The organism is Pseudomonas sp. NUPR-001, assembly GCF_052147955.1.
Taxonomy (GTDB): Bacteria; Pseudomonadota; Gammaproteobacteria; order Pseudomonadales; family Pseudomonadaceae; genus Aquipseudomonas.
On record NZ_CP197353.1, the window covers coordinates 1,189,565 to 1,415,759 of the forward strand.

Annotated in this window: 195 protein-coding genes, 3 tRNA genes, 3 rRNA genes and 2 pseudogenes (2 of these 203 cut by a window edge); 93 read left to right on the plus strand and 110 right to left on the minus strand. The window is 60.1% G+C overall.

The window, feature by feature from the left end; genetic code table 11:
- Positions 1–772, minus strand: partial view of an efflux RND transporter periplasmic adaptor subunit gene (locus ACP6KB_RS05540; protein WP_442112417.1) — the 5' portion only. It extends 380 nt beyond the left edge of the window; the window shows 772 of its 1,152 coding nt (coding positions 1–772); its start codon is at positions 770–772; its stop codon lies off the left edge, out of view.
- 262 nt (positions 773–1,034) lie between these two features.
- Here ACP6KB_RS05540 and ACP6KB_RS05545 point away from each other — a divergent pair, with 262 nt between their 5' ends.
- Positions 1,035–1,667: a TetR family transcriptional regulator gene (locus tag ACP6KB_RS05545; protein WP_442112418.1), complete on the plus strand. Its 633-nt coding sequence runs from the start codon at positions 1,035–1,037 to the stop codon at positions 1,665–1,667.
- A 50-nt stretch (positions 1,668–1,717) separates the two neighbouring features.
- On the opposite strand, the gene ACP6KB_RS05550 is transcribed toward ACP6KB_RS05545, so the two are convergent.
- The 3 genes from ACP6KB_RS05550 to ACP6KB_RS05560 form a co-directional block, all read right to left on the minus strand.
- Positions 1,718–3,121, minus strand: a complete 1,404-nt coding sequence (locus ACP6KB_RS05550; RefSeq protein WP_442114259.1) for an MDR family MFS transporter — start codon at positions 3,119–3,121, stop codon at positions 1,718–1,720.
- 185 nt (positions 3,122–3,306) lie between these two features.
- Positions 3,307–3,480 carry a hypothetical protein gene (locus tag ACP6KB_RS05555; RefSeq protein WP_442112419.1) on the minus strand — a complete coding sequence of 58 codons (174 nt, stop codon included), beginning with the start codon at positions 3,478–3,480 and terminating at the stop codon, positions 3,307–3,309.
- 70 nt (positions 3,481–3,550) lie between these two features.
- Positions 3,551–4,459 (minus strand): LysR family transcriptional regulator, encoded by a 909-nt coding sequence (locus tag ACP6KB_RS05560; protein ID WP_442112420.1) that lies wholly within the window; start codon positions 4,457–4,459, stop codon positions 3,551–3,553.
- Between the two features lie 105 nt (positions 4,460–4,564).
- On the opposite strand from ACP6KB_RS05560, the gene ACP6KB_RS05565 reads away from it, so the two are divergent.
- Both ACP6KB_RS05565 and ACP6KB_RS05570 read left to right on the plus strand, forming a co-directional pair.
- The gene (locus ACP6KB_RS05565) at positions 4,565–5,449 is read left to right on the plus strand and encodes an MBL fold metallo-hydrolase (RefSeq protein WP_442112421.1); all 885 of its coding nucleotides are present in this window, start codon (positions 4,565–4,567) and stop codon (positions 5,447–5,449) included.
- 30 nt (positions 5,450–5,479) lie between these two features.
- Positions 5,480–6,094, plus strand: a complete 615-nt coding sequence (locus tag ACP6KB_RS05570) for an NAD(P)-dependent oxidoreductase (RefSeq protein ID WP_442112422.1) — start codon at positions 5,480–5,482, stop codon at positions 6,092–6,094.
- Between the two features lie 41 nt (positions 6,095–6,135).
- On the opposite strand, the gene ACP6KB_RS05575 is transcribed toward ACP6KB_RS05570, so the two are convergent.
- The gene (locus ACP6KB_RS05575; RefSeq protein ID WP_442112423.1) at positions 6,136–7,065 is read right to left on the minus strand and encodes a LysR substrate-binding domain-containing protein; all 930 of its coding nucleotides are present in this window, start codon (positions 7,063–7,065) and stop codon (positions 6,136–6,138) included.
- Positions 7,066–7,179: 114 nt separating this feature from the next.
- Between ACP6KB_RS05575 and ACP6KB_RS05580 the strand changes: the two genes are divergently transcribed.
- The 3 genes from ACP6KB_RS05580 (at position 7,180) to ACP6KB_RS05590 (ending at position 10,561) form a co-directional block, all read left to right on the plus strand.
- Complete coding sequence (locus ACP6KB_RS05580; RefSeq protein WP_442112424.1) at positions 7,180–8,817, plus strand: 5-guanidino-2-oxopentanoate decarboxylase; 1,638 nt, start codon at positions 7,180–7,182, stop codon at positions 8,815–8,817.
- Positions 8,814–10,253, plus strand: a complete 1,440-nt coding sequence (locus ACP6KB_RS05585) for an aldehyde dehydrogenase family protein (RefSeq protein ID WP_442112425.1) — start codon at positions 8,814–8,816, stop codon at positions 10,251–10,253. The genes ACP6KB_RS05580 and ACP6KB_RS05585 overlap by 4 nt, the downstream gene beginning before the upstream one ends.
- 77 nt (positions 10,254–10,330) lie before the next feature.
- Positions 10,331–10,561, plus strand: coding sequence for a hypothetical protein (locus ACP6KB_RS05590; protein WP_442112426.1), 231 nt, complete (start codon positions 10,331–10,333; stop codon positions 10,559–10,561).
- Between the two features lies 1 nt (position 10,562).
- Here the strand turns inward: ACP6KB_RS05590 and ACP6KB_RS05595 are convergent, their stop codons facing one another.
- The 6 genes from ACP6KB_RS05595 to bglX form a co-directional block, all read right to left on the minus strand.
- On the minus strand, positions 10,563–11,174 hold the full coding sequence (locus tag ACP6KB_RS05595; protein WP_442112427.1) for a flavin reductase family protein: 612 nt from the start codon (positions 11,172–11,174) through the stop codon (positions 10,563–10,565).
- 113 nt (positions 11,175–11,287) lie between these two features.
- Positions 11,288–11,575: a hypothetical protein gene (locus ACP6KB_RS05600; protein ID WP_157191316.1), complete on the minus strand. Its 288-nt coding sequence runs from the start codon at positions 11,573–11,575 to the stop codon at positions 11,288–11,290.
- 300 nt (positions 11,576–11,875) lie between these two features.
- Positions 11,876–13,195 (minus strand): MFS transporter, encoded by a 1,320-nt coding sequence (locus ACP6KB_RS05605; RefSeq protein WP_442112428.1) that lies wholly within the window; start codon positions 13,193–13,195, stop codon positions 11,876–11,878.
- Between the two features lie 173 nt (positions 13,196–13,368).
- Positions 13,369–14,694, minus strand: coding sequence for a sigma-54-dependent transcriptional regulator (locus tag ACP6KB_RS05610; protein ID WP_442112429.1), 1,326 nt, complete (start codon positions 14,692–14,694; stop codon positions 13,369–13,371).
- Entirely contained in the window at positions 14,694–16,445 is a 1,752-nt protein-coding gene (locus ACP6KB_RS05615; protein WP_442112430.1) for an ATP-binding protein, read from the minus strand. Before ACP6KB_RS05615 ends, ACP6KB_RS05610 begins: the two co-directional genes overlap by 1 nt.
- 60 nt (positions 16,446–16,505) lie before the next feature.
- Positions 16,506–18,797, minus strand: a complete 2,292-nt coding sequence (gene bglX, locus ACP6KB_RS05620) for a beta-glucosidase BglX (protein WP_442112431.1) — start codon at positions 18,795–18,797, stop codon at positions 16,506–16,508.
- A 183-nt stretch (positions 18,798–18,980) separates the two neighbouring features.
- On the opposite strand from bglX, the gene ACP6KB_RS05625 reads away from it, so the two are divergent.
- The 4 genes from ACP6KB_RS05625 to ACP6KB_RS05640 all read left to right on the plus strand — a co-directional run bounded on the left by ACP6KB_RS05625 (position 18,981) and on the right by ACP6KB_RS05640 (position 22,336).
- Entirely contained in the window at positions 18,981–19,583 is a 603-nt protein-coding gene (locus ACP6KB_RS05625; protein ID WP_442112432.1) for a LemA family protein, read from the plus strand.
- Positions 19,583–20,329 (plus strand): TPM domain-containing protein, encoded by a 747-nt coding sequence (locus tag ACP6KB_RS05630; RefSeq protein WP_442112433.1) that lies wholly within the window; start codon positions 19,583–19,585, stop codon positions 20,327–20,329. Before ACP6KB_RS05625 ends, ACP6KB_RS05630 begins: the two co-directional genes overlap by 1 nt.
- A 27-nt stretch (positions 20,330–20,356) precedes the next feature.
- Positions 20,357–20,974, plus strand: a complete 618-nt coding sequence (locus tag ACP6KB_RS05635; protein ID WP_442112434.1) for a TPM domain-containing protein — start codon at positions 20,357–20,359, stop codon at positions 20,972–20,974.
- Positions 20,975–21,118: 144 nt separating this feature from the next.
- Entirely contained in the window at positions 21,119–22,336 is a 1,218-nt protein-coding gene (locus ACP6KB_RS05640) for a class I SAM-dependent methyltransferase (RefSeq protein WP_442112435.1), read from the plus strand.
- 61 nt (positions 22,337–22,397) lie between these two features.
- Here the strand turns inward: ACP6KB_RS05640 and ACP6KB_RS05645 are convergent, their stop codons facing one another.
- From ACP6KB_RS05645 to ACP6KB_RS05665, 5 genes are all read right to left on the minus strand, one after another.
- On the minus strand, positions 22,398–23,285 hold the full coding sequence (locus ACP6KB_RS05645; RefSeq protein ID WP_442112436.1) for a DMT family transporter: 888 nt from the start codon (positions 23,283–23,285) through the stop codon (positions 22,398–22,400).
- Positions 23,286–23,387: 102 nt separating this feature from the next.
- Positions 23,388–25,940 carry a TonB-dependent hemoglobin/transferrin/lactoferrin family receptor gene (locus ACP6KB_RS05650; RefSeq protein ID WP_442112437.1) on the minus strand — a complete coding sequence of 851 codons (2,553 nt, stop codon included), beginning with the start codon at positions 25,938–25,940 and terminating at the stop codon, positions 23,388–23,390.
- A gap of 115 nt (positions 25,941–26,055) precedes the next feature.
- Positions 26,056–27,006: a FecR family protein gene (locus ACP6KB_RS05655; protein WP_442112438.1), complete on the minus strand. Its 951-nt coding sequence runs from the start codon at positions 27,004–27,006 to the stop codon at positions 26,056–26,058.
- Positions 27,003–27,542: an RNA polymerase sigma factor gene (locus ACP6KB_RS05660; RefSeq protein WP_442112439.1), complete on the minus strand. Its 540-nt coding sequence runs from the start codon at positions 27,540–27,542 to the stop codon at positions 27,003–27,005. The genes ACP6KB_RS05655 and ACP6KB_RS05660 overlap by 4 nt, the downstream gene beginning before the upstream one ends.
- An 87-nt stretch (positions 27,543–27,629) precedes the next feature.
- Positions 27,630–28,652, minus strand: coding sequence for a DUF4917 family protein (locus ACP6KB_RS05665; protein ID WP_442112440.1), 1,023 nt, complete (start codon positions 28,650–28,652; stop codon positions 27,630–27,632).
- 116 nt (positions 28,653–28,768) lie between these two features.
- Here ACP6KB_RS05665 and ACP6KB_RS05670 point away from each other — a divergent pair, with 116 nt between their 5' ends.
- On the plus strand, positions 28,769–29,836 hold the full coding sequence (locus ACP6KB_RS05670) for a glycerophosphodiester phosphodiesterase (RefSeq protein ID WP_442114260.1): 1,068 nt from the start codon (positions 28,769–28,771) through the stop codon (positions 29,834–29,836).
- A 70-nt stretch (positions 29,837–29,906) separates the two neighbouring features.
- Positions 29,907–30,542, plus strand: coding sequence for a LysE family translocator (locus ACP6KB_RS05675; RefSeq protein ID WP_442112441.1), 636 nt, complete (start codon positions 29,907–29,909; stop codon positions 30,540–30,542).
- 62 nt (positions 30,543–30,604) lie between these two features.
- On the opposite strand, the gene ACP6KB_RS05680 is transcribed toward ACP6KB_RS05675, so the two are convergent.
- From ACP6KB_RS05680 to ACP6KB_RS05705, 6 genes are all read right to left on the minus strand, one after another.
- Positions 30,605–32,299 carry a SulP family inorganic anion transporter gene (locus ACP6KB_RS05680; RefSeq protein ID WP_442112442.1) on the minus strand — a complete coding sequence of 565 codons (1,695 nt, stop codon included), beginning with the start codon at positions 32,297–32,299 and terminating at the stop codon, positions 30,605–30,607.
- 158 nt (positions 32,300–32,457) lie between these two features.
- A tRNA-Gly gene (locus tag ACP6KB_RS05685) sits at positions 32,458–32,531 on the minus strand.
- 154 nt (positions 32,532–32,685) lie between these two features.
- Positions 32,686–33,570 carry an alpha/beta fold hydrolase gene (locus ACP6KB_RS05690; RefSeq protein WP_442112443.1) on the minus strand — a complete coding sequence of 295 codons (885 nt, stop codon included), beginning with the start codon at positions 33,568–33,570 and terminating at the stop codon, positions 32,686–32,688.
- Between the two features lie 322 nt (positions 33,571–33,892).
- Complete coding sequence (locus tag ACP6KB_RS05695; protein ID WP_442112444.1) at positions 33,893–34,585, minus strand: pseudouridine synthase; 693 nt, start codon at positions 34,583–34,585, stop codon at positions 33,893–33,895.
- 27 nt (positions 34,586–34,612) lie between these two features.
- Positions 34,613–34,834: a cysteine-rich CWC family protein gene (locus ACP6KB_RS05700; RefSeq protein WP_442112445.1), complete on the minus strand. Its 222-nt coding sequence runs from the start codon at positions 34,832–34,834 to the stop codon at positions 34,613–34,615.
- Positions 34,827–36,317, minus strand: a complete 1,491-nt coding sequence (locus ACP6KB_RS05705; protein ID WP_442112446.1) for a sensor domain-containing diguanylate cyclase — start codon at positions 36,315–36,317, stop codon at positions 34,827–34,829. The genes ACP6KB_RS05700 and ACP6KB_RS05705 overlap by 8 nt, the downstream gene beginning before the upstream one ends.
- 216 nt (positions 36,318–36,533) lie before the next feature.
- On the opposite strand from ACP6KB_RS05705, the gene ACP6KB_RS05710 reads away from it, so the two are divergent.
- Entirely contained in the window at positions 36,534–36,923 is a 390-nt protein-coding gene (locus tag ACP6KB_RS05710) for a hypothetical protein (RefSeq protein ID WP_442112447.1), read from the plus strand.
- 5 nt (positions 36,924–36,928) lie between these two features.
- On the opposite strand, the gene ACP6KB_RS05715 is transcribed toward ACP6KB_RS05710, so the two are convergent.
- On the minus strand, positions 36,929–38,035 hold the full coding sequence (locus ACP6KB_RS05715) for an enoyl-CoA hydratase/isomerase family protein (protein WP_442112448.1): 1,107 nt from the start codon (positions 38,033–38,035) through the stop codon (positions 36,929–36,931).
- A 127-nt stretch (positions 38,036–38,162) separates the two neighbouring features.
- On the opposite strand from ACP6KB_RS05715, the gene ung reads away from it, so the two are divergent.
- Positions 38,163–38,855, plus strand: a complete 693-nt coding sequence (gene ung, locus ACP6KB_RS05720; protein WP_442112449.1) for a uracil-DNA glycosylase — start codon at positions 38,163–38,165, stop codon at positions 38,853–38,855.
- A gap of 68 nt (positions 38,856–38,923) precedes the next feature.
- Here the strand turns inward: ung and ACP6KB_RS05725 are convergent, their stop codons facing one another.
- The 5 genes from ACP6KB_RS05725 to ACP6KB_RS05745 all read right to left on the minus strand — a co-directional run bounded on the left by ACP6KB_RS05725 (position 38,924) and on the right by ACP6KB_RS05745 (position 44,327).
- Complete coding sequence (locus ACP6KB_RS05725; protein WP_442112450.1) at positions 38,924–39,955, minus strand: AbrB family transcriptional regulator; 1,032 nt, start codon at positions 39,953–39,955, stop codon at positions 38,924–38,926.
- Positions 39,948–41,462 (minus strand): tripartite tricarboxylate transporter permease, encoded by a 1,515-nt coding sequence (locus ACP6KB_RS05730; protein WP_442112451.1) that lies wholly within the window; start codon positions 41,460–41,462, stop codon positions 39,948–39,950. Before ACP6KB_RS05730 ends, ACP6KB_RS05725 begins: the two co-directional genes overlap by 8 nt.
- A gap of 1 nt (position 41,463) precedes the next feature.
- A complete protein-coding gene (locus tag ACP6KB_RS05735; RefSeq protein ID WP_442112452.1) occupies positions 41,464–41,922 on the minus strand; it encodes a tripartite tricarboxylate transporter TctB family protein in 459 nt (152 codons plus the stop codon).
- Positions 41,923–42,022: 100 nt separating this feature from the next.
- The gene (locus ACP6KB_RS05740; RefSeq protein WP_442112453.1) at positions 42,023–43,003 is read right to left on the minus strand and encodes a Bug family tripartite tricarboxylate transporter substrate binding protein; all 981 of its coding nucleotides are present in this window, start codon (positions 43,001–43,003) and stop codon (positions 42,023–42,025) included.
- A gap of 34 nt (positions 43,004–43,037) precedes the next feature.
- Positions 43,038–44,327, minus strand: coding sequence for an OprD family porin (locus tag ACP6KB_RS05745; protein ID WP_442112454.1), 1,290 nt, complete (start codon positions 44,325–44,327; stop codon positions 43,038–43,040).
- 203 nt (positions 44,328–44,530) lie between these two features.
- Here ACP6KB_RS05745 and ACP6KB_RS05750 point away from each other — a divergent pair, with 203 nt between their 5' ends.
- Together ACP6KB_RS05750 and ACP6KB_RS05755 are read left to right on the plus strand one after the other, a co-directional pair.
- Complete coding sequence (locus tag ACP6KB_RS05750; RefSeq protein ID WP_442112456.1) at positions 44,531–45,202, plus strand: response regulator; 672 nt, start codon at positions 44,531–44,533, stop codon at positions 45,200–45,202.
- Positions 45,195–46,574: a sensor histidine kinase gene (locus tag ACP6KB_RS05755; protein ID WP_442112457.1), complete on the plus strand. Its 1,380-nt coding sequence runs from the start codon at positions 45,195–45,197 to the stop codon at positions 46,572–46,574. The genes ACP6KB_RS05750 and ACP6KB_RS05755 overlap by 8 nt, the downstream gene beginning before the upstream one ends.
- On the opposite strand, the gene ACP6KB_RS05760 is transcribed toward ACP6KB_RS05755, so the two are convergent.
- Both ACP6KB_RS05760 and ygfZ read right to left on the minus strand, forming a co-directional pair.
- Positions 46,571–47,380: an HDOD domain-containing protein gene (locus tag ACP6KB_RS05760; protein WP_442112458.1), complete on the minus strand. Its 810-nt coding sequence runs from the start codon at positions 47,378–47,380 to the stop codon at positions 46,571–46,573. The genes ACP6KB_RS05755 and ACP6KB_RS05760 overlap by 4 nt on opposite strands.
- 62 nt (positions 47,381–47,442) lie before the next feature.
- Positions 47,443–48,384: a CAF17-like 4Fe-4S cluster assembly/insertion protein YgfZ gene (gene ygfZ, locus ACP6KB_RS05765; RefSeq protein WP_442114261.1), complete on the minus strand. Its 942-nt coding sequence runs from the start codon at positions 48,382–48,384 to the stop codon at positions 47,443–47,445.
- A gap of 165 nt (positions 48,385–48,549) precedes the next feature.
- Here ygfZ and ACP6KB_RS05770 point away from each other — a divergent pair, with 165 nt between their 5' ends.
- Both ACP6KB_RS05770 and ACP6KB_RS05775 read left to right on the plus strand, forming a co-directional pair.
- A complete protein-coding gene (locus ACP6KB_RS05770; RefSeq protein WP_442112459.1) occupies positions 48,550–48,804 on the plus strand; it encodes an FAD assembly factor SdhE in 255 nt (84 codons plus the stop codon).
- Positions 48,788–49,240 (plus strand): protein YgfX, encoded by a 453-nt coding sequence (locus ACP6KB_RS05775; RefSeq protein ID WP_442112460.1) that lies wholly within the window; start codon positions 48,788–48,790, stop codon positions 49,238–49,240. Before ACP6KB_RS05770 ends, ACP6KB_RS05775 begins: the two co-directional genes overlap by 17 nt.
- Here ACP6KB_RS05775 and ACP6KB_RS05780 read toward each other — a convergent pair.
- Positions 49,209–49,400 (minus strand): annotated as a pseudogene (locus ACP6KB_RS05780) (L-aspartate oxidase); the annotation flags it as partial. The gene ACP6KB_RS05775 and the pseudogene ACP6KB_RS05780 sit on opposite strands and share 32 nt — an antisense overlap.
- Before the next feature lie 43 nt (positions 49,401–49,443).
- On the opposite strand from ACP6KB_RS05780, the gene ACP6KB_RS05785 reads away from it, so the two are divergent.
- The 6 genes from ACP6KB_RS05785 to ACP6KB_RS05810 all read left to right on the plus strand — a co-directional run bounded on the left by ACP6KB_RS05785 (position 49,444) and on the right by ACP6KB_RS05810 (position 55,156).
- Positions 49,444–50,877, plus strand: coding sequence for a tyrosine-type recombinase/integrase (locus ACP6KB_RS05785; protein ID WP_442112461.1), 1,434 nt, complete (start codon positions 49,444–49,446; stop codon positions 50,875–50,877).
- A 137-nt stretch (positions 50,878–51,014) separates the two neighbouring features.
- Entirely contained in the window at positions 51,015–51,536 is a 522-nt protein-coding gene (locus ACP6KB_RS05790) for a hypothetical protein (protein WP_200992730.1), read from the plus strand.
- 92 nt (positions 51,537–51,628) lie between these two features.
- Positions 51,629–52,264 (plus strand): hypothetical protein, encoded by a 636-nt coding sequence (locus ACP6KB_RS05795; protein ID WP_442112462.1) that lies wholly within the window; start codon positions 51,629–51,631, stop codon positions 52,262–52,264.
- Positions 52,265–53,020: 756 nt separating this feature from the next.
- Positions 53,021–53,422, plus strand: coding sequence for a DUF6971 family protein (locus ACP6KB_RS05800; protein ID WP_442112463.1), 402 nt, complete (start codon positions 53,021–53,023; stop codon positions 53,420–53,422).
- A gap of 54 nt (positions 53,423–53,476) precedes the next feature.
- The gene (locus tag ACP6KB_RS05805) at positions 53,477–54,478 is read left to right on the plus strand and encodes a hypothetical protein (RefSeq protein WP_284396336.1); all 1,002 of its coding nucleotides are present in this window, start codon (positions 53,477–53,479) and stop codon (positions 54,476–54,478) included.
- 204 nt (positions 54,479–54,682) lie between these two features.
- A complete protein-coding gene (locus ACP6KB_RS05810; RefSeq protein WP_054903677.1) occupies positions 54,683–55,156 on the plus strand; it encodes a Rha family transcriptional regulator in 474 nt (157 codons plus the stop codon).
- Between the two features lie 596 nt (positions 55,157–55,752).
- On the opposite strand, the gene nadB is transcribed toward ACP6KB_RS05810, so the two are convergent.
- Positions 55,753–57,360 carry an L-aspartate oxidase gene (gene nadB, locus ACP6KB_RS05815; RefSeq protein WP_442112464.1) on the minus strand — a complete coding sequence of 536 codons (1,608 nt, stop codon included), beginning with the start codon at positions 57,358–57,360 and terminating at the stop codon, positions 55,753–55,755.
- 434 nt (positions 57,361–57,794) lie between these two features.
- Here nadB and rpoE point away from each other — a divergent pair, with 434 nt between their 5' ends.
- From rpoE to ACP6KB_RS05835, 4 genes are all read left to right on the plus strand, one after another.
- Positions 57,795–58,376: an RNA polymerase sigma factor RpoE gene (gene rpoE, locus ACP6KB_RS05820; protein WP_010220971.1), complete on the plus strand. Its 582-nt coding sequence runs from the start codon at positions 57,795–57,797 to the stop codon at positions 58,374–58,376.
- A gap of 31 nt (positions 58,377–58,407) precedes the next feature.
- Entirely contained in the window at positions 58,408–58,998 is a 591-nt protein-coding gene (locus tag ACP6KB_RS05825) for an RseA family anti-sigma factor (RefSeq protein WP_442112465.1), read from the plus strand.
- 12 nt (positions 58,999–59,010) lie between these two features.
- Positions 59,011–59,976: a MucB/RseB C-terminal domain-containing protein gene (locus ACP6KB_RS05830; RefSeq protein WP_442112466.1), complete on the plus strand. Its 966-nt coding sequence runs from the start codon at positions 59,011–59,013 to the stop codon at positions 59,974–59,976.
- Positions 59,977–60,197: 221 nt separating this feature from the next.
- Entirely contained in the window at positions 60,198–61,580 is a 1,383-nt protein-coding gene (locus tag ACP6KB_RS05835) for a DegQ family serine endoprotease (protein ID WP_442114262.1), read from the plus strand.
- A 72-nt stretch (positions 61,581–61,652) separates the two neighbouring features.
- Here ACP6KB_RS05835 and ACP6KB_RS05840 read toward each other — a convergent pair whose 3' ends face one another.
- Entirely contained in the window at positions 61,653–62,867 is a 1,215-nt protein-coding gene (locus ACP6KB_RS05840; protein WP_442112467.1) for a hypothetical protein, read from the minus strand.
- Positions 62,864–64,162, minus strand: a complete 1,299-nt coding sequence (locus ACP6KB_RS05845; protein WP_442112468.1) for a hypothetical protein — start codon at positions 64,160–64,162, stop codon at positions 62,864–62,866. The genes ACP6KB_RS05840 and ACP6KB_RS05845 overlap by 4 nt, the downstream gene beginning before the upstream one ends.
- A gap of 230 nt (positions 64,163–64,392) precedes the next feature.
- On the opposite strand from ACP6KB_RS05845, the gene lepA reads away from it, so the two are divergent.
- The 6 genes from lepA to pdxJ all read left to right on the plus strand — a co-directional run bounded on the left by lepA (position 64,393) and on the right by pdxJ (position 70,344).
- On the plus strand, positions 64,393–66,192 hold the full coding sequence (lepA, locus tag ACP6KB_RS05850; RefSeq protein WP_442112469.1) for a translation elongation factor 4: 1,800 nt from the start codon (positions 64,393–64,395) through the stop codon (positions 66,190–66,192).
- A 5-nt stretch (positions 66,193–66,197) separates the two neighbouring features.
- Entirely contained in the window at positions 66,198–67,052 is an 855-nt protein-coding gene (gene lepB, locus ACP6KB_RS05855; RefSeq protein ID WP_442112470.1) for a signal peptidase I, read from the plus strand.
- A gap of 178 nt (positions 67,053–67,230) precedes the next feature.
- Positions 67,231–67,920: a ribonuclease III gene (gene rnc / locus ACP6KB_RS05860; RefSeq protein WP_133215566.1), complete on the plus strand. Its 690-nt coding sequence runs from the start codon at positions 67,231–67,233 to the stop codon at positions 67,918–67,920.
- Positions 67,913–68,815: a GTPase Era gene (gene era, locus ACP6KB_RS05865; protein ID WP_038607646.1), complete on the plus strand. Its 903-nt coding sequence runs from the start codon at positions 67,913–67,915 to the stop codon at positions 68,813–68,815. Before rnc ends, era begins: the two co-directional genes overlap by 8 nt.
- A gap of 57 nt (positions 68,816–68,872) precedes the next feature.
- Positions 68,873–69,556, plus strand: a complete 684-nt coding sequence (recO, locus tag ACP6KB_RS05870) for a DNA repair protein RecO (protein ID WP_442112471.1) — start codon at positions 68,873–68,875, stop codon at positions 69,554–69,556.
- A 62-nt stretch (positions 69,557–69,618) separates the two neighbouring features.
- Positions 69,619–70,344: a pyridoxine 5'-phosphate synthase gene (pdxJ, locus tag ACP6KB_RS05875; protein ID WP_442114263.1), complete on the plus strand. Its 726-nt coding sequence runs from the start codon at positions 69,619–69,621 to the stop codon at positions 70,342–70,344.
- 60 nt (positions 70,345–70,404) lie between these two features.
- Here the strand turns inward: pdxJ and ACP6KB_RS05880 are convergent, their stop codons facing one another.
- Positions 70,405–71,796 carry a heavy metal sensor histidine kinase gene (locus ACP6KB_RS05880; protein WP_442112472.1) on the minus strand — a complete coding sequence of 464 codons (1,392 nt, stop codon included), beginning with the start codon at positions 71,794–71,796 and terminating at the stop codon, positions 70,405–70,407.
- A complete protein-coding gene (locus ACP6KB_RS05885) occupies positions 71,793–72,467 on the minus strand; it encodes a heavy metal response regulator transcription factor (RefSeq protein WP_442112473.1) in 675 nt (224 codons plus the stop codon). The genes ACP6KB_RS05880 and ACP6KB_RS05885 overlap by 4 nt, the downstream gene beginning before the upstream one ends.
- 204 nt (positions 72,468–72,671) lie before the next feature.
- Between ACP6KB_RS05885 and ACP6KB_RS05890 the strand changes: the two genes are divergently transcribed.
- From ACP6KB_RS05890 to ACP6KB_RS05910, 5 genes are all read left to right on the plus strand, one after another.
- Positions 72,672–73,925, plus strand: a complete 1,254-nt coding sequence (locus tag ACP6KB_RS05890; RefSeq protein WP_442112474.1) for a TolC family protein — start codon at positions 72,672–72,674, stop codon at positions 73,923–73,925.
- Between the two features lie 67 nt (positions 73,926–73,992).
- Complete coding sequence (locus ACP6KB_RS05895; RefSeq protein WP_442112475.1) at positions 73,993–75,237, plus strand: efflux RND transporter periplasmic adaptor subunit; 1,245 nt, start codon at positions 73,993–73,995, stop codon at positions 75,235–75,237.
- 18 nt (positions 75,238–75,255) lie between these two features.
- Positions 75,256–78,417 carry a CusA/CzcA family heavy metal efflux RND transporter gene (locus tag ACP6KB_RS05900; RefSeq protein ID WP_442112476.1) on the plus strand — a complete coding sequence of 1,054 codons (3,162 nt, stop codon included), beginning with the start codon at positions 75,256–75,258 and terminating at the stop codon, positions 78,415–78,417.
- A 101-nt stretch (positions 78,418–78,518) separates the two neighbouring features.
- Positions 78,519–79,841, plus strand: a complete 1,323-nt coding sequence (locus ACP6KB_RS05905; RefSeq protein ID WP_442112477.1) for an OprD family porin — start codon at positions 78,519–78,521, stop codon at positions 79,839–79,841.
- A 98-nt stretch (positions 79,842–79,939) separates the two neighbouring features.
- Positions 79,940–80,146 (plus strand): hypothetical protein, encoded by a 207-nt coding sequence (locus tag ACP6KB_RS05910; RefSeq protein WP_442112478.1) that lies wholly within the window; start codon positions 79,940–79,942, stop codon positions 80,144–80,146.
- A 188-nt stretch (positions 80,147–80,334) separates the two neighbouring features.
- Here ACP6KB_RS05910 and cmoB read toward each other — a convergent pair whose 3' ends face one another.
- From cmoB to ACP6KB_RS05925, 3 genes are all read right to left on the minus strand, one after another.
- Positions 80,335–81,291, minus strand: coding sequence for a tRNA 5-methoxyuridine(34)/uridine 5-oxyacetic acid(34) synthase CmoB (gene cmoB / locus ACP6KB_RS05915; protein ID WP_442112479.1), 957 nt, complete (start codon positions 81,289–81,291; stop codon positions 80,335–80,337).
- The gene (gene cmoA, locus ACP6KB_RS05920; protein ID WP_442112480.1) at positions 81,288–82,031 is read right to left on the minus strand and encodes a carboxy-S-adenosyl-L-methionine synthase CmoA; all 744 of its coding nucleotides are present in this window, start codon (positions 82,029–82,031) and stop codon (positions 81,288–81,290) included. The genes cmoB and cmoA overlap by 4 nt, the downstream gene beginning before the upstream one ends.
- An 84-nt stretch (positions 82,032–82,115) precedes the next feature.
- Positions 82,116–82,514, minus strand: coding sequence for a protease inhibitor I42 family protein (locus ACP6KB_RS05925; protein ID WP_442112481.1), 399 nt, complete (start codon positions 82,512–82,514; stop codon positions 82,116–82,118).
- 122 nt (positions 82,515–82,636) lie between these two features.
- Between ACP6KB_RS05925 and ACP6KB_RS05930 the strand changes: the two genes are divergently transcribed.
- The 3 genes from ACP6KB_RS05930 to ACP6KB_RS05940 all read left to right on the plus strand — a co-directional run bounded on the left by ACP6KB_RS05930 (position 82,637) and on the right by ACP6KB_RS05940 (position 85,910).
- A complete protein-coding gene (locus ACP6KB_RS05930) occupies positions 82,637–83,800 on the plus strand; it encodes an alpha-xenorhabdolysin family binary toxin subunit A (protein ID WP_442112482.1) in 1,164 nt (387 codons plus the stop codon).
- A gap of 10 nt (positions 83,801–83,810) precedes the next feature.
- Positions 83,811–84,821, plus strand: coding sequence for an alpha-xenorhabdolysin family binary toxin subunit B (locus tag ACP6KB_RS05935; protein WP_442112483.1), 1,011 nt, complete (start codon positions 83,811–83,813; stop codon positions 84,819–84,821).
- Between the two features lie 153 nt (positions 84,822–84,974).
- On the plus strand, positions 84,975–85,910 hold the full coding sequence (locus tag ACP6KB_RS05940) for a hypothetical protein (protein WP_442112484.1): 936 nt from the start codon (positions 84,975–84,977) through the stop codon (positions 85,908–85,910).
- 67 nt (positions 85,911–85,977) lie between these two features.
- On the opposite strand, the gene lon is transcribed toward ACP6KB_RS05940, so the two are convergent.
- The 4 genes from lon to ACP6KB_RS05960 form a co-directional block, all read right to left on the minus strand.
- Positions 85,978–88,401: an endopeptidase La gene (lon, locus tag ACP6KB_RS05945; protein WP_442112485.1), complete on the minus strand. Its 2,424-nt coding sequence runs from the start codon at positions 88,399–88,401 to the stop codon at positions 85,978–85,980.
- 129 nt (positions 88,402–88,530) lie between these two features.
- Positions 88,531–90,939, minus strand: a complete 2,409-nt coding sequence (locus tag ACP6KB_RS05950; RefSeq protein WP_442112486.1) for a glucose/quinate/shikimate family membrane-bound PQQ-dependent dehydrogenase — start codon at positions 90,937–90,939, stop codon at positions 88,531–88,533.
- A 30-nt stretch (positions 90,940–90,969) separates the two neighbouring features.
- Positions 90,970–92,310 (minus strand): carbohydrate porin, encoded by a 1,341-nt coding sequence (locus ACP6KB_RS05955; protein ID WP_442112487.1) that lies wholly within the window; start codon positions 92,308–92,310, stop codon positions 90,970–90,972.
- Positions 92,311–92,572: 262 nt separating this feature from the next.
- Positions 92,573–94,618, minus strand: coding sequence for a TonB-dependent receptor (locus tag ACP6KB_RS05960; RefSeq protein ID WP_442112488.1), 2,046 nt, complete (start codon positions 94,616–94,618; stop codon positions 92,573–92,575).
- A 180-nt stretch (positions 94,619–94,798) separates the two neighbouring features.
- On the opposite strand from ACP6KB_RS05960, the gene ACP6KB_RS05965 reads away from it, so the two are divergent.
- Positions 94,799–95,020, plus strand: coding sequence for a VF530 family DNA-binding protein (locus ACP6KB_RS05965; protein WP_442112489.1), 222 nt, complete (start codon positions 94,799–94,801; stop codon positions 95,018–95,020).
- 3 nt (positions 95,021–95,023) lie between these two features.
- Positions 95,024–95,677, plus strand: coding sequence for a Pr6Pr family membrane protein (locus tag ACP6KB_RS05970; RefSeq protein WP_442112490.1), 654 nt, complete (start codon positions 95,024–95,026; stop codon positions 95,675–95,677).
- A 9-nt stretch (positions 95,678–95,686) separates the two neighbouring features.
- On the opposite strand, the gene ACP6KB_RS05975 is transcribed toward ACP6KB_RS05970, so the two are convergent.
- From ACP6KB_RS05975 to ACP6KB_RS05985, 3 genes are all read right to left on the minus strand, one after another.
- Complete coding sequence (locus tag ACP6KB_RS05975; protein WP_442112491.1) at positions 95,687–96,457, minus strand: siderophore-interacting protein; 771 nt, start codon at positions 96,455–96,457, stop codon at positions 95,687–95,689.
- The gene (locus tag ACP6KB_RS05980; RefSeq protein WP_442112492.1) at positions 96,454–97,023 is read right to left on the minus strand and encodes a PadR family transcriptional regulator; all 570 of its coding nucleotides are present in this window, start codon (positions 97,021–97,023) and stop codon (positions 96,454–96,456) included. The genes ACP6KB_RS05975 and ACP6KB_RS05980 overlap by 4 nt, the downstream gene beginning before the upstream one ends.
- A 169-nt stretch (positions 97,024–97,192) precedes the next feature.
- A complete protein-coding gene (locus tag ACP6KB_RS05985; RefSeq protein ID WP_442112493.1) occupies positions 97,193–100,327 on the minus strand; it encodes a transglycosylase domain-containing protein in 3,135 nt (1,044 codons plus the stop codon).
- A 437-nt stretch (positions 100,328–100,764) separates the two neighbouring features.
- Here ACP6KB_RS05985 and ACP6KB_RS05990 point away from each other — a divergent pair, with 437 nt between their 5' ends.
- Positions 100,765–102,180 carry an amino acid permease gene (locus ACP6KB_RS05990; protein ID WP_442112495.1) on the plus strand — a complete coding sequence of 472 codons (1,416 nt, stop codon included), beginning with the start codon at positions 100,765–100,767 and terminating at the stop codon, positions 102,178–102,180.
- 153 nt (positions 102,181–102,333) lie between these two features.
- Here ACP6KB_RS05990 and ACP6KB_RS05995 read toward each other — a convergent pair whose 3' ends face one another.
- The 3 genes from ACP6KB_RS05995 to ACP6KB_RS06005 form a co-directional block, all read right to left on the minus strand.
- A complete protein-coding gene (locus ACP6KB_RS05995) occupies positions 102,334–103,458 on the minus strand; it encodes an OpgC family protein (RefSeq protein ID WP_442112497.1) in 1,125 nt (374 codons plus the stop codon).
- Positions 103,459–103,633: 175 nt separating this feature from the next.
- On the minus strand, positions 103,634–105,253 hold the full coding sequence (locus ACP6KB_RS06000) for an FMN-binding glutamate synthase family protein (protein WP_442112498.1): 1,620 nt from the start codon (positions 105,251–105,253) through the stop codon (positions 103,634–103,636).
- 141 nt (positions 105,254–105,394) lie between these two features.
- Positions 105,395–109,690, minus strand: coding sequence for a DEAD/DEAH box helicase (locus ACP6KB_RS06005; RefSeq protein WP_442112499.1), 4,296 nt, complete (start codon positions 109,688–109,690; stop codon positions 105,395–105,397).
- Between the two features lie 187 nt (positions 109,691–109,877).
- Here ACP6KB_RS06005 and ACP6KB_RS06010 point away from each other — a divergent pair, with 187 nt between their 5' ends.
- Both ACP6KB_RS06010 and ACP6KB_RS06015 read left to right on the plus strand, forming a co-directional pair.
- Positions 109,878–110,291, plus strand: a complete 414-nt coding sequence (locus ACP6KB_RS06010) for an NUDIX hydrolase (protein WP_442112500.1) — start codon at positions 109,878–109,880, stop codon at positions 110,289–110,291.
- Between the two features lie 27 nt (positions 110,292–110,318).
- Positions 110,319–110,957: a LysE family translocator gene (locus ACP6KB_RS06015; RefSeq protein ID WP_442112501.1), complete on the plus strand. Its 639-nt coding sequence runs from the start codon at positions 110,319–110,321 to the stop codon at positions 110,955–110,957.
- Between the two features lie 3 nt (positions 110,958–110,960).
- On the opposite strand, the gene metR is transcribed toward ACP6KB_RS06015, so the two are convergent.
- Positions 110,961–111,878 (minus strand): transcriptional regulator MetR, encoded by a 918-nt coding sequence (metR, locus tag ACP6KB_RS06020; RefSeq protein WP_442112502.1) that lies wholly within the window; start codon positions 111,876–111,878, stop codon positions 110,961–110,963.
- 108 nt (positions 111,879–111,986) lie between these two features.
- Between metR and metE the strand changes: the two genes are divergently transcribed.
- Positions 111,987–114,296, plus strand: coding sequence for a 5-methyltetrahydropteroyltriglutamate--homocysteine S-methyltransferase (metE, locus tag ACP6KB_RS06025; RefSeq protein ID WP_442112503.1), 2,310 nt, complete (start codon positions 111,987–111,989; stop codon positions 114,294–114,296).
- A 190-nt stretch (positions 114,297–114,486) separates the two neighbouring features.
- A complete protein-coding gene (locus tag ACP6KB_RS06030) occupies positions 114,487–115,479 on the plus strand; it encodes an alpha/beta fold hydrolase (protein ID WP_442112504.1) in 993 nt (330 codons plus the stop codon).
- Between the two features lie 70 nt (positions 115,480–115,549).
- On the opposite strand, the gene ACP6KB_RS06035 is transcribed toward ACP6KB_RS06030, so the two are convergent.
- The 11 genes from ACP6KB_RS06035 to ACP6KB_RS06085 all read right to left on the minus strand — a co-directional run bounded on the left by ACP6KB_RS06035 (position 115,550) and on the right by ACP6KB_RS06085 (position 127,733).
- Positions 115,550–115,876 (minus strand): GlpM family protein, encoded by a 327-nt coding sequence (locus ACP6KB_RS06035; protein WP_442114264.1) that lies wholly within the window; start codon positions 115,874–115,876, stop codon positions 115,550–115,552.
- A 33-nt stretch (positions 115,877–115,909) separates the two neighbouring features.
- A complete protein-coding gene (locus ACP6KB_RS06040) occupies positions 115,910–117,235 on the minus strand; it encodes a sigma-54-dependent transcriptional regulator (RefSeq protein ID WP_442112505.1) in 1,326 nt (441 codons plus the stop codon).
- Complete coding sequence (locus tag ACP6KB_RS06045; protein ID WP_442112506.1) at positions 117,232–119,139, minus strand: sensor histidine kinase; 1,908 nt, start codon at positions 119,137–119,139, stop codon at positions 117,232–117,234. The genes ACP6KB_RS06040 and ACP6KB_RS06045 overlap by 4 nt, the downstream gene beginning before the upstream one ends.
- Before the next feature lie 69 nt (positions 119,140–119,208).
- On the minus strand, positions 119,209–119,943 hold the full coding sequence (locus ACP6KB_RS06050) for an amino acid ABC transporter ATP-binding protein (RefSeq protein ID WP_133215490.1): 735 nt from the start codon (positions 119,941–119,943) through the stop codon (positions 119,209–119,211).
- A complete protein-coding gene (locus ACP6KB_RS06055) occupies positions 119,940–120,608 on the minus strand; it encodes an amino acid ABC transporter permease (protein WP_442114265.1) in 669 nt (222 codons plus the stop codon). The genes ACP6KB_RS06050 and ACP6KB_RS06055 overlap by 4 nt, the downstream gene beginning before the upstream one ends.
- Complete coding sequence (locus ACP6KB_RS06060) at positions 120,605–121,351, minus strand: amino acid ABC transporter permease (protein WP_133215486.1); 747 nt, start codon at positions 121,349–121,351, stop codon at positions 120,605–120,607. The genes ACP6KB_RS06055 and ACP6KB_RS06060 overlap by 4 nt, the downstream gene beginning before the upstream one ends.
- Positions 121,352–121,450: 99 nt before the next feature.
- Entirely contained in the window at positions 121,451–122,383 is a 933-nt protein-coding gene (locus ACP6KB_RS06065) for a glutamate/aspartate ABC transporter substrate-binding protein (protein ID WP_442112507.1), read from the minus strand.
- Between the two features lie 329 nt (positions 122,384–122,712).
- Positions 122,713–124,281, minus strand: coding sequence for a glycerol-3-phosphate dehydrogenase (gene glpD, locus ACP6KB_RS06070; RefSeq protein ID WP_442112508.1), 1,569 nt, complete (start codon positions 124,279–124,281; stop codon positions 122,713–122,715).
- A 141-nt stretch (positions 124,282–124,422) separates the two neighbouring features.
- On the minus strand, positions 124,423–125,178 hold the full coding sequence (locus ACP6KB_RS06075) for a DeoR/GlpR family transcriptional regulator (RefSeq protein ID WP_442112509.1): 756 nt from the start codon (positions 125,176–125,178) through the stop codon (positions 124,423–124,425).
- 137 nt (positions 125,179–125,315) lie between these two features.
- Positions 125,316–126,815 carry a glycerol kinase GlpK gene (glpK, locus tag ACP6KB_RS06080; protein WP_442112510.1) on the minus strand — a complete coding sequence of 500 codons (1,500 nt, stop codon included), beginning with the start codon at positions 126,813–126,815 and terminating at the stop codon, positions 125,316–125,318.
- A 66-nt stretch (positions 126,816–126,881) separates the two neighbouring features.
- On the minus strand, positions 126,882–127,733 hold the full coding sequence (locus ACP6KB_RS06085; RefSeq protein ID WP_442112511.1) for an MIP/aquaporin family protein: 852 nt from the start codon (positions 127,731–127,733) through the stop codon (positions 126,882–126,884).
- Between the two features lie 328 nt (positions 127,734–128,061).
- Between ACP6KB_RS06085 and ybaK the strand changes: the two genes are divergently transcribed.
- Together ybaK and ACP6KB_RS06095 are read left to right on the plus strand one after the other, a co-directional pair.
- Positions 128,062–128,532 (plus strand): Cys-tRNA(Pro) deacylase, encoded by a 471-nt coding sequence (gene ybaK / locus ACP6KB_RS06090; protein ID WP_442112512.1) that lies wholly within the window; start codon positions 128,062–128,064, stop codon positions 128,530–128,532.
- A 93-nt stretch (positions 128,533–128,625) separates the two neighbouring features.
- Positions 128,626–129,405, plus strand: a complete 780-nt coding sequence (locus ACP6KB_RS06095; protein WP_442112514.1) for a PhzF family phenazine biosynthesis protein — start codon at positions 128,626–128,628, stop codon at positions 129,403–129,405.
- A gap of 60 nt (positions 129,406–129,465) precedes the next feature.
- Here ACP6KB_RS06095 and ACP6KB_RS06100 read toward each other — a convergent pair whose 3' ends face one another.
- Complete coding sequence (locus tag ACP6KB_RS06100) at positions 129,466–130,575, minus strand: ABC transporter ATP-binding protein (protein ID WP_442112515.1); 1,110 nt, start codon at positions 130,573–130,575, stop codon at positions 129,466–129,468.
- A complete protein-coding gene (gene argF / locus ACP6KB_RS06105) occupies positions 130,572–131,492 on the minus strand; it encodes an ornithine carbamoyltransferase (RefSeq protein WP_442112516.1) in 921 nt (306 codons plus the stop codon). Before argF ends, ACP6KB_RS06100 begins: the two co-directional genes overlap by 4 nt.
- A gap of 366 nt (positions 131,493–131,858) precedes the next feature.
- Here argF and ACP6KB_RS06110 point away from each other — a divergent pair, with 366 nt between their 5' ends.
- Positions 131,859–133,967 carry a molybdopterin oxidoreductase family protein gene (locus ACP6KB_RS06110; RefSeq protein ID WP_442112518.1) on the plus strand — a complete coding sequence of 703 codons (2,109 nt, stop codon included), beginning with the start codon at positions 131,859–131,861 and terminating at the stop codon, positions 133,965–133,967.
- Between the two features lie 92 nt (positions 133,968–134,059).
- Positions 134,060–134,395 carry a Grx4 family monothiol glutaredoxin gene (gene grxD, locus ACP6KB_RS06115; RefSeq protein WP_028943477.1) on the plus strand — a complete coding sequence of 112 codons (336 nt, stop codon included), beginning with the start codon at positions 134,060–134,062 and terminating at the stop codon, positions 134,393–134,395.
- Between the two features lie 123 nt (positions 134,396–134,518).
- On the opposite strand, the gene bfr is transcribed toward grxD, so the two are convergent.
- Positions 134,519–134,989, minus strand: a complete 471-nt coding sequence (gene bfr / locus ACP6KB_RS06120; protein WP_400171961.1) for a bacterioferritin — start codon at positions 134,987–134,989, stop codon at positions 134,519–134,521.
- A 199-nt stretch (positions 134,990–135,188) separates the two neighbouring features.
- Entirely contained in the window at positions 135,189–135,407 is a 219-nt protein-coding gene (locus ACP6KB_RS06125) for a bacterioferritin-associated ferredoxin (RefSeq protein WP_010221037.1), read from the minus strand.
- A gap of 235 nt (positions 135,408–135,642) precedes the next feature.
- Between ACP6KB_RS06125 and ACP6KB_RS06130 the strand changes: the two genes are divergently transcribed.
- On the plus strand, positions 135,643–136,245 hold the full coding sequence (locus ACP6KB_RS06130) for a peroxiredoxin (protein WP_038607775.1): 603 nt from the start codon (positions 135,643–135,645) through the stop codon (positions 136,243–136,245).
- Between the two features lie 162 nt (positions 136,246–136,407).
- Here ACP6KB_RS06130 and rnt read toward each other — a convergent pair whose 3' ends face one another.
- The gene (rnt, locus tag ACP6KB_RS06135) at positions 136,408–137,076 is read right to left on the minus strand and encodes a ribonuclease T (protein ID WP_274295447.1); all 669 of its coding nucleotides are present in this window, start codon (positions 137,074–137,076) and stop codon (positions 136,408–136,410) included.
- On the minus strand, positions 137,073–138,119 hold the full coding sequence (gene pyrC, locus ACP6KB_RS06140; RefSeq protein WP_442112519.1) for a dihydroorotase: 1,047 nt from the start codon (positions 138,117–138,119) through the stop codon (positions 137,073–137,075). Before pyrC ends, rnt begins: the two co-directional genes overlap by 4 nt.
- Before the next feature lie 130 nt (positions 138,120–138,249).
- On the opposite strand from pyrC, the gene ACP6KB_RS06145 reads away from it, so the two are divergent.
- Positions 138,250–139,191, plus strand: a complete 942-nt coding sequence (locus ACP6KB_RS06145; RefSeq protein ID WP_442112521.1) for a flagellar protein MotY — start codon at positions 138,250–138,252, stop codon at positions 139,189–139,191.
- Positions 139,192–139,320: 129 nt separating this feature from the next.
- Positions 139,321–140,538, plus strand: a complete 1,218-nt coding sequence (locus ACP6KB_RS06150) for an argininosuccinate synthase (protein WP_442112523.1) — start codon at positions 139,321–139,323, stop codon at positions 140,536–140,538.
- Between the two features lie 43 nt (positions 140,539–140,581).
- On the opposite strand, the gene ACP6KB_RS06155 is transcribed toward ACP6KB_RS06150, so the two are convergent.
- The gene (locus ACP6KB_RS06155) at positions 140,582–141,142 is read right to left on the minus strand and encodes a hypothetical protein (protein WP_442112525.1); all 561 of its coding nucleotides are present in this window, start codon (positions 141,140–141,142) and stop codon (positions 140,582–140,584) included.
- A 427-nt stretch (positions 141,143–141,569) separates the two neighbouring features.
- Between ACP6KB_RS06155 and ACP6KB_RS06160 the strand changes: the two genes are divergently transcribed.
- The gene (locus ACP6KB_RS06160; RefSeq protein ID WP_442112527.1) at positions 141,570–142,196 is read left to right on the plus strand and encodes a response regulator; all 627 of its coding nucleotides are present in this window, start codon (positions 141,570–141,572) and stop codon (positions 142,194–142,196) included.
- A gap of 61 nt (positions 142,197–142,257) precedes the next feature.
- Here ACP6KB_RS06160 and ACP6KB_RS06165 read toward each other — a convergent pair whose 3' ends face one another.
- The 8 genes and pseudogenes from ACP6KB_RS06165 to metG form a co-directional block, all read right to left on the minus strand.
- Positions 142,258–142,437 (minus strand): PA3496 family putative envelope integrity protein, encoded by a 180-nt coding sequence (locus tag ACP6KB_RS06165; protein ID WP_442112529.1) that lies wholly within the window; start codon positions 142,435–142,437, stop codon positions 142,258–142,260.
- A 104-nt stretch (positions 142,438–142,541) separates the two neighbouring features.
- Positions 142,542–143,180, minus strand: a complete 639-nt coding sequence (gene nth / locus ACP6KB_RS06170; RefSeq protein WP_442112531.1) for an endonuclease III — start codon at positions 143,178–143,180, stop codon at positions 142,542–142,544.
- Positions 143,181–143,184: 4 nt separating this feature from the next.
- Positions 143,185–143,709: an Rnf-Nqr domain containing protein gene (locus ACP6KB_RS06175; protein WP_442112533.1), complete on the minus strand. Its 525-nt coding sequence runs from the start codon at positions 143,707–143,709 to the stop codon at positions 143,185–143,187.
- Positions 143,702–144,319 (minus strand): RnfABCDGE type electron transport complex subunit G, encoded by a 618-nt coding sequence (locus tag ACP6KB_RS06180; RefSeq protein WP_442112535.1) that lies wholly within the window; start codon positions 144,317–144,319, stop codon positions 143,702–143,704. The genes ACP6KB_RS06175 and ACP6KB_RS06180 overlap by 8 nt, the downstream gene beginning before the upstream one ends.
- On the minus strand, positions 144,316–145,302 hold the full coding sequence (locus ACP6KB_RS06185) for an RnfABCDGE type electron transport complex subunit D (RefSeq protein WP_442112537.1): 987 nt from the start codon (positions 145,300–145,302) through the stop codon (positions 144,316–144,318). The genes ACP6KB_RS06180 and ACP6KB_RS06185 overlap by 4 nt, the downstream gene beginning before the upstream one ends.
- Before the next feature lie 4 nt (positions 145,303–145,306).
- Positions 145,307–146,146 (minus strand): annotated as a pseudogene (rsxB, locus tag ACP6KB_RS06190) (electron transport complex subunit RsxB); the annotation flags it as partial.
- Positions 146,143–146,724, minus strand: a complete 582-nt coding sequence (locus ACP6KB_RS06195) for an Rnf-Nqr domain containing protein (RefSeq protein WP_442112539.1) — start codon at positions 146,722–146,724, stop codon at positions 146,143–146,145. The pseudogene rsxB and the gene ACP6KB_RS06195, both read right to left, overlap by 4 nt.
- A gap of 91 nt (positions 146,725–146,815) precedes the next feature.
- A complete protein-coding gene (metG, locus tag ACP6KB_RS06200; RefSeq protein ID WP_442112541.1) occupies positions 146,816–148,855 on the minus strand; it encodes a methionine--tRNA ligase in 2,040 nt (679 codons plus the stop codon).
- A 155-nt stretch (positions 148,856–149,010) separates the two neighbouring features.
- On the opposite strand from metG, the gene apbC reads away from it, so the two are divergent.
- Entirely contained in the window at positions 149,011–150,105 is a 1,095-nt protein-coding gene (gene apbC, locus ACP6KB_RS06205; protein ID WP_442112543.1) for an iron-sulfur cluster carrier protein ApbC, read from the plus strand.
- Positions 150,106–150,246: 141 nt separating this feature from the next.
- On the opposite strand, the gene ACP6KB_RS06210 is transcribed toward apbC, so the two are convergent.
- Positions 150,247–150,456 carry a cold-shock protein gene (locus tag ACP6KB_RS06210; protein ID WP_028943495.1) on the minus strand — a complete coding sequence of 70 codons (210 nt, stop codon included), beginning with the start codon at positions 150,454–150,456 and terminating at the stop codon, positions 150,247–150,249.
- Between the two features lie 348 nt (positions 150,457–150,804).
- On the opposite strand from ACP6KB_RS06210, the gene dcd reads away from it, so the two are divergent.
- A complete protein-coding gene (dcd, locus tag ACP6KB_RS06215; RefSeq protein WP_028943496.1) occupies positions 150,805–151,371 on the plus strand; it encodes a dCTP deaminase in 567 nt (188 codons plus the stop codon).
- A gap of 99 nt (positions 151,372–151,470) precedes the next feature.
- Positions 151,471–151,704 carry a hypothetical protein gene (locus tag ACP6KB_RS06220; RefSeq protein WP_442112546.1) on the plus strand — a complete coding sequence of 78 codons (234 nt, stop codon included), beginning with the start codon at positions 151,471–151,473 and terminating at the stop codon, positions 151,702–151,704.
- Between the two features lie 23 nt (positions 151,705–151,727).
- Here the strand turns inward: ACP6KB_RS06220 and ACP6KB_RS06225 are convergent, their stop codons facing one another.
- From ACP6KB_RS06225 to ACP6KB_RS06255, 7 genes are all read right to left on the minus strand, one after another.
- Positions 151,728–152,843: a succinylglutamate desuccinylase/aspartoacylase family protein gene (locus ACP6KB_RS06225; protein WP_442112548.1), complete on the minus strand. Its 1,116-nt coding sequence runs from the start codon at positions 152,841–152,843 to the stop codon at positions 151,728–151,730.
- A 154-nt stretch (positions 152,844–152,997) separates the two neighbouring features.
- Positions 152,998–155,046, minus strand: coding sequence for a c-type cytochrome (locus ACP6KB_RS06230; RefSeq protein ID WP_442112550.1), 2,049 nt, complete (start codon positions 155,044–155,046; stop codon positions 152,998–153,000).
- Between the two features lie 189 nt (positions 155,047–155,235).
- Entirely contained in the window at positions 155,236–157,677 is a 2,442-nt protein-coding gene (locus tag ACP6KB_RS06235; RefSeq protein ID WP_442112553.1) for a penicillin acylase family protein, read from the minus strand.
- 110 nt (positions 157,678–157,787) lie between these two features.
- On the minus strand, positions 157,788–157,988 hold the full coding sequence (locus ACP6KB_RS06240; protein WP_133214388.1) for an SEC-C metal-binding domain-containing protein: 201 nt from the start codon (positions 157,986–157,988) through the stop codon (positions 157,788–157,790).
- 6 nt (positions 157,989–157,994) lie between these two features.
- The gene (locus ACP6KB_RS06245) at positions 157,995–158,465 is read right to left on the minus strand and encodes an LEA type 2 family protein (RefSeq protein WP_442112555.1); all 471 of its coding nucleotides are present in this window, start codon (positions 158,463–158,465) and stop codon (positions 157,995–157,997) included.
- Between the two features lie 5 nt (positions 158,466–158,470).
- Entirely contained in the window at positions 158,471–158,947 is a 477-nt protein-coding gene (locus ACP6KB_RS06250) for a YchJ family protein (protein ID WP_442112557.1), read from the minus strand.
- Between the two features lie 4 nt (positions 158,948–158,951).
- Entirely contained in the window at positions 158,952–159,446 is a 495-nt protein-coding gene (locus ACP6KB_RS06255) for a DUF6231 family protein (protein WP_442112559.1), read from the minus strand.
- A 160-nt stretch (positions 159,447–159,606) separates the two neighbouring features.
- Here ACP6KB_RS06255 and ACP6KB_RS06260 point away from each other — a divergent pair, with 160 nt between their 5' ends.
- The 4 genes from ACP6KB_RS06260 (at position 159,607) to ACP6KB_RS06275 (ending at position 162,182) form a co-directional block, all read left to right on the plus strand.
- Positions 159,607–160,293: an OmpA family protein gene (locus ACP6KB_RS06260; protein WP_442112561.1), complete on the plus strand. Its 687-nt coding sequence runs from the start codon at positions 159,607–159,609 to the stop codon at positions 160,291–160,293.
- Positions 160,294–160,385: 92 nt separating this feature from the next.
- Entirely contained in the window at positions 160,386–161,060 is a 675-nt protein-coding gene (locus ACP6KB_RS06265) for an OmpA family protein (protein ID WP_442112563.1), read from the plus strand.
- A 95-nt stretch (positions 161,061–161,155) separates the two neighbouring features.
- Positions 161,156–161,431, plus strand: coding sequence for a DUF1145 domain-containing protein (locus tag ACP6KB_RS06270; RefSeq protein WP_442112565.1), 276 nt, complete (start codon positions 161,156–161,158; stop codon positions 161,429–161,431).
- Entirely contained in the window at positions 161,424–162,182 is a 759-nt protein-coding gene (locus tag ACP6KB_RS06275; protein ID WP_442112567.1) for a collagen-like protein, read from the plus strand. Before ACP6KB_RS06270 ends, ACP6KB_RS06275 begins: the two co-directional genes overlap by 8 nt.
- 88 nt (positions 162,183–162,270) lie before the next feature.
- Here ACP6KB_RS06275 and ACP6KB_RS06280 read toward each other — a convergent pair whose 3' ends face one another.
- Positions 162,271–162,735, minus strand: a complete 465-nt coding sequence (locus ACP6KB_RS06280) for a CopD family protein (protein WP_442112569.1) — start codon at positions 162,733–162,735, stop codon at positions 162,271–162,273.
- Between the two features lie 97 nt (positions 162,736–162,832).
- Between ACP6KB_RS06280 and dinG the strand changes: the two genes are divergently transcribed.
- From dinG to pdxH, 5 genes are all read left to right on the plus strand, one after another.
- Positions 162,833–164,977, plus strand: coding sequence for an ATP-dependent DNA helicase DinG (dinG, locus tag ACP6KB_RS06285; RefSeq protein WP_442112571.1), 2,145 nt, complete (start codon positions 162,833–162,835; stop codon positions 164,975–164,977).
- Between the two features lie 81 nt (positions 164,978–165,058).
- Positions 165,059–167,314 carry a beta-galactosidase gene (locus ACP6KB_RS06290; protein ID WP_442112573.1) on the plus strand — a complete coding sequence of 752 codons (2,256 nt, stop codon included), beginning with the start codon at positions 165,059–165,061 and terminating at the stop codon, positions 167,312–167,314.
- 138 nt (positions 167,315–167,452) lie between these two features.
- Entirely contained in the window at positions 167,453–168,598 is a 1,146-nt protein-coding gene (locus ACP6KB_RS06295; protein WP_442112575.1) for a serine hydrolase domain-containing protein, read from the plus strand.
- 98 nt (positions 168,599–168,696) lie between these two features.
- Positions 168,697–169,668: an OmpA family protein gene (locus ACP6KB_RS06300; RefSeq protein ID WP_442112577.1), complete on the plus strand. Its 972-nt coding sequence runs from the start codon at positions 168,697–168,699 to the stop codon at positions 169,666–169,668.
- Between the two features lie 18 nt (positions 169,669–169,686).
- The gene (gene pdxH / locus ACP6KB_RS06305) at positions 169,687–170,334 is read left to right on the plus strand and encodes a pyridoxamine 5'-phosphate oxidase (RefSeq protein ID WP_442112579.1); all 648 of its coding nucleotides are present in this window, start codon (positions 169,687–169,689) and stop codon (positions 170,332–170,334) included.
- Here pdxH and ACP6KB_RS06310 read toward each other — a convergent pair.
- On the minus strand, positions 170,331–170,567 hold the full coding sequence (locus ACP6KB_RS06310) for a hypothetical protein (protein WP_442112581.1): 237 nt from the start codon (positions 170,565–170,567) through the stop codon (positions 170,331–170,333). The genes pdxH and ACP6KB_RS06310 overlap by 4 nt on opposite strands.
- Positions 170,568–170,712: 145 nt before the next feature.
- Between ACP6KB_RS06310 and ACP6KB_RS06315 the strand changes: the two genes are divergently transcribed.
- Positions 170,713–171,177: a glycine zipper 2TM domain-containing protein gene (locus ACP6KB_RS06315; RefSeq protein WP_442112583.1), complete on the plus strand. Its 465-nt coding sequence runs from the start codon at positions 170,713–170,715 to the stop codon at positions 171,175–171,177.
- A 129-nt stretch (positions 171,178–171,306) separates the two neighbouring features.
- Here ACP6KB_RS06315 and nhaA read toward each other — a convergent pair whose 3' ends face one another.
- Entirely contained in the window at positions 171,307–172,485 is a 1,179-nt protein-coding gene (nhaA, locus tag ACP6KB_RS06320; protein ID WP_442112585.1) for a Na+/H+ antiporter NhaA, read from the minus strand.
- Positions 172,486–172,705: 220 nt separating this feature from the next.
- On the opposite strand from nhaA, the gene ACP6KB_RS06325 reads away from it, so the two are divergent.
- Positions 172,706–173,800 carry a PLP-dependent cysteine synthase family protein gene (locus ACP6KB_RS06325; RefSeq protein ID WP_442112587.1) on the plus strand — a complete coding sequence of 365 codons (1,095 nt, stop codon included), beginning with the start codon at positions 172,706–172,708 and terminating at the stop codon, positions 173,798–173,800.
- A 76-nt stretch (positions 173,801–173,876) separates the two neighbouring features.
- Here ACP6KB_RS06325 and ACP6KB_RS06330 read toward each other — a convergent pair whose 3' ends face one another.
- The 3 genes from ACP6KB_RS06330 to ACP6KB_RS06340 form a co-directional block, all read right to left on the minus strand.
- Entirely contained in the window at positions 173,877–175,484 is a 1,608-nt protein-coding gene (locus ACP6KB_RS06330) for an NAD(P)/FAD-dependent oxidoreductase (protein ID WP_442112589.1), read from the minus strand.
- A gap of 106 nt (positions 175,485–175,590) precedes the next feature.
- Complete coding sequence (locus ACP6KB_RS06335; RefSeq protein WP_442112591.1) at positions 175,591–176,262, minus strand: COG3650 family protein; 672 nt, start codon at positions 176,260–176,262, stop codon at positions 175,591–175,593.
- Between the two features lie 70 nt (positions 176,263–176,332).
- Positions 176,333–176,932, minus strand: a complete 600-nt coding sequence (locus tag ACP6KB_RS06340) for a short chain dehydrogenase (RefSeq protein WP_442112593.1) — start codon at positions 176,930–176,932, stop codon at positions 176,333–176,335.
- 107 nt (positions 176,933–177,039) lie between these two features.
- Between ACP6KB_RS06340 and ACP6KB_RS06345 the strand changes: the two genes are divergently transcribed.
- Complete coding sequence (locus ACP6KB_RS06345) at positions 177,040–177,948, plus strand: LysR family transcriptional regulator (protein ID WP_442112595.1); 909 nt, start codon at positions 177,040–177,042, stop codon at positions 177,946–177,948.
- Positions 177,949–178,084: 136 nt separating this feature from the next.
- On the opposite strand, the gene ACP6KB_RS06350 is transcribed toward ACP6KB_RS06345, so the two are convergent.
- The 5 genes from ACP6KB_RS06350 to ACP6KB_RS06370 form a co-directional block, all read right to left on the minus strand.
- Positions 178,085–178,786: an ABC transporter ATP-binding protein gene (locus tag ACP6KB_RS06350; protein ID WP_442112597.1), complete on the minus strand. Its 702-nt coding sequence runs from the start codon at positions 178,784–178,786 to the stop codon at positions 178,085–178,087.
- On the minus strand, positions 178,787–179,554 hold the full coding sequence (gene livG, locus ACP6KB_RS06355) for a high-affinity branched-chain amino acid ABC transporter ATP-binding protein LivG (RefSeq protein ID WP_442112599.1): 768 nt from the start codon (positions 179,552–179,554) through the stop codon (positions 178,787–178,789).
- Complete coding sequence (locus ACP6KB_RS06360) at positions 179,551–180,807, minus strand: high-affinity branched-chain amino acid ABC transporter permease LivM (RefSeq protein ID WP_442112601.1); 1,257 nt, start codon at positions 180,805–180,807, stop codon at positions 179,551–179,553. Before ACP6KB_RS06360 ends, livG begins: the two co-directional genes overlap by 4 nt.
- Entirely contained in the window at positions 180,804–181,727 is a 924-nt protein-coding gene (gene livH / locus ACP6KB_RS06365; RefSeq protein ID WP_442112603.1) for a high-affinity branched-chain amino acid ABC transporter permease LivH, read from the minus strand. Before livH ends, ACP6KB_RS06360 begins: the two co-directional genes overlap by 4 nt.
- A gap of 225 nt (positions 181,728–181,952) precedes the next feature.
- Complete coding sequence (locus ACP6KB_RS06370; protein ID WP_442112605.1) at positions 181,953–183,080, minus strand: branched-chain amino acid ABC transporter substrate-binding protein; 1,128 nt, start codon at positions 183,078–183,080, stop codon at positions 181,953–181,955.
- A gap of 321 nt (positions 183,081–183,401) precedes the next feature.
- On the opposite strand from ACP6KB_RS06370, the gene ACP6KB_RS06375 reads away from it, so the two are divergent.
- Positions 183,402–183,707, plus strand: a complete 306-nt coding sequence (locus ACP6KB_RS06375; RefSeq protein WP_442112607.1) for a DUF2288 domain-containing protein — start codon at positions 183,402–183,404, stop codon at positions 183,705–183,707.
- A gap of 181 nt (positions 183,708–183,888) precedes the next feature.
- Here ACP6KB_RS06375 and ACP6KB_RS06380 read toward each other — a convergent pair whose 3' ends face one another.
- Positions 183,889–186,072 (minus strand): hypothetical protein, encoded by a 2,184-nt coding sequence (locus tag ACP6KB_RS06380; protein ID WP_442112609.1) that lies wholly within the window; start codon positions 186,070–186,072, stop codon positions 183,889–183,891.
- A 199-nt stretch (positions 186,073–186,271) separates the two neighbouring features.
- Here ACP6KB_RS06380 and ACP6KB_RS06385 point away from each other — a divergent pair, with 199 nt between their 5' ends.
- Positions 186,272–187,159: an NAD(P)-dependent oxidoreductase gene (locus tag ACP6KB_RS06385; RefSeq protein ID WP_442112611.1), complete on the plus strand. Its 888-nt coding sequence runs from the start codon at positions 186,272–186,274 to the stop codon at positions 187,157–187,159.
- Here the strand turns inward: ACP6KB_RS06385 and ACP6KB_RS06390 are convergent.
- Positions 187,059–189,335 (minus strand): putative bifunctional diguanylate cyclase/phosphodiesterase, encoded by a 2,277-nt coding sequence (locus tag ACP6KB_RS06390; protein WP_442112613.1) that lies wholly within the window; start codon positions 189,333–189,335, stop codon positions 187,059–187,061. The genes ACP6KB_RS06385 and ACP6KB_RS06390 overlap by 101 nt on opposite strands.
- A 254-nt stretch (positions 189,336–189,589) precedes the next feature.
- Entirely contained in the window at positions 189,590–192,436 is a 2,847-nt protein-coding gene (gene rapA, locus ACP6KB_RS06395) for an RNA polymerase-associated protein RapA (RefSeq protein ID WP_442112615.1), read from the minus strand.
- 116 nt (positions 192,437–192,552) lie between these two features.
- Here rapA and ACP6KB_RS06400 point away from each other — a divergent pair, with 116 nt between their 5' ends.
- The 7 genes from ACP6KB_RS06400 to ACP6KB_RS06430 all read left to right on the plus strand — a co-directional run bounded on the left by ACP6KB_RS06400 (position 192,553) and on the right by ACP6KB_RS06430 (position 197,484).
- Positions 192,553–193,239 carry a M949_RS01915 family surface polysaccharide biosynthesis protein gene (locus tag ACP6KB_RS06400; RefSeq protein ID WP_442112617.1) on the plus strand — a complete coding sequence of 229 codons (687 nt, stop codon included), beginning with the start codon at positions 192,553–192,555 and terminating at the stop codon, positions 193,237–193,239.
- Positions 193,240–193,353: 114 nt separating this feature from the next.
- On the plus strand, positions 193,354–193,683 hold the full coding sequence (locus tag ACP6KB_RS06405) for an aspartate-semialdehyde dehydrogenase (RefSeq protein WP_442112619.1): 330 nt from the start codon (positions 193,354–193,356) through the stop codon (positions 193,681–193,683).
- 77 nt (positions 193,684–193,760) lie between these two features.
- On the plus strand, positions 193,761–193,922 hold the full coding sequence (locus ACP6KB_RS06410; protein WP_165957326.1) for a hypothetical protein: 162 nt from the start codon (positions 193,761–193,763) through the stop codon (positions 193,920–193,922).
- Positions 193,923–194,056: 134 nt separating this feature from the next.
- Positions 194,057–194,173 carry a cytochrome c oxidase subunit CcoM gene (gene ccoM / locus ACP6KB_RS06415; protein ID WP_305955358.1) on the plus strand — a complete coding sequence of 39 codons (117 nt, stop codon included), beginning with the start codon at positions 194,057–194,059 and terminating at the stop codon, positions 194,171–194,173.
- A 248-nt stretch (positions 194,174–194,421) separates the two neighbouring features.
- Positions 194,422–196,410, plus strand: coding sequence for an FUSC family protein (locus ACP6KB_RS06420; RefSeq protein ID WP_442112622.1), 1,989 nt, complete (start codon positions 194,422–194,424; stop codon positions 196,408–196,410).
- Positions 196,397–196,603, plus strand: a complete 207-nt coding sequence (locus ACP6KB_RS06425) for a DUF1656 domain-containing protein (RefSeq protein ID WP_442112624.1) — start codon at positions 196,397–196,399, stop codon at positions 196,601–196,603. Before ACP6KB_RS06420 ends, ACP6KB_RS06425 begins: the two co-directional genes overlap by 14 nt.
- Before the next feature lie 11 nt (positions 196,604–196,614).
- On the plus strand, positions 196,615–197,484 hold the full coding sequence (locus ACP6KB_RS06430) for an efflux RND transporter periplasmic adaptor subunit (RefSeq protein ID WP_442112626.1): 870 nt from the start codon (positions 196,615–196,617) through the stop codon (positions 197,482–197,484).
- Here the strand turns inward: ACP6KB_RS06430 and ACP6KB_RS06435 are convergent, their stop codons facing one another.
- The gene (locus ACP6KB_RS06435) at positions 197,485–198,210 is read right to left on the minus strand and encodes an SDR family oxidoreductase (protein ID WP_442112628.1); all 726 of its coding nucleotides are present in this window, start codon (positions 198,208–198,210) and stop codon (positions 197,485–197,487) included.
- 100 nt (positions 198,211–198,310) lie between these two features.
- On the opposite strand from ACP6KB_RS06435, the gene ACP6KB_RS06440 reads away from it, so the two are divergent.
- A complete protein-coding gene (locus ACP6KB_RS06440; protein ID WP_442112630.1) occupies positions 198,311–199,099 on the plus strand; it encodes a LysR family transcriptional regulator in 789 nt (262 codons plus the stop codon).
- On the opposite strand, the gene ACP6KB_RS06445 is transcribed toward ACP6KB_RS06440, so the two are convergent.
- A complete protein-coding gene (locus ACP6KB_RS06445; protein ID WP_442112632.1) occupies positions 199,096–199,854 on the minus strand; it encodes an SDR family NAD(P)-dependent oxidoreductase in 759 nt (252 codons plus the stop codon). The two genes, ACP6KB_RS06440 and ACP6KB_RS06445, sit on opposite strands and share 4 nt — an antisense overlap.
- Before the next feature lie 116 nt (positions 199,855–199,970).
- Between ACP6KB_RS06445 and ACP6KB_RS06450 the strand changes: the two genes are divergently transcribed.
- Positions 199,971–200,888: a LysR family transcriptional regulator gene (locus ACP6KB_RS06450; RefSeq protein WP_442112634.1), complete on the plus strand. Its 918-nt coding sequence runs from the start codon at positions 199,971–199,973 to the stop codon at positions 200,886–200,888.
- Here ACP6KB_RS06450 and ACP6KB_RS06455 read toward each other — a convergent pair.
- A complete protein-coding gene (locus ACP6KB_RS06455) occupies positions 200,827–202,041 on the minus strand; it encodes a GAF domain-containing sensor histidine kinase (RefSeq protein WP_442112636.1) in 1,215 nt (404 codons plus the stop codon). The genes ACP6KB_RS06450 and ACP6KB_RS06455 overlap by 62 nt on opposite strands.
- Before the next feature lie 205 nt (positions 202,042–202,246).
- Between ACP6KB_RS06455 and ACP6KB_RS06460 the strand changes: the two genes are divergently transcribed.
- On the plus strand, positions 202,247–202,570 hold the full coding sequence (locus tag ACP6KB_RS06460) for a DUF2025 family protein (RefSeq protein ID WP_442112638.1): 324 nt from the start codon (positions 202,247–202,249) through the stop codon (positions 202,568–202,570).
- Between the two features lie 30 nt (positions 202,571–202,600).
- Here ACP6KB_RS06460 and ACP6KB_RS06465 read toward each other — a convergent pair whose 3' ends face one another.
- Complete coding sequence (locus ACP6KB_RS06465) at positions 202,601–203,677, minus strand: diguanylate cyclase (protein ID WP_442112640.1); 1,077 nt, start codon at positions 203,675–203,677, stop codon at positions 202,601–202,603.
- A gap of 125 nt (positions 203,678–203,802) precedes the next feature.
- On the opposite strand from ACP6KB_RS06465, the gene ACP6KB_RS06470 reads away from it, so the two are divergent.
- Positions 203,803–204,903 carry an MBL fold metallo-hydrolase gene (locus tag ACP6KB_RS06470; protein ID WP_442112642.1) on the plus strand — a complete coding sequence of 367 codons (1,101 nt, stop codon included), beginning with the start codon at positions 203,803–203,805 and terminating at the stop codon, positions 204,901–204,903.
- 10 nt (positions 204,904–204,913) lie between these two features.
- Here ACP6KB_RS06470 and ACP6KB_RS06475 read toward each other — a convergent pair whose 3' ends face one another.
- Positions 204,914–205,804 (minus strand): formate/nitrite transporter family protein, encoded by an 891-nt coding sequence (locus ACP6KB_RS06475; protein ID WP_442112644.1) that lies wholly within the window; start codon positions 205,802–205,804, stop codon positions 204,914–204,916.
- 605 nt (positions 205,805–206,409) lie between these two features.
- Here ACP6KB_RS06475 and ACP6KB_RS06480 point away from each other — a divergent pair.
- From ACP6KB_RS06480 to rrf, 5 genes are all read left to right on the plus strand, one after another.
- Positions 206,410–207,946, plus strand: a 16S ribosomal RNA gene (locus ACP6KB_RS06480).
- Between the two features lie 84 nt (positions 207,947–208,030).
- Positions 208,031–208,107, plus strand: a tRNA-Ile gene (locus ACP6KB_RS06485).
- Positions 208,108–208,117: 10 nt separating this feature from the next.
- A tRNA-Ala gene (locus ACP6KB_RS06490) sits at positions 208,118–208,193 on the plus strand.
- Positions 208,194–208,446: 253 nt separating this feature from the next.
- A 23S ribosomal RNA gene (locus ACP6KB_RS06495) occupies positions 208,447–211,337 on the plus strand.
- Positions 211,338–211,467: 130 nt separating this feature from the next.
- A 5S ribosomal RNA gene (gene rrf / locus ACP6KB_RS06500) occupies positions 211,468–211,583 on the plus strand.
- Together the 16S, 23S and 5S rRNA genes with 2 tRNA genes alongside form the textbook arrangement of a ribosomal RNA operon.
- Before the next feature lie 219 nt (positions 211,584–211,802).
- Here rrf and ACP6KB_RS06505 read toward each other — a convergent pair.
- Entirely contained in the window at positions 211,803–212,108 is a 306-nt protein-coding gene (locus tag ACP6KB_RS06505) for a hypothetical protein (RefSeq protein WP_442112646.1), read from the minus strand.
- 72 nt (positions 212,109–212,180) lie between these two features.
- Positions 212,181–215,048, minus strand: coding sequence for an HD domain-containing phosphohydrolase (locus tag ACP6KB_RS06510; protein ID WP_442112648.1), 2,868 nt, complete (start codon positions 215,046–215,048; stop codon positions 212,181–212,183).
- 226 nt (positions 215,049–215,274) lie between these two features.
- On the opposite strand from ACP6KB_RS06510, the gene ACP6KB_RS06515 reads away from it, so the two are divergent.
- Complete coding sequence (locus tag ACP6KB_RS06515) at positions 215,275–215,775, plus strand: sigma-70 family RNA polymerase sigma factor (RefSeq protein WP_442112650.1); 501 nt, start codon at positions 215,275–215,277, stop codon at positions 215,773–215,775.
- The gene (locus tag ACP6KB_RS06520; RefSeq protein ID WP_442112652.1) at positions 215,772–216,716 is read left to right on the plus strand and encodes a FecR domain-containing protein; all 945 of its coding nucleotides are present in this window, start codon (positions 215,772–215,774) and stop codon (positions 216,714–216,716) included. Before ACP6KB_RS06515 ends, ACP6KB_RS06520 begins: the two co-directional genes overlap by 4 nt.
- On the opposite strand, the gene ACP6KB_RS06525 is transcribed toward ACP6KB_RS06520, so the two are convergent.
- The 3 genes from ACP6KB_RS06525 to ACP6KB_RS06535 form a co-directional block, all read right to left on the minus strand.
- A complete protein-coding gene (locus tag ACP6KB_RS06525) occupies positions 216,686–219,529 on the minus strand; it encodes a M16 family metallopeptidase (RefSeq protein ID WP_442112654.1) in 2,844 nt (947 codons plus the stop codon). The two genes, ACP6KB_RS06520 and ACP6KB_RS06525, sit on opposite strands and share 31 nt — an antisense overlap.
- Positions 219,519–221,222, minus strand: coding sequence for an ABC transporter ATP-binding protein/permease (locus ACP6KB_RS06530; RefSeq protein ID WP_442112656.1), 1,704 nt, complete (start codon positions 221,220–221,222; stop codon positions 219,519–219,521). The genes ACP6KB_RS06525 and ACP6KB_RS06530 overlap by 11 nt, the downstream gene beginning before the upstream one ends.
- Before the next feature lie 67 nt (positions 221,223–221,289).
- Positions 221,290–224,043 carry a TonB-dependent receptor plug domain-containing protein gene (locus ACP6KB_RS06535; RefSeq protein WP_442112658.1) on the minus strand — a complete coding sequence of 918 codons (2,754 nt, stop codon included), beginning with the start codon at positions 224,041–224,043 and terminating at the stop codon, positions 221,290–221,292.
- Here ACP6KB_RS06535 and ACP6KB_RS06540 point away from each other — a divergent pair.
- On the plus strand, positions 224,032–224,316 hold the full coding sequence (locus tag ACP6KB_RS06540; RefSeq protein ID WP_442112660.1) for a hypothetical protein: 285 nt from the start codon (positions 224,032–224,034) through the stop codon (positions 224,314–224,316). The genes ACP6KB_RS06535 and ACP6KB_RS06540 overlap by 12 nt on opposite strands.
- Before the next feature lie 111 nt (positions 224,317–224,427).
- Here the strand turns inward: ACP6KB_RS06540 and ACP6KB_RS06545 are convergent, their stop codons facing one another.
- Positions 224,428–225,687 carry a class I SAM-dependent methyltransferase gene (locus ACP6KB_RS06545; protein ID WP_442112662.1) on the minus strand — a complete coding sequence of 420 codons (1,260 nt, stop codon included), beginning with the start codon at positions 225,685–225,687 and terminating at the stop codon, positions 224,428–224,430.
- Positions 225,662–226,195 carry the 3' portion of a DUF1365 domain-containing protein gene (locus tag ACP6KB_RS06550; protein ID WP_442112664.1) on the minus strand. 276 nt of this gene lie beyond the right edge of the window, so 534 of the gene's 810 nt are visible here — the last part of the coding sequence; the start codon falls outside the window, past its right edge — the gene reads right to left on this strand; it ends in the stop codon at positions 225,662–225,664. Before ACP6KB_RS06550 ends, ACP6KB_RS06545 begins: the two co-directional genes overlap by 26 nt.

Sequence of the window (226,195 nt, forward strand, 5' to 3'; positions counted from 1 at the left end):
CGGAACCGGTGGTCGGGTCAACCGACACTTCGGAGAATTCCAGGCGACCTTCCTGGCGGTAGGTGCTGCCATCTTCGAGGGTCAGGGTGACCTTGGCGGAATTGTCGCCGACCTTCTGCAGCTGACCGCTTTCCAGTTCACGGCGCAGTTTCAGCAGTTCAGCCGAGGACTGGGTAACGTCAACGTAGATCGGGTCCAGTTGTTGAATCACCGCCATGGCATCGGCCTGGCCATTGTTGACCAGGGCGCCTTCGGTGACCGAGGAGCGTCCGATACGGCCGCTCAGCGGGGCCAGGACCTTGGTGTAACGCAGGTCGATCTGGGCGCTGCGCAGGGCTGCTTCAGCCTGCAAACGTTTGGCTTGCGCGTCGTCGTATTCCTGACGGCTCACCGCTTGTTCGGCGACCAGCTGCTTGTAACGCTCAGACAGCGAACGGGTCGACTGCAGGTTCGCCTGGGCGCTGGCCAGGGTCGCTTCGTACACCGACGGATCGATCTGGTACAGCTGCTGACCTTCCTTGACCTCAGTGCCTTCTTTGAACAGGCGCTTGAGAATGATGCCGTTGACCTGTGGGCGAACTTCGGCAATGCGGTAGGCAGTGGTGCGTCCCGGCAGCTCGGAAGTCAGGGTGTAGGCCTGGGTTTGCAGGGTAACGACGCCGACCTGAGGAGCTTGCGCAACAGGCGCTGCCTCTTCCTTTTTACAGCCGCTGAGCAGTGTTGCCAGGGCGACGGCGGATACCAGAGCGGTAACAGCGGGCTTGAATTGCATGAAGATCCTCGGGTCGCAAGAGCTGAAGACGCTCAAGAATAAATGGAAAGGGTGCGAATAGAAAAAATGTTGTCGAGTGGATAAATAGCTTGCTAAGGAATATACTTACATTCATGGTTGTTTGTAAATACCTTGCAGGCGATGCTCCAGGCCGCCGCAAGCCTAGAATCTACTATCGCTGGTAACAACTTGTTAAAGGTTGATCCGGCTCAGCTCCCAGGTGCTTACGAATGCATCTGGGTTTTGATGAGGTCGTACTGCCATGGTCCGTCGAACCAAAGAAGAAGCCCAGGAAACCCGCGCCCAGATTCTCGAAGCGGCGGAAAAGGCCTTCTATAAGCGCGGGGTAGCGCGTACTACCCTGGCGGATATCGCCAAGCTGGCGGGGGTTACCCGCGGTGCTATCTACTGGCACTTCAACGACAAGGCCGAGCTGGTCGAGGCCATGCTCGAAAGCCTGCGCGAACCGCTGGATGCCTTGGCCCGGGCCAGCGAAAGCGAAGATGAAATTGATCCGCTCGGCTGCACGCGCAAACTGTTGGTCCAGCTGATGCACCAGTTGGTGCTTGATCCGAAAACCCGTCGTATCAATGAAATTCTGCATCATAAATGCGAGTTCACCGATGATATGTGCGAGATCCGCCAGCAGCGGCAAACCTCGACGGTGGAATGTCATGCCAATATCGCGTTGTCACTGGGCAATGCAGTCAAGCGTGGGCAATTGCCTGCGGATGTCGATCCCGAGCGTGCGGCGCTGGCGATCTTTGCCTATATAGACGGCCTGATTCGCCGCTGGTTGCTGTTGCCGGAAAGCTTCGATCTGTTGGGTGATGCCGAGCGTTGGGTCGATACCGGGCTGGATATGCTGCGCTTGAGCCCGGCCTTGCGCAAATGAGACTTTGTGAAGGTTTGTGATGAATTGTTTCCATAGCCTTCTGAAACTGCCTACATACGGCCGCGCAGTTGCCTATCTGGCAGGGCGAGCGCGGCCGTCAGACCAAACAGCGACACCATCGCACTGCCCAGGAGCAAGTTGCGGAAGGTATCAAGCAATTGTGCTTGCGCCTGCGCACTCGGCTCCCCGGCCTTGAGGCTGCCGAGCAGAGCGTCGGCGTTCTGGCTCAGGTCACCGTGCTGCAGCATCGCCAGTAGCAGCGCCGACATGCACGCAACGCCCATCGCGCCGCCCAGTGAGCGGAACAGGTTGCTGGTGCTGGTGGCGACTCCGATATCCTTGGGTTCCACGGCGCTCTGGGTGGCAACCAGTGAGGTCGGAAACTGCAGGCCCGAGGCGATTCCAGTGAGGATCATGAACAGCCCGCTGAGCCAGACCGACTGCGGCGCAGTGAAGGCCATGCCGACAATGGTAAAGGGCATCAGCAGCGCACCGGCGAGAATCTGTGGCTTGTAGCGCCCGGTGAAACTGGTCAGGCGGCCACCGCAGTAGGCGCCGATCGGTAAACCGATGGCCAGTGGCAGCAAGTGCAACGCAGCGCTGTCGGCCCCGGCGCCGGTGATGCTCTGGTAACGCAACGGCATCAGCATGGTCAGGGAAATCGCCTGGAAACTGGTGAAGAACAGCGTGCACCAGCACAGGGTTGCGACCCGGTTGGCAAACAGCTTGAGCGGCAGCAAGGGCTCCGCGGCGCGGCGCTCATGCAGGACAAAAATCACCAGCCCCACCAATGCACAGCCCAGCAAGACGCTGACTTGGGAAGAATACCAGGGGTGCCCCTGGCCGATCAGGGTGATACCCAGCAACAGGCTGCTCAAACCGAAAATCAACAGCGCCGCACCGAGGTAATCGACCTGCGCCCGATGTTGCGGCACCACCAGCGTACGCAGCGCGCGGCGGGTCACCCACCAGGCGGTCAGCCCCAGGGGCAGGTTCAGCCAGAACACCCAGCGCCAGGACAAATATTCAGTGAGGTAACCGCCCAGCACCGGACCGGCCACGCTGGCCAGGGCATACATGCTGCTGAAGTAACCCTGATAGCGACCGCGTTCACGCGGTGGCACAAAGTCACCAATGATCGCCTGACTGACCGAGACCATGCCGCCCGCACCGATGCCCTGGAGTACCCGCGCCAGCACCAGTTGCTCCATGTTCTGTGCCAGTGCGCAGAACAGCGACGCCACGGTGAACAGCGCGGTGCCGGTGAGGATCATCCGGCGCCTGCCGTACAGATCGCCCAGTTTGCCGTAGATCGGCACCGCCACGGTCATCGCGACCATGTAGCCGGAGATGACCCAGGCCAGCAGGCCAACATCATTGAATTGGGCGGAAATCGCTGGCATCGATACGGCGACGATCGTCTGATCGAGGGCACCGAGGAAAATCGCCAGCATCAGCGCAACCAACACGCTGCGCAGGACCGGTTGCGGAGTATTGAGTTGCGTCACTGGCCAGCTCGAAGGGCAGGGTTATTCCGCAGGGGTAGGCTGCAGAAGCAAGTGCTGGTCAGTGTACTCGATAGCTTGCTAAGCGTCTGCGTCATTTAATTAGACCGCAGCATTGCCCACGGGATTGATGCTTACCTCAGCGCGCTCAGGGTGGCGGTGTGCGGCACGCAATGAGCCAGGCTGCAACTGGCGGCTGAATACGGCTGATGGCGGGCTTGTTCGACCCGATAGGCAGCGGTGCCATATAACCCGAACACAGCAGCAATGGCGAAGACCACCGCACATCGTCTGGATTTGAGGCTCATAATGCTTACCCCTTTCAAGCTGTACACAGGTGCTATTAAAAGCATAGGTCAGCTTTGTCCGGCGTGCTTGCTAGTCCAGGCCACGGTCCCATTCCGGCTCGGTGGTGAAGCGTTCGGCCAGAAAGTCGAGCATGCTGCGTAAGGTGGCCGGCATGTGTTTGCGTGAGGTGTACACCGCGTTGAGATTGAGCTCTTGCGGCTTGGCTTGGGGCAGCAGGCGTATCAACTCGCCGCTGCGCAGGGCTGCGGCGGCCTGATAGGTCGGCAGCATGGCGATTCCGGCGCCGGCCAATGCTGCGCGTTGCAGGGTCATGGCTTCGTTGGCGCTGATGCTGCCCTGCACCGGCACCGAGAGCGATTGGCCGGCGACCTCGAAGTGCCAGAGATTGCGGCCAAAATAAGAGTGGGTCAGGCAGTTATGCTGCGCCAAGTCCTCAACCTGCAAGGGGGTGGGGTGTTCACGCAAGTAGGCGGGGGAGGCGCAGATCACCGAGCGGCACACGCTCAGGCGGCGGGCGATGAGGTTCGGATCCAGGTCGTTGCTGGTACGAATGGCCAGGTCGATGCGCTCATCCACCAGGTTGACGGTGCGATCGAGCATCTGCAGGTCGATCTTCACGCCAGGGTAGCGCTGCACGTACGCGGCAATGGCATCGATCAACTGCGCCTGACCAAACGAAGTGCTGACGCTGATGCGCAGTTCACCGCGTGGCGCCTCATCCGGCGCACGCACGGCCACCCGCAGGTCATCGGCCAACTCCAGCAGCTGGCGGCAGCGTGTCAGTGTCTCCTGGCCCGCCGCCGTCAGGCTCAGGCGCCGGGTGGTGCGTTGCATCAAGCGTGCACCTACCCAATCTTCCAGTTCGGCCAGATAACGTGACACCACCGGGCGCGACAGGTCCAGATGCTCGGCCGCCGCCGATTGGCTGCCGAGGTCAACGACACTGACGAAGACGCGCATTGCGCTCAGACGATCCATGATTTGCCCGATTTCAGAAACAAACTAATGCCAAGCATCGCATTTTTTGTACGGGTTCGCGCAACTAAGCTGTTGCGCACACCCTCTGTCACAGGAACTGCCTTGATGCGTCGTTCATTCTCCCTGCGCCGCTTGCTATTGGCCTTCGCCACACTGGCTGCGCTGACTCAGGCGCAGGCTGCCGAGCAAGCACTGCACCTGGATGTCTACAACCCGGGTAGCAACGCCTTGTTTCCGGTGAGTTCGGTGATTGTCAGCGGCGAGCACGAGGCAATACTGGTCGATGCTCAGTTTGGCAAAGGCCAGGCTGAACAGGTGCTGGCCAAGCTGCGTGCCAGCGGCAAGCAACTGACCACCATCTATATCAGCCATGGCGATCCGGATTATTACTTCGGCCTGCACACCCTGACTGACGCTTACCCTGGTGCCAAGGTCGTGGCCTCTGCCGCCACGGTTGCCCATATCAAGCAGACCATGGACGCCAAGCTGGCTTTCTGGGGGCCGCAGATGGGCGCGGACAAGCCGTCGAAACTGATGGTCCCGCAGGTGCTTGAAGGTAATCTGCTGAAACTTGAAGGCCAGACCCTTGAAGTCGTAGGCCTCGATGGCCCGCAACCTGACCGCAGCTTTGTCTGGATTCCTTCCATCCGGGCCGTGGTGGGCGGTGTGGTGGTCGCGAACAACCTGCACGTATGGATGGCCGACACGCAAACAGCGCAATCACACCGCGATTGGCTGACCACGCTGCAGCGCATCGAAGCGCTGAAACCGCAGATTGTGGTGCCGGGCCATTACCTCGGCCAGCCTGGCGAATCGCTTGCAGCGGTACGTTTTACGGCGGACTACATTCGCGCTTTCGACCAGGAAAGCGCCCGCACTGGCAACGCTGCCGAGCTGATTGCGGCGATGAAAAAACGCTACCCGGACCTGGGTGAAGAGAGTTCGCTTGAGCTCAGTGCCAAGGTCGCCAAGGGCGAGATGAAGTGGTAAGTGACATTCAATCCTGACTGGAGGTTTTCCATGAGCAAGATCGCAATTATCGGAGCAACCGGCCGTGCCGGAAGCCAGTTGCTGGAAGAGGCGCTGCGTCGTGGCCACCGCGTGACGGCCATTGCTCGTAACCCGGCGTCACTGAGTGGCCGTGAAGGGGTGACCCCGGTGGCGCTGGATGTCACGGATGCGTTTGCGCTTGAGCGGGCACTGCAGGGGCACGACGTGGTGCTCAGTGCTGCGCACTTTTCCGGCATCAAGCCCGAGGCCATTATCGAGCCGGTCAAGCGTGCTGGGGTCAAACGCTTGTTGGTGGTCGGTGGCGCGGGCAGCCTGCTGTTGCCGTCCGGGCACAAGGTGATCGACAGTCCGGACTTTCCTGAAGCCTACAAGGCAGAGGCCAGCGCCGGTGGGCATTACCTCGACACCTTGCGCCAGGAAAAAACACTGGACTGGACATTCCTGTCACCGTCGGCCGAATTTGTTGAAGGGGCGCGCAGCGGGCGTTACCAGACGGGTAAGGATCACCTGTTGATCGGAGCCGATGGCAAGAGCTGGATCACCTTTGCCGACTACGCCATCGCCATGCTCGATGAAGTGGAAAACCCCGCCCACTCGCGCCAACGTTTCACCGTCGGCTATTGACCCTGTAGGAGCGGGCTTGCCCCGCGATAGCGTTCTGTCAGTCACAGCGTATCGCGGGGCAAGCCCGCTCCCACAGGTGGTGCAAGACAGTTGCTCCTACCGGCAGCGCGCTCTTGCAGCCAGGTGAGCAACGCCTGCAATGGCGCTGAACCTGAACCCTGCGGCCAGACCAGGTAATAAGCCTGACCGGTTCTGACCTTGAGCGGAAAGGGCGTAACCAGACGCCCACAGCTCAGATCATCGCCAATCAACGACCAATCACCAATCGCCACACCCGTGCCTTGCGACGCCATGGACATGGCCATGTCCAGGGTCTCGAAATGCTGGCTCTTGCCTTGACGCGGCAGACTGGCACCAGCGGCACTGAGCCAGGCACTCCAGTCGAGCTGGTCACGGGTCGGGTGCAGCAGCATGTGTTGCTCCAGATCCGCAAGCTCCCGCAGCGGCACCGGGCCGGCCAGCAGTTGCGGTGCACACACCGGCGTCAGTTGCTCATCAAACAGCTTGAGCGTCTGTAATCCATGATTCGGCGCTGCGCCATACACCACGGCGGCATCGAACACTTCGCGGCGAAAGTCCACACCGTGCTGAACGGTGGTGGTCAGTTCTACCGGGACATCCGGGCGCAACGCTTGCCACTCCATCAAACGCGGAAGCAGCCAGCGCATCACGCAGGTGGGCGCCTTGAGTTGCAAGGTGGCGCTGCGCGCACCGACCTGCTGCACGCCTTCTTCAATCACGGCAAATACCTGCTGCACCCGCGGTAGCCAGTCCTGTCCTTCGCGGGTCAGGCTCAAACCACGGGCCTGGCGCAGGAACAGCGGGTAGCCCAGGTGATCCTCAAGCCCGGCAATCTGTCGGCTCACCGCCCCTTGGGTGATGTGCAGCAGTTGCGCCGCGCGGGTGAAGTTGCAGCACTGCGCGGTGACCAGGAACGTGTACAAGGCGGGTAGCGGCGGCAGGCGTTTCATTGGGCTCAAGCCATGATCTGTAGACATGCCTAGTATGAGCTTTTTTGCATTGTGCCGGTAGCGAGGCGGCGGTCCAATAAAGCCTGTTTTCAGCACAATAACAGGCAGACGAACATGGCAACTTGCGGTGAAGTACTGGTAAAACTCCTTGAAGGCTATGGCGTTGACCATGTCTTCGGAATTCCCGGCGTGCATACCGTCGAACTCTACCGCGGGCTGGCGCGTTCCTCTATCCGTCACATCACGCCGCGTCATGAGCAAGGCGCAGGCTTCATGGCTGATGGCTATGCACGCACCCGTGGCAAGCCTGGGGTGTGCTTCATCATTACCGGCCCGGGCATGACCAACATCACCACCGCCATGGGCCAGGCTTACGCCGATTCGATCCCGATGCTGGTGATCTCCAGCGTGCAGTCACGCAACCAGCTGGGTGGCGGACGCGGCAAACTGCATGAATTGCCAGCCCAGGGCAGCCTGGTTGCCGGCGTCGCGGCGTTTTCCCACACCTTGATGAGCGCTGATGACCTGCCGATGGTGTTGGCCCGCGCCTTCGCCGTGTTTGACGGTGCCCGTCCGCGTCCAGTGCATATCGAAATTCCGCTGGATGTGCTGGTCGAAGATGCCGATCACTTGCTGGCTACCACGCCGGTGCGCGTGGCCCGGGCAGGCGCCGCGCCGGGACCGGTCGCGGCAATGGCCGATGTACTGGCCAATGCACGCCGGCCGTTGATCCTTGTCGGTGGTGGCGCGATCGAAGCAAGCGCCGCACTGACGCGCCTGGCCGAGTACCTGCAGGCACCCGTGGCGCTGACCATCAATGCCAAGGGCGTAGTACCTGCCAACCACCCGCTGCAGATCGGTTCGACGCAGTCGCTGGTCGCAACGCGTGAACTGGTGGCCGAAGCGGATGTGGTGCTGGCGATCGGCACTGAACTGGCCGAAACCGATTACGACGTGACCTTCAAAGGCGGGTTCGAGATCCCTGGGCGTCTGCTGCGCATCGACATCGACGCGGACCAGACGGTGCGTAACTACCCACCAGAAATCGCCCTGGTGGCCGATGCCACGGTAGCCACCCAGGCGCTGCTGGTGGCCCTGGCCGAACAGCCAGCCCCGGTACGCGCTGTCGAGTGGGGTGCCAACCGTGCAGCACGTTTGCGTGAGCGCCTGCTCGCCGACTGGGACCTGCCGATGCACAGCCAGACGCGCATGCTTACAACCGTACTGGAAACCCTGCCGAACGCAGTACTGGTCGGCGACTCCACTCAGCCGGTATACACCGGCAACCTGACCCTGGATATGGATCAGCCACGGCGCTGGTTCAATGCCTCGACCGGTTACGGCACCCTGGGCTACGCCTTGCCTGCGGCCATGGGCGCCTGGCTCGGCAGTGCCGAGGCCATCGAAGAACGTGCGCCGGTGGTGTGCCTGATTGGTGACGGCGGGTTGCAGTTCACTTTGCCGGAACTGGCCAGCGCCACCGAGGCACAGGTGCCGCTGATCGTCCTGTTGTGGAACAACCAGGGCTACGAAGAAATCAAGAAATACATGGTCAACCGTGCCATTGAGCCGGTTGGTGTAGACATCCATACCCCGGACTTTATCGGCGTGGCCAAGGCGTTGGGCTGTGCTGCCCAAGCGGTGGGGAATGTCGAGCAACTGCGTGATGCCTTGCGTCAAGCATGCGAGCGCAAAGGCCCAAGCCTGATCGAAATCGACCAGAACAGCTGGGTGCAGGCGGTGCCAGCATGATGCAGATTGCCGGTGTTTACATTGAGGGTGTCTGGCAGCATGGCCCTCAGTCGCTCAAGGTCATCAACCCCAGCAACGAGCAGCAGTTGGCTGACGTGGCCGGCGGCGATGGCGCTGCGGTAGAGCGCGCCACCCTGGCCGCTCAGGCCGCATTCGACGGCTGGTCGGCTACCACCGGCGCCCAGCGCGCAACGCTGTTGCGGGCGATTGCCGAGGGTGTCGAGGCGCGCCGCGAACGTCTGGTGTTCTTGCAGGCCAGTAACAATGGCAAGCCGCTCGCCGAAGCGCAGATGGATGTCGACGATGTCATCGCCACATTCCGTTATTACGCTGAGCTTGCCGATCAGCTGGATGAAGGGCAAGACCGCCCGGTAGCGCTGCCTAGCAATGAGTTTGTCGCGCGCCTGCGACGTGAGCCGTGCGGCGTGGTCGGCCTGATCGTGCCGTGGAACTTCCCCATGGTCACCACCGCCTGGAAACTTGCCCCGGCGCTGGCCGCTGGCTGTTGCGTGGTGCTCAAACCTTCGGAAGTGACACCGCTGGCAGAGCTGGAGTTGGCCAGCATCATTGCCCAGTGCGGTTTGCCTGACGGGGTGTTCAACCTGGTCTGCGGTACCGGCGTTGCAGTGGGCGCCGCCCTGGCGGCTGATCCGCGTGTGGCGAAAATTTCCTTCACCGGCAGCAATGCGGTGGGGGTGCAGGTCATGCAGCGGGCAGCGGAGACGGTCAAGGGCGTGAGCCTGGAACTGGGCGGTAAGTCGTCTTTGCTGGTGCTGGAAGCGGCTGACCTTGAGCTGGCGGTGGAACTGGCCTGCATGGGCGGTTTTTTCAATGCCGGGCAAATGTGTTCGGCTACCAGTCGCGTACTGGTCGCAGAAGCCTTGTACCCGGACTTTATCGCACGGCTCAAAGCCCGCGCCGAAGCCATTCGCGTGGGTGATCCGTTCACCGGCGAGAATGAAATGGGCGCCCTGGTCAACCTGCTCCAGTACCAGCGGGTGCAGGCGCACATTGCTGCCGGGCTGCAAGCCGGTGCGCAATTGCTGTGCGGTGGTACCCGGCCTTCAGCCTTGCCTTGCGGGTATTTCATCAGCCCTACCGTGTTCACTGATGTGCCGCTGGACAGTGCGCTGTGGCGTGAGGAAATTTTTGGTCCGGTGCTGTGTGTGCGTGCGGTGGCCAGTGAGGCCGAAGCGCTGGCGCTGGCCAATGACAGCGAGTTTGGCCTGGTGGCCAGTGTGGTCAGTAGTGACCTGAACGCGGCAGAGCGGGTGGCCAATGCCTTGCGTGCTGGCCTGGTGTGGATCAATGCGCCGCAGGTGATCTTCCCGCAGACCGCCTGGGGTGGCTACAAGCAGAGCAGCATCGGCCGGGAGCTGGGGCCTTGGGGTTTGAGTGCCTTTCAAGAGCTAAAGCATGTGCTCAGGGCGGTGTAATTTCGAGCGCGGGGCAAGCCCACGCCTGCAGCAGGGTAGAATGACGGTTTTCGTCAATTGATCCGGGTTTCAGGTACATGGCACGTAGAGAGTTTTCGCAGTTCGAAGCAGTATCAGCAGCCGTACGTGGTGAGGAAGGCTACAGTGCGGCAATCGCCGTGAAAGGCTTGGGCGCTTCGGGAGCACCTCGTTTTCACAAGGTGCTCGACGGGCAGGTCTTCAAAACCGCACTGGCTGCCGATGAAGCGGCGTGTGCCGAGCTTGAACGTCTCAAGGATGTCGGCGACGACGCCGAGCTGGTGTGGTGAGTCAGTCGTTTACCAGCGGGCGGGCCATCTTGAACAGGTTGCCCAGTTCGAAATAGTCCGCAGGCCCACCGCCGCGCAGGATCGGCTGCGCGGCAGCGGTATCGTAGATACCGTCCTTGAGCAGGTGCTCGGCAATATGCACGGCCACCACCTCACCCAGAATCAACCAGCTTGGCACCAGCACCTGATCGGCGCGTTGCAGCTGAATGATTTGCGTCACCTTGCATTCAAAGGACACCGGGCTTTCTTGCACGCGCGGTACGGCGATGACCTTGGACGCCACCGGTGTCAGGCCGCTCAAGGCAAACTCATCGACTTGCGGGGCAACGGCTGCGCAGCTCTGGTTCATCGCCTCGGCCAAGGGGCGGGTGGCCAGGTTCCAGGCGAACTCGCCGGTTTTCTCGATGTTGTTCAGGCTGTCTTTGCGCCCGACGCTGGAGAAACCAATAATTGGCGGAATGTAGTTGAAGGCGTTGAAGAAGCTGTACGGCGCAAGGTTCAGATGCCCATCGCTGTCCTGTGAGGAAATCCAGCCAATAGGGCGGGGGCCGACGATGGCGTTGAACGGGTCGTGAGGCAGGCCGTGGCCTTTTGCGGGTTCGTAGTAATACATCTGCGCTGGCCTTGCGGCCTTCCCTGTGAATAAGCGCTTAGTGTGCCAAGGCTTTGCCCGGCTGAAAACGATTAAGCCCGGCCGGGGCCGGGCTGACTGCGTCGTATCAGCGCTTAGCTGATGCGGTGGGCCTGGGTGCGATCGAAACCATCTTCAGCGAATTTCGCGCCGCCAGTACGGTCGAAGCCGTCTTCAGCGAATTTGGCACCGCCGGTACGATCGAAGCCGTCTTCAGCGAATTTGGCGCCGCCGGTACGATCGAAACCGTCTTCAGCGTAGGTAGCCGATTGGGTTTGTACGGCACCGAAGTTGTGGCTGTTGGTGCGGTCAAAGCCGTCTTCGGCGAACGCGTTGGCAGCCAGTACCGAGAAGGCGAGGGTCAGGATCAGTTTGCTTTTCATGGTCGTTGCTCCGGGGTGGTGTGGGGTTGTTTGTTTCTATGGGTTTGATGTTACGCCGATTAAATTGATTAAAAAGCGCAAAAAATAGCGCATAAAAATCTATTTAATAGATATGTTTATTCGTGGTGATGCCTGATCGCGGGGCAAGCCCGCTCCCACCGGGGGGATCAGAGCAACCTGTGGGAGCGGGCTTGCCCCGCGATAGACATGAAGATGACAGCGCGCAATTAATTCGGCGTTAAACACAAAAAAGGGGGCGTCCACTGCTGGACGCCCCCTTTTCAAACCACAGCCTAAGACTCAGTCGGTGGTGATCCGCGAATGCTTGCGGGTGTCTTTCATGAACACATAGACCAGCAGCGAGCAGGCAATACAGGCCGTCACGTACCAGTAGAAACCGGATTCCATGCCATGGCTCTTGAACCACAGTGCGACGTATTCAGCGGTACCGCCGAAGATCGAAACGGTCAGTGCGTAGGGCAGGCCGACACCCAGGGCGCGGATCTCGGTTGGGAACAGTTCGGCTTTGACCACCGCGTTGATCGAGGTATAGCCGCTGACGATGATCAGCGCCGCCATGATCAGGAAGAACGCGCCCCACCAGGTCTGAATGGTGTGCAGGGTGGTCAGGATCGGTACGGTGCACAGGGTACCCAGCACGCCGAAGGCGATCAGGATCGGACGACGGCCGATCTTGTCGGACAGGCTGCCGATGATCGGCTGCAGGCACATGAACAGGAACAGGGTCGCCGCCGAAATGGTGGTCGAATCACTGATGCTCATGCCGACAGTGTTCACCAGGTACTTCTGCATGTAGGTGGTGTAGGTATAGAAGGCCAGGGTGCCGCCCATGGTCAGGCCGACCACGGTCGCCAGTTCCTTGGGATGGCGCATCAGGGTGCGCATCAGGCTTTCCTTGGACTTTTCCTTCTTGGTGAAGGAGGTGGTTTCTTCCATGCCACGACGCAGGTACAGCGCGACCACTGCGCACAATGCGCCGATCACGAAAGGTACGCGCCAACCCCAGGCATACAGCTGCTCGGTGGTCAGGGTTTGCTGGAGAATGATCAGCACCGCCAGGGCGATGAGCTGGCCGGAGATCAGCGTCACGTACTGGAAGCTGGAGAAGAAGCCACGACGCTCCTTGGTCGCCATCTCGCTCAGGTAGGTGGCCGAGGTGCCGTACTCGCCACCGACCGACAGGCCTTGCATCAGGCGGGCGATCACCAGCAGGACAGGCGCGGCAACGCCGATGGTTTCATAGCCAGGGGTCAGGGCGATCACCAGCGAGCCTGCACACATCAGCAGGACCGAAGCCATCAGCGCCGCCTTGCGGCCCTTGCGGTCGGCGTAGATACCCATCAGCCAGCCACCGATCGGGCGCATCAAAAAGCCCACGGCGAAGATCGCGGCGGTGTTCAGCAACTGTGCGGTGCTGTCACCGGCAGGGAAAAAGGCTTTGGCGAAGTACAGGGAAAACGCGGCGTAGACGTACCAGTCGTACCATTCGACCATGTTGCCGATCGAACCGCTGAAAATCGACTTGAGTCGGCTTCGGGTGGTTTTATCCGCGGCGGGCGCAACGGCCGCCCCGGCGGGCAGGGTGGTGGAGTTATCCATCGAAGGGACCTTCATAGTTGTTTTTGTGGAGCGCGCCGAAACGCAGCCTGCCAGGGCTATAGCAGGAGCTGTGCCAGGTGCTGAAGGCCCGGTTTAGAAGGGTTGCTGGTGGCGGATGAGCGGAAATCCGCTCATTGCTTTCATCGCTATCGGCAAGAATCCGCTTATCGGGTTCAGAGAAAGTCTTCGCGCAGCAGGCCGTGACGCTGCATCTTTTCGTTGAGTGTGCGGCGGGGCAGTTGCAGCTCTTCCATCACCGCCTTGATTTCACCTTTGTGTCGGCTCAGCGCGGCACGCAGGCACTGGGCTTCAAAGGCTTCCTGTTGGGCGGCCAGCGACTGCCCGGACTCAACCTGCGCAACTTCCGGTTCGCCCAGGCCCAGGGCGTGGCGTTCGGCGGCGTTGGCCAGTTCGCGGACGTTGCCCGGCCAGTCGTGGCTGAGCAGGCGTCCCAGGTGCGCAGCGCTGAGTTGAGGAGCGCTGCGGCCGATACGCTCGGCAGCCTGACGGGCAAAGTGCGCGAACAGCAACGGAATGTCTTCGCGGCGCTCGCGCAACGGCGCAAGACGCAGCTCCGCGACGTTCAGGCGGTACGCCAGGTCTTCGCGAAAGCGCCCGGCACGCGCCTCTTCCAGCAGGTCAGGCTTGGTTGCCGCGACGATGCGCAGATCGACGTTGATGCTTTGGTTGGCGCCAAGGCGCTCCAGTTTCTGTTCCTGCAACACACGCAACAACTTGGCTTGCTGGGCCAGGGGCATGCTTTCGATTTCATCGAGGAACACCGTGCCGCCATTGGCATATTCGAGCTTGCCGATGCGCTTGCCCTGCGCGCCGGTAAAGGCGCCGGTTTCATGGCCGAACAGCTCGGCTTCAAACAAAGCCTCGGGAATCGCCGCGCAATTGAGCGCGACGAAAGGTTTGCCCGCCCGCGGGCCGAAGTCGTGCAGGCAGCGCGCAACCTGTTCCTTGCCGCTACCGGTTTCCCCACGAATCAATACATTGACCGGCAGGCTGGCCAGGTCCAGCACTTGACGGCGTAACTGCTGCATGCCTTGCGACATGCCCAGCAGGTTCAGTTCCAGGCGTGCCTTGAGGTCGGCCTGCTCATGCAAGCGGCGGTTCTCCAGCACCAGCTGGCGTTTCTCCAGGGCCCGGCGCAGGCTGCCCAGCAGGCTCTGCGGGCTGAACGGCTTTTCCAGAAAATCATAGGCACCGTTGCGCATGGCCTCGACGGCCATCGGCACATCACCGTGGCCGGTCAGCAGGATCACCGGCAGGTCGGCATCACGCACTTGCAACTGTTCAAGCAATTGCAGGCCGTCCATGCCGGGCATGCGCACATCGCTGAGGATGACACCGGGGAAATGCTCAGGCAGTTGGCTCAGGCAGTCTTCGGCGCGGCTGAACAGCTGCACGTTGAAGCCGGACAAACTCAGCCACTGCTCGACCGCAGTACGAATGCTGGCTTCATCGTCGACGACCATTACCGAATTGAACATCAAGGCTCCAGATCACAGGGCAGGGTAAGGCTGAAGCGGGCGCCGCCAGGTTGATTATCGACGGTCAGGCGCCCACCGGCTTCATGAATGATGCCATAGGATATCGCCAGGCCCAGCCCCAGCCCTTCCCCCACGGGTTTGGTGGTGAAGAACGGATCGAAAACGTTGGCCAGGTGTTCTTCAGCGATCCCGCCTCCGCTGTCGAGCACGCTCAGGCGCCAGTGTTCGGCCTCGGCTTCGATACGGATTTCCAGGCGTTTGTAGCTTTTACCGGCCATGGCATCCAGGGCGTTGCGCAGCAGATTGATCAGTACCTGTTCCAGGCGGATCGCGTCACCACGTACCCAGGCTGGGCGCGCCAGGTACAGGGAGACTTTTACCTGCTCGGCGCGGATGCGCGTTTCCAGCAACTGCAAGGCCTGATCGACCACGGTGGCCAGGTCGAGACGCTCGCGCAAACCGCTGGGGCTGTTGCGGGCGAAGGTTTTCAAGTGGCCGGTGAGCGCCGCCATGCGGGTGAGCATCTGCTCCAGCGGCTCGAGCGCCTGCGCGGCTTCCTCGTAGCGCTGGTTGTCGAGCAGCAGGCGCAAGGTTGCCAGTTGCATGCGCTGGGTGGTCAGCGGCTGATTGATCTCATGGGCCAGGGCCGCAGACATCTGCCCCAACGCCGCTAGCTTCGCCGATTGCACCAGGCCTTCCTGCGCGGTGCGCAGGTCACGGGTGCGTTCCTCGACCAGGCGTTTGAGTTCTTCACGGCTGCGCTGACGCAAGCGCGCCAGGCGCAGGCGCTGGCTGATGAACAACAAGGCAAAGACCAGGCTCAGCCACACCGCCGCAGCGGCCAGGGCGGCATTACGTCCGTCGTCGCTGACCTGCGGCTTGCGCAGCAAGTGCAAGGTCCAGCCTTCGGCCTCCAGGGGCAAGCTTTCCCACAGGTATTCGCTGCTGCCTTCCGGCCCCTGCACGCGCATCAAGTGACTGTTGTCATCGAAACGGCTGAGCACCTGATGCTGCAGCGGCACCAACTGTTGCTTGTCATACTGACGGGTGACCGCAAGTTCAGCACGATCGGCATTGGTCAACGGCTTGAGGTGGCGATAGCGCCAACCTTCCTGGTTGGCAATGAAGATGATCCCGCGGGCATCGCTGACCAGCAGGACGTCGTTGCCCTGGCGCCATTCACGCTCAAGTTCGGGGAACTCCAGCTTCACCACCATGGCGCCGAGAAAGCGCTGGTGCTCATCCTGCACGGCACTGGAGAGGAAATAGCCCGGCACGCCACTGGTCACGCCGATGGCGTAGAAGCGTCCGCTGCCCTGGCTTTGGGTCTGTTTGAAGTAAGGGCGAAAGCCGTAGTTGGAGCCGACATAGGTGCTGGGCAAGCGCCAGTTGCTGGCGGCCACGGCAAGGCCGGTGTGGTCGAGCAACTCCAGGGTCGAGGAGTTGGCGGCACCGTTGATTCGTTCGAGTTTGCGGTTCAGGGTGTCCTGGACCTGCGCATTGACCGGCCCGCTGAGAGCGCTGATCAGCTCCGGGTCCAACGCCAGCACCGCAGGCAGGGCACGGTAGCGTTCGATCAAGGTGTGCAGGGAGTTGGCGTACAGGCCCAGCTGTTGGCTGGCCCGCGTGGCATCCTCGACCATCGACTGGCGCTTGGCATGGTGCATGGCCCAGCCGGCGGTGAACAAGGTGCCGGCCAGGATGAAGAAAATGATCAGCCCCAGACGCAGGGCGCGAAACGAATAAGGCATGGTGCAGACCCCGGCAGATGGGGAAGGCCTCCTGGCCTTCCCTTGACGCTTGGCAACGGTTTACAGAAGTTCAAATCGCTGCTGCTGCACCGCCTGCGAGTCCAGGCCTACCTGGACATTGAACTCGCCGGGCTCAGCCGCCCATTGCAGCTGGGTGTTGTAGAACTTCAGGTCTTCTTCACTGATCTGGAAGCGAACGGTGCGTTGTTCACCGGCCTTGAGCATGACCTTCTGGAAGTTCTTCAGCTCCTTGACCGGGCGGCTCATCGACGCGGCGATGTCCTGTACATACAGCTGCACGACCGTCTCACCGTCACGCTTGCCGGTGTTTTTCACCTCGACGCTGGCTTCGAGGGTCTGGCCCTTTTTCAGGGTTTTGCTCGACAGGGTCAGCGGCGACACGCTGAAGTCGCTGTAGCTCAGGCCGTAGCCGAAGGGGTACAGCGGGCCGTTCGGCTCCTCGAAGTACTGCGAGGTGTAGTTGCCAGGCTTGCCAGGGGTGAAGGGGCGGCCGATGCTCAGGTGGTTGTAGTACATCGGAATCTGCCCGACCGAGCGCGGGAAGGTGATGGCCAGTTTGCCCGACGGGTTGTAGTCGCCAAACAGCACATCGGCGATGGCATTGCCGCCTTCGGTACCGCTGAACCAGGTTTCCAGAATGGCGTCAGCTTGTTCGCGTTCCCAGCTCAAAGACAGTGGACGGCCATTCATCAGCACCAGTACCAGCGGCTTGCCGGTGGCTTTCAGGGCTTTGATCAGTTCGCGCTGGGCTGCCGGGATTTCCAGGGTGGTGCGGCTCGACGACTCGTGGGACATACCACGGGACTCGCCAACCACCGCCACGACCACATCGGACTGTTTAGCTGCCTTGACCGCCTCATCGATCAACACCGCAGCCGGACGTGGGTCGTCGACGATTTCCGGGGCATCGAAGTTGAGGAAGTTCAGGTAGTCGAGAATGGCCTTGTCATGGGTGACGTTGGAGCCTTTGGCGTAAATCACCTTGGCTTGGTCACCGAGGACCTGGCGCATGCCTTCACGCACGGTGACCGATTGCTGTGGACGACCGGCTGCAGCCCAGCTGCCCATCATGTCGATCGGGGCGTCGGCGAGCGGGCCGACCAGGGCAATGGTGCCGGATTTTTTCAGCGGCAGGGTCTGTTCGCGGTTTTCCAGCAGAACCAGGCTGCGCCGTGCGACATCACGGGCTTCGGCGCGGTGCAGGCGATTGTCGGCGTAGGTGTCGACAGGGTCGTCGCTGGCCTTGCCGATGCGCCGGTACGGGTCGGCGAACAGGCCCATGTCGTACTTGGCGCCGAGTACTTCACGCACGGCGTTGTCGATATCGGCCTGGTTGATTTCGCCAGCCTTGAGCAGGCTGGCCAGTTCTTCACCGTACAGCGAGTCGTTCATGCTCAGGTCGATGCCGGCCTTGATCGCCAGTTTTGCCGCCTCGCGGCCATCGCGTGCGACGCCGTGGCGCACCAGTTCGGTGATGGCGCCGTGGTCGCTGACGGTCACACCCTTGAAGCCCCAGTCCTTGCGCAGCAGGTCGTTCATCAGCCAGGTGTTGGAAGTGGCCGGCACGCCGTTGATCGAGTTCAAGGCCACCATCACACCACCGGCGCCGGCATCAATCGCCGCGCGGTAGGGGGGCAGGTAGTCGTTGAACATCTTCGTCGGGCTCATGTCGACGGTGTTGTAGTCGCGTCCGCCTTCCACGGCGCCGTACAGGGCGAAGTGCTTGACGCTGGCCATCAGGCTGGTGGGCTCGGCCGGGCTTTTGCCCTGGAACGATTCGACCATGACTTTGGAGATGCGCGATACCAGGTAAGTGTCTTCACCAAAGCCTTCGCTGGTACGGCCCCAGCGTGGGTCGCGGGCGATATCGACCATCGGCGCAAAGGTCATGTCGATGCCGTCAGCCGAGGCTTCCAGAGCTGACACGCGGCCGACCTTGGCGATGGCGTCCATGTCCCAGCTCGAGGCCAGGGCCAGGCTGATCGGGAAGATCGTGCGGTGGCCGTGGATCACGTCGTAGGCGAAGAACATCGGGATCTTCAGGCGGCTACGGCCGGCCGCGTCCTGCATTGGACGGTTCTCGGCACGGGTGATCGAGTTGAAGGTGCCGCCGATGCGGCCAGCAGCGATTTCCTTGCGGATCATCTCGCGTGGCATTTCCGGGCCGATGCTGATCAGGCGCAATTGGCCGATCTTCTCGTCCAGGGTCATTTGGCCCATGAGGTCGGCAATGAATGCCTGTTTAGTCTTCAACGGATCAGCAGGGGTATCGGCAAAGGCCGACTGACTGGCCAGGCTGACGACCAGGCCCAGCAAACACAGCTTGTTCATTTAGTTTGTTCTCAAGGCCCAGGGCAGTATTCACGGTGATACTGCCCAGCCGAAGTTGGGGAAGCGGCTATTGTTGTAGTTTGCTGGGGCATCTTTTAGCCAATTGGGCCGTTACCAGCCAGCGGCGGTGACGGATTATGCCTTAAGTTCGATGATTCACGCTGATCAAGGAGAAGAACCACTATGCAGGTCATCCAGTTCAAGAGCGTAAGGCTGTGGTTGCTGCTAATGCTGGGCAGCCTGCTGGCCGGTTGCGGAATCAACAACATTCCCAACTATGACGAACAGGTCAAGGCCGCCTGGGCTCAGGTGCAGAACCAGTACCAGCGCCGCGCCGACTTGATCCCCAACCTGGTCGAAACCGTCAAAGGCTATGCCAAACAAGAGCAGGAAACCCTGACGGCGGTCATTGAAGCGCGGGCCAAGGCAACCTCGATCCAGGTCGATGCCAGCACCCTGGACGATCCGCAGAAACTGCAGCAGTTCCAGCAGGCGCAAGCGCAGTTGAGCGGTGCACTCAGCCGTTTGATGGTGGTGTCGGAACGTTATCCAGACCTCAAATCGAACCAGAATTTCCTCGCCCTGCAGTCGCAACTTGAAGGGACGGAAAACCGTATCGCCGTGGCGCGCAAGGATTTCATCGCCGCGGTTCAACGCTACAACACCGAAATTCGCACGTTTCCCGGGCGTATCTGGCACAGCCTGATGTACAGCAGCCTGCCAATTCGGGAGAACTTCGAGGCCACTGCCGCTGATGCCGACAAAGCCCCTGAAGTGAAATTCTGATGCGCCTGGTGCAGTGGGCGTTGCTGCTGGCGTTGCTGATTGTCACACCGCTGCGGGCCGAGCTGAACTTTCCGGCCCTGACCGGGCGGGTGGTGGACAACGCCGGCCTGCTTGATGACAGCAGCCGCACGCAACTTGAACGCATGCTCACCGCCCATGAGCAGGCCAGCGGCGAGCAAGTGGTGGTGGTCACCGTGAATGACCTGCAGGGCCTGCCCATCGAGGAGTTTGGCTACCAATTGGGCCGGCATTGGGGGATCGGTCAGAAAAATAAAGACAATGGTGCGTTGTTGATCGTTGCGCCGCAGGCGCGCAAGCTGCGCATCGAAGTCGGCTACGGCCTGGAAGAACGACTGACCGACGCCCAGGCATCGGTGATCATCAACGGCATCATTACGCCTGCGTTTCGCCGTGGCGAGTTCAGCCTGGGCATCGTCCAGGGCACTGCAGCCATCTTGCAGGTCCTGGGTGGCAACCCGTTGGCAGAGCCGTCCCGGGCACAGGGTGGCGGCGAAGAGGGCGCGCCGGCCTGGTCGGTGGGCATTTTTGTGTTGCTGATTATTGTCGTCTTCGCCTTGCAGTCCCTGGGGCTGGGCGGCGGTGGTCGCGGTGGCCGTGGTGGTATGGGGGGCATGGGCGGTGGTTTTGGCGGTGGCTATGGCGGCTTTGGCGGCGGTGGTGGTGGCGGTGGTTTCAGTGGCGGTGGAGGTGGCTTCGGTGGAGGAGGTTCTTCCGGTGGCTGGTAAAACAATAATCAAGGAGAGACTCAGGGCATGACATTGCTCAGTGAATACGAACAGCGACAGGTTGCCGAGGCCATCGCCAAGGTCGAGCGACGCACCGACGCCGAGCTGGTCACGGTGCTGGCTACCCGCGCTGACGATTACGCTTATATCCCCTTGCTGTGGGCCAGCCTGCTGGCCTTGCTGGTGCCGGGTGCGGTGTATTACCTGGGCGGCTGGTTGAGTGTCGATGGCTTGCTGATTGCCCAGTGGCTGACCTTCATCGTGCTGTGCCTGCTGTTTCGCCTGCCGGTCCTGACCTCCCGCCTGATTCCGCGCACGGTGCGGCACTGGCGCGCCTCGAACCTGGCCCGGCGGCAGTTTCTCGAGCAAAACCTGCACCACACGGCGGGCAGCACCGGGGTGCTGATTTTCGTCAGCGAGGCCGAGCGTTACGTTGAAATCCTGGTGGATGAAGGCATTTCCCGGCGTCTGGACAACCAGGTCTGGGAGGCCATCGTCCAGCGCTTTACCGAGCAGGTGCGCCAGGGCCAGACCTTGCAGGGCTTTGTCACCTGCATCGAAGCCTGTGGTGAGCTATTGAGCCAGCATGTGCCGTTGACCCACGAACGCAATGAACTGCCTAACCGTTTAGTCGTGCTGGCTTGAGCGGGAAACACTCCTCCACGTAAAATGCCGAACTTTCCCATTCTCGGTAGGAGCGGGCTTGCCCCGCGATTGTGGTGTGTCAGTCAACACGCTTGGCGGGCAAGCCCGCTCCTACCGTCGGTCAATCCGAGGCACCCATTTCCGATGTCCGATTCCCCCACCGCCCAGGCTGCGCCGGATGCGCGTGCGCAGTTTCTGAGCCTGCTCGCCACCAGCCTGCAACAAAATGCCTTGATCAAGCTGGTGCTGGCACGCCATGTCGGTACTGAAGAAGCCTTGCAGCGGATTATCGCCAAGCCCTTGACCGTCAAGGGCCAGGCTTGCCTGTCGCTGGTGTACCGCTATCAGACCCGTGACATTACCCGCAACCTGCCCAATGAAGAGGCGCTGGCGTTGGTGGCCGAGCTGTTGCCGGGTTCGTTTCGCAACGCCCACCTGTTGAGCCTGAGCGATGAAGCGCAGCTGGAGTTCAGCAAAAAGGGCAAGCCGATGCTGCACTGCAACGCCGTGCAGCAGGCGCGTCCTGCCGCAGCGGGTGAGCACGATCGGGAGAAAAAGCGCTACCTGGAACTGAGCCGTCCGTTCCTCCACGACCTGGGCGTCACCGATAAGCAACAGGCGTTGATCCCGGCCATGTCGCGCAAGTGGAAGCAGATCAACAAGTTCATCGAAGTGTTTTCCCATGCCCTGAGCACTGCACCGCTGGCGGCGGACCAGCCCTTGCGAGTGGCCGATTTCGGTTCGGGCAAGGGCTACCTGACCTTCGCCATCCACGATTACCTGCGTAACACCCTGCAGCGTGAGGCTCAGGTGACCGGCGTGGAGCTGCGCAAGGACATGGTCGAGCTGTGCAATGCCGCTGCGGCGCGCTTGGAGCATCCGGGTCTGGTGTTCGAGTGTGGAGATGTGCGCAGCGTGGTGCCCAGTGCCATCGAGGTGATGATTGCCTTGCATGCCTGTGACATTGCCACCGATTACGCGATTCACACCGGCATTCGCTGTGGCGCAGCGATCATCATGTGCTCGCCGTGCTGCCACAAACAGATTCGCCCGCAGTTGCACAGTCCGGGTTTGCTCAAACCGATGCTGCAGTATGGGCTGCACCTGGGGCAGCAGGCCGAAATGCTTACCGACAGCCTGCGCGCGTTGTACCTGGAAGCCTGTGGTTATGAAACCAAGGTGTTCGAATTCATCTCGCTGGAGCACACCAACAAGAACAAGATGATTCTTGCGGTGAAGCGTCAGACGCCAGGGGATTCAGCGGCGCTGCTGGAGAAGATCCAGCAGTTGAAAGAATTCTATGGGGTCAAGGAGCATTGCCTGGAGACCCTGTTGCGGGCGGATGGTTTGATTCCGCTGTAAAGCAGCGCGGGGCAAGCCTGCTCCTACCGGTAGGAGCGGGCTTGCCCCGCGATGAGGCCCGTCAGACCCTCACCGGCGCTGGATGCACACGGGTCTTGCGCCCCAACACCACAGTAGCAATCACCCCCGCGGCAAACACCCAGGTGATCGGCTCAACCTGCTCACCAAAGAACAGCGCCGAAAAGGCGATGGTGAAGAAAATCTGCAGCAGCTGAATCTGGCTGACCCGCGCAATGCCGCCCAAGGCCAATCCGGCATACCAGGCAAAGAAGCCAATGAACTGCGAAAACAGCGACACATAGCCAAAAGCCCACCAGGCCTTGGCGCTGACCGGGCCTTGATGCTGCAGGGCCAGGTACACCACCGGGCCGATCAACAGCGGGCTGGACAGCACCAAAGCCCAGCAGATCACCTGCCAACCGCCCATTTCCCGCGCCAGCCGCCCACCTTCGGCATACCCCAGGCCACCGACGGCAATCGCCGCCAGCATCAACAGGTCACCGGCCTGAATCTGCCCGGCGCCCATGATCATCGCGTAGACCAGCACCAACGCACTGCCCAGCGCGGCGCACGCCCAGAAGGCCTTTGACGGCCGTTCATGGGACAACCAGGCAGCATAGAAGGCAACGCACAAGGGTTGCAGGCCGTTGACCAGGGCACCGTGGGAGGCGGGTACGCTTTGCATGGCCCAGGCGGAAAACACCGGGAAGCCAAGAATCACCCCCAGGGCCACCAGGCTCAGGCCTTTGATCTGCTGCCAGGTCGGCCATTTCTCGCGCCGCCACAGCAGCAACAGCGCTGCGGGAATCGCGGCAAGCAAGGCACGGCCGAGGCCATTGAGCAACGGATGCATTTCCTGCACGACGATGCGGGTCATTGGCAGGGTCAGGCTGAAAATGATGACACCAAGCAGGCCGAGGGCCATTCCGGTGTTTTCGCGGCTGGTCATAGCAAAAGCCTGTGGCAGATAAGTCCAGCCATTGAGCCACAGCTGGCACGGATGATCTTGTTACAGTTGCTCACAAGTTCATCCGTACAGTTTGCCGTCGTCTTAGAAGAAGCGGGTGATGCTTATCTTGGCATTGCGCCCCTGGCTGTAGGCATAGTCGCCGCTGAGTTCGGCGCGGTAGTCGTTGTTGAACAGGTTGTCGACGGTCAGGTTGACCTCGGTGCCCTTGAGGTACGGCTGCTGGGGTTTCCAGTTAGCGAACAGGCCGTGGATCTGATAGTCGTCGTTGGCGTAGTGATCGTAGTAACGGTCACCCAGCCCGCTGGCCGGACCTTCGCGGTACTTGTCGCTGGGCAGGCGGTCGGTCTTGCGCACGAACTGCGCCTGCCAGCCGACCTTGGCATCCCAGCTGGGGATCTTCACGCCCAGGGTGGTGATCCACTTCGGTGCTGGAATGTCCTTGGCCCAGACGTCCGGCCCCCACGGGTTGGTGTAGGCGCCTTCATGACGGCCGCTGATCCACGAATACGAAGCCGAACCGAACAGGTAGGTGGAGTCGTAGAAGCTTTCGACTTCAAAGCCTTTGATGGTGACGCTGTTGATGTTGCGGTAGTTGGACATCAAGCCCCCGCCACAGGCCTTGGCGATGCTTAGGCCGTTGACCAGTTGCTCCGGGCAGCCGATGCCGGTGGCTTTGAAAATCTCGTCATCGATTTTGTTGCGGAACAGGGTGGTGCGGATCAGTACGTTGTCCTGATCGGTGAACACATTCGAGAGGGTGGTGATGTTACCGGCGCGCAGGGCGGTGATGCGCTCGGGATCGAGGTTGCGGCTGCTGGCGGTGCGGCTGCCCAGCCCCTGGATTTCGTATTGCTCATCGAGCACGGGTGCGCGCCAGGTTTTGCTGTAGTCGGCGAAGAACGCCGTTTGCTCGTTGGTTTTCCAGAACACCGACAGGCGTGGCGACCAGCCAGTGTAGGTTTTCTCGCTGTAGTCGTGGCCCAGCTGTGGATTGTTGTAGAACGGCGCGTCGTTTTCCTTGCCTTTGTTGGCAACGTGATCGTAGCGCAGCGATGGCGTCACGGTGACCTCACCAAGGGTGATGGCATCCTGGATGAAGTAGCCCTGGCTGTCGACGCTGCCGCTGGGCATGAAGTTCGGCTGGTAAATGCCGTTGTTGTACAGCGGCGTCTCGTACTTGCTGCCCGGCATCCACATTTCGGTGTCGCGCTCATGGCGGCGCACCTGGAATCCGGCGGTGAAGGCATGTTCCAGCGGGCCGGTGGCGAACAGGCTGGTATTGCGTACATCGAGCATCTGGTCGGTGTATTCGGTGTCCATCTTGCGTCCGCCAGTGGACGGCTGGAAGTACGCCGTGGCCTCGCGCTCATCAGTCTGCTCGGTGTCGGACACCGAATACTTCACCGTCAGGTCCACCAACGGGTTGTTGATCGGCTGGTATTTGTAGGTGGTCGACCAGGTTGTGTCAGTGGTCGTGCGGTGGGCCAATTTGCGTTTGAGCGCCGCTTCGTAGCCGTATCTGTCGACATCACCCTGCGACGGAGGCGACGGGTAGGAGGTGGAGGAAAATGGCGCCCAGCGCTCACTTTCCGAGCGCGACCAGGAAAAGCCCAGGCTGTGTTCGTCGCTCAGGTGCAGGTTGAACTTGAACAGGGCACCGTCCAGGTCCAGGGCACTGTTAGGCAGGCGCTGGGGATTGAGCGGGTACAGGTTGTCCGGATCGGGTGGGGTGTCGGCTAGTTTCATGTCGCCACCGTCACGCTTGGTCAGGTAGGCCAGTGCGTCCATGCGGCCATCATCGGTACGGCCAAACAGTGCCGAGCTGTACACCTGCTGATGATCGTTACTGGCATAGCCGTACTTGAGCATGGCGCCACTGTTGCGGCCTTCCTGCAGCAGGTCCGGGGCGTCTTTGGTGGTCATGTTGACGCTACCACCGAAGCCACCATTGCCGGTGTAGATCGAGTGCGGGCCTTTCTCGACTTCGATGTTCTTGATCAGCTCCGGCTCGATGAAAATGGTGCCTTGCTGGTAGCGTTCAAAGCCGCTTTTGGTTGCACCGTCGACGGTCATCGGTACGTCTTCGGCGTCGCCCAGGCCCCAGATGTTGATGGTCTGGCCGCCGGGTTTGGCCGAGCCGCCCATGTTCACCCCGGGCAGGGTCGAGAGGATGCTGGGGATGTTGCTGGGTTGGTAACGATCGATGTCTTCTTGAGTCAGGGTCGAGCGCCCGACGGTGCTGGGGTCGATCTGCTGGCCGTCGCCGACAATGCTCACTGCGCCCAACTGGATACCGTTGTCGGCGGTCGGGTCGTCTTCGCGCAGGCGCACCACGTAAGTGCTGCCCATCTTGACTACGGTAAAGCGGCTGTTGCGCAGCAGTTGCTCGATCGCCTCCAGAGGTTCGTAAGCGCCATTCAGGGCCGGGGCCTGCACGCTGCGCAATACCGTTTCGTCGAACAGCAGTTGCACCTTGGCCTGTTGCGCCAGCTGGCTCAACGACACCGCCAGCGATTGTGCTGGCAGGTTCAACGCGACCGGCGCGGCTTCAACCTGCAGGCTCAGGGCCAGGCAGGCAGCCAGCAGCGATGGACGGGCAGACAAAGGTGTGAATGGACGAAACGCGCGCAACATGAAATCCCCCAGTACGGCAACAAAGGCCAAAAAGGCCTGCAATGACTACGCAGACGGGAGGAAGACGCGGTGCAGCGGAAAACCCTCATATGCGAATGAAAAATATTCTCAGAATTTAGCGGCGTTCGATCCGCAGACGGCCATCGGCCAGGGTCATGGTTTTGACCGGGAGCAGGGCGGGCAAGGCGTTGAGCAAGGCATCGGGGTCGTTGACATCAAGGTTGCCCGAGACTCGGAAACGGCCCAGCGCCGGGTCGGCCAGCACGATTTCGGCAGGGCGGTAGAGGGAAATTTCATCGATCAGGCTGCTCAACTCGCGATCGCGGAAGGTCACATGACCGCCACGCCAGTCCGCCACCTCCTGGTTGCCCAGCGCCTGAGCACTGAGCGTACCGCGCGCCGCATCGTAGATGGCGCGCTGACCGGCACCGAACAGGGCCGCTGCCGCGCCTCGCTCAGAGGTTTCCAGCGCGACCTGGCCGTGGGCAACACTCAACACCAGCTCCTGACGGCTGCGGCGCAGGTCGAAGCCGGTGCCCACCACCCTCACGTGGGCGTTACCGGCATCGACCAACAGCGGGCGCTCTTTGTCGGCGGCGACGTCGATGTAGAACTGGCCTTTGTCGAGCTGGATCAGGCGGCGCTCGGCGTTGAAGTCCAGACGCAATCGGGTATGGGCATTGACGCTCAGCTGGCTGCCATCAGGCAGTTCCAGGGTTTGCGCTTGTTCGCTGGTGATCGCCACGCTGTGCTGGTAATGCTGAGCCGGCAGCCCCAGGTTGCCTGCCAGCAGTGCACAAACCAGCGCCGCGGCGGTTGCCAGTGCCGGCCGCCAGTTGCGTGCTTTGCGTGCGGGCAACGGCACCACTTGGTTGAGGCTTTTGAGTGCGCCAAGGTCGTCCCAGAGTTGTTCGAACTGCTGGTAGGCACGGGCGTGTTCAGGCGTCTGCAACCACAGCGCAAAGTCTTTGCGCGCGGCACGCGAAGGGTTGTTGCGGTTACGGGTGAACCAGCTGGCAGCCTGAGCGTCGACCGAGCGCTTGGTGGTATCGGGGAGGGTGGTCATTCAGGCTGCTCCATGCCGTTGTCACTGTCCAGGCGTTGCTTGCAATGCAGCAGTGCAGCGGCAATGTGTTTTTCCACCATGCTCACCGAGATGCCCATGCGCTCACCAATCTGTGCCTGCGTCAAACCTTCGAAGCGGTGCAGCATAAGGGCTTCGCGTCGGCGCGGCGAGAGTTCGCCGAGTACGCTCTTCAATTGCTCCAGGCGTTGTTGCTGCTGAGCGTGATTAAGGGGGTCGGCGTTGCTATCGATGACCGCATGTTCGTCGACCGCTGCTTGATCATCGAGTAGCGTGTGCCGCACACGTTGGCGTCGCCAGTGATCGCTGAGCAGATTGCGCGCGACCTGGAACAGAAACGCTCGCGGTTGTTCCACCCGTGCCCGGTCGCGGTAACCCAGCCATTGGGTGAACACGTCCTGGGTCATGTCGGCAGCATCACTGGCGTTGTCCATGCGCTTGCGCAGGAAATGCAGGATGTCGGCATAAAACCCGCGACAGGTGTCATGCGCGAGCGGGTCGGGTTTGCGGCGGTGCATGCAAGCTTTCCAGGGTAGAGCACAGAAGAAAGCCGCGAATGGTATCGATAGTGATTACTATTTGCCACGAGAAAAGTGTCGCGGCATTTATTTCCGCTTGCGCATCGCGACCGGCGCCTCGACTTCCAGGCCAGGTGCGCCCAAGGGGTGGCTGGTGGCGTCGAAGAAATACAACGGTATGTGCGGGGTGTCGGCAAAACGCTGGGCGTAGTGCTGTTTCTGGCTGATGATCGACGCTTCGCTCAACGGCCGGATGGCGATGGCGATGTGCGCAGGGCGCGCTTGCTTGATCGCCTCCAGCAGGTGGCGATCGCTGGCATCCAGGTGCTGACCGAACAGGCACAAGCCGCCTTGATGGCGTGCCAGTTCGCCCAGGCACCAGCTCAGGTAGTCAGAGCTGCGGATCGCTTTGAGCTTGTCGTCGCTGCTGCTCTCGTTGACGAACAGCGGTACATCCCCCGGTGTGTTAACGGCAAAACCGTCGAGCAGCTCGCTGCCGCTGGCGCTGCGTTGACGGGTACTGCCATCTTGCTGCTTGAGCAGGTGCAGGCCTCCGTGCAGGTACAGCAAGCGGGTGCCCGGGGTGTGCGTGCGGCGGATATCGAAGCTGCCTTCTTCATCGAACAGCATCTGGAAAGCTTCCGGGCTCTGGCTGGCGGCCCAGTGGCAGAGCAGGTCGTAATTGCTTGAATACACGCTGTGATAGCGGCGCAGTTCAGCGTTGATGTGCTGCAAGGTCGATGTTGGCAACAGGCGCCAAGGGATGTGCACGCTGCGCACGGCGTGAATCAGCGCTTCTTTGATCGCGTAGTAGCGGTTCAGCGGTGCCGACGAACTGATCGCCAGGGCGGCGTTGATCCGTACCGTGGTGTTCAGGGCGCTGAGCACCGGTTCGAACAGCTCGCTGCCGTAGGATTTGAACAAGGCCTGGTCGGTCAGGCTCAAGGGCTTGTGGCGTACCCGTTGCGCTTGTTCGAACAGGGAAAAATAGGTGAACGGGCGCCACACGGCTCGACTGGCACCATTGCCCAGCAACAGGCCGCTGCACGGGTGGCGGGCAATCAGCTCAGGCCAGACATAGAGGCTGGAATCGAGGTCGGTGTGGGGCATGGGGCAGGGTTCCAGGTCAGGCACGTGATCGGCGCGACTGTACCATGCCACTGCGTTGTCATCAGCGTGGGTGACTATGCTGGATTCGCAATCGATCAAGAGGAAGGGTGATGACGATGCAAGCAATTGCCAGGTTGTGCTGTTTGATGCTGCTGCCTCTGGCTGGACTTGCCGAGGCCGAGCCGGGTCGTGAACTGGCTGCGCGTCAGGGCATTGCCTATCCGGCGGTGATTGCCCATCGCGGCGCCTCGTTCGATGCCCCGGAGTCCACCGCTGCGGCTTACGTGCTGGCGCGCGAGCTGGGGGCCGACTACCTCGAACTGGACCTGCAGCGCAGCAAAGAGGGCGTGTTGGTGGCGGTTCACGACAACGATTTACAGCGCACCAGCGATGTCGCCGAACGCTTTCCCGAGCGCAAGGACAGTCCGGTCAATGCCTTCACCCTGGCTGAACTCAAGTCATTGGATGCCGGCAGCTGGTTCAACCAGGCCTACCCTGAACGGGCGCGGCCGGGCTTCAAGGGCTTGCAGATCCTCACTCTGGATGAGGTCATGGATATTGCCGAAGGCGATGCACAGAAGCGCCCAGGCCTGTACATCGAGACCAAAGTGCCAAGCTTGTTTCCAGGTATCGAAGCAGACCTGAACGCGCGTCTGCAGGCACGTGGCTGGCTCGAGCAGCCGGGCAGGGTGGTGTTGCAGAGTTTTGACCGTAACAGCCTGGCCTTGCTGCACAAGCACATGCCTCAGGTGCCCAAAGTGCTGTTGTTGTGGATCGGCAAGGGCAGCATCGAACCTGCCTCGACGCAGAGTTTTGCGCAGTCTGGCGAAACCGACAAAGCGGCCTTCTATGCCCGCCAGCAACCGCGCAGCAGAGCAGAGTTTGAACGCTGGCTCGATTACGCCAAGGCTGCGGGCGCTATAGGCACTGGCCCCTCTGCTGCGCTCAGCGCTGGCGGTGCGCAGAGTTATGCCGATCTGGTGCAGCCGTGGATGAACCAGCTGAGCCATGACAAAGGGCTGCTGGTGCATGTGTACACCGTGGATGAGGACGTGGACTTCGCCAAGGTCATGGCGGCTGGCGTCGATGGCATTTTCACTAACCGCAGTGGTCGCTTGCTGCAGTACTTTTCCCGGCCAGCCGTGCTGAGTGAAGCGCAGATCCTTGAGGCTCAGGGCTTCTGAATATCTGGTCTGGTGTTGGCGGCTGCCGTAGACTCCGTCCTTTGTGCCCTCGCTCAGGATCCGCGCCCCAATGACCTTGTCGCTGCTGTTTGCCGTGCTGGCTTCCGGTTTTATCTATGGCATCACCCCGGGGCCTGGTGTGCTTGCGGTGTTGGGCATCGGTGCCACTCGCGGACGCAAGGCCGGGGCTGGATTTCTCTGCGGGCACCTGCTGGGTGATGTGCTGTGGTGCAGCACGGCGCTGGTGGCCATTGTTGGCGCGCGGCAGATCGGCAGTTCGGTGTTCGACATTCTCGGCCTGGTCAGCGGTCTGTACCTGTTCTGGTTGGGCCTGCGTGCGCTGCGCAGCCGTCCGGGCAATGGCGGGGGTGAGCAAGGGCCGGTGCGCAAGCCATTCTTGCATGGCATCGTGTTTGGCTTGACCAACCCCAAGGCGTACCCGGTGGCGGTGGCGACCTTCACTGCCCTGATCTCCAGCCGTGCCGAGAGCCTGGAATGGTCAATGCTGCCGGCGCTGATTGCCCTGAGTTTTGTGGGCGGCTTGCTGGCCTACGTGATCCTGATCGCGATTGTTGGCGCCCGCCATGTGCGCACCCTCTACACCCGTTATGAACTGTGGATCACCCGCGCCTGCGGGGTGATGTTCATCGGCTTTGCCGTCAATGCCCTGATGCATGCACTGCCAGGGCTGATGCCACAACGGTAGGAGCGGGCTTGCCCCGCGATAGCGATATACCTGTAAAACCGAATCGCGGGGCAAGCCCGCTCCTACTGGGCCTCTTTGCGGGTGCGGTTACGCCATACGCGATAGGCACGTATCCCGGCGCGAACCGAGCCGAACAGCAACTGCTGCTCCATTTCCCGAGCCATGCCCGAGCGCACCAGCATGCGCAGAAAACGTCCACGGGCGCGGGCAATAGCGAAGTGAATACCGCGGGCCTTCAGGGTTTCGCGCACTTCGCGCAGTGCAGCAATGCCACTGACGTCGATGGACGTCACCGCTTCGGCATCGAACAGCACCGCCCGTGGCTCCAGTTCCCGTTGCACCGCTTCGAGCAGGCGCATTTTGAAGTAGTCGGCGTTGAAGAACAGGATCGCATCGTCGAAGCGGTACACCACCAGGCCTTTGACCGTGCGCGCATCCTTGTGCCCTTCGATATCCACCTGGCCTTCAATCCCAGGCACCCAGCCAAGTACTGCATCGGTGGGCTGATAGATGCTGTAGAGCAAACGCAGAATGGCCAGGGTCACGGCGATGATGATGCCCGGCAAGACCCCCACGCCCAGCACCCCAACGGTGGTCAGCACGCACAGCCAGAATTCAAAACGGCTGAGCTTGTAGATTTTGCCCAGGGACTTCACATCGATCAGCCCCCAACCGGCCATCAGCAGAACCGCCCCCAAAGCGGCTTGGGGGATCCAGGCCATCGGCGCGGTAAAGAACAGCAGGATCATGGCAATCACCAGCGCAGCGATAATGCCTACCAGCTGGCTTTTGCCTCCGACCATGTCGTTGACGGCAGTACGCGAGTCGGCACCACTGATGGCGAAGCCCTGTGAAACCCCGGCGGCGATGTTGGTCACCCCGAGGGCCAGAAATTCGTGGTTGGCGTTGATTGCGTAGCCATGACGGGCGGCAAAGCTGCGTGCGGTGAGCATGGCGCTGCAAAAACTGACGGTGGCGATACCCAGGGCGTCGCGCAACAGGCTTTTCATTTCTTCAAGGTTGGTTTGCGGCCAGGCCAGCTCGGGCATGCCAGCCGGTACCGGACCGAGAATCGCTACGCCATAGCGGTCCAGACCGAACACGCCAACCACCAGCGTGGCAATCACGACCGTAACCAATGCGGAAGGTAAGCGCGGGTATTTACGCGGCAGCCAAATCAGTAGCGCCAGGCCGGCCATGCCGATACTCAGAGTGACCCAATGGATTTCCCCGAGGCGTTCCAGCAGGTTGATCAGGCTGAGAATGAAACCGTTGCCTTCAATCTTGAAGCCGAGGACTTTGCCCAGTTGCCCGGCCAGCAGGCTCAGGCCGATACCGTTGAGGTAGCCGATCAGAATCGGCCGCGAGAAGAAACTGGCAATAAAGCCGGCACGGGCCACCCCGGCAGCGATCAGCATCAACCCAACCAGCAGAGTGACAATCACCGACAACTGCGCGAGGCGCGCGGGGTCACCCATGGCTAAAGGCGCAATGGCGCCGGCCACCATGGCACAGGTGGCGGCATCGGGGCCAACCATCAACTGCCGTGAACTGCCGACCAGGGCATAGACCATCATTGGCAGAATGCAGGCGTATAGCCCGTACTGCGGTGGCAGGCCGACAATCTGTGCGTAGGCAATGGCGATTGGAATCTGAATTGCGGCGACCGACAACCCGGCTTGCACGTCGGCATGGAGCCATTCACGGCGGTAATGCAGGAGATTGGCCAGGCCCGGAAGCCAGCGGGAAAGCAGCATGAACGGGTCCTTTCGACTAGGCGCACGAGGCTGAGGAATACGCAATCGGCTTAATTAAAGCGCATTGCTGATGCCAAAGTGGGGTGTCAGATCAAAAGGTCGGTGTTTGTACAGTTCAGCCGCTGCGGGCTGTGACAGGCGGGGCGCCTTGGAGAGAGTGGAGCGGGTGAAGGGAATCGAACCCTCGTTATCAGCTTGGGAAGCTGGAGTAATGCCATTATACGACACCCGCGCTCAGGGCTGACTTTGTACCAGAAGTGCTATGCGAATTGAAGTCTTGTTGCGTAAAAACTCAAGACGTTGGCCAGTAGCGCGAGGTCATGCATCTTCCTTCTGCCCAAACGGGCCGTTGATGCAGGAGGCTGCGCTACCGCCAACCAGGGTATTCAGATCGCCAGTGCATGGTGTGCCTGGGCGTATGGGTATCGCACACGGGATTCCCGGGTGGCGGGTTTGAGGAAACTCAGCAAGGCGTCACGGGTTTCGTCGCAGGCAGCCTTGTGCTCCATGTCGAGGAAGTGCCCGGCGGCGCGGATTTCGCTGAAGTGGCTGTTGCGCACATGCTGGCTGAACTGCCGGGCATCATCGATTGTGGTGTATTCATCCCACTCACCGTTGATGAACAGCACCGGAATGTCGATGACCCGGGCCGAGCGCAAGGCATTGTCCAGGTCGTGGTCGAGCACCTGGTTGATGTGAAAATGCATCTGCGCGTATTCGTGGTTGTCCAGGCTGCTGACATGCCGGTAGTTGAAGCGCTTGAACAGCGAAGGCAAGTGCTTGCCGATGGTGTCGTTGACCAGGTTGCCCACCTGTGGACGGTCGCAGGTGCTGAGGTACTGGCAGCCGCGCTCGAGGTAGTCGCGCATCGGTTCGTTGATCACCGGCGAGAACGAGCTGACCACTGCCTTCTCAATGCGCCGCGGCTTGTGCGCCAGGGCCAGCAGGGTGCAGGCGCCGCCCCAGGAGAACGACATCACGTGGTCGGCGGCAAAGTGATCGATCAGTTCCAGCAGGATCTGCCCTTCGGTTTCCTTGGTCAGCAACCGCTCATGACGGTTGTGCGCCTTGGATTTTCCAGCATACGGCTGATCGTACAGCACCACGTTGAATTGCGGATGCAGGCTACGCACGGTCTGGGCAAACGAGGCCGTGGTGGCCAGCGAGCCATTGATCAGGATGATCGTCTTCTCAGCGGCGTCTGCGCGATAGAACTCCGTGTAAACCCGATACTGACCTTGTATATCAAGCACAGCAATTTCTGGCCTCATGTCGTCGACTCCTGGCGCAAAAAGGGTATTCGCGCATGCAAGGATGCGCGTTCTTTATGACAGGTAGGCATACGCCTTGAAGAAGAGAGGCTGAGGGCCCTTGTCGATCCTTTCACGCCGGTCGACGGGTATTGTTCTAGGTGGGCAATCTGCCGGACCCCGGTACTTCGAGGCACTGGTGGCCAGCAAAAAGGTGTCTTTGACTACGGTTGTGACTGGTGAGTCACATGCAGACCGACGATTGGATTCAAGCAGGCAGCGCTGTAACCCGCAAGTGCCTTTGGGGAAATTGACGAAATCTTTCCGCCCAGCGGTCGTTGCTTCAGATTGCCAGGATTTCTTCGGGATAGAGCGCTCGGTACTCGCCGGGGCGCAGGCCTGGGTCCAGCTGCAGCGGGCCCATGCGTTCGCGGTGCAGGCGTAGCACCTTGTTGTCGAAGTGGCCGAACATGCGCTTGACCTGATGATAACGGCCTTCAACGATGCTCAGGCGAGCGCTGCGCGGACCGAGCACGGTGAGTTCGGCGGGCAGGGTGGTGAGGTCTTCGAAGGCGAAGTAGAAGCCCTGGCGGAATTTGTCGATGTAGTGCGGTTCGATCACCTGTTCGGTTTCGACGTAATAGATTTTCGCCAGCTTGGTTTGCGGTTGGGTCAGGCGCCGTGACCATTGGCCGTCGTTGGTCAGCAGCAACAGGCCGGTGGTGTTGTAGTCCAGGCGCCCGGCGATGTGCAGTTCGTGCTTGTCGCTTTCATCGAGCAAGTCCAGCACGGTGCGGTGCTCGGGGTCTTGGGTGGCGCTGACGCAGCCCTGGGGTTTGTGCAGCATCAAGTAGCGCGCCGGGCGTCCGGCTTGCAGCAGTTGATCGTCCACCTCGATGCGGCTGAACTCACGGACTTCCAGGCGCGGGTCACTGACGCACACACCATCCACCCGCACGCGCCGTTCTACCAGCAGCACACGAACTTGCTGACGGTTGAAGCAGGGCAGGTTGCTGAGAAATCGATCGAGACGCATACAGGCTCAGGGGCAGGGCGTTGCAGTTTAACGCTCGCTGGCAGGCTTTGCCGCTTCAAGTTGCTCCAGCACCTTTGCGCAGGCGGGGCACAGGCAAGCCTTGTTGCGCTGTTCGGCAGGCAACGCCTCGATCACCTGCGCATCGATGCTGACGCTGAAGCACCAACAGGCGTTGGCCGCAGTGCGCGGGTCAGCAAGGCTGCAACGGTTGCTGGCACCGCAGGCGGGGCAGCGTTGGGCATCATTCATGGTCGGACCTGAGCATCTCTACACATACGCGGTTGCGCCCACTTTGCTTGGCGCGGTACAGGGCATGATCGGCGCGGGCGATCAGGCTGTGCAGGGTATCTTCAGCCTGCAGGCTGCTCAAGCCAATACTGGTGGTCAGCCTGATCAGGGTGTTGTTGAAGTGGAAATCCTGTTGCTCGGTGAGCAAGCGCAGTTTTTCCGCAACCTCGAGGGCATGTTCGCCGTCGGTATCCTTGAGCAGCACGATAAATTCTTCACCGCCCCAACGGCAGATAATATCCGCCTGACGCAGGCAGTTTTCCAGGATGCGGGCGAATTGGCGCAGCACTTCGTCGCCGGCCAGGTGACCGTGGGTGTCATTGAGTTGTTTGAAGTGATCGAGATCGATCAACAAGGCGACCAGTGGCTTGGGTTCGCGTTGCGCTTCATGCAGCGCCTGGCCGGCCAGCAGGTCGAAACCACGGCGGTTGGGCAGGCCGGTGAGGCTGTCACGGGTAGCCAGGGTTTCGATGTTGTCCTGATGTCGCTTGACCATGGCATTGAGCAGCGACAACACCACCAGGCCGATGATGGTGCAAATCGCCAGGTTCAGATAAAGCGACTCGCGGATGTTGTCCAGGGCGCCGTCTTCACGTTTGTCGACGAACAGGTACCAGTTCAGCTCCGGCACCAGGCGCACATTGAGGAAATGACTGTCACCCTCGCTGCTCAGGTATTCGTAGCTGCCGCTGGCCGGTTTCGGCATCTGCTTGAGCAGTTCGCGCAAGCCGTGCAGGTCGCGCAGTGATTGCCCGGTGCGGGCACCATGGGCGCCGCCATTGGATCCGGTCAACACCACGTTGCCTTGCGGGTCAACGAAGTACACCTGGCGCTGATAGCGCTGTTGGTAGTCATCAATCAGGCGCACCACGGCTTCGACGGTGAGGCCAATACCCGTGACACCGATGAATTTTTGCTGGTAGTCGAGCACCCGGTAGTTGATGAACACCGTCAGTTTGTCCTGGTTGGCCATGTCCAGGTCGACGTTGAGTTCGTAGGGCACGTCCATGTTGCGCACCCGGTAATACCAGATGTCGCGCGGCTCCTGTGGGTCGATCTTTTTCAGCACGCCTTTTTGCGCCTGGTAGTAGTTCCCGGTGACGTCGGAGATGAAGAACGCGGTGTAGGCGTGATACTCGCCCATCACTTCATTGAGGTAGCGGGAAATCTGTGTCCGGTCAGGTTCGCCGGCCAGTGCCCAGTCACGCAGGAAAGTGTCGTGGGCCATCATCGAAGAGATCAGAATCGGCCGCACCAGGTCTTTCTGGATTTCCGAATACACGGTGTCGGAGGTCAGCGGCAGTTCGGTGTTGACGATGCTGTCGCGGATCGAACTGCGCGAGGCGAAATAGCTCAGCAGCGATGTCGCCAGAAAGCCGCTGCCCAGCAGCAATAGCAAGGTCAGAATCAGCGAGCGCTGCGAAAACAGGGCGGAGCGAGGCAATATGACATTCCCTTGAAATAAGCCAATGCCGTCCATTCTAGTGCGATGGCCGGAAAATAACTGGACAAATATCAAGGGCATTGGCCTTGTTGCAAATTATTACGGCAACGGCACCGGACCGCCTCTTCGTGGTCTTAATCTATGTCGCTCAGCGCTTGCTGACCGACGCCGACCAGCGCCGCTGGGATGGGCAGTTCCGCGGTCCGGGAGGCCGCCATGTATCGCCGACTTTTGCTTGTTGCCGTGCTGAGTTTGCTGACTAGCGCTTGTGTCCCTTATGGAGGTAACGGTTACTACCGTACAGAAGTCTATACCGCTGATCGTTATGGCTACCCAGGCTATTACCGGCCGGGTTACTCCTACAACCGTGGTTACTACGTGGTGCCACAGCCACGCTATTACGCACCCCCACCGCGCTACTACTCGCCACCGCGTTACTACCGGCCGACGCCCCACTATGACCGTCCGGCACCGCACTATTACCGCACGGCCCCCGAGCGTCACTACCAGCCCTACCCGAACCATCGCAATGACCGTTACCGTCAGGGACCTTCACGTCATGACCGTGATCGCGATGACCGGCAGGGGCGCAACTGGCACCGCTAGGTCGCTCAGGCCAGGTCGGCCAGCGGATGGCGACCTTCCCAGGCTTTGGCAAAATGCGCGTTGATGACCGCCGTTGGTACCTGGGCAATGTCTGCCCAGTGCCAGCGCGGTTGTTGATCCTTGTCGATCAGCCGCGCGCGTACGCCTTCGCTGAATTCCGGGTGTCGGCAGCAGTTGAGGCTCAGGGTGTATTCCATCTGGAACACTTGCGCCAAAGACAGGTGGCGGGCGCGTTGGATCTGCTGCCAGACTAGGTGAGCCGTCAACGGACAGCCTTCGAGCATGGTGTTCGCGGCTTTGGCCAGCAGCGGGTCGGCATGATTGCGCCATTGCCCGATCGCGCGCCAGGCACATACCGGGTCGGCGGCATCCAGCAGGGCATCGATCTGCTTGCGCCGGGGTAGCCATTGCGCTTCGGGTAACTCACTTTGCGCGCTGTGCTGCTGGGCCTTGAGCAGGCTGTTGAGCTGCAAGGCGGTCTGTTCCTGCCAGTTCAATTGCAGCAGGTCATCGAGCAGTTCTTCCTGTTGGCTTTCGCCGAGAAAACGGTCGGCCAGGCCCAGCTCCAAAGCATCGGTAGCGTTGATCGGCGCGCCGGTCAGGCCGAGAAACAGGCCCAGCTTGCCCGGCAAGCGCGCCAGAAACCAGCTGGCACCGACATCCGGGTACAGGCCGATACTGATTTCGGGCATGGCCATGCGTGTACTTGGGGTAACGATACGCACGTTGGCACCTTGCAACAGGCCCATACCACCGCCGAGCACATGGCCGTGGCCCCAGCACAGCAACGGTTTGGGGTAAGTGTGCAAGCGATAATCGAGGCGATACTCATCGGCGAAGAACTGCGCGGCCAGCGCCGGCACTTGCCCTGGGTGATCGCGGCAGGCCTGGGCCAGGCTGCGCACCTCGCCACCGGCGCAAAAGGCCTTGGCACCGTCGCCACGCAGCAGCACGCACACAATGTCCGGGTTGGCGGCCCATTGGGCCAGTTGCTGGTCGAGCACTTCGATCATCGGTAGTGACAAGGCATTCAGCGCCTTGGCGGCATCCAGGGTGGCGATGCCGATCCGGGCACCATCGACGCCGGTGAGTTCTTCGCACTGTACGGCCATGGGCGACCTCATTCGTCTGATCCGGACAAGTATGGCCGGTGTCGGCAAAACTGCCGGTCGCCGGTCGGATCGATTGACAAGCTCGGGCAGCTTTCCTAGTGTCGCGCCATTGTTTACGGATGGCCCCATGACTGACGACGATCGCATCAAACTTGAAGCAGGCTGGAAAGCAGCGCTGCGCGCCGAATTCGACCAGCCCTACATGCAGCAACTGCGTGAATTCCTGCGCCAGGAATATGCGGCGGGTAAAGAGATTTACCCACCAGGCCCGATGATCTTCAATGCGCTCAATTCCACGCCGCTGGACAACGTGAAGGTGGTGATCCTCGGCCAGGACCCTTACCACGGCCCGGGCCAGGCCCATGGCCTGTGCTTCTCGGTGCAGCCTGGGGTGCCGACGCCGCCGTCGCTGGTGAATATCTACAAGGAATTGCAACGCGACCTGAACATCGAAATTCCCAAGCATGGCTACTTGCAAAGCTGGGCTGAACAGGGCGTCTTGCTGCTTAACACCACCATGACGGTCGAGCGCGCCAATGCCGCTTCGCATGCCAAGAAAGGCTGGGAATTCTTCACTGATCGAATCATTCAGGTGGTCAGTGAGCATCAGCCCAATACCGTGTTCCTGCTGTGGGGCGCGCATGCGCAGAGCAAGCAGAAACTGATCGACGCCACCAAGCACCTGGTGCTCAAGTCGGTGCACCCGTCGCCGCTCTCGGCGTATCGCGGGTTCCTGGGTTGTGGGCATTTCAGCCGCACTAACAAGTTCCTCGAACAGCATGGCCTGACGCCCGTAGATTGGCGCCTGCCACCGCTGTAACGGTGGGAGCGGGCTTGCCCCGCGATTGCGATTTGTCAGACACATCGCATCGCGGGGCAAGCCCGCTCCTACACGCGTTCGTTGATCCAGTGACGGAACAAGGGCTCGGCCAGGAACAATACGAACAGTAAGCGCATCACCTGCAGGGCCGTTACCAGCGGTACTGATAGCTGCAAGGTTTCGGCGGTCAGGCTCATTTCAGCGATACCGCCCGGCATCATGCCCAGGGTCAAGGAGCGCAAGTCCAGTTGGCTCAGGTGGCTCAAGACCAGGGCAGCGGCTGCAGCGATCAGCATGCTCAAGGCCGTCGCAACCAAGGTGCGGCCAAGAAAGGACGGCGCCCGGCGAAAAAACGCCCGGTTGAAATGACAACCCAGGCCACTGCCAATCAACCACTGGCCAATCTGGCTCGCGCCGTCGGGCAGGGCGATGTGCAAGTCACCGCTGACACTGGCGATAGCAGCCACCAGCAAGGGCCCGAACAACCAGGGGTTAGGCTGTTTCAGCCGCTGCCATACCCAGGCCATGAGCACGCCCAGCGGGCAGATCAGCGCCAGCCAGCCCCAACTGACGCTGCCGTTATGAGTGATCGGCACGCCATCACCGAGCAGGTATTTGAACAGGGCCGGTACGCACAGCACGATGGCCAGCACCCGCAGGCTTTGTGCAGCCGCAACCTGACTGAGCACGGCGCCGTTGCGCGCCCCGAGGTTAACCATCTCCCCGGAGCCACCCGGCATGCTGGAGAAGAACGCCGTGGCGCGGTCTTCACCAGTGCGCCGCAGCAACCAGATGCCGGCGACACTGGACACACTGGTAATCAACGCGCCACAGAAGATCAGGCCGAAATTGCTGGCCACTTGCTCGACCACTGCCGGGGTGAAGTGCAGGCCGATGCCAATGCCGATAATCCACTGGCCGCATTTGCGGCCACCGGGGATTTCGTTCAATTGCCAAGGGGTCAGGCAGCGCACCAGGATGATCGCCAGCAACGAGCCGACCATCCACGGTAACGGCCAGCCGACCTGGCTGGCGAGAAACCCGCCTGCCAGGCCGACCAGGCCAGTGGCCCAGAACAGAGACGAAGGCCGATCAGACATCGGCCAGGGCGCGACGCTGAAGGCTTCGTTTGCGCCAGATGCGCAGCAGCGGGAAGGCCAGCATCACTGCAGTCAGCGACCACACCGTCATGCTGATCGGGCTGGACCAGAGAATGTCCAGGCTGCCGTTGGAGATCGACAGGGCACGGCGCAGGTTCTGTTCCATCAGGCCGCCGAGGATAAAGCCGAGCAGCAACGGCGACAGCGGGAAGTCGAGCTTACGCAGGATGTAACCGAAGATACCGATACCGATCATCAGGAACAGGTCGAAGGTCGTCGCGTGAACAGCATACACCCCGATGGCGGTGATGATTGCAATTACCGGCACCAGCGCCCAGTTCGGCACGGCAAGGATGCGGGTGAACAGACGCACCATTGGCACGTTGAGAATGATCAGCATGACGTTGGCAATGAACAACGACGCAATCAGGCCCCAGACAATGTCGGGCTGCTGTTGGAACAGCAGTGGGCCAGGCGTGATGTTGTACAGGGTCAGGGCGCCGATCATCACCGCAGTGGTACCAGAGCCGGGTACACCCAGGGTCAGCATCGGTACCAGCGCACCGCAGCAGGCGCCACCGATGGCGGTTTCCGGCGCGGCCAGGCCGCGTTTGTCACCCTGACCGAATTTACCACTGGCACCGGCCAGACGTTTTTCGGTCATGTAGGCCACCGCACTGGCCAGGGTCGCACCGGCACCCGGCAACACACCCATGACGAAACCCAGCACGCCGCAGCGGATGTTGACCCAGAACACCGAGGCCGCTTCTTTGAGGTTGAACAACATGCGCCCGGTGGCCGTGACTGCTTGGTGGCCATGGTGGGTTTTTTCCAGCAGCAACAGAATTTCGCTGATCGAGAACAGGCCCAGTACCAGCACCACGAACTGAATACCGTCGGCCAGGTTCACGCTGTCGCCGGTAAAGCGGTAGACGCCGCTGTTGGCATCGATGCCGACGCAGGACAGAAACAAGCCGATCAGCGCCGCGATGAAAGTCTTCAGCGGTTTGTCACCGGCCATGCCGCCCAGGCAGACAATGGCAAAGACCATCAGCACGAAGTATTCCGCCGGACCAAAGGCAATCGCCCATTTGGCCAGCAACGGCGCGAACAGGACCATACCGCAAGTGGCGATAAAGGCGCCGATGAACGAACTCCACGCCGACAGCGACAGGGCGACACCGGCCAGGCCTTTGCGGGCCATCGGGTAACCGTCGAGGGTGGTCATGACGGTTGCAGCTTCACCGGGAATGTTCAGCAGGATCGAACTGATACGCCCGCCGTATTCGCAACCCAGGTACACCGCAGACAACAGAATCAGCGCCGACTCCGGCGGCAGGCCAAGGGCGAACGCAATCGGGATCAGCAGCGCCACCCCGTTAATCGGGCCAAGGCCCGGCAGCAGGCCAACCACCGTACCGATCAAGCTGCCACACAGGGCAGTGACCAGGTTGTACGGGCTCAGGGCAACGCCGAAGCCCTGGCCGAGATAACCAAGCGTATCCATGTCAGTTCTCCAGTACGTCGAGCAGGCCCAGGGGCAGTGGCACATCCATTACACGGTCAAACAGCCAGTACAGCGCGATGCTCATCAGCGTGATGATGACGATGCTCGGCAGCCAGCGGCCGTCGTAAAGACGCGCCATAGGCACGCCAACCAGGATGCTGCTGAGGACAAAGCCCAACGGTTCGAAGGTGCTGGCAAAGAGCAGGAGCAAGGCCACACAGAGGCCGATCTTGATCAGCGATTCGCGATCCAGCTCGGGCTCATCGTCCTTGCGCACGATCGGGGTTGGACGAAAAGCCAGGTACAACAGGCCGCAGCCCATCAAACCGATAATCAACAGAGGAAAGGCACGAGGGCCGACAGGCTCGTAGGAAAACGCCGCCTGATAGGGCCAGGCCATGACTGCCAGTGCGGTACATACCGCTAGCAGCAACAAGGCGAAAATGCGTTGCAGGATCATTGGGGAATCCTCTTTTCGCGGGGCAAGCCCGCTCCCACAGCGAGAGACCGTGTCTGTAGGAGCGGGCTTGCCCCGCGATGCTTCTCGAAAGGTTAAAGGCTTACTGAATCAGCCCAAATTCCTTGGCCAGGACTTTGTAGTCGGCCACCTGTTTCTTCACGTAGGTGTCCAACTCTGCGCCGGTCATGGCAAAGGGGAACAGTTCGCGCTGATCACGCAGCTTGGTGAACTCTTCCGAAGCCAGCATCTTGTCGAACGAGTCTTTCCACCAGGCGTACTCTTCATCGGAGACTTTCGGCCCCATGTAGAAACCACGCACTACCGGCCAGACGATGTCGTAGCCCTGTTCCTTGGCGGTTGGAATGCTCTTCATTTCCGGCTCGTCCAGGCGGTTTTCGGCGAACACGGCCAGCAGGCGCATGTCACCGCTCTGGATGTGCGGCATGGAGTCGGAGATGTCGGTACTGCCTACCTGGATATGCCCACCGAGCAGCGCAGTAGCAATTTCGCCACCCCCTTCAAGGGCGACATAACGCAAGTCGCGTGGGTTGATGCCCGCGGCTTTGGCAATCAGTGCGGTCTGCATCCAGTCCTGGCTACCGACCGTGCCGCCGGAGCCGATCACCACTTTGCTTGGGTCTTTTTTCAGCGCTTGAACCAGGTCGTCGAGGGTTTTGTAGGGCGAATCGCTTTTCACTGCGATGGCGCCATAGCTGGTGCCAACGGCGGCCAGCCAACGCACGGCGTTCTCGTCGAAACGGCCAAACTTGCCTTGGGCCAGGTTCAGCAGCGAGCCGCTGGACCAGGCCACCAGGGTGCCGGCATCGGCGGGGCGCTGGGCGACCACGGCGTTGTAGGCCACCGCGCCGACACCGCCAGGCATGTAGGTCACACGCATAGGCTTGCTGAGGATTTTTTCATTGACCAGGGCGCTTTGCACCAGCTTGCAGGTCAGGTCGAAACCACCGCCAGGCGAGGCGGGGGCAATACATTCAGGGCGTTTGGGTTCGGCGGCCATGGCGTGGCTGGTCAACACCAGGCAGGCAGTGGCCAAGGCAATGCGGCGCAGTGAAAAGGTCATCGTCAATCTCCGTGAGCATTATTGTTGTCGGGGATTACCACAGCGCAAGGCTGTAACTCACCAGCAGCCGCACTTCATCCGCATCGCGGGCAAAGTTCGAGCGGAAGGTAGCGTTGCGCAGGCGCACGGCGACGTTTTTCAGGGCGCCACTTTGCACCACATACTTGAACTCGGTGTCGCGTTCCCACTCCTTGCCTTCACCGCCATCGGCCAGGCTGACATTATCGCCGCTGATGTAGCGGGTCATGAAGGTCAGGCCGGGAATGCCCAGTTTGGCGAAGTCATAGTCGTAGCGGGCTTGCCAGGAACGCTCGTCAGCGTCGGCGAAGTCGTTGATCTGGACGAAGTTGACCAGGTACGGGTCGGCGCCATCGACGTAAGGGAAGGCGGTGTCGCCAGACAGGTGCTGGTAACCGGCGCTGAGCTTGTGGCCGATGATGCTGTAGCTGAGCATGCCGTTGAGCGCGGTGTTGTCGATCTTGCCACCGCGGGCCTGGCCTTGGTCGTCGCTGAACGCCATGCGCAGGTCAGCACCGAAGGTGCCCGGTCCCCACGGCTGGCTGGCGAGCAGGCCGACAAAGTGCTGAGCGTACACGTCATCGAGCTGCGCCCAATGGTAGCTACCGGTGATCTTGTCGGTGAACGTGTAGTCCAGGCCGGCCATGTCGAAATGGTTGCCGGTAACGGTGCCGGCAAAACGGCGGTTCTTGTTGTTGAGGGCGATGTCTTCGTTATTGGTGCTGTCGCGATCCCGGGCTTTTTCCAGGCGTCCGCCGGTGAAGGTCAGGTTCTTGATTTCCCCGGACGTCAGCAAGCCACCTTCGAAGGTCTGCGGCAGAATTCGACCGTCGTTGGGTTGCAGGGTTGGCAGTTCTGGAATCAGCGTACCGAGTTTCAGCTCGGTGTCGGAGATTTTGACTTTGCCGGTTATGCCGAGCTTGGAATACTCGTCGGCAGCACGGCCATCATCGTGGGTAGGCAACAGGCCGGTGCCGGTGCGGTCGGGGCTGGAGTCGAGCTTGATACCGAGCATCCCCAGGGCATCCAGGCCAAAGCCTACGGTGCCATCGGTGTAACCCGACTCGAAATTGAGCATGAAGCCCTGAGCCCATTCGTCACGCTTGGATTGCTGGGCGCTGGTGCCATCGCGAAAGTCGCGGTTGAAGTACATGTTGCGGGTTTCGAAGGTCGCCTTGCTGTCTTCGAAGAAGGCGGCCTGGCTCAGCGGTGCGACGCCGGTAAGGGCGAGGGCGCTGACAACTGCGGTCTGGCGGGAAGGTAAACGGCGAGTAGGCGCGGACGCCCGTGGCTGTATGGACAGCATCGTCAAGTAACTCCGTTTTTGTTTTTATTAGTCGAACGTCAATGTTCAGTTTTTACGGCGCGCAGAGTGAGCCGTGAGGGGATGCTAGGGCTTTAACCTTTCGCTAACCTTTCAATACTTTTTCATTGTTACGAAGGCTTCACAGGCTGCCTGTCGGCTGTACACTCCGCGCCATTGACCGCGACGCGACCGGGGAGAAAACCATGCGTGTGCTGCTCGTCGAAGACCATTTGCAGTTGGCTGAAAGCGTGGCCCAGGCCCTGAAAAGCAGCGGCCTCACCGTCGATGTGCTGCACGATGGCGTGGCTGCCGACCTGGCCCTGGCCAGCGAAGAATATGCTGTGGCCGTGCTTGATGTAGGCCTGCCGCGCATGGACGGATTTGAAGTGCTGGCGCGCTTGCGCGCGCGCGGCAAAACCGTGCCGGTGCTGATGCTGACCGCACGCAGTGACGTCAAGGACCGGGTGCACGGCCTCAACCTGGGTGCTGATGATTACCTGGCCAAACCTTTTGAACTCACCGAGCTTGAGGCGCGGGTCAAGGCGCTGCTGCGCCGCAGTGTGCTCGGTGGTGAGCGACAGCAGCGCTGTGGCCCACTGGTGTACGACCTGGACACCCGACGCTTCACCCTCGGTGAAGAACTGCTGACGTTGACCTCGCGCGAGCAATCCGTGCTTGAGGCCTTGATCGCTCGCCCGGGGCGGGTGATGAGCAAGGAGCAAGTGGCTGCCCAAGTGTTTGGCCTGGATGAAGAAGCCAGTGCCGACTCGATCGAGATCTACATCCATCGACTGCGCAAGAAACTCGATGGGCATGCCGTGGCCATCGTCACGTTCCGGGGGCTCGGCTACCTGCTTGAGCATCGCGATGCGTGACAGCGTCAGCCTGCGCGGGCGGCTGCTGTGGAACCTGGCGTTGCTGCTGGTGGTACTGATGCTCGCCAGCGGCCTGAGTGCTTACTGGAACGGCCGCGAGGCCGCCGACACCGCCTACGATCGCACCTTGCTGGCCTCGGCGCGGACCATTGCCGCCGGCTTGTCCCAGCGCGATGGCACCCTCAGTGCCGATGTGCCGTACGTGGCGCTGGACACCTTTGCCTATGACAGCGCCGGGCGTATCTATTATCAGGTCAACGACATCCATCAGCGCCTGATTTCCGGCTACGAAAACTTGCCCGCACCGCCGCCGGGCACGCCGCGAACCGATGCCTACCCGGCCTTGGCGCGCTTCTACAACGCGCGCTATCTGGGCCAGGATGTTCGCGTGGTCAGCCTGCTCAAGCCGGTCAGTGAGCCGAACATGAACGGCATGGCCGAAATTCGCGTGGCGGAAACGGAAGAAGCGCGGGTGCGCATGGCGCGTGGTTTGATGGCCGATACCCTGCTGCGCCTCGGTATGCTGGCGCTCGGGGCATTGATGCTGGTGTGGTTTGCGGTGAGTGCAGCGCTACGTCCGCTGGAGCGTTTGCGTAGTGCGGTAGAAGAACGTCAACCCGATGACCTGCGCGCGTTGCCGCTGGTTGAGGTGCAGCGCGAGTTGAGCCCCTTGGTACGCGCCTTGAATCACTTCACCGAACGTCTGCGTGGCCAGTTCGAGCGCCAGGCGCAGTTCATTGCCGAGGCTGCGCATGAACTGCGCACGCCGCTGGCAGCGCTGAAGGCCAGGGTTGAGTTGGGGTTACGTTCCAACGAGCCACAGGTGTGGCGCGAGACCCTGGAGTCAGCGGCGCAGGGCACTGATCGCCTGACCCACCTGGCCAACCAACTGCTTTCCCTGGCACGGGTGGAAAACGGTGCGCGGGCCATTGCCGAAGGCGGGGCGCAGTCACTTGACCTGAGCCAGTTGGCGCGCGAGCTGGGCATGGCCATGGCACCACTGGCCTATGCGCGTGGCGTTACGCTGGCGTTGGAGGCTGAGGCCCCGGTGCATGTCCGTGGCGAGCCGACCTTGCTCAACGAGCTGCTCAGTAACCTGGTCGACAACGCCCTGGCGCACACGCCCAAGGGCGGCAACGTTATCTTGCGGGTCTATGCGCCTGGGATACTGGAAGTTGAAGACGACGGGCCAGGCATTCCTCAGCCTGAGCGCGAACGGGTGTTCGAGCGTTTCTACCGGCGCGGTGCTCAGGGGACCGGTCTGGGCCTGGCGATTGTCGGTGAAATCTGCCGCGCCCACCTGGCGCAGATCAGTCTGCATGACGGTGAGCGCGGCGGCTTGAAGGTGCGGGTCAGTTTTACCGTTGATTAACGGAACATCGAGCGGGCAAACAACAGGTCGTTGGCCACCAGTTCGGTGCCGGTTGGCAGCCCCAGGTGGCGGTAGGCCGGCAGTGCTGCCAGGGGGCGGGTCTTACCCAGGGCAGGGCTCAGCGCGCGGGCAATCTGCACGATGTCCACGTAGTCGATCTGCGCGCTGCCGCGGTCCAGGTCCAGGACCTGGCCCGGCAAACTCACCAATTGTTCGGGAAACTCCCAGCTGCTGAGGATCTTGTCACCGAGCACCGGATGAATCTGGTCGATGACATAGTTCAGGCACACCGGGTCGGAGAGCAATTCGTTGTGTTCTTCGGCGTAGATCAGGATCGGCAGTACACCAATCTGGTGAACCAGCCCGGCGAGGGCGCCCTGATCGGGTTTGAGCTGGGTGTAGCGCAGGCAGAGTTCGTAACTGATACCCGCCACTTCCAGGCTGGTTGCCCAGATTTCGCGCATTTTCTTTTCCACCACCTCGGAGCGGGCGTGGAATATCTGCTCAATCACCAGGCCCACGGCCAGGTTGCAGCTGTAATTGATGCCAAGGCGGGTGACGGCCGTCTGCAGGTCGGTGACCTCGACGGTCGCTCGCAGCAGGGGGCTGTTCACCACCTTGATCAGGCGTGCCGACAGGGCAGCGTCGCGGCCAATGACCTTGCTCAGGGCGCTGACGCTGATCTCGCTGTCTTCGGCGGCCTCGCGGATGCTCAGGGCGACCTCCGGCAAGGTCGGCAGCACCAGGTCATCGTTGTCGATGGCGGCCAATAACTGGGCCTGGACCATCTCGGCCAGCTTGTTCATCGTAAATCTCTAGCGCAATTCAAAGAGAGCCCCGGCGAATCAAGCACCGGGGCAGGGCTGGCTCAGCGCTGGATCTCGCGGTCGCGGTCCAGCTCGTACGGCAGCGTCAGCAGGTCCAGACGAGGGCCATCAGGGCTGCCCAGGTGCAGGTTGTTGTCTTCTACCGCATCGGCCGTCAACACGGCCAGCAATTCGCTGCCGGCGCCGCTGTGCGCCGCCAATACCACTTCACCCACCGAGGAGCCGTGAGTGGGCGAGAAGATTTCAGTGCCGGGCTCAGGCAGGCTGTCGCTGGCCAGTGCAACCCGGTACAGGCGACGCTTGAGTTTGCCCAGGTACTGCATGCGCGCGACGATTTCCTGGCCGGTGTAGCAGCCTTTCTTGAAGCTCACGCCACCGACGGCCTGCAGGTTGATCATCTGCGGGATGAACAGCTCGCGGGTTTGCGCCATGACCTGGCCGATGCCGGCACGGATCTGCCCGAGCAGCCAGTCGTTCAACGGCGCTTGCGGCAAGGTGGCAGCCAGTTGGGTCTGAACACGCTCGGCCTGATCAGCCGGCGCCCAGAGTTCGATACGCCCGGCCGACACGGCAATGGCAATCAGCCCATCGTGGCGAGTGATTGCGTCAGTCTGCTGCGGAACCTCCAGGCCCAGTGCCTGCAACGCCGCATCACCGCCCTGCAGGCCAAAGCGTACCCAGGCATCGCTGTCATCGGTCAGCTTGGCCTTGGAGAACACCGCGTACTTTTTCAGGTCGGCCAGTTGCGCTTCCAGCAACTCGCGGGTCATCGCCAGCAGGAAACCGTCGCCTTCAGGCAGGATACGGAAGCTCGACTGCATCCGGCCCTTGACCATGCAGCGGGCGCCCAGGCTACTGGTGTTGTCGCTCAGGTAGTTGATATTGCAGGTCAGTTGGCCTTGCAGAAACTTACCGGCGTCCGAGCCGCGGACGGCGAGAACGCCTTCGTGGGAGAGGGTGCAGAAAAAAGCGGTATCGGCCATGGGAGATCGCAGGGTAGTAAGACTGGGGGCCATGATAGAGCGCCGTTGGCAAAATAGGTAGTTGAGTGCGCTCCTCTGTCATTATTTGCTCACAGGTCCGGACCAACGTCGCGTGTCCCTCAGGCGCTGGGTCTGTATACTGGCGGCCTATTTCTGGAGGGTTCCATGGTCGAACAAGTTGAACTCAATCGGCTCTTTTGGCACAGCCGTCGTGGCATGCTCGAGCTGGACGTATTGCTGGTGCCTTTCAGCCAGGACGTGTTTGCAACCTTGAGTCAGGAAGATCGTGCCCTGTACTGGCGCTTGCTGGGCTGTGAAGACCAGGACCTGTTCGGCTGGTTCATGGAACGCGGCGAGTCGGAAGATCCGGAGCTGCAGCGCATGGTTCGCATCATCCTGGACCGTGTCCAGCCCAAGTGAGCAATTCGTGTGCCGCTGGCAAGGCTCGACAGCCTTGCTCGCGGCGTACCTGGCCAGTCAATTGCTGGCCGCGCTGGCACTGAGCATTCTGCAAGTGCCCGTCTGGTGGCAGGTAGTGGGCGTGCTGTTGTGCCTGCTGCATGCGGGCTGGATGATTCCCCGGCGTATTCTGCTCAGCCATCCCCATGCTATCAGTGGCTTGCGCCGGGACCGTGACGGCTGGCAGCTGTTCAGCCGTGCCCTGGGGTGGCAAACCGTGCAACTGCGCCCCGACAGCCTGGCCTTGCCGGGCTTGGTGGTGCTGCGTTACCGCAGGCCGGGGCGTTTGTGCAGTGAAGGTTTGACGATCGCCTATGACGCGCTGGAGCCGGAGCAACACCGGCGCCTGCGCGTGCGCCTGAAGTTCAGTCGGCGAAGGTGGGCGGCTGCAGGATAGTGTCGCGGGCTTCGCTGAGCATGCCCGGGTAGTCCAGGGTGTAGTGCAGGCCCCGGCTTTCCTTGCGCTGCATGGCGCAACGGATCATCAATTCAGCGACCTGGGCCAGGTTGCGCAACTCGATCAGGTCACGGCTGACCTTGTAGTTGCTGTAGAACTCGACGTGATGAGGCTAAACCCAATGGATACAGGGGTTTCAGCCGATGACCATCAATCCACGCTCCCAAACTGGGACAAACCTGTTACAAACTGCCCTCGCCAAGCCATACCACTATCGCCGGTCTGGTCGCTATTACCTTCGCCTTCGCCCTCAAGGCACCGCTAAGGGCTTCTTCACGCTATCACTCAGGACCACCGACAAGGCCACCGCTATGACCATCTCGCAAGACATCCTCTCGACCCTCAAGGCCTACCATCTGGACAACCCAGAGGCTTCATGGGATGAGCTGAGAGAGCGTCTCTTGGACATCGCTGAGTACAGCCTGACGATGGCCCACGGTGATAGCTCACTGGTCGCCTACGAGATGATTAACGATGAGCACCATCAGGCCCTCCGTGAGGCAAGCGCAAAGCTACCCTTGAGCGTCAATCAGCAACGGGCTGTGAGTAAGGCATTGGAGATCATTGAGGCGTCTCAGGAGCGCATGAAGGGCAGGTCGGGGAATCTGGTGGATATCGTAAAGGGTCTAAAGGATGAGTCTTGTAGCACGTCAGTGGCCCTGTCTCCGTCCCTATCTGTAAGTTCATCTGAGCGGCTGACCTTCAAGGCTCTGTCTGCGCTGTACATGGAGGAACGCAAAGACAGCATTCAGGCCAGCACCATGCGGGACGTGAGATCGTCCTGTGAGGCTATCGCTACGATCCTCGGTGACTTGGACTTGAAGGCTCATACGCGGGAGGACATGAAGAACCTTCGGGACAAACTCCTTGAGGACCGCAAGCCATCGACGGTGAAGAAGCTACTGACCCGGCTATCAACTGTCATGGACTGGGCTGTGCATAACGGTTACCTCGATAAGAGCTTCGACAAGGGTCTGAAGCCAACGAAAGGAGCTGATAGCTCCCGTGAGGCGTTCTCTCTGGATCAGGTGAAGGCCCTCATGGCTCACGCTAAGACCCTGCCAGTGGACGCATGGCAGCGCTGGGCGTTGTCCCTTGGGGTCATCACTGGGACCCGTATTGAGGAACTTAGGCAGTTGACTAAGGCTGACGTTAAGCAGGTCGGGGATGTCTGGGTCATCGACATCAATAGGAACGATGGCAAGACGGCCAAGACCAAGAACGCTCTGAGGGTTATCCCGTTGACCGATGGGGCCTATGGGTTTGACCTGAAGGCTTTCCTTGAGTTTGTCCAAAGGGCGGACTCTCGCCTGTTCGCTTTGGGCGCTGGGCGATTCTCTGAGTTGCTCAATGGGCTTATCCGTGATGTCTTAGACCTGAAGGCTGATCGCACCCAGACCTTCCACTCCCTACGGCACTCTCTGGCTGGTGCCTTGAAGGCCGCTGAGATTCCTGTGGGCACCGCTGAGTCGATCTTGGGTCACGCTTCGGGGTCGATCAGCTATGACCTATACGGGGCGGGGAGCGGGGTTGATGTAGGGCGTATGGCTGAAGCGCTGCAAGCAGCCTTGCGTTGATTACGTAGGAACCTTTCCTCGTAGCTCCTACGCGGGGTCTCAGCGGGTTCCTGTGGGGGCACTCCATGAAGCACTCGTGAAAGCGTTCGCTCGAACTGTCCAAGTCTCGAATGGTAATTAATAAGGAGTAGGCTCATATGGAAAAAGCTAAAGCCAACAATGAAATCAAGTGGCTTCTTTTAGATCAGATGACGGACTTGACTGCCGCAGTTTGTATGGGCCGAGATTTTTTAAAAGCTTACAGCGATGGCAAGCTGACACTGATTCAGATCATGACGCGACTGAGAGTGTGTAACCACAGCCTAATCCTTTCACTTTACAAGGTTTGGGAGATTAGGGACAAATATAACCAGCACCTCTACTCACTTGATAAAACCTTCGTTAATCCTTTATTCCAGTACGCCAAAGAAATTGACAAACGTAACATAAACAAATTTCGAGGCAGATACGCTGCTCACATTTGGGACTTAAAGGACAAACCAATCTCGCTTATCGAAGCTCAGGCACTACTGGACACAATCACCGGAGAGAACAACTCCAAGGTGCAAGAGTTCTATGATTGGATTTGGCTCGACGGGGAGCCGTGTGTAGTGAAAGCGCTTCACGACCTGATTGACTACCTAAGAACTCTGCCGGGTGGGGACTTCGCAAGGTTCTGATGAACTCGACCTTGATCGCTCTCGGAAAGCGGTGTCGTTAAAAACCCTCACTATGGCTGCACGTTCGCAGCGGCCATATGAGGACCACTATCATGACCCTGCTCACCCAACCCGGACCATTACACCGTCACGTCGATCACGAAACCGGCACCATCCTTCACATTGACCCACTCTCTGGCGAGGTCATCCGCCGCAGGGATATGGTTCGACCCGCAAACCTCGAAGCCCAGTATCAGTCATGGGCCTCTGAGCGTCGTGCCGATGAGTCCCTCTTTGATGACCAACAGAAAGCCGCCAAGGGCCTGACCAACGGCACCCAAGGGCAACCCCAAGAGACCCCAAGCGATGAACCCAAGCGAGGCCGTGGACGCCCAAAGGCCACCTTCGCTAACCCTGTCGCAGCCTACATGCACCTCCTTGCGATTCCCGATCCGCTGCCATGGGTAGACGACATCATTACCGGGTCAATCATCACCAGTGCCGGAGTCACCAACGGAAAGATCAACGTCAAGGCACGAGCGGTCATCGGAGCGTTGTTCCTTTCGGAGATCACAGCGGACGCCTGCAAGACCAATGAGTATTCCTTGAGAACCGCCCAGCGAATCGCCAAGGCTGCGCGACACGCTGCCCATGGGATCGCTTCGTATGTCGAGAGACACCCAGACATCAAGGCTGAGATTGTGGCCGAGGTGGGCGCAGAGGCTCTATTCCGGGGCTTAGCGACTTAACGCCGGATAATATAAAGAAAATCTCAACGACCATCTTCAGGTCAAAGCATCGACCAGACCCAGAGGGAGGGGTTGTTAATTACAACTCCCCTCATCTCAAAGGGCATCTTTAAGACACCTCAAAGGAGACCTTCCAACATGACCAGCATTGTCTGCCCAGCTAACTCACGCCTCACCGAACAAGATATGTCAGTCTTGTCTACTGTATTCCCTCGACCAGCTCGAACCCAGCTCATCGAGTTGCGTCGTGCCCTTAGTGACCATCGCTCCAACTTCAGGACCTACAAGGCTGGACAGGTCACCTTCGATATGGACGGTGTGGCCCAACGGGTCCTCGCTAAGTGTCCCCAAAAGACTCTCGACCGTTTGAACCAACTACTTGAACAAGGGTTGTGTCTTCAAGCCATCGCCTCGACTCACTTGAGGATTCCATTAAGCGGCTCTGAAGGAATCTCACTCACAACTTAAAGGCGTCCGTCAAGACTGTCGTTAAAAACCCTCACTATGGGTAAGACAGGAAGACCAACAACAAAATAATTTCCTCGACCCTGCACAACAGCCGTCGCCACGGTTGATCCCTTCGATGCCCTTCAGGCTTGCCATGTCCCTGAATCAGCGTCATCAACACCACTTGAAACCCAGAACCTTTTGATCGTCCTTGAAGATGCCCGCGAAGGCTTTCTCCTTGGCCGTCTGGTCGTGCGCGTCTATGGCGCAAGGACGAATCAAAGGGTCCCCAATAGGAGAACCCAAACCATGAAAATCACTATCACGAAAGTCCTGAAGAACGAAGTCACCGTGTCGGGCCAGACCCTGAACCGTGAGTACGTCGAGAACATCATGCTGCCCATGTTGGTCGCCCAATGCGGGACCGTTAAGGGCCAGCAATTCGAGATCGTTAAGGCGTTCGATGAGGCCGGTCTGTCGCTCCAAGCGATTCCCGTAGTTGCCCGAGAGTACCGCCAAGACCAATACCAGAAGGCTCAGGAGCGTGCTCGCTTGCAGGCTGAGGCCAATGCCCATGCCGAGCGGTGCCGTGAATGGTCGCCTCGTGAGATCGCCCAAGCGAAGCACGAGCGGGAAGCCCGAGCCGCTGCCATTCGTGAGCATGGTGCCCGTATGCGTGCCGCTTCCCGTAGCAATAGCGGTGGCTGGTAACAGCACCTCCCTCGACACACCCACTTCATTCATCTATTCAGGAGAACCATTCCCATGAAACAACCATTCCAGTACGCCAAGCCATCGACCTACACCACCGCCATCACTGATGAGCACACCGGTTCGATTCGATTCAACACCGCCGATGTTCGCCCAGAGACCCAAGCGGCCACCGATGTGTCGGTCTATGTGGAAGCCCTTGTGGAAGCCGCTGAGGACTATTTGAACGGCGATGAGTGGCGAGAGGCTGCCATGGAGGCGACTCCTTGCGAGTTCCGTCCGGCTGGCTCCGAGGCCACTGGGCAACAAATCATCACCATGGCTGACCGCTCCGTCACCTTCGACCCTCGCAAGAACTGGGATAACCAGACCATCGAGAAGGGTGAAGTGCTGGCCGGGTCGATCATCTTCACCGAGGCCACCGACACGGCATTGGTCATCAGCCACCGTGCCACCATCCTCGACCACAATCTGATGGCAGGCTTCACCGTACAGTCTATGGAGCAAACCGCTGACAAGATGCTCCGTGACATCGAGCACAGCGCAGCCGGTAAGGTCGCTGCCATCTTGGCGACTGCCCCAAGCACTGAGAGCGTCTCTGAGGCTAAGCCAACAGGTAAGCCTATGGAGATCGCTGAGGAACTCATTGACCTCATGACGACCCACGTTAACCAGACTGTAGGGACCTCGCTGAGTGACTTCGTGATCCTGCTGCCCGTGTCACTGGTGGCCGTCCTTGAGCGTGCTGCTCAACGTGCTGGTCAGGACTCTATTGAGGACCTCATTGGCGCAGGCGTACAGCCGTACACCGGGACCGACCATGGCATCTTTATGTTGCCCAAGCTGTTCACCTCGCTGAGCTACCGTGAGCGCCAAGACGGGAGCGTTTGGCGCATCGAAGCGACCCGCAACCCGAACGCCCAAGGATGGGACCTTGAGATCATGGCTGTGGTGGACATCATCGCCAAGGGCATGGTCAAGGTGAAACTGACCACTGATGGTCTTCAGACTGTTCAAGTGCCGTTCCCGCTGGTCACTCGCATTGCCCTGAGCTGATCTAAAAGCGCCCCGTAAGGCCGGACCTACACAGGGACCGGCAGGGGCACGGCTTCACCTATCCGCATCATCGCCCGTCGCTGGGCATCCATCTAATCGAAAGTCTTTCTGTTTGCTCTCTGTGCCACCGGCAGAACCCTTGTCTGGGGTCTTTCGGCTGCCCGTGGGAGCGAACTCAGAGAGCAAACATAAGGAAAACAGACTATGACCATGACCACCAATACAGCAACCATCTTCGAGAACATCTCCAAGGCCGGAGCGGTATCCTCAACGACTCTCAACGGCTTACCCGGTATGTCGTCCTTGGAGATCGCTGAGATCACCGGTAAGCGCCATGACCATGTACTCAGAGACATCCGAAAGATGCTCAACGAGCTGGAAAGGGAGACCCCAAATCTGGGGGCACCTCAATGGGTCGAGGCCAGCTACCAGTCCAGTCAAAGCAAGTTATTACCGCTGACCATTCTCGACAAAGAGCTGACCTTTACGCTGCTCTCCCGGTATTCCTTCAAGCTGTCCAACATGATCGTCAAGCGCTGGCTTGAACTGGAAGGCTCAGGGTTTGAACGTGTGTCGATACAGGCTGCTGTGGTTCACCTGCTCGAACGAGAGAAGGACAACTATCGAATCGCAATGAGGGACATCAAGGCCGCTGCAAGGCGTCTCAAGGCCCGGTAAGCGCCAAACGACACTTCCATAAACGAAGCGTGACGCGCTAAGCTCTTGGACTAAGTTGCCTACACTAAGGCCCGTCGATGAGTGTCACGCTGTGCTACACATACAAGGGCAAGCGGGTAGTTACTAAAGTGCCTGTCGAGTCTCTGACCCCGCATGCTGCGCTGTGCTTTGCCCTGCTGCAATCAGGCGCCTCTGACGACCAATCCCAAGGGAGCTGGCCGCATTCATATGAGCGCCTCCTTGAGGTAGCCCTGCAACACGAACTCACAGACGTTCGCTTTCACAAGTCACTCTAATCCCTCAAGGAGAACCCCATGGACCACCTACAGGCCCTCTACTGGGTCTGTCTGGCCGTTCAACTGGGGTTCTGGTTGTGGTCTCGCCGACCCTCTTGAGAATCTGACAGAAAAATCTGAAAGGTCACCATTACAAGACTTCCCGCGCAGGCTCCCCCGTAGGCCCTCGCATGGGTGCCCGTGAGCGCGTTAAGGACCCTCGCGGGCGCACCATAAAGACCCCAGAGGCTGGGACAAATGTGCGCCAAAGCTGTTACAAAACCCAGCCGAACGGTGTACGCTGAGCGCTCCTAACGTGCCTCATTTGTCGGGTGTAAGGATCGTATCCTTCGCCTCTGGCAGCATCTCTGGATAGTCCAGCGTGTAGTGCAGACCCCGAGATTCCTTGCGTTCCATGGCTGACCTAATCATCAGCTCTGCTACTTGAGCAAGGTTCCTCAGTTCAATCAGGTCTCTGCTTACTCGGTAGTTGCTGTAGAACTCGTCGATCTCGTCCAGCAACAGGCGTACCCGGTGCTCAGCGCGTTGCAGGCGTTTGCTGGTGCGCACGATCCCTACGTAGTCCCACATGAATCGCCGCAGTTCGTCCCAGTTGTGCGCAATGATGACGTCTTCGTCCGAGTCGGTGACCTGGCTGGCATCCCAGCCTGGCAGTGCGCGTGGCATCGGCACCTGGTCCAGATGCGCTTCGATGTCGTTGGCCGCGGCGCGACCGTACACAAAGCATTCGAGCAGCGAGTTGCTGGCCATGCGGTTGGCACCATGCAGGCCGGTGAAGCTGGTCTCACCGATGGCGTACAGGCCGGGCACGTCAGTGTGGCCGCGGTCGTCGACCATAACGCCGCCGCAAGTGTAGTGCGCAGCCGGTACCACCGGGATCGGTTGGCGGGTGATGTCGATGCCGAACGTCAGGCAGCGCTCATACATGGTCGGGAAGTGACTTTTGATGAAGTCGTCAGGTTTGTGGCTGATGTCGAGGTACACGCAGTCCACGCCCAGGCGTTTCATTTCGTGGTCGATGGCGCGGGCCACGATGTCGCGCGGCGCCAGCTCTTCACGCGGGTCGAAGCGCGGCATGAAGCGCTCGCCATTGGGCAGGCGCAGCAAGGCGCCTTCGCCGCGCAAGGCTTCGGTAATCAGGAAGCTCTTGGCCTGTGGGTGATACAGGCAGGTGGGGTGGAACTGGTTGAATTCCAGGTTGGCGACCCGGCAACCGGCACGCCAGGCCATGGCAATGCCGTCGCCGCAGGCCCCGTCGGGGTTACTGGTGTACAGGTAGACTTTCGCCGCGCCGCCGGTGGCCAGCACGGTGAAGCGCGCACCGTAGGTGTCGACTTCGCCGGTGTTGCGATTGAGCACATAGGCGCCCAGGCAGCGCTCGCCGTCCTGGCCCAGGCGTCGTTCGGTAATCAGGTCAACGGCAACCCGTTGTTCCAGCAATTCAATGTTCGTGCGTTGCCGTGCCTGGGCCAGCAGCGTCGTGAAAATCGCCGCGCCGGTGGCATCGGCAGCATGAATGATGCGCCGGTGGCTGTGACCGCCTTCACGGGTCAGGTGGAACTCGAAGCCGCCGTCGTCAACGCTGGCGTGCTCGTCGCGGGTAAAGGGTACACCCTGGTCGATCAGCCACTGGATGGCTTCACGGCTGTGCTCGACGGTGAAGCGCACGGCGTCTTCATGGCACAGGCCGCCACCGGCGTTGAGGGTGTCTTCGACGTGTGATTGCACGGTATCGGTGTCATCCAGCACGGCAGCAATGCCGCCCTGGGCCCAATAGGTCGAACCGTTGGCAAGATCGCCCTTGCTGAGCACGGCGATGCGCAAATGACCGGGAAGGTTCAGCGCCAGGCTCAGACCAGCGGCGCCGCTGCCGATCACGAGGACATCATGTTGGAATTGTTGGCTCATGTCAGGACACTAGTATCTGAAGGGGGGGATCGGCACAATAGTCAGGCGCGTATGGCATTGTGAAACTATCGTGAATCAGGACCGGCTGTCTTTATAGCAGCCCCAAGGCCCTGATTTCCAATGGCGCTTGTAGTGGCCTGGTGGCTTTCCATGGGAACTTTCCCTGCTGTGTGGATATCCATAGAAGGTTGCCCGCACACCACAATGCCGTGGCGACGCATGGCAGTAGCCCATAATGAAGGTACTGTTGGCGTATTCGAGACCCGATTATCGACGCAGCCGGCCGTGACCGCGCTGCGTTTTTCGTGCGAGCCGACCAAGGGCCGCAGGAAACTTGCTTGGAGGGGAGAACTTTTGCGAAAAGCCCGAGTCTATGGTTGCAAGCCTGAACGATGCTTCTCGCAACGCTCCTTCACGTTTACTGAGGAGTGTTCATGCTAACCCAGGAAGAGGATCAGCAGCTTGTCGAGCGCGTGCAGCGTGGCGACAGGCGAGCGTTCGATCTGTTGGTGCTGAAGTATCAGCACAAGATTCTCGGGTTGATCGTGCGTTTTGTACACGACACCCATGAAGCCCAGGATGTGGCGCAGGAAGCTTTCATCAAAGCTTACCGGGCGCTTGGTAATTTTCGCGGAGACAGTGCTTTTTATACCTGGCTGTACCGCATTGCCATTAACACGGCAAAGAACTATCTGGTGTCCCGCGGTCGGCGGCCACCGGACAGCGATGTAAGTTCCGAGGATGCGGAATTTTACGACGGCGATCATGGCCTCAAGGATCTGGAGTCCCCCGAGCGTGCGTTGTTGCGAGATGAGATCGAAGGCACCGTCCATCGGACCATTCAGCAACTGCCAGAAGATTTACGTACGGCGTTAACTTTACGTGAATTCGATGGTCTGAGTTACGAGGACATTGCGAGCGTCATGCAGTGTCCAGTGGGTACCGTGCGCTCCCGGATCTTCCGCGCTCGGGAGGCCATAGATAAAGCCCTGCAGCCGTTGTTGCAGGAAACCTGAGACAGCGGCGACAGCCAAGAGAGGAACCGCCATGAGTCGTGAAGCGTTGCAGGAATCGCTGTCCGCGGTAATGGATAACGAAGCGGACGAACTGGAATTACGTCGGGTGTTGAACGCCGTCGATGATGCCGAAACCCGCGCCACCTGGTCGCGCTATCAGGTTGCCCGTGCCGCCATGCACAAGGAACTGGTGCTGCCACAACTGGATATCGCCGCCGCCGTTTCTGCTGCGTTGGCTGACGAAGCCGCGCCGGTCAAGGTCAATCGTGGTCCTTGGCGCAGCCTGGGACGTCTGGCTGTGGCAGCTTCGGTTACCGTTGCCGTGCTGGCCGGTGTACGCCTGTACAACCAGGACGAAATCAGTGGTGCTCAGCTGGCTGCGCAGCAACCTGCCCAGCAAGGCGTGATCACCCCACAAGTTCAAGGCCCCGCCGTGCTGGCAGGCTATAGTGAGAGTGCAGAACAGCCAGGCCCGATGGCCAATGGCGTGCTGCAAGGGCAATCCGGCTGGCAAGACCAGCGTCTGCCCGGCTATCTGCGTCAGCATGCTCAGGAAGCAGCCCTCAAGGGCACTGAGAGCGCACTGCCTTATGCCCGCGCGGCCAGCCTGGAAAACCGTTAAGTAAGGAGGATCATGCGCGCGCTACCTCTTATACCGCTGCTGTTGGGTGGCTGGCTGACACTGCCGGCCCTGGCTGCCAACTCTTCGCCCGAAGCGGGCGACTGGTTGAAGAAGCTGGCACAGGCTGAACAGCAGCAGAGTTATCAGGGTACTTTCGTTTACGAGCGTAACGGTAGCTTCTCCACCCACGACATCTGGCATCGAGTCCAGGATGGCAAAGTCAGCGAGCGCTTGCTGCAGCTCGATGGCTCGGCCCAGGAAGTTGTGCGTGTCGACGGACATACCCAGTGCGTGAGCGGAACCCTGGTGCCAGGTGTGATGAGTTCGCCGGAGTCCACCGCGCGAGTGCTTGATCCTCTGAAACTGATGAGCTGGTATGACCTCGGGATTGCTGGTAAATCCCGGGTGGCGGACCGCTCGGCCGTCATTGTTACCCTAAGCCCGCGTGATCAGCATCGTTACGCATTTGAGCTGCACCTTGATCGTGAAACCGGTCTGCCGCTCAAGTCGCTGATGCTCGATGACAAAGGGCGCTTGCTGGAACGCTTTCAGTTCACCCGCCTGGACACCAAAGAGGCGCCGACGGATGACGAGCTCAAAGCCGGTGAGCAATGCAAACCGGTCACTCAGGCAGTTGCGCAAGAAGCACAGCCGGTCACCGGTTGGCGCTCGGACTGGCTACCGCCAGGTTTCGAACTGGTCAACAGTTCAATGCGCAAGGATCCACAAGGCAAGGGCACCGTCAGCAGCCTGATGTACGATGATGGCCTGGCGCGCTTCTCGGTGTTTGTAGAGCTGTTGAACGGCGGTACTGCAGCGGATATTCGTACCCAATTGGGGCCGACGGTCGCAGTCTCCCGGCGCTTGACCACACCGAAAGGTGAAATGATGGTCACTGTGGTCGGGGAAATTCCGATCGGTACAGCCGAACGGATTGCCCTGTCGATGCGATCCCAAGACACCCAGGCGCAAAAATGAACAGTAAGTACTGCGCTGGCCGGTCGAGGATCCCTTGGCTGACATGATTAGCAAGCTTTGCAGTTTGCAAAAACCTCAGAATTTTTCTATAGGTCAGTCCTTTCGGGGTCTGGCCTTTCCTGCGTCTGCAGGGCCCTACTGCTAACCACGCTCGATGTGACGGGAGCCGTATGTCAATACCACGCTTGAAAACCTACCTATCGTTGTTCGCCGCCGTGCTGATGCTCGGTCAGGTGGCCACCGCTGCCCAGGCCGAAGCCCTGCCGGACTTCACCACCCTGGTCGAGCAGGCTTCGCCTGCGGTGGTGAACATCAGTACCAAGCAGAAGTTGCCCGATCGTCGCTACGCGACCGGGCAAATGCCAGACCTTGAAGGCCTGCCGCCCATGTTCCGCGAGTTCTTCGAGCGCAACATGCCGCAGCAGCCGCGTTCCCCGCGCGGTGACCGCCAGCGTGAAGCGCAGTCGCTGGGCTCGGGCTTCATCATTTCCAGCGACGGCTACGTGCTGACCAACAACCATGTAGTGGCCGATGCCGACGAAATCATCGTTCGTCTGTCTGACCGCAGCGAGCTGCAAGCCAAGCTGGTGGGTACCGATCCGCGTACCGACGTGGCGCTGCTCAAAGTCGATGGCAAGAACCTGCCAACGGTGAAGCTGGGGGATTCCGAGAAGCTCAAGGTCGGTGAGTGGGTGCTGGCCATCGGTTCGCCGTTCGGCTTTGACCATTCGGTGACCAAAGGTATCGTCAGTGCCAAAGGCCGGACCCTGCCTAACGACACCTATGTGCCGTTCATCCAGACCGACGTGGCGATCAACCCCGGTAACTCCGGTGGCCCGCTGTTCAACATGAACGGTGAAGTGGTGGGTATCAACTCGCAGATCTTCACCCGCTCCGGTGGCTTCATGGGCTTGTCGTTCGCCATCCCGATCGACGTGGCGATCGATGTCTCCAACCAGTTGAAGAAAGACGGCAAAGTCAGCCGTGGCTGGCTGGGTGTGGTGATTCAGGAAGTCAACAAAGACCTGGCCGAATCCTTCGGCCTGGACAAGCCGGCCGGCGCGCTGGTAGCCCAGGTGCTGGAAGACGGCCCGGCAGCCAAGGGTGGCCTGCAGGTCGGTGACGTGATCCTGAGCATGAATGGCCAGCCGATCGTCATGTCTGCTGACCTGCCACACCTGGTCGGTAGCCTCAAGGATGGCGCCACCGCCAAGCTCGATATCATCCGCAACGGCAAACGCCAGAGCCTGGATATCAAGGTGGGTGCGCTGCCAGATGACGATGCCGACATCACCGCCGGTGTCGATGGTGGCGCCGAGCGCAGCAGCAACCGCTTGGGTGTTGCCGTAGCCGACCTGACTGCCGAGCAGAAAAAGACCCTGGAACTCAAGGGTGGTGTGGTTATCAAGGAAGTTCAGGACGGTCCTGCTGCCTTGATCGGCCTGCGTCCGGGTGACGTCATCAGCCACCTGAACAACCAGGCGATCTTGTCGGCCAAGCAGTTCACCGAAATTGCCAAGGAGCTGCCGAAGAATCGTTCGGTGTCCATGCGCGTGCTGCGTCAGGGGCGTGCGAGCTTCATCACGTTCAAGCTGGCTGAATAATCCAGGCGCGCGAAAGCGCGTATGGATGTGCGATCAAAGCCCGGTGCGTAGCGTACCGGGCTTTTTTTGTTTTTACTGATTGAGAAAGCTGAAGATCATTCCTGTGAGGCCCGCCGCGCCGGTGGTATTCATCGCGATCAGGGTGTCTTCGTTGCGCACAAACGCAATCATTGTTTCGTTTGTATAGAACGGCATGCCGAGGCTGAATGAGGTGTCCTGAGCACCATCGACGTGGTAGCGAAGTGCGTAGAGCGTAATGTCCTCGGAGTGCCCCACAACCGTCAGTTTTCCATCCTCGCCCAGGGCGCCGCTGCGGTAGGTACTGAAGGCATCGTGGAAGTGCGCGAATACGGGTTGTCCTCGGTTGAACGCCGGGTCGACGCGGCCATTCGCAGTGAGCTGCATGATCATCGCATCGGTGCGCGGCAGGGCGCTTCGTTGAGCTTCACCTAGGGCTAACAGTCTCCCATCGGGACGCAGGATCAGTTGATTGATTCGGGTATGTGCGCTGTCGGCCAGAAAACTGTAGAAGCCTGCTCCATTTGCAAACGTCAGATCCAGGTTACCGTTCGTCAGGTAGCGGGCGATGAATCCGTAATCGTTGCCGTCGTTCTGTCTCTGGTGTCCGCCAATCAGGAAGGTGTCGGGTTGCTGGATCAAGCTGGAAATTCGGATCAGGCCCTGTTCGTGGCTGATATCGATGTACTGTTTTCCACCAAATCCAGGATTGCCTTGCAAATCCAGGCGATAAACACGCGTCTGGCTCGGTGTTCCGTCGATTTCAGTGAAGTTGGCTGCGGCCATTACTGAGTGGCCCAGGATGCTCAAGGCGCTGTTGAGCGTTACCAGTTTTGTGTTCTCTGGTTGATCCAGCGGGTGAGGCATTTTTTCTTGAGCGTTGCGATCAAAGCGCAATAAGCCAATTTTTGCATTATCGGTCTGATAGTTCTTGTACCAACCCAGCATCCAGATACTGCCGTTGTCCTCGTCGGCTGTGCCAATGGCTTCGCAGCCTGAGTGTGAGCTATTTTCGAACTGGCCGGTGACGGTTCCTTCCTTGCCGAAGGCGTTGTCTAACGCTCCGTCTCTGGTAAAGCGTGCGATCGCAAAGTAGCTTGGTGCGGGGCCGCCAATGGTGTAGGCAGAGGCTCCAGCTATGATGTCGTCACCTTGCATAACGCTATCAATGACGTGGCGATCCTGGATAGTGTCAAACTCTGGAAGTACGACTACGCCTCCATCGCCAAACGCAGGGTTAAGGCCGCTAGGTCGGGTGAAATGATTCATGTCTTATCTCCGTTATGAACAGAAAAATTCATGCTCTTGAGTAAGCGCAGGCGCAATTTCCGCCACCAGCGAGGGGTGTCGAACGCAGTAGCAACCATTTCGACGCTTTCATTCTGAATCGCAGCGATTGTTCCGATCACTCCGTTCGCCGCAGTTGCGTTCCAGGCCAGCAAGGTATTTGTGCCGTGGGGCAAGCACAGCATGGCGTCTTCGATACCGGTTAAATCATCTGGAGGGATGTAATCGGCGTCCGGCGAACCCTCCATCAGGTAGCGTTTGTGCACCAGCGCCGGTCCTCGACCAAAGGTGATCAGCCTGCCGTTGGCATCGAGTGCGGCGTTGTGCCAAACGGCAACTGCCTCATCCAGCACCGGACGGGCGTTGTTGAAACGTGGGTCTGGCAAGCCTTGGGCGGTGAATTGCCAGACAAATGCAGTACTTTTTTCAGCAATCTGTGCGTTGCCCAGGACAATCAGTGAGCCATCAGGCCTTTGCACCAGTGCTCTGGCCCAGGTGGGTTGGCCTTGTACATCAAAGGTGACGAAGCCCTCGTTGCCAAATGAACAGTCGAGTTCGCCGGTATCGCTGTAGCGTGCAATGAAGCCTTCAGCACGGTCGCGCAGGCTGCGTGTACCGCTGACAATAAAGCCATCCGGCGCTAGCACCAGCCCTGTTACTTCATGTTCGCCCAGCAAGAAATCGGTTTCGATGAAGTTGCCATGCGTAAAGCCCGGTTTGCCATCGTTGGCTATCCGGTAGATTCGCGAGTTCGGTGGCGGCAGTCCTGGAGCGGTGTACAGGTTCAGGGAAATCATGAAGTGCGTATCGGAAGCGGTGAGCCGTCCACTGCCAATCACCATTGCCGCGTTTTCGGGGAGCTCCAGGGCAAATGCCACGCCTGGTTGTTGGCCGTCTCGCGTAAGCATAAGGAGATGTGCCTGGGGAAAAGGGCGCGCTGGGTCTGAGGAAAACCCGAGCATGATGATGGATCCGTCTCTCAGGACGGCCAAGGCCTCGGGCTGTGCATGTTCGTCGGGATTGAATCTGCCGACTACCGCGCCATTTCTGCCGAACTGCTGGTCCTGCCTGCCGTCCTTGGTGAGGCGTACAAGGCCGCAGTGCCTGCCTCCGCGTTCGTCAAATGCGAGGGCGGCGACAAGAATGCTGTCGTCCTGCAATGCCACTCCGGTAAAATTTCGCGGGAGTAAGGGGTTGAAGAAGGGGGGTAACTCGACGATGCCTTGCTCGCCGAATGAGCGGTCATAATCACCGGCCTGCCTGTTTGCAGTTTTCATGGCTCGTGCTCTGCGTGCGGGAGTCAAGAGCATAAAAACAGGGGCTTTTTACGGCTACTGACAAAAATATCAGGTGCGCCTTTGTGTTTCGTAGCGCCGTATGCCGGGGCGTGGCGGTTGAAGAACGTACGGCTCGATAGAGGAATCTCCCATATCCCCGCGGCTTCAGGTACAATTCCCGGCTATTTTTCGGTGGGCGTCCGGCCCGCAGCCTTTTCGAGTGTTGACCCGTGAGTGATTTGAGTCATATCCGCAATTTCTCCATCATCGCCCACATTGACCATGGCAAGTCGACCCTGGCGGACCGTTTCATTCAGATGTGCGGTGGCCTGACTGCCCGTGAAATGGAAGCCCAGGTCCTCGACTCCATGGATCTGGAGCGTGAGCGCGGTATTACCATCAAGGCCCACAGCGTCACCTTGCATTACAAGGCGCAAGACGGCAAAACCTACCAGCTGAACTTCATTGACACCCCCGGTCACGTTGACTTCACCTATGAAGTCAGCCGCTCCCTGGCGGCGTGCGAAGGTGCGTTGCTGGTGGTCGATGCCGGTCAGGGCGTCGAGGCCCAGTCGGTCGCCAACTGCTATACCGCCATCGAGCAGGGCCTTGAGGTCATGCCGGTGCTGAACAAGATGGACTTGCCTCAGGCCGATCCGGACAAGGTCAAGGACGAGATCGAGAAGATCATCGGTATCGACGCCACCGACGCCGTGGCCTGTAGCGCCAAGAGCGGCATGGGTGTGGACGAGGTGCTCGAGCGCCTGGTTCAGGCCATTCCGGCACCTACCGGTGATATCGACGCACCGTTGCAGGCGCTGATCATCGACTCCTGGTTCGACAACTACCTGGGCGTTGTCTCCCTGGTGCGCGTGCGTCATGGCCGCGTGAAGAAGGGCGACAAGATCCTGGTCAAGTCCACCGGCAAGGTCCACCTGGTCGACAGCGTGGGTGTGTTCACCCCCAAGCACACCCAGACCGCTGATCTCAAAGCCGGTGAAGTAGGCTTCATCATCGCCAGCATCAAGGACATTCACGGTGCCCCGGTGGGTGACACCCTGACCTTGAGCTCCACCCCTGAAGTTGAAGTGCTGCCAGGTTTCAAACGCATTCAGCCGCAGGTTTATGCCGGTCTGTTCCCGGTCAGTTCCGATGATTTCGAAGACTTTCGTGATGCATTGCAGAAACTGACCCTCAACGACTCGTCGCTGCAGTACCTGCCGGAAAGCTCCGACGCCCTGGGCTTCGGCTTCCGTTGCGGCTTCCTCGGCATGCTGCACATGGAGATCATCCAGGAGCGCCTGGAGCGTGAATACGACCTGGACCTGATCACCACGGCGCCAAGCGTAATTTTCGAGGTCAAGCTCAAAACCGGCGAAACCATCTACGTCGACAACCCGTCGAAGCTGCCGGATGTGTCGTCGGTTGAAGATTTCCGCGAGCCGATCGTTGCCGCCACCATCCTTGTGCCTCAAGAGCACCTGGGCAACGTCATTACCCTGTGCATCGAGAAGCGCGGCGTCCAGCGTGACATGCAGTTCCTCGGTTCGCAGGTGCAAGTACGCTACGACCTGCCGATGAACGAAGTGGTACTGGACTTCTTCGACCGCCTGAAGTCCACCAGCCGCGGCTATGCTTCGCTGGACTACCATTTCGACCGTTATCAGTCGGCCAACCTAGTCAAGCTCGATGTACTGATCAACGGTGACAAGGTCGACGCCCTGGCGTTGATCGTGCACCGTGACAATGCGCACTACAAGGGCCGCGCATTGACCGAGAAGATGAAAGAACTGATTCCTCGGCAGATGTTCGACGTGGCAATCCAGGCCGCCATTGGCGGGCAGATTGTGGCGCGAACCACTGTCAAGGCGCTGAGAAAGAACGTACTGGCCAAATGCTACGGTGGTGACGTGAGCCGTAAGCGCAAGCTGTTGGAAAAGCAGAAAGCCGGTAAGAAACGCATGAAACAGGTCGGTAACGTGGAGATTCCACAAGAAGCCTTCCTCGCCGTGCTCAGGTTGGATAATTAGGCCCTATGTCACTAAATTTCCCGCTGTTGCTAGTCATCGCCGTTGCCGTTTGCGGTCTGTTGGCCCTGGTCGATCTGCTGTTCCTGGCGCCGCGTCGGCGTACGGCGATCGCCAACTATCAGGGCAGCGTCAGCCAGCCCGAAATGGCAGTGGTCGAGCAGTTGAACAAGGAACCGTTGCTGGTTGAGTACGGTAAATCGTTCTTCCCGGTGCTGTTCATCGTCCTGGTGTTGCGTTCGTTTCTGGTCGAGCCTTTCCAGATCCCTTCGGGATCGATGAAGCCGACCCTGGAAGTGGGCGACTTCATCCTGGTGAACAAGTTCTCCTACGGCATCCGCCTGCCGGTGATCGATAAAAAGGTCATCGAAGTCGGTGACCCGCAACGCGGCGACGTGATGGTGTTCCGCTATCCGAGCGACCCGAATGTCAACTACATCAAGCGTGTAGTCGGCTTGCCGGGCGATCAGATCCGTTACACCAGTGACAAAAAGCTGTTCGTCAACGGCCAGCCGGTTGCCGAACGCCTGGTAGGCACCGAGCCGGGCACCCTGGGCAGCGCCGAGCTGTACAAGGAAAAGCTCGGTGAAGCTGAACACCTGATCCGCAAGGAAATGAGCCGTTACCGCATGCCGCCTGACCAGCAATGGACAGTCCCGGCCGGCCATTACTTCATGATGGGCGACAACCGCGACAACTCCAACGACAGCCGTTACTGGGATGACCCTAATATTCCCAAAGCGCTGCATGGCATGGTCCCGGACCAGAACATCGTCGGCAAGGCCTTCGCGGTCTGGATGAGCTGGCCAGAGCCTAAACTCAGCCACTTCCCGAACCTGTCGCGGGTTGGCCTGATCCAGTAACAACACAACGGCGCTGTCCTGGGACAGCGCCGAATGCATTTCTGGCATAGGCTGTGTTCAGAGGGTCTGCGGATCCGCCTGGCACGCCAACGCTGGTGAGCATGAGCTAAACAGTCTTTCAGGATGTTGATTTGAACAAAGCGTTGAATATCGACCACGAACTGCGCGTGGGTACACTGTGAGCGTTTCTTTGAGCCGCCTCGAGCGCCAGCTCGGTTACACCTTCAAGAACCAGGAGCTGATGCTGCTGGCCCTGACGCACCGTAGTTTTGCCGGGCGCAATAACGAGCGCCTGGAATTTCTTGGCGATGCGATCCTTAACTTTGTCGCCGGTGAAGCGCTGTTCGAGCGTTTTCCCCAGGCCCGTGAAGGCCAGTTGTCGCGCTTGCGCGCACGCTTGGTCAAGGGTGAAACCCTGGCGGTACTGGCCCGTGGTTTTGACCTGGGTGAGTACCTGCGTCTGGGCTCCGGTGAACTGAAAAGCGGTGGTTTTCGCCGTGAATCGATCCTGGCTGACGCCCTCGAGGCGCTGATCGGCGCCATTTACCTGGATTCAGACATGCAGACCGCCCGTGAGCGGGTACTGGCCTGGCTGACCGGTGAATTCGAGAGCCTGACCCTGGTCGATACCAACAAAGACCCGAAAACACGCCTGCAGGAATTTCTGCAGTCGCGGGGCTGCGAGCTGCCGCGTTACGAAGTGGTGGATATTCAAGGTGAGCCCCATTGCCGGACGTTTTTCGTCGAATGCGAAGTGACCCTTTTGACTGAAAAAAGCCGAGGCCAGGGCGTTAGCCGGCGTATCGCCGAGCAAGTCGCGGCCGCTGCAGCACTGATCGCCCTGGGCGTGGAGAATGGCAATGACTGATACGAACACCACCCGCTGCGGCTACGTTGCCATTGTCGGCCGCCCGAACGTCGGCAAATCGACCCTGCTCAACCACATCCTCGGCCAGAAGCTGGCGATCACCTCGCGCAAGCCGCAGACCACCCGGCATAACATGCTGGGGATCAAGACCGAGGGTGATATCCAGGCGATCTACGTCGATACCCCGGGTATGCACAAGAGCAACGAAAAGGCGCTCAACCGCTACATGAACAAAACGGCGTCGGCGGCTCTGAAAGACGTCGACGTGGTGATCTTCGTGGTCGACCGCACCAAATGGACCGACGAAGACCAACTGGTCCTGGAGCGTGTGCAGTACGTGCAGGGGCCGGTGATCCTGGCGATCAACAAGACCGACCGGATCGAAGAGAAAGCCGAACTGATCCCGCACCTGCAGTGGCTGCAGGAGCAACTGCCGAATGCCGAAATCGTGCCGATTTCCGCGCAGCAGGGGCACAACCTCGAAGCGCTGGAAGGCTTGATCGCCAAGCACCTGCCGGAAAACGATCACTTCTTCCCGGAAGACCAGATCACCGACCGTAGCAGCCGCTTCCTGGCCGCTGAACTGGTGCGCGAAAAGATCATGCGCCAGCTGGGTGCAGAGCTGCCGTACCAGATCACTGTGGAAATCGAAGAGTTCAAGCAGCAGGGCAAGATCCTGCACATCCACGCCTTGATTCTGGTTGAGCGTGATGGTCAGAAGAAGATCATCATTGGCGACAAGGGCGAGCGCATCAAGCGCATCGGTTCCGAGGCGCGCAAAGACATGGAAGTGCTGTTCGACGCCAAGGTCATGCTCAACCTCTGGGTCAAGGTCAAAGGCGGCTGGTCCGACGACGAACGCGCCCTGCGTTCGCTGGGCTACGGCGACCTCTGATCGCATCAGGCCCGGCAGCGTCCGCTGCCGGGTCGAACCTTTTCTGAAGCGCTGCCCATGGAACTGCCAATTGGCCAGCCGGCCTACGTGCTACACAGCCGGGCCTACCGTGAAACCAGCGCGCTGGTCGATTTCCTCACCCCGCAAGGCCGCCTGCGCGCCGTGTTGCGTCGTGCGCGTGGCAAAGGTGGCAGCCAGGCGCGTCCCTTCGTGCCGCTTGAGGTCGAATTCCGTGGCCGTGGCGAGCTGAAAACCGTCGGGCGTCTGGACAGTGTCGGTGTAGCGGCCTGGCTCAATGGCGATGCCTTGTTCAGTGGCCTGTACCTGAACGAACTGCTGATTCGCCTGCTGCCCGCCGAAGATCCTCAGCCGCTGTTGTTCGAACACTACGCCGCAACCCTGCAAGCACTCGCCGCCGGACGACCGCTGGAGCCGCTGCTGCGGGCGTTCGAGTGGCGCTTGCTGGACGAGCTGGGTTACGCCTTCGCCCTCGACCAGGACGTCAATGGCGAGCCGCTGGTTGCCGACGGCTTGTATCGCCTTCAGGTGGACGCCGGGCTTGAGCGGGTTTACCTGCTGCAACCCGGTTTGTTTCGCGGCGAAGAGCTGCTGGCCATGGCCGAAGCCGACTGGAATGTGCCGGGTGCCTTGAGTGCTGCCAAGCGCCTGATGCGCCAGGCGTTGGCCGTTCATTTGGGCGGGCGGCCCTTGGTCAGTCGGGAACTGTTTCGCAAGCGCTGAGCACGTCGTATGCTGTCAGGCTAAATCTTCAGGAGAGCCTTTTCGTGACTCAAAGCAACCGCATGCTCCTTGGCGTCAACATCGACCACGTTGCCACCCTGCGCCAGGCGCGCGGCACGCGCTACCCCGACCCGGTCAAGGCTGCGCTGGACGCCGAAGAGGCTGGCGCCGATGGCATCACCGTGCACCTGCGTGAAGACCGTCGGCATATCCAGGAGCGCGATGTGCTGGTGCTCAAGGACGTGCTGCAAACGCGCATGAACTTCGAAATGGGTGTCACCGAAGAGATGATGGCCTTTGCCGAGCGCATCCGCCCGGCGCACATCTGCCTGGTTCCGGAAACCCGTCAGGAACTGACTACCGAAGGTGGCCTGGATGTCGCCGGTCAGGAAGCGCGGATCAAGGCCGCGGTTGAGCGCTTGTCGCGTATGGGTTCGGAAGTCTCGCTGTTTATCGATGCTGACGAGCGCCAGATCGAAGCCTCGCGCCGCGTCGGTGCACCGGCAATCGAGCTGCACACCGGCCGTTATGCAGACGCCGAAACCCCGAGCGAAGTGGCCGAAGAGCTCAAGCGCGTTGCCGACGGCGTGGCTTTTGGCCTGGCTCAGGGCTTGATCGTCAATGCCGGTCATGGCCTGCACTACCACAACGTTGAAGCGGTGGCCGCGATCAAGGGCATCAATGAGCTGAACATTGGCCATGCCCTGGTGGCGCATGCCTTGTTCGTTGGCTTCAAGTCGGCGGTGGCGGAGATGAAAGCGCTGATCATGGCGGCTAGCCGGCATTAATCAGATCGCGGGGCAAGCCCGCTCCCACAAAGCTTTGTGGGAGCGGGCTTGCCCCGCGATTCACTCCACACGCCCCGGAAACACCAGACTGAACCGCGTCAATCCATGCAACTGGCTGCTCACCTCAACCCGCCCACCATGCAGCTGCATGATCGATTTGACGATCGCCAGCCCCAGCCCAGTCCCGCCCTCTAGCCGCGAACGGCCCGATCCTGCGCGGTAAAAGCGTTCGAACAAGTACGGCAGATGCCCCTGTTCGATGCCCGGTCCGCGATTCTTAACCCACATGAAAACCTCATCACCACTGCGCTCGACACCTATGTCGATCGGCTGCCCTTCAGGGCTGTGGCGAATGGCGTTGCTCAACAGGTTCGACAACGCCCGTTGCACCATCAGGCGATCAGCCATGATCGTGCCCCAGCCGTGCAAGCGCAGGCTGATGCCTTTCTGTTCCGTATTGAACTCGAACAACGCACTGACGCACTTGGCCTCATCCGCCAAATTGACCGGCTTGAGTGACAACTGGCTTTGCGGCTGACTGACCCGTGCCAGAAACAGCATGTCGTTGATGATGCGGCTGAGCCGGGTGAGCTCCTCGATGCTGGTTTCCAGCACTTCTTTGTATTGCTCGATGGGGCGCTCTCGGGACAGGGTGACTTGCGCCTTGCCCATCAGGTTACTGATAGGCGTGCGCAGTTCATGCGCCAGATCGTCAGAGAATTGCGAGAGCTGCTGCACGCCACCGTCGAGGCGGTCGAGCATGACATTCATGCTTTTGGCCAGCTCGTACAGCTCTTGCGGCAAGTCGTTGAGCGGCAGGCGCAAGGCCAGTTGCTGGGCCGTTACCTGCTCGGCGACCTGGCTGAACCTGCGCAACGGGATCAGGCCACGCTGCACCAGTTTCCAGGCGCCAAAACCGATCAGCAGCAATAGCAATGGCACGGCCAGCAAGGTCGAGCGCAAGTACGCCTGGAGCAAGCTGTGATCGTCGGCGCGGTTGACGCTCAGCAGCACGCGCACCTCGGTGCCGTCTTGCAGGCGCAGCAGCCGCGAGGCGGTGAGCAGGTGATTGCCGCTGCTGTCGCGCCACTTGCTGAAGCCCAACTGCGCGCTACCGGGAATCTGCATCAGGGCCTCGGCGTCGAGGCCCGGGCCAAGGGTCAGCAGGGCCGAATGGCGGCCGGTCAGGGCGATCACGCTCAGGCTCAGGTTGTCATGGCCCATCACCACATCCAGCAGGGGGTGCGCGGAAGTTTGCAGGTCGCCTGACTTGAGGTCGATGCTCAGGCCGTGCTCGATCTGCGCCATCTTCGCGGTCAGGCTTTTGCGCGCGCGGCTGTCCAGTTCATGGTCCAGGGCGAACACCGCCAAACAGGCCAGCAGTAGCACCAGTGCCGCGCCCATCAGGCAAACGCTCAAGCCCAGGCGCAGGGAAAGCCGCGCCGGTTTCATTCGCGCGCCTCAAGGACATAACCGACACCGCGCAGGGTATGGATCAGCTTGTTCTCGAACGGGTCATCGATCTTGGCGCGCAATCGGCGGATCGAGACTTCAACCACGTTGGTGTCGCAATCGAAGTTCATGTCCCAGACCAGCGAAATGATCTGCGTGCGCGACAACACTTCGCCACTCTGACGCATCAACAGGTGCAGCAGGGCAAACTCTTTGGCGGTCAGGTCGATACGCTGGCCGGCGCGGTAAGCCCGGTGTCGGCCAGGGTCCAGCTCAAGATCGGCGACTTTCAAGGTGTTGGGCTGCAGGGCCTGGTCGTTACGGCGCAACAGGCTGCGGATGCGTGCCAGCAGCTCCGGAAACTCGAACGGTTTGAGCAGGTAGTCATCGGCGCCCAGGTCCAGGCCTTTGACCCGGTCGGAAAGGCGGCCGTGGGCGGTGAGCATCATGATCCGCGTGCTGGAGTCGGCACGCAGGCGCTGCAGGACGGTCCAGCCGTCGAGTTCAGGCAGGTTGACGTCGAGAATGATCAGGTCATAGGCCTGCTGGCGGGCCAAGTGCAGGCCGTCGGCGCCGCTGTGGGCACAGTCGACGATGTAGCCGTTTTCGCTCAGACCTTGTTGCAGGTAATCGGCGGTACGCAGCTCGTCCTCGATAATCAGTAAGCGCATGGGATGACTCGGTAATGGCAAAGGCGGTGATTCTCAACCCTGAAGTAACTGTAAGGTCAAGACCTTGGAAGGCGTCGAGCGGCGGATACTAAGCCATCTTTGCTCCGGTGATGGCTGGATAACAGATTTGTAATATTCGAGTCATCTTGGGGATAAACCCCGATAACTACAGTGCGGGCTCTCGAAAAGGCGCAGGAGCCCGCCATGTTTTGCTCTCTGGACAGGCCCGGCACAGGCCGCGGCTGCATGCTGTTGATGCTGGTATTACTGGCCGTGCCCTCGCTGGCACTGGCCCAGGGCCCGGTGTTGACCCTCGATCAGGCGCTGCAGAGCGCGCAAGCGAACAACCCTGAACTGGCATCCGCGCGCTGGGGTATCGATATCGCCGAAGGCGAGCGGCGCCAGGCCGGCGTGCTGCCCAACCCCGAGGTGGGGTGGGAAGTTGAAGACACCCGCAGCGGTCAGCAGACCACCACCCTTAGCGTCAACCAGATGTTCGAACTGGGCGGCAAGCGCGGTGCCCGTCTGGACGTGGCCGGGCGCGGTTCGCAACTGGCCGAGCTCGAGCTTGAGCGCCAGCGCAATACATTGCGCGCCGATGTGATCGGTGCTTTCCAGGCGGCGCTGCAGGCGCAGGAAGGCTTGCAACTGGCCGAGCAGTCACTGCGTTTGAGTGAGCGGGCGTTGCAGGTGGTGCAGGGGCGGGTCAAGGCGGGCAGTGCTTCGCCTGTGGAGGCGACGCGTGCGCAGGTGCAGCTTTCTGAGGTGCGTCTGGAGTTGGGGCGTGCCGAGCAGGCACTGACCGTGACCTATCAACAACTGGCTGCCGTTACCGGTGCGCCGATGGCGCAGTTCAGCCGGGTTGACAGCATCGGCAGCGAAGACCCGGCAGTGCCGAGCCGCACCCAGCTGCTTGAGCGCCTGGAGCAGACCCCGGACATGCGCCTGGCACTGGTGCAGATCGATCAGCAAGAGGCGTCGCTGAACCTGGCGCGTACGCAGCGGATTCCCGACCTGACCGTCAGTGTTGGCAGCCAGTACAGCGAAACCGAGCGCGAGCGCATCAATGTGGTTGGGGTGTCGCTGCCAATTCCGTTGTTTGACCGCAATCAGGGCAACATTCTGGCCGCCGCGCGCCGCGCCGATCAGGCCCGTGATCAGCGCAATGGCGCTGAATTGCGCTTGCGCAGTGAAGTGGTTCAGGCCCTGGCGCAGTGGAACACCGCCAATCAGGAAGTGCAGGACTTCGACCGCTCGATCCTGCCTTCGGCACAAAACGCCGTGGACGCCGCCACCCGCGGCTTTGAACGCGGCAAGTTCGCCTTCCTCGATGTCCTCGATGCCCAGCGCACCCTGGTTGCTGCACGTCTGCAGTACCTGCAGGCGCAGGCACAGCGCAGCGAGGCACGGGTGCGCCTGGAGCGCATTTTCGGCGACTTGAGCCTGGCTACCCGCTGAACCGCATCGACATTTCCCCCCCGCTTTGATTGACGCCGCCGAGCGCGGTGAGTGCTAAGGAGACTGCATGAACAAGAAGTCCGCAACGCTGCTGATCGCTGCCTTGTTGCTGGGCCTGGGCCTGGGTGTGTTACTGGCGCGCCAGAGCGGCCCGCAGCCACAGGCGGCCACGGCAACGTCAGCCCATGATCATGCTGAAGAGGGTGATCACGACGAGCCGGAGCAAGACGAGCGTGGTCATGGCGATGGCCATGGCGAGGCTGAAGGCGGGCATGAGCAAGAGGAGGGGGCCATCACGCTCAGTCAGGAGCAGATTGACTTGGCGGGCATCGCGTTGGCCGCCGCCGGGCCACGCCAGTTGCAGCGCAACCTGTCGTTGCCAGGGGAAATCCGTTTCGATGAAGACCGCACCGCGCATATGGTGCCCAGGGCTGCCGGGGTGGTCGAGTCGGTCGCGGTAGTGCTTGGCCAGCAGGTCAAGGCCGGTGATTTGCTGGCGGTCATCGCCAGTCCGCAGATTTCCGAGCAGCGCAGCGAACTGGCAGCCAGTCAGCGTCGACTGGAGCTGGCGCGCAGTACCTATCAGCGTGAGAAGGACCTGTGGCAGGAGGGGATTTCCGCCGAACAGGATTACCTGCAGGCGCGTCAGGCCTTGCAGGAGGCGGAGATTGCCCAGGCCAATGCCCGGCAGAAAATCAGCGCCCTGAGTGGCACCACGGTACTGGCCGGTGGCAACCGTTACGAGCTGCGCGCGCCGTTTGCCGGGCAGATCGTCGAGAAGCACCTGGTGCCGGGCGAGGTGGTCAACGAGACCAGCGCGGCCTTCACCCTGTCTGACCTGTCCCGCGTCTGGGCAACCTTCGGTGTCGCGCCACGGGATCTGGGCAAAGTACGCAGCGGCATGGCGGTGAACATCGTCGCCAGCGAGCTGAACGAGCAGGTGCAGGGGCAGATCAGCCATGTCGGCAGCCTGCTCGGTGAGCAGTCTCGTACCGCCACGGTCCGCGTCACCCTCGACAACCCACGCGGTGCCTGGCGCCCGGGTCTGTTCGTTGCGGTCCAGGTGCCGAGCGAAAGCGTTGACGTTGCACTGGCGGTGCCAGATCAGGCGATCCAGAACCTTGAAGAGCAAGCCACCGTGTTTGTCCGCACCAAGGAAGGCTTTGTTGCCCAGGCGGTAGAGCTGGGGGCCAGCGCCAACGGCTACGTCGAAATCCGCAAAGGCCTGCAAGCCGGACAGCAGGTGGCGGCGTCGGGCAGCTTTGTCCTCAAGTCGGAGCTGGGCAAGGCCAGCGCCGAGCACGTCCACTGACCGGCGCGAGTACCTGTTATGTTCGAACGTCTTATTCAATTTGCCATCGAGCAGCGCTGGATGGTGTTGCTGGCGGTGTTGCTGATGGCCGGGCTGGGTGTGGCCAGCTACCAGAAACTGCCGATCGATGCGGTCCCGGACATCACCAACGTCCAGGTCCAGATCAATACCCAGGCCGACGGCTTCTCGCCGCTGGAAACCGAACAACGCATCACCTTCTCCATCGAAACGGCAATGGCCGGTTTGCCCGGCCTTGAGCAGACCCGCTCGCTGTCGCGCTCGGGGCTGTCGCAGGTTACGGTCATCTTCGAAGAGGGCACCGACCTGTTCTTCGCCCGGCAGTTGGTCAACGAACGCTTGCAACAAGTTCGAGGGCAATTGCCTGACGGTGTCGAGACGGCGATGGGGCCGATTTCCACTGGCCTTGGGGAAATCTTCCTGTGGACCGTGGAGGCTGCCGAGGATGCCCGCAAGGAAGACGGCAGCCCTTACACGCCAACCGACCTGCGTGAGATTCAGGACTGGATCATCAAACCGCAACTGCGCAACGTGCGCGGCGTGGCGGAGATCAACACCATTGGCGGCTTCGCCAAGGAATATCAGATCGCCCCCGATCCCAAGCGTCTGGCCTCGTACAAGCTGACCCTGGCTGACTTGCTCACCGCCCTGGAACGTAACAACGCCAACGTCGGTGCCGGCTACATCGAGCGGCGCGGCGAACAGTTACTGATCCGTGCGCCGGGACAACTGGCCGGGATCGACGATATTGCCAACATCGTGCTGGCCAACATCGATGGCACCCCGATCCGCGTGCGCAACGTCGCTGAAGTCGGCATCGGCAAAGAGCTGCGCAGCGGCGCGGCCACCGAGAACGGTCGCGAGGTGGTGCTGGGTACCGTGTTCATGCTAATTGGCGAGAACAGCCGTACGGTGTCCCAGGCGGTGGCGCAGAAGCTGGTGGAAATCAATCGCTCGTTGCCGCCGGGGGTCAGCGCGGTAACCGTGTATGACCGCACCAATCTGGTCGACAAAGCCATTGCCACAGTGAAGAAGAACCTGATCGAAGGCGCGATCCTGGTGATCGTGATTCTGTTCCTGTTCCTCGGCAACATCCGCGCGGCGCTGATTACCGCGATGATCATTCCGCTGTCGATGCTGTTCACCTTTACCGGCATGTTCAGCAACAAGGTCAGCGCCAACCTGATGAGCCTGGGCGCGCTGGACTTCGGCATCATTGTCGATGGTGCGGTGGTGATCGTTGAAAACGCGATCCGTCGTCTGGCCCACGCCCAGCAACACCACGGCCGTCTGTTGACCCGTTCCGAGCGTTTCCACGAGGTGTTCAATGCCGCCCGAGAAGCGCGTCGACCGCTGATCTATGGGCAATTGATCATCATGGTGGTGTACCTGCCGATCTTTGCCCTGAGTGGTGTTGAGGGCAAGATGTTCCACCCTATGGCGTTCACCGTGGTGATCGCCTTGCTCGGCGCCATGCTGCTGTCGGTGACCTTCGTGCCTGCGGCCATTGCCCTGTTTGTCACCGGCAAGGTCAAGGAAGACGAAAACCTGCTGATGCGCAGCGCCAAGCGTGGCTATGCACCGCTGCTGCGTTGGGTCATGGGCCATCGGCCACTGGCGTTCAGCCTGGCTGCAGTGATGGTGCTGTTGTCGGGGGTGCTGGCCAGTCGCATGGGCAGTGAGTTTGTCCCGAGCCTGAGCGAAGGCGACTTCGCCCTGCAAGCCTTGCGTGTGCCCGGCACCAGCCTTAGCCAGTCGGTGGCCATGCAGCAGCAACTGGAGCAGAGCGTGATGAGTCAGGTACCGGAGGTGGAGCGCGTGTTTGCCCGTACCGGTACTGCCGAGATCGCCTCGGACCCGATGCCGCCGAACATCTCCGACAGCTATGTGATGCTCAAACCGCAAGATCAGTGGCCCGATCCAGGCAAGTCGCGCGAGCAGTTGATTGCCGATATCCAGCGTGCCAGTGCGCGGGTGCCGGGCAGCAACTACGAGCTGTCGCAACCCATTCAGTTGCGCTTCAACGAGCTGATTTCCGGGGTGCGCAGTGATGTTGCGGTGAAGGTCTTTGGCGATGACATGGCGCAGCTCAATCGTACCGCCGCGCAGATTTCCGCAACGTTGCAGGCAGTGCCGGGGGCCTCGGAGGTCAAGGTCGAGCAGACCTCGGGCTTGCCGGTGCTGACCATTGAAGTCGACCGCGACAAGGCTGCACGTTATGGCCTGAATGTCGGTGATGTGCAGGACACCATTGCCGTGGCAGTGGGCGGGCGTCAGGCCGGTACGCTGTACCAGGGGGACCGCCGCTTCGACATGGTGGTGCGCCTGTCCGAAACCTTGCGCACCGACATCGAGGGGCTGTCGCAATTGCTGATTCCGGTACCCGCAGGTACCAGTGGCGATGGCCAGATCGGCTTCATTACCCTGGCCGATGTGGCCAGCCTGCAACTGGTTCAAGGCCCCAACCAGATCAGCCGTGAGGACGGTAAACGGCTGGTGGTGGTCAGCGCCAACGTGCGTGGTCGTGATATCGGCTCTTTCGTTGCCGAGGCCGGTGAACGCATCGACGCTCAGGTCAGTATTCCGGCAGGTTACTGGATTCGTTGGGGCGGGCAGTTCGAGCAACTGCAGTCGGCAGCCCAGCGCCTGCAGGTGGTGGTGCCGGTGGCCTTGCTGTTGGTGTTTGCCTTGTTGTTCATGATGTTCAACAACTTCAAGGACGGCCTGCTGGTGTTCACCGGGATTCCGTTTGCCTTGACCGGTGGGGTGGTGGCGTTGTGGCTGCGCGACATTCCGTTGTCGATTTCGGCCGGGGTCGGTTTCATCGCCCTGTCGGGTGTGGCCGTGCTCAACGGCCTGGTGATGATCGCCTTTATCCGTGGCTTGCGTGAGCAGGGGCGCAGCCTGCGCCAGGCCATCGATGAAGGGGCACTGACCCGCCTGCGCCCGGTGCTGATGACCGCACTGGTAGCGTCCCTGGGCTTTATTCCCATGGCACTGGCCACCGGTACCGGCGCCGAGGTGCAGCGGCCGCTGGCCACCGTGGTGATTGGCGGGATTCTGTCGTCTACCGCGTTGACCCTGTTGGTGTTGCCAGCGCTGTACTACCGGGCGCACCGCAAGGACGAGGAGCCTGAGGCGAGTGAAGTGACGAAACTGTAATTTCCCGCTCATCTTCGAGTTATTCAGCCCTTGTCAGGATACCCACGGCGGCCGCATCAGCGGCCGTTGTGCGTATTACGGCGAATAATCAGGAGTTGAAGATGGGGAATAAAACCACAGCCTGTGTAACCGGTGTGCTGGCCCTGGCCAGCTGTGCGGTCAGTAATGCCGCCACGCAGCCTCAGGGCTTTATCGAAGACAGCAGCCTGACGCTGCTCAGTCGTAACTTTTACTTCAATCGCGACTATCGCAAGGGCGAGGTATCACCGACTGGCAAGGCTGGTTATGCCGAGGCCTGGGCCCAGGCGTTCATCGCCCGTTTCCAGTCAGGTTATACCCAGGGCACCGTCGGCTTCGGCCTGGACGCCCATGCCATGCTGGCGCTGCAGCTCGACAGCGGTGACGGCCGCAGTGGCGGGCGCAGTTCGTTCGATATGCTCCCGGTCGACAGTGAGGGGCACACCGCCAATAACTTCAGCAAGCTCGGTGGCGCCGTCAAGGCGCGCCTGTTCGACACCGAAATCAAAGTCGGCGATGTGTTCCCCACCACCCCTGTGGTGCACTTTGGCGACTCGCGCTTACTACCGGAAAGCTTCAGCGGCTGGACCCTTGAGAACACCACGCTGGAAGGCCTGACGGTGCAGGGCGGTCGCCTGCATGCGATGAGCCAGCCACTGTCGAGCAACAACCGCGATGGCTTTGAGACCTTTTATGCCGGCCCGGTCGACTCGCCCTGGCTGGGTTACTTCGGGGGCGATTACCAGGCCACTGATAACCTGAGCCTGAGCCTCTACAGCAGCCGCCTGAAAGATGCCTGGGACCAGTATTACGCCGGGGTCAGCTACCAGTATCCGATTTCCGAACAGCTCAGTGCCTTCACCAGCTTCAACTACTACAAGGCCAAAGACCAGGGCAAGCAACTGCTGGACAGCTTCGACACCGATATCTGGAGTGCGCGGGTCGGCTTCACCTACGGCGCCCACACCCTGGCCTTGTCGCACCAGCGCAACCAGGGTGACAACGATTTTGACTACCTGCGTCAGGCCGATTCGATCTACCTCGACAACTCGATCCAGTACAGCGACTTCAACTCGCCCAAGGAGCGTTCGTGGATGCTGCGCTATGACCTGAACATGGCCAGCTATGGCGTGCCGGGGCTGACCTTCATGACCCGATACGGGCGCGGCAGTGACATTGATTATTCCGACGCCAACTCGGTGTACATGCGCCGTGACGACGCGGGCAACCCGCTGACCGATCAGAAGCGCTGGGAGCGGGATATCGAGGCGAAGTATGTGGTGCAGGAGGGGACCTTCAAAGACCTGTCGTTGCGCGTGCGTCAGGCCACGACGCGGGCGACGGCGTTTGAGTCTGACCTGGACGAGGTGCGTCTGATTGTCGAGTACCCGCTGACCCTGCTGTAGGGCCTTTCTTGCAACACTGTAATGTCCGCCTCACCTTGTCGTTAGCTTGGCCTACGTAAGATTGAACTGTACTGAAATTCAATCACGAGGTGAGCAACATGAGCCTGATCAAGTATGTGTTGATGGGTGTTCTGGCCCTGGGAAGCGGTGCCGCGCTGGCTGAAGGCGGCTCGGAGCGTTCGAAACAGTTCTGGGAGAAGTTTCGCCTGAGCCAGGAGCAGATCCACGGCAAGAAAGATCAGGCGGTTGCTACTTCCGAGGCGCAGAAGCGCAGTGATGCTCAGCAGCAGGTGGCTAAAGAGTAGCTCCATTCACCTTGGTAGCTCCCCGCTCCTTTGGTAAAGGTGAATTTTCGGCGCCCAGATGGGCGCCTTTTTTTTGGGCTCTTCACGGATTGGCTTTGAGGGCTGTGGGCAATTATCCAATTGCTGTGGTGGCACCACTGGCCCCTGCATCCGGCCCTGCCGGTGGGAGCGGGCTTGCCCCGCGATGGCTATTTGCGTGCTACCAACACCGCACGCCGCGGCGCTGGCAGCCCTTCGATGGTACGGCTGTGGTCGTTCGGGTCGAGGAAGTCGCTGAGCGACTGATAACGCATCCACTCGGTGCTGCGCTGCTCTTCAACGCTGGTGACACTGACATCGACGCAACGCACATCACTGAAGCCGGCACGCCGCAGCCAACGCTCCAGCGCCGGTACCGACGGCAGGAACCAGACATTGCGCATCTGTGCATAGCGGTCTTCAGGGACCAGCACCTGATGTTCGTCGCCTTCTACAACCAGGGTTTCCAGCACCAGTTCACCGCCTTTGACCAGGCAATCCTTGAGCGCCAGCAGGTGCTCGATCGGCGAGCGGCGGTGGTAGAACACGCCCATGGAAAACACTGTGTCGAAGCCTTCAAGGTTGGCCGGCAGGTCTTCCAGGGCGAAGGGCAGGTGCCAGGCCGGCAGCTCCGGCAGGTAGCGCTGCACGGCCTGGAACTGGCAGAAGAACAGCCAGTTGGGGTCGACACCAATTACGCTGTCGGCACCGGCACCGAGCATGCGCCACTGGTAGTAGCCGTTGCCGCAGCCGACATCGAGAATGCGCTTGCCCTTGAGGTCCAGGTGCGGGGCGACCCGTGACCATTTCCAGTCTGAACGCCATTCGGTATCGACGTGCACGCCGAACAGATCGAACGGGCCCTTGCGCCAGGGCGACAAGCCCATCAGCGCCTGGCGCATGCGCTCGCGGGTGTCCTGGTCGCAGTCGCAATCAAGGTTCAGGCCATTGACCAGATCGATCTGGCTGGGGAGCAGGGCGGGCAGCGCGTCGAGGGCATTCTGCCAACGCTCCAGGTCACCGTGACCTTTCTCCATTTTCGCGTCGAGTTGCGCTTGCAGGCCTTGCGACCATTGCGCCAGGGGAGTGCCCGCCAGGCGGCGGACCAGAGGGGAAAGATCAATCATGGCAGGGCAATCAACGAGGCAAAGTTAAGGCATTGGAACCACGGCGCGACTTTTGAGAAACCAGCGGCCAGCAGGCGCTCGCGGTGTTCTTCAAGGCTGTCGGGCTTCATCACGTTTTCGATGGCGCTGCGCTTCTGGGCAATTTCCAGTTCGCTGTAGCCATTGGCGCGTTTGAAGGTAACGTGCAGGTCAGTGAGCAGTGCGTGTTCTTCGGGGTCGTTGAAACGCAGTTTCTCCGAGAGGATCAGCGCGCCACCGGGCAACAACGATGCACGGATGCGAGCGAGCAATTGCTGGCGCTGTTCGGGGGCGATGAACTGTAAGGTGAAGTTCATCGCCACCACCGAGGCCGGCTGGAAATCCAGGGCGAGGATATCGCCTTCGATCACCTCGACCGGCAGCAGCTCCTGGAACATCGAGTCCTGGGCCGTGAGGTATTGCCGGCAGCGCTCGACCATGGCTGCCGAGTTGTCGACGGCAATCACCCGGCAACCGTCGCTGCGCACATGGCGGCGCAGGGCTTGGGTCACGGCGCCCAGCGAGCTGCCGAGGTCATACAGGGCGGTGTTGGGCTGTGCAAACTGAGCTGCCAGTACACCGAGGTTTTCGACAATGGTCGGGTAACCGGGCACCGAGCGCTTGATCATGTCCGGAAACACCCGCACCACGTCTTCGTTGAAGGCGAAGTCGGGCACCTGGCCAAGCGGCTGGGCGAATAGGCGATCGGGTTCTTTGCTCACGGGGCAGTCCAGGCGTTGGGCAGTAAAAGGCGGGCATTTTAGCCAAACCGCTCAGTAGATGCATGGTTTGGCTGACCAGCGCAGTTACTTCACGCTGATCACACAGTCGAAGGTCTGCACCGGGCGTACTTCCGGGGCCCAGGGTTGTTGGTACACCAATAGCAAATGCCCTTCACCTGCGGCCTGCGCCTGGAAGCGCCACACCGATTGACCGGCGCTGCCCACTACCCCAGCGTCCTCCGGATGGCTGTACACCTCTGGCCCCAGGCTACGCAGAACGCCTGCCGCCGGATTCTGCACCAGCCAACGATACCCAGTGCTGGGGTTGCTGGGCAGGGTCAAGGTCAGGGTTTGGCCGGTTTCCAGGCGCACAGGGCATTGGCTGAGTTTTTCCAGGACCAGGTTTTCCGGGCGTTCTGGGGTTTGTGAACACGCGGCCAGAAGGGGCAAGCCTAGGGCTAACAACTTGTAGTTGATGTTCATCGACAATCCAGTGGTTCAGGTGGGGATCGGCTTTCAGGAAAACCTGCCCTCTGCAGGGCAAAACCCAGCGCTATTAGTTTGAAGGTCCCGGGCCGTTCTGGCCTATCTGGAGGGACGTGAGCATGAATGATACACAAACTGATTTTGAAACATTGCAGAGCGAGGCTGAAGATCTACCAAAGGCTCTGATTCAGGGGATGGCTCAGCGTGATGGCCCGAATGAAGGCGGCTTGACCCTGACGCGCGAACATATCGTCACCCTAAACCAGTACGCCAATCACGTGTTCAGCCTGCCTGTTGAACAAGCGGAAGTCATTCATTGGTTAGGCTATTCCACCATCGCCGAACCGGACTTGATGCCAGCCAGAATGGCTGAAATGCATCGCCGCTTGCAGGAACATGGGCATCGTTGGACGTCACTGTCCGATAACAGCAAAACACTTGGTTTTCAGTTGGCTACTCATGCCAACAGCATCAATACCACGGGTAACGAGGTGCTGCAGCTTCTCGAAGCGACCAAGACACTGGGCAAGAAGAAGGAGGTATGGGAGACCATTCATTTCGAGCAGCCCATCAGCCTGGGTGCAGACGATAAGCATACCGTCCTGAATCTTGTCGATTACCTGCAAGTGCTGCGTGGTGACGTAGATAGGTTTGCTGAACGCGTACAGACCGTTGGTGATGAGGCCAAACAGTTTCGCGATCAGGCGCGTGAATCGCTGATCCCTTCGGTTGTGAAGAAAACCGAAGCCATCAAGCGACAGCAAGCCAGTGGCCTGACACAGGAGCTGCGTGACGATCTGGCAGAGATCGACAAGGAAATTACCAGGCTTGAAGCCGAGTATGACCAGTATGTCAAAGCGGCGTTGAGTGGTCTGGCAGCCGGCGTGTTGGGTGTTGTGATTACCGGATCAATTTATGGTTCAAAGGCAGAGAAAGCCCGCAAACGCCGCAATGAGTATCAGCAGCGCCGCCGTGAGGTAAGCCAGCAACTGAAAGCCGCCGTCAGGTTGGAGGGACTGGTGGAAGAATTGAGTACGCAGATGGGGCAAATGGAAACACGGCTGCGTGATGTTGTAACGGCTTCCGCTCACTTGCACTCTGCCTGGGCGCTTATTGGTAATTATATTGATGCTTCGATTGAGCAACTCGGTCGAATTGAGTCGAATCAGCAGTTATTTAAGTTTGCAATATTTTTCAAGCGCTTTATCAGTCAGTGGGGCGATATTGAAAGGTTCGCCAAGCACATGAATAAAGTATTTGACGACACTATCGCAGCAAAATGAGGGGCAGGAAATGAATGACAATGTTGCTGTGCTTAATACGGCTTTGCAAAAACCTGATATGACTAAAGTTCTGGCTGCAGCCAGTGCATATGCTGCGTTCTGGGAAAAGAATACCTTTGAGTTTTTACCGCTGCTGCATACCTCGATAGAACGGCATTACAAAGGATTTGTTAAGTATTTTGACGACTTTTCAAAACTTGCCGGAGACCTCGCTACCAGCATCAAGTCTGAACGTGTGGAAGAGTCACTTAGTGCACTTCAGGGGGCAGCGATCGATCAAGATGAGAGGGACTTTTACTTTGAAGAGGTCCAGCGCGCCGCAGGCGTTATTGGTAAAAAACTGGATGTACTGCTAGTGAGTGTCGAGGACTCTACAACGTCGATTGCCAGCCTCCCGGTTTATGACGTGGAGCGCGACCGCGTTAATTATGCGCAGACTCATGAACGCTTGAACAACGCCTTGCAACTGCTCGACAGCACGCTGGCCAGTAAGCGAAATGAACTGGCAGAGCTGGAAAAAGCGATTGCGGTGCTTGAGGCAAATGGCATTGAAAGCCAGTTCGAAGGCCAACTGCCAAGCGTTGAGCAAATTCAGGGGCTGGTGACTCAAGGCGCCACTACCGCAGGCGCGGCCATTGCGATCGAACAAGCCCTGGAGGCAGTGAATAAAATCCTTGGCGGTCTACAGGATGGACTGCGCTATTCACAGCTCCAAGATCAGCGTCGTGCACTGCAGGCTCATGTGCAGGACATGGTCGTCCAGCAGCGCGAACAGCAACAACTCGAACGCCAGGCACGCAGCAATATCGAGGCGCTTGAAGCCTATCTGCCGTTGGTTGCTATGCGTGCAGAATGGCTGGCTGAGAAAAGTAAAATCTATATTCAAATTAAAAATGAACGTAACAAGCTAGGTGCTATTTCGCTGAATGATGTAGAACATGTTCAGGCGTTGATCAGGCTGTTGCTGGGCTTGGTCGAATACGCACAGCATATCGTTAGCGTCTATCGCGAAGCATTCTAATGTCTCTCGGGTGTCGGCTTGCTTGCCGGTGCCCGGGATTGGTTTTTTTTCTAGTGTGGTGGATGTAATAAAAAAGCATTAGGTTGAATAAATATGGTCGTGTACGTGGATGCTAACTGGCAAGTGTGTTCTTCAGGTCTGCCAGGAGATTTTTTGAAACTGATGGATGAAAGCCTGGATACAGGGGCAATGACCTTGTCATCTGCGCATATAAGCAGCCTGAACCAGTATGTATGTGCTGTACGCAAATTACCGCAGTCAACTCAGGATTTGCTGCGCTGGTTGGGTTCAGCTGCAGGGAAAGTTGAAATAATAGTGTTGATTGGCGTGATGTCGAGCAGCCCCCAGCTAAGTCCGGATAATATTCTTTCTTTTATTCGTAACGTGAAGGCGCACGCCAACCGTTGGCAGCCGCTCTTCGCAAAAAATCTGCAACTGGCAATGGCGTTGACCGAGACTGCCGGAAAAATAAGTATGATCGGCCCCGTCATTCTAGAAGTATGCTCAAAAACCAAAGCATTGGGTAAACGACGAGAAGCCTGGGATGAACTGTTAGTTGATACATTGACCCCGCTCAGCCCGGAAGATAAGCAGATCATTTCAACCTTGCCCAAGCAGGTGATCGCGCTCAAGCGCTTGGTGTCCGAGTATGACAGGCAGGTCGAGCATGTGCGCGATGAATGCACGGGGTTTCGCGATGACGCCAGGACGCAATTGGTGCCTGCGGCAGTGAAAATCCTGCAGGCGCTGGACAAGCTCAGAGGGCCGACGAGCAAAGATTTCAGCACTACCACAATGGCGAAAATAGCATTGAAAACGCGCATTGCCGAGCTGTCAGATCCGCTACGGACGCTGGAACAAATGCTCAGAGAGGTGCTGACGGCTTCTTCACATTTTCATTCGGCCTGGCAGAGCTTTGATAGTTACATCGACGCTTCGCAGGATAAAATTCAGGAAATCACCAGCCAGCAGCAGTTGGCGTTTTTCGCGATTTACTTCAGCCAGTTTCTCGGGTTGTGGCGTGACATCGAGCAAAGTACCAAGCAGATGACAGACAAACTGTCTTCGTTGCAGTTGTCTGCGGCATGAAAGGGTTCGCCAGGTTGAGATAAACCTGATGCGAGCTTTGCCGGCCCGCATACAGGTTCAAGCGATCTCAGCCGAACAGTACCTTTGCCACATCACCAAAGCGTTTGGCGAAATGCACGCTCAGGCCTTCCTTGAGGTAGTCAGGCAGCTCTTCGAAGTCGCCGCGGTTGGCTTCCGGCAAGATCAGTTCGAAGATCTTCTGCCGCCGTGCAGCAATCACCTTCTCTCGCACCCCGCCAATGGGCAGCACTTGCCCGGTCAGGGTCAGTTCGCCGGTCATCGCCACGCCTTTCTTCGGTGCCTGGTCGCGGGCCAGGGACAGCAGGGCGCTGGCCATGGTGATCCCGGCACTTGGGCCATCTTTCGGGGTGGCGCCTTCGGGCACATGCAGGTGGATAAAGGCTTCGTTGAAGAATGCCGGTTCGCCTCCGTACTTCTTGAGGTTGGCACTGACATAGCTGTAGGCGATTTCGGCCGACTCCTTCATTACATCGCCCAGTTGCCCGGTCAGTTTGAAACCGCGGTTGAGGGTGTGAATGCGCGTGGCTTCGATCGGCAGGGTGGCGCCGCCCATGCTGGTCCAGGCAAGGCCGGTGATCACGCCTTTGCCCGACAGCACCTGTTCACTGCGGAACACCGGCATGCCCAGCGAAGCTTCCAGATCCTTGGTGCCGATCTTGATTTTCGCCTCGGGGTTTTCCAGCAGTTGCATCACCGCCTTGCGCACCAGTTTGCCCAGTTGCTTTTCCAACTGGCGCACACCGGCTTCACGCGCATAGCCTTCGATCACGGTGCGCAGTGCGCCATCGCTGATACTCAGGCTGGACTTGGCAACCCCGGCTTTTTCCAGCTGTTTTGGCCACAGGTGACGCTTGGCGATGGCGAGTTTTTCTTCAGTGATGTAGCCGGACAGGCGAATCACTTCCATACGGTCGAGCAACGGCCCGGGGATCGAGTCGAGGGTGTTGGCGGTGCACACGAACAGCACTTTCGACAGGTCCAGGCGCAGGTCCAGGTAATGGTCGAGGAAGTCGACGTTCTGCTCGGGGTCGAGGGTTTCCAGCAAGGCCGAGGCGGGGTCGCCTTGGTAGCTCTGGCCCATTTTGTCGATCTCGTCGAGCATGATCACCGGGTTCATCACTTCGACGTCTTTGAGTGCTTGTACCAGTTTGCCGGGCTGGGCGCCGATGTAGGTGCGCCGGTGGCCTTTGATTTCCGCCTCGTCACGCATACCGCCAACACTGAAGCGATAGAACGGACGCCCCAGGGACTGGGCGATGGACTTGCCGATACTGGTTTTACCCACCCCAGGCGGGCCGACCAGCAACACAATCGAACCGCTGATCTCGCCTTTCCAGGCGCCGATAGCGAGGAACTCAAGAATCCGGTCCTTGATGTCGTCGAGCCCGGCATGGTGCTGGTCGAGGACCTTGCGTGCGTGCTTGAGGTCGAGCTTGTCCTTGCCGTAGACGCCCCAGGGCAGGGCGGTGGCCCAGTCCAGGTAGTTGCGGGTGACGGCGTATTCCGGTGAGCCGGTTTCCAGAATCGCCAGTTTGCCCATTTCTTCGTCGATACGCTTTTTCGTCGCGGCCGGCAGGGTTTTGCCTTCCAGGCGCTGTTGGAACTGCTCCAGGTCGGCGCTGCGATCGTCTTTGGTCAGCCCCAGTTCCTGCTGGATGACCTTGAGCTGTTCCTTGAGGAAGAACTCGCGCTGATGCTCACCGATCTGGCGGTTCACCTCGGCGGAGATTTCATTTTGCAGGTGAGCGACTTCGACCTCTTTGCGCAGCATCGGCAGGACTTTCTCCATGCGCTTGAGCATGGGCACACAGTCGAGCACTTCTTGCAGCTGATTGCCGGTGGCCGAGGTCAGTGCTGCGGCGAAGTCGGTCAGAGGTGACGGATCGTTGGGACTGAAGCGGTTGAGGTAGTTCTTCAGTTCTTCGCTGTACAGCGGGTTGAGCGGCAACAGTTCCTTGATCGCGTTGATCAGGGCCATGCCATAGGCCTTGACCTCATCGGTCGGCTCGCTCGGCTGGTGCGGGTATTCGACCTCCACCAGGTAAGGCGGGCGATGGTGTTTGAGCCAGGTACGGATGCGCACTCGGGTCAGGCCCTGGGCGACAAACTGCAGCTTGCCGTTTTCGCGGCTGGCGTGGTGAACCTTGACCAGGGTGCCGTACAGCGGCAAGGCCGAGGTGTCGAAATGGCGGTGATCTTCGGGCGGGGTGTCCATGAAGAACAGCGCCAGGGAGTGGTGCGGGGTTTTGGCTACCAGATCCAGGGTTTCGGCCCAGGGTTCTTCGTTAACGATGACCGGCAGCACTTGCGCCGGGAAGAACGGGCGGTTGTGAATCGGGATGACATAAACCTTGTCCGGCAGTTGCTGGCCGGGCAGGGCGAGATGATGGCCGGTGTGTCGGGAAGCTTCAGGGTGCTCGACTTCGGCGTGGTCCTCGGGATGTTCGGGTAGATCCTGCTGATCGCTCATGGGGCACCTGTGCAAATGACTATGGTGCTTAGATGGGGCGGCTTTCTGGTGGTTTCAATGGTTGGGCAGATCGCGGGGCAAGCCCGCTCCTACAAACGCCTGTAGGAGCGGGCTTGCCCCGCGATGAATTTACTCAGCCAATTTGTAAGCGATTACGTAATCGCCCATTTTGGTTCCCAGCGAACCATGGCCACCGGCGGTAACCAGCACGTACTGCTTGCCGTCCTTGCCGGTGTAGGTCATCGGCGTGGCCTGGCCACCTGCTGGCAGGCGCGATTTCCACAGCTCTTTGCCGGTGTTGCTGTCGTAAGCACGCAGGTACTGATCCAGGGTGCCACTGAGGAAACCCAGGCCACCCGCGGTGACGATCGAGCCACCCATGCTCGGTACGCCAATCGGCAGGCCGATCGGAATCGGCGAACTGTCGCGGCTGGTGCCGTTCTTGTGTTTCCACACCACCTGGTTGGTGGTCAGGTCGATACCGGCCACATAGCCCCAGGCCGGGGCCTGGCAGGGCACGCCCAGCGGCGACATGAACGGGTGCATGATCACCGCATACGGCGCACCGGTGTTGGGTTGCACGCCGCTGGTCTCACTCTCGCGCTTGCTGCCCGCCGCCACTTCTGCGCGCGGTACCATCTTCGAGACGAAGGCCATGTAGTTCGGCGAGGTGAACAGCATTTGCCGCACCGGATCGACCGAGACGCTGCCCCAGTTGAAGACACCGACGTTACCTGGGTACACCAGGCTGCCCTGCAGCGACGGCGGGGTGTACTGGCCTTCATAGCGCAGCTCGCGGAACTGGATGCGGCAGAGCATCTGGTCGAACGGGCTGGCGCCCCACATGGCTTGTTCGGTCAGGTCCGGGCCGAGCAGGTTGAGGTCGGAGCGGGCCTGGGTCGGGGCCGTGTGGTCGCCTTCAACGGCGCCTTGCGGGGCCGGGATTTCGCGGATCGGCACGATCGGCGTGCCGTCACGACGGTCGAGCACGTACAGGCTGCCCTGTTTGGTCGGGGCGATCAGCGCCGGTTTCACGCCGTCAGCGGTTTTCAGGTCGAGCAGGGTCGGCTGGCTGCCGACGTCCATGTCCCACAGGTCGTGGTGGGTGAACTGGTAGTTCCAGCGCACTTTGCCATTGGTCAGGTCGAGGGCAACGATGCCCGCGCTGAACTTCTCGGCGCCCGGGGTGCGGTCGGCGCCCCACTGGTCCGGAGTCTGGTTGCCCAGCGGCAGGAAGACCATGCCGAGTTTTTCATCGACACTGGCCAGCGACCACATGTTCGCCGAGTTGCGGCTGTAGGTCTTGCCTGGCGCCAGTGGTGCGGTGTCGTCCGGGTTGTTGCTGTCCCAGTTCCATACCAGGCGGCCATCGTGTACGTCATAGGCGCGGATCACCCCGGACGGCTCGTTGGTCGACTCGTTATCGGTAACATGGCCGCCGATGATCACCAGTTCGCGGGTAATCGCTGCAGGTGAAGTGGAGTAGTAACCGCCGGCCGTGAACGGGCCGATACCTGTGGTCAGGTCGATCACACCCTGGTTGCCGAAACCTTCACAGACCTTGCCGGTGTCGGCGTTCAGGGCAATCAGACGCGCATCGGCAGTAGGCAGGTAGAGGCGGCGCGGGCAGGCGCGGGCGACGATCTGGCCGGCGTCGGAGATTTTCGGTGCCGGGCTGCCGTCGACGCTGAGGTAGTTGTTCTCGTCGTAGTACGAGACACCGCGGCAGGTCATGTGGGCAAAGCCCTTGAAGCCGGTCGGGCTTTTGATCTGCGGGTCGAAACGCCAGATTTCGGCGCCGGTGTCCGGGTCCAGGGCCAGCACTTTGCTGTGCGCGGTGCAGGCATAGAGCATGCCGTTGACCTTGAGCGGGGTGTTCTGGTTGGTCAGCTCGACCGGGTCGTTGTCGGTCGGCAGGTCACCGGTACGGATACGCCAGGCTTCCTGCAGTTTATGCACGTTGTCCGGGGTGATCTGGCGCAGCGGCGAATAGCGGTCGCCGAATTCGGTACGACCGTAGGCTTGCCACTCGCCATCGGGCATCTGCGGCGCGGTGCTGCTCAGGCCGGTGCTGTCGCGACCCAGCTTGCCTTTGATTTCACCCGGGTGAGTGAATTGGCTGGCCACGGCGGTGGCACCCGACAGGACCACGGCCAGGCTGAGCAGCGCCGGGTTGATTTTCGACGGGTTGCCCAGCAGCGGGCGACGCGCCCAAGGCAGCAGCAGGACCACACCGAGGGCGAACCACAGCGCCAGACGTGGCACCAGTTGCCACCAGTCCAGGCCGACTTCCCACAGCGCCCACAGGGTGCTGCCCAGCAACACCAAGCCGTACAGGCCCAGGCCATGGCGACGCAGGGCAATCAGGAGGATGCCGGACAGGGCGAAGCCGATACCGGCAATCAGGTAATACAGCGAGCCGCCGAGCTGGCTCAACTTGATGCCGCCCGCCAGTAGGGCCAAGCCCATCAGCAGCAACAGCACGCCAATCAGGCGCGGCAGCCAGCGGGTTCTACTCAAGGCACCTTCTGTGCTCATCGTATGTTCTCCGTAAGGTGGAAGGGGTGATTAAAAACTGCTCTGAATCTTGATCCCGCCGATCAGCGCGTCGTCGACCTGGCTCACGCCACCGGGGTGGCGGATGTACTGCAGGTTCGGGCGCACGGTCAGCCAGTCCGCCAGGTGAATGCCGTAATACAGCTCGGCGCTGTACTCGGTGTCCTGGATCGGACGGAACAGGGGATCGTTGTAGTCGCTGACGCCGTTGGCCTGATTGAGCGCTTTGGCGTTCTTGCGATAGGCAGGGTTGACGTGCACGCGGGCCAGGGCGAAGCCGATATCGTCCTGCGCGCGGGCGTCGAAGGGCCCCTTGTACACCACACCTGCCGAAACATAGTTGTCGATGGCATTGGTCTTCTTGTCGTGCACCGTGGCGTTGGCGAACACACTCAGGCCACGGGAGTGGTCGGAAGCCTGCGACGTAACCTGCTGCTGGGCGCCGAGCCAGAAACCATGTTTGCTCGAACTGCTGCGATAAGCCTGGCCGCTCAGCGCTGCCGGTTGGTCGTTGCTGTCTTTGTAAACGTCGGTTGCGTTGGCATTACTGTAGTAGTAACCCGCGCGATATTCCCCTTTCAGGCCATTGAGCGCCGGGCTCCAGACCAACTCGACGGGTATCACGGCACCCTGGGTGCCGCTGCCGCTGAGCTTGAAGCCGTTGTCACGGTCCAGGTTCGAAGGGTTTTGCTCGAAAGCGCCGATTTGCGCATACAGCTCGGGTGTGAGGTTGTATTTGACCCGCAGGGCCCACTGGCTGACGGGCCAGTTGTACCAGATGTCACCGGCCCAGTTGCCCACCTGGGATCCGCAGAACGCCAGGTTCTGGAAGTCGCAGGGGAAGCTGTTGAAGTCTTCACCCTGACCGAAGCGGCCGAATTTCACATCCAGGGCACCGTCGAAGTACTTCTGCTTGATCCACATCTGGGTCAGCCGCCAGGTTTGGCCGCGGCCCCAGACTTCCTGCGCCGAGGTAAAACCGCCGACCCGTGGGTCGTTGATCCGGTCGTTGCTGATGTTGTCACCGTGGCGCTCGGTCACGGTGAGCTGGAACTCAGCGTCGTGCCAGCCAAGAATTTTTTGCAGGTCCAGGTGTGTGCCGAGCGCGAACTGGCCGCTGTAGCGCGCAGTTTCGTCGTCGTCATACCCGCCGTGCAGGTTGGCACCCATTTCGCCGGTGTAGCCGAGGGTGAAGTCGTAGCCGCGCTCGGCCAGTCCGCTGCGCGTACCACCCCAGTCGCCGAGCATCCAGGGGGAGTCGCTGGCAAAGGGCGCGGCGGCTTGGGCGCTGGGGGCCAGGCAAGTGAAGGCCAACAGGGCGGGGAATAGGCGAGAACGATGAATCTGAGGCATGAGATAGCGCTATCTTTTGATTATTGAAAAACGGCAAGCGCGCCGGATCCTGAGGAACTTCGGCGAAAAGGCTTTAGGGATGGATAACTGAAGCGGTTCAGCTTGCGGCGCAGAGGATATAGGTGAATTTGTAATAAAAAAAGTCAAATCAATAAGAGGGACCGTTGCCGGATCGGTAACAGTCCGTAGGCGCGGGCTTGCCCCGCGATTGCGGTGTATCTGGTACACCGCGATCGCGGGGCAAGCCCGCTCCTACTGGAGGTTAGAAGGTGGTGCGCAGGCCTACTTCTACACTGCGCCCCGGCGCCGGGGCGATGTCGCGCAGGATCGAGCTGGCGTAGCGCACAGTCTGGTCCGTCAGGTTTTCACCCCGGACAAACGCCAGCCACTGACTCTGCCCGATGTCAAAGCGATAACCGAGGCTGGCGCCCAGGGTGGTGTAGCCGTCGGTGCTGGTTTCGTTGGCCGGCTTGTGGTGCTGGGCACTGGCATGTTGCACGTCGATCCGCGCCTGCCAACGCTCCAGTTCCCACAACAGGCCGCTGTTCAGGCGCAGCGGGGCAATGCGTGGCAGGTCTTCGCCGGAGTCGAGGTTTTTCGCCCGGGTGTAGTCGCCAGACAGCTCCAGGGCAAAACTACCCAAATGGTTCTGCACCAATTGCCAGCGGTCCTGAGCCTCGATGCCATAGAAGCGGGCTCGCACCCCCTTGTACACATACTCGGGTACCTCGGCGCCGTGGTCATGATCATGATCGTGATCGTGGTCGTGGTCTTCATGGCCATGGTTGTGATCATGCCCCTCGCGCAAGTTGCCACTGGCCAGCAGGCCGATGTAGTTGCGGAAATGGCTGTAGAACACCCCGACGCTGCCTTTGTGTACGCCGTTGTCAAAGCGCAGGGCCAGGTCACTGGAGATGGCTTTTTCTTTGCTCAGGTTCGGATCGCCGACTTCATAGGTGCCGGTGGCGACGTGCGCGCCATTGGCATACAGCTCGTAGAAGGTCGGTGCGCGCTCGGTGTAGCCCAGGGTTGCAGCCAGCGACCAGATCGGCGTCAGCTCATACACCGCGCCAGAAGACAGGCTGGTGGCGGTGAAGCTGCTGGCGCTGTCGGCCTGGGCAAAACGCTCACTGCCCTGGCTGTCGGGGTTGATGCGGGTGTGCTCCAGTCGGCCACCCAGACTCAGATTGAGGCGTTCGCTGGCTTGCCATTGTTCGAGCATGAACAGCGCCAGGCTGTTGGTATCGGATTGCGGCACAAAGGCTTCTTCACCGAGGGCCGAGAATTCGTTGCGGCTGGCCTGAACGCCAATCACACCTTCCACTGCGCCCCAGGGCTGATGGCGCGCTTCAACCCGTGCTTCGTAGCCCTTGTTCTTGAACGTGGTATGTACCTCGCCACCTTCCAGTTCGCGGTGCTGGTAGTCGGTGTAGCCGACATCGAACTTCAGCGCGCTGAACGGGCCATCGAGATCGCGCAGTTCCGAGGCGAAGCCGTAGTGATCCTGTTGCATGTCCAGGCGCACACCCGGCTCAGCCACCGAGCCATAGTTCGAATCGTAGCGGCTGTACGACAGCCCGGTGTAACCATGATCCCAATGATAGGCACCACCGACCGCACCGCCATGCTGGCGGCCATCGCTGTTTTCCAGCGTATGCCGGCTGCCCGGCTCGTCGGTGTCGCGGACCTTGGAACTGCGGGCGTAGCCGGGAATGCGCAGGTCGTTGAACTGACGGCTGTTGGCGTCCACATGCAAGGCGAAACGGCCATCACCGGCCTCGAGTTTGCCCGCACTGCTGCGGGTCGTGTCGGCGCCGCCGTAACGCAGCTCACCGGCGCCGTGAATACCGTCGACCGGTGAACTGGGAATGCGGTTATCGAAACTGTTGACCACCCCGCCAATGGCGTTGCCGCCATACAGCAAAGCCGCCGGGCCACGGACAATTTCGATGCGGTCTACGGTGGCTGGGTCCAGCGGTACGGCGTGATCGTAGGACAGTGACGAGGCATCCAGGGCGCCAACGCCATTGCGCAGAATGCGAATACGGTCGCCGTCCAGGCCGCGAATTACCGGGCGGCTGGCGCCGGGGCCAAACCAAGTGGACGCCACACCGGGCTGGTTGCTCAGCGTTTGGCCGAGGCTGCCTTTTTGTTGCAGGGTCAGGTCATCGCCTTCCAGCACTGTAGTAGCGGAGGCCAGTTCGCTGTTGCCCAGCGGGTTGGCGGTGACGATTTGCGGGTCCAGTTCTACGGCCTGGCTCAGCGGGGTAGCGAGGTAGAGAGCGGCGGCGAGGGGCAAGCGACGCATGGGGTTCCTTAGGGGTGAGGTGTTTTCGATATAATATAACGTTTCATTTGCATTTTGGTAGGAGCGGGCTTGCCCCGCGATTGCGGTGTGTCAGGTGCGTCGCTATCGCGGGGCAAGCCCGCTCCTACAGCACTAGAATGTTTGTTAAGGTGCGCATCTTTGATTCGCTGGAGCACAGGCATGTCTACCGCCAACCCCAATCCGCTGCATGGCGCGACCCTGGAGCAGATCCTCAACGCCCTGGTGGCGCACTACCAATGGGAAGGGCTGGCCGAACGCATCGACATCCGTTGCTTCAAGAGCGACCCGAGCATCAAATCGAGCCTGACGTTCTTGCGCCGTACGCCGTGGGCGCGAGAGAAGGTCGAGCGCTTGTACTTGAAGTTGCAACGCGGCCGTTGATTGATGCGCCAGCGCGAGGTCGTGATCGGCCTGGCCGCCTGCCTGGGTTGGAGCGCTCTGGCGATCCAACTCTATCTGGTGTTGTTGGCGCGTTGGCAGGAGCAGGCCAGCCTGATCGGCGGCCTGATCAATTTTTTCAGTTTCTTCACCGTGCTGACCAATACCCTGGTTGCAGTCGTACTCACTCAAGCGGCCTTTGGCAGGCCGTCTGCGGCACAGCGCTGGTTTTTGTCTGCGCCAGTCAGCTCGGCTATTGCCGCCAGCATCGTGCTGGTCGCGTTGGCCTACAGCCTGCTGTTACGTCACCTGTGGCAACCACAAGGCTGGCAGTGGCTGGCTGACGAACTGCTGCACGACGTCATGCCGCTGGTGTTCGTGGGTTACTGGTGGTGTTGTGTAGAGAAGGGCAGTTTGCGCCTCAAGCATCTGTTGGCCTGGTTGCTGTATCCGCTGGGGTACTTTGCCTTGGCGTTGATGCGCGGACAGTCGATAGGGGTGTATCCCTATCCGTTCATTGATGTGGCCAGGTTGGGGTATGCGCAGGTCCTGCTCAACGCGCTGGCGATTTTGCTTGGCTTTATTGTCATCAGCCTGTTGCTGTTAGGCCTGGATCGCTGGCAGGGCGGGCGCCTGGCCAAGGCCAGGACGCAACCCTGAGGGTGCCGGTTACGCGTCGTCGTGCGGGTCGAGGCGCCAGTACGCAGCAGCCTTGATCTGCTCCTCTTTCAGACCTTTTTCGTCGATCAACAGACGCTTGGTTGCGCGGGTCAGGGCTTTTTCCAGTGCCACCCAGGCGTACAGTCGGCCTTCAGGCAACGTCAGGCCTTTGACCACGTTCAGCAGGTGCTGCTGGTGGCGCTGGACCCAGATCACCTCCAGTTGCGCCTGGCTGTGCAAAGGCTGCTGCTCCTGCGCATCTTCAATCTCGATGACGGCCAGGACCTTGCGGCTGCCGGGCAGTTCTTCCAGGCGCCGGGCAATGGCCGGGATGGCAGTCTCGTCACCGATCAGTACATAGCTGTCGAAGATGTCCGGCACCACCATCGAGCTGCGCGGACCGGCAATGTTAAGCACCTGGCCGACTGCTGCCTGGGCCGCCCAGGTCGACGCCGGGCCATCACCGTGCAGGACGAAGTCGATGTCCAGCTCACCCGCTGCCAGGTCAATGCGCCGCGGGGTGTATTCGCGCATGGTGGGGCGCACGCCGTCGCGGCTGAAGTCGAGGTTATCCAATGCCGCCTGTTCTTCTGCCGAGCAGGCGAACAGCAGTTTGATGTGATCGTCGCTACCGACGCTGGTGAAGCCTTGCAGTTGTGGCCCGCCAAGGGTGATACGGCGCATGCGCGGGGTCAGCTCGGTGACCCGCAGCACCTCCAGGCGGCGATGTTTGATCTCATGGTTGACGCGATGAATCGTGGCGTTTTCGCTGACACTCATTCGGTAGTCTCCGTGGGGGTCGCAGCAGGCCCTGCGACGATGGCTTTGGCAGTGTTGTTGAGCAAGGTACGCACCCGCTCGATTTCTGCCGGGTTCCAGCGGCCACTGTGCATCTGCAGGGCATGACGCAGGTTGTGTACCGCTTCGTGGATTTCCTGCGGGCGGTCGTGGCCGCACAGTGAGCGCTTGCTGACTTCGATGCGCATGCGCACGCCGTCGAGGGCGACCGCTTGTTCGGCCAGCGATTCAAGCCCGGCAGCCGTGACGCTGTAGAGCTTCTTGCTGCCGTGGACCTGGCCGACGATCAATTCGCTTTCTTCCAGGAACGTCAGGGTCGGGTAGATCACCCCCGGGCTTGGGCTGTAGTTGCCGCCGAACAGGCTTTCAATCTGGCGAATCAGGTCATAACCGTGGCGCGGCTGCTCGGCCACCATCGACAGCAGCAGCAATTTCAGATCGCCCGGGGCGAAGACCCGCGGACCGCGATCGCCACGCTCGCGGCTGTGGCGGCGTTCGATACCGTCATGGCGTTCGCCATGTTCACGGTGAGGATGATGTTCACGCATGGAGGACTCCGTTTGCGTTAGAGATGTCTTTAGATATTACTCAAGATATATCTTAGTGCAAGGGTGAGAGTGAGAATAATTCTCATAATTCGCAGTTAGGGGATGAACGGTACTGCAGACAAAGCAACGCCCAGGCGCTGGATAAGTGCCTGGGCGTTGCTTCAGAGGACTACTGCTGCGCCACTTGCGGTGATTTGCACAGGGTGTGGCTGCCCGGTTGCAAGTAAGGCGTGAGGATCGGTGCCATTCCCTTGAGCACCTGCACCGGCAACGCCGAGGTGAACTTGAACGACTCGGCAGCACGCCCCGGTACGAAGGCGGTGAGGGTGCCAAAGTGGTTATCGCCGAGGAAGAACACAAAGGTCGCGGTACGGTTGATCGCTTTCGAGCCAAGCAGGCGGCCACCGGCGCCCCAGCTTTCGATGCGGTTGTCGCCGGTGCCGGTTTTGCCGCCCATCACCATCGGCGTGCCGTCATTGAGTTTGAAGCTGCCAGACACCCGTCGTGCGGTACCGGCATCGACCACCTGCGACAGTGCACCGCGCAGCGCGCGCGCCACTTCCACCGAGAGCACTCGCTGGCCCAGATCGGGGTCACCGGCCAGGCGCGTCTCGTAAGGGGTGTCGGCAGCAAAGTGCAAGGTATCGATGCGCAGCGTCGGCAGGCGAACACCATCGTTCTGAATAATCCCGACCAACTCGGCCAGGGCGGCCGGGCGATCACCCGAACTGCCGATGGCGGTAGCCAGCGAAGGCACCAGGTGGTCGAACGGATAGCCGACACGCTTCCAGCGCTGATGGATATCGAGGAAGGCTTCGATCTCTACCAGGGTGCGGATGCGGCTGTCACGGGCGCCTTTGTGGCGGCTCTTGAACAGCCAGCTGTAAACCTCCTGGCGCTCGAACTGGCTGGCTTGCGCGGCGTCCTGGAAGCTGGCGTTGGGGTTGTTGAGCAAATAGCCCAACAGCCAGAGGTCGAGTGGGTGGACCTTGGCAACGAAGCCTTGGTCCGGCAAATCGAATTTGCCGGGGCCATAGGCGTAGTACAGGTCGTCCAGACGCTGGTCGGTGACCGAGTCCTGTTTGGTCGGTTTGCGCTTGGTGTCTGCCAGTTCCTTTTTCATGTGAGCACGAACGAAGGCATTGAACGTGGCCTGGTCGGCTTCGGGGAACAGGTAACGGTGGACCGCCGCCAGGCGGATAGGCGTGACGCGCAAACTGTCGAGGAAGGTGTCCAGGCGTTGTTGCGAGGTTTTGCGCTGGTACTTTTTCCAGAACCTGCGCATGTAATCGGTGCCTTCTTTGTCGGCGAAGCGCGCCAGGTACTCCTGACGGCGTGGCTCGGCATCGTCTTTGAGCAGTTTGGCGCTGTTGCCCGGTGCCTGATAGGTGCTGTAGCGCACCAGGTCACGCATCAGGCGAATGAACGGCAGGTTGATCGACTCGCGCAAGGCGTCCTTGAGGGTTGGAATGCGGTTGTTGTCTTCCTTGCGGAAGTTATTGAACACATGCATGCCGCCGCCGGTGAAGAAGGCTTCGCCGGGGCTGGCCGAATACTTGCGATTGAGTGCGGCATCGAGCATCGCGGTGACGTTGCGGTCCTTGTTCTGGATCAGGTAGTCGATGGCCCAGCGGGTGATGAAGTCCAGTTCGGCGACCTCGACTTTTTTCAGGTCGGCGGCGGGCGTATTGGCGTACTTGTCGTGCAGCTCGGCAATGATCTCCAGGTAGCTGGTCAGCACCCGCAGTTTGGCGGTAGAGCCCAGTTCCAGTTTGCTGCCTTCGTTGATGTCGAACGGCTGGTCGGTACTGTCGGTTTGTACCCGCACCCGTGAACCGTTGGCGGTGCGTTCCAGCAGGGTAAAGCTGTAACGCACCTGGGTGGTGCTGGTGGGGGTCAGCAAGCGTTCGCCAAACAGCCCGACTTTTTCTGCAACGGCCGGGTCGGCAAGGTCCTTGAGGTACTGACTGACCTGGCCTTGCAAGTCCGATTGCAAGGTGCTGGTGGCCGACAAGTCCAGGCGGTCGAGGTCATACAGCGGGCGGGCCAGGGCCAGGGACAGGCGGCTGCGGGCCACGCTGATGCCTTTGTTGGTCACGATCGGCTGGATGGTCGGTTGTGCCACCCAGTCGCGGTAGATCGCCTTGCTGGCCAGTGCCGCGTCGGCCAACGGACGGTCGACGATGTTGCTGGCGGCCAGAACGCGGATATGGCTGTCGGTGAGCTCGGCCAGTTCGTTGCGGCCTTTGGATAGAAAATGTGAAGGGCGGCGCTGGGCAATCATCAGCGACAGCACTTGCCGCAAGGCCAGGCCACGCGCGGCCATGCTGGCAGGATCGGTTTCCGTCGAGGCCAAGGCCTGGTTGACCTGGGCAAAGTCGGCGCCATACCAGACCCGCAGCCCTTCGGCCATGCCATGTACTTCACCATGCCCGGGCACCGCCGACAGCGGCACGCTGTTGAGGTAGTCGCGCACGATGCGCTGACGCGCCTCAAGGGTTTGCGGGCCGCCCTGGTAAGCGCGCACGCTGGCAGAAATCATCTGGCGTATTTTTTCGCTGCCGGAAACGGTCAGGCCGTCAGGCGAGTGACGGTACTTCTCCAGTTGCGTGGCCAGGGTGCTGCCGCCAGCGGACTGGCCGGGCAGGGCCAGGTACTTGGCGACCTGGCTGTAGGCCGCTTTGGCAAAACGCGGCCAGTCCACGGCCGGGTTGGCGTTGGGGTCGTTGGGGTCGAGCAGGTCGCGGTTTTCGATGAACAGCAGGCTGTTGACGATCACCGGCGGGATGGAGTCGAAGTCCGGGTACAGGTATTGCGGGTAGTGGTACTGATAGAGCACGTCGCCTTTGCAATCGGTGATCGACAGGCCGGACTGAATCTTTTCTTTGTAGGGCACGAATAAACCGTGCTCGGTGTAGTCCATCAACGCCGGAGAAAAGTGCACCTGCTCGCTGATCACGTAGTCGCGCTTGAGCAGACGCGGCAGGAACTCGCCCAGCGCGCTGTAGCCCAGGCGTTTGTCGAAGGGCCCGTCACCCGGATAGACGATGGCATCGCTCGGCCCGGGTTGCAGCGAGTAGGTCAAGGTCGAGGCGAGTTGACTCAGTTCGCGAGATTGCAGGCGCGAGGTGTGCATTTCGTTGACGATGGCATAGCCCAAGGCAATCAGGGCGAGCAGCAGCACCAGCCAGACCAGCCGCCACCACAGATGACGTTGGCGGGGGCTTTTCGGCGATGGCGATTCTTCAAGGGATTCAGTGGGAGTTTCCTTACTCGTTGGTTCCGATTGCCACAATGCGCCCATAGTGTTTTGCCCGGCTACGTATTTTCGTCTTGCTTGCCTGAAGCTTAGACGGTGAGCGCATTTGGTGAAAAATTTGTGAGGCCTGTAAGGCACTTCCTGTAATTGAGTGGGATGTTCTCCTTTGGTGGAAGGTTGTAATGCCCTGTTTTGGTGCTATGTTAGCCGCCCTGTTGGCCATCCATGAAAAAACACGGGAAAAGCCTTCGATAAATAGGGTCTTTATCCAGAAATCTCGCTAAATATCCTGCTCTTTATAGTGAAATGCCCTGCATGGGCCTTTCTATACTGCTCGGCCCTTTCGCTCTGCCCGCGCCTTTAACGCGGACAGGCGGGTCCGCCCACAAGGTGGTACCCGGCAAGGCAGCGTATTCGCCTATCGGCGGTGCCAGGCCTGCACGAACGGTTTATATCCAATAACAAAATGAGGTTGTATTTCTATGCCAGTCGGCAACCCTTCTTCTCACGCTGAGACCGCCCAGGGCGGCCCGCTCAAGCGAGAGCTCGGCGAGCGCCACATTCGCCTGATGGCGCTGGGCGCCTGTATCGGTGTCGGCCTGTTCCTGGGCTCGGCCAAGGCCATTGAAATGGCCGGCCCGGCAATCATGCTGTCGTACATCATTGGTGGCCTGGCGATCCTGGTGATTATGCGCGCCCTGGGTGAAATGGCCGTACACAATCCGGTCGCAGGCTCGTTCAGCCGTTACGCTCAAGACTACCTTGGCCCGTTGGCGGGCTTCCTCACCGGCTGGAACTACTGGTTTCTGTGGCTGGTGACCTGCGTGGCCGAGATTACCGCCGTGGCCATCTACATGGGCATCTGGTTCCCCGATGTACCGCGCTGGATCTGGGCCCTGGCGGCCTTGGGCAGCATGGGTGCGATCAACCTGATCGCGGTCAAGGCCTTTGGTGAGTTCGAGTTCTGGTTCGCCCTGATCAAGATCGTCACCATCATTGCCATGGTCCTCGGTGGCATCGGCATCATTGCCTTTGGCTTTGGTAACGATGGCGTGGCCATGGGTATCTCCAACCTGTGGAGCAACGGCGGCTTCATGCCCAACGGTGTGACCGGCGTGTTGATGTCGCTGCAGATGGTGATGTTCGCCTACCTGGGCGTAGAAATGATCGGCCTGACCGCCGGTGAAGCGCGCAACCCGCAAAAAACCATTCCACAGGCCATCGGTTCGGTGTTCTGGCGCATCCTGTTGTTCTATGTCGGCGCGCTGTTCGTGATCCTGTCGATCTACCCGTGGAACGAAATTGGCAGCCAAGGCAGCCCGTTCGTGATGACCTTCGAGCGTCTGGGCATCAAAACCGCCGCCGGTATCATCAACTTCGTGGTGATCACCGCAGCGCTGTCGTCGTGCAACGGCGGTATTTTCAGCACCGGGCGCATGCTCTACAGCCTGGCGCAGAATGGTCAGGCGCCGGCAACCTTCGCTCGTACTTCCAGCAATGGCGTACCGCGTAATGCCTTGCTGCTGTCCATTGCAGCGTTGCTGCTGGGCGTGTTGGCCAACTACCTGGTGCCCGAGAAAGTGTTCGTCTGGGTCACCGCGATTGCCACCTTCGGGGCGATCTGGACCTGGGTGATGATCTTGCTGGCGCAGCTGAAGTTCCGTGCCGGCCTGAGCAATGCCGAGCGGGCCGCGCTGAAGTACCGCATGTGGCTGTGGCCGCTGAGCTCCTACCTGGCGCTGGCGTTCCTGATCCTGGTGGTGGGCCTGATGGCGTACTTCGAGGAGACCCGCGTGGCGCTGTACATCGGCCCTGCGTTCCTGGTCATGCTGACGGTGCTGTATTACGTGTTCAAGCTGGCGCCGAAAGCTGACAACGTAGAGCTGGCGCGTACGTAACAGCAATCGCGGGTAAACCCGCTCCTACCGGTAGGAGCGGGCTTGCCCCGCGAACACGGGCGCAGCCCGTGCCATTCACCGCAGTGCTCGCTTCGCGGGGCAAGCCCGCTCCCACAGCGTCTGTAATTCCAAGTGGGCTTGCCCCGCGATCGTTCAGGACGCCGCCACCGTCACCGGCCGGTTCAAGCGTTTGTTCAGGTCCAGCCAGACCGCCAGTAACATCATCAAGCCCACGCCCGTCAGTGCGGTCAGTAACTGCATGGCCCAGTGTTCGTCCGCCAGGGCATTGCCCATGTCGGCCAGCGGCGCGAGCAGTACGCCAAAACAGAACACTTCCAGCGAATAGCGGCCCATCCGGCAACTCTGTTGCGCCAGCCAGCTCTGCACCCAGGCGCCTTGTGGCAACAGCTTGGCCGTGCAATAGGCCAAGGCCAGGAAGTGCAGCAGGCGCGCAGGCGACAGGTTGGTCTTGCTGATCGGGTACAGCCATTCGGCCAGCTGCCGCGGCATCAGCGCATCGTGCAGGGCAGGCCAGCGCCAGGACAGGGCGATGGCGGCACACACCAGCAAATAGCTCGCCGCCGCGATGAACAGTGGCTGCCGCCAAGCCGGGCGCAGGTCGGCAGGTTGCGGGCGTTGGCTATGCAAGGCCGCCGCGCCACCGAGAATGAACAGCAACTGCCAGGCCAGTGGGTTGAAGAACCACACGCCACCCTCCTGGGCCGCCAGGTTCCATTGGAACATCGGCGCCAGCAGATACAGCGCCGCCGACAGCCCGACCACGATCTCGACTTTGCGCAGCATCGCAGGCAGCACCAGGGGCAAGCCGAGCAGCAGCAGAATGTACAGCGGCAACGGGTCCATCAGGTTGGGTTTGAAGCGCAGCAGCAGTTCATCCACCAGCGCTTGCTGCGGATTGGCGAGGAAGTAATTGAGGCCCATCTCCTGAATCATGTCGCGGGTCTGCACATGATTGTTGGCGACAAAGACGATGCCCATCAGCAGCACCAAGAGGAAAATGTGCACGACATACAGCACCCAGGCCCGACGCAGTATGCGCACGCAGGCCACCAGCCAGCCATCGCGCAGGGCGATCTTGCCGTAGGCCAGCACGGCAGCGTAACCGGCCAGGAACACGAAGATTTCCGCCGCGTCGCTGAAGCCGACATTGCGCACCGTCAGGTTGGCCAGCGGGTTACCCGGTATGTGATCCCAGAAGATGAAGATCAGCGCCAGTCCGCGAAAGAAGTCGATGCGATGGTCGCGACCGTTGTTCATGATCAGAGCCTTGCGAGGGTGTTTCAATAGAGGATAGGCGCCCGCAGGCGTGGGTTCCGCGCCGTCGGCGCAAGCCGATCGGCGGCGGGAGGGTTACAAGTTTTGTCGGCGAATGCAAAGTGAGGGTATTTCCGGATGTCTCTACCTCACTCTGCATTGCGCTGCGGTTCTCGGCTTAGGCCGCCACCTCACTGTTCGGCTCAAAGCTGTCGGCCCGGGCCAGTTGCCACATCCGCGAATAGAACTCGCCACTGATGTTGCCACTGAGCAGCTCACCGGGTTTGAGGAACACATGCATCTGTGAAAACAGCTTGATCTCGGTGGCTGAAACCCGGCGTACCAGGTGCTTGGCTTCCAATTGCGAGGGGTGGTCCAGGCCCGCGGCGGCGAGCATCTCGGCCAGGGCCTTGAGCGTGCTGTGGTGGAAGTTGAACACCCGCTGCGCTTTGTCGGGCACCACCAGCGCCCGCTGGCGCAGGGCGTCCTGGGTGGCGACGCCGGTGGGGCATTTGTTGGTGTGGCAGCTTTGCGATTGAATGCAGCCGATGGCGAACATGAAGCCACGTGCCGAGTTGGCCCAGTCGGCACCGATCGCCAGTACGCTGGCAATGTCGAAGGCGCTGACGATCTTGCCGCTGGCGCCGAGTTTGATCTTGTCGCGCAGGTTCAACCCGACCAGGGTGTTGTGCACAAACAGCAAGCCTTCGCGCAGCGGCACGCCGATATGGTCGGTGAATTCCACGGGTGCGGCGCCGGTGCCGCCTTCCTTGCCATCGATGACGATAAAGTCCGGCAAGATGCCGGTTTGCAGCATCGCCTTGGCAATCCCCATGAACTCCCAGGGGTGGCCAAGACAGAACTTGAAGCCCACCGGCTTACCGCCCGACAGCTCACGCAACTGGGCAATGAACTGCATCATTTCGATCGGCGTGGAAAAGGCACTGTGGCGCGACGGTGAAATGCAGTCTTCACCCATCATGACCCCGCGGGTTTCAGCGATTTCGCGGGTGACCTTGTGCTTGGGCAGGATACCGCCATGGCCAGGCTTGGCGCCTTGGCTCATCTTGATTTCGATCATGCGCACCTGCGGGCTGCGCGCCTGTTCGGCAAATCGCTCGGGGTCGAAGCGCCCGTCGGCGGTACGGCAGCCGAAGTAGCCGCTGCCCAGTTCCCAGGTCAGGTCGCCGCCATGTTCACGGTGATAAGGGCTGATGCTGCCTTCACCGGTGTCATGGGCAAAGTTGCCCAGCTTGGCTCCCTGGTTCAGGGCACGGATGGCATTGGCGCTGAGCGAGCCGAAGCTCATCGCCGAGATATTGAACACCGAAGCCGAATAAGGCTGGCTGCACTGCGGGCCGCCGACAATCACCCGGAAGCTCGACGGGTCGCTCAACGGTGCCGGGCGCATGGAATGGCCGATGAACTCGAAACCGGACTGATAGACATCGATCAACGTACCGAAGGGCTTGTCGGACGCTTCGTTCTTGGCCCGGGCATACACCAGCGAGCGCTGCGCCCGCGAAAATGGCAGGGCGTCGCTGTCGGCTTCGAGCAGGTATTGGCGTATTTCCGGGCGAATGCCTTCCACCAGATAACGGATATTGCCGAGGATCGGGTAATTGCGCCGCACCGCGTGACGGCTCTGCAGCAGATCGAACAGGCCGAGCAGGCTCAGTAGCGCGGTGGTCAGGGTAAATGGCCACAGCCATTCATGCTGCAGGAAAGGCAGGCTCACCACGGTGAACAGAACACAGGCGGCGAAGAAGGCATAGCGGCTGAGAAGTGACAGGCTCATACGGGTTCCTTGCGATGGCACGGTCAGGCTCAGGGCCTGGACAATCTTCGACCATAGCCCGGTTGCCCGCGCTAGCGCCAGCCCGTAAAGATGAAGCTTTCCAGCTCGGTTGCGGAGTGAAAATCATTCGCGCAGTTGTCGTCAGCAGGGGTGTCCCGTCTCCCGGATCAATCGCTCGCGCAGTGAGTTTTGTTGTGCGGGCTCTACCTCGATCAGGAATTCCGGGGTACCGGCAATCAGCGTGGCGCAGGGCAGGCCATCGCGATAGAGCAGGCGGTTACCGCTCAGCGCGGGCACTTTGGTGCCGGGAAGCAGGGTGCCCACCAGGTTCAACGGGTCGCTGGCGCTGACGGCCACCAGGCTGCCGTCCAGCGGTCGGCGCCGCACTTCGCGCAGCAATGCCACCGCTTCAGGCAGGGCAAACTGTTCACCCGCCAGGCCGCTGATGAAGCGTCCGCCACGGATTTCGCCGCGCGCTTCCAGGCGGTGATAGCAGCGCAGCAGTTCGCGCCAACTTGGTAGCCAGTCGGCCTCGCGTTCGAGCAAGCGCCAGCAGATCACACCGTAGCGGCGCAGCAAGGTGCGGGCGATGTGTTCCAGGCTGTCGTCACGCTTGTCCGCACTCGATGGTTTGCGCAGCAGCGCCCATCGACCGGCATCTTGCATGCCGCCGAACAGCGGCCCGCGCCCACGTCGATGGCTACGGTTCTGACGCTTGCTGGCGGGAGTGATCAGCGCGCGCAGGCCGGCGAAGCTGTCGGCGCTGACCAGCCCGGCGGCGACCAGTTCTTGCAAGGCGACCTCCAATTCACTGGGCAGCAGGTGGGCATCGCTGACCAGTTCGTCGAAAAACAACGCACCGTGCTCGCTCAGGGCGCCATGCACCTTTTGCGCCCTCAAGCTCAAGTCTTCACAGGCCAGCGCCGGGCCAAGTGCGCGCCACAGGTTCAGCTGCGCGCGCGGTAGCAGCACCAGCGGCGTGCTGCGCAAGGTGCTGCTGGCGGCACTCGGGGCCAGGCGTGCCCAGGCATGCCTACCCGCACGACAGCTTTCATCGAGCCACAACGGGCTGTAGTCCTTGATTCGTCCTGGCAGCAAATCGGCTTCCCAGGCTGCAGCCGCTGCCGGGTATCCTTCGAACTGGCCCAGCACTTCACTCAGGGCTGCCGGGCCTTGCAATTGAGCGGCGGGCGCCACGTGTTGCCAGTCGAACAGGTAACGCATGAAGTCCTGCAGGCTGACCGGTTCGATTTCCCGGCGCAGACGTTTGACGGTGTAGCGGTGGATGCGTGCCAGCAAGTGCCGCTCGCACCACTGCAGGCGCTGCTCGCCAGGGCGAAAGTAGCCGCGCATGACATAGCCTTCCGACTCCAACTGCAGCAGGGCCTGTTCGACTGAGCGAGCAGGTAACTGCATTGGTTCGACCAGTTGTTCCAGGGCCAGCGGCCCGAAGCCACTCAAGCGTGCGCGTACCACTTCGAGCAGCGCCGCCTCAGGCTCGACCGGCTGATCGAAGCCAGGCAGCGCGGCACAGTCAGGCGTCCGCTGCCGATCAGGCAACAACGCACTAAACAACATCAGGCGTTCGCGCGCCAGCCACAGGCAGGCCGTTGCATTCAGTTGCAGGCAGCAGGCTCGGCCTGTGCGCTCAAGCGCTTCCAGCCATTGCAGCCAGCCGGGGTTGGCGTTCACCTCGGCCTGGCTGATGCAGGCCAGGCTCATCAAGGCTTCATGCATCTCATCGGCGCGTGTGGGGTTTGGCCAGGTTTCCAGTTCTACAGCGTGAATGGCCTCGGCATCCAGGGCACCGAGGTCATCGCTGCTGTTTACCTCGCTCCAGCGCCGGCTCTGAACCGCCTGGGTGCGGCGCTCTTCCAGCGGCGCATCGTCGAGAAAAGTGTAGGGTCGGGCATTGAGGATCGCAGCGGCGAGCGGCGAGGGTGCTGGCAGGTCGCGGCTGATCAGGGTGATCTGACCCTGTTCGATACGCCGCAGCAACTGCAGCCAGCCTTCACAGTCCATGGCCTGGTGCAGGCAATCGTCAAGGGTTTGCTCGACCAGAGGGTGATCGGGGATCTGCCGTTCGCCGACGATGTTTTCCAGGCAGGCGATCTGGTCAGGGAACACTGCGGCAATCAAGTCTTCGCTTTTCATCCGCTGGATCTGCGGCGCCACCTTGCGTCCGCCGACAAAGCGCGGCAACGCCAGGGCAACGCCGGCGTTCCAGCGCCAGCGCACGGCAAACAATGGCGCATCGAGCAGGGCCTGGACCAGCAGTGATTCAGCGCTGTTGCTGGACAGATAACGCCACACCTCGTCCAGTGCAAAGCTGTGGCTGGTGGACAGCGACAAGACGATGGCGTCTTCGCTGGCGGCCGCCTGCAGTTCGAAGTTGAAGGTACGACAGAAGCGCTTGCGCAAGGCCAGGCCCCAGGCGCGATTGATCCGGCTGCCGAACGGGCTGTGAATGATCAGTTGGGTGCCGCCAGACTCGTCGAAGAAACGCTCCATGATCAGGGTGTCTTGCGAGGGCAGGGCGCCTAGCACCTGGCGGGTATGGGCGAGGTAATCGAGCAATTGCTCGGCGCTATCTGCGGCCAGGCCGAGGGTGTCCTGCAACCAGCTCAGTGCGGCGGGCAATCCATCGGCCGACTCGCTCAGACGCTGGTCGATCTCGCCCTGCAGGCGGGCGACCGCGAACGACAACTCGTCACTGCGCCCCGGCGCTTCACCCAGCCAGAACGGGATGCTTGGTGGCAAGCCTTTGGCATCTTCGACACGCACCTTGCCGCTTTCCACACGCAAGATGCGGTACGAGGTATTGCCCAGCTGGAAGATGTCGCCGGCAATGCTTTCCACCGCAAAGTCTTCGTTGACGCTGCCGATGTTCAAGCCCTGGGGTTCGAGCAAAACCGCATAGTCGGCGTTGTCGGGGATGGTGCCGCCGCTGGTCAGTGCGGTCAGCTGGCTGCCACGGCGTCCACGCAGGCTGTGGTTGACGGCATCGCGGTGCAGGTAGGCGCTGCGCACACCCTGACGGCCGTTGAAACCTTCGGCGAGCATGCGCAGCAGTGCCTGGTAGTGCGCGGGGTCCAGTGCGGCATAGGGCGAGGCCTTACGCAGGCACTCGAACAGCGCTTGCTCTTGCCACGGTTGGCAGCTGACTTCGGCAACGATCTGTTGCGCCAACACATCCAGCGGTGCCTGCGGGACGTGCAGCAGGTCCAGCTCGCCGCGGCGTACGCAGTCGAGCAAGGCGGCGCACTCGATCAGGTCGTCACGTGACAGGGGAAACAGACGGCCCTTGGGCGTACCTTCGACCTGATGTCCGGCACGTCCGACCCGTTGCAGGAACGCGGCGATCGAGCCGGGCGAACCGATCTGACAGACCAGTTCGACTTCGCCGATATCAATCCCCAGCTCCAGTGAGGCAGTCGCCACCAACACCTGCAGCGCCCCGCTTTTCAGACGCTGTTCAGCATCCAGGCGGTATTCCTTGGCCAGGCTGCCATGATGGGCCGCCACCGCCTCGGTGCCCAGGCGTTCGCTCAGGTGACGGGTCAGGCGCTCGGCCAGGCGCCGGGTGTTGACGAACACCAGGGTGGTGCGGTGTTCTCGGGCCAGGGCTGCCAGGCGGTCATATACCAAGTCCCAGACATCGGTGGCCATCACCGCACCCAGGGGCACGGGCGGTACCTCCAGAGCCAGGTCTCGCGTGCGCGCATGGCCGATGTCGACAATGGCACAGCTGCGGCCTTGGCCGACCAGAAAGTCAGCCACCCGCTGCAGCGGGCGCTGCGTAGCCGACAGCCCGATACGCCGCAGCGGCCGGGCGCACAACGCCTGCAGGCGCTCAAGGCTCAGGGCCAGATGGCTGCCGCGTTTGTTGCCCGCCAGGGCATGGATCTCGTCGACGATAACCGTGTGCACACTGGCCAGGCCCTGGCGTCCGGAATCGGAGCCGAGCAGCACATAAAGGGACTCGGGGGTGGTCACCAGAATATGCGGCGCCTGTCGGCGCATGGCGGTGCGTTCCTTTTGCGGGGTATCGCCACTGCGTACCGCCGTGCGGATTGCCAGCGCTTCGTGGCCTTGCTCGATCAGCGCTTGATTGATGCCGGCCAGCGGCGCTTGCAGGTTGATCTGAATGTCGTTGGACAGCGCCTTGAGCGGGGAGACGTAGACCACTTGGGTCTGGTCGGGCAGTTGTCCGTTGGTTAGGCCTTGCTCGAACAGCTCGTCGAGGATCGCCAGAAAGGCCGTCAGGGTTTTGCCGGAGCCAGTGGGTGCGGCCACCAGCAGTGACTGACCGTCACGAATCAGCGGCCAGGCTTGTGCTTGAGCTGCGGTCACACTCGGGAAGCGGCGCTGGAACCAGGTGCGCACGGCGGGGTGGAAGGCTTGCAGTTCCGGGTGATTCAGAGCGGGCAGGTTCATGGCCTGTTTATGCGGCCAATGCACCCAGGTTGCAAGCCACGTTCGTCCGGAGCCGTAGGAGCGGGCTTGCCCCGCGATGCGGTGTGCCTGACAGACCGCCATCGCGGGGCAAGCCCGCTCCTACATAAGGTTGTTCGGTTTTTCTCTACATGGGATCCTAGCGCGCCTTCACCGCGACGAGTTTCCCATGCGCAAAACCATTCATATCGCCGCCGCGTTGCTGCTCGATCCCCAGGGCCGTACCTTGCTGGTGCGCAAACGCGGTACCAAAGCCTTCATGCAACCAGGCGGCAAGATCGAGGCCAATGAGCCGCCGGTCGCGGCCCTGGCCCGTGAACTGTTCGAAGAACTCGGCTTGCGCATCGACGCAGAAGACGCCCACTACCTCGGCCAGTTCAGCGCTCCGGCTGCCAATGAGCCCGGCTTTGAAGTTCAGGCCGAGCTGTTTCAAGTACACACCGCAATGCTCGTCGAGCCAGCCGCAGAGATTGAGGAAGTCGTGTGGGTCTCGGCACGTAAGCCGTTGACGCTAGAGCTGGCCCCGCTGACGCGCGACCAGATTCTGCCACTGTACCGGCGCCTACCGCGCCAACCCGCCTAAGCGTTTTATCAGTGCAAAGGAATGCCTATGATCCCCGTGAATGAGTGGTTGTTGTTTACCGGTGCCGCACTGTTGATGGTCCTGACCCCGGGACCCAACATGATCTACCTGATCTCACGCTCGATCTGCCAGGGACGCATGGCCGGGATTACGTCGTTGCTGGGCGTGGTGGCCGGGTTTCTGGTGCACATGACAGCGGCGGCAGTGGGGCTGACCGCCTTGTTCATGGCTATCCCGCTGGGATACGAGCTGCTCAAATGGGCAGGTGCCGCCTATCTGTTGTGGATGGCCTGGCAAGCGGTCAAGCCGGGGGCGCGCTCGCCGTTCGAAGCCCGTGAGCTGAGCCCTGACTCACCGGCCAGGCTGGTGATGATGGGCTTTCTGACCAGCCTGCTGAACCCTAAGGTGGCGATGTTCTACCTGTCGATCCTGCCACAGTTCATCTCCCCGGAGCATGGCTCGCTGCTGGCTCAGAGTCTGATCCTGGGGCTGACCCAGATCACCGTGAGCTTCTCGGTGAATCTGCTGATCGCCTTGTTCGCCGCCGGGCTGTCGGCCTGGTTCGTGCGCTACCCGCTGTGGCTGATGGTGCAGCGCTATGTGATGGGCTTCGTCCTCGCGGGCCTGGCGCTGCGTCTGGTGCAGGAGCAGCGCAAGCTGGCTTGAGGCTCAGCGTACGGCGCTGACACCGTCGAGCGTGGAGAACGAGGTGTCCTTGGCCGTCAGCAGGAAATCACGCATGTAGGGCGCATCGAGCATGTCGGTGCGCACTGCTGCGTACAGCGTGGCGAACAAACCTTTCTCGCCCAGGCGTTTACCTTTCACGTAGCCCCGTGAGCTGTACTCATGCAGCGCCCAGTGGGGCATACCGCAGACACCACGGCCGCTGGCGACCAATTGCATCATCATCACCGTCAGCTCGGCAGTGCGCACTTGCGCCGGTTCGACGTCGGCGGGCTCGAGGAAACGGGTGAAAATATCCAGGCGGTCACGCTCCACCGGGTAGGTGATCAGCGTTTCTGCGGCCAGGTCATCCGGCACGATGTAGGGCTTGCTGGCCAAGGGGTGCTGGTTGGCCACCGCCAGCATCGCTTCATAGGTGAACAGTGGCACGTAGGTCAGGCCGGCCAGTTCCAGCGGGTCGGAGGTCACCACCAAGTCCAGATCGCCACGGGCCAGGGCCGGGAGCGGGGCAAAGGCGAAGCCTGACGCCAGGTCCAACTCAACCTCCGGCCAGGCATCGCGGAACTGATCGATGGTGGGCATCAGCCACTGGAAGCAGCTGTGGCATTCGATGGCCATGTGCAGACGCCCGGCAGTGCCACCGGCCAGGCGGGCAATGTCACGTTCGGCCGTGCGCAGCAGGGGCAGGGTGGCATCGGCCAGTTGCAGCAAGCGCAAGCCGGCACTGGTGAAGCGAATCGGCTTGGTTTTGCGCATGAACAGCTGCATCCCCAGGCGCTCCTCCAGCTCCTTGAACTGGTGCGACAGCGCCGACTGCGTCAGGTGCAGGCGTTCCGCCGCTTCGACCAGGCTGTCGGCCTCGCGCAGGGCATGCAGAGTTTTGAGGTGGCGAATTTCCAGCACTGCGTGCTCCATGAATTAATTTTGAGATCAACACGAATTTATTGAGTTTGTCTCATGTTGCCCTGCCTGTCGACAATAGCGCCATCTTTTACATGGAGCACGATTGTCATGGCACTGGCCCACAACCTTGGTTTTCCGCGCATCGGCGCTGACCGCGAACTGAAAAAAGCGCAAGAAGCCTACTGGAAGGGTGATATCGATCAGGCCGCGTTGCAGGCCGTGGGCCGTGAGTTGCGTGCGCGTCACTGGCAGGTGCAGAAAGATGCCGGTATCCAGTTGCTGCCAGTCGGCGACTTTGCCTGGTACGACCAGGTGTTGAGCCATTCGCTGGCCTTCGGTGCGATTCCTGAGCGATTCGCCAACACCTTGGGCAGCAACGGCCTGCCCACCCTCGACACCCTGTTCGCCATGGCCCGGGGCGCCACCACCTGCTGCGGCGGCGAGCATGGCCAGACGCAATACGCGCAAGAGCTCACCAAGTGGTTCGATACCAATTACCACTACCTGGTGCCGGAATTCACTGCCGACCAGCGCTTCCTGCTGAGCTGGGAGCAACTGTTTGAAGAAGTCGCAGAAGCTCAAGCCTTGGGCCACGCGGTCAAGCCGGTACTGATCGGGCCGCTGACCTACCTGTGGCTGGGCAAGACCAAGGGCGCAGACTTCGACAAACTCGACCTGTTGGAGCGCCTGTTGCCGGTTTACGGCGAGATCCTCAGCCGTCTGGCGCGTCAGGGTGTGGAGTGGGTGCAGATCGATGAGCCGATTCTGGGCCTCGACCTGCCGCAGGCGTGGAAGAATGCCTTCGAGCGCGCTTATCACATTCTGCAGTACTCGCCGCTGAAAAAGCTGGTAGCCACCTACTTCAGCGCCCTGGAAGACAACCTCGGCCTGGCGGTGAGCCTGCCGGTGGACGGTCTGCACATCGACGTTGTGCGTGCCGCAGAACAATTGCCAGCGGTGCTGGATCGCCTGCCTACCTATAAAGTGCTGTCGCTGGGCGTGGTCAACGGCCGCAACGTCTGGCGTTGCGACCTGGAGCAGGCGCTGGAGCAACTGCAGCAGGCCAAGCAACGGTTCGGCGCCAATCTCTGGGTCGCCGGTTCCTGCTCGCTGTTGCACAGCCCGGTGGACCTGGCGCGTGAAGACAAGCTCGACACGGAACTGAAAAGCTGGCTGGCCTTCGCCGTGCAGAAGTGCGAAGAAATTGCCCTGTTGTCCAAGGCACTGGAGGTGCCCCACCTGCCCGCAGTGCAAAGCGCACTGGCCAGCAGCCGCGCTGTTCAGCTCAACCGTGCGCAATCGCCACGCATCCACAAACCGCAGGTCCAGGCGCGTCTGGCAGCGGTCAGTGCTGGCGATCGTCAGCGTCAGTCAGCCTTTGCCCAACGCATTGACGCCCAGCGTCAACGCCTACAGTTGCCAGCGTTCCCGACTACCACCATTGGCTCGTTCCCGCAGACCTCGGCCATCCGTCTGGCGCGTCAGGCTTACAAGCAGGGCAAGCTGTCGGCCAATGATTACACCGACGCGATGCACAGTGAGATTCGCCATGCCGTACAGGTGCAGGAGCGCCTTGGCCTGGACGTGCTGGTGCATGGCGAAGCCGAGCGCAATGATATGGTCGAGTATTTTGCCGAACAACTCGACGGCTACCTCTTCACCCGCTTTGGTTGGGTACAGAGCTACGGCTCGCGTTGCGTGAAACCGGCGATCATCTACGGTGACCTGAGCCGGCCGCAGCCGATGACAGTGGCCTGGATCGAGTACGCCCAGCGCCAGACCAACAAGGTCATGAAAGGCATGCTGACTGGGCCGGTGACCATGCTGATGTGGTCGTTCCCACGCGAAGACCTGTCGCGCCAGGCTCAGGCCGAGCAACTGGCGCTGGCCATTCGCGACGAAGTACAGGACCTGGAAGCGGCCGGTATCAAGATCGTGCAAATCGATGAGGCAGCGTTCCGTGAAGGCCTGCCGCTGCGCCGTGCGCAATGGCAGGCGTACCTAGACTGGGCAGTTGCAGCCTTCCGTTTGTGCTCCAGTGGCGTGCGGGATGAAACGCAGATTCACACGCATATGTGCTACAGCGAGTTCAACGACGTGATCGAGGCTATCGCAGCCATGGATGCTGACGTGATCACCATCGAGACGTCACGTTCGGACATGCAGTTGCTGGAGGCTTTCAAAGCCTTCGACTACCCCAACGACATTGGTCCGGGCGTGTACGACATTCACTCACCGCGCGTGCCGGACACCGCTGAAATGGTCAAACTGATGAGCAAAGCGGTCGAGCGTATTCCGGCCGAACGCTTGTGGGTCAACCCCGACTGCGGCCTCAAGACCCGGGCCTGGCCGGAAACCGAAGCGGCGTTGGTGAATATGGTGGCTGCGGCCCGGCAACTTCGCAGCCAGTTGGCTTGACGATATCGCGGGGCAAGTCGGGTCGCCGCACCGCCGCTCCCACCGGCTGGCAACTGTGGGAGCGGGCTTGCCCCGCGATAATGACCACTGAGCGCCTGTCATCAAACGGTCACGGTTTTGTGGCAGCGCGCCCGCATGAAAGTCATCAGACTCCCGCTCTACTGGGGATTTGCATTCTGGTGTTTCTTTCATGCGGGCATTTTTGTTTTTTCTGGTGCTGATCAGCGCCTTACCTTCCGTTGCAGCGTCACGTTGCGACACCAACGTGCCGACCCAACACGCCGACCTGGCACAGCTGAGCGTGGCCTATCAAAGCATTGGCCGAGACTCAGACCCGGCACTGCTGTTGGTCATGGGCCTGGGCGGGCAGTTGATCCACTGGCCGGATGAGGTGGTGGCGGCGTTGTGTCAGCAAGGCTTTCGGGTGATTCGCTACGACAACCGCGATGTTGGCCTGACCCACTGGACCCAGGCACCGGCCAGCGCCAACCTGACCTACCAATTGTTGCGCTACAAACTCGGGCTTTCGGTCAGCGCGCCTTATAGCCTCACCGATATGGCTGAAGACGGCCTGGGCTTGATGGACGTCTTGGGGATTGAGCGCTTTCACGTCATGGGTGTGAGTATGGGCGGCATGATCGCCCAGCACCTGGCGGCCATGGCGCCGGCGCGGGTGGAAAGCCTGACCTTGATCATGTCCAGCTCAGGTGCCCAAGGCTTGCCGACGCCCAGCCCTGCCTTGGTGCAGTTATTGGCACGGCGTGAGGCGCCGAACCGCGCAGTGGCTATCGAGCAGCAAGCTGACCTGCTGGCTGCGCTGGGTAGCCCGCAGGTCGAGGATGATCGTCAGGCCCTGCTGGAACAGGCGGCGCAATCCTATGACCGCGCATTCAACCCGGAGGGAGGCAAGCGCCAGATTCTGGCGATACTGGCGGAACCGAGTAGGGTTGAACTGCTCAACCACCTGCGCCTGCCGACGCTGGTGGTGCATGGCACCGCCGACCCTTTGTTACCGGTGATGCATGGCGTGCACCTGGCTGCGCATATTCATGGCAGCCAGTTGAAGTTGATTCCAGGTTTGGCTCATCGTTTTCAGGAACAGTTCAAAGTACCGTTGCTGGCCGCAGTGCTGCCTTACCTGAAAACCCAGCGCCTGGCCGATACGCACCTGGCGGCGTACTGACCGTGTAGGAGCGGGCTTGCCCCGCGAGGCAATTTCACTGACACACCGCAATCGCGGGGCAAGCCCGCTCCTACTGAAACTTCACCCAGACGCTGACCAGCACCGTGGCCGCCACAAGCCAGGCCACCGCTGCCAAGGCCAGCGACAGCTCCAGGCGCATGCGATCCACCAGCACATACAGCGCCGCCAGGTAGACGAAGTACGGGATGATCGACCACATGCCAAACAGGATGGTGGTTTTCAAATCGTCCAGCGAACGGCCCTTGCCGACGATGTAATGGGCAATCAGGGCAAAGGTCGGAAAAAGCGGGACCAGCCCGGCGATGTAGTAATTGCGGGTTTTCGCCAGCGCAGCAAGGATCACCACCACTGCTGCGCCCAGGCAGGCTTTGAGTATCAGGTCCACAGGTTTTCTCGAGGCAGCGGCCGGTCAACCCAGGCCATATTTTTTCACTTTGTCGAACAGCGTGGTCTTGGCCATGCTCAGCTCCTGGCTGGCCTGGCTGAGGTTGCCGCCGGTACGTTGCAGGGCATCGCTGATCAGGTTGCGTTCGAACGCCTCAACCGCTTCGGCAAAGCCCAAGCCCTGGCTGGCACTGGCGCCAACTTTCTTGAAGGCCGGTAAGCCAAGGGCGAAGCGTTCGGCGACGTTGCGCAATTCACGTACGTTGCCCGGCCAATCATGGGCCATCAGGCGCGACAGTGTCTGGCTGTCCAGTTGCGGTGTCTCGCGGTCGAAGCGCAATGAGGACAACTGCAGAAAGTGTTCGAACAGCTGCAGGATGTCTTCACGGCGTTCACGCAGCGGCGGCAGTTCCAGGGTCACCACGTTGAGGCGGTAATACAGGTCGCTGCGAAACTGGCCGCTCTGGCCGAGGGCGGCCAGGTCGGATTTGGTCGCGGCAATTACCCGGCAATCGATCGGTATGCTCTGGTTCGAGCCCAGGCGTTCGAGGGTACGCTCCTGCAACACGCGCAGCAGTTTGATCTGCAGGTTGATCGGCATGCTTTCGACTTCGTCGAGAAACAGCGTGCCGCCGTTGGCGTGTTCGATCTTGCCGATGCGCCGTTTGCCCGCGCCGGTAAAGGCGTTGGCCTCGTGGCCGAAGATTTCGCTCTCGAACAGGTTCTCCGGCAGGCCACCGCAGTTGAGGGCCACGAAGGGTTGGCCCTGGCGCCGGCTGAAATCGTGCAGGCAACGGGCGACCAGCTCTTTACCGGTGCCGGTTTCGCCTTCGATCAAGACATTGGCCGAGGTGTCGGCGACGTTGGCGATCAGGTCACGCAGGTTCTGCATGGCTGGCGAGCGGCCAATGATGCGGCCCTCCAGGGTGCTTTGCTCCGCCAGTTGGCGGCGCAAGGCGAAGACTTCCCGCGACAGCCCGCGTTGTTCCAGGGCGCGGCGTACCACTTCGACCAGACGCTCCGGGGCGAAGGGTTTTTCCATGAAGTCGTAGGCGCCATTGCGCATCGCGCCAACGGCCATGTCGATGTCGCCGTGGCCGGTGATCAATACCACCGGCAGGCTGCTGTCGCGGGCCTTGAGGCGGCTCAGCAGTTCCAGGCCGTCGATGCCGGGCAGGCGAATGTCGCTGACCACAATCCCGGCGAAGTCATCACCGATGCGCTGCAGGGCTTCTTCGGCGCTGCCGACGCCTTCGCAGGCAATGTCTTCCAGCGCCAGCGCCTGCTGGCAGCCGAGCAGCACATGCGGGTCGTCTTCGACGATCAGGACAGTAAGGGGCGCTTGGTTCATAGGCACTCGGCAGATTCTCCAGGGGCAGTGACCAAGGGCAGGGTGAGGACGAACGCGGTACCACCATTGGCGGGATGTTCGACGCTCAGGTTGCCCTTGGCGGCAGCGGCGAGGCTGGCAGACAGAGTCAGGCCCAGGCCCAGGCCGTGCTCTCCTGGTTTGGTGGTGAAGAAAGGTTCGAACAGGTGCTTGCGTGCTTCAGCGTCGATGCCGTGGCCGTTGTCGCGCACCCGCAGGCGGTATTTGTCGCCTTGCAGCTCGCCTTCGAGCCAGAGTTCGGGCAAGGGCTGGGCGGCCATGGCGTCGAGCGCGTTGCCGATCAGGTTGACCAGAATCTGCTCAAGGCGGGTCTGGTCGATCGCCAGTTGTTGATCTTCGTACTGATGGTTGAGCTTCAGGTGGCAACCGGCAACGCGCGCGCCCAGTACCTGCAGGCTGGCTTCCACCGCTTTGCCCAACGAAGCCTGGCCACTGTCGTCACCACGACGGGCAAACGAGCGCAGGCTGGCGGTGATCCGCCCCATGCGGTCGATCAGGTCATTCATGGTCAGCAGGTTGGCGCTGGCGGTTTCCAGGGCGCCACGTTCGAGGAAGCGTACGGTGTTGCCTGATAGGGTACGCAACGCGGCCAATGGCTGGTTCAGCTCATGGGCAATGCTGGTGGACATCTGCCCGATAGCCGCAAGCTTTCCGGCCTGGACCAGTTCGTCCTGGGCATGGCGCAGGGTCTGCTCGGCCTGCCGGCGTTCACGAATCTGGCCCTTGAGGCGGTCGTTGCTGGCCCGCAAGTCAGCGGTGCGCTCGGTAATTTTGCGCTCCAGCTGGCTGTTGGCCTCTTCAAGTGCCTCACGGGCGGCCAGGCGGGTGGCAATGACTTTACGCCGCTCGTTCCAGGCAATCAGCACAATGGTCAGCAAGGCGAAGGCGACCGCTACCAGCACGCCCTGGATGATCGATTCACGACGCAAGTCCTGCAAGGGTGTGAGCAGGGTGAAGTGCCAGGGCGTGTCACTCAGACGCCGGGTCTGGGCCAGGTAGGCGACTTCGCGGCGACCATCACCCAGTTCTGCATTGGCCGGGAAGCTCAGCTTCTCCAGGCCATCGGCGAGCTTTTCCCGCGACAGGGGTTGCAGTTCATTGAGCGGCCACCAGTAGTACTGCAGGCTGCGCGCCAGGCGTTCCTTGATGTCCGGGGTCAGCGGGCGTACCGACTTGAGGCGTCGGGCCGGGTCGCTGGAAAGAATGATGATGCCATTTTCGTCGCTGACGAAGGCTTCCAGGCGTGCGCGCTGCCAGCGCTCTTCCATGTTTTCCAGGCGGACTTTGATCACCGCCACGCCAATGATTTTGCCGTGTTCTTCCAGGCCATGGGCGAGGTAGTAGCCTGGCTCGCCGGTGGTGCTGCCAATGCCGTAGAAACGCCCGGGCTGGCCGCGTACGGCGTGCTGGAAATAGGCACGGAACGACAGGTCTTCACCGAGAAAGCTGTCGACGTCACGCCAGTTGCTGGTGGCCTGGACCCGGCCCGTGGTGTCGAGCACGAAGATGGCTCGACTGCGGCTGCGCCGGTTCAGGCCTTCGAGGTATTCGTTGACCGTCTGGCGGTGTTCGCCTTCAGGATCGGTCAGCAGGCTGGAAACGCTGCTTTCCAGTTCCAGCACGCTGGGCAGGTAGGTGTATTTGCTGATTTCGCTTTCGACGCCGCGGGCGTGCAGCTCAAGCTGGCGCTCGCCAGACTCGCTCAAGGTGCGAATGCCGTTGTGCTCGCTGATCATGAAGCCAGCCACACCCAGACCGATCATCAGCAGAATGATCAAAGGCGGGATCAGCAGTTGGCGAAGCAAACGGGGTTTCACGGCAAGAGCAGGCTTGGCTGGGCGAAAGAGCGTGGGATCGCATTTCATCACAGTGGCCTTTGAACGGCCAGCACCCAATGTCCGCTACAGGTCGGACAGTGGGCGCTGGTCATCACCTCAGTGTTGCAGGATTTTGCTGAGGAAGTGCTGGGTACGCTCATGGCGGGCGCTTGGGTCACCGAAGAACTCTTCCTTCTGGCAGTCCTCGATGATCTTGCCCTGGTCCATGAAAATCACCCGATTGGCGACTTTGCGGGCGAAGCCCATTTCGTGGGTCACGCACATCATGGTCATGCCTTCGTGGGCCAGTTCCACCATCACGTCCAGTACTTCATTGACCATTTCCGGGTCCAGTGCCGAGGTCGGTTCGTCGAACAGCATGACGATCGGGTCCATCGACAGGGCGCGGGCAATCGCCACACGCTGCTGCTGACCACCGGAGAGTTGCCCCGGGTGCTTCTTGGCGTGGGCGCTGAGGCCGACGCGGTCGAGCAGGGCCAGGCCCTTCTTGGTGGCTTCTGCTTCACTGCGGCCCAGTACCTTGCGCTGGGCAATGGTCAGGTTCTCGGTGATGCTCAGGTGCGGGAACAGCTCGAAATGCTGGAACACCATGCCGACCCGTGAGCGCAGCTTGGGCAGGTTGGTCTTGGGGTCGGCGATCGAGGTGCCGTCCACCACGATGTCGCCTTTCTGGAACGGCTCCAGGGCGTTGACGCATTTGATCAGGGTCGACTTGCCCGAACCCGACGGGCCACAGACCACAACCACTTCACCTTTCTTGACCTCGGTGTTGCAGTCGGTCAGAACCTGGAAGTCGCCGTACCACTTGTTGACGTTCTTGATGGAAATCATACGGTTATCCTTTTCTGCAGACGCTTGACCAGCCAGGAAGCGGAGAAGCTGATGACGAAGTACACGATGCCGGCGAAAATCAGGAACTCGTTGGAGCGCCCGATGATGTCGCCACTGGCCCGTGCCGAGTTGAGAAAGTCCACCAGGCCGACGGTGTAAACCAGCGAGGTGTCCTGGAACAGGATGATGCTCTGCTGCAGCAGCAGCGGGGTCATCTTGCGAAACGCCTGGGGCAGGATGATCAGGCGCATGGTTTGCCCGTAGGTCATGCCCAGCGCTTGTGCCGCACCCATCTGGCCTTTGGAAATCGACTGTACGCCTGCACGGACGATTTCGCAGAAGTAGGCGGCCTCGAACATCATGAACGCCACGACGCAGGAGGTGAAGGCGCCGACTGGCGTGTCTTCGCCGGTGATCCAGCGCAGGATGAACGGCACCGCCAGGTAGAACCAGGTGATCACCAGCAGCAGCGGGATCGAGCGGAAGTAGTTGACGTAAACGCCGGCGAAGTTCGACAGCAGCTTGTTCGACGACAGGCGCATCAGTGCCAGGATGGTGCCCAGCACGATACCGCCGACAACCCCCATGACCATCAGTTGCAGGGTCATCAGCATGCCGTTCCACAGGCTCGGCAGGGCGGGAATGATTCCACTGAAGTCCATTATTTGCCCCCCACGGAGATCAGGCCGGGTACCGCGACTTTCTTCTCGACCATGCGCATCAGCAGCATCAGGCCCATGTTCAGGGTGAAGTAGATCAGCGTCGCCAGGGTGAAGGCTTCAAACAGGTTGGCCGAGAACTCGGCGGTTTGTTTGGTTTGCGCCAGCAGCTCCATCAGGCCGATCAGCGAGGCCACCGAAGAGTTCTTGAACACGTTCAAGAATTCCGAGGTCAGCGGCGGAATGATGATTCGGTAGGCTTGCGGCAGCAGTACGTTCCAGTAGATCTGCGGCAGGCTGAAACCCATGGCGCGTGCGGCCGACTCCTGGCCACGCGGCAGTGCCTGGATACCGGTACGCACTTGTTCGCACACCCGTGCGGCGGTGAACAGGCCCAGGCAGATGACCACGCTGATCAGCGCCGAAGTGGTCGGGTTGAGGTCTTGTTTGAACCATTCCTGCAGGCCTTCAGGCAGCAGGTCGGGTACCAGGAAGTACCAGATGAACAGCTGCACCAGCAGCGGCACGTTACGAAACAGTTCCACGTAAGCTGTGGCGATGCCCGATACCAGGCGGTTCGGCACCGTACGCATGACGCCGAGCACCGAGCCCAGCAGCAATGCAATGATCCACGCCGCAATGGCAATGGCGATGGTCCAGCCCAGGCCGGTGATGTACCAGTCAAGGTAGATCTCGTTGCCGATGCCGGTGGACTTGAAGAAAACGCCCCAGTCCCAGTTGTAATTCATCGGGATTTCCCCTCAGATCAGTTGTTTCACGGGCACCTTCGAGCATCCGAGGGCACAAGGCACCCTCGGATGAAAGGTTAGACACTAACTAGCTGGGGATCAGGACTTCTTTTCGTCTGCAGCTTTGTCGGTAGGAGTGGCGATCAGCGCCTTGAGCTCGTCGCTCATCGGGAAGTTCAGGTTCAGGCCCTTTGGCGGTACAGGTTGCATGAACCACTTGTCGTAGATCTTGTTGATCTCGCCCGACTTGTAGAGGTCGACGATGGCCTTGTCGACAGCTGCCTTGAACGCTGGGTCGTCCTTGCGGACCATGCAGCCGTAGATTTCATAGGACTGTGGCGTACCGACGATGGCCCAGCCTTTTGGATCTTTGGCTTTCGCCATTTCACCTGCCAGCAGCGCGTCGTCCATCATGAAGGCGACAGCGCGGCCGGATTCGAGCATCTGGAACGACTCGCCGTGGTCTTTGGCCGAGATGACGTTCATCTTCATCTGCTTGTCGGCGTTCATGGCCTTGAGGATGCGCTCGGACGTGGTGCCTGCGGTGGTCACGACGTTCTTGCCAGCCAGGTCAGCGAAGTCTTTGTACTTGGCATTTTCAGGCTTGCCGTCTTGGGCTTTGGTCAACAGACGGGTACCGACTTCGAAGATACCAACCGAGAAGGCTACTTGCTGCTGGCGCTCGACGTTGTTGGTGGTCGAACCACACTCAACGTCAACGGTGCCGTTTTGCACCAGCGGGATACGGGTCTGGGAAGTGACGAGGTTGTATTTGACCTTCAGGTCTGGCTTGTTCAGGTCCTTTTTCAGGGCCTCGACGATTGCCAGCTGGATGTCATGGGAGTAACCGACGGGTTTACCCGAAGCGTCGGCGATGTAGGAGAACGGGATAGAAGCGTCGCGGTGCCCCAGAGTAATGGTGCCCGAGTCGTTGATTTTCTTCAGGGTGCCGGTCAGCTCTGCGGCGACAACTGGCGAACTGATCAAAGCGGCCGTGATGGCTGCGCCCAACAGGTGGGGAACGATACGCATCAAAATTTCCTCGACGTTGTTTTTTTTATTGAGCCGTTGGCGGGCTCTTTCGTTCAGCGAACACTGCAATGAAGCGGTTTGCGCATTCGGGTACTGAGTGTAGAGCATGACTCATGCCAAGCCCTGACATTGATCATAAAGCCTTGAGAAATCAGGCCATTAAACTTTTCTGACGCCTAAGTGGCTGTAGGATTCGTCCGGGCGGCCGAATGCGAGGATGTGTAACGTTCGGAAATCCGAATATAGCGCTGTAGGAGCGGGCTTGCCCCGCGATCGCGGTGTGACAGGTAAACCGCAATCGCGGGGCAAGCCCGCTCCTACACGGTGGTTCAGGCTGCGCGATGCAGCTCCAGGCGTTGCAGGTAGTCGCGCAGGGCCTGTTGTTCGGCGGCGGTGGTGAACAAGCCGAGCTTGCTGCGGCGCCAGAGGATGTCGTCGGCGCTGACGGCCCACTCTTCGCTGCACAGGTAATCCACCTCGCGGGTGAACAATCCACCACCGATGGCATCGCCCAGGTCTGCCGGGCCTTGCACGCCTTCAAGCAGGCGCCAGACGCGGCTGCCGTAGGTCAGCGCCCAACGCTTGGCGATGTCGGCTGGCAGCCAGCCACATTGGGTCAGGATGCTATCGGTCAGGGCTTGCGCGGTGGTCATGTTCTCGCCACCCGGCAGGGCGGCGCTGGCGGTCCAGCTGCCACGCATCTGGGTGAAGAACGGTGCGAGTTCGCTCATGGCCGACTCGGCCAGCTTGCGGTAGGTCGTCAGCTTGCCACCGAATACCGACAGCAGCGGGGCATCACCGCTGCTGGCCGAGAGGGCCAGGGTGTAGTCGCGGGTAACGGCCGAAGGGTTGTCCGACTCGTCGTTACACAGCGGCCGTACACCGGCAAAGGTGTGCAGGATATCGGCACGGCTGAGCTGATGGTTGAAGTGCGCGTTGACCACGTTGAGCAGGTAGTCGGTTTCGCCTTCGGTGATCGCGACCTTGGCCGGGTCGCCAGTGTATTCACGGTCTGTGGTACCGATCAGGGTGAAGCGTTCCAGATACGGAATGGCGAATACGATGCGTTGGTCTTCGTTCTGCAGGATGTAGGCGTGCTCACCGTCATACAGCTTCGGCACGATCAGGTGGCTGCCCTGAATCAGACGAATGCCGTACGGGGCGTCGAGTTGCAGGTCATCTTTGATGAACTTGGCCACCCACGGGCCGGCGGCATTGACCAGGGCGCGGGCGCGGATCGACTGCTGGCTGCCATCGGCGTTTTCGAGCAGCACGTCCCACACGCCATCGACACGTTGTGCGCGAACGCAGCGAGTGCGGGTGCGGATGTCTGCGCCTTTTTCGCGCGCAGCCATGGCGTTGAGGACTACCAGGCGGGCGTCATCCACGGCGCAATCGGCGTATTCGAAACCACGGGTGATGTTGGCCTTGAGCGGGTTGCCCGGGCCGAAGCGCAGGCTGCGCGAGGCGCCGAGTTTTTCGCGTTTGCCCAGGTGATCGTAAAGGAACAGGCCGGCACGGATCATCCACGCCGGGCGCAGGTGCGGGCGGTGCGGCAGGACGAAACGCATCGGCTTGACGATGTGCGGAGCCTTGGCCAACAGCACTTCGCGCTCGGCCAGCGCTTCACGCACCAGGCGGAACTCATAGTGTTCCAGGTAGCGCAGGCCGCCGTGGATCAGCTTGCTGCTGGCCGACGAGGTGTGGCTGGCGAGGTCGTCTTTTTCGCAGAGGAATACCGACAGGCCGCGTCCAGCCGCGTCGGCGGCGATACCCACGCCATTGATGCCACCGCCAATGATGGCGAGGTCATAGATGTCGGCAAGGGCAGGCGATGACAAGCTGGATTGCGGCACGGGCGGCTTCCTTAAATACTTTCTAACATCGAATTTGAACATTGATGTTCATTTTCGAAAATATTAGCGCAACGGAATGGGGTCTGCCAGTCGCTTTCCATAGAAAATACTGATCGGATGACAAATAAATGAAAAATAGTGAACATTTGCGCTGCCACCGTTGCGGTGGCAGCGGATCACGCCTCAGACCACTTCGAGGCGAATCTTGTACTGGCTGAGCAATTGGCTGAGGGCGGGTACTGGCGCCTGATCGGTCACCAGGCAATCGATCAGGCTGATCGAGCCCAGGCGCACCATGGCGTTGCGTCCGAACTTGCTGGAGTCGGCGGCGAGGATCACCTGGCGGGCATTGGCGATGATCGCCTGGGAAACCCGTACTTCCTGGTAGTCGAAATCGAGCAGGCTGCCGTCTTCGTCGATACCGCTGATACCGACCAGGGCAAAGTCGACCTTGAACTGGTTGATGAAATCGACACTGGCCTGGCCGACCACGCCACCGTCACGCCGCACCGTACCGCCGGCCAGTTGCACTTCGAAGTCATCCTTGGCGCTGAGGATCGAAGCCACGTGCAGGTTGTTGGTGATGATCTTCAGATGGTTGTGATTGAGCAGGGCGCGGGCAATCGATTCGGTGGTGGTACCGATGTTGATGAACAGCGAGGCATGGTCGGGGATCTGTGCGGCGATGGCTTCGGCGATGCGCTGCTTCTCGTCACGCATCTGGTCGGCGCGCATGGCATACGCGGTGTTTTCGATGCTCGAGTCATAGGCAGCGCCACCGTGATAGCGGCGTAGCAGATTGACTTCAGCAAGCTGGTTGATATCGCGGCGAATGGTTTGCGGGGTGACAACAAATAGCTGCGCCATCTCATCGATACTGACGTAGCCGCGTTCGCGGACCAGTTCGAGGATTTGTTGTTGGCGAGGGGGCAGGTTCATGGGCGGTCCTTTGGGGCTGCCGGGCAAATAGCGCCATGATGCCGCAGGAATTGCCTGACAGCCAGCCGAGTGAAGCGATCGCGAGGCAAGCCCGCTCCCACCGAGTCCGGTGGGAGCGGGCTTGCCTCGCGAAAACCTTACTCCTCGTGCGGCTCCCAATCGCGCGTGCGATCTACCGCCTTCAACCAGCCGGCATACAGCTTCTCTTTCTGTGCTTCGTCCAACTGCGGGCTGAACTCGCGCTCGATCACCGCCTTGCCGCGCAGTTCATCCAGGCCACTCCAGAATCCGCACGCCAGACCGGCCAGGTAGGCCGCGCCCAGTGCCGTGGTTTCGCGCATTTGCGGACGCTCGACGCAGGTGCCGAGGATGTCGGCCTGGAACTGCATGAGGAAGTTGTTGGCCACGGCACCGCCGTCAACCCGCAGCTCGCTCAGGCGCTGGCCGCAATCCTGCTGCATGGCGTCGAGAACGTCGCGGGTCTGATAGGCGATGGATTCCAGCGCCGCACGGATGATGTGATCGACCTTGACCCCACGGGTCAGGCCGAACAACGCGCCACGGGCGTAAGGGTCCCAGTAGGGTGCACCAAGACCGGTGAACGCCGGCACCAGGTACACGCCGTTGCTGTCTTTGACCTTGCTGGCGAAGTACTCGGTGTCGTGGGCGTCATTGACGATTTTCAGCTCATCGCGCAGCCATTGCACGGTGGAACCACCGTTGAATACCGCACCTTCCAAGGCGTAGGCCACTTCGCCGCGCGGGCCGCAGGCGATGGTGGTGAGCAGGCCGTGGGAAGATTTGACCGCCTTGTCACCGGTGTTCATCAGCAGGAAGCAGCCGGTGCCGTAGGTGTTCTTGGCCTGGCCGGGTTCGACGCACATCTGGCCGAACAGGGCTGCCTGCTGGTCACCAGCAATACCGGCGATGGCGATGCCGCTCTTGGTGTGGCCGTACACTTCGGAGGAGCTGTGAACCTGCGGCAGCATCTGCCGCGGAATTTTCAGCACTTCAAGCATCTTCTCGTCCCACTGCAGGGTGTGGATGTTGAAGAGCATGGTGCGCGAGGCGTTGGTGTAGTCGGTGACATGCACCTTGCCGCCGGAAAATTTCCAGATCAGCCAGCTGTCGACGGTGCCAAACAGCAGGTCACCGCGCTCGGCGCGTTCGCGGGCACCTTCGACGTTGTCGAGGATCCACTTGAGCTTGGTGCCGGAGAAGTACGGATCAGTGACCAGGCCGGTGGTTTCGCGAATGTAGTCCTGCAGGCCGTCGCGCTTGAGCTGCTCGCAGATCTCGGTGCTGCGTCGGCATTGCCAGACGATCGCGTTGTACACCGGGCGTCCGGTTTCCTTATCCCAGACCACCGTGGTTTCACGCTGGTTGGTGATGCCGATGGCGGCCACTTGGTCGTGGCTCAGGCCAGCCTGCGCCAGGGCTTCGACCATGGTCGCGCTCTGGGTAGCGAAGATTTCCATGGGGTCGTGCTCGACCCAGCCGGCTTGCGGATAATGCTGTGCGAATTCGCGCTGCGAGGTGCCTACCACGTTGGCATCGCGGTCGAAAATGATAGCCCGCGAACTTGTCGTGCCCTGGTCCAGGGCAATGATGTAGTTCTTGTTGTGGGTGTCTGTCATGTCGTTGGCCTTGCACTCAATAGGGTAGTTATCAGGGCAGGGCGAGCGTGGCTCGCCAAACAGGCATCAGGATGCCTGGGTCTTGCCCTGAGGATTGGCATCGATCTGGGCGTTTTCGCACTCGGCAACCGGCAGGTTGCGGGCAATCACACCGCGATACAGGGCGGCACCAAGGCTCGCCCCTATGATCGGCGCAAAAATCGGAATCAGGAAATAGGGAATATCACGGCCGCCAGTAAAGGCGATTTCGCCCCAGCCGGCGAGGAACGCCATCAGTTTCGGCCCAAAGTCTCGCGCCGGGTTCATCGCAAAGCCGGTCAGCGGGCCCATGGCGCTGCCAATCACGGCGATCAGCAGGCCGATCAGCAGTGGCGCCATAGCGCCGCGCGGCAGGCCGTTGTTGTCGTCGGTCAGGGCCATGATCACCGCCATCAATACGGCGGTGATGATCACCTCGACCAGAAACGCCTGGCCAGTGGACAGCGCCGGGTGCGGGTAAGTGGAGAACACCGATGCCAGCTCAAGGCTGGCCTGGCTGCCGCGAACCATGGCATGTGCTTGTTCGTAATCGAAGAACAGGTTGCTGTACAGCGTATAAACCAACGCGGCACCACAGAATGCCCCGGCAATCTGGGCGACGATGTAAAACGGTAGTTTGCGCTTTTCAAAACCGGCGAACAGCCACAGGGCGATGCTCACAGCCGGGTTCAGATGCGCGCCGGACACCCCGGCGGTCAAGTAAATCGCCATGCTTACGCCGACACCCCAGATGATGCTGATTTCCCACAGACCGAAGCTGGCACCCGCAACTTTGAGCGCGGCCACGCAGCCGGTACCGAAGAATATCAACAGGGCGGTGCCGAGAAACTCGGCCATGCATTGGCTGGATAAGGTTGGTTGTCGTAGAGCTGTCGTCATTCGTTACCTCGGTTTTTGTTGTTGTGAGGCGCAGTGAGCGCTCGACAAAAGCCCGACAGAAATCCCCATTTCGGTCGGGCGGGCGGCAAAAATGCACCTAAAAGGGGCATTGGCGGTATTCAGATTCGAAAAAATATAGACAAGAAACGCTTATGTCAAAGGTCGAAAGTGAACGATTGGCCACATTCTGACTATTGGCCGGGCCAATGGTAATCCGTAGACGCAAACGGTTGCGTGTAATGCCGTGTCGCGCATCGGTGGTTGGGGTGATGGATTTGCCCTACAGTAGCGAGCGAAAACGTGTTGATCCTCTTACATGGAGTCCTGCATGACGCCCGCCCTGGATTTGTTGAAAAAAGTTCGTGCTGAACATCGCATCCACAGTTACGAGCACGACCCCAAGGCGGCGTCGTATGGCTTGGAAGCAGCTGAAAAGCTCGATCTTGAGCCGGTGCGAGTGTTCAAGACGCTGCTGGCCAGCAGCGAGAAGGGCGAGTTGCTGGTAGCGGTGGTGCCGGTGATCGGCAGCCTCGATCTGAAGGGCCTTGCCCACGCCGCGGGTGTGAAGAAATGTGAGATGGCAGACCCCGCCGCCGCCCAGCGTTCAACCGGTTATTTGCTGGGTGGCATCAGCCCACTGGGACAGAAGAAGCGTTTGCGCACTTTTATTGATCAGTCCGCCCAAACTTTTGAAACCATTTTTGTCAGCGCCGGCCGTCGCGGACTGGAAGTGGAGTTGGCGGCTGCGGTGCTGGCCGAACACACTAAGGCCACCTTCGCCGCGATTGCCCGCGACTGAAATCTGTATGCCCAAAATCCTGCGCCTCTGTCTCTGTTAGCGCCTGCCCGGTAACGGGCATGCTCTGGGTCCAACAACACAGAGAGTCGTCGCATGCAGCTGGAATTTCATCAGGTTGACGCGTTCAGTGAACGCCCCTTCGCCGGTAACCCGGCCATGGTCTATCGCCTTGATCAGTGGCTCAGTGACGCGTTGATGCAGCAGATCGCCGCTGAGCACAACCTGGCCGAAACCGCTTTTGTCGTACCTGACGGCGAGCAATGGCACATACGCTGGTTCACCCCGACCACTGAAGTGCCCTTGTGTGGCCATGCGACGTTGGCCAGTGCGCATGTGTTGTTTGAGGTCTACAAGGTGCCTGGTGAGCGATTGGCGTTCCAGAGCATGTCTGGGCCGTTGAGTGTCAGCCGTGAAGGCGGGCGCCTGCTGCTGGACTTCCCGCGTATCGATCCGCAGCCGATTCACGAGCCGTTGCCGGTAGCGCAAGCCTTGGGTTGTCCGGTAGTCGAGGTGCTGCAGACCAAGGAATTGCTAGTGGTGCTGGAGTCGGAGCAGGCGGTACGTGATTGTGTGCCGGACATGGCGGCAGTCGCGAAGTTGCCTGGCTTGGGTGTGATCGTTACCGCGCGCGGCGAAAGCCACGACTTTGTATCGCGCTACTTTGCGCCGGGGATTGGCATTCCTGAAGACCCGGTGACCGGATCGACTCACTGCTGCCTGATTCCCTATTGGGCTGAGCGCCTGGGGAAAACCGAACTTGTTGCCTTTCAGCGTTCGAGTCGGGGTGGTGAGCTGTATTGCCGCCTGGAGGGGCAGCGGGTGAGGATCGGTGGTTATGCCCGGCGTGTGGCGAGCGGTTCGTTGTATCTGTGAATCATCGCGGAGCAAGCCCGCTCCTACGGTAGGAGCGGGCTTGCTCCGCGATCACTGCAATCACACCGCCGAGCTGTACCGGCGAACACCGTTCTCCGGCACTGGCAACTGCGCCGCGACGCTGCCCGGCACGGCAAACAGCACCAGATGATCGGCGGCCACTTCAATCCCGACTTCAGTTCCGACCTGATGGTCGATATGGCTTGGGAAAATCGCCTCAAGCTGGCTGCCGGTTGGCAGTTGCAGACGATACAGGGTCGATGCACCGAGGAAGCTCTTGCCGGTGATCTGCGCTTTGAGCGCACTGTGCGGTGCGTGAATGATGTCATCCGGACGCAATAGCACATCGACCGCACTGCCTGGGGTAAAGGTGTAGGCACGGTTGCCACGCAGTTCGCCCAGTTCGGTCTGCACCGATTCCGGACTGGTCAGCTGGCCGCGAATGAAATAACCCTGGCCAATAAAGCTGGCGACGAACGGGGTAAGCGGCTCGTGATAGAGGTTATACGGGGTATCCCACTGCTCCAGACGGCCTTCCTTGAACACCCCGACATGATCGCTGACGGCGAACGCTTCTTCCTGGTCGTGGGTGACCAGAATAGCACTGGTGCCCCGGCTCTTGAGGATGTCGCGCACCTCATGGCTGAGACGGCGGCGCAGTTCCACATCGAGGTTGGAGAACGGTTCGTCGAGCAACAGTAGCTGCGGCTCGGGTGCCAGCGCGCGGGCCAGGGCCACGCGTTGTTGCTGGCCGCCAGAGAGCTCATGCGGGTAGCGCTTGCCAAGCCCGCCAAGCTTCACCAGCTCAAGCATCTCGGTCACAACCTGTTGCTGCTGTGGATGCTTGCCGATACCGAAGGCAATGTTTTCGGCGACCGTCAGGTGCGGAAACAGGGCATAGTCCTGAAACACCATGCCGATCCTGCGCTTCTCCGGGGCCAGGGTAAAACCGGCCTTGGAGATGACGTCGCCCGCCAGCTGAATCTCGCCTTCGTGCACCGGCTCAAAGCCGGCGATGGCGCGCAGGGTGGTGGTTTTGCCACAACCCGACGAGCCCAGCAGGCAGCCGATGTCACCCGCGTTGAGGTGCAGGTTGAGGTTCTGGACGATGCGTTGCTCGCCATAGCCGCAGGCGAGGTTGCGCAGGTTAAGCAGTAAAGGTTGACTCATGCGTGGTGGTAGGCCGGTTCTACAAGGTATTCGAGAAGCGCCTTCTGTGCATGCAGCCGGTTTTCGGCCTGATCCCAGGCGACCGAACGCGGGTCGTCGAGCAGGTCCAGGCTGATCTCCTCGCCACGGTGGGCGGGCAGGCAGTGCATGAACAGGGCATCGGGTGCTGCCAGGTCGAGCAGTTCGCGGGTTACCTGATAAGGCGCGAACAACTCCAGACGCCGTGCAGTTTCCTCCTCCTGACCCATGGAAGTCCAGACATCGGTGCTCACCAGGTGTGCGCCCTGCACTGCATCCTTGGGTTCACGGAAGATCTGTACGCGGTCACCGGCGTTGGCCAGGAACTTTGGATCGGGCGCAAATTCGGCCGGGCAGGCGATGCGCAGCTGGAAGTCGAACTGGATCGCCGCTTCTATATAGCTGTTGCACATGTTGTTGCCATCGCCGATCCAGGCCACGGTTTTGCCCTGGATCGAACCGCGATGCTCAAGGAAAGTTTGCATGTCGGCGAGCAACTGGCACGGGTGCAGGTCGTCCGACAGGCCGTTGATCACCGGCACGCGGGAGTTGGCGGCGAACTCGGTCAGGGTGCTGTGGGCGAAGGTACGGATCATCACCGCATCGAGCATGCGCGACATGACGATGGCGCAGTCGCCAATCGGCTCGCCACGCCCCAGTTGGGTGTCGCGCGGGGACAGGAAAATCGCCTGGCCGCCGAGCTGGATCATGCCCGCCTCGAACGACAGCCGGGTACGTGTCGAGGATTTTTCGAAGATCATCCCCAGTACGCGGTTCTTCAAGGGTTCGAACAGTACGCCGCGGTTACGCAGGTCCTTCAGCTCGATGCCTCGACGGATCACACTGAGCAGTTCGTCGGGTGTGAAATCCATCAGGGAGAGAAAGTGCCTAGCGCTCATGTTTGACTACCTTTTTGCAACAGACCGCAGATCAACAATGCCGGTTTTCAGAAACAACGGAAGTGACCTGCGGCGAAAGCCGCACGGGGCGACGAAATAAGGGAAGACGCAATACTATAATTAAATGTCGCGTCATACCAAGAGGGGCGTTCACTGACTGCAGGGCGGGCAGTGTCGTAACTCATTGGTTGGCTGATTTTTTTGTTCGCTACACAGGGGTTTTACACTGCCCGCTCAGGCCTTGGCAAACACTCGCGCGTATCGCTGCGCCTGATGCCACTAGATTCACCGGGTAAAACTCGCTGGTGGTCATGCTCGCGCAAGCCCATAGTCGGCTGCATCAGCAGACACCCGCAAGAGGTGGCCATGAACAAGACCTTGCATCACCGCGCCTGTCATCTGTGCGAAGCCATCTGTGGCTTGAACATTGAAATTACCCACGAACCCGGCGTGGCGCCGACGATCAGCTCGATCAAGGGCGACCCGCAGGACAGCTTCAGCCGCGGCCACATTTGCCCCAAGGCCGTGGCCCTGCAGGATATCCAGAATGATCCAGACCGCTTGCGTGCGCCGCACAAGCGCGTAGGTGAAGATTGGCATGCCATCAGTTGGGAAGAAGCCTTCGAGCTGGCCGCGCAGAAACTCTGGGCTATCCAGCAAGCCCACGGGCAGAACGCCGTCGCGGTCTACCAGGGCAACCCCAGCGTGCATAACTATGGGTTGATGACCCACAGCAACTACTTTCTCGGCCTGCTCAAAACTCGCAACCGCTTCTCTGCCACGTCGGTTGACCAACTGCCTCAGCACCTGACCAGCTATCTGATGTATGGCCACGGCTTACTGCTGCCCATCCCAGACGTCGATCACACCGATTTCATGCTGATCCTCGGTGCCAACCCGCTCGCGTCCAACGGCAGCATCATGACCGTGCCCGATGTCGAAAAGCGCCTCAAGGCGATCCAGGCCCGGGGTGGCAAGCTGGTGGTGGTCGATCCGCGGCGCAGCGAAACCGCAGCGATGGCCGACCAGCATATCTTTGTCCGCCCCGGTGGGGATGCCGCGCTGCTGTGTGGTGTGCTCAATACCTTGTTTGGCGAAGGGCTGGAGCGTGCTTCGAGCTTGCCGGTCGATGGTCTGGACGAGGTGCGTACCGCCATTGCACCGTTCAGCGCTGAATCGATGGCGCCGCTGTGCGGTGTCGATGCGTTGGTTATACGGCAATTGGCGCGCGACTTTGCAGCGGCCGACAAGGCCGTGTGCTACGGCCGTATGGGTGTTTCGACCCAGGCGTTCGGCACGCTTTGCCATTGGCTGGTGCAATTGATCAACCTGGTCAGCGGCAACCTCGATCGGGTTGGCGGCGCCTTGTGTACCGAGCCTGCAGTGGACCTGGTGGCGAGCACTGCGGGTGGCCATTTCAATGCCTGGCAAAGCCGTGTCTCTGGCTTGCCGGAGTACGGCGGAGAGCTACCGGTGGTGGCGCTGGCCGAAGAAATGCTCTGTGAGGGGGAGGGGCAGGTGCGCGCGCTGGTGACCGTGGCCGGTAACCCGGTGCTGTCCACGCCCAACGGGCGGCAGCTGGAACGGGCGCTGGCAGGGCTTGAGTTCATGCTCAGCATCGATCTGTACATCAACGAGACCACGCGTTATGCCGACCTGATCCTGCCGTCCACTTCCGCATTGGAGAACGATCACTACGACACCACCTTCAACCTGCTTGCGGTACGCAATGTCAGTCGTTTCAACCGGGCGATTTTGCCCAAACCGCAAGGTGCATTGCACGATTGGGAAATTTTCGTTGGCTTGGCTCAAGCCTTTGCCAGGCTTGCTGACAAACCCTTGAAGCCGACGTTGCCACCGGCGCAGCTCATTGATCTTGGCCTGCGCCAAGGGCGCTACGGCGAGCAGTCGCCCTTCAACTTGTCGATAGAGACGTTGGCGCAGTACCCGCACGGCATTGACCTGGGGCCGTTGCAGCCTAACCTGACAGCGCGGCTGAAGACGGACAATCAACGTATCCAGACGGCACCGGCGCAGATTCTTGACGATCTGCAACGATTTGCTGCCCAGCCTGCTGCCGGGCCTGAGCAATTGCTGCTGATTGGTCGTCGCCATGTCCGCAGCAACAACTCCTGGATGCACAACTTCCACCGCCTGGTGAAGGGCAAGCCGCGGCATCAGTTGCTGATGCACCCGGACGACCTGAAAGGCCGGCAGTTGCACGACGGGCAGCGCGTCAAGGTCAGCTCGCGGGTGGGTAGCATCGAGGTGGAAGTGCAGGCCTGCAGTGACATGATGCCGGGAGTGGTCAGCCTGCCGCATGGCTTTGGTCATGCCCGGCCGGGTGTGCAGATGGAGATTGCGTGCAATCAGCCCGGTGCCAGCGCCAATGACTTGACCGATGAACACCACCGGGATGCGGTGTCGGGCAATGCTGCGCTCAATGGCGTGCCGGTGCAGGTGGTTGCCGCCTGATATCGGCAAGGCCGAGCACCGCGCTCGGCTTTCCGATACAATGCGTCACCGTGCCGACAACCAGGTCGGAAAGTTCAGCCGCGAGGTGCTTCATGGATATCATCGAAACAATCAAAGAGCAGATTGCCAACAACACCATTCTGCTTTACATGAAAGGCTCGCCGAATGCCCCGCAGTGCGGTTTTTCGGCCAAGGCGGCGCAAGCCGTAATGGGTTGTGGCGAGAAATTCGCTTACGTGGATATCCTGCAAAACCCGGAAATCCGTGCCAACCTGCCAAAGTACGCCAACTGGCCGACCTTCCCGCAACTGTGGGTAGCCGGTGAGCTGGTTGGCGGTTCCGACATCATGGCTGAAATGTTTGCCAACGGCGAACTGCAGACCCTGATCAAGGAAGCGGCTGCCAAGGCTGAAGCAGCCAAAGCCTGATAGTAGGAGCGGGCTTGCCCCGCGATTGCGATATCACTTATAGATCGCAATCGCGGGGCAAGCCCGCTCCTACATGCACACAAAAAAAGCACCCCTTGGGGTGCTTTTTTTGTGTAAGCGAAATTACTCGCCCATCTGCGACTGCAGGTAGTTTTCCAGACCGACTTTGTCGATCAGACTCAGCTGGGTTTCCAGCCAGTCGATGTGCTCTTCCTCGGACTCGAGGATGTCTTCCAGCAGCTCACGGCTACCGAAGTCGCCAACGGTTTCACAGTGGGCGATAGCAGCCTTGAGGTCGACCAGGCCTTTTTGCTCGATCTTCAGGTCGCATTCGAGCATTTCCTTGGTGTGCTCGCCGATCAGCAGCTTGCCCAGGTCCTGAACGTTAGGGATGCCTTCGAGAAACAGAATACGCTTGATCAGTTTGTCAGCGTGTTTCATCTCATCGATGGATTCCTTGTACTCGTGCTTGCCGAGCTTATCCAGGCCCCAGTCTTCGTACATGCGCGCATGCAGGAAGTATTGGTTGATTGCGACCAGCTCGTTTCCGAGGATCTTGTTGAGATGCTGGATGACGCTAACGTCGCCTTTCATGATGGGGTCCTGCCCTGTAAGTGTGCCTATACACCAGAGTTTGAGCCCGGTAACTTAGGCTGTCAAACCTAAGTTATTGAATAATAAGTAAAAATTAATCGGAATAAGAATGTTTGTGTTCCGCGTTTTAAGCCTAAGTTATTGAATTACCGGCATAAAAAAACCGGACACGAGGTCCGGTTCTTGGAATTGGCTGTTTTTACGCTGCAGTAAATTCTACAGGGTAGGGCAAGGCGGCCTGGCTTACCTGCAGTTCGGTCAGGGTTTCACGCACAACCTGTTTGGCCAGGCAGGCACATTTGCCACACTGGCTCGCCACATTGGTGGCGCTTCTGACTTCCTTGTAGCTGCAGCATCCTTCATAGATCGCATCGCGGATCTGTCCGTCGGTTACACCAACACAAAGACACACATACATAGGGCAGGCCATCGCTGGTAAAGGCTCAATGCGAAGAAGCTTAATGTTAATGAGAATGCTTGTCAAAGCACTTTCTCCCAAGCCTTGTGCCAGAGCGACCGGCGGCAGTTTTGCAAACATCCGACCCCTGAAATTCGGCGCGCAGCGTCAGGCGGTGTATCATGGCCGACCTTTGCACTGGCAGCTGGCTTATGCCAGCCTGCGCAGCGTGTTTCAAACCATCAGGAGATATCGAATGAGCGTACTCGTTGGCAAAACTGCCCCGGACTTCACCGTTCCAGCCGTACTGGGCAATGGCGAAATCGTCGACAGCTTCAACCTGGCCTCGGCCATCAAAGGCAAGTACGGCCTGGTGTTCTTCTACCCACTGGACTTCACCTTTGTCTGCCCGTCCGAGCTGATCGCTCTGGATCACCGCATGGCCGAATTCCGTGACCGCAACGTTGAAGTGATTGCTGTGTCGATCGACTCGCACTTCACCCACAACGCCTGGCGCAACACCCCGATCAATGCCGGTGGCATCGGTCAGGTGCAGTACATCATGGCTGCCGACATGAAGCACGAAATCGCCAAAGCCTACGACGTTGAGTCCGAAGGTGGCGTGGCTTTCCGTGGCGCGTTCCTGATCGACGACAAAGGTGTTGTACGTTCGCAGATCGTCAACGACCTGCCACTGGGCCGTAACATGGACGAGCTGCTGCGTCTGGTTGACGCCCTGCAATTCCACGAAGAGCACGGCGAAGTCTGCCCTGCCAACTGGAAAAAAGGCGACAAAGGCATGACCGCTTCGCCAGAAGGCGTTGCTGCATACCTGAGCGAGAACGCTGGCAAGCTGTAATAGCTGCAGGCATAAAAAAACCGGCCCATGTGGCCGGTTTTTTTATGCTCGCGGTGAAATGGCACCTGTAGGAGCGGGCTTGCCCCGCGATGCGATGTGGCAGATAAACCACTATCGCGGGGCAAGCCCGCTCCCACCGCAAGTCCCAGCTACAGTGCAGCTTCAGTCGTTGAAGTCTTGCCAGCCGCCCATCTCTTTCCAGCGGTTGACGATGCCGCAGAACAGCTCGGCGGTCTTCTCGGTGTCGTAGCGCGCGGAGTGCGCCTCGCGACCGTCGAAGTCGATGTCGGCGCTCTGGCAGGCACGCGCCAGGACGGTTTGCCCATAGGCAAGCCCGGCCAGGGTCGCAGTATCGAAGCTGGAGAACGGGTGGAACGGGTTACGCTTCATGTCGTGGCGCGCCACGGCGGCATTGAGGAAGCCCAGGTCGAAGCTGCTGTTGTGCCCGACCAGGATGGCTCGTTTGCAGCCATTGGCCTTCAACGCCTTGCGTACACCGCGGAAGATATCGGTCAGGGCCGACTCTTCACTGACCGCCATACGCAGCGGGTGATCCAGCTTGATCCCGGTGAACTCCAGTGCTGCCTGCTCGATGTTGGCGCCTTCGAACGGCTCGACGCGGAAGAAGTAAGTGTGTTCCGGGAACAGGAAGCCTTTTTCATCCATGCCGATGGTGACCGCTGCGATTTCCAGCAGGGCATCGGTGGCGCTGTTGAAGCCGCCGGTCTCGACATCGACTACAACCGGCAGGTAACCACGAAAACGCTCTGCCATCGGGTGGCGGGGGCCACCGCTTGGACCGTCCTGGTCGTCGTACAGATCTTCACTCACGCAGTTTCCTCCAGCAGGCGCCAGCGCAGTTGCTCACCGGCGCGCAGCGGGATAACGGTTTGCTCGCCGAACGGCAAGCTGCTTGGGGCGGTCCAGCTGTCGCGAACCAGGGTAATGGTGTCGGTGTTGCGCGCCAGGCCATAGAAGTCAGGGCCGTGTTTGCTGGCAAAGCCTTCAAGCTTGTCCAGGGCGTTGCGTTGTTCGAACGCTTCGGCGTACAGCTCGATCGCCGCGTAGGCGGTGTAGCACCCTGCACAGCCGCAGGCTGCTTCTTTGGCGTGACGGGCGTGCGGTGCCGAGTCGGTGCCGAGGAAGAACTTGCTGCTACCGCTGGTGGCGGCGTCAAGCAAGGCCACCTGGTGGGTGTTGCGCTTGAGGATCGGCAGGCAATAGAAATGCGGGCGGATACCGCCAACCAGCATGTGGTTGCGGTTGTACAGCAGGTGCTGGGCAGTGATGGTGGCGCCGACGTTGGCCGGAGCCTCATTGACGAACTGCACGGCATCGCTGGTGGTGATGTGTTCGAACACCACTTTCAGCGTTGGGAAGCGCTCGACGACACGGCGCAGATGCTCGTCGATAAACAGCTTCTCGCGGTCGAAGACGTCGATTTCGCTGCGGGTCACTTCACCGTGTACCAGCAGCGGCATGCCGACTTCGGCCATGGCTTCAAGTACTGGGAAAATGTTGTCGATGCTGGTCACGCCAGAGTCGGAGTTGGTGGTGGCGCCGGCTGGATAGAGCTTGGCGGCATGCACAAAACCGGTGGCCTTGGCCGCGTGGATTTCCTCGGGCTGAGTGCGGTCGGTGAGGTACAGCACCATCAGCGGTTCAAAGCGGCTGCCGGCCGGACGGGCGGCCAGGATGCGCTCCCGATAGGCGCCAGCTTCTTCGGCATTGCGCACGGGAGGTACCAGGTTAGGCATGATGATTGCGCGTGCAAAGGTGCGCGCAACGTCGCCAACGGTGTGGGGCAGCACAGCACCATCACGAAGGTGGATGTGCCAGTCATCGGGACGCAGGAGGGTCAGGCGGTCGGACATTGGGGATTCCAGGCGGGTCGAACTCAAGGTGAATGCTACCGGAAAAGCGGGTGCCGAGCACTCGCTATCAAGTTTTGCCGCGCCTGACCGATAGCCTGCGGGTATGCCGTAAAAATTTGTGGAGCCGCCCGTGCGCCAGCGTTATCTAGCCCTGCTCAGTGTGTTCGTTTGCCTGCCGGCGACAGCGCTCACCTTCCAGACCCGTCTGGAGAATGTTGAGTGGAAGGTCGAAGGCGATCAGTTCGAATGCCGCCTGGTCCAGCCGATTGCCGATTTTGGTACGGGTGAGTTCGTGCGTCGGGCCGGTGAGCAGGCCACCTTTCAATTGCGCTCGAGCACCAACGTGCTGGGCACCGGGGCAGCGGCGTTGCTGGCTGCGGCGGCGCCGTGGCAGCCTGGCCGTGCCGATATCAACCTGGGGTCGGTACGCATGGCGCGCAGCGGCGTACTGTTTACCAGTAGCCAAGGCCAGGCGAGTCGTCTGATCAATGGTCTGCTCGATGGCCGTAGCACCGTGGTGCGTAATTTCGCCGGTGAGGCCGGGCGTGCCATGGAAGTGCGCGTGTTGCCGGTGAAGTTCAGCCAAGCCTACGGTGACTATCAGCTGTGTGCCGCCAAGCTGCTGCCGATGAACTACGATCAGGTACGCCAGGCGCGGGTTGGCTTTCCGGGCGGTGGTATTGACCTGGACGCCAATGCCAAGGCACGCCTGGATGTGATCCTGGCGTTCCTCAAGGCCGACCCGACGGTCAACCACATCGAGGTCGATGGTCATTCCGATAACAGTGGCAATCGCCTGAGCAATCGTGACCTGTCTCGCCGGCGGGCGCTGGCGGTGATGGAGTACTTCAAAGCGCACGGTATCCCTGAAGAGCAGATCCAGGTGCGCTTCCACGGCGAGCGCTACCCACTGGCGGCCAACAACTCGGCGGCCAACCGCGCACGCAATCGTCGGGTGAACATTCAGCTCGACCGCGTGACGCCTGTGGAAACGGCGCAGGAGAAAGCACCGCAAACCCCGGCGGCGCCTGCGGCTCAGGCGGAGAATGGCAAGCCTTCAGTGAAGTCCTGACCTGCGACCGTCCGTCGCGCTATCGACAGTTCCTGTCGCTTTGTCGTCACAAGCTGTCGCCCCACTGTAATTTTTGCGGCAAGGCCGGTAGAATCGTCGGCTTTCCGTACAACCCCGTGGAGTGATGGCATGGCGGACGTAAAAAAGGTCGTACTGGCGTATTCCGGCGGCCTTGATACTTCGGTGATTCTCAAGTGGCTGCAGGATACCTACAACTGTGAAGTGGTGACGTTCACCGCTGATCTGGGGCAGGGTGAGGAAGTCGAACCGGCTCGCGCCAAGGCTCAGGCCATGGGCGTGAAAGAAATCTACATCGACGACCTGCGCGAAGAGTTCGTGCGCGACTTCGTATTCCCGATGTTCCGCGCCAACACCGTTTACGAAGGCGAGTACCTGCTGGGTACTTCCATCGCTCGTCCGCTGATCGCCAAGCGCCTGATCGAAATCGCCAATGAAACCGGCGCCGATGCCATTTCCCACGGTGCTACCGGCAAGGGCAATGACCAGGTACGTTTCGAGCTCGGCGCCTATGCGCTCAAGCCAGGCGTCAAGGTTATCGCGCCATGGCGTGAATGGGACCTGCTGTCCCGTGAAAAACTGATGGATTATGCCGAGAAGCACGGTATTCCGATCGAGCGTCACGGCAAGAAGAAGTCGCCTTATTCGATGGACGCCAACCTGCTGCACATCTCCTATGAAGGTGGCGTGCTGGAGGATACCTGGACCGAACACGAAGAAGACATGTGGAAGTGGACCAAGTCGCCAGAAGCCGCGCCAGACGTCCCGACCTACATCGAACTGACCTACCGCAATGGCGACATCGTCGCCATCGACGGCGTTGATATGACCCCGGCCACCGTGCTGGCTACCCTGAACCGCATTGGCGGTGAGAACGGTATCGGTCGTCTGGACATCGTTGAAAACCGCTATGTAGGCATGAAGTCCCGTGGCTGCTACGAAACCCCAGGCGGCACCATCATGCTGCGCGCCCACCGGGCGATCGAGTCGATCACCCTGGACCGTGAAGTCGCTCACCTGAAAGACGAGCTGATGGCCAAGTACGCCAGCCTGATCTACACCGGCTACTGGTGGAGCCCTGAGCGTCTGATGCTGCAACAGATGATCGACGCTTCCCAGGTCAACGTGAACGGTGTGGTTCGCCTGAAGCTGTACAAGGGCAACGTGATCGTCACTGGTCGCAAGTCTGACGATTCGTTGTTCGACGCCAACATCGCAACCTTCGAGGAAGATGGTGGTGCTTACAACCAGGCCGACGCGGCGGGCTTCATCAAGCTCAACGCCTTGCGTATGCGCATTGCTGCAAACAAGGGCCGTTCGCTGATCTGAACCGTGTCCTGAACAAAAAACCCCGGCTTGCCGGGGTTTTTTTTTACGGGTTTATCGACTCGGAGGCCAAGATGGTTCGCCTGCCTGTTTCCAGATTTTCAAGAATCAGTGTCTGACACAGAGGTTTGTCCTGATGCAATGCATGGATGGCAAAGTGTTCCAGTAGCTGGCTGGCGCTGTTTCCTTTAACCGAAATAATGACCGTTGCTTGTAAAGTTTGTAATGTTTTTGCACAAGATTGGTTAGGCAGTGTGTTGGGAATCACCGGTGTATTGATGACTTCTTTGTAAGTTTCTATTTGTTCGGGAAATTGAACTTCATTGTGTACAGTCTCTTCAGGCTCAATGGTGTGTGCCGGTGATGCAGGGTAGATGGCGGGGCCAGTGACGTCAGTAGCAGGCGGTGAATACAAAGATTTGTAATTAAAATTTAGCGTGAGAAAAAATAAGACTGTAAGAAAAAATGGAAAACCGACCAGGAACCACGTGTAGATATTTTGACTGTCTTCGCTTAGGAATGGTAACGAAGCCAAAGCGGAGGCTTCGATAATACCCGCGAAAATAGCAATGATGGTCAGCGGGCTTTTAGGCTCTGCATTGCTCATGGCTGTGTCCTCGCGTTTGCTGTCGCTTAGTACAGCGCAGTTAGCCAAGGAAGCAAGAACGCCTGACAGCGGGCGGGATTTCTGATTGGGGAATTTATTTCCCTGCATTACCACCCTTACGCCAGGACTGCAGGTAGATATTGAACGTAATTATAGGAAATTTCCTTCGCTCATTACCTCTTTACAAGCTGGGCATATAAAGCTGACTGGTGTTACTTTCGAATTAGAGGTTGGTTCTGGTTTGCTTGAGTTCGCCGCTAAAGTTTGGAACGGTGCGGGCTTGTGTTTTTTGTAGGAAATATCCTCTGTGTGTGTAGGTTTTATCTTTGTGTGCATTTGCTCGCGGGTACTGCAATACAATATGTCGTGTGACTAGGCTATTGTGCGGGCTCAATAAAAATCGAACAGCGAACAATTGGATCTGCCCATGAATAAAGTGCTGATCGTGGATGATCATCCGGTCATACGCCTGGCGGTACGGATGCTGATGGAGCGGCATGGCTATGAAGTCGTTGCGGAGACGGACAATGGCGTGGACGCATTACAACTGGCAAGAGAGCACATTCCGGACATTGTCATACTGGATATTGGCATTCCGAAGCTTGATGGCCTCGAGGTCATCGCCCGGCTCACGTCCACCTGTCCGGGCGCCAAGGTGCTGGTGCTGACCTCACAGGCGCCCGGGCATTTTTCGATGCGGTGCATGCAGGCAGGTGCTGCGGGGTACGTGTGTAAACAACAAGACCTTACGGAGCTGCTCAGTGCAATCAAGGCGGTGCTGTCCGGCTACAGCTACTTCCCCAACCAGGCACTGCATTCAGTGCGCACCCACATGGGCGGCGCCAGCGAGGCCGATATGGTCGAGCGCCTGTCGGGGCGAGAGATGATGGTCTTGCAGCAGCTGGCGCGAGGTAAGAGCAACAAGGAAATCGCCGACGGTATGTTTCTGAGCAACAAGACGGTCAGTACCTACAAAACCCGCCTTTTACTCAAGCTCAACGCACGCTCATTGGTTGATCTGATCGAGTTGGCGCAACGCAACGGCTTGGCCTGACCCATCAGAAACCACAAAGCCTCCGTAATGGAGGCTTTGGTCGTTGCCTTGTGCTGGCCTGTCAGAGGTCGAAGTCGTAATCGGCCAGTTGTTTTTGCAAGCGACGTTCTTCCAGCATGTTATCAATGGTGCGGCGTTTGCTCAGGTTGGTCTTCGCGGTTTCTACCGGCGGCTCCACGTCTTCTGAATCAACAGGAGAGAATTCTTCATCTACTTCCAGGTCTTCTTTAACGGTGCTCATATGTCACTCCCAGCCAAGAGGCCATTGGCGCACCTTATAGCGAGAATCCTTGAGCGGGTAAAAAAGATTTTTTCAATCGGCTGAGCCGAATATTTGCTATCGGCTCAATCGTCAGAGGTTTTCTGCTTGTATTCACACAGGTCTTCGATGCGGCAACTTCCACAACGGGGCTTGCGCGCCAGGCACACATAGCGCCCGTGCAGAATCAGCCAGTGGTGGGCATCGAGCAGGTAGGCCTTGGGCACGAACTTCATCAGTGCCTTTTCAACTTCAAGCACTGTCTTGCCAGGGGCAATCCCCGTGCGGTTGCTGACCCGGAAAATATGCGTGTCGACGGCCATTGCCAGTTGCCGGAATGCCGTGTTGAGGACAACGTTGGCGGTCTTGCGGCCCACGCCGGGCAAGGCTTCAAGTGCCTCGCGGGTTTCAGGTACCTGGCTGCCATGCTGTTCAATCAGCAAGCGGCAGGTTTCGATCACATTGCGTGCTTTGCTGTTGTACAGGCCAATGGTCTTGATGTAGTGCGACAAGCCTTCGACACCCAGGGCATAAATGGCTTCTGGGGTATTGGCAACCGGGTACAGCTTTGCTGTTGCCTTGTTGACGCTGACATCAGTGGCCTGAGCCGAGAGAATCACCGCAATCAGCAGTTCAAAAGGTGAGGAATAGGCCAGTTCAGTTTTTGGTTCGGGGTTGTCTTCGTGCAGCCTGCGAAAAATTTCCAGGCGTTTGGCAGCATTCATGGGGTCAGCGCTTTCCTTGACGACGTGAAGGGGCTCGCCGCAGGCAAACCCTGTTGTACAGGGCCAACAACAGGCCCAACAGAAAAAATGCTCCAGGCAGTAGCACCGCCAGGCGCAAGCCGGCCCATTCGCTCAGAAACTCGCGGCAAAAACCCAGGGCGATGCACAGCACGGCAAACCCGGACAGCAGACGCAGCGCCGCTGACCAGCGGCGTTGTTCGCCTTGAGCATGTTCGAATACCAGACATTGTACGGCGATCAATGCGGTATAGGGGGTTAATGCCTGATACAGCGGTAAAGCCCAGGCGCGCAGGCTCAGTTCCAGGCAGGTGGCTAGCGTCGCCGCCACCAGCACACTGGCCAGTGTTCTACCTCGCACGGTGAGCCTGGGGTACAGAGGGCCCATTGCCAGGTGATGCAGCGCAATCAATAACACGCTGAGAACGGCAATTGCGCCAGCGTTGAGTACGGTGTGGGTGGCGCCCAGCAGCGGGGCCAGGCTCAGCGCCGCTAGCCATTGCCTATTCATCGTTGGTTTCCCCGAGCAAGGCTTGGCGATGTTCATCGAAGTAGCGCAGCGCGTCGTGCACGGCGTGTATCACGGCGCGGGAAGTCACCGTGGCGTTAGCCAATTGATCAAACTGTCCGCCATCGCGCTTCAGGGCCCAGCCAGCGTCAGCGATGTTTGTGCGGCTCGTACCTGCGAAGCCCTGCAGCCAGGTGTTACCCGGCTCTACCAGCTTGCCGCCCAGGCCGGTTGTTTCCTGCTGGCGCAGGACTTTGCTGCCGATCATCCGACCTTGTGGGTCGATGGCAATCAGCAGCTCAAGTTGGCCCGCATAGCCTTGCGCCTGGCTGTGCAGCACTACTGCGCTGGGGCGGCCGCCAAGGGTGACGCGATAGCCCGCCAACAGTTGACTGTGGGCGAGGGCCGGATCGCTGAGTACCAGTGGGGACTGCAGTGGCTGATTGTCGTAGGCATTGGCGGGTAACACGCTGAGCCAGGTTTGTGCCTTGAGCGTTTGTTCCGCCAAGGCAATATTCCGGGCACTGAAGTGCTGCCAGGCGACGCTGCTGCCCACGCCCAGCAGGGCAACAAACAGCACGATAGCGCCGCTGCGCAGTGATACGCGATTCATGGGGTCACCGCCTGGCGCCGTTCGGCCCAGCGCTCCAAGGCAGGTACACAGAGATTCATCAGCAGCACCGCGAAAGCAGTGCCATCAGGGTAATTGCCCCAAGTGCGGATCAGGTAGATCAGCAGGCCTATGCCGATGCCGAACAGTAGGCGGGCCTGGGGCAACTTGGGGCCGGAAACCGGTTCGGTGGCGATGAAGAAGGCGGCCAGCATGGTCGAGCCGCTGAACAAATGCAGGAGTGGCGAGCCATTGGAGTCGGAGCCCGACCCGTTCCAGCACAGCAGGCTGATGACAAACAGGCTTGCCAATAAGCCAACGGGGGCATGCCAGCTGAACACTTTACGCTGCAACAGCAGCAAGCCGCCCAGCAGAAAAGCCAGGTTGACCCATTCGCTGCCTTTGCCACCAACATGACCAAAGGCCGGGTGGCTGCTGAACAGTTCTTCCACCGTCAGGCTGCGGTTGTTGCGCAGGGTGTCGAGGACGGTGGCCTGGGCCCAGGCATCAGGTTGCCCACCGCTGTTCAGGCCGAACACCTGCTGCAGGCTGGCGCCCAAATCCAGCAACTGCGCGCCGGGCCATTGCGTCATGTGCTGGGGGAAGCTCACCAACACGATGGCATAGCCGAGCATGGCCGGATTGAACGGGTTTTTGCCGACGCCACCGTACAGCTGTTTACCCAGTGCGATGGCGCTGACCGTGGCCGTTACCGCGACCCACCACGGGGCGTAGGCGGGCAGGGCTACCGCAAGTAGGGTGGCGCTGACCAAGGCGCTGCCATCGGTGAGCGAAGGCATGAGCGGACGTTGTTGTAGTTTGAGTAGCAGCGCTTCGCTTGCCAGTGCTGCGCTTGCGCAGAGCACCAGATTGAACAGCAGGCCCCAGCCATGCTGCCAGAGCAGCGTCAGTGCGCCTGGTAAACAGGCCAGCAGCACCAACATCATGGTGCTACGCAGGCGTTCGCTGGTCTCAATGGTTGGCATGTGCGGCAGCCGGTTGCAGGACCTGCAGGTGTGCTTGAGCCTGTTCGGCCTCTCGCTCCAGCTCGGCCAGCTGAGCGAGCTGCGCCTCGTTTGGCGTCTCTCCAAAGGCGCTTCTGGCTTTGTTCAACTGTGCTCGGCTCATGGCAGCAGCGATCTTGGCTTTTTTCAGGGCCGCGTCGGCAGCCGCAGCTTTCTGTGCCTTGACCCGCTCAATCGCAGCTTTGATGGGATCGTCACTGACCGCCGCCGGGTCCGCTGCGGTGTTGCTTAGGGTTGTACGCTGGTTGCGCGCCGCACGTTCAGCGTGTTTGCGTGCTTCTTCGCGCTGCAGGCGGCTGTTGCGTGCCTCAAAGCGTCGGCGGGCGTGATTGCGCTTGTTGCTGCGCGCTGCCAGCGCTGGGGCATCGGCAGCCATACCGCCGACGATCGGGATGATGTTGCTGGTCGCGTCCAGGGGTAACAGGTCGATACAGTCGACCGGGCAGGGGGCCACGCACAAGTCACAGCCTGTGCACTCGGCGCTGATCACCGTGTGCATCAGTTTTGCCGCACCGACAATGGCGTCCACCGGACAGGCCTGGATGCACTTGGTGCAGCCGATGCATTCAGCTTCACGGATAAACGCGACTTGCGCCGGTGCGCGGCCGCGCTCGGAGTCCAGAGCAATAACCGGTACGTTCAGCAGGCTCGCCAGCGCGGCGATGGTTTCGTTGCCCCCAGGTGGGCATTTGTTGATCGCTTCTCCCTTGGCCAGCCCCTCTGCATAGGGCTTGCAGCCAGGGTGGCCACACTTTCCGCATTGGGTCTGCGGTAGCAGGGCGTCGATGCGTTGAATCAGACTCATGATGTAAATAATCCGTTGAAGCCGAGAAACGCCAAAGCCATCACACCGGCGCCGATCAACGCGGCAGGCAGGCCGCGAAAGCTCTGGGGCATAGCCTCGTGGTCGCTACGTTGACGCAAGTCGGCGAACAGGCACAAGGCTAGCCAGAATCCCAATCCACCTCCCAGGCTCCAGGCCAGGCTCTGCAACACCCCATAGCCACCTTCAGACAGTTGTAGGCTCAAGCCTAGCAGCGCCACATTGCCCAGCAGCCAGGGCGTCAGCCCGGTGAAAGGCAGGCTAGGCACTGCGCGCGACAGCAGCCCAAGCAACGGCTCGGCCAGCAGGGCATACAGCGGTAAAAAGATGAACAGGCGCAGGTACGCAAGCTGCAGGGGTTGCAAGACGAAGAGGTACAGCCATTGTCCCAGCTGCGTGGCCACCACCAGCAGTGTTAGCGTGGCCAGCCCCAGTGCATGGAGTCGACGGCGGTCATGGTCCGCTGAGGCACGCAAGGCCGGGTCGATGGCCAGCCCTTGATGCAGGACCAGGTTGTTGACCAGCGCGGCGCTGATCAGGGCCAGGATGAATTCGCTCATGGGAGTGCACAATGCCAGGGCTGTTCGCCATTATCCGGCAATGACGCGAGGATGAGAACGCCCCGGACGCAATCGTCCGGGGCGTCGGGCCTTACTTGATGCGCTGACCTGGCTTGGCGCCGCTATCAGGGCTGAGCAGGTAGATTTCTTCACCGCCAGGGCCAGCAGCCATGACCATGCCTTCGGAGACACCGAAGCGCATTTTGCGAGGCTTGAGGTTGGCGATCATCATGGTCAAGCGACCTTCAAGCTTGGCCGGGTCCGGGTAGGCCGACTTGATGCCGGAGAACACATTGCGTTGCTCGTCACCGATGTCCAGGGTCAGGCGCAGCAGCTTATCGGCACCTTCCACGGCTTCGGCTTTGACAATCAGTGCGACGCGCAGGTCTACCGCGGCGAAGGTGTCGAACTCGATTTCAGGCGACAACGGATCTTTGCTCAGTTCGCCGTTGCCGGTCACTACCGAAGTCTGGCTGGCAGCCAGGTCTTCTTTGCTGGCGGCGGTCATGGCTTCGACTTTGGCCGGGTCGATACGGTTCATCAGGGCCTTGAACGGATTCAACTGGTGATTGCTCAGGCGGCTCTTGTGGTCGTCCCAGGTCAGCGGCGCGACGTTGAGGAACGCTTCGGCGTCGGCGGCCAGCAGCGGCAATACCGGCTTGAGGAAGATCACCAGTTGGCGGAACAGGTTGATGCCCTGGGCGCAGATGGCCTGGACTTCGTCCTGCTTGCCTTCCTGCTTGGCCAGAGACCACGGAGCTTTGTCGGCGATCCAGGCGTTGGCACGGTCAGCCAGGCCCATGGTTTCGCGCATGGCACGGGCGAAGTCGCGTGCTTCATAGGCTTCGGCAATGCTCGGGGCTGCGGCCAGGAAGGCTTCGGTCAGCTCAGGGGCTGCGTCGCCAGCGACCATGACGCCGTCGTTGCCTTTTTGAATGAAACCGGCGCAACGGCTGGCAATGTTGACCACCTTGCCGATCAGGTCGGAGTTGACCTTCTGCACGAAGTCTTCCAGGTTCAGGTCGAGGTCATCGACGCCGCGGCCGAGCTTGGAGGCGTAGTAGTAACGCAGGTATTCCGGTGCCAGGTGATCCAGGTAGGTGCGGGCCTTGATGAAGGTGCCGCGCGACTTGGACATTTTCGAACCGTTGACGGTCAGGTAGCCGTGCACGTTGATGCCGGTTGGCTTGCGATAGCCGGCGCCTTCGAGCATGGCAGGCCAGAACAGGGCGTGGAAGTTGACGATGTCCTTGCCGATGAAGTGGTACAGCTCGGCCTTGGAGTCCTTGTTCCAGTAGGCGTCGAAGTCCAGCTCCGGGCGACGGGCGCAGAGGTTCTTGAAGCTGGCCATGTAGCCGATCGGCGCGTCCAGCCAGACGTAGAAGTATTTGCCCGGCTCGTCGGGGATTTCGAAACCGAAGTACGGCGCATCACGGGAAATGTCCCATTCCTGCAGACCGGCATCGAGCCACTCGGCAATCTTGTTGGCCACGGCATCTTGCAGGGTACCGCTGCGGGTCCATTGCTGGAGCATGGCCTGGAAGTCTGGCAGCTTGAAGAAGAAGTGCTGGGAATCCTTGAGGACCGGAGTGGCACCGGAAATCGCCGACTTGGGGTTCTTCAGTTCGGTAGGCGCGTAGGTGGCGCCGCACTTTTCACAGTTGTCGCCGTACTGGTCTTCAGCGGCGCACTTGGGGCAGGTGCCCTTGATGAAACGGTCGGCCAGGAACATTTTTTTGTCCGGGTCGAAGTACTGAGTGATCGAACGGGTAGCAATGTGCCCGGCATCACGCAGCTTGAGGTAGATATGGTTCGACAGCTCGCGGTTTTCTTCGGCATGGGTCGAGTGGAAGTTGTCGAACTCCACCAGGAAGTCGGCGAAATCGCTGCAGTGCTCGGCCTGGACCCCGGCGATCAGTTGCTCAGGGGTAATGCCTTCCTTTTCTGCACGCAGCATGATGGCCGAACCATGGGCGTCGTCTGCGCAGACATAAACGCACTGGTTGCCGCGAAGTTTCTGGTAGCGCACCCACATGTCTGTCTGCACGTACTCAAGCATATGGCCAAGGTGGATCGAACCATTGGCATAGGGGAGGGCGCTGGTGACGAGAATCTGACGGGGCTCGGACATGAGGGGCTCGGCTACTTTTTTCGGCTACTAGAGATGAAACGGTGATCGGCCACTATAAAACGCCGGGAAATTTATTTCACCCCATGGACGTCTATGGATGTTTCGCGGGTTAGCATAGTGGTCTGTTTTACTCAGTCTTTATCACGGGAGTCTCCATGAGTGCCGTCACTCGCGCAGCCGTCGAAGCCGTTCTTCGCCAGTACACCGACCCTTACCTGAACCAGGACCCGGTCAGCGCAGGTTGTGTTCAGGCCATTGATATCCAGGGCGATCGAGTCAGTGTTCAGTTGCAGCTGGGATACGCTGCGGACCTGTTCAAAAAGGGGTGGGCCCAGGTACTGCAAACCGCCATTGAAGGCATCGACGGGGTGGCCGCGGCCAAGGTCGACATCCACTGCGTGATCGCCGCGCACAAGGCCCAGGCGCAAATTCCGGGTCTTGCCAACGTCAAGAACATCATCGCGGTGGCCTCGGGCAAAGGCGGCGTGGGCAAATCCACGACCGCCGCCAACCTGGCCCTGGCCCTGGCCCGCGAAGGTGCGCGGGTGGGTATTCTCGACGCTGATATCTACGGCCCAAGCCAGGGTGTGATGTTTGGCATCCCTGAACGCACCCGTCCGCAGATTCGCGATCAGAAGTGGTTCGTGCCGCTCAAGGCTCACGGTGTCGAGGTGATGTCGATGGCTTTCCTCACCGACGACAACACGCCGATGGTCTGGCGTGGTCCGATGGTTTCCGGGGCCTTGCTGCAATTGGTAACCCAGACGGCCTGGGATAACCTCGATTATCTGGTGATCGACATGCCGCCGGGCACCGGCGATATCCAGCTGACCTTGGCGCAGAAAGTCCCGGTGGCCGGTTCTGTGATCGTCACCACCCCACAAGACCTGGCGTTGATCGATGCCAAGAAAGGCGTGGAAATGTTCCGCAAGGTCAACATCCCGGTGCTGGGTGTGGTCGAGAACATGGCCGTGCATATCTGCTCGAATTGCGGACATGCCGAGCATCTGTTCGGTGAGGGCGGGGGCGAGAAGCTGGCCTCGCAGTATGGCGTTGAGCTGCTGGCGTCGCTGCCGTTGTCGATGCTGATTCGCGAACAGGCCGATACTGGCAAGCCGACCGCCATCGCTGAGCCTGAAAGTCAGATCGCCATGGTTTACCAGGAACTGGCCCGTCAGGTGGGCGCGCGGATCGTGTTGCAGGAAGCTGCGGCTCCGGCCATGCCGAACATCACCATCAGCGAAGACTGATACTCCACACCTGTAGGAGCGGGCTTGCCCCGCGATTGCGATCTATTAGTCACATCGTAATCGCGGGCCAAGCCCGCTCCCACAAGGCAAAAAAAAACCCGCCTGTTAAGGGCGGGTTTTTTTCAAGCTGTAAAGCGGAAGTTAGATAACTTCTACTTCTTCAGCCTGCATGCCTTTCTGACCGCGAGTAGCGATGAAAGAAACCTGTTGGCCTTCTTTCAGGCTCTTGAAGCCGTCAGCTTTGATAGCTTTGAAGTGTACGAACAGGTCGTCACCGGATTGTGGGGTGATGAAGCCGAAGCCTTTTTCATCGTTGAACCACTTAACGGTACCGGTTTGGCGATTGGACATGGTCTGTCTCCTTGGACAAAGTTAACTACGACTCAGGAAAAGCCCTGGCCGAGACTGAGTGCAAAGAGGCAGAAAATTCAGAGATGGGTTGATCGAAATCTTGCATCAGGTAGATATTCTCAGTGACACGTGCAGCACAGTGGCGTCACCATAACCGTTTTTCCAGAACGTGCCAATGGTCTTGTTCAGCTTTCGCGCAAATCATGACTGACGGTGCTACAAGGCACGCTGCGGGCCCCGGCGCACGGGGATTCGACGCCTGACGCTGCATGGAACTTTGAACCGGGCGCCGGGCCCGGTAAGATGCGCCTCAGAATTTCTTCACCTCGTTATTTCAGGACACCCGCCATGAGCATCAAATCGGACAAGTGGATTCGCCGCATGGCGCAGGAACACGGCATGATCGAGCCTTTCGTCGAGCGCCAGGTGCGCGGTGAGAGCGACAACCGTCTGATCTCCTTCGGCGTCTCCAGCTACGGCTACGATGTGCGCTGCGCCGATGAGTTCAAGGTGTTCACCAACATCAACTCGGCGACCGTCGATCCGAAAAACTTCGACGCTGGCAGCTTTGTCGACGTTAAAAGTGATGTCTGCATCATTCCGCCAAACTCTTTCGCCCTGGCCCGTACCGTCGAGTACTTCCGCATTCCGCGTAATGTGCTGACCATCTGCCTGGGTAAAAGCACCTACGCGCGCTGCGGCATCATCGTCAACGTCACTCCGCTGGAACCCGAGTGGGAAGGGCACGTGACCCTGGAGTTCTCCAACACCACCACGCTGCCGGCTAAAATCTACGCCAATGAAGGCGTGGCACAGATGCTCTTCCTTGAGTCTGACGAAGAGTGCGAAGTGTCTTACAAGGACCGTGGCGGCAAATACCAGGGCCAGCGCGGCGTCACCCTGCCACGCACCTGAGCCGACCAAGCGAGGGAATTCCTGGCGGTTTGTACACTCCAATGATGTGAACTTTCCCGCCAGGCACAGCGCCTGGCGGATGTCGTCAAGGAGCCGCTCATGAAACTCGACCCGAGCATCAGCGCCAAGCTGGCCGTGTTGCAGCCCAATCACGTTGGGGTGATGGCCTGGTCGCTGCTGGCTCATCCGCACCCCCACACCGCCCACGCGGGCGGTGTACCCGGTCAACCTGACCCAGACACTCCCGATCAGCCGCCACCCGGTGAAAGCCAGCCGATGGAGCCGGGAGAGCCTACCCTGCCCGACGAAGCCCCCCCTGCACCGGTCGCCTGAGCGCTATTGCGCCACGTGTGTGCTCAAGGCGAGAGCAGGTAACCGCTGCGATACGCCTGACGACCGGCGACATGGGCGATGACCATGCCGGCGGTAGCCATGCGTCGCAGCGAGCGTGCGTACAACAAGCCCGGCTGGGCGTTGCGTACCGGGGTGACGCGGTCAGTGAGTGGATCGATCACTTCGGCAATCAACTGGTCAGCTTCCAGGTACTGACCAGGTTTGGCGTGGAACACCAATAGTCCACCCAATGGCGTTGCCACAGGCTCTACCCCGGCAAGCGGGGTAGCCGGGTAGCTCAAGGGCGGCAGGGCACGGACTTCGCCCTCGATTGCACCGTGATGCGTGAGGTACGCCAGAATCGCTGCGCAATCCTGTTCTGCCAGGGGATGGCTGACATCGCCTTGCCCGCGCAACTCGACGGTGACCGAAAAGCTGCCTTGGGGAATCGGGAACTGTTTGCCAAAGCGCTGTTGCAACTGCCACCACACCAGGGTGAAACACTCATCGAAGGACTGCCCGCCGGAGTCGGTGGCCAGCAGGCTGGCCTGGGCGCCAAGGTAGCGCGACAACGGTTCAACCTGTGGCCAGGCCTCGGGGGTGGTGTAAAGGTGGGCGACGGCGTCGAAGTCGCAGTGCAGGTCCAACACCATTTCGGCGTCACAGGCCAGGCGTTGCAAGGTCAGGCGCTGCGACTGCAATGGCGTGTGTGCGGGGTGAGCGTCCAGGGCGCGGCGCAGGCAATCACGAATCAGAGCAACGTTGTGTACAGGGTCCTGGTTGAGCTGCGCTTCGATCTGGTCACCGATCGAATCGCTCAGGTCGACGAAATTGCGGTTGAAGTTCTCGCCGCTTTGCAGTTCAAAACGACCCAGCGGCACATCCAGCAGCACTTGTTCCAGGCCGACCGGGTTGGCAATCGGCACCAGGACGATTTCGCGGCGCAGCAGGCCTTGGGCTTCCAGTGCGCCCAGGCGTTGCTTGAGATGCCAGGCCACCAGCATTCCCGGCAGTTCATCGGCGTGCAGTGACGCCTGGATGTAGATTTTGCCGGCATCACGGGGGCCGAAGTGAAAGCTGTGGATCTGGCGGGCAATGCCTGGAACCGGTGCCAGAATGTCGTGGGTCAAGTGATGCATATCAGTCCTAGTGGGGCGATCCTGGAAGGAAGATATAAGCATAAACTGACTTGTTACGCAGGCCTGATCGCGTTTGTTGTAGGAGCGGGCTGGCCCCGCGATTGCAATGGGTCTGCTCCATCGCATCGCGGGGCAAGCCCGCTCCTACCATCGGTCAATAACGGGCATCCACCGGCCTGCCGCCGTTGGGCCAGTCTTTGACCTTGTCCGGGAAGTCCGGACGCGGCTGTTGCGAGAACCAAGCGGCAACATCCACCGCTTCCTGGTCACTCAGGCCACCCTGGCCCAGCGGGAAGCGTTCGTGAAAGCCGATTGGCATGTTGCGTTTGACGAACGCCGCAGCGGTGTAGGTGCGTGCCATGCCCGCGCCAATGTTGAAAGATTGCTCGCCCCACAGTGGTGGGAAGACCAAGCTACCATCCTCGCGGGCCAAACCTTCACCGTCGCTGCCGTGGCATACCGCGCATTGTTTGACGTAGATCTGCTGACCATTGGCAAGGTCGGGCTTGATCGAAGGATCGATCTTGCCAATCCCGCGGCCGGCCACTTTATCGCCGGGCTGAGTGTTGTTCTTCATCCACTCGAAGTAGGCAACCATGGCCTGCATATCGGCGGATTGCGGCGCCAGCGGCAGGCCGTTCATCGAGCGTCGGAAGCAGCCGTTGATGCGCTCTTCCAGGCTAATGATCTTGCCAGCGCGCGGTGCGTAGCCTGGGAAAAACGCAGATACACCGACAAACGGCGAGCCGTCGGCCACGGTGCCGGCGTTGAGGTGGCAACTGGTGCAGTTCAACGCATTGCCGACGTTGTTCGGCAACAACGCTTTGGTTTGCAGGTGAAGACGCATGCCACGGATGACCTGATCGGCATTCGGGGCGGCCAGCAGGTCAGCCAGGCGTGGGGTTTCAAAAGCAGTGGAATCGGTGGTCTGTGGGTTGAGCTGGGCACGCAGCTTCTTCACCTGGTCGGCGCTGACTGGCGAGCTGTCATTACCCCAGCGGCCGCGCACGAAGCTGAGGATTTCAGCGATTTCCTGATCAGAAAGGCGGGCGAAACCGGGCATGGTATAGACCCGCGAGTGCGTGGCGGTCTGCGCGGTTTCCCAGCCGGTCAGGGTGATGTGCATCAATGAGGTCGGGTCGCGGGAGGCAATGCTCGGGTTACCCGCCAACGGTGGGAACATCCCCGGCACGCCACCACCATCGGTCCGGTGGCAGTCACTGCAGAATTGGGTATAGCCCAGCCCGCCGCGGCTGCTGAACAAGTCGGCAGGTGGCGCGGCTGGGCTGACGGCAACGTTCGGCATCGGCAGGTCGTTTTCGCCCGGTGGCAAGGATTTGAGGTAACTGGCGATGGCGGTCAGGTCGGCGTCGCTGAAGTGCTGGGTACTGTGGTGAATCACTTCGGCCATGTTGCCGGACACCGTGGCAAATCGGTTCTGCCCGGTTTTCAGCAGTTCCACGGTGTCGGGGACGGTCCACAGGTTACGCAGGCTCAGGGCGCGCCAGTGTTCCACGGTTTCGCCAGCAAGGAAGTGTTTGCCCTCGCTGCCATCGTCGCTCATGGCCTTTTCCTGAAAGGCTATGCCCCGTGGCGTATGGCACGCGCCACAGTGGCCCAGGCCCTGCACCAGGTAGGCGCCACGGTTGATCAGCGGGTCGCGGTTCGGGTCGGGTTTGAACGGTTGGTCGTCGACAAAGGCCCAGTTCCACAGCGCCAGCCCCCAGCGCATGTTGAACGGCCAGCTCATATCGGCGGCCTGGTTGGACTGGCTGATCGGCGCGACCCCTTGCATCAGGTAGGCGTACAGCGCGCGCATGTCGTCCTCGTTCATTTTCGCGTAGGACGGGTAGGGCATGGCCGGGTAAAGGTGGGTGCCGTCGGCACTTACCCCTTCGCGCATGGCCTTGTCGAATTGCTCGAAGCTGTAGTTGCCAATGCCAGTTTGCGGGTCAGGGGTGATGTTGCTGGAGTAGATCGTGCCCATCGGCGTTTGCAGTTCCAACCCACCGGCCATCAGCGCGCCTTGCGGGGCGGTGTGGCAGGCAATGCAGTCACCCAGTTGGGCGACGTAGCGACCTCGTTCGATCAGGGTTTGCTCGGCAGGTTCGCTCGCTGGCGTTTCAGGCTCGCTGGCGTGAACGGCGGGTATCAGCAAAAACGCCGTGGCACACAGGGCCAGGCGGGAAAAAACAGAAGCCATTGCATATTCCTTTAGTCACCTGGCCTGGGTGGTCCCTTGGGCCCAGGTGTGCAATCGTTTTTTATGGTTTATCAGGCAGCACTGAGGACGAAACTCGCCTCAGTTTCGTTGTAGAGCAATTGTTGGCGGGGGCTGTTGATTTGGATCAGCGCAGCCGGCATTGCACCGGCTGCGCGCAGAGGCAGGGGGTTATTTGCCTGGGGTCAGGGTCAGGCGTTTGTTGCCGTAGCCACGATCAAAGTTCTGTGGCTGCAGCGGCAAGCTCATGTAACGACCTTTGAACCAGGCATCCAGGCCATCGGCAAAGTGAGGGCTGGCGGGGTTGCCGGACTGACCGCTGCTGCTCTGCAGTTGCAGCGGTTCGGTCTGGCCGAAGTCCACGACCATGCGCAGTGACGGTGCCAGTTGCGCGTTGAAGTCTTTACCCCAGGCGTAAGGCGTCAGGTTGAGCGTGCTGTGGTCACCGCCGCTGGCTTGTGGGCTGCGGTTGATGCTGTCGCCCAGGCCATGGAAAGTCGGCGCTGGCCAGCGCAACTGATGCAGTTTGCCCCACTGCCAGGCACGTCGGTCGCTGCCCAGTTGTGCTTCGCCGGCACTGATGGCGGCGGCCAGGCTGCGGGCGAGAATCGCAGGTTTGTCTTCTTTCTGTGCGCTGCGCTGGTCATCCCAGAACGGGCTGTCTTCACGGCCGAGCAAATGGTCGGCTTGTGCCGAATACGACAGCCGCGCGTTGTTGACGAACGCTTGCCAGGTCGCTGATGACTCCGGGCCCAGTTCATCGAGGAAGGTCTGCTTGGCACTTTCCTGCAGGAACAGCTCGTACAGGGCGGCGTCTGCTGACGTAGTGCTCAGGCGGCCATCGAAGGCCATCAGGCGCGTGTAGGCTTCGCGGGCCTTGCTGCGCTGATCGGCGGGCAGGGCGTCGATTGCCTGCTTCAGCGGTTGGGCCATGCCAGGGGCTTCGAACATCTGCTTGAGCTTGGCGGCAAACAGTGTGGTCTGGTCGTTCTGCATGGTGATCAGGCTGCGGCTGTCGTGCTTGCCATTGGCGGCCAGTTGCCCGAGACGTTCCGCGCGCTCGGGGTAATACCAGCTATTGGACAGCTGCATGCCGTAACCTTTGGGCACGCTGCGCTGGTTGGCATTGCCCAGCCAGCCCTGCGGCGGGTCCTGGTCGTAAGGGTGGAGCATCGGGTCGGCATAACCGTCCCAGTCGTAGCGCCCGTCCCAGCCTGGCGAGGGCAGCAAACCCTGGCCTTCACGGCGGTTGGGGAAGCGCCCACTGACCTGCCAGCCGATATTGCTGGCATCGGCAAACACGAAATTCAGCGCCGCTGCGCCAATTTCACGGGTGTTGTCGAAGGCGCGCTCGACATTCTGTGCCCGGGACAGGTTGAAGAAGGCATCCAGGCTTTGGTCGCCCTTGAGCTGCGGCACTTGCAAAGCCAGGCCCAGGCTGGCGTTCTGTACCTGTCCGAGCAGGGTACCGTGGCGGGTGTCGTAGAGGGTTTCGCGCTGTGGACGCTGGCCTTTGATGAAAAAGGTCTCGTTGCGTGCCAGGGCCGGTAACCATTTGCCGTCAGCCTGATACATCAAGCGACCGCCTTCACGTTTGAGCCGTTCCACAAACAGATCCTGGTTGTCAGCCATGACCGCACTGGCACTCCAGGCCAACTTGCCGTTGTAGCCCGACAGCAACAACGGCAGGCCGGCAATCGAGACGCCAGCGGCATGGTATTTCGGCGCGCGGATCTGCACCGGGCTCATGGCCCAGGCCCCCAGGGTGTCGCTGGCCAGCAGGCTCTTGCCGCTGCGGCTGCGTTGCGGGGCAATCGCCCAGTTGCTGGAACCGGCAGTGCCCAGCAGGTTGAGCGCGGCCAGTTGCTCGCTGGCGGCGCTCAGTGGCGCCAGCCCGGCCAGCGCACTGCCCAGATTCAGGCCCTTGAGTTTGTCGGCTTCGGCCAGTGGCAGGGGTTCGTCGGGGTAGCTGGGCAGCAGCCAGGGCAGTTTGTCGCTGCCGACTTTCTGCGCCAGGGTCAGCGCGGCGAGTTCTTCCTGCAGGTTCACCGACTGGCTGAAGTTGTACAGGCTGAAGATCAGCGCCGAATCTTCAGGCTTCCAGTATTCCGGGCGATAGCCGGTTTGTGCCAGTGGTGCCGGCAAGCGGTCGCGATAACGGAACAGGTAGGCGTTGACGCCACGGGCATAGACTTCGAAGAAGCGCTTGAGTCGTGGCGAAGCGTCGGCATAGAGCTGGTTGGAGGTTTTTTTCAGGTTGGCGCCGCGCATCAGGCGGTCGACTTCCAGCACCTCGGGCCCGGCTATTTCGGCCAGACGGCCTTGAGCCAACAAGCGCATGGCAACCATCTGCCCGATGCGGTCGCCGGCATGCACGTAACCCAGCGCGAACAGGGCGTCATGGAAGTTGTTGCTTTCGATCAACGGCATGCCCATGGCATTGCGTCGTACCGAAACGTTCTGCGCCAGGCCTTTGAGCGGCTGCACACCGCTGGTCGGTGGCACGCTGTCGCGATAGCCGCCCATCTGGCAGCCCGTCAACGACAATAAGCCCAACATCGCTGCGGCTACGCCGAACCGGGGGAGAAAGGGGGGGAGGGCTGGCGCGGCCATGATCGGGCTCCTGCAGGGCGTGGCGTCTAAAAGGCGCTACGTTAGTGAGCCCGACCACGCCATGCAAGCGGGGCACAGCCTTTATTTTCAGGGCTGTTCAAAGGCCACTATCAGGCCCCGTGGCACTTCTTGAACTTCTTGCTGCTGCCGCACGGGCACGGATCGTTGCGGCCGACATCTTTCAGGGCATTACGCACCGGCTCCTGGTGGCCGTGGTTGCAGTGCGGGCCATGCACATGGCCGTGATCGTGGTCGTGGTGATCGTGACCGTGGTTGCAGTCAGGGCCGTGAACATGAGGTTGTTGGGTCATTGCGGGTTACTCCGGTAAAAGATCGCCGGGAATTATCTCACCACTGCGCGACAAGTGCAGGTCGCGGGCGAAGATTAATCCGCTGTTGAGTTCGCCGTCGAGGCGATAGCGCAACGGACCCTCGGTGTTTTTCAGCATTTTTGCCAAGGGTTTGACCTGTTGCCAGAGGTTGGTGCGGATCGGAATCTTGAAGGTGCGCTGGGCGTGCCCGCCAACGCTGCGCCACAAGCTGGTCTCGCCCTTGGCCAGCAGCAGGTCGTTCAGGTGCACGGCGTAGCTGAGGTAGCGGATGAATAAACGGCTGTCGTTGGGGTTGTCGACGCGTACATGCAGGACGAATTCCTGTTCGAGCAGGCGCATCTTCACCGCCTCGACCTTGACCAGGCGCACCTCCGGGTCGCGGTAGTCACTGTCAAACCAACTTGCGCAACCCGTCAGTTGCATTATCAGGAAGCTGAACAGCAACAGGCGGGTCATAGAGGTCAGCTCCCTAGGTAACTGGCGCAGCACTTCTTGAATTTTTGTCCACTGGCACAGGGACAGGCGTCGTTGCGTCCTGCTTTGAGGCCTACGGTCGGGTCGATGAAATACCAGCGACCGGCATTCTGCACAAAGGCCGAGCGCTCACGGTGGCTGTGCTCACCGTCAAGGTCGTGCCAGCGTGCAGTAAAAGTGACGAATGCGTGTTCCGGCTGGCCGCCGAACACTTCGGCGCTTTCCACTTCCAGGCCCAGCCAGGTGCTTTGCGAGCTCCAGGCGGCAATAGCAGCGCGGTCAAGGCCGGCCTGTTGCGCGGGCAGGGTGGTGTCCACCAGGTAGTCGATCAGCCCCAGCACGTAAGCGCTGTAACGCGAACGCATCAGGGTTTGTGCGTCGGGGGCCGGATGCCCGGCGTGATAATGCCCGCAACAGGCCGGGAGCAGGTTGCCGCTGCCGCAGGGACAAACCGAAACACTCATTGTTTCACCACCAGTACTTGCCAAAATTTTGCGGATTGGCCCAGAACTTGGCGTTCAGCCAGTCCGGGACCTGCTTGTATTCCCGTAGATCATAGGTGAACAGGCTCAACACCTGGTCGTCACGCTGAAACTTTTCGTTAGCCTGCAGGGCCAGGGCGAAAAAGTCGGTGTCTTGCCAGCCGCAGGCACTCAGGTCAGCCAACACTGCAACGCGGCTGGCATTGAGGTTGCGAATACCACCGAGTAACTCCAGGCCTTTGCGCTTGGGCAAATGCTCCAGGCAGTCAACCAGCAAGGCCAGGTCAAAGCGCTGAGCCGCCAATGGTTCGGGCAACGCGCCAGGTTCGGCCTGGGCAATTTCAACCTGCGGATGTGCCTGGGCAAAGGCTTCCAGCGCAGGAAAACGTGTACCTACTAATAGCAGACGTTGCGGTGCATGGCGCTCCAGCAGGGCCGCGAGGGCCTGTTGGGGCGTTCGTGGGGAAAATCCGTCAATCATCGGGAATCCTCGGTCAGATACGTCAAGACTAACGGTCTCGGGCCGTCAGGCATAGTGGCTGACAGCCGCATCATGGCTTATTGCTGGCGGAGTCGGTTTGCGCGGTCTTTACTCCCAGAGCATCGGTTTAGAACCGATTCCCCCTAGGAGATGCAACAAAATGAGCATAGTACGCACAGCAATACCTTTGGTTCTGCTAACCAGTGTGTTGACTGGTTGCGCAGGTTTGCAAAAAACCGACTGGCCGATGTGTGCTGCCGTCGGGGGTGTAGGCGGCGCAGCGTTGGGCGCGATTGAAAGTTCGAGTTGGGCCGGGTGGGGCGCGTTGCTGGGCGGTGGCCTGGCAGCAGGCTATTGCTGGGCCCATGGCGATGGCGACGAAGATGGTGACGGCGTACCGGACAGCCGTGACAAGTGCCCGGGTACCCCGCGTGGCGTTCAGGTAGATGCCAACGGCTGCCCACCGGAACCTGTGGTCGAAGAAGTGGTGGTGGTCAAGGAAGAGGTCATCGTCATCCGCGATGTGCACTTCGAATTTGACTCCGCCAGGCTGACGCCTGCCGACAAGGAGCGCCTGAACACCATCGCGACGCGCCTGAAAAATGAAGCACCTACCGCCAGGCTGAGTGTGACCGGGCATACCGACAGTGTCGGTCGCGATGCCTATAACCAGAAACTCTCGGAGCAACGTGCCCAGTCCGTTACCGATTACCTGGTTGAGAGTGGGGTACCGAGAGCCAGTTTCGTTTCGGTAGAGGGCGCCGGTGAGTCGCGGCCGGAGGCCGACAACGCGACGGCCGAAGGTCGGGCAATGAACCGTCGTGTGGAGATTCGTATCCAGCGTTGATGCGCTGCCGGCCTGCCGCTTGAGAAGTGCTGCAGGCCGGTCTTTACTCCTGTGTGACCGGTGGTTATGCCGGTGACACAGGAGCAATGCCCATGAGTGTTTTCTCCAAGGCCGCAGTGCCAGTGCTGGTGACTGCAAGCCTGCTCTCCGGTTGCGCCACCCACAGTGATGGCAGCGCACCACTCAATCAAAGGACCTGGCCAATTTGCAGCCTGCTCGGCGGTTTGGTCGGCGGCGGTTTGGGGGCGATTGAAAGTTCTGCCTGGGCTGCCGGTGCCGGTGCCGCCGGCGCCATTGCTGGCGGTTTGATCTGTTACGCCCAGGATGGTGACGAGGACGAAGATGGCGTTTTCGATCGCCGCGATCGTTGCCCGGACACCCCCGCCAACACACCGGTCACCGAGAAGGCCGCAGTTGAGCCAGAAGTCATTACGCTTAATGATCAGGGCTCGGTGATGTTCGCTTTTGACTCGGCCGAGCTGACCAGCAGCGCCCACAGCCAACTGCAAGCGTTGATGAGCAAGCTCAATGCGCCCAGTGTGGCCAGCGTCAAAGTGATCGGCTTTACCGACAGCCAGGGCACCGATGCCTATAACCAGACGCTTTCCGAGCGGCGCGCCAGTAGTGTTGCCGAGTACCTGATCAGCCAGGGCCTGGCGCCGTCGAAGGTGACCAGTCAGGGCCGTGGCGAGCGTGATCCGATTGCCGACAATGACACCGAGAGTGGGCGTGCACAGAACCGCAGGGTAGAGCTGCACCTCAATTGATCAGGGTGCTGGTGTACGATCGTGCCAACCGTTACTGTTGACGGCGATGCCGGCGTGATTGGGCATCGCCTACAACAATAACAGCAGGGGGGCGTATGAAGGGCTTACTGGGGCTGGGCAAAGCCTTGACCGTAGTGTTCTGGTGGGTGGTGCTGGTGAATCTGCTGATTCCCCAGGAATTTCCCTTCAATCGATTGATCAGCATTGCTGGCGCCACACTGCTGGGCTTGCACCTGCTTGAAGTGCTGTTTTTCAATGGCTGTTTGCGCGAGCGTAGCCATCGTTGGTTTGACCGCTTGCAAATCCTGCTGGTCGGTATCTTTCATGTGCTTTCGATTCCGGCGCCACGTCAGGAGGCTCGTCATGCGTAAGTTGGTCTTGTTGGCTGCATTGTTCAGCCCTTTGGCACTGGCTGAGTCGATCAGTGTTGCCCCTCACTCGGTGTTGCGCTTGCCGAACAAATCCAGCGTCGTGCACTTGCAGCGCCTGCAGGTTGCCGATGCCGCCACCTTGTTGTTGCCGGCCAGTCTGGTCGAGTTGAAGGTCGACGAGTTGCAGCTTGGTCAGGAAGCACGGATTGCCATCGCTCCGGCAGACGGCACGCTGCGTATCGAAGTAACGCGGGCGCAACTGGCTGAAGGTAGCCAGATCGCAGCGCGTGGTGCACCGGGGACCTATGAGCGCGCGGCTAAAGCCGGGCGCAACCTTGATGTGCAGGTGCATGCCCTGCAGGCGCCGCTGCTGGCCATCGATGCCCGGGGCGGAGCGGGGGCACCGGGGTACGTCGGGCTTGATGGTGGCAACGGCAAGGCCGGTGGTTGCACCTGGGGTCAGGCGAGTCGCGGCGCCAATGGTGACAATGGCGGTGACGGGCATGATGGTGCTGCGGGTGGGCGGGTGCGTCTGGCGCTGCCGGCCGGCTTCCCGGTTGAGCGGATCAAGGTCCAGCTTGATGGTGGCGCGCCAGGTGTTGCTGGTGCTGCTGGCAAGGCGGGTGCGGGCGGGGCGAGCAAAGGCTGCCTGGTCTACCGCACTGCTGCGGGGGCGCCCGGAAAGCCTGGGGTAGACGGGCAGCCAGGCTTGGCCGGGGCCACAGGCGAACTGATCCTGCAACGCCTCTAAACGCAGGTGACCTGTGGGAGCGGGCTTGCCCCGCGATTGCGGTGTATCTGTCACATCGCTTCGCGGGGCAAGCCCGCTCCTACCCGCGTCAGGTCAGCAGGCGGGTAGTTGCTACCAGCACCACGGCAATACCCAGCAGCAGGTTAATGCCCACCAGACGGCGAATCTTGCCCAGCACCGCAGCGCCTGTCGGCCAGTCTTGTGCTTCTACCGCCTTGCGCAATTCCGGCAGCAGCAATGACCGCACACGAATAAACAGCGCGATCATGGCAATACCACCGCCGATCATCACTTGCACATAGCGTGGCGCTGCGTCGAGGCCGCCAAAACGCAGGTGCAGCATGCCCACGCCGCTGATCGCCAGGACGGCGATGGCCACCCAGACCCACACAAAAAAACGCTGAAACACTTCTACCCACAGACGCAGGCGTTCAGGTCCGGCAAGCGCTGCAACCGCCGCAGGCCGCAGGATCAGCCAGGCGAAGAACATCCCGCCGACCCACACCAGGGCGGCCAGAACGTGCAGGCTATAAGGAAGGGCAAAGGCGGTCATCGGGATCTCCATTCGGCGCAAAGGGCAATAGCGGGGTATGATAGCGGCCCGATCGAAACACTGAAAATTTATCCAGCCCTCCGGGCGCCCCGACACCATGATCAGCAACGAACTCAAAACCACCATTCAGGGCGCCTATTCGCGTTTTCTCGAAGCCAAGAGCCTCAAGCCTCGCTATGGCCAGCGCCTGATGATCGCCGAAGTCGCCAAAGTACTCGGCGATATCGCCTGCGACGATGAAGGCCGCCGTGCCGGTGACCCTGCGGTGGTAGCGGTCGAGGCCGGTACCGGTACGGGTAAAACCGTTGCCTACAGCCTGGCCTCGATTCCAGCCGCCAAGGCTGCGGGCAAGCGCCTGGTGATCGCCACCGCCACGGTGGCCCTGCAGGAACAGATCGTCTTCAAAGACCTGCCCGACCTGATGCGCAACAGTGGCCTGAACTTCAGCTTCGCCCTGGCCAAGGGCCGTGGCCGTTATTTGTGCCTCTCCAAGCTCGACCTGCTGCTGCAGGAGGGCCATGCACAATCGGCCACTGCCCAGCTGTTCGAAGAAGAAGGCTTCAAGATCGAAGTCGATGAGGCCAGCCAGAAGCTTTACACCAGCATGATCGAAAAGCTCGCCGGTAACCGTTGGGACGGTGACCGCGACAGCTGGCCCCAAGCCCTGGAAGACCAGGACTGGGCGCGCCTGACCACCGATCATAGCCAGTGCACCGGCCGTCATTGCCCCAATTTTGGCCAGTGCACGTTCTATAAGGCCCGTGAGGGCATGGGCAAGGTCGATGTGATTGTCACCAACCACGACATGGTCCTGGCTGACCTGGCCCTGGGCGGTGGAGCGGTGCTGCCGGACCCTCGCGACACGATTTACGTGTTCGACGAAGGCCACCACCTGCCCGACAAGGCCATCGGCCATTTTGCGCATTACACCCGCCTGCGCTCCACCGCCGACTGGCTTGAGCAAACCGCCAAGAACCTGACCAAATTGCTGGCCCAGCACCCCTTGCCGGGTGACTTGGGCAAGCTGATCGAGCAGGTGCCGGAACTGGCGCGCGAAATCAAGGCGCAGCAGCAATTCATGTTCAGTGCCTGCGAACAGGTGGCAGATTTTCGCCCCGGCGAAGACATGGAAGGCCGCGAACGGCCGCGCCATCGCTTCGAGGGCGGCGTGGTACCTGAGCACATGCGCGAGATGGGCATCGAGCTGAAAAAAGGTTTCTCACGCCTGACCGACTTGTTCACTCGCCTGACTGACCTGCTCAAGGAAGGTATGGATGCCGAGGTGAACATCGGTATTGCCAGCCATCAGGCCGAAGAGTGGTACCCGCTGTTCGGTAGCCTGTTGATGCGTGCCCAGGGCAACTGGGAGCTGTGGACTGCGTTCACCACCGAAGACCCTGAAGACAGCCCGCCCATGGCCCGCTGGCTGACCCTGGCTGAAAGCGGTGCGCTGTTCGACATCGAGGTTAATGCCAGCCCGATCCTTGCGGCCGAAATGCTACGGCGCAACTTGTGGAATGTGGCCCACGGTGCGCTGGTCACCTCGGCAACCTTGACTGCCCTGGGTAAGTTCGATCGTTTCCGCATGCGTGCCGGCTTGCCCAAAGATGCTGTCACCGCTGTCGTGCCCAGCCCTTTCCATCATGTCGATGCCGGAGTGTTGCGGGTGCCGGATTTGCGTGCCGATCCCCGCGATGCGGTCGCGCACACGGCGGCCATCATTCGCGACCTGCCCGAGCTGGTGGAAGGTTCGCGTGGCTCGCTGGTGCTGTTCTCTTCGCGCAAGCAGATGCAGGACGTGTTCGACGGCCTGGATCGCGACTGGCGCAAGCAGGTGTTCATCCAGGGCAACCTGTCCAAGCAGGAAACCCTCAACAAGCACAAGGCCCGCGTCGATGGTGGCGATTCCAGCGTCTTGTTCGGCCTGGCCAGCTTTGCCGAAGGAGTCGACTTGCCAGGGGCCTACTGTGAGCATGTGGTGATCGCCAAGATCCCCTTCGCCGTCCCCGATGACCCGGTCGAAGCGGCACTGGCCGAGTGGATCGAAGCCCGCGGCGGTAACCCGTTCATGGAAATCGCCGTGCCAGACGCCTCGTTACGCCTGATCCAGGCCTGCGGTCGCCTGCTGCGCACTGAAGAAGACCGCGGCACCATCACCTTGCTGGATCGACGTGTGGTCACCCAGCGCTATGGCAAAGCTATTCTCAATGCGCTGCCGCCGTTTCGCCGGGAAATTTCCTGAGCCCCGGGGATCTATGCGCCGGGGCGTTGTCTATGTCTGAGTTCAAGGCCCGCAAGGGCCCTCAAGGAGAGTTCCAGCCCTATGATTCGCCGTACCTTGCCTGCTGTCTTCGCACTGTTGTTCAGCACACCGCTGCTGGCCGGACAACAGACGCTGTTCAGCTTCGTGCGCCCGGCCGCCGTGGTCAACGTGGTAACCGAAGACGCCAGCCTGCCGCAATACAATGCAGAGCAGACGGCCGAGGGCGAAGTGTTGCGGCGTGTGGTGTTCAATCCGGTGCAGCGCCCCAGCCTGCGTTTGAGCCCACAAAGTGGTGCGTGGGACTGGTCGACAGCAACGGCCATGACGCTGCGTTTGCAAAGTGCGATGGATTGGCCGCTAACCGTGGACGTCACGGTAGTGAGCAGCGACGGCAAAACCCTCACCAGCCGTATCGACCTGCCCGCCGGGCCTGCGCAAACGGTGCTGGTGCCGCTGACCGCCAACTCGCCGCTGAGCCAGGGCATGCGTGCCGGCCCGCCGATGCCCTGGGTGCATGAGGGGCAGCGCTGGCTGCTGACCAGCAGCAGTGGTGCGGTGGATTTGAAGCAAGTGGTGTCGGTGACCTTGTCGATGAACAAGCCCAATGTCGCCCAGAGCCTGTTGATTGAACGTGTCGGCATCCAGGATGACGACCAGGTGCAAAAGGCCGTGTATACCGGCTTGATCGATGCCTATGGCCAATCCACGCGAGGCCGCTGGCCGGAGAAAATTGTCAGCGATGACCAGCTCAAGGCCGCCGCAAGCCGTGAGCAGCAGCAACTCAAGGGCTGGCTGGCCGAGCGCAGCCAATTGCCTCGCGATCGCTTTGGTGGTGTCACCAGCGGGCCGAGTTTCGAGGCCAAGGGCTTCTTCCGTACCGAGAAGCGCGACGGGCGCTGGTACCTGGTTACCCCTGAAGGCCATCCGTTCTACTCGTTGGGCGTCAACACGGTGGCTGTTGATGGTGGGCGCACCTACGTTGCCGGGCGTGAAGCCATGTTCACGGCGTTGCCGCAAGCAGGCGAGCCGTTGGCGCAGTTCTATGGCGAGGGTAACAACAACGACGGTAACGGCTCGTCCAGCGGGCGCAATTTCAATCAAGGCCGCTGGTTTGACTTCTACGCGGCCAACCTTGAGCGCAGCTATGGCAAACCCTGCACGCCGACTGCTGCAACCGGCACTGCGGCGGCAGTGGAATGCCCAGCCCCGGCGCTAGACCTGCAGCGTTGGCAAGGGCACACCCTCGATCGCCTGCAGGCCTGGGGTTTCAATACCCTGGGCAATTGGAGCGAACCTGCACTGGGGCAGGCTGACCGCATGCCTTACACCTTGCCACTGTCGATTGTTGGCGATTACACCAGCATCAGTACCGGGATGGACTGGTGGGGGCGGATGCCCGATCCGTTCGACCCGCGTTTTGCCATGGCCACCGAGCGGGCTGTGGCTATCGCAGCCCGTGACCACCGAGACGACCCGTGGCTGATTGGCTACTTCGCTGACAATGAGCTGGCCTGGGCCGCCCCGGGCGATGATCCCAAGGCGCGTTACGCCCTGGCCTACGGCACCCTGCGCCTGACCACCGACGTACCGGCTAAACGGGCCTTTCTCAAGCAATTGCGCGACAAATACCGTAACCAGGCAGGCCTGTCCAAGGCCTGGGGTATCGAGCTGAGCGCCTGGGAGCTGATGGAAGACCCAGGCTTTGAGCCGCCACTGCCGAGCGCGGAATACCCTGAAATCGAGGCCGACTTCAAGCACTTCCAGAAAGTCTTCGCCGACACTTATTTCAAAACCATTGCCGATTCGCTCAAGTGGCATGCACCCAATCACTTGCTGCTGGGTGGCCGTTACGCGGTCAGCACACCGGAAGCAGTGGCGGCCTGTGCCGAGTTCTGTGATGTCCTGAGTTTCAACTTCTACACCCCCAAACCCCAGGACGGCTACGACTTCGCTCAGCTCAATGCCTTGGACAAGCCAGTGCTGGTATCGGAATTCCAGTTCGGGTCGCGCGACCGCGGGCCGTTCTGGCCCGGGCCGATGGAAGTGGCCAAGGAAGAAGGGCGCGGTCCGGCCTATGCCGCTTTCGTCAAGGCGGCGCTGGCTGAACCGTCGATTGTCGGCGTGCACTGGTTCCAGTACCTCGACCAGCCTGCCAGCGGGCGTTTGCTCGATGGCGAGAACGGTCACTTCGGCTTGGTAGGCATCACTGATGTGCCGTTCCAGGGCTTTGTCGGCAGTGTGCGTAAAAGCAACCTGCAAGCGCAGGAGCAGATTGGCAAGGCCCCGGCCGCTGATCAGGTTGGCAAAGCCCGCTAACAATGGCCTGGCAGCCCGCGGTGCAGTAAGCGCGGCGGGCCGCTGAACCAGCCCCTGACTGATGTCTGTTCCCAAAAGCCTCGCAGGCTGAAACAATGCACGCCATTTTCGACAGCAGTGTGCGTGAGGAGCGGCCGGGTGCAGATTCAGGGTCATTACGAGCTTAAGTTCGAAGCCGTGCGTGAAGCCTTTGCAGCGTTGTTCGACGACCATCAGGAACGTGGTGCGGCGCTGTGCATTCAGGTGGGTGGCGAGACCGTCGTTGACCTCTGGTCCGGTACCGCCGACAAAGACGGCGCCGAAGCCTGGCACAGCGATACCATCGCCAACCTGTTCTCCTGCACCAAGATGTTCACCGCCGTGACGGCTTTGCAACTGGTAGGCGAGGGCAAGCTCGACCTCGATGTTCCGGTAGCGCGTTACTGGCCGGAGTTCGCCCAGGCGGATAAACAAGCCATTACCCTGCGCCAGTTGCTCAGTCATCGGGCGGGTGTACCTGCGCTGCGTGAGCAACTGCCACCGGCAGCCTTGTACGACTGGCAAACCATGGTGCAGGCCCTGGCCGCCGAGGCACCTTGGTGGACACCGGGCACCGCCCATGGCTATGCGGCGATCACCTACGGCTGGCTGATTGGCGAGCTGATCCGGCGTGCCGACGGCCGCAGCCCGGGCGAATCGATCGTTGCCCGTACAGCACGCCCGCTGGGCCTGGACTTCCACATCGGCCTGGCCGACGAGGACTTCCCGCGGGTTGCCCATGTCGCCCGTGGCAAGGGCAATATGGGTGATGCCGCCGCTCAGCGGCTGGTGCAGGTTACGATGCACGAACCGCAGGCGTTGTCTTCGCGCGCGTTCACCAACCCCCCAGGTATGCTCACCAGCACCAACAAACCTGAATGGCGGCGGATGCAGCAGCCCGCGGCCAACGGTCATGGCAATGCCCGTAGCCTGGCCGGGTTTTATGCCGGTCTGCTCGACGGCAGCCTGCTGGAGTCCGAACTGCTCGATGAGCTGACACGCGAGCACAGCCTGGGCGAAGACAAAACCCTATTGACCCAAACCCGCTTTGGCCTGGGCTGCATGCTGGATCAACCGAGCGTGGCCAATGCCACCTTTGGTCTGGGCGGCAAAGCCTTTGGTCACCCCGGCGCCGGAGGGTCTGTTGGTTTCGCCGATCCGGAGTACGATGTCGCCTTTGGTTTTGTCACCAATACCCTGGGCCCTTATGTGTTGATGGACCCGCGTGCGCAGAAACTGGTGAGGGTCTTGGCAAGTTGCCTTTGATCGGTTAACCGCCGTATAGCCTGAACCCTTTGGCTATCCTGAATTCCAAGCCTTGCGCTATTGGGCCGTTTTTCTTTCATTTTCATGGTGTATCTCAGATGTCTTCACACAAAACCTTAGCTATCGCCCTGTGCCTGGCCATGACCGGTTGCGCCCAGCACTCTCAGAAAGGCACGGCTGACAGCGGGATTGACTGGTGGCCTTTTGGTTCGGACCAAGTTGCCAGCCAGGAAGTGAAAGAGGTCGTTGTCGATAAAGTCGCCAAGGCCGATGCCAAATCCGAGAGCAACAGCCGCTGGTGGTGGCCGTTCGGTGACAGCGACAAGGCAAAGGTTGCCGCTGTACCGAAAATCGATCACAAAGCCACCCAGGCCTGGCTGGACAGCTACGAGCCGCGCTTGCGCGAAGCGATCAAAGACAGCAAGTTCGAGCTTGAGCGCCGTGAAGACGTGCTGGTCGTGACCGTGCCAGTCGACAGTTCCTACAACCCGGACCGTCCGGCCATGCTGCTGCCGGTCACTTTGGGGCCGATCACCCGTGTGGCCAAAGCTATTGAAACCGACAAGCAAACCGCTGTGCTGGTGCTGGGCCATGCCGACACCAGCGGCGCTGCTGCCGGTAACCAGAAGCTCAGCCAGGAGCGTGCCCAGTCGATCGCAGCGATCTTCCGCCTCAGCGGCCTGGAGCGTGATCGCCTGATGCTGCGTGGCATGGGCTCGGAAATGCCACGTGCAGCCAACGACAGCCTGCAGGGCCGTTCGCTCAATCGTCGGGTAGAGATGGTGCTGACCCCACAAAACACCATGGTCGCCTTGCTGGCCAAGTACAAGCAGCCTACGCCAAGCCCGGCCGAGCTGGTTGCGGTGCAAGATGCCAAGGCTCCGGTCAAGGCAGCGGTAGCTCCTGCAGCCAAGGCCCCGGCTAAAAAGGCCAGCGCCAGCAAAAAAGCCACCCCGGCCAAGGCCACCACCGCCAAAAAGAAAGCCCCTGCAGCCAAGCCCGCCGCTAAAAAGCCGGCGCCCGCTGCCAAGAAAGTGGCTGCCAACACTAGCCCTGCGAAGACCAACTAATCGTCAAGGAACGCAGCAATGACCCAAACCCTGGCCGATATGCGCCGCGACTACACCCGTGATGGCCTGGCCGAAGCCCAGGCCCCGGCGGAGCCTTTCGCGTTGTTTCGCCAATGGTTCGCTGACGCCGTGAAAACCGAGCAGCCGCCCGTCGAAGCCAATGCCATGACCGTGGCAACGGTAGATGCTGACGGCCGCCCACACTGCCGGATCCTGTTGCTCAAGGGGCTGGATGAACAAGGTTTTACCTTCTTCACCAACTACGACAGTGCCAAGGGCCAGCAACTGCAGGCCAACCCGTTCGCGGCGATGACGTTCTTCTGGCCTGCGCTGGAGCGTCAGGTGCGCATTGAGGGGCGTGTGGTCAAAGTGACGCCAGAGGAGTCGGATGAGTATTACCAGGTGCGGCCATTGGGCAGCCGCCTGGGCGCCTGGGCCTCGCCGCAGAGCCAGGTGATTGCTGATCGCGCCGAGCTCGAAGGTCTGGTCAAGGCGACCGAGCAACGCTTCAGCGACAGCCAGCCGCATTGCCCGGAACACTGGGGCGGCTACCGTTTGCTGCCAGAGCGTATCGAGTTCTGGCAAGGGCGTGCCAGCCGCTTGCACGACCGCCTCAACTACCGTCTGCAACAAGGCGCCTGGTTGCGCGAACGTCTGGCGCCTTAACCCGCCCGGTAACCGGCGGCCTCGCGTTCCAGCCAGGCCGCCAGCTCGGCACGTTTGACCTTTTGCGCCCTGGCGTTGTCCAGACATTTAAGCATGTAAGCCTTCTTGCCTTCGTCCGCACCGGCCATTGAAAGCGCCAGGTCGCGGTCCATCCAGCGGCGGATGCGTACGTACAACCACCAGTGAAAATACAAACCCGCCACAGTCGTAATGACGACGATGAAGTAATCCATGTCTATCCTTGCGCTAAACGTTTTCAGGCTGCATCGATGACACAGGCTGTATGGAAGCTGAATGGAATCAATTTTACTCCGCCTCAGCCGTGACAGGCGTCAATGTGCGGAGTCTAATAAACACCTGACTTTTGGAGATCATCCTATGCGTAAATCTGTTTTGCTGGTTGCCTGCTTTACCACCCTGTCGCTGCTGCTCACCGGCTGTGCGTCCAGCCTGACGGGTGACTCCTACTCGCGTGACGAAGCTCGCCGTGTACAAACCGTGCGCATGGGTACCATCGAAGCGCTGCGTCCGGTGAAAATCGAAGGTACCAAGACCCCTATCGGTGGTGGCGCTGGTGCTGTTGTCGGTGGTGTAGCCGGTAGTGCCATCGGTGGTGGTCGTGGCAGCATCGTTGCTGCGGTCATTGGTGCCGTGGCCGGTGGCCTGGCGGGTTCTGCCGCTGAAGAAGGTCTGACCCGTACCCAAGGCGTTGAAATCACCGTGCGTGAAGATGACGGCAGCATGCGTGCCTATGTTCAGGCAGTCCAGGAAAACGAGATTTTCCGTGTGGGCGAGCGTGTTCGTATCATGACCGTTGACGGTACCAGCCGCGTTTCTCACTGATACCTAAGTAACAATAAAAACCCCGACTCGGCAGTGCCGGTCGGGGTTTTTTTGTGTGGGAGCGGGCTTGCCCCGCGATTGCAGTGTCAGTACCGCCGCTATCGCGGGGCAAGCCCGCTCCTACAGGCGTCAGGCAACCGGGGCCTTGCGGCTGGCCAGTGCGGTCACGCTGTAACCGATCAGCGCAGCAAGAATGGAACCGGTGAGAATGCCCATGCGGTCCATGCCGGCGTACTCACTGCTGCCCGGAACAAAGGCCAGCGAACCGACGAACAGGCTCATGGTGAAGCCGATACCGCAGAGGATCGCCACACCCAATACCTGACCCCAGTTGGCGCCACTTGGCAGGGCCGCCATGCCAAGTTTGACCGCCAACCAGGTCAAGCCGAATACCCCCACGGTCTTGCCCAGCAGCAGGCCAACGGCAATGCCCATCGGCACGTAGTGGGTGAAGCTTTCCAGGGTTACGCCTGCCAGCGATACCCCGGCATTGGCAAACGCGAACAAGGGCAGAATGCCGTAGGCCACCCAGGGATGCAGGGCATGCTCAAGCGTGAGCAGTGGCGACGGCTCGGCATTGCGGGTGCGCAAGGGGATGCACAGGGCCAGGGTGACCCCGGCGAGGGTCGCGTGGACGCCGCTCTTGAGTACGCAAACCCAGAGGATCAGGCCAACCACCATGTAGGGGCCGAGTTTGACCACGCCGAGGCGGTTCATGGCGATCAGGGCCAACAGGCAGGCAGCAGCCAGCATCAGCGACAGGCTCGACAGTTCACCCGAGTAAAACAGCGCGATGACAATGATTGCGCCCAGGTCATCGATAATCGCCAGGGTCATCAAAAACAGTTTGAGCGACACCGGTACACGCTTGCCCAGCAGTGCCAGCACGCCCAGGGCAAAGGCGATGTCGGTGGCCATGGGAATGGCCCAGCCGGCAATCGCGGCAGGGTTGTCCTTGTTCAGGAACCAGTAGATCAGCGCCGGAACCACCATACCGCCAATCGCTGCAGCGCCTGGGAGGACGATCTGCGACGGCTTGGACAAATGGCCATCGATGATTTCGCGCTTGACCTCAAGGCCGATCAACAGAAAGAACAGGGCCATCAGGCCGTCGTTGATCCACAGCAGCAAGGGCTTGGCGATTTTCAGGGCGCCGATCTGGGCGACCACAGGCACATCCAGCAAGCCGTTGTACAAGTACGACAACGGCGAGTTGTTGATGATCAGGGCCAGGGCGGCTGCAGCAATCAGCAATAGACCGCTGGCAGCTTCCAACTGAAAGAAACGAGTGAAAGTGCTACGCAGCAAGGGCGCTCTCCATCCTGAGGGTTCTGATAGGGGCACACCCTACCCTGTGAGGATATGCTTTCAAACAAAAACTATATTCTTTTTTGTTATAAGCTGTGACTAACCCGTCGAGGGCAGCCTAGCAGTTGGCCGGAAACATTTTGCCTGGCTGTACCTGTTGATGATGTAGGGACTTTCTTAACATGATCACTTGTACATCGATCTTTTTCGGGACTGGACCATGAACGATCACCGTCAGTGGGCACGTGAAGCTATTCGCATCATCGAGGCCGACTTCCAACGCAGTGCCGATACGCACCTGATTCCGCTACCGTTGCCGGGCTTTCCTGAGGTCGAGCTGTATTTCAAGGATGAATCCAGCCACCCCACCGGAAGCTTGAAGCACCGCCTGGCCCGCTCGCTGTTCCTGTATGCCTTGTGTAATGGCTGGCTGCAGCCCGGCGCGCCAGTGATCGAGGCGTCCAGTGGCTCGACGGCAATCTCTGAAGCTTACTTCGCACGCTTGCTTGGCCTGCCGTTCATTGCTGTGGTGCCTGCCAGCACCTCACAGGAAAAGATCGCGCAGATTGCGTTCTATGGCGGCCAGAGTCACCTGGTGGACGATCCGACCCAGCTGTATGCGGAATCCGAGCGCCTGGCGCGTGAAACCGGCGGTCATTTCATGGACCAGTTCACCTACGCCGAGCGCGCAACCGACTGGCGAGCCAATAACAACATTGCCGAATCGATCTTTACCCAGATGCGTTTTGAGCGGCACCCGGAACCGGCCTGGTTGATTTCCAGCCCGGGTACAGGGGGGACCACTGCGACCCTCGGACGCTATGTGCGCTATCGCCAGCATGTAACGCGGGTGCTGTGTGCAGATGCCGAGCGCTCGGTGTTTTTCGACAGCTACACCAGTGGTGACCGCTCGTTGTCGCTGGACTGCGGGTCTGGAATCGAAGGCATTGGTCGACCGCGTGTTGAAGCGTCATTTCTGCCGCAGGTCATCGACGCCATGGTCAAAGTGCCCGATGCACTGTCGCTGGCGGCAATGCATTACCTGGCTGAGCGATTAGGACGGCGGGTGGGCGGTTCGAGTGGTACCAACCTGATTGGTGCGCTGATGGCTGCGCAACAGATGAAGGCAGCAGGAGAGGCCGGGTCGATTGTGGCCATTCTCTGCGATGGCGGCGATCGCTATGCGACCACGTATTACGATCAGGATTGGCTGGCGGGGCAGGGGTATGAGTTGGCAGCGTTGATTTCGGCGGTACGCGCCTGTGTGGAGCAGGGACAGGCGTTGCCAGAAGCGGTTTTGCGGGCGGGGATTTGAAGGCCATCGCGGGGCAAGCCCGCTCCCACCGGAAAGGTCTGGTGGGAGCGGGCTTGCCCCGCGAAAGCGATCAGGCTTAGATACCCAACATGCTGCGCGCCACTGCTTCGGCAATCCGAATGCCGTCAACGCCAGCCGAGAGGATACCACCGGCATAACCGGCACCTTCGCCCGCCGGGAACAGACCCTTGAGGTTCAGACTCTGCATGCTGGCATCACGGGTGATACGCAGCGGTGAGGATGTACGCGTCTCGATCCCGGTCAACACGGCGTCATGCAGGTTGTAGCCCTTGATCTGACGATCGAAGGCCGGCAAGGCCTCGCGAATCGCCTCGATGGCAAAGTCAGGCAGGCTCGGAGCCAGGTCGCCAAGGTTGACGCCCGGCTTGTACGACGGCTCGACACTGCCCAGCGCGGTGGACGGCCGACCGGCGACAAAGTCGCCCACCAACTGGGCTGGCGCCTGGTAGTTGCTGCCGCCCAGTACATAGGCGTGGGCTTCCAGTTGCTCCTGCAACTCGATACCGGCCAGCGGGCCGCCCGGGTAATCCTGCTCCGGAGTAATACCCACAACGATACCGGAGTTGGCATTACGCTCGTTCCGCGAATACTGGCTCATGCCGTTGGTGACGACCCGGCCTGGCTCGCTGGTGGCCGCAACGACAGTACCGCCTGGGCACATGCAGAAGCTGTACACCGAACGGCCGTTCTTGGCGTGGTGCACCAGTTTGTAGTCGGCCGCGCCCAGTTTAGGGTGGCCGGCGTATTTGCCCAGGCGGGCCTGGTCGATAAGCGACTGCGGGTGCTCGATCCGGAAACCGATCGAGAAGGGTTTGGCTTCCATGAACACGCCACGGGCGTGCAGCATGCGGAAGGTGTCACGGGCGCTGTGACCCAGTGCCAGTACCACATGGCGGGAAAGCAGCTGTTCGCCGCTGGCCAGTACCACGCCATTGAGTTGACCGTCTTCCATCAACAGGTCAGTCACTTTCTCTTCGAAGCGTACTTCGCCACCCAGCGCGTGGATCTCGTGGCGCATGTTTTCGACCATGCCGGTCAGGCGGAAGGTACCGATGTGCGGCTTGCTGACATACAGAATTTCTTCTGGCGCGCCTGCTTTGACGAACTCGTGCAGTACTTTGCGGCCATGATGGTGCGGGTCTTTGATCTGGCTGTAGAGTTTGCCGTCGGAGAAGGTCCCGGCACCGCCTTCACCGAACTGCACGTTCGACTCTGGGTTGAGCACGCTTTTGCGCCACAGGCCCCAGGTATCCTTGGTGCGTTGGCGTACTTCCTTGCCTCGCTCGAGGATGATTGGCTTGAAGCCCATTTGCGCCAGCAGCAGGCCGGCGAAAATCCCGCAGGGGCCGAAACCAACGACAATCGGACGCTCCTGCAGGTCGGCAGGCGCCTGGCCAACCACTTTGTAGCTGACATCCGGGGCGACGTTGACGTTGTGGTCGTCGGCGAACCTGCGCAACAGCTCGGCTTCGTTGCTGGCGTTCAGGTCGATGGTGTAGATGAACAGCATTTCGCTGTTCTTCTTGCGGGCATCATAGCTGCGCTTGAACAGGGTGAAGTCCAGCAACTGCTCGTCGCTGATCCCCAGGCGTTGCACGATGGCCTCGCGCAGGGCTTCATCAGGATGATCCAGCGGCAGCTTCAGTTCGGTGATTCGTAACATGGCAGGGTCCAGTATCCCGGCCATGAACGGCCGGCGGCTTTACACAAACCGCCAAGTATAAGCTGTTCACCGCCTTTGCAGGCAGGATAAACGCAGGCGCCGATGATCAGTCGCTGCGCGAGCCACCGTAATAGGCGCAACCGCGCATGGTTTTGCCATCAACGCGCAATTCGGCACTCAAGTGGCTGACCGCACCGCTCATGCTGTCGACACAGCGTTGTGGGGCAACCCAGAGGTCTACGCGCTGGCCATTGGCTTCAGTGCTGAGGTTGTAACGCCCGTCTGGCAATTGCTCTTCCAGGAACGGCACAGCCAGCTCTGGCACGCCCGGGCGGGTCAGGACCATGCCCTTGCCACTGGCTTTGAGGTCCCAGTCCGGCTCATTGCCGTGCGCGCGCAGGGTCAGGCGCTTGAAGTTGGGGTCGCTGCAGGCACTGTTGGAGTGCTCTACCCGATACAACCGCTGCACATTCAGCTGTCCATCGTTGCCGGCGTTCTGGCTGGTGGAAAGGTTGCCGCTGACATCGGCAAACAAGGTGCCGGGTTCACTGGCCAGTGCCGAGGCTTCCTGCAGCAGGCCGGTGTTGCCGCTATCGGCAATGGCAAAGTGGCGGCTTTCGCTGCAGGGTTTGAACAGCAGCTGGCCACCCTTGGCGCTCAGCTCACCTTGCATGCGGGTCATGCCGGCCGTGGGCGACTGCGGTTTTTCGGCCAGCATCTGGCAGCCGGCAAACAGCGGCAGCAGGGCGACAAGCAATAACGAAGGGGCGGCACGCATCGAGCAAACTCCAGGGTCTCTACCGAAAGGTGCCGCCACGTTACTCAGGCTGGGCGCCGATCACAAGGCCTCAGCCGACATGATAGGTTTGCCCGGTCTGCAGGCCCTCGACACTCTTGGCATAGGCCAGTGCCACCTCGGCCGCCGGTACCGGTTTGAAACCGCGAAAGTACGGGGCGTAGGCTGGCATTGCTTCGACCAGTACGTTCGGGCTGATCGAATTGACCCGCAGGCCGCGCGGCAGCTCGATGGCCGCCGCTTTGACGAAGGCGTCGATGGCACCGTTGACCAGGCTGGCCGAAGCACCGCTGCGAATAGGGTCATGGCTGGTGACACCGGTGGTGAAGGTGAACGAGCCACCGTCGTTAATGAACTCACGACCGATCAGCAGTAGGTTGACCTGGCCCATGAGTTTATCGTTCAGGCCCAAGGCAAAATGCGCTTCGGTCATCTCGTCCAATGGGGCAAAGGTGACATTCCCCGCTGCGCAAACCAGCGCATCGAAACGCCCGGTTTGCTCGAACAAGCGGCGAATCGAGGCGCTGTCGCTGATATCGACCTGATAATCGCCGCTGCTGCGACCAATGCGCAGCACTTCATGACGCTGCTCAAGTTCTTTGGCTACCGCCGAGCCGATAGTGCCGTTGGCGCCGATCAAGAGGATTTTCATTGAACCGTTCCTTGTAGGAGGTGAGGACAAGGCTCAAGTCTAGGGTGGATTTTTCTGCGGATAAGCGTGCTAATGGGCAACCTTTGGTTTTCATTTGGAAACAGTCCATGAGCGAGCTGGATGATCTGGCAGCCTTTGCCGTGTTGATGGATGCCGGTAGTTTCACCGTGGCTGCACAGCAACTGGGTTGGAGCAAGGGCCAGTTGTCCAAGCGTATTACTGCATTGGAAACCAGCCACTCGGTCAAACTGTTGCATCGCACCACCCGGCGCCTGAGCTTGACTGCGGCCGGCGCGATGTTGTTGCCCCAGGCCCAGGCCTTGGTGCGGCAAATGAATGGCGCCCGCCAAACCCTGGCCATGCTCAAGGATGAATTGGCCGGCCCAGTGCGTATGACCGTGCCGGTGTCTTTAGGGGAGACGTTTTTCGAAGGCTTGCTTCTGGAATTTACCCAGCGCTACCCCGACCTGCGGCTGGAGCTGGAGCTGAACAACGGGTACCGGGATTTGCTCGCTGATGGCTTTGACCTGGCGATCCGTACCGAGGTTGAGGACGATGCCCGACTGGTCGCTCGCCCGGTATTGGCCATGCAGGAACTGACCTGTGCCAGCCCGGCTTACCTTGAACGTCATGGGACGCCGGATACACCGATGCAGTTGAGTGGCCATCGATGCTTGCTCAACAGCCACTACAGCGGGCGCGAAGAATGGCTGTATCACCAGCAACATGAGCTGTTGCGGGTGCAGGTCAGTGGCAGCTTTGCCAGTAACCACTACAGCTTGCTGAAGAAAGCGGCATTGCTGGGAGCCGGGATTGCCCGCTTACCGTCCTACATGTTGCATGCGGAGTTGGCGGATGGGCGCTTGCAATGGTTGTTGCGTGATTATCAAACCCGCAGCGTGCCTTTATTTCTGGTTCACCCTTATCAGGGCAGGATGCCCAAGCGGGTGCAAGTGCTCGTCGACTACTTGATGCATTGGTTCAAGGGAAGCGGTCAGGTACTGCTGACCTTGTAGGAGCGGGCTTGCCCCGCGATTGCGGTGAGTCAGCAACATCGTATCGCGGGGCAAGCCCGCTCCTACCGGAGGTTGGGTTTAGTGGCAGCTAAAAATGAAAAAAGGCCCGAAGGCCTTTTTTCACGGGTTGCTGCAATCAGCCGCCCAGGTAGGCATCGCGAACCTTCGGATCGGTCAGCAGTGCTTCACCGGTGCCTTGCATCACCACCCGGCCGTTTTCCAGCACGTAGGCGCGGTCGGCGACTTTCAGCGCCTGGTTGGCGTTCTGCTCGACCAGGAACACCGTTACACCATCACGACGCAGCTGTTCGATGATGTCGAAGATCTGCTGGATGATGATCGGTGCCAGACCCAACGACGGCTCGTCGAGCAGCAACAGCTTGGGTTTGCTCATCAAGGCCCGGCCAATGGCGAGCATTTGCTGTTCGCCACCGGACATGGTGCCGCCACGCTGGTTGAAGCGCTCTTTCAGACGAGGGAACAGTTGCAGGACTTTATCCATCTGCTCCTGGTAGTCGCCCTTGTCGGTAAAGAAGCCGCCCATGGCCAGGTTTTCTTCCACGGTCAGACGAGCGAACACCCGACGACCTTCCGGCACCACGGCAATGCTTTTGCGCATGATGTGCGAGGAAGACTGGCCGACCAATTCTTCACCCAGGTACTTGATGCTACCGCTATGGGCCTGGGGCGATCCGCAGAGGGTCATCAGCAGGGTCGACTTGCCAGCACCGTTGGCACCGATCAGGGTCACGATCTCACCCTGATTGATCTCGACGTTGACGCTGTGCAGGGCCTGGATCTTGCCGTAGAACGTGGAAACGTTTTCAAACTGCAGCATTTACGCTTCCCCCAGGTAGGCTTTGATCACATCAGGGTTGTCGCGGATCTGCTCCGGCGTGCCATCGGCCAGCGGCGTACCCTGGTTGATAACGACGATATGGTCGGAGATGCTCATGACCAACTTCATGTCGTGCTCGATCAGTAGCACGGTGACGTTGTGCTCCTGGCGCAGGTAGGAGATCAGCGCCTTGAGGTCTTCGGTTTCCTTCGGGTTCAGACCTGCAGCGGGTTCGTCGAGCATGATGATCCGCGGACGGGTCATCATGCAGCGGGCGATTTCCAGGCGGCGTTGCTGACCGTAAGCCAAGGTCCCGGCGGGACGGTTGGCAAACTCCACCAGGTTGACCTTCTCCAGCCAGTACTGCGCGTACTCCTTCGCTTCGTGCTCGCTGCGACGAAAGCTCGGGGTTTTCAGTAGGCCGGCCAGGAAGTTGGTGTTCAGGTGGCGGTGCTGGGCGATCAGCAGGTTTTCCAGGGCGGTCATCTCTTTGAACAGACGCACGTTCTGGAACGTCCGCACCACGCCTTTGCGGGCAATCTCGTGACCGGCCAGGCCTTGAATCGGCTGGCCGTCGAGCAGGATGGTGCCGGCGCTGGGTTTGTAGAAACCGGTCAGGCAGTTGAACACTGTGGTTTTACCGGCACCGTTAGGGCCGATCAACGCCACCACCTGTTTTTCCTTGACGGTCAGGGCCACGCCGTTGACCGCCAACAAGCCGCCGAAGCGCATGCTCAGGCCGCTGACTTGCAGAATTTCGCGGCTCATCGACGCAGCTCCATATGAGGACGTTGCATAGGCAGCAGGCCTTGCGGACGCCAGATCATCATCAACACCATCAGCGCACCGAACATCAACATGCGGTATTCGCTGAATTCACGCATCAGTTCAGGCAGCAGGATCATCACGATGGCCGCAAGAATCACGCCCAGTTGCGAACCCATACCGCCCAATACCACGATGGCAAGGATGATGGCCGACTCGATGAAGGTGAACGACTCCGGTGTCACCAGGCCCTGACGGGCGGCGAAGAAGCTACCGGCGAAACCTGCAAAGCAAGCGCCCAGGGTGAACGCCGACAGCTTGATCACCGTTGGGTTCAGGCCCAGGGCACGGCAGGCGATCTCGTCTTCACGCAGCGCTTCCCAGGCGCGGCCGATCGGCATGCGCAGCAAGCGGTTGATCACGAACAGTGCCAGCAGGGCCAGCAGCAGGGCGACCAGATAGAGGAAGATCACTTTGTTGATCGAGTTGTACTGCAGGCCAAAGAACTCATGGAAGGTCTGCATGCCTTCGGCGGCCTTGCGTTCAAAGGTCAGGCCGAAGAAGGTGGGTTTCTCGATGTTACTGATCCCGTTTGGACCGCCGGTCAGCCCGGTGAGGTTACGCAGGAACAGGCGGATGATCTCACCAAAGCCCAGGGTCACGATCGCCAGGTAGTCACCACGCAAGCGCAATACCGGGAAGCCGAGCAGGAAGCCAAAGGTCGCCGCCATCAGGCCAGCGATCGGCAGGCAGATCCAGAAGCTCAGACCGTAGTAGTGCGAGAGCAGGGCGTAGCTGTAGGCGCCGACGGCGTAGAAACCGACATAACCCAGGTCGAGCAGGCCCGCCAGGCCGACCACGATGTTCAGGCCAAGCCCGAGCAGTACGTAGATCAGGATCAGGGTGGCAATGTCGACCGCGCCGCGTGAGCCGAAGAACGGCCACACCAGGGCTACCACGATCAAGCCCATGATCACCCAGCGCTGGGTTTTGGGCAGGGTCAGGAAGTTGCTCATGGCCGGCGAAATCAGCTTGCGGTCCGAACGGCTGCGCGTCACTGCGCTCCATTGCTTGTCGAACAGCACGCGCAGGAACATCAGCACCGAGCACACGGCGATGACCGTGATAGTGAAGGGGCCCTGGCTATGAACGATCAGGTTGATGCCGTCGATGCTGAGCTTCAGGCCCAGCACTGGGAAGGCCACGGCCCAGACCAGCAAGGCGCTGAAGAACGCTTGTTTGAGATTTCTGTTCATACTTTTTCAACCTCCGGACGGCCGAGAATGCCGGTCGGACGGAACAACAGCACCAGAACCAAAAGACCAAAGGCCACCACGTCCTTGTACTGGTCGCCGAAGATGTCGGCGCCAAAGGCTTCAGCCACCCCCAGTACCAGCCCGCCGAGCATCGCGCCCGGGATACTGCCGATACCGCCCAGCACCGCCGCGGTAAAGGCTTTCAAGCCCACCAGGAAGCCGGCGTTGGGGTTGATCACGCCGTACTGCATGCTCAGCAGTACCGCCGCCACGGCTGCCAGGGCAGCACCGATGACGAAGGTCAGGGCGATGATGTTGTTGGTGTTGATGCCCAACAGGTTGGCCATCTTGATGTCTTCGGCACAGGCGCGGCAGGCGCGGCCCAGGCGAGAGCGGGAGATGAACAGGGTCAGGCCGGTCATCGCCACCAGGGTGACAACGAATACCAGGATCTGCATGTAGGAGATCAGCACTTCCTCTGCGCCGCCCGGGCCGAAGGAGATACTCCCAGGGATCAGGTTGGGGATGGACTTGTCCTTGGAGTCCTGGGATAGCAATACGGTGTTTTGCAGGAAAATCGACATACCGATGGCAGAGATCAGCGGGATCAACCGGTTGCTGTTACGCAAGGGGCGGTAGGCGACCCGTTCGATACTGTAGCCATAGGCACTGGTTACACAGATCGTGGCGACGAAGGCGACGGTCATCAATATCGGCAGTGAGTGAATCCCCATCATGGCCAGCCCGGCAAGGGCAATGAAGGCCACGTAGGAGCCAATCATGTAAACCTCGCCATGGGCGAAGTTGATCATTCCAATGATGCCGTAAACCATTGTGTAGCCAATGGCTATCAAGGCATAGGTGCTGCCAATGGTCAGACCATTAACCAGCTGTTGGAAGAAGTGATAGATCTCAGGCATTACAGCGCTCCTAAAAACCCGATACGCATTTCACTGGTGGGGCAACCCGGCCCGGTCTTGTGGTCTTCAGCCACTTCGACCCAGGCACTGCCAGAGAACCGCTGGTGACGGTTTTAAGATTTTCAGGTGAACCTGCCCCCGGATCGCGGGAATCAGGCCCATGAACCTCGTAAAACAAAGCCCACTGCTCGCACAGTGGGCTTCTAGTCATTTAGTCAAACGGGATTACTGTGGGGAAACTTCGGTTTTAGGTTTGCCGAAATGCCATTCGTAGACCACGAATTTGAAGTCTTTCAGGTCGCCCTTGGCGTCGTACGACAGGTCGCCAGTCGGAGTCTTGAAGGTACCGGCGTGGATGGCTGCAGCCACTTTGTCGGTGTCTTCGGACTTGGCCGCCTTGATGCCCTGGGCGATCAGCTCGACTGCAGAGTAGGCCGGGAACACGAACGGACCGCTTGGGTCTTTGCCGTCAGCCTTGATTGCATCGGCGATGGCTTTGTTCGCAGGATCGGCGTCAAACGACTTCGGCAGGGTAACCAGCAAGCCTTCGGAAGCGCCTTGAGCGATCTGCGAGATGGAGTCGTTGCCGACACCTTCTGGGCCCATGAACTTGGCTTTCAGGCCTTTTTCCTGTGCTTGACGCAGGATCAGGCCCAGCTCTGGGTGGTAGCCGCCGTAGTAGACGAAGTCGACGTTGGCTTGCTTGAGCTTCTGGATGATCGAGGAGAAGTCTTTGTCGCCGGCGTTCAGGCCTTCGAACACGGCAACCTTGGTGCCTTTGCCTTCCAGGGTTTGTTTGACCGCGGTGGCGATACCTTCACCGTATTGCTGCTTGTCGTGCAGTACGGCAACCACTTTCGGTTTGACGTGGTCGGCGATGTAGTTACCTGCAGCCGGGCCTTGGGCGCTGTCCAGGCCGATAGTACGGAAGACCAGCTTGTAACCACGGGCGGTGATTTCCGGGCTGGTGGCCGCCGGGGTGATCATGATCACGCCTTCGTCTTCGTAGATATCCGAAGCAGGCTGGGTGGAGCTGGAGCACAGGTGGCCGATCACGTATTTGACGCCATCGTTGACCACTTTGTTGGCAACCGCTACGGCCTGTTTAGGGTCGCACGCGTCGTCGTATTCCTTGGCTTCAAGCATCTTGCCGTCAACGCCGCCTGCAGCGTTGATGTCTTTGATGGCTTGTTTTGCACCGATGAACTGCATATCGCCGTACTGCGTTACCGGGCCGGTTTTCGGGCCAGCAATGCCGATCATGATGGTATCGGCGGCAAACGAATGGCTGGCAACCCCGGCCAGAACCATTGCGGCAAACAGCTTGGAAATCTGCTTAGTAGCCTTACTCATAGTGCTCCACTCATTCTGTTGTAATTTTTATAGTCCTGCGGCCAGAGCGTGAGGACCGGATTGCACCGAATTCGCCCTGGCAACTGTACCGGTACAGTGTAGAGCGCTGCTTTGTCGCTTGAAAAGCAGCCCAGCTGAGGCAAATTCGGCGCGTGTCGCTTAATTGACAGAAACTTACAAGAAAGCGGCTTGGTCTTGCCCTGATTCCCGGGGCCATCCTTTGCTTTCAAGTCCTTTTCGATCAATTACTTATTTGAAACCGGGTTTTTCTGCAAAAATACCGACTTCTTACAGTAGTCGAATTATTTCTGGCAGGAACCCATGACTGATCAACCAAGCACCCTCTATGCCAAACTGCTCGGCGAGACCGCAGTAATCGAGTGGAAAGCCCTGGAACGTTTTTGGGCCAAGGGTGACCTGATTTGGGTCGACGCGAGTCTGGACCTGATCGAAGTTGCGCAGGCAATGGCCGAGAACCGCAGTGAAACCTTCGCTGCATGGCGCAATGCTGGCACTGTAGGCCAGGTGACTGCCGAGCAGGCGCTAGACCTCCAGAGCCGCGATCCAGAGATCTGGGCGGTGGTGGTTTCGCCGTTCATTGTGATTCAGGAAAAGAAAAGCGCCTGACCGCGCCCCAGATTGGTGCGCGAAAACAAGCAGCAGGGAGATTTTGGTGCGCAGGACTGTTCAGCGAAGGTGGCTGTTGGTAACAGTTGAGTGTGCTTAACGTTAACGGTAACAGGTCGCGGGGCAAGCCCGCTCCTACACGTCATGTGTAGGAGCGGGCTTGCCCCGCGATGCTTCTAACTCAGTAATCCACCTTACCTGTGTGACTATTCAGCGAAATCACGCGGGTCTTGCCAATGCGGTGACGGAAGATTTCACGCAGGTATTTCACCGCTTTCTTCACGCATTCGCGCGACAGACGAATGTCATTGATCGACACGAACTTGCTCTTGTCGTTGATCAGCTCGCGGTACTTCTTCTCGTACATCGGCTTGATCGCATACCAGTTGGTATCGAGGATCTTCGCCGGGTTCTCGAATTCGTTGAGCAGATCATCGATGCGGTCTTCATCGAAGCTGTCGCTGGTGATGAACTCCAGGATCGCATTGTCCAGGGTGTCATCGAAGCGATACGGGTTACGCGCAAAGCAGCGCTTGATGAAGGCCACGATCAAGGTCAGGAAGTCGTCTGACAGGCACGGGCTCTTGGCGATCAGGGTGGTCAACGACAGGTTGGCCGACGCACCGATCACCAGGGCATAGCGTTTTAGGGTGGTGTTGGGGAACAGGCTGTTGAGGTGAGTCTTGAGCCGGTTCAGGTCCATGTACGAGAGTTTGTAGTCCTTGGGCAGCGAGACGATCGACACCACCGACGAGCAGTTTTTGAAAAAGTGCAGGTCGTGCAGGGCGGCTGCGTCATAGCCGGAGGCTTTGTACTGCTCCAGCGCCGCGCGATAACGTTTGGACTCGATCGGCAGCAGACTGATGCCCTCGATTGCCTGGGTCACCTTGTTGAAGTGCGGCAGGTCGATGGAGCGGAAGAACAGGTCGTCGATGTTCAGGCGCGGCTGATCTTTCTCGAACACTTTGAACTTGTCCGAGTTTGGTGACGGCTGTTCCGGTACCACGGACTCTGCATAGGCAATGGCCACAGGGCCGGCCAGGCTCATGAACAGGTCGTTGGCGTCCAGGCGGATGGTTTCGCCGATGTCGATGCCGGCACGGCGGAAGTAGTTCTGGTCGTAGTCGGTGGTGACCGCCTGGGCAGTGAGAATGTTGAAGATCTGCTGGGAGATGTACTGGTTGGCGTGCTTCTCCATGGCATTGACGTCAATGTTCTGGATGTTGCCGTCATCATTCTCTTCGGCGTAGCGCATGATGTCGTTGGAAATCAGCATCATCGCGTTCCATGGGCGAATGCGCCCCATGACGCTGGCTTCGCTGCTGTCTTCATTATCGAAGTTATAGGAGAAGTCCCATTCTTCAGACAGGTATTTGCACAGCAAACGTCCGGCGTTGATGTGCAGGGCTTCAGACATTTCGCTGCGGTGGTCGGAAATGTTCGGCAGCACACAGATGCCGCTGGTGAAGATCGGCTCGAAGACAAACGAGTGCCCGCTCTTGCCGTCGTTCTCGTCGGCAGGCTTGGTGTCGAAGGTCTTGTTCATGTACGAGTACTGCTGGGCCAGGCCGAACTCCGAAGCCATGCCTGAACCGGTACCGCCACCGGCGCTGAAGATGTAGAAGTACAGGCGTGACTGGTTGGCCTTGATCCCGCAGGAGTCGATCAGGTACGAGTGAATCAGCTTCCAGTCAGCGCTGGAAAACCGATGGGTTTCTTTGTTGAGGATGATCTTGGCCAGGTACTGGCCAAGGATCGGGGCGTTACCGGCACCGCCAGCATGGACTTCCGAGAGGTCCATGATCTTCATTTTGCTGTAGTCGCGGATGAAGCCGCTTTTTTCGCCCTTGCGCGAGAAACGGATGCGCCCGGCAATGTCTTTGTCCAGGTCGCCGAGCATGACCAGGGGTTCAACCAGAAAGACGGGCTTGCTGTGCTTGTTCTGCACCAGGCGCAGGTTGTTACGAATCCAGCGTGCCGGGCTGTAGTTCGGCTCGTTGCCGGCACGGTCTTCGTTGTTGAATTCGTTGAGGTAGAAGGTGCGGGCGTTGTATACAAGCTCGGCGACATCCAAGGCGATGTTCGAGCCGCAACGCCCCAGGCCGATCAGGCAGACCGACGGAAACTGTTGATCCAGACGGAGCTGGCTATCGTCCTCGACGTGGATGCTGGGCGGGAACACCAGGTCACGCAAGCCGTCGAGGTTGTCGAGGATGCGCTGGATATCGGTCTCGGTGAAGTACAGGTACTGCTGCGGGTTAAGCGCTCGCGGGCTGTAGAATTCTTTCGAGCCCGAAGCGCTGTACGCGGGAGTGGGTAAGGTCAGCTCGGAAACCGCGTTGGCAGAAGTAGTCTTGGAGGTCATTTTGCGCCATTTGCCTGGGGGTGGGTGGCTGTTCTGGTAAATGTCATAAAGCCATCACTGGATAAGTTTCGCGACTGTATCAGTGCGCATTTGGCGTGAGCGATAGGGGTTTACCCTAACCGTGTAGGAGTTTTCCTTGTCACGCCTGCAAACTGAATCGTCCAATCGTTCAACTTCTTTAATCTGCCTGGAGCTGTACATGAGCACTGCACGTCCTTCACTGGGGTTTGCCGGAATTGGTCTGATGGGGTTGCCGATGTGTCGGCGCTTGCTGGCAGCGGGGTACCCGTTGACGGTCTGGAACCGTTCGCCGGACAAATGCGCGGCGTTGGCCGACGCCGGTGCCCAGGTGGTGTCGACGCCTGCCGAGCTTTGCCAGGCGGCCGATGTGGTGCTTTTGTGTCTGGCCGATACGGCGGTGGTGCGAGAGGTGGTGTTCGGTGCCGAAGGCATTGCCAAGGGCGCCAGGGCCGGGCAGTTGCTGGTGGATTTCTCCAGCCTGGAGCCCACCGCTACCCGCGAAATGGCGGCGGAGCTGGCGGCACTCAGTGGTATGAGCTGGCTCGATGCACCGGTTTCCGGTGGTACGCCTGGCGCAGAGGCTGGCACGCTGGCGATCATGGTCGGTGGCGCTGCGGCAGACCTTGAGCGCGTGCGCCCGGTGCTGTTGACCCTGGGCCAACGGGTCACGCATATGGGCGCGGTGGGAGCAGGGCAGGTGACCAAGGCCTGTAATCAGATGATTGTGGCCTGTAACGCCCTGGTGATTGCCGAGGTGGTGGCACTTGCCGAGCAATCCGGGGTGGACGCCAGCCTGATCGCCGAAGCGCTGGCCGGTGGTTTTGCCGACTCCAAGCCACTGCAGATTCTCGCCCCGCAAATGGCCGAAAGTCGTTTCGAGCCGGTCAAGTGGCACGTGCGCACGTTGCTCAAAGACCTCGATACCGCGGTGAAATTCTCACGCGAGCAGGGCTCGGCGACGCCTCTCAGCGGCCTGGCCGCACAGTTGATGCGCTTACATGGTAGTCAGGGGTATCTGCAAAAAGATCCGGCGACATTGATTGATTTGTACCGAGGTAAGGACTGAAACGGGCGAGTGAAGGCGCGCTGCGTTGATCGAGCTGATCAAGAATTGAACGCAGATCGCCCAGGGGCACGGGGCGGCTGAGCAGGTAGCCTTGCACGAAATCGCACCCCTGTTGGGCGAGAAATTGATACTGCTCGATGAACTCCACACCTTCGGCGATCACCTGCAGGTGCAGGGTGTGGGCCATGACGATGATGGCCTGCACGATTTCCATGTCTTGTGGGCAATGCGGTACATCCTGAATGAACGAGCGATCGATCTTCAGGGTGTCCAGGGGCAGGCGCTTGAGGTAGGCCAGCGACGAGTAGCCGGTGCCAAAGTCATCGATCGACAGTGAAACACCAAGGGCGCGAATCTCCTTGAGCATGGCAATGGTGTTGTGAATATTGCCCATCAATGCATTTTCGGTCACTTCCAGTTCCAGCTTGCAGGCTGAAAGCCCGGCGTTTTGCAAGGCGCTGGCGACCTCGTGGGGCAGGGCTTCGTGGCCCAGGGTCAATGCCGAGCAATTGACGGTGACTTTCAGGCCGCTGTAGCCATGACGGTCGAGTTGCGCCAGGTCTTGGCAGGCGCGGCGCATTACCCACAGGTCAAGGTCGGTGATCAGGCCATTGGCTTCGGCGATGCCGATGAAACGATCCGGGCTGAGCAAGCCATGTTGTGGATGCTGCCAGCGCACCAAGGCTTCAAGCTTGGCGACTTGCCCGGTATGCAGGTCGAAAATCGGCTGGTAGTGAATGCGCAAGCCGTGTTCTTCGAACAACGCACTGCGCAGTTCTTCTTCCAGTTGCAGCTCAAGGGTGGCGCGTGTCTTCAGGCTGCTGTTGAAGAAGTTCAGGCTGTTGCGTCCGCAACCCTTGGACTGATAAAGGGCAAGGTCGGCATTTTTCAGCAACTCCTCAGCGCTTACGCCGTCGTCGGGGAAAATGCTGATGCCAATACTGGTGGTCATGACCATGCGCCGCCCGGCCAGGTCGATCGGTTCTTTCATTTTCTGCATGATGCGCTGGGCAAGATTGCGTGCTTCTTCGCGGTTGCTCAGCGAAGTGAGAATGCAGAACTCATCCCCGCCGAAGCGTGCAACCACGTCCTGGCTGCGGGTGGCGGCCTTGATGTAGCCGGCAATGACCTTGAGCAGCTCATCGCCAGCATCGTGGCCGAGGCTGTCGTTGATGCGCTTGAAATGGTCGATGTCGAGGAACATCACCGCCAGCATGCCTTCGTTGGTGGCCTGCTCGATCAGCCGTTCGGCAAACACCTGGTTGAAGCCACGACGATTGATCAGGTTGGTCAGGGCATCGTAATGAGCCGCTTGCTGCAGCGAGACCCGTGCCTGATCCAGCTGGCTGAGCAGGACATTGACGCGGCGCAGGTCATGCTCCTTGCTTTGCAGCTTCTGGTCGGACAGCGCGGCACTGATACTGCTGGCGCTGATCAGCAAGGTGATGAAGGCGATGGTCAGGCTCAGTTGCAGGTTATTGTCAGCGCTTGGCAACACCACGGTGGCATCGGCAGGAATGACCAGGGTCATGCCCCACATGCCCGTGAAGTGAGTGGCGAAAATGCCGGCGGCCATCAACATACTGGCCGCGTACTTGAGCAGTTGATAGAGCGTGCCACTGCCATAGCGGAAATAACGGGCCAGAAAGACCGCCAACAGGCTGGTGCCGATGGCAATGGCAATCGAGGCGACAAACATGTCGGCGCGGTAAAACTGTTCGGCGTTCGAGCGCATCGCGCTCATGCCGATGTAATGCATCGCGGCGATGCCTACGCCGGTGTAGCTGGCGGCCTGAAAGTAATGGCGGCTGTGAAGATCGCGACGGCTGAGGGTGTTCATGGCCAGCCAGCCGGCGAGCAGCATGACCATCAAGGAAAGGCCGGTGAGCGAAAAGTCGTACTGCACCTCAATGGGTGCCTGGAATGCCAGCATGCTGATGAAGTGCAGTGCCCAGACCCCACCGGCCAGGCAGCAGGCACCGAGCAATCGCCATTGGCGCTGGGCTGCAGGTTGCTCTACGTGGCTCAGGCGTTCAGCCATGCTCAGGGTGGCAAAGCTGCCAGCACCGGCAACCAGCAACGCCAAGGCAACCAGGTAAGGGTTGTATTTGCAGTCCAGAATGATCTGTCCGGTAGCCGGAAGATCGGCGAGCATTTGTAGTCCCACCCACTCCATAGCCTGCCTCTTTGTCGAGTTTTCACTCGTCCCCCAAAGACCGTCTGGAGACTGTTGGACAGGAGTATAGAAACAGAGCATTAACCCATCCGGATTAATGGCACTTTGATTGCTACGATTTGGACATTGGCTTAATAGCGGTGGGTTCTAAAGCATCGCGGGGCAAGTCGGGTCGCCGCACCGCCGCTCCCACAGATTACCTGTAGGAGCGGCGGTGCGGCGACCCGACTTGCCCCGCGATCACAACAATGGACTCAACCGGCAACCAATACCCGGATCGCCTCCAGGCGCAGTGCGGCTTTTTCCAGCATGGCCAGACCTTGCTCACGTTGCTTGCGCAACGCGTCGATTTCGCTGTCACGCACGCTTGGGTTCACCGCTTGCAAAGCGGTCAGGCGCGCCAGCTCTTCATCGGTTTCCGCTGCCAGGCGGCGCTGCGCTTCGGCAACACGTTCGGCGTGGCGCGGCATGATCTTGGCTTCGCCGCTGTTGATCCGCGGCGTCAGCACATCGCGCTGGGCCTGGATGAACTTGTTGGCACTGGCTTTAGGCACGCTTTCGAGCTGGTCGTTGAGGGTCTCGAACGACACGCGCGAGGCCAGGTCGTTGCCGTTGGTGTCGAGCAAGCAGCGCAAGGCAGCCGGTGGCAGGTAGCGGCCCAGTTGCAGGGCACGAGGTGCCACCACTTCACTGACATACAGCAGTTCGAGCAGCACAGTCCCCGGCTTGAGTGCCTTGTTCTTGATCAGCGCCACCGCGGTGTTGCCCATCGAGCCGGACAGCACCAGGTCCATGCCACCCTGAACCATCGGGTGCTCCCAGGTAATGAATTGCATGTCTTCGCGAGACAGCGCCTGGTTGCGGTCGTAGGTGATGGTGACGCCTTCGTCATCGCCCAGCGGGAAGCTGGCGTCGAGCATTTTTTCGCTCGGCTTGAGGATCAGTGCGTTTTCCGAGTGGTCTTCGCTGTCGATACCAAAGGCATCGAACAGGGTTTCCATGTAAATCGGCAGGGTGAACTGATCGTCTTGCTCAAGAATCGCTTCAACCAGCGCCTGACCTTCACCCGCGCCACCCGAGTTAAGCTCCAGCAGGCGGTCGCGACCACTGTGCAGTTCGGCTTCAAGACGCTCGCGCTCGGCACGGGCTTCGTCAACCAGGGCTTGCCATTCGCCGTCGTCACCGCTTTCCAGCAGCGGCAGCAGGCGCGGGCCGAACTGATGCTGCAAGGCGTTGCCGGTCGGGCAGGTGGCCAGGAAGGCGTTCAGGGCCTGGTCGTACCATTGGAACAGGCGCTCTTGCGGGCTGTTCTGCAGGTGCGGTACATGCAGTTGGATAGTGTGTTTCTGGCCAATCCGGTCAAGACGCCCGATACGCTGTTCGAGCAGGTCTGGGTGGGCGGGCAGGTCGAACAGCACCAGATGATGGGCGAACTGGAAGTTGCGGCCTTCACTGCCGATTTCCGAGCAGATCAACACCTGGGCGCCAAATTCTTCGTCGGCAAAATAAGCCGCGGCGCGGTCGCGCTCCAGAATGCTCATGCCTTCATGGAACACCGTGGCAGGAATACCCGAGCGCACGCGCAGGGCGTCTTCCAGGTCCATCGCGGTTTCGGCGTGGGCACAGATCACCAGGACCTTGACCCGCTTGAGCATTTTCAGGGTATCGATCAGCCAGTCGACCCGTGGGTCGAAGCGCCACCAGCGCTCTTCTTCGTCGCTGTCGCTCTGGGACTGGAATGCCACTTCAGGGTACAGCTCGGCATGCTCGCCCAGCGGCAGTTCCATGTACTGGTCTGGGTTTGGCAGCGGGTAAGGGTGCAGGTTGCGTTCCGGGAAGCCCTGGACCGCAGCACGGGTGTTACGGAACAGCACGCGGCCAGTGCCGTGGCGATCAAGCAATTCGCGAATCAGGCGTGCGCTGGCCTGGCTGTCACCATCGTTGACCGCCGCCAGCAGTGCTTCGCCTTCGGCACCGAGGAAACCTTCGATGGTGGCGTGTGCCTTGGCCGACAGGCGTCCTTCGTCCAGCAGCTCCTGCACGGCTTCGGCCACAGGGCGATAGTGCTCGCTCTCGGCGCGGAAGGCGGCGAGGTCGTGGAAACGGTTCGGGTCCAACAGGCGCAGGCGCGCAAAGTGGCTGTCCTGGCCCAGTTGTTCCGGAGTTGCGGTGAGCAGCAGTACGCCCGGGATCACCTGAGCCAGTTGTTCGACCAGCGCATATTCGGGGCTGACCTGATCTTCGTGCCACACCAGGTGGTGCGCTTCGTCGACCACCAGCAAGTCCCAGCCGGCGGCGAACAGCGCGTCCTGGGCTTTTTCGTCTTCGGTCAGCCATTCCAGCGCGACCAGCGCCAGTTGGGCATCTTCGAACGGGTTGCTGGCGTCGCTCTCAATGAAACGCTCGGCGTCGAACAGGGCAACCTGCAGGTTGAAGCGGCGGCGCATTTCTACCAGCCACTGATGCTGCAGGTTCTCTGGAACCAGGATCAGCACGCGGCTGGCACGGCCGGAGAGCAACTGGCGGTGAATGACCAGGCCAGCCTCGATGGTTTTACCCAGGCCTACTTCATCGGCCAGCAGTACCCGTGGGGCAATACGGTCGGCGACTTCACGGGCAATGTGCAACTGGTGGGCGATAGGCTGGGCACGTGTGCCACCCAGGCCCCACAGGGAAGACTGCAATTGGCGGCTGGTGTGTTCCAGGGTGTTGTAGCGCAGCGAAAACCACGACAGCGGGTCGATCTGCCCGGCGAACAGACGGTCGCTGGCCAAACGGAACTGAATGAAGTTCGACAGTTGGGTTTCCGGCAGGGTGCAGGCCTGGTTCTGCGCATCGAGGCCGTGGTAAACCAGCAGGCCGTCGACATCGTCGACTTCGCGCACGGTCAGCTTCCAGCCTTCGAAGTGAGTGATCTGATCGCCGGGCGAGAAGCGCACCCGGGTCAGCGGCGCATTGCGCAGGGAATACTGGCGGGTGTCGCCAGTGGCCGGGTAGAGCACGGTCAATAAGCGGCCGTCCTGTGCCAGAACGGTCCCCAGACCTAGCTCGGCTTCGCTGTCACTGATCCAGCGTTGCCCCGGTTGATACTGCTGCGCCATACTGCCTGACTCCCGCCTTGAAAAGCCGACTATCTTAACGGATAGGACTCTGCAGACCAAAGAGTCTAGCAATTTGTGCGATAAAAGCTGCGTCGCCAGTGAGGGCCCGAACGTTCATGCGTCTACAGCCGTCGTGTCTACCCCGTTATCTGTTGGTTGCCAGCGTGTCACTGTTGAGCGCTTGCGATTCTCCCAAATTTGAACTGTTGGCGCCGCTCCCGTCCGGGCAACTTAATGCATTGAGGATCGAGTCGCCGGTGCAGGCGGTGCACTTTCGTGACCGCGAGGGCGAAGGTTTGTTGATTCTCAGCCGTGGTGACGATCAGGTTCAGGACGAGCAAACCAGCGAAGACCTCGATCAAGTGATCCTCACCGCCACGCTGTATGGGCGGCCCACCGAGCGCGACACCTTTAAAGTGCGCTGGAAGATCGAAAATGAAACCGACTGTGCCGGGCTGGACCTGGACGTCGGCTTTTATACCGATGTCAGCGGCGTGACTGACCTGAACAATGATGGCGTTGCCGAGCTGACCGTCGCCAGCCATGCGTTCTGCGGGGGTGGCATCGACCCTCACGAGTTGCGTGTTGAGCTTCGAGAAGGTCAGCAAAGCTATGCCATTGTCGGCCAGTCGCTGATCACTCCGCCGGGCGAAGCCCCCTATGGTGGTGAGCGTGAAGACAGCCCGTCATTGCAGGCAGCACCGGTTGCCATCCGTGAGCATCTGGACCAGGTGTGGAACAAAATTCTTACCCGGCCCTGGAACGAGATTGCTCCCATGCCAGAGGACAGCGACGAGCCATAGCCAGGCAACCGCTATACTTGGCCGCAACGCGTGATGTGGGCATCACGTGATTACGGATTCTCGGCTCAAGGCCGCGGCTGGCTAGCCGACACACTGGCGACAGGAGATTACCCCATGCTGCCGCCCATTATTCCGCTCAGTGCTGCTCCCGTGACATCGCAACTGGACCCGGTCAAGCCAACCCCGGATATCAAGCCCGTGGTGCCTGCGCAACCGGCCTCCAGCGAGGGTGCCATCGACTTGAAACATCGCGACCCGGAAAAGTCGGCCTTACTGCTGCGGGAAGAACAGCGCCGCCAGCAGGGCGGGCGCCAGTCGGGCAAGGATCAAGAGCGCTATCAGGCGCAACCGGGGGATGACGTCAATGCCGACAACACCGTGCCGGTCTCGCCCTTGATGGATGACCAGCCGCGCCAGGGCTTGTTGGTCGACATCGAAGTCTGAAGGCAGCCTTCAGACTGGTCAGCGACGGCAACTGCCTTCATTATTGCCAGATCGCAGCCCGCTTTCTGAGTCAGACCATGAGCCAAGATGACAACCTGATCGACCTAGGTGCCGAACGCGCCCGGCGCGTCCACGACCTTAATGAAAAACGCCTGAACGAAGTGCGCCAGGCGTTCGAACAGGCCATGCCACTGGGCAAGGTCAAGAAAAAGCCCAAGGGCAAACCCAAGAAGCGTTGAAAACTTGATGCAGGTCAACCCTGCACACGCCTCCCGCGCCCGGTTCCGGGCGCTATTGACCTCGGTCAATTTCCTCTCGCAGTCCATTCGATACCTTGAACCCATCAGACAGGTACAGGCGAATGGAGGCCGACATGTTCTTCGATAATGTGGTAATCGCTGGAGTGATTACAGTCGGCCTGATGCTGCTGTTCTTTGTCGGATTCGGAATTTTCATCTGGAAGGATTCGAACAAGCGCAACCAGCGCTGATCCTTTCAGTACACGAGCACGCAAGGCATTTAGGGCGACTTCGGTCGCCCATTTTTTTGTGCGTAAAAAAAATCCCGGTAGGAGCGGGCTTGCCCCGCGAGGCGATGCGGCTGATAAATCGCTATCGCGGGGCAAGCCCGATCCTACCGGGCGCTGGACTTTTGATAGTTAGCTAGCTAATAATTCACCTCGAATGCTTCTGCTCCATCCTGTCTATCGTTACAAAACAGTCAGCCAAGGTTCGTCCCGTGCCCATCACTTTGCAGGCCCTGTTGGCGCCGAACAAACTCGCCGTGCAATTTGCCATCAAGACGCTGCTTGGCGGTGGCCTGGCGCTGTGGCTGGCACTGCGCTGGGGCCTTGAACAACCGGCCTGGGCGCTGATGACCGCTTTTATCGTGGCTCAGCCACTGTCCGGCATGGTGTTGCAAAAAGGGCTGGCGCGACTGCTCGGTACCTTGGTGGGTACCGTCATGTCGGTGGTGTTCATGGGCCTGTTTGCGCAGACGCCGTGGCTGTTTCTGTTGGCCTTGGCCTTGTGGCTGGCCTTGTGCACTGCAGGCTCGACCATGCTGCGCAGTGCCTGGGCGTATTCCTTTGTGCTGGCGGGGTACACCGTCGCAATCATTGCCTTGCCCGCAGTCAATCATCCGCTGGCGGTGTTTGACCAAGCGGTAGCACGCTGTACCGAGATCAGCCTGGGCATTGTCTGCGCCACCCTGACCAGTGCCTTGCTCTGGCCGATGCGCGTTGAACAACAGCTAAGCGGTCAGGCACGCCAGGCCTGGGCCAGTGGCCTGCAGGCAGCCAGTGCAACCCTGGGTGGTGAGGCGCAGGCCCGCAAGGGGTTGCTGGAGATCCTCGGGCGGATTGTAGCGGTCGATGCACAGCGTGAGCACGCCTGGTTTGAAGGGCGTCTGGGACGAGAACGTGCCAGGGCGATCCGCAGCTTGAGCCAGAAATTGCTGATTCTGTTGCGCATTGCCCGTTCAGTGCGACGCCAATGGCAGCAACTGGATGACACCCAGGCGCAGCATCTGCAACCCTGGCTTGATGCCGTGCATGACACCTTGGCGGCACCCGATCAGGCCAGTTTGCTGGCCCTGCGGCAACGCCTGTGGGATGCCGCACACGATGAACGACTCAGTTCGGCCGAACATTATTGTCTGGCCCGCCTGACCTTGCTGCTCGACAGCGCCATGGCCGCGACTCTGGCTTTGCGCGCAGTAGAGGAGGGCAAGGCGCCGGACAATGTTCCTGATAGCCTGGCGGTACACCGCGACCTGCCCCTGGCCTTGCTGTTCGGCTCGCGCAGTGCCTTGGCGTTCTTGGCAATGGCAAGCTTCTGGATGGCCACCGCCTGGACCGCAGCCCCTGGCGGGCTGGTGCTGACCTGCGTGGTCTGCAGCCTGTTCGCCAGCCGTGAGAACGGTGCCCAGATTGGCATGAGCTTCTTGCGCGGCATCCTTTTGGCCATGCCGGTGGCGTTTGTGGTCGGGCAGATCCTGTTACCGCAATGGAGCGGTTTTCCCATGCTGTGCATGGCGATGGGTGTGCCGTTGTTTTTCGGCGCACTGGGCATGGCCAATCCACGAATTGGTGCGACGGCGACCTCCTATTGCCTGCACTTCATTGTTTTGGTCGCGCCGCTCAACGCCATGAATTTTGAGGTGGCGACCTTCCTTAATAGTGCCCAGGCCATGCTGATTGGCGTGGGCGCGGCGGTATTAGCCTTCAAGTTGCTGGTGCTGCGTAATCCGGCCTGGCACGGCCGCCGTCTGCGCGCCGCAACCCAGAACGATCTGGCGCGCTTGACCCGACGTGAGTTGCGCGGTGCCGATACCTGGTTCGGTGGGCGCATGGCTGACCGTCTGATACAACTGGCGCGGCACTACGCGGCGTTGACCGAGCAGGAACGCGGGCGTTGGGATGATGGTGTACACGGGCTGGATATCGGTGATGAGCTGCTGCACCTGCGCCACTGCCTAGCGGTCGCGCAGGCGCCGTTGGATGCTGCCGAACGCGAGTACTTGCACCAACTGCAAGCCGTATTGGCACGCGGCCCGGCACCGGGCCGCGGCCAGCGCCTGGATGCCGCCAGCGAAGCCTTCATCGACGCCCTGCAGCGCCAGCCGCCCAGTGATGCGCTGCGTCTGGCGGTTGGGGCAGTGCTGCAGTTGCAGCGCAGTTGGGGCAAATGGTGCCGTCGACAGGAGGAAATCCATGGGGTTGCGTGAGTGGGCGTTGGGCGGGGTACTGCTTAGCCCGTTTCTGATCTATGTGGTGCTGGCCATGGCGCTGACGGTGGTCGTGCGCCTGCTGCTGCGCCTGACGCCATTGGGACGCTGGATCTGGCATGAAGCCTTATTCGATTTCGCGTTGTTCATCTGTGTGTTGACCCTGGTCACGCTTGAGTTGGGACCTCGGTAAGGAGAGTGTTGATGCGAGCTTTACTGCGAATCGCAGTAACCCTGAGTCTGGTGGCTGTGGCGGTATTCGCCGGCTGGAAACTCTGGCAGTACTACATGCTGACCCCCTGGACTCGCGATGCAAAAATCCGCGCCGATGTGGTGATCATTGCCCCTGATGTATCGGGGTGGGTGCGTGAGCTGAAGGTGCAAGACAACCAGCAGGTCAAGGCCGGCGAGCTGTTGATGTCGATTGATCGCGACCGCTTCGAGGCAGCCCTGGATAAAGCCAATGCGGTGGCCGAAACCCGTCAGCAGCAATTGCGCCTGCGTGAGCACGAAGCGTCTCGCCGCGCTGCGCTTGGCCCTCAGGCCATCAGTGCCGAACTGCGCGAAAATGCCCAGATCAATGCGGCGGTGGCCCGGGGTGAGTTGAGCCAGGCGCAGGCGGACGTCAAGGCTGCGGCCATCAACCTGGCCCGTAGCCAGGTCAAGGCCCCGCGTGATGGTCACATCACCAACTTGCGCCTGGCCGAGGGTAACTATGTCAATGCCGGGCAGCCGGTGATGGCCTTGATCGATGACTCGACCTTCTACGTGCAGGCGTACTTTGAAGAAACCAAACTGCCGCGTATTCGTGTCGGCGACCCGGTCAAGGTCTGGCTGATGAGCGCTGGCGAGCCGATGCAAGGGCATGTCGAGAGCATCAGCCGCGGCATCACCGACCGCAATGCCAACCCCGATAGCCAGCTACTTGCCGAGGTCGAGCCTACGTTCAACTGGGTGCGCCTGGCCCAGCGCATTCCGGTGCGGATCAAACTGGATCAGGTGCCTGACGGCGTGACGCTCAGTGCCGGTATGACCGCCAGTGTCCAGGTGCACGAAGACCAGGCGCAGCGCTGATCAAGGCTGCTGGCGAGTAGCGGCCAGGACAATTTCGCGGATGCACACATGTTGCGGTTGCTGATAGGCGTAGGCGATGGCCGAGGCAACATCGTCGGCACTCAGGACCTGACCGCCCATTTCCGCTTTCCAGGCTTGATAGCCGTCTTTGATGGCTTCGTCGGTGGTATGCCCGAGCAGTTCGGTTTCCACGGCGCCTGGGGCAATCGTCACTACCCGCACGTTGTGCGCCGCGACTTCTTCGCGCAGGTTCTCGGAAATCCCGTGCACCGCAAACTTGGTGCCGACATAGGCGACATGGTTGGGGAAGGTCTTGCGCCCGGCCACCGAGCTTACGTTGATGATGGTGCCTTGGCGGCGCTCGATCATGCCGCCCACCAGCGCATGAATACCGTTCAACAGCCCTTTGACGTTGACGTCGAGCATCTGCTCCCACTGCTGTGGGTCTTGCTCATGCATTTGCCCCAACAGCATGACCCCGGCATTGTTGATCAGCGCATCGGCCGGGCCATACAGCGCTTCGGCTTGCTTCACCGCCTTGACGAACCCTTCGCGGTCACTGACATCCACTGCCAGGCACAGGCAATTGGGCAGGTTAAGCGCCTGCATGCGCTCCAGGCGTCGGGCCAGCAGCAACAGTGGGTGGCCGGCCTGGGACATCAGCCGCGCGGTGGCTTCGCCGATCCCTGAACTTGCACCGGTGATAATGACTAATGGTTTGCTCATGGTAACCTCCGAGACATAATCGTTTTGAATGGCTCAAGTGTATTGGCTTGGGTTTGCCCTGAAAAACTGCTTGTTTCTCTGGCTGGCATCGGAATTAGCTATGGATATTCGCCATCTGAAGGCGTTTCTCGCGGTGTTCGAGGAGCGCAACATCACCCTGGCCGCTCAGCGTCTGTGTGTTGCCCAGCCCACCTTGTCGGTGACCATTCGCCAGCTCGAAGAGGAGTTGGGCGTGGCCTTGTTCCTGCGCCAGGCACGCGGTGTTGAGGTCAGCGAGCAGGCCCGTCAGTTGTACCCGCAGGCTCAGCGCATGGTGGCCCAAGCCCAGGCGTTGAGCCGGTGCTTTCGCGAGCCTCAGGATCGTGTGGCGTTGCAATTGGGTATAGAAGCAGATATCGCCGTTAGCCAGGTCGAGGCGTTCGTGCGTTTGGCCACTCAAGCGCTGCCCACTGTGCAATTGACCCTGCTCGACGGCTGTACCGGCGATGCGCGGCTCGGGGTAGAAGCGCTGTGCTGCGAGGACGAGTTGTTTCTGGCGTTGTGGGAGGAGCCGTTTGTGTTTGCCATGGCCACTGGCAGCAACCCGGTTAACCAGTGGATTACCTGCCCACAGCACATTTCCCATCAACGTTTGCTTGGTTTCTATGGCAACGACGAGCAGGTCGGCCATGCCGCTTCTTTGCAGCAGGTGGTGCCAATGGTGGCCGCTGGATTGGGCGCGGCGTTGTTGCCGCAGTCGTTGGTCGAGCGCCATCCCGGCTTGCAATGGCGCCCGTGCCAAGGCTCGGCCCTGAGCCGTCGGGTAGGGTTGTGCTTTGCTGCTCAAGCCTTGCAACTGCCAGTGCTTGAGCAACTCTATCAAGCCTTGGGCGGTGTACCGGCCGGTTAGAGGAACATGCCGCCGGACACTTCCAGGCGCTGGCCATTGATCCAGCCACCGCCATCGCCAAGCAACAGGGCAATAGCCGCGCCGATATCGTCTGGCACGCCCACTCGTCCCAGGGCGGTATTGCTGGCAATAAAGCCGTTAACGTCGGCGTTGTCGCGCACCACACCGCCACCAAAGTCGGTTTCGATCGCGCCGGGGGCCAGAATGTTGACACGGATCCCGCGTGCACCCAGCTCTTTGGCCTGATAGCGGGTCAGCACTTCCATCGCCCCCTTCATCGCCGCATAAGCGGCGTAGCCGGGCAGGGCAAAGCGCGTCAGGCCGGTGGAAATATTGACGATGCGGCCGTGGTCGGCAATCAGCGGCAGCAGGCGCTGAGTGAGGAAAAACGGCCCCTTGAGCTGAATGTTGCAGAGTTGCTCGAATTGCGCCTCGGTGGTTTCGCTGAACGGTACATGGATGCCGATGCCGGCATTGTTCACCAGATAGTCCAGGTTGCTGCGGCCAAACACTGACGAGAGGGTTTGCTGCAATTGCCGGGCGAAATCTTCAAAACCTGCGCTATCACTCACATCCAGTTGCAGCATGGCGGCACGTACACCCTGTTGCTCCAGCGCCTGTACCAGCGCCTGAGCTTCCTCGGCCTTGCTGTGGTAAGTGCCGATGATGTCGATGCCTTGGGCGGCCAGGTGTTGCGCGGTGTTTTTACCCAGGCCGCGGCTGGCGCCAGTGATCAATGCGATTTTGCGGTTCATGTGCTGTACCTCGAAGGGCGGGGTGTCGAGGAAAGTCTATTGGTCGGTTTACTGCTGATAAATCCATGCATTTCGGAAATACTGGTCGGTACTTGCGAACAATCGAGCCTGCACCCATGAACAAGTTGGAGTTGCTGCGTACCTTTGTCCGGGTCAGCGAGTTATCGAGCTTTACCCTGGCCGGAGAGCGCTTGGGGCTTCCGCGATCGACGGTCTCCGAGCAGATCCGGGCCTTGGAGGCATTGCTTGGGACGCGGCTGCTCAACCGCACTACGCGACGGGTCCAGGCCACTCAGGATGGCTTGCAGCTGTACGAGCGTAGCAAAGAGCTGTTGGCGCGTATGGATGAGATCGAAGGCCTGTTCCACAGCGACCAGGCGGCGCTGGCCGGCCGTTTGCGGATTGACCTGCCGACGCTGATCGCGCGGCGCATCATCTTGCCTAACCTGCCGTCATTCGTTGATTGCCATCCGGACGTCGAGCTGGAGATCAGTTGCACGGATCGCCAGGTCGACCTGCTGCGCGAGGGCTTCGACTGCGTGCTGCGCATTGGCACCTTGAGTGACCTTGACCTGATCGCCCGGCCACTGGGGCAGATGCTGCAAGTCAATTGCGCCAGCCCGGCCTATTTGCAGCGCCATGGTGCGCCTCAGAGCCTGGCAGACCTGCAGCACCATCGTTTGATCCACTATGTGAAAAACCTGGGCAGCCGTAGCCCGGGCTTCGAGTACCTGCAAGCCGGTACCCTGCAGGTTCAGCCGATGGCCGGGGCGATCACCGTCAACAGTAGCGAAGCTTACGAGAGTGCCTGCCTTGCCGGCCTTGGCTTGATCCAAGCGCCATTGGCGGGTTTGCAAAGCTATTTGCAGCGTGGCGAGTTGGTCACCCTGTTGCCTGATTTCGTTCCGCCGCCGTTGCCGGTGTCGTTGCTGTATGCCCGGCAGCAGCACCTGCCGCCCCGCGTGCGTGCCTTCATGGATTGGCTGGCGGCGTTGCTTGAGCCGCGCCTGGATCCAGTGGCATGTGGAAACTGAACAGCGTCCCGGCTTCCTGGCTTGAAATCACATCCAGACGCCCGCCATGCGCCAGAGCGATCTGGTTGGCGATGTACAGACCCAGCCCCAATCCGGGCTGTACTGCGTCATTCAGTGGGTGGGAGAAGGGCTGGAACATCTGTGCCAGCACCTGCGGGGAGATTGGAGCGCCAAAGTTGTGAACCCCGAGTAACAGGGACTGGTCACGTATCTGAGCGCTGACTTTTACCGGTTGATCCTGAGCACCATGGGTCAGCGCGTTGGCGATCAGGTTGGAGAGCAATTGGGTGACGCGTTCGCGGTCACAGTTAACATCACTCAAGTCGCCAATCTGCAGGTCGATCTGCCGTTGTGGGTGGATACGTTGCAGTTCTGAAGCAACATGCCTGATGGCATCGCCCAGGTCTGGGCAAGGCTGGATATTGACGGTAATGCCATTGCCCAGGCGTCCGCGGGCAAAATCGAGAATGTCGCGGACCAACTGCGTAGCACGCCGCCCGCAGGTGAGGATGTGCTGGGCAATCGTGCGGCTTTTTTCCTCCTGCAGGCGTTGGGTCAAAAGCTCAGCCCCGGCGGTGATCGCAAACAGTGGATTGCGCAGATCATGGCCCAGTACGGCAATGAATTGTTCGCGTAGCTCAGCCATGGCCCGTTCTTTTTGCAGGGCCTCTTCGGTTTTCTGAGCGCTTTCCTCGCTCTCGATCTGGATCGACAGCAAGCGCGCGAAAGACTCCATCATCGGCTGGATGGCACTGCCTTTAAGGGCTGCGGGTAGGGGGTCAAAGGCGCAGATGGTGCCGAAAAAGCTGCCATCGGTACGGAACACCGGTACCGATATGTAACTTTCGAATTGATAGATACGAGGGGTTTGGTGGTTGCAGTACAGCTCGTCTTCGCTGGCTTTATCGATGACGATGGTCTGATGACTGCCGCGAATTTCGTGGCACAAGGTGGTCCTCAGGTCCAGCTCCTCACCCGCCTTCAAGCCAAACCCCAACAGGTCGAGCACGGCACACGCCGTCCAGCTGTCATCGGTGACCCGTGTCACCGCAGCAAAACGCATCCCGGTGGATTCGCAGATCACCTGCAAAATAGCCGGTACCACATTGATGCGGCCTATTGTGGCGATGTCGGAGGTAATAGCGTTGCTCATGAACCATCCACAGTAGCAGGTGACCTGAACAGCCAGTGTGGCTTAAGTCTAGCGAGCAGGTTCGAATCGGGTGAGAAATCCGTAACGGCTGGTCAGTATTTTCCATTAACCTTGGGGCCAGAGCCGTTCCGCCAGAGAACAGCCAGCAATGCCCAGCGTGCCAATCCCTTTCCCTCGCCCCCAAGGGGCTTCAGTGAGGTTTGACATGCAGATCACATCACAGGACATTTGTGCCGCCGCCGACCAGCTCAAGGGCTTTGTCGGATTTCATCGCAAGTTTGGCAAGCACATCGTGCGTTTCAGTGAAGACTCCTTCGGCATGGACGTTGCCGATGACAGCATCACTCCCAGCAACGAATTCGTCTGGAAGGCGGGGGAGGGCGACGTCATGACACTGAGCCGTGCACTCATCGAAATCCTCCTGGCGCAGAATGTCGATGAGCGCCTGAACGTCAGTGAGCCATTGCGCGTTTACCTGCGCCGCCGTGACTTGCCGGAAATCGCCGCGCAACGGCGTTTACGCGCGTAGTTTCCGCTTCATCGGGCGCGCAGCGAGCGTTCAGTCGGGGTAGGCCGGGTTCAGCGTGGTCAACGCCGGTTGGCAGAAGTTGACCTGGTTGCGCCCGCTTTTCTTCGCCGAATACAAGGCTCTATCGGCTTCGTTGAGCCAGGCTTCGGCGTCGCTCAAACCCTCGCGGTAGCTGGCCAGGCCAATACTCAAGCTGATGCGCAGCTCCGGCAGTTGTGGATTGCGGTAGCTGCCGACCCGCTCGCGCAAGCGCTCCATGGCCCGTTTGGCCTGCTCCAGGTTGGTGCTGGGCAGAATCAGGCAGAATTCGTCACCGCCATAGCGGCCCGCCAGATCCTCTTCTCGCAGGCTGCGTTTAAGCTCGCTGCTCAGTTGGCTGAGTACGCAGTCACCCACCACATGGCCGTACGTATCGTTGATGCTTTTGAAGTGATCGATATCGATGATCGCGATCACCGCCTGGCAGTGCTGCTGCTGGCAGATCTGGAACTTGAGCTGCAGCATGTCCTTCCATGAGCCGTGGTTCAGCAGGCCGGTCAGACTGTCGGTGCGGCTCAAGGCGCTGAGCCGGCGTTTATGTTCGGCAAGCTTCATCGCCAGCGTATAGCAGACCCAGCCAACGGCCATCGGGTAAAGCGTCAGCATCGGCAGGCAGGCATATACCTGCAGCGGCGTAGCTTGCAATTGCACGTGGGCGCCAAACAAGGCCATCGAAAATCCTGCCCCCAGGCCTTGGGCCAGCAATCCCCTGAAGAACAGGCGCTGGCCGCCGGCGGCAAAGTTGTTCATCGTCATCATCGCCAGGATGGTCACGCTGGGCAGGGGATTGAACTGCAGGGCAGCGGTCCAGAATCCGCCCATGAACGAATCGAGCAGCAGGTTACGGTACTCGGCGTTGTACGGGACGGCTGCACGTCGCGCCAATTGATAGGCCAGGTGCGGCCAGAGCAGACCATTGAACAGCAATAGCCCCCACACCCAAGTAGGCATCTGCAGGGTGGAAATACCGGCCATGACGCTGAGCATTCCGATGCCCAGGCCAACAATGCGCGGCAGGTATATTCTCCTGACGAATGAAAGTCCCTTGCCGCTTCTATTATCCATCATGGTGCTGGCCTATTCCGGGGCGCCGTTTATCGCATAAAAAGTGTCAATATTGTTGGACAATCACAGGCTATTGAAAAATGGCCTTACAAGCCATTTCACGGTTGATGCAGCCACCTTGGGGTACTATGAAACTCGCCCTCATCCTTGGAGTGCTTCTATTTATGGCCCCCTTGACTCCCAAGGCCGGTGATCCGGCACCGTACCAGGATGGGCGATATCATAATCAGCGCCAGTTACCGCAAGACAGCGTGTTCAAAAAACTGCGCATCGGCCTGAAGTTTCTGTTCATGGGCAAGCCGCCCGGAACCCGCCCTGAGGTGGAGATCGCTGTGCAGCCCTTGAGCCGCCAGCAGCTGATCGACGCTCCGGATCGCAGCCTGTGGCGCCTGGGGCATTCCACGGTATTGCTCAAGCTGCATGAACGCTTCTTTATTACCGACCCGGTGTTTGCCGAACGCGCCTCGCCAGTGCAGTGGGCGGGTCCCCAGCGTTTTCACCAACCACCGATCAAACTGGAAGATTTACCGCCGCTGACCGCGGTGATTCTGTCCCATGACCACTACGACCATCTCGATGAGCAGACAATACGTCAGCTGGCCGATCAGGCCGAGTTCTTCCTCGCACCGAAAGGGGTAGGGGACTTGTTGATTGAATGGGGTGTAGCCACAGCCAAGGTTCGGCAACTGGACTGGTGGCAGGAGACCCAGGTTGCAGGCATTCGTTTTGTTGCCACACCGGCGCAGCACTTTTCCGGACGTGGTCTGTTCGACAGCAATAGTACGCTGTGGGCGTCTTGGGTCATCCTGGATGAAAACCTGCGGTTGTTCTTCAGCGGCGACACCGGCTACTTCGACGGCTTCAAGCAGATCGGCGAACAGTACGGCCCCTTCGACATGACCTTGATGGAAACCGGTGCCTACAACCTTGAGTGGCCCAATGTGCACATGCAGCCTGAACAAAGCCTGCAGGCCCATCTGGATTTACGCGGGCGTTGGCTGCTGCCGGTGCATAACGGTACGTTCGACCTTTCCGTGCACAGCTGGCATGAGCCGTTCGACCGCATTCTGGCCTTGGCCAATGCTGCCCAAGTGCCGCTCAGTACACCGCAGATGGGCGAACGGGTCAGCCTGGATCAGCCGCACACCGGCCCGGCCTGGTGGTTACCCAAGCCGCTGCGTAACCCGCATGAAGGTAGCGAGCGGGCAATGGCGATGAAGCAGTGGTAGGCACGGCGACCTAGTGCTTTGAGCTGGCACGCGGCTTTTTGTTATCCGCTACTGGTGGCTGTGGTGCGGGCGTGCCGCTGTCGCTACGCACCTGGGCATGGCTGATCAAGGCAAAGATAAAGCTGCCGCCGATGATGTTGCCCACCAGCGTGGGGGCGGCGAAGTCTAGCCAGAACACCTCCCAGCCGATCTCTTTGGCCCACACAAGGTAAGAGATTTCCACCGAGCCGACGACGATGTGGGTGAAGTCCCCCAAGGCCATCAAGTAGGTGATCATCAGGATGATCCAGATTTTCGCGTGCTCCATGGACGGGATCATCCACACCATGGTGGCAATCATCCAGCCAGAGATGATGCCTTTGGCGAACATCTGGCCCCATTCGTTCTCCAGCACCTTGCGGCCAATGTCGAGAAAGGCTTCGTCGGCCTTGGTGTCGAAAATCGGCAGGTTCAGCATTACATAGGACACCAGCATGGTGCCGGCCAGGTTGCCAAGCAGCACAATGGACCATAAGCGCAGCAGTCGGCCGAAGTTACGGGGTGTCGGCGTAGTCATCACCGGCAGCACTGCTGTGAGGGTGTTTTCGGTAAACAGTTGCTGACGCGCCAGAATCACAGCCAGAAATCCGGCTGAGTAACCAAGGCTGGCAATCACCTGACTGCTGTCGCTGTCTGGTAGCCGGGCATAGAACAATCCCATGGCCATCATCGATAGCCCCATGCTGAGCCCGGCGGCCAGCGCCGACCACCACAGCGCAGCGATCGTGCGCTCGAGCTCCTGATCGCCCTGGTAGCGAATGATCTCGTGCAGCACGGCAGCGCGCGGCGGTTGGTTCTGACTGACTTCCTGCTCTTCATCTGCCGACAGGCCAGGGGTCTTGCTGCTTTCAGTCTTACTCATGGCAGTGGCTCGCGTGGGATGCCTTTACTACAGATCAGCGCCAAGCCCGATTAGTTGCCTGAGGGCGGTGTATTAAATGCAAGTTGGGCTATCTGGGAAGAAAGTTGAAATAAGTGCTTGACGCCCCCTCAGATCTCTCTATAATTCGCCCCACTTCCGGCGCAGTCGGAACGGAAAACTCCTTGAGATTCAACGAGTTAGATGTTCAAGGTAGTGCCGGAGGGGCTTCGATCGAAAGATCGACAGCGGTGAAAAAGGTGGTTGACAGCGAATTGAAACGCTGTAGAATTCGCCTCCCGCTGACGAGAGATCGCAGCGAGTTAAGCGGTTGAAGTTGAAAGAGAAATTCTGAAAAACTTCAAAATAAACGCTTGACAGGATCTGAGGAAAGCGTAGAATGCGCGCCTCGGTTGAAGCGAAAGGCTTCAGCCAAACGCTCTTTAACAATCGAATCAAGCAATTCGTGTGGGTGCTTGTGACTCAGACTGATAGTCAAAAAGATTATCAGCATCACAAGTGACTACACGGAAATCGAAAGATTTCAAATTTAGTCATTTGAGATTGCTGAGCCAAGTTTAGGGTTTTCTCAAAACCCAAGCAGTATTGAACTGAAGAGTTTGATCATGGCTCAGATTGAACGCTGGCGGCAGGCCTAACACATGCAAGTCGAGCGGATGAGAAGAGCTTGCTCTTCGATTCAGCGGCGGACGGGTGAGTAATGCCTAGGAATCTGCCTGGTAGTGGGGGACAACGTTTCGAAAGGAACGCTAATACCGCATACGTCCTACGGGAGAAAGCAGGGGACCTTCGGGCCTTGCGCTATCAGATGAGCCTAGGTCGGATTAGCTAGTTGGTGAGGTAAAGGCTCACCAAGGCGACGATCCGTAACTGGTCTGAGAGGATGATCAGTCACACTGGAACTGAGACACGGTCCAGACTCCTACGGGAGGCAGCAGTGGGGAATATTGGACAATGGGCGAAAGCCTGATCCAGCCATGCCGCGTGTGTGAAGAAGGTCTTCGGATTGTAAAGCACTTTAAGTTGGGAGGAAGGGCAGTAAGTTAATACCTTGCTGTTTTGACGTTACCGACAGAATAAGCACCGGCTAACTCTGTGCCAGCAGCCGCGGTAATACAGAGGGTGCAAGCGTTAATCGGAATTACTGGGCGTAAAGCGCGCGTAGGTGGTTCGTTAAGTTGGATGTGAAATCCCCGGGCTCAACCTGGGAACTGCATCCAAAACTGGCGAGCTAGAGTAGGGCAGAGGGTGGTGGAATTTCCTGTGTAGCGGTGAAATGCGTAGATATAGGAAGGAACACCAGTGGCGAAGGCGACCACCTGGGCTCATACTGACACTGAGGTGCGAAAGCGTGGGGAGCAAACAGGATTAGATACCCTGGTAGTCCACGCCGTAAACGATGTCAACTAGCCGTTGGAATCCTTGAGATTTTAGTGGCGCAGCTAACGCATTAAGTTGACCGCCTGGGGAGTACGGCCGCAAGGTTAAAACTCAAATGAATTGACGGGGGCCCGCACAAGCGGTGGAGCATGTGGTTTAATTCGAAGCAACGCGAAGAACCTTACCAGGCCTTGACATGCAGGGAACTTTCCAGAGATGGATTGGTGCCTTCGGGAACTCTGACACAGGTGCTGCATGGCTGTCGTCAGCTCGTGTCGTGAGATGTTGGGTTAAGTCCCGTAACGAGCGCAACCCTTGTCCTTAGTTACCAGCACGTTATGGTGGGCACTCTAAGGAGACTGCCGGTGACAAACCGGAGGAAGGTGGGGATGACGTCAAGTCATCATGGCCCTTACGGCCTGGGCTACACACGTGCTACAATGGTCGGTACAGAGGGTTGCCAAGCCGCGAGGTGGAGCTAATCTCACAAAACCGATCGTAGTCCGGATCGCAGTCTGCAACTCGACTGCGTGAAGTCGGAATCGCTAGTAATCGCGAATCAGAATGTCGCGGTGAATACGTTCCCGGGCCTTGTACACACCGCCCGTCACACCATGGGAGTGGGTTGCACCAGAAGTAGCTAGTCTAACCTTCGGGAGGACGGTTACCACGGTGTGATTCATGACTGGGGTGAAGTCGTAACAAGGTAGCCGTAGGGGAACCTGCGGCTGGATCACCTCCTTAATCGACGACATCAGCTGTTTCATAAGCTCCCACACGAATTGCTTGATTCATTGAAGAAGACGATATCGGTAACAGCTCTTAACTGGGTCTGTAGCTCAGTTGGTTAGAGCGCACCCCTGATAAGGGTGAGGTCGGCAGTTCGAATCTGCCCAGACCCACCAGTTTCTTGTTGGGGCCATAGCTCAGCTGGGAGAGCGCCTGCCTTGCACGCAGGAGGTCAGCGGTTCGATCCCGCTTGGCTCCACCACCCCCTACCGCTTGGTAGTGCTACCGTGTCAAAGCTTAGAAATGAATATTCGCGTCGAATATTGATTTCTGAACTTTTTCAGAATCGTTCTTTAAAAATTTGGGTATGTGATAGAAATAGACTGAATGACACTTTCACTGGTGTTTATTCAGGCTAAGGTAAAATTTGTGAGTTTCTCTTAAGACTTTAAGAGTATTGCGAATTTTCGGCGAATGTCGTCTTCACAGTATAACCAGATTGCTTGGGGTTATATGGTCAAGTGAAGAAGCGCATACGGTGGATGCCTTGGCAGTCAGAGGCGATGAAAGACGTGGTAGCCTGCGATAAGCTTCGGGGAGTCGGCAAACAGACTTTGATCCGGAGATCTCTGAATGGGGGAACCCACTCAGCATAAGCTGAGTATCTTGTACTGAATACATAGGTGCAAGAGGCGAACCAGGGGAACTGAAACATCTAAGTACCCTGAGGAAAAGAAATCAACCGAGATTCCCTTAGTAGTGGCGAGCGAACGGGGACTAGCCCTTAAGTGGCTTTGAGATTAGCGGAACGCTCTGGAAAGTGCGGCCATAGTGGGTGATAGCCCTGTACGCGAAAATCTCTTAGTCATGAAATCGAGTAGGACGGAGCACGAGAAACTTTGTCTGAATATGGGGGGACCATCCTCCAAGGCTAAATACTACTGACTGACCGATAGTGAACCAGTACCGTGAGGGAAAGGCGAAAAGAACCCCGGAGAGGGGAGTGAAATAGAACCTGAAACCGTATGCGTACAAGCAGTGGGAGCCTACTTTGTTAGGTGACTGCGTACCTTTTGTATAATGGGTCAGCGACTTATATTCAGTGGCGAGCTTAACCGAATAGGGGAGGCGTAGCGAAAGCGAGTCTTAATAGGGCGTTTAGTCGCTGGGTATAGACCCGAAACCGGGCGATCTATCCATGGGCAGGTTGAAGGTTAGGTAACACTGACTGGAGGACCGAACCGACTACCGTTGAAAAGTTAGCGGATGACCTGTGGATCGGAGTGAAAGGCTAATCAAGCTCGGAGATAGCTGGTTCTCCTCGAAAGCTATTTAGGTAGCGCCTCATGTATCACTGTAGGGGGTAGAGCACTGTTTCGGCTAGGGGGTCATCCCGACTTACCAAACCGATGCAAACTCCGAATACCTACAAGTGCCGAGCATGGGAGACACACGGCGGGTGCTAACGTCCGTCGTGAAAAGGGAAACAACCCAGACCGTCAGCTAAGGTCCCAAAGTCATGGTTAAGTGGGAAACGATGTGGGAAGGCTTAGACAGCTAGGAGGTTGGCTTAGAAGCAGCCACCCTTTAAAGAAAGCGTAATAGCTCACTAGTCGAGTCGGCCTGCGCGGAAGATGTAACGGGGCTCAAACCATGCACCGAAGCTACGGGTGTCACTTAGGTGACGCGGTAGAGGAGCGTTCTGTAAGCCTGTGAAGGTGAGTTGAGAAGCTTGCTGGAGGTATCAGAAGTGCGAATGCTGACATGAGTAACGACAATGGGAGTGAAAAACTCCCACGCCGAAAGACCAAGGTTTCCTGCGCAACGTTAATCGACGCAGGGTTAGTCGGTCCCTAAGGCGAGGCTGAAAAGCGTAGTCGATGGAAAACAGGTTAATATTCCTGTACTTCTAGTTATTGCGATGGAGGGACGGAGAAGGCTAGGCCAGCTTGGCGTTGGTTGTCCAAGTTTAAGGTGGTAGGCTGAGATCTTAGGTAAATCCGGGATCTTAAGGCCGAGAGCTGATGACGAGTTGCCTTTAGGCGACGAAGTGGTTGATGCCATGCTTCCAAGAAAAGCTTCTAAGCTTCAGATAACTAGGAACCGTACCCCAAACCGACACAGGTGGTTGGGTAGAGAATACCAAGGCGCTTGAGAGAACTCGGGTGAAGGAACTAGGCAAAATGGCACCGTAACTTCGGGAGAAGGTGCGCCGGTGAGGGTGAAGGACTTGCTCCGTAAGCCCATGCCGGTCGAAGATACCAGGCCGCTGCGACTGTTTATTAAAAACACAGCACTCTGCAAACACGAAAGTGGACGTATAGGGTGTGACGCCTGCCCGGTGCCGGAAGGTTAATTGATGGGGTTAGCTAACGCGAAGCTCTTGATCGAAGCCCCGGTAAACGGCGGCCGTAACTATAACGGTCCTAAGGTAGCGAAATTCCTTGTCGGGTAAGTTCCGACCTGCACGAATGGCGTAACGATGGCGGCGCTGTCTCCACCCGAGACTCAGTGAAATTGAAATCGCTGTGAAGATGCAGTGTATCCGCGGCTAGACGGAAAGACCCCGTGAACCTTTACTATAGCTTTGCACTGGACTTTGAATTTGCTTGTGTAGGATAGGTGGGAGGCTTTGAAGCGTGGACGCCAGTTCGCGTGGAGCCATCCTTGAAATACCACCCTGGCAACTTTGAGGTTCTAACTCAGGTCCGTTATCCGGATCGAGGACAGTGTATGGTGGGTAGTTTGACTGGGGCGGTCTCCTCCTAAAGAGTAACGGAGGAGTACGAAGGTGCGCTCAGACCGGTCGGAAATCGGTCGTAGAGTATAAAGGCAAAAGCGCGCTTGACTGCGAGACAGACACGTCGAGCAGGTACGAAAGTAGGTCTTAGTGATCCGGTGGTTCTGTATGGAAGGGCCATCGCTCAACGGATAAAAGGTACTCCGGGGATAACAGGCTGATACCGCCCAAGAGTTCATATCGACGGCGGTGTTTGGCACCTCGATGTCGGCTCATCACATCCTGGGGCTGAAGCCGGTCCCAAGGGTATGGCTGTTCGCCATTTAAAGTGGTACGCGAGCTGGGTTTAGAACGTCGTGAGACAGTTCGGTCCCTATCTGCCGTGGACGTTTGAGATTTGAGAGGGGCTGCTCCTAGTACGAGAGGACCGGAGTGGACGAACCTCTGGTGTTCCGGTTGTCACGCCAGTGGCATTGCCGGGTAGCTATGTTCGGGAGAGATAACCGCTGAAAGCATCTAAGCGGGAAACTTGCCTCAAGATGAGATCTCACTGGAACCTTGAGTTCCCTGAAGGGCCGTCGAAGACTACGACGTTGATAGGTTGGGTGTGTAAGCGCTGTGAGGCGTTGAGCTAACCAATACTAATTGCCCGTGAGGCTTGACCATATAACACCCAAGCAATCTGCAACGCAGATTGTGGTGGTGAAGACGAAAGTCACCGAAAGTTTGCAAAACCACAAATGTCACATACCCAATTCGCTGGAGTGTCTAACAAGACCTTCTGGCAACAGAATTTCTTGACGACCATAGAGCATTGGAACCACCTGATCCCATCCCGAACTCAGCAGTGAAACGATGCATCGCCGATGGTAGTGTGGGGTTTCCCCATGTGAGAGTAGGTCATCGTCAAGATTAAATTCCGAAACCCCTATCTGCGTACGCAGGTAGGGGTTTTGTCTTTTCCGCCGACCAAAATCTGCTGGGATGGGCTTCTTCTGTGGGAGCTGTGGGAGCGGGCTTGCCCCGCGATCGCAATCTGCCTGACACACCGCTATCGCGGGGCAAGCCCGCTCCTACAGGCTGGGGGCACAAAAAAACCACCCCGTGGGGTGGTCTTGTGTTTGCCTAGGCTTAAACGAATGCCTGTGGTGCAACACCTCGAGGCAAGCGGCAGCGATCGGCCTGGGCCGTCAGGCGTTCACGCCAGCTGGCTTTGAAGCAGAACGCAGAAGGCTTCGCCTGGCTTGCCTGACTCGCAAGGCGCTGCTTGCGCAGCTCTGCCAACGAAGGAGTGGCTTTCTTGACTGGGGCCGCGTCGACTTTGTCCAGCGAACGCTGGCACGACTTGCAATCAACCTTGTCGGTTTCAGAAGTGCTGCTGAGATTATTGCCATTGCGGCCGCAAGCGACCGAGTCGCCGCTGGTTGAGTAGTGCATTACCAAAACTGTACATCTCCACACTGTGAACAAAAGCGCCGCTATTTTCGCATAGGTTGGCAGTGGATGCGGCTAAACCTTATCCAGTGCCGTCAGGTACGCCTGGATATCCACGTCGTCGAGCTGTTCAGGCTGAAGGAATTTCTCACCGTACTCGCGATAAACGCCGCTGGTGAGAAACAAGCGAAACAGCTCGGCATCAATGTGATGGTCACGGGCCATGTAGCTGAGGATCGTCAACGACTCTGACAGGGTCTTTGACGCTTTATAAGGGCGGTCCGCTGCGCTTAACGCCTCAAAAATGTCGGCAATCGCAATCACCCGCTCGGCAATGCTCATGTCGTCTTTGCGTAGCCGCCGTGGATAACCGGTGCCGTCCATTTTTTCGTGGTGGTTACCGGCAATGTTCGGTACCCGTTTGAGGTGACGGGGTAAGGGCAGGGTGTTGAGCATGATGATCGTCTGCACAATGTGTTCGTTGATCTTGAAGCGCTCTTCATCCGTTAACGTGCCGCGACGGATGCTGAGGTTGTACAGCTCGCCATAGTTGTAGGCTTGCGCCGGCAAACGCATATCGAAGCCCCAGAGGTTACGCGGATCACCTTTGACTACCGGTGGTTTGCGCTCGCCCCAGGGGACGATGTGATCGTCACGGTCAGCCAGCAAGCGCTCTTGCGCTGGCAGGGCATCGGCTGGCTGGGCGGCCAGGCGCTGCGCTTCGTCGCGGGACAGGCCAAGACGGTTGTCGAAATGCCGTAACCAGTGCCGCGCTCCGATCTGCTGCAAACGTTCGACATCCGTGTCAGACATGAACTCGCCACCAATGTTGGCGTTAGCAATAAAGCTGAACTCATCCTCCAGTTCAGCCTGTCGGTTATGAAGCGTCTGCTCCAGTGCGGGTTGATCGCCGCCTGCGGCTACCCCCTTCCAATAATCCAGCTCAGCGTCGCGCCAGAGCACTTCAAAACGCGTGCGGATTTCGTGGATGCGGTTATACAGCGTCTCCAGTTTGGTGGCCTTGTCGACCACATATTCCGGGCTGGTCACCTTGCCGCAGTCATGCAGCCACGCGGCAATCTTGAACTCGTAGCGTTCCATTGCATTCATGCTGTAGTGGGCATAAGGACCACTCGGGGCCGCAATTACCTTGTCGATGAGCATTTCAGCGAGCTGCGGGACCCGTTGGCAATGCCCGCCGGTATAGGGGCTTTTGGCATCCGTGGCGTCAGCCAGGAGCTTGATGATGGCGTCGAGCAGGCGCTGTTGCGCTTCGATCAGCTGCCGCGTCTCGATCGCTACTGCAGCCGCGCCGGAAAGCTCCTGAACAAAGCGCCGGAACGGTTGCTGCACAGTGCCCGCTTGTTGCTGGGCTTGCCCCAATTGCAGCACCAGAACACCGAGCAATTGCTCGCCGCGGTCGTTCAGCGCAACGGCCAGGTAGTGCGCCTGATCACCCAGGGCGTGCGTGACGGCGGCATCCAGATCGCCGTGGTTGTGGCGAGTCAGCTGCAGTTCGCCAGGATACTCGGCGTCCTGTGAACGAGCCGCCAGTTGCAGGGTGTCGGTGTCGTCGGCAATCAGGTAAACCGCACCCGAGCGGGTTGCGCTGGCTTCCACCAATTGCCCGAGTACCTCGCCGAGCATGTTGTCCAGGTGCGTTTCCCGGCTCAGGGTTAGGGTGATCGCCTGGAAGTTGTTAATGGTGCGAGACATGCTGCCAAGCACCTGACTCAGTTCGCGAACCTCGTTGATCCGTGATTTCACACCGACCTTGCGGCTGAAATCAAAATTGCTCAGAGCCTGTACTTGCTGGGTCAGCTTCTGCAGCGGCTTGGCAATACGTTGGGCGAGTAACCAGCCCACAATCAGCAGCAAAACGATCAAGGCCGCCGTCCACAGCACTTGTTCAAGCAGCATCTGGCGTGCCCCGATCAGCAGCTCGGCAGCCGGTACAGCGATCAGCAAGTGGATGTCGTGTTGGGCAAAGGTCGATAGCGGCACGCGCATTCCATACCAGGCCTGGCCTCCCGACATGTAGCGTCTGGGGCCGGTACTTTGCTGATTGTTGTTGAACAATTGATTCAGGCTGTCCACGCCTAACTCATCAAGGCGCGACAACCGCAGGCTTTCACCCTCCTGGACCAACACCCGTTGCAGATCCGGGTAGGTCAGCACCGTGCCCGAACTGTCCACCACTGCCATCTCAGTGCCGGGGCTGATGTTCAAGTCATCAATGCCACTGCCAAGGTCATTCACCGAAGCATCCATACCCAGCACGACGGCGCCATCAATGCTGCGCTGCGACAAGGTCAGGCCGATCTCGCGGGTGGTGAAGAACACATACGGCTTGGTCAAAGCGGTCGACGCAGCGTTCATGCCCGAGACGAACCAGGGGCGGGTGCGCGGATCGAAGTGGTAATCGGCTTTGATCTGATGCTGCAGCAGCGACAATTGCGCGTCGTAGAAGCGCCATTCGCCGAGCGGTTGTCCGCGATTATCGAGACTGATGCTCTGGACGAGGTAGGCTGCCTCCGTGGGCGCTTGCAGGTGCTGTTTGACCGCCTCATCGCGCAGCACGCGCACCAGCAGGAATTCGCCGTTTGGATAGCCTGCGTACACCGCGCTGAGCATCTTGTTGGCATTCAGGCTGGCCACTAGCAACGGCAAGCGCTCAAGTCGCTGCGCTAACGTGCTGGCTTTGGAAAGCGGGTCATAAGCCAGTAACTGGATAGAGCTGAGCGCCGGGTCGAGCAAGCGTCGGGCCCGTTCGTTGATGGTGCGGCTCAGCTGCTGCGCAGTGTCTGCAGAGGCGCTGAGCAACGCCTGCTGCATACCCACATAGCTTTTGTAGGCGAGCACCCCACCTAGTACGAGGGTGCTGAGCATGATGGCCAGCGCGATAAGCACCCGTAGAGAGAAGCCGCGACTGGCGTTGTTCATGGCTGGGGATCCTGGCTTGTCACTCGTGGTGATGATCGCTGCTGAACAAATCGCGGCGTACGCGTACGACTCTAGACCAGCAACCGCACAGCTGCACGGCTGCTGCTGAAGGCTTTTTTGCGGGAAATCCCGGTGGCATCGCTGACATCAAGATGATGGCGTTTTGCGTTCCAATTGCGCCAAATAATGATTATCATTAGCGATTATTTTTTGCGCCTAATTGATCATGCCTAGCAAGGATGTAGTCGTCAGCCTCTATCAGAATCACAGTGGCTGGCTCAAAGGATGGTTGCAACAACGCCTCGGGTGTTCCAGTGATGCCGCGGATCTGGCCCACGACATCTTCGTCAAGGTACTGCAGCGCAACCTTGAAGACTTACGCGAACCGCGTGCTTTTCTCAGAACCATCGCCCACGGCCTGATGGTAGATAAAGTGCGTCGCAAGGAGCTTGAGCGAGCCTACCTGGCAACCTTGCAACACCTGCCTGAAGCCTTGGCCGCGTCCCCTGAGTTGACCTGCTCGATGCTCGAGAGCTTGTTCGCGCTGGATCGTATGTTGGCCAGTTTGCCGGCCAAGGTGCGCCAGGCGTTCTTGCTCTGCCAGGTAGATGGCCTGAAGTACGCTGAAGCGGCTGAACGCCTCGGTGTCACTGTCAGCTCGGTCAAGAAGTACATGCACACCGCGCTGTTGCGCTGTCTGGAACTGGAGTTGGAGCTTGAGCCATGACCGCGCCGCATGAGCAGCAGAGCCTGAGTGAAGCGCTGAACTGGCTGATCGAACTGCGTGAAGCGCAGGACGGTGACCCCCGCTACCACCGCTGGCAAGCCTGGTTGGCGCAAAGCAGCCAGAACCGCCAAGCCTGGCAGCGTGTTGAAACCCTGGGCCAACGGCTCTCCGGTGCGCAAGGCCGGTCGATGCTTCACGCTGTGCGCACCGCTCCGGCCCATACGTCGCGTCGCGCCTTCGTTGGCAAGCTGTGCCTGCTGCTCGGTGGTGCTGGCACCCTGGGCTACAGTGGGCAGCAACTGCTCTGGCCGCAGCTCAGCGCCGGTTACCACACCGCTACCGGTGAACTGCGTAACCTGACCTTGGCCAACCAGCTTCAACTCACCCTGAACACTGCCACAGCACTGGATGTTGAAGCTGACGTTCAGCGTACGCGGATTGATTTGCTGCAAGGCGAGATCATGGTCGATTCGCGTCAGGTGGCCTCTGAACCGACCCAGGTCCACCTGGCACGGATGAACATCTGGGCAGGGCAGGCGCGCTTTTCGGTGCGTGCGCTGGCAGGGGAACCACAGCGGGTGAGCGTTTACCAAGGGCAACTGAACGTGAACATCGGCGTTCAAGAGCATCCGCTTGCCGCCGGCCAGCAACTGCTGATTTCGCCCAGCGATGTTCGCCGCCAGGTCTTGCCGTTGGCTTCGGATGCCTGGGTCCGCAGCCTGTTGATCACCGACGGCATGCCTTTGTCGCTGTTCACCCGCGAGCTGGACCGCTACCGCAGTGGCCGCCTGCACTGCGACCCGGAAGTCGCAGCGCTGCGGGTTTCCGGTGCTTTCGATGTGAAGCAGCCGGAGCAGGTACTGGCCACGCTCAGCCAGGTGTTGCCGGTCAAGGTGCAATACCGCACTCGCTACTGGGCAACGCTGGTGCCTGCGGTCTGAACATCCGCGCCGGCCGGCGCCAGGATGAACAGTTTCGGGTGGCGTCCCAGCAGGGTTTTGCACAAGGCATTGATGCTGGAGAGCTGCAGATCGCGCACGCGCTGCGGCGCTTGTTCAAGGCTTTTGAAATCATCATCGACCATCGCCACTTGCGCCAAGGCCTGCGCCCAGTAGATGGCACTGCGGCGTTGCTGTGTCAGCTCGTTGAGTTGCGCCTGACGCACCTGCTGCAATTCGCTCTGGCTGATACCGTGCTCAGCCAGCGTCGCCACCACGGCCTGGGCTTGTGCGGTCAAAGCGTCCGCGCGCTCGGCAGCGCTGGTGAAGTTCAGGCGCGCCAGGTAATAGGCTGTCGGCAAGCGGGTCAGTAGCTGGCTGAAGCCGATGGTGTACGTCCCGGAGGCCTCCTCGCGAATCGCCTGGCGCAGGCGTTGATTGGCCACTTTGTCTACCAGGCCTAGCATCAGCACATCGTCGGCACTCCAGCTGGCCGGGCTGCTGTACAGCAGGTTGACCATGGTTTTCGGGCTGCTCGACCACGGGTAGCGGTGTTCCATGCTGTGCTGCAGTGGTTGAACGCCCACATCACGCCACTGCGGTGCAGGCCCGGGTGCGGCAGGCAAGCTGGCCAGCCAGGTGCGCGACAATTCCTTTACCCGCTCTAGAACCATCGGGCCGCTGACTACCAGGGTCATGCCTTGGCGTACGCTGAAGCGATCACGGTACACCTGACGCAATTGCTCGATTTCGAATGTGCGCCAGGGGCCTTGAGCATCACTGACCAGACGCTGACCGTTGCTGTAGGCCGTGCGGTTGATTGCATCCATGAAGCGCCGCTCAGCCGGCTGGTTGTCCAGGCTGGTGCTGTAGCCTTGACGCATTTCTTGCAGGCGGTCGGCATCAAAGCGCGGTGCCGTGAGTTTCAGATTGAGCAGTTTGAACAGGGTTTCCAGTTCATCGGCCGGTGCGCTGCCACGCATACCGTGGAACAGGCTTTCGCTGAAGGGCTTCAATTGCACTTGGCTGGTCTGCCCCAGGCGGGCCAGCTGCAGCGCGGAGTAGTCACCGTAACCACTGCGTTCTGCCAGGCTGATCGACCAGTTGGACACGCCCGCCTGTGCGATAGGGTCGAGTGATGAGCCGCCGAACTGGTGCAGCTCCAGGCGTACGTTATCTTGCAGCGCGGGATCGGCCTTGACGATGACCCGCAGGCCATTGCCCAGTTGCCACTGCACGGCGCCGACTTCGTTGATCGGCGCTACTTGGCTCAGACTGCCCGCTGCAGGGGGTGTCACCTTCAGGGTCTGGGGTCGTGCGGTATGTGGGAAAGGCCCTGGTTGGCTGGCGAGGGCTTGTTGCCAAAGCGCTGCCCATTGCGCTTCGTTGTGTTTCGCACTGTCGCCCTTTGGCCCTACCAGCGCCAGGCGCGGTGATGCGTCACTGAGTAATTCACTCACGGCAGCTTGCAGGTGCAGTGCACCGATGTTCGGGAGCCAGGCTTGCGTCATCTGCCATTGTTGGCGCTTGTCGAACAGCGGCATCTGGAACTCGACCGCTTGCGCAATGCCGTCGGCCAGCACCTGATTGCTATAGCGCTGCTGACCCGCCGCCTGGTTTTCCAGCTTTTCCGTCAGGCGCTGTTTGGCCGCTGCCAGCTCCTGCTCGCTCACAGGCTGGCGCGCCATACGCTGCAGTTCGGTGAACAGTTGCTCGCTGGCTTTGGCGTAGTTGGTGTCGCGTGGGTGCAGCACCATGCGGTATTGGCTGCGTCGGGCATCGAGCAAAATCGCGCGTTCGGCAACGCCGGCCTGGCTGAACAGGCCTTGCTCGACCAACAAGTCCAGGCGCTCATCCAGCACACTCAACCACAAGGCATCGATCAGGTCGCGCCATTGTCCATTCTGACTGTCCAGCGCGGCGGGCAGGTTACGTTGCAGCACCAGTTGCAGCATGCGCTGACCCTGTTCGGCATCGAACACCGAGGTCACCCGCAAGGCCTTGTCGCCACGAAATTTCGCCGCGCTTGAGGCTGGCGCGCTGCCGCGTGGCTGGGCACCGAACAGGGTGTCGATGCGTCCGCGTAATTGCGCCTGGTCAAAGCGCCCGACCAGCAGCAAGGTCATGCGCTGGGGCTGGTACCAATCGCGGTAGTAGGCTTGCGCCTGCTCGACCGGGGCGTGACGAATAACCTCAAGGTCGCCGATCGGGTTGCGGTTCTGGTAATCGCTGTTTTGGTAGAGCAGGTCGTCAATGCGCTGATTGATGCGCTGCCCGACGCCCTGGCGCAAGCGCCATTCCTCGACGATCACCTCGCGCTCGGCCTCGAAGGCGGCCGGGTCGAAACTCAAATGGGCGGCCCAGTCGGCCATCAGGCGCAAGGCGAGGTCGGTATGGCTGCTGTCATCCTCTGCCAACGAGATTTTGTACTGGGTGCTGTTGAAGCTTGTTGCGGCGTTGATGTCGGGCCCCAGACTGATACCCAGACGCTCCAGCGCCGCCAGCCCGGCTTTGCCGGGGAAGTGCTGGCTGCCCTTGAACGCCATATGCTCGACAAAATGCGCCAGCCCGCGCTGTTGCGGGCTTTCCTGCAGTGAGCCGCTGCCGACCAGCAGGCGCAGTTCCAGGCCATCGGACTCGCGGGGGACCAGCATCACGCGCATGCCGTTGGCCAACTGGTAGTCCTGCAGTTCAGGCCTGGCGGGCAATTCTGCACGAGGCGCACTGGGCGCCGGGGTTGTGGCCTGCGGCACTACGGCTGTACCACAGGCGGTCAGCAGCAGCGTGCTGATTAGCAAAAGGGGTTTAAGACTCATGAGCAAAGCGTTCCTCGCAAGGTTGAAGCACGGTATGCAGATCAAGGACGTGGTCGGCCTGAGCGGCGAGATGCGGTTGATGGCTGACCAACAGGATCGCGCTGCTGCGCAAGTGCTGACGCACTACACCCAGCAGGGTGCTGGCGGCTGCGGGGTCAAGCGCTGACAGCGTTTCATCGAGCAGCAGCAGGGCGGGGCGGTTGAGTAACAGGCGGGCAATCAGCAGGCGCTGGCGTTCGCCGCCAGACAAGCACTGCTGCCAGTCCTGGCTCTGCGCCACATCAGCAAAGCGCTGGCCCATGCCCACTGCGTCCAGCGCCCAGTGCAATTGTTGCTGGCTGAAGGTGCCGCTCAGGCTCGGATAGGTCAGCAGGTCGGCCAGCGAGCCATCGCCCAGGTAAGGGTCCTGAGGCACCCAGAACACCGGCGCGCGCGTCATCAGACGGCCTTGGTAGTGCGGCCAGAAACCGGCAAGGCAGCGCAGCAGTGTCGATTTACCCAAGCCGGAGCGGCCACAAAGCAGGGTCAACGTGCCTGGCTGCAGGTGCAGCGCCACTGCAGGCAGCAAGGGCGAACCATCGCTGCGCTGAATCGACAGCTCTGCCTCCAGCATCGTTGTACCGCTAGATGAGGGCGATGTGCTCGGTGCTGGCAACGGCTCGTCCAGCAGGGTGACAAAGCCATGCAGGCGCTCGACACATGCCGCCCAGGCGGCGATGTCGCGGTAGGCGTAGATAAACCAGCTCAATGCGCCCGCGACCTGGCCGAACGCCGACTGGATACGCATCAAACCACCCAGTTGCAGTTCGCCGGAGAGAAACTTGGGCAAGGCGAAAAACAGCGGTGCCAGAATGGTCGCCTGCTGGTAGCCGACCGTGAAAAAAGCCAGGTTGCGTTCCGCCCGCATCAGGCCATACCAGTTGCTGATCACTTCACCGAAGCGCAGGCGCAAGGCTTCACGGTCATGGGCCTGGCCTTGGTGACCAGCGATCGCATCGGCGTGGCGGCGGCGAAACATCAGCGCGCTGCGGTAGTCGGCTTCGCGGTGTTGCTGGCGCACGTTCAGGCCCGGCAGGGCGGCGCCGATCCAATGGGTCAGGGCAATGCCGACCAGGGTGTACGCCAGGCAAACCCAGACCATGTAGCCCGGCAAGCGGTACGAGTCGCCGGCGACGCTGAAGGTCAAAGCCCCCGACAACGTCCAGAGAATACTGACGAACGAGATCAGCGTAACCACTGAGCGGGTGAACGACAGCAGCAGCTTGAGCGAGTGTTCGAGCATCAGCCGCACGTCATCGGCGATACGCTGGTCAGGGTTGTCGGGCTCGCGGTTTTGCAACTGCAGGCGGTAGTGCTGGCCGTCTGGTGAGAGCCAGCGGGTGCACAGGTGTTCGGTCAGCCAGCCTCGCCAGCGGATCAGCAGTTGCTTGCGCAGGTAGTCGGCATACACCACCACCAGAATCATCGCCGCCACCAGGCCGACGAAGCTGTACAGCAGTGGGTACAGGGTGTTGCCGTCGAGTGCTTGCAAGGCGTTGTAGAAATCGCCGTTCCACTGGTTCAGGCGCACGGTAATCGCCACCCCCAGCAGGGTCAGGGCAATGACCGTGGCGAGCAGCAACCAGGCCGGTAACGCTGCCCGCGAGCGCCAGAAGGGGCCAGTGATGGCCCAGAATTGTCGAAGTCGTATCATCAGGATCCACGGCCCTCGCCGAGCCGCTCCGTAAAGTAAGGAGGCGGCCCCGCAGGGCCGCGTGGGCTCAGAAGTCGTAGGTCAGCCCCAGCCAGACCTGACGCCCCGGCTGGTAGATCTTGTAGGTGTTACCGCCCCACGACAGGGTGTCGCTCTGGTTCTTGGTGTTGAGCAGGTTGTTGATCTGAGCGTTGAAGCCCAGGCCGTGTGCGAACGCCGGCTTCCACTGCACGTTGGTGTCCCAGCGCCACAGCGAACCAATGCGTGCCGAGCTGTACTTGCGTACCCGCAGGTTGCTGTCGGGCAGCGGGTAATAGCCGTCTACGCCGGTGTCGTGCTTGTACACCTGGTCGCGGCTGCTCTCCCAGGTCAGGCGGTTGAACAGCGACACGCCGTAATCCTGCCAGTTTGCTTGCCAGTCGACGTTGAGCTTCCACGGTGCGTTGAAGTCGCTGGCGGGCAGGTCTTTGGCATCGATCACTTTGCCTTCGAACCAGGCTTTGCTCGGGTCCAGCTTCATGCTCAGGTCGATGTCGCTGTAGCCCAGCTCAAGCGCGGTGTCGCTGTGGGTGCGTTGCCAGGCCAGGGCGGCGCTGAAACGGTGCTCGGCATACAAGGCGCGCAACGGTTCGATCATGCTAACGCTCAGGTAAACGTTATCGCTGTCGGTTTTGCTGTCGTTGACGAATTCCTTGATCCCGCGCTCGCCACGGACGCGGCTGTCCGGGTACTTGGGCCGGCTGCGCACTTCGTTGCGATGCTTGCGGTTGACGTACTGAATCGCCCACAGGCTGTTGCCCCAACGCTGGTCCAGGCCGAGCATCAATTCATCGCTATAGGGCGTCTTCAGTTTATCCAGCCCTTCGTAATCCGGTGTCGCATCCCAGGTGCCGTCGCCGGTGTCGATCATCGGCCAGCAGTCTTCGTAGCAGTGTTTCAGCCCGCCGTTCTGCGCGCCGTACAGCGCATAGGTGAGCATGGAACTGCCGTAGTAACGGTTGGCACCGGCCTTGAGCACCGTCGCGCCGTTGCCAAAGGCATCGAACGACACCGACAGACGCGGCGCCACGTTGTTCTGGTCGATGAAGTCGTCGCGATCCAGGCGCAGGCCCGGGCGCACGGTCAGGCGGCCCCAGTCCATCTCGTTTTCGGCGAACAGGTAGTAACTGGTGTAGCGGGTGCTGGAAGAACCGGCGAAGAATGCATCCACCTGGCGCAACCGGATGTACTCTTCGAACATGTCGTAGTTGGCAGCGAAATAGGTCTCTTCGCGTTCGAACTTGGCATCGACATGATTGAGCCCGGCACCGAGAGTCACGCGGTGCCCTAGCCCGGCAGCGAACACGCGGTCGAAGGCGAACTGCCCGGACAATTCTGCCGTGTCCTGGTAACTGTTGAGGCTACCGGGGCCGCCGTAGTTATAGGTGATGGGGTTGCGCCAATCGGTGTAGTCCAGCAACGACACACGGTAGTCGGTGTCGCTGTCACGGATGTCGGTCATGTGCCGGTAGCTGGCATTGAGATCCAGTTGCCCCAGCGACGTCAGGTGTTCCAGCTTGAGCATACTGGCCAGGCCATCATGGCTGTTGTGGTAGCCGGAGTTGGCCACGGTGTTCTGGAACATCTGCTCCTCATAACCGGAGTACAGCACCGTCCAGTGCACGGTGGTTTCCGGGGCCGCATACCAGCTGAACTTGGTTGACAGGTTGTCGGACTGGCGGCGTTGCAGGCGGTTACGGGCCGGGTAATCGAAGTCGCTCAGCACGCCGTCCGTGTACTCAAGGCCCGTTCCACCCAGGTCGCGCATGGGGATCTTCGAGTCCCGCCGCGAAGCACTGATGACCACCCCGAGGTTTTCCGCCAGTTGCGTTTCGGCCCACAAGCCGTAGTCACTTTTCTGGTAGCTGGGCTGGAAGCGCGACGGGTGCGACATGCTGTTGTTGGAACTGTCGAAATCCAGGCGGTCATCGGTGAAGGTGGTGTTCCAGTCGGCGTCGGTGTGGCGGTAATACAGTTGCCCGGCCTGGCCACCGCGCCAACTGCGCGAGGTAGCTTCCACCACGCCGCCGGTGAATCCGCTGTAGCGCGCGGAAATGTTCGAGTCGTGCACCTCCAGGCTGTCGATCAGGCGGCTGTCGAGGTAGAACCCCTGCTCACTGGACGTGCCTGAAGCCATGGTCACGCCATTACCGGCGTCCACGGGGTCGAGGTCGTTGTTCATGCGCATGCCGTCGAGGCTGAACAAGCCCTGGTACGGGCGTGAGCCATGGATGGAGATCGAGTCGGGTTTGATCTCGCCTTGGCTCAGGCCGTTCTGGCTGCTGTTGGAAAACTGCACCACGGGGTGGCTGCGCAACAGGTCGGTGAGGTTACTGTTGGCCTGCGGGCGCTGTTCGATCTGCTCGGAGGTCAGCCTGAACGGGTGGGCGAAGCGGTTTTCCTCCTGTACTTCCGGGATGGTGACATTGGTGCTGGGCAGGCGAACGCTGTCTGCCTGCCAGCCTTTGTGCGCCTTGACCAGGTAACCGCCATCGACCGCTTCATAGGTCAACCCGCTGCCTTCCAGCAACAACTGCAGGCCAGAGGCCGGGGTGAAGTTGCCTTGCAACGGTTGTGCTTCAAGCTTGTCGACCAGGCGGGCATCGAAGGCCAGGCGAATCCCGGCGTGCTCGGCAAAGCGCGCAAGGCTTAGCCCCAGCGGCCCGGCGGGCAAGGAGAAATAGCGTTTTTCAGCCGACTGCTCGGCCTGCACAGCAGGCGCAGCAGCGAGTAACAATGAAGCACACAGCAAAGACGGAAGGTGTGGGTGATGGCGGAACATCAATCGGGGATCCTATGCAGTCTCGATGCAATTCCACCGAAGTGGAAATCATTATCGATTGCTATGCCGATCCAGATTGAAAAAGGGACAAAGCCATCCCGTAAATTTTTGGTTCTTCACGGATTGTCGGGGATGGATTGGCTCCTGCATCCGGCCCTGCCGGTGGGAGCGGGCTTGCCCCGCGATGCAGTGTCATTGGCGAAATACGATCGCGGGGCAAGCCCGCTCCTACAGTTCCGAACGCTGTCGCGCGATCCGCGCAGCGAGGGGTAAGAACAAGGCCCAGATCGGCGCCAACAGCAGGCCGGTGTGCGCCCAGCACACATGCCCACCAGCCAACCTGCAACCACAAGGCGTTGCCGATGATCCATCCGCGGCGCATGTTCACTCGCCCGGCAACGGTGCCCGACGTGCCTTCGGCGTAGCCCACAGTAACTGCGCCACGCTGATCGCACGCTCTTCGAAGCCGCCTTGGCAGTAGCACAGGTAGAACTCCCACAGGCGCTGGAAGATGTCGTCGTAACCCAACTCCGTCAGCGCCGTGCGCGCCTGACGCAGGTTGTCGCGCCAATGGCGCAGGGTGCGTGCGTAGTCCTGGCCGAAGTCTTCCAACTGCACCAGGTTCAGCGCGGTCTGGCGGCTGGCGGTGTCGAGCATCACGCTCAGCGAAGGCAGCGCGCCACCGGGGAAGATGTAGCGCTGGATGAAGTCCACAGAGCGGCGCGCCTGGGTATAGCGCTGGTCGCGAATGGTGATGGCTTGCAACAGCATCAGGCCATCGTCCTTGAGCAACGACTCGCACTGGCGGAAGTAGGTGGGCAGGTAGCGGTGGCCGACGGCTTCAATCATCTCGATTGAAACCAGTTTGTCGAATCGCCCGCGCAGGTCGCGGTAGTCCTCGCGCAGCACCGTGATGCGCTGCTCCAGGCCCAGCGCCTTCACTCGTTGGCGCGTATGCGCATATTGCGCGTCGGAGAGTGTCGTGGTGGTGACCCGGCAGCCGTGGCGAGTAGCGGCATGGATGGCCAGGCTGCCCCAGCCGCTGCCAATTTCCAGAAGATGCTCGTCGGGCTTGAGTTCAAGCTTCTGGCAGATGCGCTCAAGCTTGTTCAACTGGGCCTCTTCCAAGGTCTGCTCAGCATGTTCGAACTGCGCGGCGGAGTACATCATGGTTGGGTCGAGCAGGCGCTCGAACAAGGCGTTGCCCAAGTCGTAATGGGCAAGAATGTTGCGTCGAGCCCCCCGCAGGCTGTTGCGGTTGAGCCGGTGCAGCAGGCGCAGGGCTGGACGCCCAAGACGCGCCAGCCCGCTTTCCATCGCGTCGAGCACATCCAGGTTGGCAACGAACAGACGGGTCACCGCTGCCAGGTCAGGGCTGCGCCAGTAACCGTGGATGTAGCCTTCCCCCGAGCCAATCGAACCATTGCTGGCAATCAGGCTCCAGGCCGCGTCCTCAAGGATCTCCACCTCAGCTTGCAACGGGCTGGCCGGGTCGCCAAAGCTCCATTGTTGCCCCCTGCTGAGCACTCGCAGATGCCCCAGGCGCAACCGGCGTAACTGAGCGAGTACGGCGTTTCTGGCGAGGCCGCCAAGCAAGGGGATGATACCTGCGGACTTGCTAACGCTCAGGGTGGGATCGGACATTATCGGAGTCCTCGCGGGGGTGGCCGAGCACCAGGTTGCCCCGGCTGGCGGTGTGATCGTGGACGGGGGTGCGCTTGAGCAAAAGGCGCAGGGCTTGCCAGTAAATGGCTGAGACGGTACGCAGGCTCATCCACGGGAAGGTCAGGATGTGGCGATGCAAGGCGGCGCGATTCAGTGGTAGGCGTTGCAGTGCCAGGTCGGCTTCGAACACTTTGTGCTCCGCACGCCAATTTTCCATGTGGATGCGCAGGCGGTGTTCATCGAGCAGGACGCGCACGTGGTAATCCATGTCCGGCGGCAGGAACGGTGAGACGTGGAAAGCCTTGGCCACGATGAACGCGCCTCCCCGGCCTTCCTGCACCGGCAGCACATAGTGAAAACGTTCGCGCCAAGGCGTGTTGCGAACCTCCAGCAGGATCGCCGCCAGTTGCCCATCCAGCTCATGGCAGAAATAGAAACTGACCGGGTTGAACGACACCCCCCAGCAGCGCGGCTGGGTCAGCAGGTG

Bases quoted from the DNA above. Each gene is read 5' to 3' on its own strand.
- ACP6KB_RS05760 (WP_442112458.1), bottom strand. From the start codon at position 47,380: ATGAACAAGCTGGCCGAGATGGTCCAGGCCCAGTTATTGGCCGCCATC.
- ACP6KB_RS06515 (WP_442112650.1), top strand. From the start codon at position 215,275: ATGCCTAGCAAGGATGTAGTCGTCAGCCTCTATCAGAATCACAGTGGC.
- ACP6KB_RS05900 (WP_442112476.1), top strand. From the start codon at position 75,256: ATGTTCGAACGTCTTATTCAATTTGCCATCGAGCAGCGCTGGATGGTG.
- ACP6KB_RS06370 (WP_442112605.1), bottom strand. From the start codon at position 183,080: ATGAGTAAGGCTACTAAGCAGATTTCCAAGCTGTTTGCCGCAATGGTT.
- bfr (WP_400171961.1), bottom strand. From the start codon at position 134,989: ATGAAAGGCGACGTTAGCGTCATCCAGCATCTCAACAAGATCCTCGGA.
- ACP6KB_RS05560 (WP_442112420.1), bottom strand. From the start codon at position 4,459: ATGGATCGTCTGAGCGCAATGCGCGTCTTCGTCAGTGTCGTTGACCTC.
- ACP6KB_RS06235 (WP_442112553.1), bottom strand. From the start codon at position 157,677: ATGGCCGCGCCAGCCCTCCCCCCCTTTCTCCCCCGGTTCGGCGTAGCC.
- ACP6KB_RS06445 (WP_442112632.1), bottom strand. From the start codon at position 199,854: ATGAACCGCAAAATCGCATTGATCACTGGCGCCAGCCGCGGCCTGGGT.
- ACP6KB_RS05755 (WP_442112457.1), top strand. From the start codon at position 45,195: ATGCGTGACAGCGTCAGCCTGCGCGGGCGGCTGCTGTGGAACCTGGCG.
- ACP6KB_RS06195 (WP_442112539.1), bottom strand. From the start codon at position 146,724: ATGAGCGAATTCATCCTGGCCCTGATCAGCGCCGCGCTGGTCAACAAC.
- ACP6KB_RS05690 (WP_442112443.1), bottom strand. From the start codon at position 33,570: ATGAGGCCAGAAATTGCTGTGCTTGATATACAAGGTCAGTATCGGGTT.
- ACP6KB_RS05895 (WP_442112475.1), top strand. From the start codon at position 73,993: ATGAACAAGAAGTCCGCAACGCTGCTGATCGCTGCCTTGTTGCTGGGC.
- ACP6KB_RS05740 (WP_442112453.1), bottom strand. From the start codon at position 43,003: ATGACCTTTTCACTGCGCCGCATTGCCTTGGCCACTGCCTGCCTGGTG.
- ACP6KB_RS06540 (WP_442112660.1), top strand. From the start codon at position 224,032: ATGGCGGAACATCAATCGGGGATCCTATGCAGTCTCGATGCAATTCCA.
- nadB (WP_442112464.1), bottom strand. From the start codon at position 57,360: ATGAGCCAACAATTCCAACATGATGTCCTCGTGATCGGCAGCGGCGCC.
- ACP6KB_RS05880 (WP_442112472.1), bottom strand. From the start codon at position 71,796: ATGAAACCGGCGCGGCTTTCCCTGCGCCTGGGCTTGAGCGTTTGCCTG.
- ybaK (WP_442112512.1), top strand. From the start codon at position 128,062: ATGACGCCCGCCCTGGATTTGTTGAAAAAAGTTCGTGCTGAACATCGC.
- ACP6KB_RS05840 (WP_442112467.1), bottom strand. From the start codon at position 62,867: ATGAATCATTTCACCCGACCTAGCGGCCTTAACCCTGCGTTTGGCGAT.
- ACP6KB_RS06270 (WP_442112565.1), top strand. From the start codon at position 161,156: ATGAAGGGCTTACTGGGGCTGGGCAAAGCCTTGACCGTAGTGTTCTGG.
- ACP6KB_RS06545 (WP_442112662.1), bottom strand. From the start codon at position 225,687: ATGTCCGATCCCACCCTGAGCGTTAGCAAGTCCGCAGGTATCATCCCC.
- ACP6KB_RS06155 (WP_442112525.1), bottom strand. From the start codon at position 141,142: ATGAGCAATGCAGAGCCTAAAAGCCCGCTGACCATCATTGCTATTTTC.
- ACP6KB_RS05550 (WP_442114259.1), bottom strand. From the start codon at position 3,121: ATGCTGGCGATTTTCCTCGGTGCCCTCGATCAGACGATCGTCGCCGTA.
- ACP6KB_RS05910 (WP_442112478.1), top strand. From the start codon at position 79,940: ATGAGCCTGATCAAGTATGTGTTGATGGGTGTTCTGGCCCTGGGAAGC.
- ACP6KB_RS06245 (WP_442112555.1), bottom strand. From the start codon at position 158,465: ATGACCCGCCTGTTGCTGTTCAGCTTCCTGATAATGCAACTGACGGGT.
- ACP6KB_RS05805 (WP_284396336.1), top strand. From the start codon at position 53,477: ATGAAACAACCATTCCAGTACGCCAAGCCATCGACCTACACCACCGCC.
- ACP6KB_RS06410 (WP_165957326.1), top strand. From the start codon at position 193,761: ATGAGCCAAGATGACAACCTGATCGACCTAGGTGCCGAACGCGCCCGG.
- ACP6KB_RS05710 (WP_442112447.1), top strand. From the start codon at position 36,534: ATGTATCGCCGACTTTTGCTTGTTGCCGTGCTGAGTTTGCTGACTAGC.
- ACP6KB_RS05905 (WP_442112477.1), top strand. From the start codon at position 78,519: ATGGGGAATAAAACCACAGCCTGTGTAACCGGTGTGCTGGCCCTGGCC.
- ACP6KB_RS06510 (WP_442112648.1), bottom strand. From the start codon at position 215,048: ATGAACAACGCCAGTCGCGGCTTCTCTCTACGGGTGCTTATCGCGCTG.
- ACP6KB_RS06335 (WP_442112591.1), bottom strand. From the start codon at position 176,262: ATGCGTGCCGCCCCTTCGTTATTGCTTGTCGCCCTGCTGCCGCTGTTT.
- ygfZ (WP_442114261.1), bottom strand. From the start codon at position 48,384: ATGGCCGATACCGCTTTTTTCTGCACCCTCTCCCACGAAGGCGTTCTC.
- ACP6KB_RS05935 (WP_442112483.1), top strand. From the start codon at position 83,811: ATGAATGACAATGTTGCTGTGCTTAATACGGCTTTGCAAAAACCTGAT.
- metE (WP_442112503.1), top strand. From the start codon at position 111,987: ATGGCACTGGCCCACAACCTTGGTTTTCCGCGCATCGGCGCTGACCGC.
- ACP6KB_RS06405 (WP_442112619.1), top strand. From the start codon at position 193,354: ATGCTGCCGCCCATTATTCCGCTCAGTGCTGCTCCCGTGACATCGCAA.
- ACP6KB_RS05675 (WP_442112441.1), top strand. From the start codon at position 29,907: ATGACCTTGTCGCTGCTGTTTGCCGTGCTGGCTTCCGGTTTTATCTAT.
- ACP6KB_RS06000 (WP_442112498.1), bottom strand. From the start codon at position 105,253: ATGAGCCTGTCACTTCTCAGCCGCTATGCCTTCTTCGCCGCCTGTGTT.
- ACP6KB_RS06075 (WP_442112509.1), bottom strand. From the start codon at position 125,178: ATGAACCTGCCCCCTCGCCAACAACAAATCCTCGAACTGGTCCGCGAA.
- recO (WP_442112471.1), top strand. From the start codon at position 68,873: ATGGAACTGCCAATTGGCCAGCCGGCCTACGTGCTACACAGCCGGGCC.
- ACP6KB_RS05595 (WP_442112427.1), bottom strand. From the start codon at position 11,174: ATGTATTACTACGAACCCGCAAAAGGCCACGGCCTGCCTCACGACCCG.
- ACP6KB_RS06435 (WP_442112628.1), bottom strand. From the start codon at position 198,210: ATGAGCAAACCATTAGTCATTATCACCGGTGCAAGTTCAGGGATCGGC.
- ACP6KB_RS05810 (WP_054903677.1), top strand. From the start codon at position 54,683: ATGACCATGACCACCAATACAGCAACCATCTTCGAGAACATCTCCAAG.
- livH (WP_442112603.1), bottom strand. From the start codon at position 181,727: ATGCCTGAGATCTATCACTTCTTCCAACAGCTGGTTAATGGTCTGACC.
- ACP6KB_RS06470 (WP_442112642.1), top strand. From the start codon at position 203,803: ATGAAACTCGCCCTCATCCTTGGAGTGCTTCTATTTATGGCCCCCTTG.
- ACP6KB_RS06460 (WP_442112638.1), top strand. From the start codon at position 202,247: ATGCAGATCACATCACAGGACATTTGTGCCGCCGCCGACCAGCTCAAG.
- ACP6KB_RS06315 (WP_442112583.1), top strand. From the start codon at position 170,713: ATGCGTAAATCTGTTTTGCTGGTTGCCTGCTTTACCACCCTGTCGCTG.
- ACP6KB_RS06440 (WP_442112630.1), top strand. From the start codon at position 198,311: ATGGATATTCGCCATCTGAAGGCGTTTCTCGCGGTGTTCGAGGAGCGC.
- lon (WP_442112485.1), bottom strand. From the start codon at position 88,401: ATGAGCGATCAGCAGGATCTACCCGAACATCCCGAGGACCACGCCGAA.
- metG (WP_442112541.1), bottom strand. From the start codon at position 148,855: ATGTCCGAGCCCCGTCAGATTCTCGTCACCAGCGCCCTCCCCTATGCC.
- ACP6KB_RS05970 (WP_442112490.1), top strand. From the start codon at position 95,024: ATGCGCCAGCGCGAGGTCGTGATCGGCCTGGCCGCCTGCCTGGGTTGG.
- ACP6KB_RS06040 (WP_442112505.1), bottom strand. From the start codon at position 117,235: ATGAACCAAGCGCCCCTTACTGTCCTGATCGTCGAAGACGACCCGCAT.
- ACP6KB_RS06125 (WP_010221037.1), bottom strand. From the start codon at position 135,407: ATGTATGTGTGTCTTTGTGTTGGTGTAACCGACGGACAGATCCGCGAT.
- ACP6KB_RS05645 (WP_442112436.1), bottom strand. From the start codon at position 23,285: ATGACCAGCCGCGAAAACACCGGAATGGCCCTCGGCCTGCTTGGTGTC.
- ACP6KB_RS06250 (WP_442112557.1), bottom strand. From the start codon at position 158,947: ATGAGTGTTTCGGTTTGTCCCTGCGGCAGCGGCAACCTGCTCCCGGCC.
- ACP6KB_RS06380 (WP_442112609.1), bottom strand. From the start codon at position 186,072: ATGACCTCCAAGACTACTTCTGCCAACGCGGTTTCCGAGCTGACCTTA.
- ACP6KB_RS05545 (WP_442112418.1), top strand. From the start codon at position 1,035: ATGGTCCGTCGAACCAAAGAAGAAGCCCAGGAAACCCGCGCCCAGATT.
- ACP6KB_RS05825 (WP_442112465.1), top strand. From the start codon at position 58,408: ATGAGTCGTGAAGCGTTGCAGGAATCGCTGTCCGCGGTAATGGATAAC.
- ACP6KB_RS06385 (WP_442112611.1), top strand. From the start codon at position 186,272: ATGAGCACTGCACGTCCTTCACTGGGGTTTGCCGGAATTGGTCTGATG.
- ACP6KB_RS06400 (WP_442112617.1), top strand. From the start codon at position 192,553: ATGCGTCTACAGCCGTCGTGTCTACCCCGTTATCTGTTGGTTGCCAGC.
- ACP6KB_RS05660 (WP_442112439.1), bottom strand. From the start codon at position 27,542: ATGCACCGCCGCAAACCCGACCCGCTCGCGCATGACACCTGTCGCGGG.
- ACP6KB_RS06060 (WP_133215486.1), bottom strand. From the start codon at position 121,351: ATGAATTACAACTGGGACTGGGGCGTTTTCTTCAAGTCCACCGGCATC.
- ung (WP_442112449.1), top strand. From the start codon at position 38,163: ATGACTGACGACGATCGCATCAAACTTGAAGCAGGCTGGAAAGCAGCG.
- ACP6KB_RS06065 (WP_442112507.1), bottom strand. From the start codon at position 122,383: ATGCGTATCGTTCCCCACCTGTTGGGCGCAGCCATCACGGCCGCTTTG.
- ACP6KB_RS05650 (WP_442112437.1), bottom strand. From the start codon at position 25,940: ATGTTGCGCGCGTTTCGTCCATTCACACCTTTGTCTGCCCGTCCATCG.
- ACP6KB_RS06525 (WP_442112654.1), bottom strand. From the start codon at position 219,529: ATGAGTCTTAAACCCCTTTTGCTAATCAGCACGCTGCTGCTGACCGCC.
- ACP6KB_RS06220 (WP_442112546.1), top strand. From the start codon at position 151,471: ATGAAACTCGACCCGAGCATCAGCGCCAAGCTGGCCGTGTTGCAGCCC.
- ACP6KB_RS05575 (WP_442112423.1), bottom strand. From the start codon at position 7,065: ATGAAACGCCTGCCGCCGCTACCCGCCTTGTACACGTTCCTGGTCACC.
- ACP6KB_RS06465 (WP_442112640.1), bottom strand. From the start codon at position 203,677: ATGATGGATAATAGAAGCGGCAAGGGACTTTCATTCGTCAGGAGAATA.
- ACP6KB_RS06175 (WP_442112533.1), bottom strand. From the start codon at position 143,709: ATGAATAGGCAATGGCTAGCGGCGCTGAGCCTGGCCCCGCTGCTGGGC.
- ACP6KB_RS06275 (WP_442112567.1), top strand. From the start codon at position 161,424: ATGCGTAAGTTGGTCTTGTTGGCTGCATTGTTCAGCCCTTTGGCACTG.
- ACP6KB_RS05695 (WP_442112444.1), bottom strand. From the start codon at position 34,585: ATGCGTCTCGATCGATTTCTCAGCAACCTGCCCTGCTTCAACCGTCAG.
- ACP6KB_RS05745 (WP_442112454.1), bottom strand. From the start codon at position 44,327: ATGCTGTCCATACAGCCACGGGCGTCCGCGCCTACTCGCCGTTTACCT.
- ACP6KB_RS05630 (WP_442112433.1), top strand. From the start codon at position 19,583: ATGCGCCTGGTGCAGTGGGCGTTGCTGCTGGCGTTGCTGATTGTCACA.
- ACP6KB_RS05995 (WP_442112497.1), bottom strand. From the start codon at position 103,458: ATGAACAACGGTCGCGACCATCGCATCGACTTCTTTCGCGGACTGGCG.
- ACP6KB_RS06045 (WP_442112506.1), bottom strand. From the start codon at position 119,139: ATGAAATGCGATCCCACGCTCTTTCGCCCAGCCAAGCCTGCTCTTGCC.
- ACP6KB_RS05785 (WP_442112461.1), top strand. From the start codon at position 49,444: ATGACCATCAATCCACGCTCCCAAACTGGGACAAACCTGTTACAAACT.
- ACP6KB_RS06360 (WP_442112601.1), bottom strand. From the start codon at position 180,807: ATGAACAGAAATCTCAAACAAGCGTTCTTCAGCGCCTTGCTGGTCTGG.
- livG (WP_442112599.1), bottom strand. From the start codon at position 179,554: ATGAGCCGCGAAATTCTGCAAGTCAGCGGCCTGAGCATGCGCTTCGGC.
- ACP6KB_RS05730 (WP_442112451.1), bottom strand. From the start codon at position 41,462: ATGGATACGCTTGGTTATCTCGGCCAGGGCTTCGGCGTTGCCCTGAGC.
- ACP6KB_RS06280 (WP_442112569.1), bottom strand. From the start codon at position 162,735: ATGACCGCCTTTGCCCTTCCTTATAGCCTGCACGTTCTGGCCGCCCTG.
- ACP6KB_RS06005 (WP_442112499.1), bottom strand. From the start codon at position 109,690: ATGAACCTGCCCGCTCTGAATCACCCGGAACTGCAAGCCTTCCACCCC.
- ACP6KB_RS05655 (WP_442112438.1), bottom strand. From the start codon at position 27,006: ATGACCACCCTCCCCGATACCACCAAGCGCTCGGTCGACGCTCAGGCT.
- era (WP_038607646.1), top strand. From the start codon at position 67,913: ATGACTGATACGAACACCACCCGCTGCGGCTACGTTGCCATTGTCGGC.
- ACP6KB_RS06375 (WP_442112607.1), top strand. From the start codon at position 183,402: ATGACTGATCAACCAAGCACCCTCTATGCCAAACTGCTCGGCGAGACC.
- ACP6KB_RS06240 (WP_133214388.1), bottom strand. From the start codon at position 157,988: ATGACCCAACAACCTCATGTTCACGGCCCTGACTGCAACCACGGTCAC.
- ACP6KB_RS05665 (WP_442112440.1), bottom strand. From the start codon at position 28,652: ATGCCCCACACCGACCTCGATTCCAGCCTCTATGTCTGGCCTGAGCTG.
- ACP6KB_RS05590 (WP_442112426.1), top strand. From the start codon at position 10,331: ATGGCACGTAGAGAGTTTTCGCAGTTCGAAGCAGTATCAGCAGCCGTA.
- ACP6KB_RS06260 (WP_442112561.1), top strand. From the start codon at position 159,607: ATGAGCATAGTACGCACAGCAATACCTTTGGTTCTGCTAACCAGTGTG.
- ACP6KB_RS05790 (WP_200992730.1), top strand. From the start codon at position 51,015: ATGGAAAAAGCTAAAGCCAACAATGAAATCAAGTGGCTTCTTTTAGAT.
- ACP6KB_RS06050 (WP_133215490.1), bottom strand. From the start codon at position 119,943: ATGATTTCCATCAAGAACGTCAACAAGTGGTACGGCGACTTCCAGGTT.
- ACP6KB_RS06345 (WP_442112595.1), top strand. From the start codon at position 177,040: ATGAGCGAGCTGGATGATCTGGCAGCCTTTGCCGTGTTGATGGATGCC.
- ACP6KB_RS06330 (WP_442112589.1), bottom strand. From the start codon at position 175,484: ATGTTACGAATCACCGAACTGAAGCTGCCGCTGGATCATCCTGATGAA.
- ACP6KB_RS05985 (WP_442112493.1), bottom strand. From the start codon at position 100,327: ATGGGCGCATTGTGGCAATCGGAACCAACGAGTAAGGAAACTCCCACT.
- ACP6KB_RS05980 (WP_442112492.1), bottom strand. From the start codon at position 97,023: ATGCGTGAACATCATCCTCACCGTGAACATGGCGAACGCCATGACGGT.
- ACP6KB_RS05950 (WP_442112486.1), bottom strand. From the start codon at position 90,939: ATGAGCACAGAAGGTGCCTTGAGTAGAACCCGCTGGCTGCCGCGCCTG.
- ACP6KB_RS05680 (WP_442112442.1), bottom strand. From the start codon at position 32,299: ATGCTGCTTTCCCGCTGGCTTCCGGGCCTGGCCAATCTCCTGCATTAC.
- ACP6KB_RS06300 (WP_442112577.1), top strand. From the start codon at position 168,697: ATGTCTTCACACAAAACCTTAGCTATCGCCCTGTGCCTGGCCATGACC.
- ACP6KB_RS06325 (WP_442112587.1), top strand. From the start codon at position 172,706: ATGAACGATCACCGTCAGTGGGCACGTGAAGCTATTCGCATCATCGAG.
- ACP6KB_RS06110 (WP_442112518.1), top strand. From the start codon at position 131,859: ATGAACAAGACCTTGCATCACCGCGCCTGTCATCTGTGCGAAGCCATC.
- ACP6KB_RS06225 (WP_442112548.1), bottom strand. From the start codon at position 152,843: ATGCATCACTTGACCCACGACATTCTGGCACCGGTTCCAGGCATTGCC.
- dcd (WP_028943496.1), top strand. From the start codon at position 150,805: ATGAGCATCAAATCGGACAAGTGGATTCGCCGCATGGCGCAGGAACAC.
- ACP6KB_RS06530 (WP_442112656.1), bottom strand. From the start codon at position 221,222: ATGATACGACTTCGACAATTCTGGGCCATCACTGGCCCCTTCTGGCGC.
- ACP6KB_RS05725 (WP_442112450.1), bottom strand. From the start codon at position 39,955: ATGTCTGATCGGCCTTCGTCTCTGTTCTGGGCCACTGGCCTGGTCGGC.
- ACP6KB_RS05570 (WP_442112422.1), top strand. From the start codon at position 5,480: ATGAGCAAGATCGCAATTATCGGAGCAACCGGCCGTGCCGGAAGCCAG.
- ACP6KB_RS06450 (WP_442112634.1), top strand. From the start codon at position 199,971: ATGAACAAGTTGGAGTTGCTGCGTACCTTTGTCCGGGTCAGCGAGTTA.
- ACP6KB_RS06255 (WP_442112559.1), bottom strand. From the start codon at position 159,446: ATGATTGACGGATTTTCCCCACGAACGCCCCAACAGGCCCTCGCGGCC.
- ACP6KB_RS05715 (WP_442112448.1), bottom strand. From the start codon at position 38,035: ATGGCCGTACAGTGCGAAGAACTCACCGGCGTCGATGGTGCCCGGATC.
- ACP6KB_RS06310 (WP_442112581.1), bottom strand. From the start codon at position 170,567: ATGGATTACTTCATCGTCGTCATTACGACTGTGGCGGGTTTGTATTTT.
- bglX (WP_442112431.1), bottom strand. From the start codon at position 18,797: ATGAACAAGCTGTGTTTGCTGGGCCTGGTCGTCAGCCTGGCCAGTCAG.
- ACP6KB_RS06130 (WP_038607775.1), top strand. From the start codon at position 135,643: ATGAGCGTACTCGTTGGCAAAACTGCCCCGGACTTCACCGTTCCAGCC.
- ACP6KB_RS05580 (WP_442112424.1), top strand. From the start codon at position 7,180: ATGGCAACTTGCGGTGAAGTACTGGTAAAACTCCTTGAAGGCTATGGC.
- ACP6KB_RS06185 (WP_442112537.1), bottom strand. From the start codon at position 145,302: ATGCCAACCATTGAGACCAGCGAACGCCTGCGTAGCACCATGATGTTG.
- ACP6KB_RS06100 (WP_442112515.1), bottom strand. From the start codon at position 130,575: ATGAGTCAACCTTTACTGCTTAACCTGCGCAACCTCGCCTGCGGCTAT.
- ccoM (WP_305955358.1), top strand. From the start codon at position 194,057: ATGTTCTTCGATAATGTGGTAATCGCTGGAGTGATTACAGTCGGCCTG.
- pdxJ (WP_442114263.1), top strand. From the start codon at position 69,619: ATGCTCCTTGGCGTCAACATCGACCACGTTGCCACCCTGCGCCAGGCG.
- grxD (WP_028943477.1), top strand. From the start codon at position 134,060: ATGGATATCATCGAAACAATCAAAGAGCAGATTGCCAACAACACCATT.
- ACP6KB_RS05635 (WP_442112434.1), top strand. From the start codon at position 20,357: ATGACATTGCTCAGTGAATACGAACAGCGACAGGTTGCCGAGGCCATC.
- nth (WP_442112531.1), bottom strand. From the start codon at position 143,180: ATGAATGCTGCCAAACGCCTGGAAATTTTTCGCAGGCTGCACGAAGAC.
- ACP6KB_RS05800 (WP_442112463.1), top strand. From the start codon at position 53,021: ATGAAAATCACTATCACGAAAGTCCTGAAGAACGAAGTCACCGTGTCG.
- ACP6KB_RS06265 (WP_442112563.1), top strand. From the start codon at position 160,386: ATGAGTGTTTTCTCCAAGGCCGCAGTGCCAGTGCTGGTGACTGCAAGC.
- ACP6KB_RS05610 (WP_442112429.1), bottom strand. From the start codon at position 14,694: ATGTTCAATTCGGTAATGGTCGTCGACGATGAAGCCAGCATTCGTACT.
- ACP6KB_RS05735 (WP_442112452.1), bottom strand. From the start codon at position 41,922: ATGATCCTGCAACGCATTTTCGCCTTGTTGCTGCTAGCGGTATGTACC.
- ACP6KB_RS05930 (WP_442112482.1), top strand. From the start codon at position 82,637: ATGAATGATACACAAACTGATTTTGAAACATTGCAGAGCGAGGCTGAA.
- ACP6KB_RS05750 (WP_442112456.1), top strand. From the start codon at position 44,531: ATGCGTGTGCTGCTCGTCGAAGACCATTTGCAGTTGGCTGAAAGCGTG.
- ACP6KB_RS06030 (WP_442112504.1), top strand. From the start codon at position 114,487: ATGCGGGCATTTTTGTTTTTTCTGGTGCTGATCAGCGCCTTACCTTCC.
- lepB (WP_442112470.1), top strand. From the start codon at position 66,198: ATGTCACTAAATTTCCCGCTGTTGCTAGTCATCGCCGTTGCCGTTTGC.
- ACP6KB_RS06010 (WP_442112500.1), top strand. From the start codon at position 109,878: ATGCGCAAAACCATTCATATCGCCGCCGCGTTGCTGCTCGATCCCCAG.
- ACP6KB_RS05600 (WP_157191316.1), bottom strand. From the start codon at position 11,575: ATGAAAAGCAAACTGATCCTGACCCTCGCCTTCTCGGTACTGGCTGCC.
- argF (WP_442112516.1), bottom strand. From the start codon at position 131,492: ATGAGCGCTAGGCACTTTCTCTCCCTGATGGATTTCACACCCGACGAA.
- ACP6KB_RS05605 (WP_442112428.1), bottom strand. From the start codon at position 13,195: ATGGATAACTCCACCACCCTGCCCGCCGGGGCGGCCGTTGCGCCCGCC.
- apbC (WP_442112543.1), top strand. From the start codon at position 149,011: ATGAGTGCCGTCACTCGCGCAGCCGTCGAAGCCGTTCTTCGCCAGTAC.
- ACP6KB_RS05640 (WP_442112435.1), top strand. From the start codon at position 21,119: ATGTCCGATTCCCCCACCGCCCAGGCTGCGCCGGATGCGCGTGCGCAG.
- ACP6KB_RS05885 (WP_442112473.1), bottom strand. From the start codon at position 72,467: ATGCGCTTACTGATTATCGAGGACGAGCTGCGTACCGCCGATTACCTG.
- ACP6KB_RS05965 (WP_442112489.1), top strand. From the start codon at position 94,799: ATGTCTACCGCCAACCCCAATCCGCTGCATGGCGCGACCCTGGAGCAG.
- ACP6KB_RS06160 (WP_442112527.1), top strand. From the start codon at position 141,570: ATGAATAAAGTGCTGATCGTGGATGATCATCCGGTCATACGCCTGGCG.
- ACP6KB_RS05625 (WP_442112432.1), top strand. From the start codon at position 18,981: ATGCAGGTCATCCAGTTCAAGAGCGTAAGGCTGTGGTTGCTGCTAATG.
- pdxH (WP_442112579.1), top strand. From the start codon at position 169,687: ATGACCCAAACCCTGGCCGATATGCGCCGCGACTACACCCGTGATGGC.
- ACP6KB_RS05960 (WP_442112488.1), bottom strand. From the start codon at position 94,618: ATGCGTCGCTTGCCCCTCGCCGCCGCTCTCTACCTCGCTACCCCGCTG.
- ACP6KB_RS06180 (WP_442112535.1), bottom strand. From the start codon at position 144,319: ATGAATCGCGTATCACTGCGCAGCGGCGCTATCGTGCTGTTTGTTGCC.
- ACP6KB_RS06340 (WP_442112593.1), bottom strand. From the start codon at position 176,932: ATGAAAATCCTCTTGATCGGCGCCAACGGCACTATCGGCTCGGCGGTA.
- ACP6KB_RS06150 (WP_442112523.1), top strand. From the start codon at position 139,321: ATGGCGGACGTAAAAAAGGTCGTACTGGCGTATTCCGGCGGCCTTGAT.
- ACP6KB_RS06230 (WP_442112550.1), bottom strand. From the start codon at position 155,046: ATGGCTTCTGTTTTTTCCCGCCTGGCCCTGTGTGCCACGGCGTTTTTG.
- ACP6KB_RS06520 (WP_442112652.1), top strand. From the start codon at position 215,772: ATGACCGCGCCGCATGAGCAGCAGAGCCTGAGTGAAGCGCTGAACTGG.
- ACP6KB_RS05845 (WP_442112468.1), bottom strand. From the start codon at position 64,162: ATGAAAACTGCAAACAGGCAGGCCGGTGATTATGACCGCTCATTCGGC.
- ACP6KB_RS05975 (WP_442112491.1), bottom strand. From the start codon at position 96,457: ATGAGTGTCAGCGAAAACGCCACGATTCATCGCGTCAACCATGAGATC.
- pyrC (WP_442112519.1), bottom strand. From the start codon at position 138,119: ATGTCCGACCGCCTGACCCTCCTGCGTCCCGATGACTGGCACATCCAC.
- ACP6KB_RS05830 (WP_442112466.1), top strand. From the start codon at position 59,011: ATGCGCGCGCTACCTCTTATACCGCTGCTGTTGGGTGGCTGGCTGACA.
- ACP6KB_RS06475 (WP_442112644.1), bottom strand. From the start codon at position 205,804: ATGAGTAAGACTGAAAGCAGCAAGACCCCTGGCCTGTCGGCAGATGAA.
- ACP6KB_RS06425 (WP_442112624.1), top strand. From the start codon at position 196,397: ATGGGGTTGCGTGAGTGGGCGTTGGGCGGGGTACTGCTTAGCCCGTTT.
- ACP6KB_RS06290 (WP_442112573.1), top strand. From the start codon at position 165,059: ATGATTCGCCGTACCTTGCCTGCTGTCTTCGCACTGTTGTTCAGCACA.
- ACP6KB_RS05585 (WP_442112425.1), top strand. From the start codon at position 8,814: ATGATGCAGATTGCCGGTGTTTACATTGAGGGTGTCTGGCAGCATGGC.
- ACP6KB_RS05835 (WP_442114262.1), top strand. From the start codon at position 60,198: ATGCTCGGTCAGGTGGCCACCGCTGCCCAGGCCGAAGCCCTGCCGGAC.
- ACP6KB_RS05925 (WP_442112481.1), bottom strand. From the start codon at position 82,514: ATGAACATCAACTACAAGTTGTTAGCCCTAGGCTTGCCCCTTCTGGCC.
- ACP6KB_RS05700 (WP_442112445.1), bottom strand. From the start codon at position 34,834: ATGAATGATGCCCAACGCTGCCCCGCCTGCGGTGCCAGCAACCGTTGC.
- ACP6KB_RS06095 (WP_442112514.1), top strand. From the start codon at position 128,626: ATGCAGCTGGAATTTCATCAGGTTGACGCGTTCAGTGAACGCCCCTTC.
- ACP6KB_RS05615 (WP_442112430.1), bottom strand. From the start codon at position 16,445: ATGCCTTATTCGTTTCGCGCCCTGCGTCTGGGGCTGATCATTTTCTTC.
- ACP6KB_RS06015 (WP_442112501.1), top strand. From the start codon at position 110,319: ATGATCCCCGTGAATGAGTGGTTGTTGTTTACCGGTGCCGCACTGTTG.
- ACP6KB_RS06165 (WP_442112529.1), bottom strand. From the start codon at position 142,437: ATGAGCACCGTTAAAGAAGACCTGGAAGTAGATGAAGAATTCTCTCCT.
- ACP6KB_RS06430 (WP_442112626.1), top strand. From the start codon at position 196,615: ATGCGAGCTTTACTGCGAATCGCAGTAACCCTGAGTCTGGTGGCTGTG.
- ACP6KB_RS05990 (WP_442112495.1), top strand. From the start codon at position 100,765: ATGCCAGTCGGCAACCCTTCTTCTCACGCTGAGACCGCCCAGGGCGGC.
- ACP6KB_RS05890 (WP_442112474.1), top strand. From the start codon at position 72,672: ATGTTTTGCTCTCTGGACAGGCCCGGCACAGGCCGCGGCTGCATGCTG.
- ACP6KB_RS05770 (WP_442112459.1), top strand. From the start codon at position 48,550: ATGGTCGAACAAGTTGAACTCAATCGGCTCTTTTGGCACAGCCGTCGT.
- ACP6KB_RS06535 (WP_442112658.1), bottom strand. From the start codon at position 224,043: ATGTTCCGCCATCACCCACACCTTCCGTCTTTGCTGTGTGCTTCATTG.
- glpD (WP_442112508.1), bottom strand. From the start codon at position 124,281: ATGTTCAAATTCGATGTTAGAAAGTATTTAAGGAAGCCGCCCGTGCCG.
- ACP6KB_RS06350 (WP_442112597.1), bottom strand. From the start codon at position 178,786: ATGCTGCAGTTTGAAAACGTTTCCACGTTCTACGGCAAGATCCAGGCC.
- dinG (WP_442112571.1), top strand. From the start codon at position 162,833: ATGATCAGCAACGAACTCAAAACCACCATTCAGGGCGCCTATTCGCGT.
- ACP6KB_RS06085 (WP_442112511.1), bottom strand. From the start codon at position 127,733: ATGACGACAGCTCTACGACAACCAACCTTATCCAGCCAATGCATGGCC.
- glpK (WP_442112510.1), bottom strand. From the start codon at position 126,815: ATGACAGACACCCACAACAAGAACTACATCATTGCCCTGGACCAGGGC.
- ACP6KB_RS06390 (WP_442112613.1), bottom strand. From the start codon at position 189,335: ATGGAGTGGGTGGGACTACAAATGCTCGCCGATCTTCCGGCTACCGGA.
- ACP6KB_RS05670 (WP_442114260.1), top strand. From the start codon at position 28,769: ATGCAAGCAATTGCCAGGTTGTGCTGTTTGATGCTGCTGCCTCTGGCT.
- rapA (WP_442112615.1), bottom strand. From the start codon at position 192,436: ATGGCGCAGCAGTATCAACCGGGGCAACGCTGGATCAGTGACAGCGAA.
- cmoB (WP_442112479.1), bottom strand. From the start codon at position 81,291: ATGATTGATCTTTCCCCTCTGGTCCGCCGCCTGGCGGGCACTCCCCTG.
- ACP6KB_RS06505 (WP_442112646.1), bottom strand. From the start codon at position 212,108: ATGCACTACTCAACCAGCGGCGACTCGGTCGCTTGCGGCCGCAATGGC.
- ACP6KB_RS06210 (WP_028943495.1), bottom strand. From the start codon at position 150,456: ATGTCCAATCGCCAAACCGGTACCGTTAAGTGGTTCAACGATGAAAAA.
- ACP6KB_RS05555 (WP_442112419.1), bottom strand. From the start codon at position 3,480: ATGAGCCTCAAATCCAGACGATGTGCGGTGGTCTTCGCCATTGCTGCT.
- rpoE (WP_010220971.1), top strand. From the start codon at position 57,795: ATGCTAACCCAGGAAGAGGATCAGCAGCTTGTCGAGCGCGTGCAGCGT.
- ACP6KB_RS06455 (WP_442112636.1), bottom strand. From the start codon at position 202,041: ATGAGCAACGCTATTACCTCCGACATCGCCACAATAGGCCGCATCAAT.
- ACP6KB_RS05795 (WP_442112462.1), top strand. From the start codon at position 51,629: ATGACCCTGCTCACCCAACCCGGACCATTACACCGTCACGTCGATCAC.
- ACP6KB_RS05565 (WP_442112421.1), top strand. From the start codon at position 4,565: ATGCGTCGTTCATTCTCCCTGCGCCGCTTGCTATTGGCCTTCGCCACA.
- ACP6KB_RS05955 (WP_442112487.1), bottom strand. From the start codon at position 92,310: ATGCCTCAGATTCATCGTTCTCGCCTATTCCCCGCCCTGTTGGCCTTC.